170 protein-coding genes, 1 tRNA gene and 1 pseudogene (1 of these 172 cut by a window edge) are annotated in these 167,583 nt (G+C 65.6%); 97 read left to right on the top strand and 75 right to left on the bottom strand.

Features of this window, described 5'->3' with window-relative positions; translation table 11 throughout:
* Window positions 1-127: 127 nt before the first annotated feature.
* From KW835_RS17510 to KW835_RS17500, 3 genes and pseudogenes are all read right to left on the bottom strand, one after another.
* A pseudogene (locus KW835_RS17510) lies at window positions 128-703 on the bottom strand (cryptochrome/photolyase family protein); the annotation flags it as partial.
* A gap of 171 nt (window positions 704-874) precedes the next feature.
* A complete protein-coding gene (locus KW835_RS17505) occupies window positions 875-1,384 on the bottom strand; it encodes a hypothetical protein (RefSeq protein ID WP_218384692.1) in 510 nt (169 codons plus the stop codon).
* Window positions 1,385-1,491: 107 nt separating this feature from the next.
* Window positions 1,492-2,220, bottom strand: coding sequence for a class I SAM-dependent methyltransferase (locus KW835_RS17500; RefSeq protein WP_255593611.1), 729 nt, complete (start codon window positions 2,218-2,220; stop codon window positions 1,492-1,494).
* Between the two features lie 109 nt (window positions 2,221-2,329).
* Between KW835_RS17500 and KW835_RS17495 the strand changes: the two genes are divergently transcribed.
* The 3 genes from KW835_RS17495 (at window position 2,330) to KW835_RS17485 (ending at window position 4,893) form a co-directional block, all read left to right on the top strand.
* A complete protein-coding gene (locus tag KW835_RS17495; protein WP_218384690.1) occupies window positions 2,330-3,211 on the top strand; it encodes a LysR family transcriptional regulator in 882 nt (293 codons plus the stop codon).
* Between the two features lie 206 nt (window positions 3,212-3,417).
* Complete coding sequence (locus tag KW835_RS17490) at window positions 3,418-4,575, top strand: ABC transporter substrate-binding protein (protein WP_218384689.1); 1,158 nt, start codon at window positions 3,418-3,420, stop codon at window positions 4,573-4,575.
* Between the two features lie 75 nt (window positions 4,576-4,650).
* The gene (locus KW835_RS17485; protein ID WP_218384687.1) at window positions 4,651-4,893 is read left to right on the top strand and encodes a glutaredoxin; all 243 of its coding nucleotides are present in this window, start codon (window positions 4,651-4,653) and stop codon (window positions 4,891-4,893) included.
* 48 nt (window positions 4,894-4,941) lie between these two features.
* Here KW835_RS17485 and KW835_RS17480 read toward each other — a convergent pair whose 3' ends face one another.
* The 16 genes from KW835_RS17480 to KW835_RS17410 all read right to left on the bottom strand — a co-directional run bounded on the left by KW835_RS17480 (window position 4,942) and on the right by KW835_RS17410 (window position 22,586).
* A complete protein-coding gene (locus tag KW835_RS17480; protein WP_218384685.1) occupies window positions 4,942-5,412 on the bottom strand; it encodes a DM13 domain-containing protein in 471 nt (156 codons plus the stop codon).
* A 25-nt stretch (window positions 5,413-5,437) separates the two neighbouring features.
* Entirely contained in the window at window positions 5,438-6,412 is a 975-nt protein-coding gene (locus tag KW835_RS17475; RefSeq protein ID WP_218384683.1) for an alpha/beta fold hydrolase, read from the bottom strand.
* Between the two features lie 51 nt (window positions 6,413-6,463).
* Complete coding sequence (locus tag KW835_RS17470; RefSeq protein ID WP_218384681.1) at window positions 6,464-7,612, bottom strand: ABC transporter substrate-binding protein; 1,149 nt, start codon at window positions 7,610-7,612, stop codon at window positions 6,464-6,466.
* Window positions 7,613-7,725: 113 nt separating this feature from the next.
* Window positions 7,726-9,876 carry a D-(-)-3-hydroxybutyrate oligomer hydrolase gene (locus tag KW835_RS17465; RefSeq protein WP_218384679.1) on the bottom strand — a complete coding sequence of 717 codons (2,151 nt, stop codon included), beginning with the start codon at window positions 9,874-9,876 and terminating at the stop codon, window positions 7,726-7,728.
* Window positions 9,877-9,985: 109 nt separating this feature from the next.
* Entirely contained in the window at window positions 9,986-11,056 is a 1,071-nt protein-coding gene (locus tag KW835_RS17460) for a branched-chain amino acid ABC transporter permease (protein WP_218384670.1), read from the bottom strand.
* Between the two features lie 166 nt (window positions 11,057-11,222).
* A complete protein-coding gene (locus KW835_RS17455; RefSeq protein WP_218384669.1) occupies window positions 11,223-12,209 on the bottom strand; it encodes a branched-chain amino acid ABC transporter permease in 987 nt (328 codons plus the stop codon).
* Complete coding sequence (locus KW835_RS26890) at window positions 12,206-12,328, bottom strand: hypothetical protein (protein WP_255593610.1); 123 nt, start codon at window positions 12,326-12,328, stop codon at window positions 12,206-12,208. The genes KW835_RS17455 and KW835_RS26890 overlap by 4 nt, the downstream gene beginning before the upstream one ends.
* Window positions 12,325-13,068, bottom strand: coding sequence for an ABC transporter ATP-binding protein (locus KW835_RS17450; RefSeq protein WP_218384667.1), 744 nt, complete (start codon window positions 13,066-13,068; stop codon window positions 12,325-12,327). Before KW835_RS17450 ends, KW835_RS26890 begins: the two co-directional genes overlap by 4 nt.
* Window positions 13,065-13,838 carry an ABC transporter ATP-binding protein gene (locus tag KW835_RS17445; protein WP_218384666.1) on the bottom strand — a complete coding sequence of 258 codons (774 nt, stop codon included), beginning with the start codon at window positions 13,836-13,838 and terminating at the stop codon, window positions 13,065-13,067. The genes KW835_RS17450 and KW835_RS17445 overlap by 4 nt, the downstream gene beginning before the upstream one ends.
* Window positions 13,839-13,929: 91 nt before the next feature.
* A complete protein-coding gene (locus KW835_RS17440; RefSeq protein WP_218384664.1) occupies window positions 13,930-15,408 on the bottom strand; it encodes a PHB depolymerase family esterase in 1,479 nt (492 codons plus the stop codon).
* 174 nt (window positions 15,409-15,582) lie between these two features.
* The gene (locus KW835_RS17435; RefSeq protein WP_218384663.1) at window positions 15,583-16,782 is read right to left on the bottom strand and encodes a substrate-binding domain-containing protein; all 1,200 of its coding nucleotides are present in this window, start codon (window positions 16,780-16,782) and stop codon (window positions 15,583-15,585) included.
* Between the two features lie 153 nt (window positions 16,783-16,935).
* Complete coding sequence (locus tag KW835_RS17430) at window positions 16,936-18,438, bottom strand: sigma-54-dependent Fis family transcriptional regulator (RefSeq protein WP_218384661.1); 1,503 nt, start codon at window positions 18,436-18,438, stop codon at window positions 16,936-16,938.
* A gap of 117 nt (window positions 18,439-18,555) precedes the next feature.
* Entirely contained in the window at window positions 18,556-19,266 is a 711-nt protein-coding gene (locus KW835_RS17425; protein ID WP_218384656.1) for a DUF2325 domain-containing protein, read from the bottom strand.
* A 203-nt stretch (window positions 19,267-19,469) separates the two neighbouring features.
* Window positions 19,470-20,975, bottom strand: coding sequence for a tripartite tricarboxylate transporter permease (locus tag KW835_RS17420; RefSeq protein WP_218384654.1), 1,506 nt, complete (start codon window positions 20,973-20,975; stop codon window positions 19,470-19,472).
* A 15-nt stretch (window positions 20,976-20,990) separates the two neighbouring features.
* On the bottom strand, window positions 20,991-21,506 hold the full coding sequence (locus KW835_RS17415) for a tripartite tricarboxylate transporter TctB family protein (RefSeq protein WP_218384647.1): 516 nt from the start codon (window positions 21,504-21,506) through the stop codon (window positions 20,991-20,993).
* Between the two features lie 120 nt (window positions 21,507-21,626).
* Window positions 21,627-22,586, bottom strand: a complete 960-nt coding sequence (locus KW835_RS17410; RefSeq protein ID WP_218384645.1) for a tripartite tricarboxylate transporter substrate binding protein — start codon at window positions 22,584-22,586, stop codon at window positions 21,627-21,629.
* 229 nt (window positions 22,587-22,815) lie between these two features.
* Here KW835_RS17410 and KW835_RS17405 point away from each other — a divergent pair, with 229 nt between their 5' ends.
* Genes KW835_RS17405 through KW835_RS17395 form a run of 3 tightly spaced genes read left to right on the top strand, consistent with a single transcriptional unit; the run spans window position 22,816 to window position 25,420 of the window.
* Window positions 22,816-23,514: a response regulator transcription factor gene (locus tag KW835_RS17405; protein WP_218384643.1), complete on the top strand. Its 699-nt coding sequence runs from the start codon at window positions 22,816-22,818 to the stop codon at window positions 23,512-23,514.
* Window positions 23,511-24,995, top strand: coding sequence for a sensor histidine kinase (locus tag KW835_RS17400; protein ID WP_218384642.1), 1,485 nt, complete (start codon window positions 23,511-23,513; stop codon window positions 24,993-24,995). Before KW835_RS17405 ends, KW835_RS17400 begins: the two co-directional genes overlap by 4 nt.
* A complete protein-coding gene (locus tag KW835_RS17395; protein WP_218384641.1) occupies window positions 24,992-25,420 on the top strand; it encodes an RNA-binding S4 domain-containing protein in 429 nt (142 codons plus the stop codon). The genes KW835_RS17400 and KW835_RS17395 overlap by 4 nt, the downstream gene beginning before the upstream one ends.
* A 429-nt stretch (window positions 25,421-25,849) precedes the next feature.
* Here KW835_RS17395 and KW835_RS17390 read toward each other — a convergent pair whose 3' ends face one another.
* From KW835_RS17390 to KW835_RS17380, 3 genes are all read right to left on the bottom strand, one after another.
* The gene (locus tag KW835_RS17390; RefSeq protein WP_218384639.1) at window positions 25,850-26,470 is read right to left on the bottom strand and encodes a hypothetical protein; all 621 of its coding nucleotides are present in this window, start codon (window positions 26,468-26,470) and stop codon (window positions 25,850-25,852) included.
* Between the two features lie 131 nt (window positions 26,471-26,601).
* The gene (locus KW835_RS17385; protein WP_218384638.1) at window positions 26,602-26,781 is read right to left on the bottom strand and encodes a CsbD family protein; all 180 of its coding nucleotides are present in this window, start codon (window positions 26,779-26,781) and stop codon (window positions 26,602-26,604) included.
* 479 nt (window positions 26,782-27,260) lie between these two features.
* Window positions 27,261-28,343, bottom strand: a complete 1,083-nt coding sequence (locus tag KW835_RS17380) for an MrcB family domain-containing protein (protein WP_218384636.1) — start codon at window positions 28,341-28,343, stop codon at window positions 27,261-27,263.
* A gap of 415 nt (window positions 28,344-28,758) precedes the next feature.
* On the opposite strand from KW835_RS17380, the gene KW835_RS17375 reads away from it, so the two are divergent.
* Complete coding sequence (locus KW835_RS17375) at window positions 28,759-29,319, top strand: hypothetical protein (protein WP_218384635.1); 561 nt, start codon at window positions 28,759-28,761, stop codon at window positions 29,317-29,319.
* A gap of 49 nt (window positions 29,320-29,368) precedes the next feature.
* On the opposite strand, the gene KW835_RS17370 is transcribed toward KW835_RS17375, so the two are convergent.
* Both KW835_RS17370 and KW835_RS17365 read right to left on the bottom strand, forming a co-directional pair.
* Window positions 29,369-30,436 (bottom strand): phage portal protein, encoded by a 1,068-nt coding sequence (locus KW835_RS17370; RefSeq protein ID WP_218384633.1) that lies wholly within the window; start codon window positions 30,434-30,436, stop codon window positions 29,369-29,371.
* A 2-nt stretch (window positions 30,437-30,438) separates the two neighbouring features.
* On the bottom strand, window positions 30,439-32,136 hold the full coding sequence (locus KW835_RS17365) for a terminase large subunit domain-containing protein (RefSeq protein ID WP_370633642.1): 1,698 nt from the start codon (window positions 32,134-32,136) through the stop codon (window positions 30,439-30,441).
* Window positions 32,137-32,483: 347 nt separating this feature from the next.
* On the opposite strand from KW835_RS17365, the gene KW835_RS17360 reads away from it, so the two are divergent.
* The 28 genes from KW835_RS17360 to KW835_RS17230 all read left to right on the top strand — a co-directional run bounded on the left by KW835_RS17360 (window position 32,484) and on the right by KW835_RS17230 (window position 52,819).
* Window positions 32,484-33,314 carry a GPO family capsid scaffolding protein gene (locus KW835_RS17360; RefSeq protein ID WP_218384630.1) on the top strand — a complete coding sequence of 277 codons (831 nt, stop codon included), beginning with the start codon at window positions 32,484-32,486 and terminating at the stop codon, window positions 33,312-33,314.
* Between the two features lie 62 nt (window positions 33,315-33,376).
* Complete coding sequence (locus KW835_RS17355) at window positions 33,377-34,384, top strand: phage major capsid protein, P2 family (RefSeq protein WP_218384628.1); 1,008 nt, start codon at window positions 33,377-33,379, stop codon at window positions 34,382-34,384.
* Between the two features lie 99 nt (window positions 34,385-34,483).
* Complete coding sequence (gene gpM / locus KW835_RS17350; protein ID WP_218384626.1) at window positions 34,484-35,194, top strand: phage terminase small subunit; 711 nt, start codon at window positions 34,484-34,486, stop codon at window positions 35,192-35,194.
* A gap of 129 nt (window positions 35,195-35,323) precedes the next feature.
* Window positions 35,324-35,788 carry a head completion/stabilization protein gene (locus KW835_RS17345; protein ID WP_218384624.1) on the top strand — a complete coding sequence of 155 codons (465 nt, stop codon included), beginning with the start codon at window positions 35,324-35,326 and terminating at the stop codon, window positions 35,786-35,788.
* Window positions 35,788-35,991, top strand: a complete 204-nt coding sequence (locus KW835_RS17340; protein ID WP_218384622.1) for a tail protein X — start codon at window positions 35,788-35,790, stop codon at window positions 35,989-35,991. Before KW835_RS17345 ends, KW835_RS17340 begins: the two co-directional genes overlap by 1 nt.
* 7 nt (window positions 35,992-35,998) lie before the next feature.
* Window positions 35,999-36,226, top strand: coding sequence for a hypothetical protein (locus KW835_RS17335; protein ID WP_218384617.1), 228 nt, complete (start codon window positions 35,999-36,001; stop codon window positions 36,224-36,226).
* The gene (locus tag KW835_RS17330; RefSeq protein WP_218384615.1) at window positions 36,223-36,795 is read left to right on the top strand and encodes a lysozyme; all 573 of its coding nucleotides are present in this window, start codon (window positions 36,223-36,225) and stop codon (window positions 36,793-36,795) included. Before KW835_RS17335 ends, KW835_RS17330 begins: the two co-directional genes overlap by 4 nt.
* Complete coding sequence (locus tag KW835_RS26885) at window positions 36,777-36,911, top strand: hypothetical protein (RefSeq protein ID WP_255593609.1); 135 nt, start codon at window positions 36,777-36,779, stop codon at window positions 36,909-36,911. The genes KW835_RS17330 and KW835_RS26885 overlap by 19 nt, the downstream gene beginning before the upstream one ends.
* Before the next feature lies 1 nt (window position 36,912).
* Window positions 36,913-37,470, top strand: coding sequence for a DUF2514 family protein (locus tag KW835_RS17325; protein WP_218384609.1), 558 nt, complete (start codon window positions 36,913-36,915; stop codon window positions 37,468-37,470).
* Window positions 37,454-37,948, top strand: a complete 495-nt coding sequence (locus KW835_RS17320; protein ID WP_218384607.1) for a phage tail protein — start codon at window positions 37,454-37,456, stop codon at window positions 37,946-37,948. Before KW835_RS17325 ends, KW835_RS17320 begins: the two co-directional genes overlap by 17 nt.
* Window positions 37,949-38,052: 104 nt before the next feature.
* Window positions 38,053-38,517: a phage virion morphogenesis protein gene (locus KW835_RS17315; protein WP_218384605.1), complete on the top strand. Its 465-nt coding sequence runs from the start codon at window positions 38,053-38,055 to the stop codon at window positions 38,515-38,517.
* 71 nt (window positions 38,518-38,588) lie between these two features.
* Window positions 38,589-39,185 (top strand): phage baseplate assembly protein V, encoded by a 597-nt coding sequence (locus tag KW835_RS17310; RefSeq protein WP_255593608.1) that lies wholly within the window; start codon window positions 38,589-38,591, stop codon window positions 39,183-39,185.
* The gene (locus tag KW835_RS17305; protein WP_187736468.1) at window positions 39,182-39,532 is read left to right on the top strand and encodes a GPW/gp25 family protein; all 351 of its coding nucleotides are present in this window, start codon (window positions 39,182-39,184) and stop codon (window positions 39,530-39,532) included. Before KW835_RS17310 ends, KW835_RS17305 begins: the two co-directional genes overlap by 4 nt.
* The gene (locus KW835_RS17300; RefSeq protein WP_218384602.1) at window positions 39,529-40,470 is read left to right on the top strand and encodes a baseplate J/gp47 family protein; all 942 of its coding nucleotides are present in this window, start codon (window positions 39,529-39,531) and stop codon (window positions 40,468-40,470) included. The genes KW835_RS17305 and KW835_RS17300 overlap by 4 nt, the downstream gene beginning before the upstream one ends.
* Window positions 40,463-41,683: a phage tail protein gene (locus KW835_RS17295; protein ID WP_218384601.1), complete on the top strand. Its 1,221-nt coding sequence runs from the start codon at window positions 40,463-40,465 to the stop codon at window positions 41,681-41,683. Before KW835_RS17300 ends, KW835_RS17295 begins: the two co-directional genes overlap by 8 nt.
* 5 nt (window positions 41,684-41,688) lie before the next feature.
* Window positions 41,689-43,938, top strand: a complete 2,250-nt coding sequence (locus tag KW835_RS17290; RefSeq protein WP_218384599.1) for a hypothetical protein — start codon at window positions 41,689-41,691, stop codon at window positions 43,936-43,938.
* A gap of 11 nt (window positions 43,939-43,949) precedes the next feature.
* Entirely contained in the window at window positions 43,950-44,612 is a 663-nt protein-coding gene (locus KW835_RS17285; RefSeq protein ID WP_255593607.1) for a hypothetical protein, read from the top strand.
* Window positions 44,613-45,317, top strand: a complete 705-nt coding sequence (locus KW835_RS17280) for a hypothetical protein (protein WP_218384597.1) — start codon at window positions 44,613-44,615, stop codon at window positions 45,315-45,317.
* A 10-nt stretch (window positions 45,318-45,327) separates the two neighbouring features.
* A complete protein-coding gene (locus tag KW835_RS17275; RefSeq protein WP_218384595.1) occupies window positions 45,328-45,996 on the top strand; it encodes a hypothetical protein in 669 nt (222 codons plus the stop codon).
* The gene (locus KW835_RS17270; protein ID WP_218384594.1) at window positions 45,993-46,235 is read left to right on the top strand and encodes a hypothetical protein; all 243 of its coding nucleotides are present in this window, start codon (window positions 45,993-45,995) and stop codon (window positions 46,233-46,235) included. Before KW835_RS17275 ends, KW835_RS17270 begins: the two co-directional genes overlap by 4 nt.
* A gap of 34 nt (window positions 46,236-46,269) precedes the next feature.
* Window positions 46,270-47,466 (top strand): phage tail sheath protein, encoded by a 1,197-nt coding sequence (locus KW835_RS17265; RefSeq protein WP_218384592.1) that lies wholly within the window; start codon window positions 46,270-46,272, stop codon window positions 47,464-47,466.
* A 37-nt stretch (window positions 47,467-47,503) separates the two neighbouring features.
* Window positions 47,504-48,013, top strand: coding sequence for a phage major tail tube protein (locus KW835_RS17260; protein ID WP_218384590.1), 510 nt, complete (start codon window positions 47,504-47,506; stop codon window positions 48,011-48,013).
* A gap of 74 nt (window positions 48,014-48,087) precedes the next feature.
* The gene (locus KW835_RS17255; RefSeq protein WP_218384588.1) at window positions 48,088-48,441 is read left to right on the top strand and encodes a phage tail assembly protein; all 354 of its coding nucleotides are present in this window, start codon (window positions 48,088-48,090) and stop codon (window positions 48,439-48,441) included.
* Window positions 48,442-48,449: 8 nt separating this feature from the next.
* Complete coding sequence (locus KW835_RS17250) at window positions 48,450-48,566, top strand: GpE family phage tail protein (RefSeq protein ID WP_187736458.1); 117 nt, start codon at window positions 48,450-48,452, stop codon at window positions 48,564-48,566.
* Window positions 48,567-48,606: 40 nt separating this feature from the next.
* Entirely contained in the window at window positions 48,607-48,771 is a 165-nt protein-coding gene (locus KW835_RS17245) for a hypothetical protein (RefSeq protein ID WP_218384586.1), read from the top strand.
* A 30-nt stretch (window positions 48,772-48,801) separates the two neighbouring features.
* Complete coding sequence (locus KW835_RS17240) at window positions 48,802-51,342, top strand: phage tail tape measure protein (RefSeq protein ID WP_218384584.1); 2,541 nt, start codon at window positions 48,802-48,804, stop codon at window positions 51,340-51,342.
* Between the two features lie 11 nt (window positions 51,343-51,353).
* Window positions 51,354-51,797 carry a phage tail protein gene (locus KW835_RS17235; RefSeq protein ID WP_218384583.1) on the top strand — a complete coding sequence of 148 codons (444 nt, stop codon included), beginning with the start codon at window positions 51,354-51,356 and terminating at the stop codon, window positions 51,795-51,797.
* Window positions 51,794-52,819: a contractile injection system protein, VgrG/Pvc8 family gene (locus KW835_RS17230; protein ID WP_218384581.1), complete on the top strand. Its 1,026-nt coding sequence runs from the start codon at window positions 51,794-51,796 to the stop codon at window positions 52,817-52,819. The genes KW835_RS17235 and KW835_RS17230 overlap by 4 nt, the downstream gene beginning before the upstream one ends.
* 55 nt (window positions 52,820-52,874) lie before the next feature.
* Here the strand turns inward: KW835_RS17230 and KW835_RS17225 are convergent, their stop codons facing one another.
* Window positions 52,875-53,297: a very short patch repair endonuclease gene (locus KW835_RS17225; protein ID WP_218384579.1), complete on the bottom strand. Its 423-nt coding sequence runs from the start codon at window positions 53,295-53,297 to the stop codon at window positions 52,875-52,877.
* A gap of 90 nt (window positions 53,298-53,387) precedes the next feature.
* Between KW835_RS17225 and KW835_RS17220 the strand changes: the two genes are divergently transcribed.
* On the top strand, window positions 53,388-54,512 hold the full coding sequence (locus KW835_RS17220; protein ID WP_218384578.1) for a DNA cytosine methyltransferase: 1,125 nt from the start codon (window positions 53,388-53,390) through the stop codon (window positions 54,510-54,512).
* Here KW835_RS17220 and KW835_RS17215 read toward each other — a convergent pair.
* Both KW835_RS17215 and KW835_RS17210 read right to left on the bottom strand, forming a co-directional pair.
* Window positions 54,502-56,442 (bottom strand): ATP-binding protein, encoded by a 1,941-nt coding sequence (locus KW835_RS17215; RefSeq protein ID WP_218384576.1) that lies wholly within the window; start codon window positions 56,440-56,442, stop codon window positions 54,502-54,504. The genes KW835_RS17220 and KW835_RS17215 overlap by 11 nt on opposite strands.
* A 57-nt stretch (window positions 56,443-56,499) precedes the next feature.
* Window positions 56,500-57,204, bottom strand: a complete 705-nt coding sequence (locus KW835_RS17210; RefSeq protein ID WP_218384575.1) for a S24 family peptidase — start codon at window positions 57,202-57,204, stop codon at window positions 56,500-56,502.
* Window positions 57,205-57,319: 115 nt separating this feature from the next.
* Here KW835_RS17210 and KW835_RS17205 point away from each other — a divergent pair, with 115 nt between their 5' ends.
* From KW835_RS17205 to KW835_RS17135, 15 genes are all read left to right on the top strand, one after another.
* Window positions 57,320-57,541, top strand: a complete 222-nt coding sequence (locus KW835_RS17205) for a hypothetical protein (RefSeq protein WP_218384573.1) — start codon at window positions 57,320-57,322, stop codon at window positions 57,539-57,541.
* 20 nt (window positions 57,542-57,561) lie between these two features.
* Window positions 57,562-57,765 carry a hypothetical protein gene (locus KW835_RS17200; protein WP_218384571.1) on the top strand — a complete coding sequence of 68 codons (204 nt, stop codon included), beginning with the start codon at window positions 57,562-57,564 and terminating at the stop codon, window positions 57,763-57,765.
* Window positions 57,762-58,034 (top strand): hypothetical protein, encoded by a 273-nt coding sequence (locus KW835_RS17195; RefSeq protein WP_218384755.1) that lies wholly within the window; start codon window positions 57,762-57,764, stop codon window positions 58,032-58,034. Before KW835_RS17200 ends, KW835_RS17195 begins: the two co-directional genes overlap by 4 nt.
* A 64-nt stretch (window positions 58,035-58,098) precedes the next feature.
* Window positions 58,099-58,512: an ogr/Delta-like zinc finger family protein gene (locus tag KW835_RS17190; protein ID WP_218384569.1), complete on the top strand. Its 414-nt coding sequence runs from the start codon at window positions 58,099-58,101 to the stop codon at window positions 58,510-58,512.
* A 121-nt stretch (window positions 58,513-58,633) separates the two neighbouring features.
* The gene (locus KW835_RS17185) at window positions 58,634-58,897 is read left to right on the top strand and encodes a hypothetical protein (RefSeq protein ID WP_218384568.1); all 264 of its coding nucleotides are present in this window, start codon (window positions 58,634-58,636) and stop codon (window positions 58,895-58,897) included.
* On the top strand, window positions 58,894-59,070 hold the full coding sequence (locus KW835_RS17180; RefSeq protein WP_218384566.1) for a hypothetical protein: 177 nt from the start codon (window positions 58,894-58,896) through the stop codon (window positions 59,068-59,070). Before KW835_RS17185 ends, KW835_RS17180 begins: the two co-directional genes overlap by 4 nt.
* A complete protein-coding gene (locus KW835_RS17175) occupies window positions 59,061-59,429 on the top strand; it encodes a hypothetical protein (protein WP_218384564.1) in 369 nt (122 codons plus the stop codon). The genes KW835_RS17180 and KW835_RS17175 overlap by 10 nt, the downstream gene beginning before the upstream one ends.
* Window positions 59,430-59,431: 2 nt before the next feature.
* Complete coding sequence (locus KW835_RS17170; RefSeq protein WP_218384562.1) at window positions 59,432-61,399, top strand: replication endonuclease; 1,968 nt, start codon at window positions 59,432-59,434, stop codon at window positions 61,397-61,399.
* On the top strand, window positions 61,399-61,683 hold the full coding sequence (locus KW835_RS17165) for a hypothetical protein (protein WP_218384560.1): 285 nt from the start codon (window positions 61,399-61,401) through the stop codon (window positions 61,681-61,683). Before KW835_RS17170 ends, KW835_RS17165 begins: the two co-directional genes overlap by 1 nt.
* The gene (locus KW835_RS17160) at window positions 61,680-61,898 is read left to right on the top strand and encodes a hypothetical protein (protein WP_218384558.1); all 219 of its coding nucleotides are present in this window, start codon (window positions 61,680-61,682) and stop codon (window positions 61,896-61,898) included. The genes KW835_RS17165 and KW835_RS17160 overlap by 4 nt, the downstream gene beginning before the upstream one ends.
* Window positions 61,899-61,924: 26 nt before the next feature.
* Window positions 61,925-62,200, top strand: a complete 276-nt coding sequence (locus tag KW835_RS17155) for a hypothetical protein (RefSeq protein WP_255593606.1) — start codon at window positions 61,925-61,927, stop codon at window positions 62,198-62,200.
* Window positions 62,201-62,203: 3 nt separating this feature from the next.
* Window positions 62,204-62,419, top strand: a complete 216-nt coding sequence (locus tag KW835_RS17150; RefSeq protein ID WP_218384550.1) for a hypothetical protein — start codon at window positions 62,204-62,206, stop codon at window positions 62,417-62,419.
* An 11-nt stretch (window positions 62,420-62,430) separates the two neighbouring features.
* Window positions 62,431-62,724, top strand: coding sequence for a DUF4406 domain-containing protein (locus KW835_RS17145; RefSeq protein WP_218384549.1), 294 nt, complete (start codon window positions 62,431-62,433; stop codon window positions 62,722-62,724).
* Between the two features lie 2 nt (window positions 62,725-62,726).
* The gene (locus KW835_RS17140; protein WP_218384547.1) at window positions 62,727-62,933 is read left to right on the top strand and encodes an AlpA family transcriptional regulator; all 207 of its coding nucleotides are present in this window, start codon (window positions 62,727-62,729) and stop codon (window positions 62,931-62,933) included.
* Between the two features lie 43 nt (window positions 62,934-62,976).
* Window positions 62,977-63,732 carry a RusA family crossover junction endodeoxyribonuclease gene (locus KW835_RS17135; RefSeq protein WP_218384545.1) on the top strand — a complete coding sequence of 252 codons (756 nt, stop codon included), beginning with the start codon at window positions 62,977-62,979 and terminating at the stop codon, window positions 63,730-63,732.
* 21 nt (window positions 63,733-63,753) lie between these two features.
* Here KW835_RS17135 and KW835_RS17130 read toward each other — a convergent pair whose 3' ends face one another.
* From KW835_RS17130 to cysS, 7 genes are all read right to left on the bottom strand, one after another.
* Complete coding sequence (locus tag KW835_RS17130) at window positions 63,754-64,950, bottom strand: site-specific integrase (protein ID WP_218384543.1); 1,197 nt, start codon at window positions 64,948-64,950, stop codon at window positions 63,754-63,756.
* A 190-nt stretch (window positions 64,951-65,140) separates the two neighbouring features.
* Window positions 65,141-65,233: transfer RNA gene (locus KW835_RS17125), tRNA-Ser, on the bottom strand.
* 116 nt (window positions 65,234-65,349) lie between these two features.
* Window positions 65,350-66,300 carry a tRNA lysidine(34) synthetase TilS gene (gene tilS / locus KW835_RS17120; protein WP_218384541.1) on the bottom strand — a complete coding sequence of 317 codons (951 nt, stop codon included), beginning with the start codon at window positions 66,298-66,300 and terminating at the stop codon, window positions 65,350-65,352.
* Window positions 66,301-66,465: 165 nt separating this feature from the next.
* A complete protein-coding gene (locus tag KW835_RS17115; protein WP_218384539.1) occupies window positions 66,466-68,316 on the bottom strand; it encodes a methyl-accepting chemotaxis protein in 1,851 nt (616 codons plus the stop codon).
* Between the two features lie 202 nt (window positions 68,317-68,518).
* A complete protein-coding gene (locus KW835_RS17110; RefSeq protein ID WP_218384537.1) occupies window positions 68,519-69,496 on the bottom strand; it encodes an acetyl-CoA carboxylase carboxyltransferase subunit alpha in 978 nt (325 codons plus the stop codon).
* 116 nt (window positions 69,497-69,612) lie between these two features.
* Window positions 69,613-70,287, bottom strand: coding sequence for a DNA-3-methyladenine glycosylase (locus KW835_RS17105; protein WP_370633641.1), 675 nt, complete (start codon window positions 70,285-70,287; stop codon window positions 69,613-69,615).
* A gap of 47 nt (window positions 70,288-70,334) precedes the next feature.
* Window positions 70,335-71,714, bottom strand: coding sequence for a cysteine--tRNA ligase (gene cysS / locus KW835_RS17100; protein ID WP_218384535.1), 1,380 nt, complete (start codon window positions 71,712-71,714; stop codon window positions 70,335-70,337).
* A gap of 217 nt (window positions 71,715-71,931) precedes the next feature.
* Here cysS and KW835_RS17095 point away from each other — a divergent pair, with 217 nt between their 5' ends.
* The 8 genes from KW835_RS17095 (at window position 71,932) to KW835_RS17060 (ending at window position 81,009) form a co-directional block, all read left to right on the top strand.
* Complete coding sequence (locus tag KW835_RS17095) at window positions 71,932-73,068, top strand: tetratricopeptide repeat protein (RefSeq protein ID WP_218384533.1); 1,137 nt, start codon at window positions 71,932-71,934, stop codon at window positions 73,066-73,068.
* A 76-nt stretch (window positions 73,069-73,144) separates the two neighbouring features.
* A complete protein-coding gene (locus tag KW835_RS17090) occupies window positions 73,145-74,431 on the top strand; it encodes a L,D-transpeptidase family protein (RefSeq protein WP_218384735.1) in 1,287 nt (428 codons plus the stop codon).
* Complete coding sequence (locus tag KW835_RS17085) at window positions 74,428-75,009, top strand: peptidylprolyl isomerase (RefSeq protein ID WP_218384531.1); 582 nt, start codon at window positions 74,428-74,430, stop codon at window positions 75,007-75,009. The genes KW835_RS17090 and KW835_RS17085 overlap by 4 nt, the downstream gene beginning before the upstream one ends.
* Window positions 75,010-75,050: 41 nt before the next feature.
* Window positions 75,051-75,557 carry a peptidylprolyl isomerase gene (locus tag KW835_RS17080; RefSeq protein ID WP_218384529.1) on the top strand — a complete coding sequence of 169 codons (507 nt, stop codon included), beginning with the start codon at window positions 75,051-75,053 and terminating at the stop codon, window positions 75,555-75,557.
* Between the two features lie 91 nt (window positions 75,558-75,648).
* Window positions 75,649-76,428 carry a UDP-2,3-diacylglucosamine diphosphatase gene (locus KW835_RS17075; protein WP_218384527.1) on the top strand — a complete coding sequence of 260 codons (780 nt, stop codon included), beginning with the start codon at window positions 75,649-75,651 and terminating at the stop codon, window positions 76,426-76,428.
* Between the two features lie 148 nt (window positions 76,429-76,576).
* Complete coding sequence (locus KW835_RS17070) at window positions 76,577-77,422, top strand: zinc-dependent peptidase (RefSeq protein ID WP_218384525.1); 846 nt, start codon at window positions 76,577-76,579, stop codon at window positions 77,420-77,422.
* A 265-nt stretch (window positions 77,423-77,687) separates the two neighbouring features.
* Window positions 77,688-79,844 carry a hypothetical protein gene (locus tag KW835_RS17065; protein WP_218384523.1) on the top strand — a complete coding sequence of 719 codons (2,157 nt, stop codon included), beginning with the start codon at window positions 77,688-77,690 and terminating at the stop codon, window positions 79,842-79,844.
* 187 nt (window positions 79,845-80,031) lie between these two features.
* Window positions 80,032-81,009, top strand: a complete 978-nt coding sequence (locus KW835_RS17060; RefSeq protein WP_218384521.1) for a threo-3-hydroxy-L-aspartate ammonia-lyase — start codon at window positions 80,032-80,034, stop codon at window positions 81,007-81,009.
* 148 nt (window positions 81,010-81,157) lie between these two features.
* On the opposite strand, the gene KW835_RS17055 is transcribed toward KW835_RS17060, so the two are convergent.
* Both KW835_RS17055 and mdeB read right to left on the bottom strand, forming a co-directional pair.
* Entirely contained in the window at window positions 81,158-81,391 is a 234-nt protein-coding gene (locus KW835_RS17055; RefSeq protein WP_218384519.1) for a hypothetical protein, read from the bottom strand.
* 101 nt (window positions 81,392-81,492) lie between these two features.
* Window positions 81,493-84,159, bottom strand: a complete 2,667-nt coding sequence (gene mdeB, locus KW835_RS17050; RefSeq protein WP_218384517.1) for an alpha-ketoglutarate dehydrogenase — start codon at window positions 84,157-84,159, stop codon at window positions 81,493-81,495.
* 102 nt (window positions 84,160-84,261) lie between these two features.
* Between mdeB and KW835_RS17045 the strand changes: the two genes are divergently transcribed.
* Entirely contained in the window at window positions 84,262-84,726 is a 465-nt protein-coding gene (locus KW835_RS17045) for an Lrp/AsnC family transcriptional regulator (protein ID WP_218384515.1), read from the top strand.
* Window positions 84,727-84,737: 11 nt separating this feature from the next.
* On the opposite strand, the gene KW835_RS17040 is transcribed toward KW835_RS17045, so the two are convergent.
* Window positions 84,738-85,754 (bottom strand): AraC family transcriptional regulator, encoded by a 1,017-nt coding sequence (locus KW835_RS17040; RefSeq protein ID WP_218384513.1) that lies wholly within the window; start codon window positions 85,752-85,754, stop codon window positions 84,738-84,740.
* Between the two features lie 74 nt (window positions 85,755-85,828).
* Here KW835_RS17040 and KW835_RS17035 point away from each other — a divergent pair, with 74 nt between their 5' ends.
* Window positions 85,829-87,076 carry an MFS transporter gene (locus KW835_RS17035; protein WP_218384512.1) on the top strand — a complete coding sequence of 416 codons (1,248 nt, stop codon included), beginning with the start codon at window positions 85,829-85,831 and terminating at the stop codon, window positions 87,074-87,076.
* Between the two features lie 17 nt (window positions 87,077-87,093).
* Here KW835_RS17035 and KW835_RS17030 read toward each other — a convergent pair whose 3' ends face one another.
* From KW835_RS17030 to KW835_RS17000, 7 genes are all read right to left on the bottom strand, one after another.
* Window positions 87,094-88,002, bottom strand: a complete 909-nt coding sequence (locus KW835_RS17030) for a DUF3014 domain-containing protein (protein WP_218384510.1) — start codon at window positions 88,000-88,002, stop codon at window positions 87,094-87,096.
* A gap of 327 nt (window positions 88,003-88,329) precedes the next feature.
* Window positions 88,330-89,229: a hypothetical protein gene (locus tag KW835_RS17025; RefSeq protein WP_218384508.1), complete on the bottom strand. Its 900-nt coding sequence runs from the start codon at window positions 89,227-89,229 to the stop codon at window positions 88,330-88,332.
* Window positions 89,230-89,479: 250 nt separating this feature from the next.
* A complete protein-coding gene (locus tag KW835_RS17020) occupies window positions 89,480-90,151 on the bottom strand; it encodes an alpha/beta hydrolase (RefSeq protein WP_218384506.1) in 672 nt (223 codons plus the stop codon).
* A 46-nt stretch (window positions 90,152-90,197) separates the two neighbouring features.
* Window positions 90,198-91,025 (bottom strand): dioxygenase, encoded by an 828-nt coding sequence (locus KW835_RS17015; RefSeq protein WP_218384504.1) that lies wholly within the window; start codon window positions 91,023-91,025, stop codon window positions 90,198-90,200.
* A 165-nt stretch (window positions 91,026-91,190) separates the two neighbouring features.
* Window positions 91,191-91,613, bottom strand: a complete 423-nt coding sequence (gene arfB / locus KW835_RS17010) for an alternative ribosome rescue aminoacyl-tRNA hydrolase ArfB (protein ID WP_255593605.1) — start codon at window positions 91,611-91,613, stop codon at window positions 91,191-91,193.
* A 39-nt stretch (window positions 91,614-91,652) separates the two neighbouring features.
* Window positions 91,653-92,126 (bottom strand): type II 3-dehydroquinate dehydratase, encoded by a 474-nt coding sequence (gene aroQ / locus KW835_RS17005; protein WP_218384502.1) that lies wholly within the window; start codon window positions 92,124-92,126, stop codon window positions 91,653-91,655.
* 212 nt (window positions 92,127-92,338) lie between these two features.
* Window positions 92,339-92,677: a hypothetical protein gene (locus KW835_RS17000; protein ID WP_218384500.1), complete on the bottom strand. Its 339-nt coding sequence runs from the start codon at window positions 92,675-92,677 to the stop codon at window positions 92,339-92,341.
* A gap of 172 nt (window positions 92,678-92,849) precedes the next feature.
* Here KW835_RS17000 and KW835_RS16995 point away from each other — a divergent pair, with 172 nt between their 5' ends.
* The 3 genes from KW835_RS16995 to KW835_RS16985 all read left to right on the top strand — a co-directional run bounded on the left by KW835_RS16995 (window position 92,850) and on the right by KW835_RS16985 (window position 95,691).
* Window positions 92,850-94,685 carry a glutamine--tRNA ligase/YqeY domain fusion protein gene (locus KW835_RS16995; protein ID WP_218384498.1) on the top strand — a complete coding sequence of 612 codons (1,836 nt, stop codon included), beginning with the start codon at window positions 92,850-92,852 and terminating at the stop codon, window positions 94,683-94,685.
* Window positions 94,686-94,871: 186 nt separating this feature from the next.
* Window positions 94,872-95,291: a nuclear transport factor 2 family protein gene (locus KW835_RS16990; RefSeq protein WP_218384497.1), complete on the top strand. Its 420-nt coding sequence runs from the start codon at window positions 94,872-94,874 to the stop codon at window positions 95,289-95,291.
* A 70-nt stretch (window positions 95,292-95,361) separates the two neighbouring features.
* A complete protein-coding gene (locus KW835_RS16985; RefSeq protein WP_218384495.1) occupies window positions 95,362-95,691 on the top strand; it encodes a hypothetical protein in 330 nt (109 codons plus the stop codon).
* 31 nt (window positions 95,692-95,722) lie between these two features.
* On the opposite strand, the gene KW835_RS16980 is transcribed toward KW835_RS16985, so the two are convergent.
* Entirely contained in the window at window positions 95,723-96,664 is a 942-nt protein-coding gene (locus KW835_RS16980) for a M14 family metallocarboxypeptidase (RefSeq protein WP_218384493.1), read from the bottom strand.
* 84 nt (window positions 96,665-96,748) lie between these two features.
* On the opposite strand from KW835_RS16980, the gene KW835_RS16975 reads away from it, so the two are divergent.
* From KW835_RS16975 to KW835_RS16955, 5 genes are all read left to right on the top strand, one after another.
* On the top strand, window positions 96,749-98,215 hold the full coding sequence (locus tag KW835_RS16975) for a serine protease (RefSeq protein ID WP_218384491.1): 1,467 nt from the start codon (window positions 96,749-96,751) through the stop codon (window positions 98,213-98,215).
* Window positions 98,212-99,195 carry an FHA domain-containing protein gene (locus KW835_RS16970; protein ID WP_218384489.1) on the top strand — a complete coding sequence of 328 codons (984 nt, stop codon included), beginning with the start codon at window positions 98,212-98,214 and terminating at the stop codon, window positions 99,193-99,195. The genes KW835_RS16975 and KW835_RS16970 overlap by 4 nt, the downstream gene beginning before the upstream one ends.
* 47 nt (window positions 99,196-99,242) lie before the next feature.
* Window positions 99,243-99,614 (top strand): hypothetical protein, encoded by a 372-nt coding sequence (locus tag KW835_RS16965; protein WP_218384487.1) that lies wholly within the window; start codon window positions 99,243-99,245, stop codon window positions 99,612-99,614.
* Window positions 99,615-99,719: 105 nt separating this feature from the next.
* Window positions 99,720-100,037, top strand: a complete 318-nt coding sequence (locus tag KW835_RS16960) for a DUF2322 family protein (protein ID WP_218384486.1) — start codon at window positions 99,720-99,722, stop codon at window positions 100,035-100,037.
* A gap of 165 nt (window positions 100,038-100,202) precedes the next feature.
* The gene (locus KW835_RS16955; protein WP_218384484.1) at window positions 100,203-100,676 is read left to right on the top strand and encodes an SRPBCC family protein; all 474 of its coding nucleotides are present in this window, start codon (window positions 100,203-100,205) and stop codon (window positions 100,674-100,676) included.
* 58 nt (window positions 100,677-100,734) lie between these two features.
* On the opposite strand, the gene KW835_RS16950 is transcribed toward KW835_RS16955, so the two are convergent.
* Window positions 100,735-101,520 carry a transporter substrate-binding domain-containing protein gene (locus KW835_RS16950; RefSeq protein WP_218384482.1) on the bottom strand — a complete coding sequence of 262 codons (786 nt, stop codon included), beginning with the start codon at window positions 101,518-101,520 and terminating at the stop codon, window positions 100,735-100,737.
* Window positions 101,521-101,804: 284 nt separating this feature from the next.
* On the opposite strand from KW835_RS16950, the gene KW835_RS16945 reads away from it, so the two are divergent.
* On the top strand, window positions 101,805-102,053 hold the full coding sequence (locus tag KW835_RS16945) for a hypothetical protein (protein WP_218384480.1): 249 nt from the start codon (window positions 101,805-101,807) through the stop codon (window positions 102,051-102,053).
* Between the two features lie 124 nt (window positions 102,054-102,177).
* Here KW835_RS16945 and KW835_RS16940 read toward each other — a convergent pair whose 3' ends face one another.
* On the bottom strand, window positions 102,178-103,473 hold the full coding sequence (locus KW835_RS16940) for a phosphatidylserine/phosphatidylglycerophosphate/cardiolipin synthase family protein (protein ID WP_218384479.1): 1,296 nt from the start codon (window positions 103,471-103,473) through the stop codon (window positions 102,178-102,180).
* Window positions 103,474-103,613: 140 nt separating this feature from the next.
* On the opposite strand from KW835_RS16940, the gene KW835_RS16935 reads away from it, so the two are divergent.
* Entirely contained in the window at window positions 103,614-104,549 is a 936-nt protein-coding gene (locus KW835_RS16935; protein WP_218384731.1) for a M23 family metallopeptidase, read from the top strand.
* 86 nt (window positions 104,550-104,635) lie between these two features.
* Window positions 104,636-105,262, top strand: a complete 627-nt coding sequence (locus tag KW835_RS16930) for a pseudouridine synthase (RefSeq protein WP_218384477.1) — start codon at window positions 104,636-104,638, stop codon at window positions 105,260-105,262.
* On the opposite strand, the gene KW835_RS16925 is transcribed toward KW835_RS16930, so the two are convergent.
* Window positions 105,184-105,909, bottom strand: coding sequence for a glutathione S-transferase family protein (locus KW835_RS16925; protein WP_339385439.1), 726 nt, complete (start codon window positions 105,907-105,909; stop codon window positions 105,184-105,186). The two genes, KW835_RS16930 and KW835_RS16925, sit on opposite strands and share 79 nt — an antisense overlap.
* Complete coding sequence (gene gstA / locus KW835_RS16920; protein WP_218384475.1) at window positions 105,906-106,514, bottom strand: glutathione transferase GstA; 609 nt, start codon at window positions 106,512-106,514, stop codon at window positions 105,906-105,908. Before gstA ends, KW835_RS16925 begins: the two co-directional genes overlap by 4 nt.
* A 139-nt stretch (window positions 106,515-106,653) precedes the next feature.
* On the opposite strand from gstA, the gene KW835_RS16915 reads away from it, so the two are divergent.
* Window positions 106,654-107,544 (top strand): LysR family transcriptional regulator, encoded by an 891-nt coding sequence (locus KW835_RS16915; RefSeq protein ID WP_218384473.1) that lies wholly within the window; start codon window positions 106,654-106,656, stop codon window positions 107,542-107,544.
* Between the two features lie 317 nt (window positions 107,545-107,861).
* A complete protein-coding gene (locus KW835_RS16910) occupies window positions 107,862-109,529 on the top strand; it encodes a PAS domain-containing protein (RefSeq protein WP_218384472.1) in 1,668 nt (555 codons plus the stop codon).
* Between the two features lie 291 nt (window positions 109,530-109,820).
* Here the strand turns inward: KW835_RS16910 and KW835_RS16905 are convergent, their stop codons facing one another.
* The 3 genes from KW835_RS16905 to KW835_RS16895 are packed head-to-tail and all read right to left on the bottom strand — an operon-like array spanning window position 109,821 to window position 112,692.
* Window positions 109,821-110,843, bottom strand: a complete 1,023-nt coding sequence (locus tag KW835_RS16905; protein WP_218384461.1) for a fumarylacetoacetate hydrolase family protein — start codon at window positions 110,841-110,843, stop codon at window positions 109,821-109,823.
* The gene (locus tag KW835_RS16900; protein ID WP_218384459.1) at window positions 110,840-111,664 is read right to left on the bottom strand and encodes a cyclase family protein; all 825 of its coding nucleotides are present in this window, start codon (window positions 111,662-111,664) and stop codon (window positions 110,840-110,842) included. Before KW835_RS16900 ends, KW835_RS16905 begins: the two co-directional genes overlap by 4 nt.
* A gap of 35 nt (window positions 111,665-111,699) precedes the next feature.
* Entirely contained in the window at window positions 111,700-112,692 is a 993-nt protein-coding gene (locus KW835_RS16895; RefSeq protein WP_218384457.1) for a tripartite tricarboxylate transporter substrate-binding protein, read from the bottom strand.
* Between the two features lie 169 nt (window positions 112,693-112,861).
* On the opposite strand from KW835_RS16895, the gene KW835_RS16890 reads away from it, so the two are divergent.
* Both KW835_RS16890 and KW835_RS16885 read left to right on the top strand, forming a co-directional pair.
* Window positions 112,862-113,611: a TetR/AcrR family transcriptional regulator gene (locus KW835_RS16890; protein WP_255593604.1), complete on the top strand. Its 750-nt coding sequence runs from the start codon at window positions 112,862-112,864 to the stop codon at window positions 113,609-113,611.
* 309 nt (window positions 113,612-113,920) lie between these two features.
* Window positions 113,921-115,105 carry a porin gene (locus KW835_RS16885; protein WP_218384455.1) on the top strand — a complete coding sequence of 395 codons (1,185 nt, stop codon included), beginning with the start codon at window positions 113,921-113,923 and terminating at the stop codon, window positions 115,103-115,105.
* Window positions 115,106-115,478: 373 nt separating this feature from the next.
* Here the strand turns inward: KW835_RS16885 and KW835_RS16880 are convergent, their stop codons facing one another.
* Window positions 115,479-116,741: a hypothetical protein gene (locus tag KW835_RS16880; RefSeq protein ID WP_255593603.1), complete on the bottom strand. Its 1,263-nt coding sequence runs from the start codon at window positions 116,739-116,741 to the stop codon at window positions 115,479-115,481.
* 468 nt (window positions 116,742-117,209) lie between these two features.
* Here KW835_RS16880 and KW835_RS16875 point away from each other — a divergent pair, with 468 nt between their 5' ends.
* On the top strand, window positions 117,210-118,595 hold the full coding sequence (locus KW835_RS16875; RefSeq protein ID WP_218384453.1) for a PIN domain-containing protein: 1,386 nt from the start codon (window positions 117,210-117,212) through the stop codon (window positions 118,593-118,595).
* 368 nt (window positions 118,596-118,963) lie between these two features.
* On the opposite strand, the gene KW835_RS16870 is transcribed toward KW835_RS16875, so the two are convergent.
* The gene (locus tag KW835_RS16870) at window positions 118,964-119,263 is read right to left on the bottom strand and encodes a hypothetical protein (protein WP_218384451.1); all 300 of its coding nucleotides are present in this window, start codon (window positions 119,261-119,263) and stop codon (window positions 118,964-118,966) included.
* 252 nt (window positions 119,264-119,515) lie between these two features.
* On the opposite strand from KW835_RS16870, the gene KW835_RS16865 reads away from it, so the two are divergent.
* On the top strand, window positions 119,516-123,436 hold the full coding sequence (locus KW835_RS16865) for an NACHT domain-containing NTPase (protein WP_218384449.1): 3,921 nt from the start codon (window positions 119,516-119,518) through the stop codon (window positions 123,434-123,436).
* 266 nt (window positions 123,437-123,702) lie between these two features.
* Here KW835_RS16865 and KW835_RS16860 read toward each other — a convergent pair whose 3' ends face one another.
* Together KW835_RS16860 and KW835_RS16855 are read right to left on the bottom strand one after the other, a co-directional pair.
* A complete protein-coding gene (locus KW835_RS16860) occupies window positions 123,703-124,197 on the bottom strand; it encodes a helix-turn-helix domain-containing protein (protein WP_255593602.1) in 495 nt (164 codons plus the stop codon).
* An 80-nt stretch (window positions 124,198-124,277) separates the two neighbouring features.
* Window positions 124,278-125,228, bottom strand: coding sequence for a hypothetical protein (locus tag KW835_RS16855; RefSeq protein WP_218384447.1), 951 nt, complete (start codon window positions 125,226-125,228; stop codon window positions 124,278-124,280).
* Window positions 125,229-125,620: 392 nt separating this feature from the next.
* On the opposite strand from KW835_RS16855, the gene KW835_RS16850 reads away from it, so the two are divergent.
* Both KW835_RS16850 and KW835_RS16845 read left to right on the top strand, forming a co-directional pair.
* Entirely contained in the window at window positions 125,621-126,031 is a 411-nt protein-coding gene (locus KW835_RS16850) for a PaaI family thioesterase (protein WP_339385435.1), read from the top strand.
* A gap of 101 nt (window positions 126,032-126,132) precedes the next feature.
* Window positions 126,133-127,086, top strand: coding sequence for an IclR family transcriptional regulator (locus KW835_RS16845; protein WP_255593601.1), 954 nt, complete (start codon window positions 126,133-126,135; stop codon window positions 127,084-127,086).
* A gap of 142 nt (window positions 127,087-127,228) precedes the next feature.
* Here KW835_RS16845 and KW835_RS16840 read toward each other — a convergent pair whose 3' ends face one another.
* From KW835_RS16840 to KW835_RS16825, 4 genes are all read right to left on the bottom strand, one after another.
* Window positions 127,229-128,203, bottom strand: a complete 975-nt coding sequence (locus KW835_RS16840) for a tripartite tricarboxylate transporter substrate binding protein (protein ID WP_218384445.1) — start codon at window positions 128,201-128,203, stop codon at window positions 127,229-127,231.
* 32 nt (window positions 128,204-128,235) lie between these two features.
* Window positions 128,236-129,438, bottom strand: a complete 1,203-nt coding sequence (locus KW835_RS16835; RefSeq protein WP_218384443.1) for a CaiB/BaiF CoA-transferase family protein — start codon at window positions 129,436-129,438, stop codon at window positions 128,236-128,238.
* A gap of 7 nt (window positions 129,439-129,445) precedes the next feature.
* Window positions 129,446-130,591: a MaoC family dehydratase N-terminal domain-containing protein gene (locus KW835_RS16830; protein WP_218384441.1), complete on the bottom strand. Its 1,146-nt coding sequence runs from the start codon at window positions 130,589-130,591 to the stop codon at window positions 129,446-129,448.
* 107 nt (window positions 130,592-130,698) lie between these two features.
* Window positions 130,699-132,252 carry an acyl-CoA synthetase gene (locus KW835_RS16825; RefSeq protein ID WP_218384439.1) on the bottom strand — a complete coding sequence of 518 codons (1,554 nt, stop codon included), beginning with the start codon at window positions 132,250-132,252 and terminating at the stop codon, window positions 130,699-130,701.
* Between the two features lie 253 nt (window positions 132,253-132,505).
* On the opposite strand from KW835_RS16825, the gene KW835_RS16820 reads away from it, so the two are divergent.
* A complete protein-coding gene (locus tag KW835_RS16820) occupies window positions 132,506-133,051 on the top strand; it encodes a dihydrofolate reductase family protein (protein ID WP_218384713.1) in 546 nt (181 codons plus the stop codon).
* Window positions 133,052-133,126: 75 nt separating this feature from the next.
* Here the strand turns inward: KW835_RS16820 and KW835_RS16815 are convergent, their stop codons facing one another.
* Complete coding sequence (locus KW835_RS16815; RefSeq protein WP_056423167.1) at window positions 133,127-133,564, bottom strand: Lrp/AsnC family transcriptional regulator; 438 nt, start codon at window positions 133,562-133,564, stop codon at window positions 133,127-133,129.
* A 131-nt stretch (window positions 133,565-133,695) separates the two neighbouring features.
* Between KW835_RS16815 and KW835_RS16810 the strand changes: the two genes are divergently transcribed.
* Window positions 133,696-134,235 carry an alpha/beta hydrolase gene (locus KW835_RS16810; RefSeq protein ID WP_218384437.1) on the top strand — a complete coding sequence of 180 codons (540 nt, stop codon included), beginning with the start codon at window positions 133,696-133,698 and terminating at the stop codon, window positions 134,233-134,235.
* Window positions 134,236-134,292: 57 nt separating this feature from the next.
* Here the strand turns inward: KW835_RS16810 and KW835_RS16805 are convergent, their stop codons facing one another.
* Window positions 134,293-134,955: a DUF2242 domain-containing protein gene (locus KW835_RS16805; RefSeq protein WP_218384435.1), complete on the bottom strand. Its 663-nt coding sequence runs from the start codon at window positions 134,953-134,955 to the stop codon at window positions 134,293-134,295.
* A gap of 601 nt (window positions 134,956-135,556) precedes the next feature.
* On the opposite strand from KW835_RS16805, the gene KW835_RS16800 reads away from it, so the two are divergent.
* Window positions 135,557-135,994 (top strand): thermonuclease family protein, encoded by a 438-nt coding sequence (locus KW835_RS16800; RefSeq protein ID WP_218384434.1) that lies wholly within the window; start codon window positions 135,557-135,559, stop codon window positions 135,992-135,994.
* Between the two features lie 29 nt (window positions 135,995-136,023).
* Here the strand turns inward: KW835_RS16800 and KW835_RS16795 are convergent, their stop codons facing one another.
* A complete protein-coding gene (locus tag KW835_RS16795) occupies window positions 136,024-137,727 on the bottom strand; it encodes a flagellinolysin (protein WP_218384432.1) in 1,704 nt (567 codons plus the stop codon).
* 263 nt (window positions 137,728-137,990) lie between these two features.
* Here KW835_RS16795 and KW835_RS16790 point away from each other — a divergent pair, with 263 nt between their 5' ends.
* The 3 genes from KW835_RS16790 (at window position 137,991) to KW835_RS16780 (ending at window position 142,433) form a co-directional block, all read left to right on the top strand.
* On the top strand, window positions 137,991-139,259 hold the full coding sequence (locus tag KW835_RS16790) for an MFS transporter (protein WP_218384430.1): 1,269 nt from the start codon (window positions 137,991-137,993) through the stop codon (window positions 139,257-139,259).
* A 208-nt stretch (window positions 139,260-139,467) separates the two neighbouring features.
* Window positions 139,468-141,045 carry a DUF1800 domain-containing protein gene (locus KW835_RS16785; protein WP_218384428.1) on the top strand — a complete coding sequence of 526 codons (1,578 nt, stop codon included), beginning with the start codon at window positions 139,468-139,470 and terminating at the stop codon, window positions 141,043-141,045.
* A gap of 185 nt (window positions 141,046-141,230) precedes the next feature.
* Window positions 141,231-142,433, top strand: coding sequence for a DUF1501 domain-containing protein (locus tag KW835_RS16780; protein WP_218384427.1), 1,203 nt, complete (start codon window positions 141,231-141,233; stop codon window positions 142,431-142,433).
* 83 nt (window positions 142,434-142,516) lie between these two features.
* Here KW835_RS16780 and KW835_RS16775 read toward each other — a convergent pair whose 3' ends face one another.
* Window positions 142,517-143,431: a DHH family phosphoesterase gene (locus KW835_RS16775; RefSeq protein WP_218384425.1), complete on the bottom strand. Its 915-nt coding sequence runs from the start codon at window positions 143,429-143,431 to the stop codon at window positions 142,517-142,519.
* 113 nt (window positions 143,432-143,544) lie between these two features.
* On the opposite strand from KW835_RS16775, the gene KW835_RS16770 reads away from it, so the two are divergent.
* Window positions 143,545-144,009 (top strand): TerB family tellurite resistance protein, encoded by a 465-nt coding sequence (locus KW835_RS16770; RefSeq protein WP_218384423.1) that lies wholly within the window; start codon window positions 143,545-143,547, stop codon window positions 144,007-144,009.
* A 52-nt stretch (window positions 144,010-144,061) separates the two neighbouring features.
* Here KW835_RS16770 and KW835_RS16765 read toward each other — a convergent pair whose 3' ends face one another.
* Window positions 144,062-144,397, bottom strand: coding sequence for an ankyrin repeat domain-containing protein (locus tag KW835_RS16765; protein ID WP_218384421.1), 336 nt, complete (start codon window positions 144,395-144,397; stop codon window positions 144,062-144,064).
* A gap of 108 nt (window positions 144,398-144,505) precedes the next feature.
* Between KW835_RS16765 and KW835_RS16760 the strand changes: the two genes are divergently transcribed.
* A complete protein-coding gene (locus KW835_RS16760; RefSeq protein WP_218384419.1) occupies window positions 144,506-145,312 on the top strand; it encodes a pseudouridine synthase in 807 nt (268 codons plus the stop codon).
* Window positions 145,313-145,332: 20 nt separating this feature from the next.
* Here KW835_RS16760 and KW835_RS16755 read toward each other — a convergent pair whose 3' ends face one another.
* The gene (locus KW835_RS16755) at window positions 145,333-145,923 is read right to left on the bottom strand and encodes an NAD(P)H-dependent oxidoreductase (RefSeq protein WP_218384417.1); all 591 of its coding nucleotides are present in this window, start codon (window positions 145,921-145,923) and stop codon (window positions 145,333-145,335) included.
* A 491-nt stretch (window positions 145,924-146,414) separates the two neighbouring features.
* Between KW835_RS16755 and KW835_RS16750 the strand changes: the two genes are divergently transcribed.
* From KW835_RS16750 to KW835_RS16735, 4 genes are all read left to right on the top strand, one after another.
* Window positions 146,415-146,927: an MgtC/SapB family protein gene (locus tag KW835_RS16750; protein ID WP_218384706.1), complete on the top strand. Its 513-nt coding sequence runs from the start codon at window positions 146,415-146,417 to the stop codon at window positions 146,925-146,927.
* Window positions 146,928-147,061: 134 nt separating this feature from the next.
* Window positions 147,062-148,018, top strand: coding sequence for a DMT family transporter (locus tag KW835_RS16745; RefSeq protein ID WP_218384410.1), 957 nt, complete (start codon window positions 147,062-147,064; stop codon window positions 148,016-148,018).
* Window positions 148,019-148,156: 138 nt separating this feature from the next.
* On the top strand, window positions 148,157-148,384 hold the full coding sequence (locus tag KW835_RS16740; protein ID WP_218384408.1) for a hypothetical protein: 228 nt from the start codon (window positions 148,157-148,159) through the stop codon (window positions 148,382-148,384).
* A gap of 117 nt (window positions 148,385-148,501) precedes the next feature.
* Window positions 148,502-149,041, top strand: a complete 540-nt coding sequence (locus KW835_RS16735) for a DUF924 family protein (protein WP_218384406.1) — start codon at window positions 148,502-148,504, stop codon at window positions 149,039-149,041.
* Window positions 149,042-149,088: 47 nt separating this feature from the next.
* On the opposite strand, the gene KW835_RS16730 is transcribed toward KW835_RS16735, so the two are convergent.
* From KW835_RS16730 to KW835_RS16720, 3 genes are all read right to left on the bottom strand, one after another.
* Window positions 149,089-149,886: a fumarylacetoacetate hydrolase family protein gene (locus KW835_RS16730; protein ID WP_218384404.1), complete on the bottom strand. Its 798-nt coding sequence runs from the start codon at window positions 149,884-149,886 to the stop codon at window positions 149,089-149,091.
* A gap of 5 nt (window positions 149,887-149,891) precedes the next feature.
* Complete coding sequence (locus KW835_RS16725) at window positions 149,892-150,869, bottom strand: tripartite tricarboxylate transporter substrate binding protein (RefSeq protein WP_218384704.1); 978 nt, start codon at window positions 150,867-150,869, stop codon at window positions 149,892-149,894.
* A 223-nt stretch (window positions 150,870-151,092) separates the two neighbouring features.
* The gene (locus tag KW835_RS16720; RefSeq protein WP_218384400.1) at window positions 151,093-152,334 is read right to left on the bottom strand and encodes an alanine--glyoxylate aminotransferase family protein; all 1,242 of its coding nucleotides are present in this window, start codon (window positions 152,332-152,334) and stop codon (window positions 151,093-151,095) included.
* 122 nt (window positions 152,335-152,456) lie between these two features.
* Here KW835_RS16720 and KW835_RS16715 point away from each other — a divergent pair, with 122 nt between their 5' ends.
* Together KW835_RS16715 and KW835_RS16710 are read left to right on the top strand one after the other, a co-directional pair.
* Window positions 152,457-153,158, top strand: coding sequence for a GntR family transcriptional regulator (locus KW835_RS16715; RefSeq protein WP_218384398.1), 702 nt, complete (start codon window positions 152,457-152,459; stop codon window positions 153,156-153,158).
* A 270-nt stretch (window positions 153,159-153,428) separates the two neighbouring features.
* Window positions 153,429-156,476, top strand: coding sequence for an FAD-binding and (Fe-S)-binding domain-containing protein (locus KW835_RS16710; RefSeq protein ID WP_218384397.1), 3,048 nt, complete (start codon window positions 153,429-153,431; stop codon window positions 156,474-156,476).
* Window positions 156,477-157,003: 527 nt separating this feature from the next.
* Here the strand turns inward: KW835_RS16710 and KW835_RS16705 are convergent.
* Window positions 157,004-157,939: a succinylglutamate desuccinylase/aspartoacylase family protein gene (locus KW835_RS16705; RefSeq protein WP_218384395.1), complete on the bottom strand. Its 936-nt coding sequence runs from the start codon at window positions 157,937-157,939 to the stop codon at window positions 157,004-157,006.
* Between the two features lie 101 nt (window positions 157,940-158,040).
* On the opposite strand from KW835_RS16705, the gene KW835_RS16700 reads away from it, so the two are divergent.
* On the top strand, window positions 158,041-161,193 hold the full coding sequence (locus KW835_RS16700; RefSeq protein ID WP_218384393.1) for a WD40 repeat domain-containing protein: 3,153 nt from the start codon (window positions 158,041-158,043) through the stop codon (window positions 161,191-161,193).
* A 57-nt stretch (window positions 161,194-161,250) separates the two neighbouring features.
* Here the strand turns inward: KW835_RS16700 and KW835_RS16695 are convergent, their stop codons facing one another.
* On the bottom strand, window positions 161,251-162,273 hold the full coding sequence (locus KW835_RS16695; RefSeq protein WP_218384391.1) for an OmpA family protein: 1,023 nt from the start codon (window positions 162,271-162,273) through the stop codon (window positions 161,251-161,253).
* Window positions 162,274-162,433: 160 nt separating this feature from the next.
* The gene (soxR, locus tag KW835_RS16690; RefSeq protein WP_304505169.1) at window positions 162,434-162,898 is read right to left on the bottom strand and encodes a redox-sensitive transcriptional activator SoxR; all 465 of its coding nucleotides are present in this window, start codon (window positions 162,896-162,898) and stop codon (window positions 162,434-162,436) included.
* An 85-nt stretch (window positions 162,899-162,983) separates the two neighbouring features.
* On the opposite strand from soxR, the gene KW835_RS16685 reads away from it, so the two are divergent.
* Window positions 162,984-163,478, top strand: a complete 495-nt coding sequence (locus tag KW835_RS16685) for a RidA family protein (RefSeq protein ID WP_218384390.1) — start codon at window positions 162,984-162,986, stop codon at window positions 163,476-163,478.
* Window positions 163,479-163,579: 101 nt separating this feature from the next.
* Entirely contained in the window at window positions 163,580-163,723 is a 144-nt protein-coding gene (locus KW835_RS16680; protein WP_218384388.1) for a hypothetical protein, read from the top strand.
* A gap of 148 nt (window positions 163,724-163,871) precedes the next feature.
* Here KW835_RS16680 and KW835_RS16675 read toward each other — a convergent pair whose 3' ends face one another.
* The 3 genes from KW835_RS16675 to ylqF form a co-directional block, all read right to left on the bottom strand.
* Window positions 163,872-166,160 carry a bifunctional diguanylate cyclase/phosphodiesterase gene (locus KW835_RS16675; protein ID WP_218384386.1) on the bottom strand — a complete coding sequence of 763 codons (2,289 nt, stop codon included), beginning with the start codon at window positions 166,158-166,160 and terminating at the stop codon, window positions 163,872-163,874.
* A gap of 298 nt (window positions 166,161-166,458) precedes the next feature.
* Window positions 166,459-166,638, bottom strand: a complete 180-nt coding sequence (locus KW835_RS16670; protein WP_218384379.1) for a tripartite tricarboxylate transporter substrate-binding protein — start codon at window positions 166,636-166,638, stop codon at window positions 166,459-166,461.
* A 29-nt stretch (window positions 166,639-166,667) separates the two neighbouring features.
* A protein-coding gene (gene ylqF, locus KW835_RS16665) for a ribosome biogenesis GTPase YlqF (RefSeq protein WP_218384373.1) crosses the window boundary here: on the bottom strand, window positions 166,668-167,583 show its 3' portion. It continues 53 nt past the right edge of the window; 916 of the gene's 969 nt are visible here — the last part of the coding sequence; its start codon lies beyond the right edge, outside the window; the stop codon is at window positions 166,668-166,670.

The following is a 167,583-nucleotide window of genomic DNA, read 5'->3' as shown; positions in this document are numbered from 1 at the left end:
CGAACCCATCGGGTACATCCCGCCTGCTGAGGCTGAGGCAAACTACTACCGGCAACTCGCCAGTCAGGCCACTGTGGAAGTGGGCTGACTTAAACCAAACAGCCTCCGCAGAAACCGGGGCGATTCAGGGCTTGCGGTTGTCGTGGTCGTAGTTCCATTGGCCGCCTTCGGGCTCGCGCACGTCGTCCATCAGCACGCCGTGGCGCTGGCGCATGCGGCGGTAGAAGTGCTCCATGAGCCACTGCGGGCGGCCTTGGAAGAGGTCGGAAAGTTCGGTGCGGGATGTGTAGAAGTGCTCGCTGCCCATGGCCTCTACGGCAAAGGCTTGCTCGTCGCCCCAGGTTCGCAGTTGCTCGTCCAGCCGCCATTCGTCGGGGTGCTGGTACTGCAGGCGCTGCGCGCCGTAGTGCGCCATGAGCGCGGCCAGGTTGCCGGGCAGGGACTGGCGGTTGCTGGCGTCGTCGATGGCGACGTAGCGCACGCGGTGGCCGGCCTCGCGCAGTTGGCGGGCCAGGTCGCGCATGGCGGCGAAGATGGCCAGGATCTTTTGCGCGTGGTGCAGCACGTAGTCGGTCTTTTGCCGAACTTCCATCAGCACGTAGACCACGCCGGCATCGTGCTCGGCAAACCAGCTGTGCTGGGGGTTGAGCTGGTCGCCCAGCAGCAGGCGCAAAGTTTGGGCGCGGGGCTGGTGTGTGGCCATGGGTGGATCGGGGGCTGCGGCACGGTCAGGGGGCTGCTGCGATTATGGGTGAGCGGTGGTGCAAGAGCGTCCGCCCTGCTGTGCGACGGGGTCCGCCGCACAGCCTACGCCCCAGGGACACGGTCAATCGCTGCGGCGGCCGGATGGGCCGTGAAACCCCGCCATGCAGCCTCAGCACCGCCCCGCGGCGCGCAGCAAGGCGTTGCAGTCTTTGGCCGCGGCGCGGTCACGCTGTTGCGGCGCTGCCGCAGGGGCCGTGGCGGGGGCAGAGGTGGGGGCATTGGCGTCGCTGCGGCTGGGGTTGGCACTGCCAATGCCACTGCGACTGTTGTTGCCTGCGGCGCTGCCGACCATCGCAGTGCAAACAGCATCCGAATGCGGGGTCTGGCCAAAACTCATGGCCTTCTGAAAGCCCGTGGCTCCATACAGATAGCAGCGGAAAGTCGAGCCGTCGCGGGTGTTGACGGTGTAGTTGAGACGGCCACCGGATTCCTCGTGGCGATCGGTGATGGAGAACTGGCCTGCGGGCCGGCCAACGGCCTGCGCAGTGCGCTGCTCCAGGCCGCCCTCGTCAAGGGTGGATGCGCAACCGCCGAGAAGGGGCAGTGCAGCCGCAGCAAAAGACGCAAGCTTTGCCGCAGAGGAAAAACGCGCCACAGGGGCCAGGGATGGGAGTTTCATGGGTGCTTTCATGGTGGGTTAGGTTTGAGCAGGCAAGGCAGCCCCCTGCGGCCTCCAGGGAGCGCATTCGGTGCGTGAGCAAAGGGGGCGATGTGTGTGGCGGCAGGTCAACCCGGTTTTCGGGCAACCACGAAGGCTCGGATGTCCTTGCCGCGCGTACCGTGCCGTTCACTGCAGACGACCTCCAGCCCCTGGCGGACCATGGCCGACTGAAGTTGGGTCTGGCTGAAGCACAGCACCGCAGGCGCCTTGCCGATGGCACGCATGAGCGGCACGGCAAGGTGCGGGATGAGCGGGTTCATCTCGGCAAGGCACGCTGTCTTGGAGATCAGCAGCCCCCCGGGCCGCAGGGCATGCCACACCTGCATCAACGCCTGGTCAAGATGGCCGACCAGATGCAGCATGTTGAAGGCCATCACCACGTCATGCGTTCCCCGGCCAGATACAGGGGCATCCGCATCCGCCACAGCGAAACTCAACTGCGGCGTGGGCTGGCTGGCCAGCCTCTGTCGCGCGATGGCAATCATTTCGACAGAGATGTCGGTAGCCAACAGCCGCCGGGTGAAGGGTGCCAGGCGCAAGGCGGTGCTGCCGGTGCCGCAGCCGATCTCCAGCACGTCGTGCCGGGCATCGAGCAGGCCCTGTACACGCCGCAATGTAGCTTCGTATCCGGGCAGATCCGCGATCGGGTCGGCGGCGTACCTGGCGGCGATGCGGTCCCAGAACCGCGCCTTTTCATGCGCGCCCGGCAAACTTTGCAGCGCGGGCACCGCAGCGTTCATTGAATCGCCGGGCGTGGCGGCACAGGGCGTTGGGGCAGATTGAGGAGCAGGCATGGATGCAGGCAGTCAGGGACGTCAATACAAGGAATGAGCAACCGGATGCTATGCATGCACAAGCGTGCAGTAAATTGCGACAAATCGCAGCGGGCATATACATTTACGCATGAGCGATCTGGATTGGAATCAGCTGAAAGCGTTTCTCGAAACGGCGCAAACCGGCTCGCTGTCGGCAGCAGCCCGCAAACTGGGCCTGTCCCAGCCCACGCTGAGCCGGCAGGTGGCAGCCATCGAGAAGCACATGGGCGTGACCCTGTTCGAGCGCGTGGGCAAATCCATGGCACTCACGCCCACAGGGCTGGACCTGCTGGAGCATGCGCGCGCCATGGGCGCCGCAGCCCAGGCATTGGGACTGGCGGCCAGCGGACGCTCGCAGGCGGTGGGCGGGGTGGTCTCGGTGTCGGCCACCGATGCCGTGGCGGCCTACCTGCTGCCGCCCTTGATAGAGCAGTTGCACCGCCAAGAGCTTGGCATTGCGATAGAGGTGATTTCGTCCAACGCGCTCAGCGATCTGCTGCGGCGCGAGGCAGACATTGCCATCCGCCATGTCAAGCCGGAACAGCCGGACTTGATAGCCCGCTTCGTGCGCGACGCGCAGGCGAACTTCTATGCCTCGCCCGCCTGGGTCCAACGACATGGCCACCCGCGCACTGCCCAGGACGCGGCCCTTCTGCCGTTTGTGGGGTCTGACCGTGCAGGTCAATATCTCGCGTATCTTCGCCAACATGGGCTGGCACTCGAAGAGAGCAACTTCACCTGCTATGCCGACCATTCGACGGCGCACTGGGCGCTGGTGCGCCAAGGCTTGGGCATCGGTGCCATGATGGACGAAATCGCGCGCGACACACCGGGCATCGTGCAGGTGTTGAACGACGTTCCGCCGGTGCGGTTTCCAATCTGGCTGGTGTCGCATCGCGAGCTGCGCACTTCGCGCCGCATACGCGTGGTGTTCGAAGCGCTGGCGCAGGGGCTGGCGGAGCCCGGCTGACACTGCCGCGCTTGCGGCACGGTGCCGCGCGGGGACCGCGTCAGTCTCCAAGGTGACGATACGGCCGCCTCTGACAGTGTTTTCCCCAAAAGCACCGGCAAGGCCTCCGTCGATACTGGCCGCCCTGCCAACACTGCGAACTCGCCCCTGCCGCGCGGATCTGTGCTGTGTGCCGGCCCAGGATCACAACGACAGGAGACTTGCCCATGCCCAGCCCGACCCGCCCCACGCCGGCCCCGTTGCCCACGCGGCGCCGCATGCTGACCGTTGCAGCGGCGGCAACCGCCGCCACGCTGCCCGCCTGGGTACACGCCCAGCCTGCCGAGCCCTGGCGGATCGGCCAGACGGCGGCACTGACCGGCCCGCTGGCGTTTCCATTCGTGGAGATGAACAAGGGCATCCACGCGGCTTTCATCGAGGCCAACGACAAGGGCGGCGCGGACGGGCGCAAGCTGGAACTGATCAGCATCGACGACGGCGGCGACCCGGCCAAGGCCACCGACAACGCCCGCAAACTCGTCGAGCAGGAGCGCGCCTTCGCGCTGCTGGGCTGCGGCGGCACCACCAGCGTGATGGGTGCTCTGCCGGTGGCCATGGCCGCCAAGGTGCCGGTCATAGCGCCAGCCACGGGGTCCGATGCCCTGCGGCCCTTCAACCCGCTGGTGTTCCACGCGCGCGCCAGCTATGCGCAGGAGCTGAACAAGATCGTGCAGCAGTTGGGCTCCACCGGGTTCACCAAGTGCGCCGTGGCGTACTTCGACAACCCCTTTGGCAAGGCAACGCTGGCCGCATTCGACGCTGCGGCCAGGGCCCATGGCAATACGGCGTGGAAGGCGTTCCTCGTCAACGAGACGCCCGAGGGCATTGCCCGTGCCGTGGACGAGATTGCTGCGTGGCAGCCCACTGCGCTCACCTCGCTGTCGGTGGGTGCGATGGGTATTCCGTTCTACAAGGCCTTGCGAGCCCGCGTGAAGGCGCCTGCATTTTCGATTTCGTTTCTGGGCTCGCGGCCCCTGCTGGCAGCGCTGGGCGATTCCGCCAAGGGCATCACGGTGGCACAGGTGGTACCCAATCCCGACAGCGTGGCAATACCGCTGGTGAAGGCCTACCAGGCAGCGCTCAAGCGGGTGGAGGGCAGCGCACCCGGATACTCGTCGCTCGAAGGCTATGTGAGCGGCCGCCTCATGATCGAGGCGCTGCGCCGCGCAGGGCGCGCTGCATCGCGTGAGAAGCTCATGGAGGCGCTGCACTCGATGCGGCCTTACGACATGGGCGGCTTCGAGCTGCGCTACGGGCCGCAGGACCACAACGGTACGGACTTTGTGGAACTCACGTACTTCAACGGAGACCGGTTCAGGCGCTGAACCTGCGAAGCGGCGCACCGATGCCCCGGTGCTGCAGCGGTACGGGGCCCCGGTGCTCCCCGTAAACTGGCGCCCATGACGCTTCAAATCACCGTGTATTCCAAGTCCGCCTGCCCGCAGTGCGACTCCGCCAAGAAACTGCTGCAATCGCGCGCCCTGCCCTTCGAGGAAATCAAGATCGATGACGAGGCCGAGCGCCTGGCGTTCTACGCCAAGTGCGGCCCTTCGGTGCGGCAAATGCCGCAGATCTTCATCAACGACCAGCGCGTGGGCGGACTGGCGGGCCTGCAGGCTGCGCTGGCGCAATTGGGCCAGTAGGCGCAATCTCAACCTCGGCAGCAGCCGCCGGCATGGCCCGAGTCACCGCTAGCGGTACTGAGCGGCGGAGATGAACTCGCCGAACGTCTCGCACCACACGACCACGGTGTTGAACCGGGCGGGGTCCGCCCCGTGCGGGACCGGGACAATGAAGTTGTGGAAGGTCTTGATGTCGCCCAGGCGCAGCATCTGGGGCTTGACACGCTGGAAGTCGGCCTCGGTCTCTACGAACTCGGGCGACAGGTAGAGCTTGTAGTCCGGGCCGGGCGCCAGCTTGCCTTGCAGGCTGATGCTGTGCGGGCCGACGTAGACCGTGCCTTCGCCCCAGTGCAGTGCATCGCTGCCTTTCAGGTCGCGGCGCAGCGTGGCGGTCCACTGCGCGGTGGATGCGCTGGGCTGTATGTCTTGCTGCGTGGGGCTTGCGGGTGCGATGAGGATGGGCAGCACGTACACCCCCGCGCCAAAGCCGACCGCGAGGACCAGCAGGTGCGAGGCGGTCAGCGCCAGCAGCTTCTTCATGGCAGTACAGCGGCGACGCAGACCATCAGGGCCACTGCAGGTGGGACGGCGCGCGGTATTGCACCGGGGCCTTGGAGTGCAGTCCCGCGCCGCCGGCAGACCGCGCGAAGGCGTGCTCTCCGGGGCCAGGATCCTGCACGCCGTGCACCAGGAACCTGTCCACCAGCGCATAGTGCGCGGGCACATTGAGCGCGGGTGCGTGGCCACAACCGGCCACCTCCACCACCTGGGCCTGGCCACGCGCACCGGGGCCGCGCGTCAGCATCTCGGCCGTGACGTCGCGCAACACCAGGTCGGACTCTTCGCCGCGCAGGCACAGCACGGGAATGTCCAGCGCGTCGTAGTGGTCCCAGATGAGATAGTCGTTCGTGTGGTGGGTGAACTGCTGCACCATGGCCGGATCATAGTGCGGCGTCACGCGGCCGTCGGGCAGGCGGCGTGTGGATGTCTCGGTCAGGCGGCGCCACTGCGCGTCGCTGAGCCAGCCGTAGGGCTGGTACACCTGACGAAAGAAGGCCTCCAGCTCCTGCACGGTGCTGAAGGACGGCGGGTGGCCCGCATAGGCCTTGATGCGCTCCAGCGCCGCTTCGGCCAGGCGGGGCGCGTTGTCGTTGAGAAGGAGGCTGGAGATGCGCCCCTTGAGCCGCGGCTCGAACAGGCCCGAGGCGCACACGGTACCAATCGCCCCGCCCATCGACGTGCCCACCCAGTGGGCTTTCTCGATGGAGAGCTGATCGAACAGGTCGGCCGCGATGCGCGCATAGAACGACAGGCGGTACTCGTCCTGCGGTGCGCGCGCCCACTGGCTCAGGCCCCGGCCGATGGTGTCGGGGCAGATCACGCGAAAGCGTGGCGCCAGGTGTGCAGCCAGATCGTCCATGTCGCGCCCGGTACGCGCCAGGCCGTGCCAGGCAATGACCACCGGCGCATCGAGTGCGCCCCACTCCGTGTAATGGATCTCATAGCCGGCACAGGTGGCGTAGCGTGAAAGGGGGTTCATGGTGGCAGCCTTTGGGAACAGGAGAGCAGAAACAGGGACGACAGCGGCGCGCTACTTCATCAGGCGGCCGTTGCTGCCGATGACCGTGACCTCGACATAGCGCGAGCCGATGCGGTTGGTGGGTGAGTAGCCGAGCGTGATGCCGCCCAGGTCGTAGCTCTGCAGCGACTCCAGGGCCTTGACCACGCGTGCGCGTGACGGAGCGGGGCCCGCGCGGCGCAATGCCTCCACCAGCACCTTGGCGCCCAGGAATTGCTCGAAGCTGGTGTAGTTGACCTCTGCCTCGGGCGCGTACTTCTTGAGCAGCGACTGGTACTCGCGCACCACCGGCAACTGCGGCCGATAGGGGTATGGCACGACCTGGCTGATGCCCAGTCCATGCGCGTTCTTGATGCCCGCCAGCCTGACCAGTTCGGTCGGGTCCACCACGGAGATGTTGTACAGCTGCGCACCGCCGCCCTGCTCGCGGTAGCGCTGTATGAACGCGGCGGCAGGCTTGTTGATGGCGATCATGATGACCGCATGCACATCGGCTGCCTTGATGGCCTTGACGGCGTCCTCCACCTGGTCGGTGTTGCGCTCGTAGCCGGCCGCCACCACGAGCTTGAGGCCGCGCTTGGCCAACGCTGCCTCGACCCCGGCCAGGCCCGCCTTGCCGAAACCGTCGTCCTGGTACATCACAGCCACGCGGTTCATGCCCAGTGTGGTGAGCTGCTGCACCATGTGCTCGGTCTCGTCCACATAACCGGCACGCACATGAAAGATCCAGGGGTTGAACGGGCTGCGCAGGGATTCGCCGCCCGTGTACGGCGCCACCAGCGCAGCACCGCCCTGCTCGAGCACGCCGTCGGCCAGCAGCTGCGTGATGTTGGCAGTGCCGGCAAAGCCGTAAAGCGCCACCACATCCGTACGCGCCAGCATGCCGCGCGTCAACCGCACCGTATCAGCCACCTTGTAGGCATCGTCCGCTACCTCCTGGCGAATGGTCGCACCGTGCACGCCGCCCTGGGCATTGACCCAATCGAAGTAGATCTTGCCGCCCAGCACCATCTGCGCCCCGGTACTGGCCAGCACACCCGACAGCGGTGCCACCTGCCCCACCACGATCTCTGCCGCATGCGCCGGCATCGCGGCGGCGATGCCGGCCGCCACTGCCAACGCCGCCACCATGCGGCGGCCCCATGCATTGAACTGATCCATCTTGTTGATCCCCTTGAAGTTGTGGCCCGCCCCGCCCGGCGGCAAGCGCGGGGGGCGGACCCTGGCGCTCACCAGTGGGCTGGACTGGCGTGGTATTGCGAAACTCCGTGGGCTCAGTCGGGAACGGTGATGGCGCCAGCGGTGATGGCGATGGCGTTGGCAGCCACCGGCATCAACGCCAGCGGCGGCACGTTGGCCGCGGTGATGGCGGGCGCGCCACCCGGCGTGCCGCCGCGCGGCACGGTGCGCACCACCTGGCTGGCGGGCAGTGCCTTGCCGTTGGCCAGGTGCTCGTACACCGCGTCGAGCGCGTGGTTCAGGTACACGTGCAGCGGCACGTAGCGGCTGTCATAGCCGGGCAGCACGGAGGGCAACCCGATGAAGCTGTCGAAGTGCTGGGCGTTGGCCACTTCCACGTAGCTGAGCTTGCTGGCCGCGCCCTCGACCTTCCTGTTGAGCGCGGCATAGGGGCGCGAGGTGTGGCTCACGGGCAGCAGCGCGTCGGCGCGGCCGTGCACGATGATGGCGGGCTTGCCGCGCAGGTTGCCGCTGCGGCGGGTTTCGTCCACGCCGGCCTGCAGCTTCTTGGCCGCGGCATCGGTGCCGGTGACCAGGTGGCGCAGGCACAGCGCGCCGGGCGTGTTCCAGTCGGCCGCTCCGGAATCGGACACCGACAGGAAGTCCCGCGCCGGGCCGAGCTTGCCCTGGTTGTTGACGAGCTGGATGCCGCCCGAGGGTGGCACGCCGTTGCCCGTGGCGAACATGCCTGCCAGCGCGGCCTGCGCCAGGGGTGCGACCACTCCGGTGGCGGAAGCGCCCGCATAGCTGAAGCCGCACAGATGGTCTTTCACGCTCGCGCGCGAGAGGCTGTTGGCAAAGGTCACGGCCACGGCGGGAGCGACTTCAAACGCAGCCAGCGACGCGTGCAGGTCGTTCGACTCGGGCTCCCAGCCGTAGGCGCGCAGCTTTTGCAGCGCTTCTTCGGCCTGCGTGGCTGTGGTGGTGGATGTCAGCCACCCGGCCGTCTTGAGCGCCGCGCAGCGATTGGGGGCGATGGGCAGCGCCGCGCTGGCAAACCCTGCGGCAAAAGCTGCTGCATAGGGGCTGGTGCTGACGGAAGGCGCGAGCGACGCGCACGCCTGGTAGAGATTGGCATAGGTGGTGAAGTCCACCAGGGTCTTGCCGGTCACGGCCACATCGGCGCTGCCGCGGCGCACGGTGACGCCCGGGTCGGCCGGCAGTTCCAGCGCGGGTTCCGAGACAGCCACGCCGCTGATAAGGCCCTGCGTGTCCTGCTCGGCCGCTGCAATGGCGGCGCCGCCGCCGTTGGAGATGCTGGACGCGATGACGATGGTGTTGGCGGGTGTGAGTGTCTTCAGGCGCTGCCCTGCGGCGTCGGTGCTGCCGTAGCGCTGGTTGAGCACGTAGTAGCCGAACTCCACGGCCTGCAGCGTGGTGGTGCCCCAGTCCTTTTCTGCGTTCTGGCCCGAGTGTGCGTGCTTGAAGGCAAACCGGTTGGGCGTTGCGGTGTTGAAGGCCGCCAGTTCACTGGCCGAGAGGCCTGCATTGAACGCCGCGTTCTTGCCTGCAGAGGACGCGGAAGCGCGCGTGCCGTCGATCAAGGGCACGGTATCGTTTTGCAGGTCGTGGGGCGCGCCGCCCGTGCCCTTGTCCGAGTAGGCCACGGCACAGCCGCGCTTGAGGCCCCATTCACCGGTGGATATGCCGCCATACACCCCGCGCGAGCCGGACGCTGTGGCGGTGATCATGCAGGGCTTGGCCGGGTTGAAGCTGGTGGGCACCTGCACCATGAGGGTGACGTTCTTGCGGCCGGAGCCATCGTCGGCGAACGCGATGTATTCGGTGCCCGCCACCTTGCCCTCGCCCGACGTCACCTTGCCCTGCGCGTCCACGTTGGGGCCATACAGCAGGCCATAGCCGCCCGCGGCGGTCATGTCGAGCATGGCGCGGTAGTTGGTGTGGATGGCCGTGCGGCGCAGTTCGGCCGCAGTGGGCTTGAGCGGGTCGGCATAGGCAGGTGGCAGCGCTGCGGCCAGGCCTGTGGCACCGAGGCCGGCGGTGAGCAGGTCGTTGCTGGACCCGTCATAGGTGGTTTCGCTGATCGCGCCCAAGTACGCCGGCCTCGTGTTGAGGGCGGGCGGTTGGTTGTCGCTGTCGCTGCCACCGCAGGCGGCGAGGACTGCCACAGCCAAGGCTGCGGGGACGAAGGGGCGCAGGCGCCCCTGGATGCTCATCTTCACCATGTGCTTGTCTCCTGTTTTGTCTTGATGTCTTTGCACAGCGATCCCACACCTCACCCACGTCGGCTCCCGCGGGTGCCCACCCACATCGGTGCTGTCGGGGGGGTTGTTCTCAGGCCTTCCGTGCCGCCGCCGCACGCAGGCGCCCCACCACACCGGTGGGGAAGTAATAGACCGAGAGGACGAAGAGCACGCCCAGCCACAGCAGCCAGCGGTCGGGCGACAGCAGCCCGGCCAGCCAGGGCAGGCCCGAAGCGGCCTCGCTGCCCAGACGCAGCAAGTCCTGCAGATAGCTTTGTGCCACCAGGAACAGCACGGCACCGATGGCCGAGCCGTAGATGGTGCCCATGCCGCCGATCACGACGATGAGCAGGCAGTCCATCATGATCTCGAAGCTGAGCGACGTGTCCGGCCCGTTGTAGCGCAGCCAGAGCGCGAGCATGGCGCCCGCGCAGCAGGCGAACAGGGCCGACAGCACGCTCGATGTGGTGCGGTACACCACCACGCGGTACCCGATGGCCTCGGCGCGGAACTCGTTCTCGCGGATGGCCTGCAGCACGCGGCCGAACGGCGAGTTCACGATGCGCAGCAGCGCCAGCACCAGCGCCACGGCCACCACGAAGAGCAGGTAGTAGCAAATCAGGCGGCCGTCGATGGCGACGCCCAGGAACGGATCGTCGAACGGCTCGAAGCTGGGCGACAGGAACTCGGGCACCTTGAAGGTCAGGCCGTCCTCGCCGCCCGTGATGTCCGACAGCTGGGAGGCCAGCGTCTGGAACGCCGCCGCCACGGCCAGCGTGATCATGGCAAAGAAGATGGCGCGCACCCGCAGCGAGAACAGCCCCACGGCCAGCGACAGCAGCAGCGAGAGCACCAGCGCGCCACCCAGCCCCACGCCCAGCGCGGCCCAGGTGGGCCCCATGCGCGTGGTGGCCACCGCGATGCCGTAGGCCCCGATGCCGAAGAACATGGTGTGCGCAAAGCTCACGATGCCGGTGTAGCCCAGGAGCAGGTCGAAGCTGGCGACCAGCACCACGAAGATCAGCACCTTGGCCGCCACGGACAGCGCCTTGACGCCCGGGAACAGGAAGGGCGCGAACGCCAGCCCGAGGAAGATGGCCACGAGGATCGCCGCCAGCACCTTGCTGCGCGGGTAGTCGCCAGAGAGAAGTCGGTTCAGCATACGGATGCCTGTTGTGTGTTGGGACCAAGCCTGAAAAGGCGCGCGGCGCAAGCGCCGCAACCGGACGCATGCCAGTGGCACCGTGGAACCGGCTTCGCCGGGCCAGGGGTGCCGCCCCCTTGAGGGGGTATGCGGCTACACGCAGTGAGCAAGCAACGGGGGGGAGTCATCTGTTCGCTACCGGGTAGACGCCTTGCGGGCGCCAGAGCAGGATCGCGACCATGAGGGCGATGTTGGAGAACAGCGCCACCTTGGGCAACAGAAAGCCGGTGTAGTTGGCCATCAGCCCCACCAGCAGCGCGCCGATGAGGGCGCCGCCCGTGGACCCGAGGCCGCCGATGATGATCACGATGAAGATCAGCACGTTGACCTGGGCGCCCATCTGCGGAATCACGTTCTGCTGGTACAGGCCCCACATCACCCCGCCCAGGCCCGCCAGGGCCGAGCCCACGACGAACACGCCGATGAACAGGCGGCGGATCCGGTAGCCCAGGCTTTCAACCATCTCGCGGTCCTGCACGCCGGCGCGGATGAGCAAACCGACCTTGGTGCGCGACAGCGTCCAGGCCAGCAGACCGAAGACGAGCAGGCCCACGGCCACCGCGACCAGGCGGTACTTCTCGATGGCGGCATCACCGACCAGCAGCGAGCCGCGCATGCCTTCGGGCAGCGGCAGGGGGATCTGCGCGGGGCCCCAGATCACCTTGATCAGCTCTTCGCCGATGATCATCCCGCCCATGGTGATGAGGATCTGCTTCAGGTGCTGGCCGTACACGGGGCGCACGATGAAGCGCTCGAACGCCAGGCCCACGGCGCCCGCCACGGCCATGGCGACCACCATGGCGGGCAGCACGGCCATCAGGTTGCGCCACAGGTCGGCACTTTGCGTGTAGTCGCCCATCGCACCCAGCACGCTGGTGGCCACGAAGGCACCGAGCGCAATGAACACGCCGTGGCCGAAGTTGAGCACGTCCATCAACCCGAACACGAGCGTGAGGCCCGAGGCGATGATGAAGATGATCATGCCCATGGCCAGGCCCGCCACGGTGAGCGTGAGCCAGGTGCTGGGCGAGCCGATGAAGGGCAGTACCAGCAGCGCGAGCGCCGGCACCAGCGCCAGGGGCTTCCAGTCGAAGTCGCGGGCCATGCTCATGCCGCACCTCCTTGGCAGGTCGCTTGTGCCAGCGCGACCGCTACTATTTCGATAGCTACCAGCGCTTTACCATCAAGCGCCAGAGCACAAAAATGCTTGAAATTCCGGGTCTTTTTCATAGTGCCAGCCCCAGCAGCGACCGCTGCAATGCCTCGTCTTGCGCCAGCGCGGCCATGCTGCCTGCATGCACCACCTGGCCGTTGTCCATCACGGCGACGGTGTCGCCCAGCCGCTTGGCAAAGTTGATGTTCTGCTCGACGAGCAGGATGGTCACCCCGCTCTTCTTGAGCTGGTCGAACGCATCGATCATGTTGTTGATGATGGCGGGCGCGAGGCCCTTGCTGGGCTCGTCCACGATGAGCAGGTCGCGCGGCTCGACGATGGCGCGGCTCACGGCCACCATCTGCTTCTGGCCGCCGCTGAGCTTGCCGGCGGGGTGGTTCCAGAACTTTTCCACCGCCGGGAACAGCTTGAAGATCCATTCAAGCCGTGCCGTGTCCATCTGCGCGGCATTCTTGGCGCCGCGGGCGGCCAGCAGCATGTTCTCCTTCACGGTGAGGTCCGCGAAGATGCCCATGTTCTCGGGCACGTAGGCGATGTTCAGGCCCGCGATGGCGGGCGTGTTCATCGCGGTGATGTCGCGGCCCGCAAAGTGGACCGTGCCCTGCGACGCATGCCACAGGCCCATGATGGTGCGCAGCGTGGTGGTCTTGCCCGCGCCGTTGCGGCCCAGCAGCATGGTGAGCTGGCCCTTGGGCACGGCCAGGTCCACCCCGTGCAGGATGTGGTACGCGCCGATGTGGGTGTGAACACCCTTGAGTTCGAGCAGATTGCCCGTGTTGTTGTGGGTGCTTGTCATGCGGCCGCCTCCTTCGTCACGCCGAGATAGGCTTCCTGAACCACGGGCGAGGCGATCACTTCGGCGGGCACGCCGTCGGCCACCAGCGTGCCGTTGGTCAGCACGATGATGCGGTCGGCCAGCTCGCGCACCACGTCCATCTTGTGCTCCACCAGGAGGATGATCTTGGTCTTGTCCTTCTTCAGCTCGCGGATCAGGTTCAGGATCACGGGCGCCTCGTCGTGGCTCATGCCGGCCGTGGGTTCGTCGAACATGTAGACCTGCGGCTCCAGCGCCATCAGCAGCGCCACTTCGAGCTTGCGCTGGTCGCCGTGCGGCAGGCTCGCCACAGGCGTGTCCTGGCGGTCGAGCATGGCCACGGCCTGCAGGATGGCGCGGGCGCGGTCGGTCAGGTCGCGGTGGTCGCTCCAGATGCTCCACAGGTTCAGGCCGCGGCGGTGCTTGCCTTCCTGCGTGGCTTGCACGGCCAGGCGCACGTTCTCCAGCACGCTGAGGTTGGGAAACAGGTTGGTGAGCTGGAAGGCCCGGCCCAGGCCCGCATGTGTGCGCGCCGAGACCGACTGCCCCGTGAGGTCCTGCCCGCCCAGAGTGACGCTGCCCGCCGTGGCGCGCAACTGCCCCGAGATGAGATTGAAATACGTGGTCTTGCCCGCGCCGTTGGGGCCCACGATGGCGGTCAGCGTGCCGGGCTCGAAAGAGCAGGTCACGGCGTTGACCGCCACGTGGCCGCCGAAGCGGATGGTCAAGTCCTTGGTGGACAAGGTGCTCATGGGTAGTGCGTCACTTTCACGGTCGTCGTCTTTCAGGGGTACCGCGCGCCCTGCCCTGACATGGACAGAGCGCGCGGTGTTCAGCGCATGGTCAAGGGCATGTGCCGATGACGTAGTAGTTGGGACTGGTCTGCTTCAAGGTGTTGTTCACGAAGATGTTCCACAGCCCCATGCTCTGGTTGGAGCCCAGCGCGAAGGTGTAGCCGCCATACACGTACGCCCGGCCGGCCATGGTGTGGGCGTAGTTGCTGGCAGTGGTGCAGGTGGCGCCACCTCCCGGTGCAGCGAGCGTGGTGCCCGTTGCGGCGGCCGATGCAGCGCCCTCGGCGCCGTTGGCGTCGGCGGCGCGCACCGTCCAGCTGTAGGTGGTGGAGGCTGCCAGGGCGGTGTCGGTGTAGCTCGTGCCGCTCACCGGCAGCGCGTTGACCTTGTTCGCATTGCGGTAGACGTTGTAGCTGGCCGCGCCCGAGACAGCGCTCCAGCCCACCACCATGGAGTTGGCCGTGGCGCCCGAGGTGCTCACGCCCGTGGGGGCGGGCAATGCGGGGTTGGTGGGCGGGTTGGTCGTGCCGCCGCTGGAGACCTGGTCCACCATGGCCTTGATGGCCGCCATCTGCGGGCCGGACTTCTTGGCGTAGTTGGCGTTGTCGTAGCCCCACCAGTCAAAGCAGCTGTTGGTGGCAGCCGTGCTGGTCTGCGGGTACAGCATCACGATGTTGTTGGTCTCGGCCCAGCGGTTGTAGCCGGTGTTACGCACATACTGCTGCTGCACGTCGCTGATGTTCTGCTTGCAGCCGTGCAGCACCACGTGCAGCTTGCAGGTGGCCGTACCGCCGGCCTGGCAGGCCTGCGGGATGTAAGCCCAGCCGGTGGTGGCCATGCCGTGGTTGGTGATGAACTGGCTTTGGTTGAACTCGACGAAGTTGCCGGTGGGCAGCGCGGCACTGCTGCGCGGGTTCAGGCTGCCGTACAGGTGCTGCAGCATGGCACCGGCCAGGTCGAAGTTGCAATTGCTGATGTAGGGCGCGCCCTTGGTGGAGCAGCCGTTGCCGTAGTCGTCGGTGACCATGGCGTGCTCTGCTGCGATGTCCTTCTTGTAGACCACGTTGGCCGCGGGCACGAAGCTGCCGTAGTAGGTGCGCAGCGCGTCCATCACGCCGGTCTTGACCACGCTGTCGAGCGTGCCGGAGAACAGGTAGACCTTGGAGTTCTGCAGGTTGGCCACCGGGTCGATGAGACCCTGGCCCGCCCAGGTGTTGGTGGTGTTCACCAGGGTGCTGGTGGGAATGCCCGCAGGGCTGGCCATGCAGCGCCCGGTGGCGTTGACGATGGAGCCTTCCGCACAGTAGAACGGCCCGCCAGCGACCACGCCAGCGCCCTTGGCGAAGGTCGCCGAGTACGCCACGTGCAGCTGCACGGCCATGAACCCGCCCGCTGACAGGCCCGACACGGTGGTCTGTGTCTTGTCGATCTTGAGCGCGGGGAGGTTGACCGCAGCCTGCGCGCCGCCCGATGCACACAGTGCCAAAGCAGCCCCTGCTGCAGCCGCCCGGATGAAATTGAAAGCCATGTTGTCTTGTCTCCAAATAATTTTGAGAAAAACCGACCCAGCCCCTGTGTAGACCCAGGGGTTCATGCATCAATTCACTTGGAAAAAAAGGGGCGGCCGCCCCTGCGGGATGAACCCTGGCACCGGGCCATGAAGAGGCCCCGCGCCAGGCCACGCTAACGCGTGTGGTCGCGCCTATCGCTTGTTGCGGATGGGCACGTTCATTTCTTCAGGCTTGATCTCGCGCACCAGCTCGGGCACGCCCCAGGCGAAGGCCGGGTCCACCTTGATCTTGAAGTGGTACATGCTCTGCATGGCCTGGTGGTCTTCCTTGCGGAAGGTCATCTTGCCCTTGGGAGTGTCGAAACTCATGCCTTCCATGGTCTTGATGAGCTTGTTGGTGTTGGTGTCGCCGCCCGTGGCCTTGAGCGCGGTGACCAGCGCCATGGCCGAGCTGAAGCCGCCAGCGGTGAAGAAGTCCGGCGGGGTCTTGAACTCCTTGTAATGCGCGGCCACCATGGCTTCGTTCACGGGGTTCTTGGGGATGCCGAAGTAGTAGTACGTGGCGCCTTCCATGCCGGGGAAGTTCTTGTACGCAGCCATGGCGGGCAGGATGTTGCCGCCGGTAGCAATCTCGATGCCGTAGCGCTTCAGGTCCATGTCGGCGATCTTGAAGGGGTTGCCGGCGCCCGCCCAGACGATCCAGATGATCTTGCGGCCGGGCTGGTCCTTGAGCTTGTCGATCAGGCGCTGGGCACCGGCGGTGAAGTCGGTGGTGGCGGCGGGCAGGTACTCCTCGTGCGAAAGCTTGGCCTTCTTGATCGAATCCTTGAAGGCCTTCACGCCATCGCGGCCGAAGGCGTTGTCCTGGGCCAGCGTGGCCACGGTCACACCCTCCTTGTCGATCGCCACGGCGTTGGAGATGGCGTCCTGGCTGCTGTTGCGGCCGGTGCGAAAGATGTACTTGTTCCACTTGTCGCCAGTGATCGAGTCGGCCACGGCGGGCTCGACCAGCAGGATCTTCTTGTATTCCTCGGCCACTGGCAGCAGCGCCAGCGCCACGCCGGATGCCGTGGGGCCCACGGCGATGTCGGCCTTGTCATCCGAGTACGCGGTGGCCAGCAGGCTCTTGCCCAGGTCGGGCTTGCCCTGGTCGTCCTTTTCGATCACGACGAGCTTCTTGCCGTTGACGGTCATGGAGCCGCCGGTGGCGTAGTTCAGGCCCATCAGCAGGCCGGTCTGCGTCTGCTTGCCGTAGGCCTCCAGCGGGCCGGTCTTGCTGTAGATGTGGGCGATGCGGATCTCGCCGGAAGTCTGGGCGAACGCGGGGGCGGACAGCGTGGCCGCTGCGGTGACTGCGGCGGCAGCGAGGGCGACCAGGGTGCGACGGTGCATGGCGATGTCTCCTTTGTGTTGATGCCTGAACATTGCACAGTTCGTGCCAAGGCACAAGCTGTTGATTTTGAAGAAAGTTTTTGAAACGCCACGGAAACATTGCCTGAAATTGATACAGTCAATTTGCCTGAATTTCAGACATTTGCCTGATTTTTATTCAGGGTTTTCCAGACGTCCATAGAGCGTGGCGCGCGAGATGCCCAATTGCCGGGCCGTGGCCAACTTGTTGCCGCCATGGGCCTTCATGGCAGCGTGGATGGCCCGCTGCTCCAACTCGGCCACCTGCTCGGCCAGAGGGCGCAGGTAGCGTGATTCGTCCTCGACCACCACGGCGGTGGTGTCCTGCACCGGCGCGGCGGGCTCCACACCGGCCTCACGCAGCACGCGCTCAAGCTGCGCGGCGTCGATGGACTGCGAGTCCGAACGCATCACAGCCTGCTCCAGCACGTTGCGCAACTCGCGGATGTTGCCGCGCCAGGGCTGGCCCGCCAGCAAGGCCAGCGCGTCGGGCAGCAGTTCAGGCGGCGGGGTGCCGTTGCGCAGCGCCAGGTCTTCGCCCAAGGCCTCCACCAGCGCGGGGATGTCGCTGCGCCGCACCCTGAGCGGCGGCACGCGCACGGGCAGCACGTGCAGGCGGTAGAACAGGTCTTCGCGGAACTTCCCCTCACGCACCAGCGCGGCCAGGTCGCGCGAGGTGGCTGCCAGGATGCGCACATTGAAGGGCACGAGCTTGTTGGAGCCCAGGGGTTCGATCTCGCCTTCCTGCAGGGCGCGCAGCAGCTTGGCCTGCAGGCTTTGCGGCATGTCGCCGATCTCGTCGAGGAACAGCGTGCCGCCATCGGCCAGCTTGAACTTGCCGTCGCGGCCCTTGCGGTCGGCCCCGGTGTAGGCGCCGGGGGCGACGCCGAAGAACTCGGCCTCCAGCAAGGTATCAGGCACGGCGGCGATATTGACGCTGACGAACGGGCCGCCCGCGCGGCTCGACGCCGCGTGGATGGCGTGGGCCAAGAGCTCCTTGCCCGTGCCCGTCTCGCCCAGCAGCAGCACGGGGCTTTGCGACTGCGCCGCGCGCCGCGCCTGGCGCTTGACCTCGGCGGCTGCAGGGCTGGACCCAATGAAGCTGGCGAAGGTGTACTTGGACCGCCGCTCGCCGTCGCCCGCCACCGCCAGGCTGCGCCGCCGCTGGCTGGCCAGCTCGCGCCGGGCGTCGTCCAGGTCGCGCTGCAGCAGCGCGAACTTGCTGATCAGCGGCTGCAGCGTGGTCTCGGGGTGGTCGAACAGCACGATGCCGATGGCGCCGATCACGCGGTCAGCATCGTCACGCAACGGGATGCGGCTGACCACGAAGGTGCCGGCCTTGTTGGTGAGCAGGTCGATCAGCACAGGCTGGCCGGTCTCCAGCACGCGGCGCATCTGGGTGTTGGGGATCACCTCTTCCACCGTACGGCCGACGAACTGGTCGACCGACGAGAACCCCAGATCGGGCAAGAAGCGCTGGTACCCCTCGTTGACCCACACGATGCGCCCGCTGCGGTCCACCAGAAACATGCCCTGGCTGACGCTGGAGAACAGCTGGAACATGGAACGCGCCGCCAGTTCCAGGATGCCCTGGGCGTCCAGCGGCAGAGCGGGGGCGTCATCGGTGAGCAAAGGCATGCGCGGATGGTAGCGTGGCGGCACGGTGCCGGTTGGCGTATGGCGGCGATGCACCCACCCCGCAAGCGACGCAATTTGCTACATAATTAATAGCGCCAAGCCTTTGTTTTTCAGTCGCTAGAAGGCCTTTTCATCCGGAGCCGCAAGCGCCGAACCCTCTGCATCGATGCTTGCTGTTGGTTGCGAGCGTGTCATCCGCAGCACCACCATGGGCTGGATGGCCGACAACACCTCGGCCTCGCGCGCGGCCAGTGGCTGGTCCACCAGGATGCAGGGCTTGCCGGTACGGCGGCAGTGGTCCTGCACACGCCAATACTGGTCGTGGCTGATGCAGCCGGTCTGGCAGATCACGAGGTCGGCTGCAGCGAGGTTGGCGTCCAGAGCCGAATCACCGGCTTCCACCGGCATCGGCGCGTTGCGGGCAGCCAGGTGCGCAGGCTGCATGCTCATCGATGGCGCCGCTGCCCACGGTCGCGGCACCGAACGCGCAGCAACCGCCGCCGGCCCTTGCGCCACGGCGGAGGCCGCCTGACGCCAGCGCAGGCATTCGCGCGACAAGGCCGTGATGCGCTCTGCCAGCTGGCGGATGTGCCGCGCCATGGCCTTGCGATGGGGCAACCCGGGGCTTGCGGCCTGCAACTGCGCGAGTTCTTCCCTGGCGATGGCCAGGCGCGTATCCCGCAGGACGACTGCGCCGCGCAGCCGCACCACCTCGGCGGTCAAGGCGTCGATCTGCGCGGCCTGGGAGGCGATGGCGGCGCTGCAGCGCTGCTGCGCGTCGCCCAGTTGGCGGCACAGCGCCAGAAACTCCTGCGGAAGTGAATGCATGCACCACCTTTGCAAATAAGAACTATTCGCATTTTATGGTAGAATCAGCACCCGTTGAGCAAGCCACCTGGTGGGGAGGGTATCGAGAGGCGTCAGGGCTTTCGGTGTCTGGCTTGCAATGACATTGCTGCTGACCCATCAAAAAACCGCGCTGTAAGGCGCGGTTTTTTTGTTGGCGAGTGCCGGCGTAGCAGCCGCCGGACTCAGGCTTGCGCCAACGCCATCTTGCGGGCCGCCCAGCGACGTGCCACGCGGGGCAGGATCAGCACGGCCAGCACGATCACCATCAGTGTCAGCGAGCCAGGACGCTCGAAGAAGATGGTCCACTTGCCTTCGCCAATGGCGACTGCGTTGCGCATCTGCGCTTCGGCCAGCGGCCCCAGGATCATGCCCACGACGACGGGAGCCGATGGGAAATCGAAACGGCGCATCACCACACCGAGCAGGCCGATGGCGTACAGCAGCACCAGGTCGAACGCGCTCTGGCGCATGCCATACACGCCGAGCGTGGCGAACACCAGGATGCCAGCGTACAGGTACGACTTGGGGATCTTGAGCAGCTTGACCCACAGGCCCACCAGCGGCAGGTTCAGGATCAGCAGCATGACGTTGCCGATGTACATCGACGCGATCAGCGCCCACACCAGCGCACCGTTGCTGCTGAACAGCTGCGGGCCGGGCTGGATGCCGTAGTTCTGGAACGCGCCCAGCAGGATGGCGGTGGTATTGGACGTGGGGATGCCCAGCGTGAGCAGCGGGATCAGCGTTGCCGTGATGGCCGCGTTGTTGGCGGCCTCGGGGCCCGCCACGCCTTCGATGGCGCCCGTGGTGCCGAACTCTTCCTTGTGCTTGCTGAGCTTCTTTTCAGCGGCATAGCTCAGGAAAGTGGGAATCTCGCTGCCGCCCGCAGGCACCGTGCCGAAGGGAAAGCCGATGGCCGTGGCGCGCAGCCAGGCGGGCCACGAACGGCGCCACTCTTCCTTGGTCATGTGCGTGCTGGTGAGCTTGTTCTGCGTCTCGTCGGTCTTGCCTTCGTACATCACGTTGTACAGCGCTTCGCCCACGGCGAACAGGCCCACGGCGATCAGCACGACTTCGATGCCGTCCATCAGCTCGGGCACGCCGGCGGTGTAGCGGGCCTGGGCGGTGAGCTGGTCAATGCCGATCAGGCCAAGGGCCAGGCCGACGAACAGTGCCACCATGCCACGCAGCGTGCTCTTGCCCAGCACCGCGCTCACGGTGGTGAAGGCGAGCACCATCAGCATGAAGTATTCGGGCGGGCCCAGGCGCACGGCGTACTCGGCCACCACGGGGGCGAAGAAGGTCACGAGCACGGTGGCGATGGTGCCCGCCACGAACGAGCCGATGGCCGCGGTGGCCAGCGCCGCCCCGGCGCGGCCGTTCTTGGCCATCTTGTTGCCCTCCATGGCCGTGACCATGGAGCCCGCCTCACCCGGCGTGTTGAGCAGGATGGAGGTGGTGGAGCCACCGTACATGGCGCCGTAGTAGATGCCGGCAAAGAAGATCATCGAGGCGGTGGCCTCGACCTTGACGGTGATGGGCAGCAGCATGGCCACGGCCACTGCGGGGCCGATGCCCGGCAGCACGCCCACGGCGGTGCCGATGACACAGCCCACGAAGGCCCACATCAGGTTGATGGGAGTGGCTGCAGTGATGAAGCCCTGCAGCAGGAGGTTCCAGGTATCCATGGTGTCGTGCTGGCTTTACAGCCATCCCGTGTTCGTGAGGCCGGGCAGGTTGATCGCCAGCAGTTGGGTAAACATCCAGAACACCGGCGCGGCCACGGCCACACCGATGAAAAGGTCCTTGAACCAGGCCTTGGGGCTCAGGTCGAGCGTGCCTTCCGAGCTCTTGAAGCCCCGCACCGCGAGCACGAAGCACAGCGCGCAGCTCAGGATGAAACCGAGCGATGTGATCAGCAAGGCATTGAGCAGAAGGCCGACCGACACCCAGATAAAGCCCTTCCAGTGGGCTTGCCCATCGCCCGAAGCCTCTTCCAGCTCACGAAAACCGCCCGTACGGGCATGAATGACGGACAGAGCGCCGCAGATGATCAGCACGATGGCCACCACCCAGGGGAAGAAATTGGGGCCTACGCCGCCATAGCCCGCCTCGGAGCTGATGGAGGTGGCGCCCCAGGCCAGCAGGCAGCCCAGCAGCAGGATGCCCGCTCCGACCACGGTCTGGAGGCCCGTGGAGCGAGAGGAATGTTGTGTCATGTTTTTGGTCCCGCGAAAAGAGCGACAGGGCCGATGCAGCCCTGGATTGCGCAGCGCCCGGGGCGACGGCGGTGGCGCCGTACCTCAGCCCCGGGCGTGCGACCGGTCCGAGAACGCCGGTCAGATCATTCCGGACTTGGCCATCGTGGCACGCAGGCTGGCGAACTCGGCGTCCACGAAGTTGGCAAACTCGTCGCCAGCCAGCCACGCGGGCGTCCAGCCGTTCTTTTCCATGGCGTCCTGCCAAGCCTTGTGCTTGTAGGTCTTGGAAAGCGCGTCGATCAGCTCCTTGCGCTGCGCAGGGGTGATGCCCGCCGCGCCATACACTCCACGCCAATTGCCGATCTCGACGTTGATGCCCTGCTCCTTGAGCGTGGGCACGTTCACGCCCTTCAGGCGCGTGGCAGACGTCACGCCCACAGCGCGCATCTTGCCGGCGGCAATGTACTCGGCGAACTCGCTGTAGCCGCTGCCACCCACGGTGACGTTGCCGCCCAGGATGGCGGCGGTGGCCTCACCGCCCCCACGGAAAGCCACGTAGTTGATCTTGGCAGGGTCCACGCCCACTTCGCGGGCGATCATGGCTGCGGCGATGTGCTCGGTGGAGCCGCGCGAACCGCCGCCCCACTTCACGCTGCCGGGGTCCTTCTTGAGCTGGTCCACCACGTCCTTCATGGTCTTGAAAGGCGAGTTGGCCGGCAGCACGAACACGTTGTACTCGCTGCTCAGGCGCACCAGGGGGGTGACCTTGTCCAGGCCCACCGGCGGCTTGCCGGTGATGATGCCGCCCAGCATCACCGCGCCCATCGTCATCAGCGCGTTGGGGTCACCCTTGCTGGCGTTGGCGAACTGCGCCAAGCCAATGGCGCCCGCCGCGCCGCCCTTGTTGTCATAGGTGACCGAGCTGGCCACGCCGGCATCCTGCATGGCCTTGCCCAGGGCACGGCCGGTGGTGTCCCAGCCACCGCCAGGGTTGGCGGGAATCATCATCTTGATCGCCGCTGCGGCATGTGCAGACAGAGGCAAGGCACCCACGGCAGCCACGGCAGCCAGGGACTTGAGGAAGGTATCGCGACGCATCAGGGTCTCCTTATGGTTTGTCGAACCTTTCAATGATGCGCGCCCTGCCTGTCAAACGGCTGTCCGGAGGATTAGGGAAAACCCCCTGAGGCGCTGCGCGCCTTCCCCCTGAAGGGGGACGCACCCGGTGGCCTGGCGAAGCCAGTTCCACGGGTGCACTGGCCTGGGACTCGTCACCGTTGGCTGTTGTGCGAAATCAACTGGCGCGCGGGCGGGCCATGGGAGTGATATGGTCCCGCGCATGAAATTGCTGCTCGTAGAAGACGATCCCACCATGCAGGCCACGCTGCACCGCGCCCTGAGCCGGCGCGGCATGGAGGTGACGCCCGTGGGGGATGGCCGCGCAGCGCTGGCGCAGTGGGCGGCGCAGCCGCCCGACGCCGTGGTGCTGGACCTCACGCTGCCGGGCCTCGACGGACTTCAGGTGCTGCAGCAGGCGCGCACGCGCGGGCTGCGCACGCCGGTGATCATCCTCACTGCGCGCGGAACCGTCGGCGACCGCATCATGGGACTGAATTCGGGCGCGGACGACTACCTGCCCAAACCCTTCGACCTGGATGAGCTGGAAGCCCGCCTGCGGGCCCTCGTGCGCCGCAGCGTCGACCCGGTGGCCAACACCGCCCTGCCCCCCAGCATCGTTCAGATCGGGGCCATCCGCTACGACACGAACAGCGGCGCCATCTACCTGAACGGCGAGGTGATGGAGCTCACACCGCGTGAGCTGGCGCTGATGCACGCCTTGCTGGCCCAGCCAGGCCACGCTGTGACGAAAGAGCGGCTGTATGAACTGGTGTTTCCCGGCCAGCTCGACGTGCAGTACGAGGCCATCGAGGTGGTGGTCTACCGGCTGCGCAAGAAGCTGGTGGGCACGGGCCTCACGCTGATGACGCTGCGCGGCCTGGGCTACCTGCTGCGGACAGATGCATGAAGCACCCCGACACGAAACCGCGCGCGAACCAGGAACCCCGGCCGCACTCGCTGCGCCGCCGCCTGCTGCTGGGCATCCTGGTGCCGGTCGCCGTGTTCATCACCTACAACACCTACAGCCTGTACCACCAGACGCTGGCATCGCTGAATACCGCGTATGACCGCACGCTGCTGGCATCCGCCAAGAGCATCAGCGAGCAGTTGGACGTCACAGGCTTCGAAGAGAACGCGCACCTGCGTGCCACCGTGCCCTACTCGGCCCTGGAGGCGTTCGAGGCGGACAACCAGAGCCGCATGTACTACCGCGTCTCCAGCCTCAACGGCGAATTGATCTCGGGGTTCGACGAACTGCGGCCCTGGAGCGGGACCATCCCCGTGCGCCCGCCATACGCCGCGCTGGTCGACTTCTACGATGACACGTTCCGGGACATGCCTGTGCGGGTGGCGGTGCTGCTGCAACCGGTGGCCAGTTCCACCGGGCGCGCCATGGCCGTGATCCAGGTCGCCGAGACGCTGGAAGTGCGCGAAACGCTGGCGCTGCAAATACTGCGCAATACGCTGCTGCGCCAGGCGCTGCTGATCGCCGTGGTGGCATTGACCGTGGCGCTGGTCGTGCAGCGTGCGACCAACCCGGTGCGCCAGCTCAGCCACCAGCTTCAAGCCCGCAAGGAAGGGGATTTGAGCCCCATCGCAGCCCCATCGGCCCCGCGCGAGCTGCAGCCGCTCATCGATGCCACCAACGAAGTCATGCAGCGCCTGCGCCACCTGCTGCGGCACCAGAAAAGGTTCGTGCGCGATGCGTCCCACCAGTTGCGCACCCCGCTGGCGGTGCTCAAGACCCAAGTGCAATCGGCCGTGCGGGGCGACGTGGAGCCCCGCCAGGCCCTGCACGAGATCAGCGACACCGTAGACCGCGCCACGCAATTGGCCAACCAGATGCTGGCACTGGCCAAGGTGGAACAGCTGCGCCAGCAGAGCGCGCCGCCCATCACCCGCATGGACGATGTGCTGCGCACCGTGGCGCTGGAGATATCCCCCCTCATTGCGCAGCGCGACCTGGACTTCGGCATCCACACCGAGGCGGCACCCGTGCAGGCGCACGAATGGATGCTGCGCGAACTCAGCCGCAACTTGCTGCACAACGCCGTGCGCCACGCGCCGCAGGGCAGCGAGCTGACCGTGGATCTGCGCGCGGACGGTCGCCATGCGGCGCTCACGGTAAGCGACCACGGCAGCGGCATTGACGACGAACTCGCAGCCCGGCTGTTCCAACCGTTCTCCGCGGGCGACGTGCGCACCGGCAGCGGTTTGGGCTTGGCGATCTGCCACGAGATCGTCCAGGCGCTCGGCGGCAGCATCGTGCTGACCAACCGCATGACGGGCAGCCGGGTGGCGGGACTGGACGCTGTGGTTCGCCTACCCCTATCGCACCCGGCCTCCGACAACACGGACGCGCCACACACGGCACAATCTCCTGCATGACGACGACGATGGAGACAATGCGCCTGGACAAGTGGCTCTGGTGCGCCCGCTTTTACAAGACACGCAGCCTGGCCACCGAAGAAATTTCCAAGGGCCGCGTCACTGTGAACGGCCAACTGGCCAAGCCAGCCCGCGACTTGCGCTGCGGCGACACCGTCGCCTTGCGCCAGGGCCCCGTGGCACGTACAGTGGTGGTGCGCGGGCTGAGCGGTTTTCGGGGGCCCGCCCCCACGGCGCAGCAACTCTATGAAGAAACCGCCGACAGCCTCACCGCCCGCGAACACGCAGCCGAACAGCGCCGCCTTGCCCCCGAACCGTCGGCCGCGCTACAGGAAGGCCGCCCGACAAAGCGCGACCGCCGGGAAATCGACCGCGTAGGCGCCCGTGGCTGGGGTGACCGCTGGAGCGCATCCATCAAGGAGTGAAGCGGATTCAACCGTCTGTCGCCCTGCCGGCCTCTTTGCCTCCTTGCTTGCAACGGGTCTGCCGGTGAAGGGGGCGATGCCCTCGATGCAGTGCAGGACAGCGGCTTTCGCCATCAGAGCGCCTGGGGTACCAAATTTTTCGCAAGAACAAGGGGCAAGAAAGCGGACATATGTCACACTCTGCCAGCCAGCTCAATAGTCCACTTGCTGAGCCTCGACTACGATTGGGATGCCGTTAATTCTGACGGTTCGACCCCCACGAAGTCGAGATATGCAAGATTTAGCCCGCCTCGTGCGGGCTATTTTTTTTGCGCAGCCCAGACCTCCCGCAGCACTTCACCCGTGGCTGCACCCTAAAGTGCGCCACATCGTTCGCGGCCGTGTGCAGAGACAGGGGGCTACAGCGATTTCCGGATGCGCAAGAACCTCCTAGGCCACACGCGCCGACGCCGCATAGCCCAGAACCGCATGCGGAGCGCTGCGCGGGGCGATCTGCTCCACACAACCGGTGTCCTTGGGCGGCACGAAACCCAGGGCAATACCGCCCAGGCACGCTCGCATTTCCTCCCCTTCGTACGGCCACGCTGCCGTAGCAAGCATGCCGGCGAACAGCACAGGCCCACCGCGCCCATCGCGAATCCGCACGCTGGTGCCGCCGGCATAGTCGCACCGCACACGCACATTGAGGCAGCGGTGCGCCGATGGGTCGAAGGGGCCAGGGATCAGGTTGGGAATGACCGCCAGCTCTGGGGAGAAGGTACCGTTCCACACCTCGGTCATCACAGTGCCGTCACCCAGCAGGATGGCGCCACGAGCTGTTGAAAAAAGGTTCTGCCCATCGCGATAGATGGGGCCGCAATGAGGGTTGTTGCTGCCTTGCTCCCCAGCGCAGTCAAGAGCAAGGATGACGTGGTGTGCGCACCGCGAAAAAAACCGGGACACATCCAGCACTACGCGCAACTCCGCATATGCGGGAGAGCCGCTCGGCCAAGCGGCGTCGATGTAGCGGAAGTCGACATCGTTGTACTTCAGATGGAGCTGTCCGATCACGCACTTTCTCCTTGCAGTGTTGAGCAACTGTCCCCGACAAATCGTAAATCTGCAAGGCAAAAAGAAAGCCCTGCGCATTGCTGCGGCAGGGCTTGCACACGATTTTCGGGGCTGAGTCCCGAAACTCGAGCTTACTTCGCTGCGTCCTTGATGGCTTCTTTCGCGTCGCCATAGTTCTTCTGGACATTGCCCTCGACTTGTTTGGCTGCGCCCTTGACTTGCTGCTCGGGGCTGTTGATGACTTCACCCGTCTTTTGCTGGACCTTGCCAGCCACTTCCTTCAGGGCGCCTTTGACTTGATCGGAATTCATGGGGGTTCCTCCAGTAGTTCATGCCAGCAGGATGGCTGTGCATGCGACGAAGGTTATTTGTGCAAAGGCAAGAACAACGCGGGCAAACGCCGTTGACTCACGTCGGCTTGAGCCTACATCGGCAGCGCCATGCCCGGGATTCGAAAGCATCCGCAGATTGCTTGCGCCCGCGAAGCGGCGGCAGATACGAGAGATGCCAAGGGCGTGCGTCAGGTAGCCTTCACGGGCCGCATCCGGACGCAAGGGCTCAATGAACTGTCTCGTTGCGTCTGAAAGGCCAGAGCACTGCGCGCAGCAGGAAGCAGAGCAGACAGAATCTGCGCAAAGAAAAATGCCCTGCAAGTTATCGACTTGCAGGGCATGTTCTGGCGGAAACGGAGGGAGCGGCAAGGTCAACAGTGATGCGTCACACCGTGCATATTTGCAGGCTTGTAGGCCATCCCGTAGGCCAACGAATCGGGTACCTATGCTCGTGGGTTTCAGGCACGGTGGAGTTGAAAGGCAATCGGTTCAGCCTTCCATGCGTCAATGTCCCAGCCGAGAAGTGCCTCAACAGTGCCTTTGCTGGCCTGGGGGACCTTCTCTCGCCTCGCCAGCCGTATTCCGTACACGATCAGCAGCCCCGTTTTGCCTTTTTCCAGACGATGTAAATCAACTTCGTTACGAGTCATCAGTACAGAGTCGCAAACTTCAGACGTGGTCCCTTTGACCTCGACTTTGATCGTCTCATCTGCTCTTGTAGCCAGCAAGTCAAAAGACTGGGTGGCAGAGGTGTCTCGACAGTGATATCCCAGCTGTGTCAAATGCTTGATTGCAAGCTCCATCGCGCGCTGTTCCACCGCTCTTCTCTCAGGTGCCGTGAGGCCCATACCCTGCCTACCGGCCCGCCGTTTCAACGGATTCGAAATTTCCTCAATTGCTGCTGCATCTTGCTCACCCGGCGCGATGTCTCGCTGGTCTAGCTGAGCAAGGTATATCTCACCAAGTCGTTCGGCTATCGAGTGCAGGATAGCTTGAACATCGGCACCCGCAAGCTCGCGAGCGGAAACCCGCAATGCCAGTGCCGTGGACTTTTCAAAAGTCTTCGGAAGCGCTGCCTTCGCTCCCAAATGGATTTCAGAGGTGAAGGGCGCAAGAGTGCCCCAGCGCTGCTCGACGACAGCCCTAGCCCAGGAAGTGCGACGAGCAAGTTCCTCATCCGAAACTGGGCGTAAGTCCCCACCGCTCCAGATGGTGCTCCCACAGCCTATGGTGAAAAAGACTGCCGATCCATCAGCTGCGAAGTGGATCACGAGGTAAAACCCTGATCGGGGGTTCGGAGACATGGCTTTCGAGAAAACTCTCGCCCAAGGTGCCTCAGTCTTTCGTCCGATGCCGTCTGATGCCTCCACCTCAAGGTCATCGAAGACTGGATCAAATGCAGATTGCATCGCTTGGAGTCTGTCACGCAGAGCCGAGACAAGGTCGGACCTCACGAGGCGGCCGCGTTGTTGCATTTCTGGCGTGTTTGACGACGAATAAAGCGGCTGTAGGGCGCAAATCTGCGCCAATATTGTTTGCATTTCCCATCCCTCATGTACGCAACCGGCAGCAGCTGCCTGCGATTCGCCGCAGGGCTACAGCTCAAACCCCGCCTAGTGCTGTGCTCCAAGTTGCCCCACTCCGTACTCGCGATGGAGGCAGGTAACTGGGCAACCTCATTTCCCGACGATTCCCGACAGCAAAGATACTCGCAAAATGCAGTGTGAGGCCGCCACTGCCTTGGCGCCGGAGCCTGCCGACACTATCGACGAAATCGACACACGAAGGGCGCGGGCGCGGCGGGGTCTCGACTGCGCGCCAAGACCTGATGTCACCATACCGGGGCATGGCGGCATTTAAAACGCTGAGACGGTGCGATACGCGCGTTGATAGCTAATTTGTCCCGAAAGGAACCATCGAACGTCCCGCGTCGTGGGAACGTTACATTTGCGCGTCATGTTGTCCCTTTCTACATTCTTCGATGCCTTCTGGCCCAACCTCGCTGCGACATTGATCGGTGTCGTGCTGGGTGTCCCGATCGCTCTATTTCTCAATGAACGGGGCATGCATCGCCAAAGAAGGCTTCAAGTTGCCGACATGCTTCGCCAAACTGAGAGCGCGATAGATGTTTTGATTGATGCGTGTAAGTACAACGCGCGGCTACTTGACACTGTGGCTGCAGAGGCTCAGGTGGGGCGGGTGATGCACAGGCCAGATCTGCGAATAACGACCTGGGATGCAATCGGATCGATTTTTTCGACTGGGAAGCCAGATGCCACGCTTCTTCAGTTTCTTTCTCATCACTGGCTCCGATTGCAACGCGTTCAGTCACTCTGTGACGAGATATTTGCCCGGGAAGTTGCGAGATCATTGCCCGCTTTTGAAGATGACGGCTTAACAATGGCGTTCTGGGAAAACCTCTATTTCAACGCCCGAGACCTATCTGCGCATGCGACGCAAGGTGTTGCGATGCTTGAAAAGGCGAAAGAGGAATTAAAAACTGAACACGCAGCGTGAATTGTCCCCTGGCTGCATCGCTTAGTGTCAGTTAGTAGTTCTCAAGAGCTCATGCTGGCACGTCACTTAAAAGGTAGGGCTTGAATGCGCAAACCTTGTAACCTGCCCAGGTGTTGATGGCGTGAGCCATGCGCGCCTGCAGCGGGGCGATTTCGTTGCGGGCAAACACCATGGCTGCTTTCTCCACGTCGCCGAAGCCGCCCACGTTGTTGGGCAGCATGCCCATCAGCTGGGGCGGCACACGGTGGGCGGCCAGTACATCGTCGCGGCTGGCATTCTTGATGTTCAGGAAGTCATCCTTTGCGGCCACCTCGCTGATGGGGATCAGCTGGATGCCTTCCTTTTTCCCGTTGGGCGCGTAGTAGAAAAGGTTTTTGAAGTTGCCGCCGCCTTTGGTTTTGGTCAGCTGCTCGCGCATCTTGTCCACATCGCCCTGGGACTGGGCGGCATCGGTCACGTACAGGATGAAGCCGGCGTGGCTGCCGTTGTTGTAGTAGCGGCGGCGAAACAGCGTGGCCGATTCATTCAGCATGGCCGACTGCAGCGCGCCAAGGTACGGCGGCAGCCCGTAGATTTCCTGATGAATGTCCTGCTCACGCAGCTGGAACAGATCGTGGCGGCGGAATTCGTGCGGGCTCTGTAGGTCCGTGACGAAGAAGAAGCGGCCCGCCTCAAGGCCGCGCCGCGTGTACTTGCCCAGCGCGTGGCGAAGTTCTAGCAGCTCGCCCAGCCGGTTGCGGCGGCGCTCCAAATAGGCATTACCCAGCACCATGTAATCCAGCGCGAAACCGCCGAAGGCTTCAGCGCTGAGAACCTGCGAGGGGATGAAGGTGCTGGATAGAACGTTGATCTTGAAGCGCAGCGCAGATTCGTGGTGGGCACCAACCCGCAGCAGCCGAGCCAGCGCGGCCAGGCTCACGGGTGGTTCGTACCAATCACCGCAAGGCAGGCACTCCGCATATTCAAGCAGCGCCGAACGCCCCCCAATTACTGGCTCAGGATCGCCCAGATCGAAGGTAAAGGACTGAGCAGCAGTTGTGGAAGGCAGCGCAGGGGCAGCTGCTGGTGGGGTGGAGTGTTGCGCCTGGGCCGGCGCGCGGCGTGTTCGTTTCGTCATGGTCAGTCAGAAATAACAAGGAAAGATTGGCCTTGCGGCGTGGCTAGGTCAGTGCCCGTTTCCAATGGCTCATGGCTGAGCGCGTTCATCGTTGCCCAGGCCAAATCAGAGTGGCCGGTTTCTTCGCTGCGCCCGGCCGCATAGGTCACGCTGCGCCCGCTCGCGGTCAGTTCGCGTTTGATGGCCATGAAGCTGGCGGCCAGCTCCTTATTGCCGGCGTCGAACTCCAGCCGCCCCGCATTGATGACCTGTTGCGCTTTCAGCACCAACATGGTCTTGCTGTCCACGCTGTAGTTGATGCCGCGCACTGCGGGGAAGAACTTCTGCACCAGCTGATAAACGCCCTGCCCGATACCTGTTGTATCCACCGTCATTCCGACCACGGTGTAGCGTTCCGTGACGGTCTTGATGGCTTTGGCCTGGGCTTCAAAGTCCATGCCTTTGAACTGCTCTGTATGCAACACACGAAGCGCGCCGCCCGGCTTGGTGGGGACAGCGACCACCACCAGGCCGGCGTTATCGCCCGTATGGCTTGGGTCATACCCGACCCACACCGGAAGCCGGCCGAAGGGCCGCTGGCTGAATGGCTTGAAATCTGTCCACAGCACCCAGCTGTCCACCATGCAGCCCTGCAGCATTGAGAGCGGGAAAACCGAAAAGGAATCATCGACAAACCCGCACATCAGCAGGTTGGCAAACTCCGCATCGGAATACTCCAGCTTCAGCTCTTCAAGGTCGAAGAGATCACAGCCGCCCGCCAAAGCGTCCATGATCGTGACGATGTTGCGCCACACGCGATCCTCGCCAGTGAAGCCAACGGCCAGCCGTGCGTGGGACAAGTCCACGTCAATCTTGGATTTCTTCTTGAGGCGCTGGGCCGACCAGAACGCATACGCCGCGTGTTGGATGCTGCTGGGCGTGCTGAAATAGGTCTTGCGCCACTTCTTGTGCATGGCCATGCCGCTGGCCACTTTGTTAAGGCGCTCAAAGTCCTGAGTCCAAAAGAACTCGTCAAAGTAGAAGTTGCCGTGATAGCCCTGGGCCGTGCGTGCGTTGCTGCCCAAAAAGTACAGCGTGGCGCCGTTGGCCAAAACGATGGGATCGCCCTTCAACTCCACGCCTGTGACTTCATGCACGAACGCGCAGATGTACTGTTTGAAGATGTGAGCCTGGGCCTTGCTGGCGGATAGGAAAATTTGGTTTCTGCCAGTCTCCAGCGCATCAATCAGCGCCTCGCGGGCAAAGTACCAAGTGGCACCGATCTGGCGGGACTTGAGAATAGCCCGCGTGCGCTGCTGGCTGCTCTGCCACCAGCCCAATTGGTACTTGAACAGCGAATCAAGGAAAGCGCTTTTTAGCTGCTCCACCTGTTCCTCTGACAGGAAGTTTTTGGCCCGCCGCTTTTTTGGCCCTGCGTTGCGCGCTTCAATGGCCGGGTTCAGATCAGCTTCGCGCCCGGTGCGTTCGTATTTGCCGATGCGGGCCAGTCGCTCCAACTGGCGGCCCAGCAAGTCAATTTCCTTGAAGTCCCCGCCCGTCTTTACGTCCTTGGCGATCAGCGTTGAAAGACGGGCTTCCAGCGCGTACTCCACGCGCTGCGCGGCGGGTGTGTCCTGCCACTTCTCTGCCTTGCACCAACCGTGAAGCGTTCCGCGCGGAACGCCCAGATGCTCTGCGATGTGCGAAAGTTTCCACCCCATCCAGAACAGTGCACGCGCTTCGCGGCGCACACCTGCACCACCATCCACCGGGCTGACTTCACCGACCGGCTGAGCATCCTTGAAGATGGCCTTGGCGCGGGTGGTGATCGCCTTCTGTGCGGCACTGCCCGTGTTACGCACGGCGCTCGCAGTGCGCTTTGGCCGGGTTGCGGTGGCTGGTTTTGTGGCGGCTTTGCTTGTCATGGGCTGCCAGTGTCTGCCGCGCGCGCGCGGAAAGCATCAACGGAAAAATGTGATTCGCGCAGCCACAGCGCGCACAAATTGCGGCCAGTGCGAGGCATGCGGAACATAGGCGGTAGATCAACTCACCGCACGAAAGCCGCACCATGCCATCCAAGTTTTTCCGCGTAGCAACCGAGGGCGCCACCACCGATGGCCGCGAGATTCAGCGTAGCTGGATCGAGCAAATGGCCAAGAACTTCAACCGTGAAAAATACGGCGCCCGCGTGTGGCTGGAACACATGCGCGGCATGCTGCCCGAAAGCTCCTTTGCAGCGCTGGGCGACGTGCTGGCAGTGGAAGCGCGCACCGTAGAAGACGGCAAGCTGGCACTGTTCGCGCAAATCGAAGCACTGCCGGCACTGGTGGCCATGAACAAGGCCAAGCAAAAGATCTACACCAGCATCGAGGTAGACCCCAACTTTGCGAAGTCCGGCGAAGCCTATCTGACCGGCCTGGCTGTGACCGACTCCCCCGCCAGCCTGGGCACCGAGGTGCTGAAGTTCGCGGCGGGCAACCCCGATGCAAGCCCATTCAAGGGCAAGAAGCACAGCGAGGGCGCACTGTTCTCCGCTGCCGTCGAAACAGAGCTGGGCCTGGAAGGCGATGCAGAGAGCATCGCGTCCACGCTCATCAGCAAATTCAGCGACATGCTGAAAAACTTGAGCGGCATCGCTGCGCCCAAGCACACACCAGAAACCCCCGAGGTCTTCGCTACCAAAACGCTGGAAGTGCTGGGCGCAGCTGATGCCGCCATTCAACACCAGGCCAAAGAACTGGCCGCCGAGAAGGCCGCCCGCGAGAAGCTGGCGGGCGAGTTCTCCACGCTCGAAAAGAAGTTCAACGAACTGACCGAGAAGCTCAGTGCGCAAGACGGCAACACCAGCGGGCGCCCAGAAGCCACTGGCAACGAAGGCGCCGTGCTGGCCGACTGCTGAGCAGACCACCCCGAGCACTCCGTAAGACACCGCAAACCAGAAACGAACCCAAGGGACAGATCATGAAGAACACCACCCGCAAGCAGTATTCCGCCTACCTCGCACAGCTCGCCACGCTCAACAGCGTGGAGTCGGCCGCGCAAATGTTCACCGTCACACCCAGCGTGCAGCAGAAGCTGGAAAGCCGCATTCAGGAAAGCAGCGAGTTCCTGAAATCGATTGGCATCTATCCCGTGGACGAAATGCAGGGCCAGAAGATCGGCATTGGGACCGATGGCCCAGTGGCCAGCCGCACCGACACCACCGCAGCGGATCGCAACACGCGCGACGCGGCCTCGCTGGGTGGCCAGGGCTACCAGTGCGTGCAAACCAACTACGACACGCACGTGCGCTATGCCACGCTGGATATGTGGGCGAAGTTCCCCGACTTTCAGCTGCGCCTGTCGCGCGCCATCCAGCAGCAATGCGCGCTGGACCGCATCATGATCGGATTCAACGGCACCAGCGTGGCCGCCAATACCAACCGCGTGGCCAACCCCCTGCTGCAGGATGTGAACAGGGGCTGGCTGCAGTACCTGCGCGAAAACGCGCCCGAGCGTGTCATGGACCACGGCGCGACGCCTGGCAAGGTGGTGGTGGGCGCAACTGGCGACTACAAGACGCTGGACGGCCTGGTGTACGACGCCACCGAATCCCTGCTGGACGCCTGGCACGCCGAAGCCGGCGACCTCGTGGCCATCGTGGGCCGTGGCCTGATGCATGACAAGCTGTTCCCGCTGGTGGACGGCCAGACGGCCCCCACGGAAATGCTGGCCGCTGACATCGTGCGCAGCCAGCGCCGCCTGGGTGGAAAACAGGGCATCACCGTGCCCTACATGAAGCCCAATGCAATCCTCATCACCAGCCTGAAAAACCTGTCCATCTACTACCAAGACGGCAGCCGCCGCCGTGCGGTGATCGACAACCCCAAGCGCGACCACATCGAGACTTTCGAGAGCAGCAACGATGCGTTTGTGGTGGAAGACTTGGGCAAAGCCTGCCTGATCGAAAACATTGAGCTGCAGGACTGACGCGCAGCAACGGCCGCAAATAGCTGCTCCTAAAAAAGGGAGCCGCTATTTGCAAGCCGACAGCCACAGCACCGACAAGAAGCACGGGGAACACCAGCTATGCGACAAACACCAGCCCAGCGGCACCGCCTGCACAGCCTTGCAGCACAGCAGGCCGCCCAGGAACATGCCGACAACGCCCACGGCCAGACAGTGGGCACCGCCTACGAACTGCAGCTGGCGCAACTGCACCAGCACCGCCTGCGCCTGAAAGACATGCACAGCGTGGAACGGAAGATCGAGGCAAAGCGGGCCATGCTCCCGGAGTACGACGCTTATGTGGACGGCGTGCTGCAGTCCCGGCCAGGCACCCAGGACGATGTGCTGGCCACTGTACTGGTGTGGCACATCGATGCGGGCAACTACGCCCGGGCGCTGGAAGTCGCAGAGTACGCACTGGCCAGCGGCATCAAGCCGCCCGACCAGTACAACCGCAATCTGCCCACCATCGTGCAGGACGAAGTGGCAGAAGCCATCTTGGCCGGAAAGCTGAGCGGTGCAGACGCGCTGATGGTGGCGGCCAAGGCCATGGCCCTGACCGACCCGGCCGACACACCCGACCAGGCCAAAAGCAAGCTCTACAAAGCCGCAGGCTGGGCCGTGCTTGGCAAGACCGGCAGCCACGACGTGGACATGGCCACCCGCACCCTGAAAGCGTGCAAGGAGGCCCTTCCGCTGCTGCAGCGCGCAATGGAGCTGGACACCCGAGCCGGCGTGAAAAAAGACATTGAGCGGCTGGAACGCCGCCTGGCCAAACCCCAGGCGAAGTAACCCAGCCGCTGCAAACCGAGCGTACCCCGCACCCGTGGCGGCCCCAGGGCAGAGAGCGCACAACAGTGCACCACTCCGACGCCCTGGGCCACCGCCACACCTTCAAACACTGCGTGCACGAAGCCGCCCATGTCGTTCATCGCCACAGCAAACCCGCCCATCGAAGCCGAAGACGCCCAGGTCGAAAACGACCCGTGGTTTCCTGCCATCGAAGCGCCCAAGGTCCGCGATGCCTGTTTGCTGGACGGCACCGTGACGGCCGCGCGCCTGGCCGAAGCCATCGCGGGCGCCATTGATGCGGTGAATGCAGAGCTGCGCACCTACAAGGCCGACCAGCTCGCCCAGGGCGTGGAATCGCTGGCTGATGCCGGCGACGGCCGCCAGGCTGGCCGCTACCTGCGCGCCGTCCATGCCCACGTGCAGGCCGATCTGGCCGAGGCGTACCGAGAAATCGACACCACGCCCCACAACGACAGCAAAACCGAACGCATCCGCGAGCGCATCGAAGCCAAGGTGGACGAACACCGCCGCAAGCTCCGGTGGGCAATCTCCGACCTGTTGGGCCGGCCGCGCACCACCGTGGAGCTGATCTGATGCGCGCCATCGCAGAGCAGCACGAAATGCTGGACGAGCTGTGCCGCCGCACTACGGGCAACACGGCCGAGGTGGTGGAGGCCACCCTGGCCGCAAACCCTGGCCTGGCCAAGCTGGGGCCGCGACTGCCGGCCGGCACCGTGGTGCAAATCGTTGTCCCGCCCAAGCGCCCCCAAAAACAAACCATCAACCTGTGGGACTGAAAACACCATGGACCGCGAAAGCATCATTAAAGCCATCGGCGTGGAAACCGCCAAAGCATCGCCGCCCGTTGCCGTAGTAGCCCATCAGGCCGTCAACGGCTGGACCATGAGCCACACGCTCACCGCCCTGACCATCGTGTATGTGGCTGCGCAGCTGGGCTACCTGCTGTGGAAGTGGCGCAATGAACGCGCAGAACGCAACGCAAAGAACGCGGCCTACGGGGTGGAACCATGAACGCAACCCTACGCAAGGGCCTCGCCCGCGTGGCGGTGGCCTGCCTCACCATGTCGGCGGCGGGCTTTGCTGCGTGGCAGAAAAGCGAAGGCGACGGCCCCACCAGCGTGCGCGCCGATGGCGCCGTGGTGCACCATGCCTACATACCCACGGCGGGCGACGTTCCAACCATCGGCAACGGGTCCACCCGGTACGAAGACGGGACGGCCGTGCGCCTGACCGACCCGCCCATCACCCGCCAGCGGGCCGAGCAGCTGGCGCGCAATCTCCACAGCGAAGAAGAAGACCGGTTCAAGGCTAGCTTGCCGGGGGTGATGCTCTACCCCGGCGAATTCGACTTCTATCTGGACTTCGTGGGCCAGTTCGGCAGCGGCAATTGGCGCAAGCCCAAATCCCCCAGAACGTGGCTGCTACGCGGCGACTACGCGGGCGCTTGCGAAGCCCTGCTGCTGTGGCGGTTTCAGGCTGGGCGGGACTGTGCCCTGCCACAGAACTGGGGGCCGAAGGGCTGCAAGGGCGTGTGGACCCGTCAACAGGAAAGGCACGCCAAATGTGTAGCGATGCTCTAAAAAAAGCCGTCAAGGTCATGGCCATCACGGCGCTGGTGCTGGTGGTGCTGGCAGTCGTGGGCCTCGCGGCCCTGTACTTCACTTTCTGCGGTGGCCACCCGCACGGGATCTGCTGACATGCTGAGCACCCTACGCGCCAACGCCTGGAAATACACCGCCATCGCCCTGGCGCTGGGCCTGGGCTTCGCCCTGCTGATGCAAACCCTTCGCCTGGCAGAAGCCCAGCTCGAAACCGCCCACACCGAAAACACCCTGCAGACCGAGCGCACCGCCGCCGCGCTGTCTGCGCTCAAAACCTCAGAGCGCTATCGCAAACTTGGAGACAAGCACCGTGACGAAATCGCCCGCACCGACACCGCTGCACAAGCCGCCCTTGCTGTTGCTGATGCTGGCCGCGCTCGCGCTGTTGATGCTCGCAACCGGCTGCAGCACGACCTTGCCGATTACCTCACCCAGCACCGTGCCGCCGCCCAGGCTCGCGCCGCTGCCGGCCAGTGCGCGCCAGACACCCGTCCCGCCGATCTGCTTGCCGACATGCTCCGACGCGCAGACGACAGAGCGGGAGAACTCGCGCACATTGCTGACACCGCCCGCGCCCGTGGGCTCGCCTGCGAGCGCGCCTACGACAGCGCCAGCAACATGATCGAGGCCGCCCAAAATGGAAAAGCCGAGTAGCCTGCGCGATACGCTGACCAATGCCCTGCCGGCCGTCAAAAAAGACCCGCAGAAACTGGCCATCTTCATCACGGGCGGCCGAGTCATCCATACAGGCACCGACTCGCTGTCTTTTGAGTACGCCTACACCCTGCGCGCGCTGCTGCTGGACTATGCGGGCCATGCCGACGCAGTGATGACGCCCCTGGTGGAGTGGATGAAGCGAAACCAGCCGGAGGTCTTCGACGATCCCGCGAAACGCGCTCGCGCCATCCGCTTCGAGGCCGAGTATTTGAACGCCAAGGCCATCGACCTGCAGATTGACCTGGAACTCACCGAGCGCGTCATTGCGCGCCCGCGTGCAAGCGGCCCTGTCGGCGCGCTGGACCTGATCCACCCCAAGGAACCACCGCCACAGCTGGCAATACTGCAGGCCGAACACTGGGAGGTGTACCTGCGCGACGAGAAGCTGGCAGAGTGGGACTACGCCCCCCGATGAAATACCTGTTCACCGTCTGCTTTCTGCTGTGGGAGGGATACCAGCGCATCCGTGGGCGCTGGCGCCGCTGGGTGCGTGCCCGACAGCGCGGGGACCACTGAGCCATGGCCGACGACTTCATGCAGCTGGAAGGCTGGCTGCAACCACTGCTGGATCGCCTGACCGATGCCGAGCGCCGCAAACTCGCCCTCGACATTGCGCGCGAGCTGCGCCGCGAGAACGCCGCCACCATCCGCGCACAGCACGGACCAGATGGTGAAGCCTGGGCACCCCGAAAGAACCCGATGCGCGACCAGCGCGGCCAGCTGCGCAAGCGCAAGGCGCAGAGCATGTTCACAAAGCTGGCCGGCGCCAAGCACCTGCGCGCCCAGGTCGAAGGTGGCGACGCGGTGGTGGGCTTTGCAGGCCGCACCGAACGGATAGCCCGCGTGCACCACTTCGGCCTGCGCGACAGCGTGAAGCCTGGCGGCCCGCAATACGACTACCCGGCGCGCCCGCTGCTGGGCATTTCCGACGACTTCACCAAGCAGCTGCAGGACCGCCTTATTTCGCATCTGGCGGGAAGTTGAAAAAACGTAGATAGCGCAGCCACAGCACGGGGCGCGTGCTTTCTCGCGCACGCGCGGGCACCATCAAATGCATGGATCGCCCCGTAGATCAACCCGAATCCCCCTTTGAAATCCTGCGCCGCCTGGACAACGTGGCGCGCGTGGGCACCATCGAGGAAGTGCGCACCACCAAGCCCGCGCGGTGCCGCGTTCGCTGTGGCGACATCCTCACCGGCTGGCTACCTTGGGTAGCTGGCCGCGCAGCTGGCCAGAACGGTGCCATCTGGTGGCCGCCCGTGAAGGGCGAGCAGGTGCTGATGCTCGCCCCCGGCGGCGACCTGACCAACGCCATGGTGATGCCTGGCGCATTCAGCGACAAGAACCCCCAGGCCAGCGAGAACCCAAAAATCTTCCGCATGGACCTGGGCGGCGGCGCCTACTTTGAACACGACGCGGAGAACGGCGTTTTCAGGATGGAGGCGATGGCCTCTATCAACATCACGTGCATGGGTTCGTTCATCACCATCACCGAGAACGAAATCACCATGGGCGCGGGCGGCGGAACCCTGACCCTGAACGGCGATGGCATCACCGTGACGCCTGATGTGATCGCCCAGACCATCAGCCTGGTGAACCACGTCCACCCTGGTGTGAAACAGGGCGGCGACCGCACGGAGAAGCCGGAATGAACCGCACCACCGGCAAAGCCATCACCGGCCTGGACCACCTGCGCCAGTCGCTGGGCGACATTCTGACGACGCCCATTGGCTCGCGCGTCATGCGCCGCGAATACGGCTCGCTGGTGCCCGAGCTGATCGACCACCCCGACAACCTGGCCACCCAGGTGCGCGTCTATGCCGCCGTGGCCAGCGCCCTGATGCGCTGGGAACCCCGCTTTCGCCTGTCGCGCATCGAATCCTTGCGCGAGGCCGACCGCCCCGGCGCCGTGCTGTTTCGCCTGCACGGCACCTACGACCAGCGCGGCCGTGTCGGCCCGCTGTCCCTGAACGTATCCGTGACGGGCCGCGCCGCATGAACAATCTCGACCTGTCCGCCCTGCCCCGCCCTGCCGTGGTCGAAGCCCTCGACTACGAAACCGTGCTGGCCGAGCTGCGCGCCGATCTGCTGCGCCTGTACCCGGCCGCCGCCGAGGTAATCGACCTCGAAAGCGAGCCGCTTATCAAGCTGCTGCAGGTGGCCGCCATGCGCGAGCTGGTGATCCGCGCCCGCATCAACGATGCCGCCAGCGCTGTGATGCTGGGCTGGGCCGTGGGCACCGATCTGGACAACCTGGCCGCGCGCTACGACCTGGCGCGCCTGCCCGGTGAAGACGACGAGCGCCTGCAAGAGCGCGTGCTGATGGGCTACCACGCCCTGTCGGCCGCAGGTAGCCCGACCAGCTGGCGCCTGCGCGCCCTGTCGGTGTCGGTGAACGTGCGCCAGGTTGACGTGTGGGCCGACCGCCCCGGCCGCGTGAAGGTGTGCCTGCTGGCCCGCGTGGCCGCACGGGTCGAAGACGTGGACGCCCAGCAGCAGGCCATCGGCCGCGCACTGTTTGGCGACCATCCCGAGGCCGGCGCCAATTCCATGTGCTGGCGCGTGGCGGTGCCAGGCGATGCCATCGTGGGCCAGACCGAGGCCGCGCTGCTGGCCGAGGACGTGCGCCCCCTGACGGTGGACGTGGACGTGACGGCCGCGCGCATCCTGCCCCTGGCCGTGGCCGCCACCCTGGTGCACCCGCCCGGACCCGATGGCGCCGTGCTGGCCGCAGCTGCTGCCGAGCGCGTGCGCAAACTGGGCCTGCGGGCCGCGTTCCGCGTGGACATGACGCGCGCCGCCCTGGTGGCCGCTCTGATGGGCGAAGGCATCCGCGACGCGGTGCTGGCCACGCCCGCCGCCGACATTGCGGCCGGCGCCGGTGAAGTGCCCGTCATCACGTCCATCACCGTCACACCCCAGGCGCGCCATGACTGACCGCCACCACCTGCTGCCGCCCAACGCCACGCCCCTGGAGCGCGCGGCATCGTCTGCCATGGGGCCGTGGACCGTGGGCGACGCATCGCTTTCGACGTTGCAAGATCCCGCGCGCATCCCTGCGCACCTGCTGCCCCACATGGGACTGGCCGAGGACGTGCCCGTGTGGCCCCAGGCCGAGGCCGAGCGCCGCGCCGTCATCAAGGCCAGCCCGCGTTTGCATGCCCTGATCGGCACCCCGCGCGGCCTGCGCGAGCTGGCCCGCCTGGGCGGTGCGCGCATCGAGCGGCTGGAAATGCCGCCCGCCAAAACCTTCCTGGGCCTTTGGGACGCCGAGAGCCGCGCCCAATGGCTGGCCGCCCATCCCGAGATGCGCATCTACAGCCAGCGCGAGCGGGCACCCTGCGAGGGCCTGATGCTGGGCAGCGGCTTTGTGGGCACCCAGGCCGAGCCACCGGCACGCACCAGCGCCATGGCGCGCTCTGCCATCCGCGCGGAAATCCGCTACCCCACCGGCCAGGTGTTGCCGCTCACCACCCACGGCTGGACCGACATGGCGCAGGACCGCGCCGCCACGGTGGACCTGGCGCGCCGCGCCGTGGCCCGTGGCCAGCACCTGGGCCAGCCGCTGGCCGGTGTCGTGAGCCGCGCCGATGCATCCAACCGCTACTGGCGAGTGCAGACCGTGAACTACCGCGAGCGCCTGCAGCTGCTCACGCTCAAGCAGATGGCGCCATCGCTCGCGCCCCTGTCGCCCGACGCCGAACCCGTGGCCGAGCGCGCACCGCGCCCCCATGTGCTGTGCGCCGGCCTGCCCATTGGCGGGCTTGCGGGCTTCACGGTGCGCAGTGACAGCGCGCGGCGCATGTATGCCCGCATCCGCCTGCACGACCCGGCCGTGGCCAACGTGCCAAAGCACGGTCCCGCGTACCTGGGTTTCACGCGCCTGACCAGCCCGCCATTCATCGCACTGGCCCACGTGCGCATGCCGGCACGCCGCCAACCCTTTGCGATGGCCGGCACTGCCATGCGCGCCGCGCTGTCGGTGGGCGATGCCCGCGAGCGCATGGCCCCGGCCCTGGACGCCATGGACTGGGCGCGGGCCGCGCACGACAAGGTACTGATCCGCACGCGCCTGCACGCCACGGCGCGCGCCAGCCGCATCCACCGCGCCGGCGCCGTCCTGGCCGGCCAAACCATCAACCGGAGCTAACCCCCATGAGTGAAAAGCAAGTCATCTACCGCGACCGCCAGGAACTGCAGGCCGCCGACCTAAACAACTCCCAGACCTGGGCCGACGAAGCCCTGCGGCACGTTGTGAACGATGCCATTACGGGAGAGCGCCAGTTCACCGGCATGACGGTTTCCGCCCGCAGCGCCACCGAGCTGGAAGTGGCCGCCGGCCGCCTGTATGACGGCCCCAGCGGCAAGGTGTTCGCGCTGGACCCCGCCCAGGTGCACAGCGTGTTCGCCATGCTGCCGCTGCAGGACCAGAAGTGGGTGGCCGTGAGCGTGTTCGGCGCCGAGGAAGACACCGACATTCAGCCGCGCGACTTCCTGATCGACCTGCAAACCCGCGAGGTGGAGCCCGAGGCCGTGGCCATGCAGCGCCGCCGCGTCGCCACCGTACACATTGCCCAGGGCCTGGAGTCGCCCACGCCCGAGCGCCCCGAGCCGCCCACCGGCTACACGCTGATCGCCCACGTTCGCCTGTCGCCCACCGGCGTGCAAGAGGTGGTGCTGGCCGACAGCCGCCGCCTGCCCAACCTGCAGCGCGTGGACGCCCGCCTGCGCGTGGCCGAAGGCTGGATGCTGGCCGCAGAGCCGCGCATCGCGCACATCATGAGCGACATTGCGGGCCTGGGCTCCGAAGTGGCCAAGCGCGCCAGCATCGACCACATGGTGACGCTGGCGCTGGACATGGCCAAGGTGAAAGAGCGGATGGAAATCCCCGACGACTATGCGTTCTACGGGGCCGACCACTTCCTGAACGACGACGAGAGCGACACCGCCCACGCCGACTACCTGGCCGACGCCTACGAAGGCGCCCGCCCGGTGATCGTGGCCACCCAGACCGGCGTGCTGTCCCTGCTCAACCCCATGGACCCCGAGGCACGCATCAGCGCCGGCGCCCTGCTGCTGCCTGCCTACGACGAAGTGACCCGCCTGCGCATGGAAACCCGCGCCGGCGAGCTGGCCATCAATCAGTACCAGTACCAGACATTCAACGCGGTGCAAAAGACCATCAGCCGCGAGCGCGTGCGCTATGGCGAGCAGCTGACCCGCTGCACGAACTCGGCGTTTTGGAAGTCGGGCGTTTACGACCCCATCACCGGCATCCTGCGCCGCGACGGCGAGGTGTGGCAAGTGGACCCGGCCGACATGGACAAGGCCACCATCGACCACAAGTTCCTGCGCGTTACCCGCCTGTGGATCGACACCTGGGAAGAACCCTATTGGGACATCGTGAGCACCGAGCATGTGGTGCAGGGCTCCGTGCTGGCGCAAACCGTGCTGATGGCGCAAACCGGCTGGCTCACCAGCGCTGAAATCTTTGTCACCACGGCCGACCCGGCCGGCGGCCTGACCGTGATGCTGACCGAGGCAGCGCTGGGCCAGCCCGATGTGACCAAGGTTCTGGCCCGCGCCACGCTCGCCCCCGGCGCCGTCAATGCGGGCTGGCTCAAGGTGCCCTTCACCGACCCCGTGCTGGTGGAGTCGGGCAAGCGCTACGCCCTGGTGCTGGTGTCGGGTGCGGGCCACCGCGTGGGCTTCTGCGAGGGCACGGAATACACCCAGGGCATTCTGATGTACGCCCAGGACGGTGCCTACTTCACCCAGGCGGCCGAGCGCGACCTGATGCTGCGCCTGAACTTCGCGCGCTTCAACTCGCCCCGCGCCGTGGTGCAGATGCAGCCGCTGCAGCTGGCCGGCGGCATCCAAGAGCTGGACATGCTCTATGACGCGGCCGTGCCTGCCGGTTGCCGCCTGGTGTGGGAATACCAGACCGGCGGCCAATGGCGCCCCATCACCACCGAGGCTTCGCCCCAGTTCGGCGGCGCCGCCCTGGTGCCACTGCGCGCTGTGTTCATCGGCACCCAAGACCTGATGCCTGCAGTACGCCCCGGCACCGCCCAGGTGACGGTGAGCCGCCGGGGCAACGCCTTTGTGCACGTCAGCACAAGCCGCGTCCTGGGCACGCCATCCAAGACCATCCGCGTTCGCCTGCTGCTGGAAGACTTCAACGCAGCCCAGGGCCACACGGTGGATTGCCGCCTGATCGTGGCCGGCGCGCTGGTGGTGGCCACATCGCACCGCGACGAGGTGGTGGACGGCCGCAGCTTCTGGCGTGAGTTCCGATGGACGCTGGCCGCCAACACCGGCTCCTATCGCATCCGCATCGACGGCGCGGGCGTGACGGGCGCCAACCCCTGGCACGTAGCAGAGCGCTACGACCTGGCGCTGTAAGCGGGGCCGACATGCCAACTCGATTCGAGAAATACCGCATGCGGGACGGCGTGACGCCGCTGTCCCAGGACTACTTCAATCCCATCTTTGGGGACATTGACGCGCGCATTGCCGATTTGGAAGAACGCCGCGCGGATCTGCAGGCGGTGGTCGATGAACTGACGCAATTCGGCCTGCAGCGCATCGACACGCTGGTGGGGCCGGCCATGGCCGAAGTGACCGCCATGCTGGAGCTGCTGCGCCTGCGCCGCGACCAGCTGGAAGCGGCCATCGGCAACGTGGCCGACCTGGCCACGCGAACGCAAATGGTGCAGGAAATCGGCGACGCCATCCGGGAGGAAGCCGAAGCACGAAACGAAGCCATCACGATGGCCGTGCAGGCCGAAGCCACGGCGCGCGCTGCGGCCGTAACGGCCGAGGCCGCAGCGCGCGCCGCCGCCATCGCCCTGGCCACCGCCAGGCCCAGCGCGTCCACCGTCACGTATGACGGTAACGGCCGGGTGTCGGGCATCACCGAGACATTGCCCCAGGGCGAGCGCGCCACCGTGCTGACCTACAACGCGGCCGGCCGGGTGAACACCGTGGCCGAAACGCTGGCCGGCAAGACCCGCACCACCACCTACGCCTATGACGGCGCGGGGAGGGTAAGCGGCTATGCCGTGGTGGAGGTGTAAATGTCCGAAGCCTTGATCGCACCAACCTACAGCGAAGCCTACGAGCTGCGCCGCCAGTTCCGCCAGCTCTACGGCAACGGCCTGGCGCTGGACTACCTGTTCGCCACCGTGGCCCCTACCGGCGCCCAGCTGGAAGCCTGGCTGGCGACCGATGCCAACGTGGTGGCCTACCAGCGACTGATTGCCACCGCCGTGGGCGCCAGCGCGGTGTGCGCCAGCGCCGGCGCCGTGGCGGCCGTGGTGGGCAGCGCCACCGCGCTGGCCTACCTGCGCGACAGCGACACCGGCCGCGCCGCCCTGCTCAACTCCAAAACCGCCATGACGGCGGTGCTGGGAAGCGCGACGGCGTGCGGTGCCTTGCTGACCAGCAGCGCATTACGTGGCGCGCTGTACGACAACGAAACCGCGTGGGCGCTGTGGGTGGCATCTGCCAACGGCCGCAACGCACTGAGCGCAATCGCGGCAGAACACGCTAACGCCACCCCGACGCATGTGTCACCGGCTGGGATTGGCACGGGAATGCGCGTCATTTTGGTACAGCAAAAGACCAGTGGGTCCACACCAACGTCCTTTGCGGGCTCCAACGCGGACACCTACACCACATCGAGCCTGGCCTACATCGACCGGTACGCGCGCGTTTCGGGCCTCACGCATCGAAGTGCCGGTGCTTCTTCCACATCGTGGATTCGCTACGTGATCGTGTAAGGGCGCCACCATGAAAACCAAACTCATCATCGTGGCCGGCGCCATCATCGGCACCACCACCCCGGACGATCCCAACGGCTACCACCTGGTGGACGCGCCCGAGGGCTTCGACGGCGACCTGGCCAGCGTGGAATTCGACGCCCAGGCCGGCGTGGCCCGCCTGGTGCTGGCGGGAGTGCAGGCCCGCCGCATTGCCGCCATCAAGGCCGAGGCCGCCGCGCACCTTGCGCGCACCGAATGGAAGCTGGACCGCGCCCGAGAACGGGAGAAAGCAGGCTGGGCGCAGCTGGCGGACCTGGCCGCCGTGCTGGCCGAGCGCGAGGCCGTGCGCCGCAGCAGCGACGCCGCCGAAGCGGCCGTGCTGGCCCTCACCGATGCGGCGGCCGTGCTGGCCTTCACCTGGGCGCCTGACGCGGTGCCCGTGCCCGCGCCGCGCCTGCTCACGCACGAGCAGTTCATCCGGCGCTTCACGTCTGCAGAGTGGGAGGCCATGACGGCCGCAGCTCGCGCCAGCACTGCCATGGATGCCTGGATGCGCCGTTTCACGCTGGCCACTGTCGTGAGCCTGGACGATCCGGCCACGGCCGCCGGCGTGCAGGCGCTGGAGCTGGCCGGCATCCTGGCCGCCGGCCGCGCCGACGAAATCCTGGGCGCTGTGCCATCGGAGGCCGCCACATGAAAGCCTGGCTGCTGAACCTGGCCATTGCCGTGGACCAGCTGGGCAACGTGCTGCTGGCGGGTGCGCCCGACGAAACCCTATCGAGCCGCGCGCACCGCATGCGCGCCAAGGGGCACCGCTGGTGGGGGTGGACCGCCGCCGCTATCGACGCGCTGTTCTTCTTCGACCCGAACCACTGCGCCCGCGCCTACGAATCGGAAAAGCGGCGCCTGCAGCAACCCCGCGACCTTCGCAACTGACCACACCAGACCCAACCATCCACAGGAGAACCCCATGGCTACACAAGCAAACTACCACCACGGCGTGCGCGTTGTCGAAATCAACGAAGGCCAGCGCAACATCCGCATCATTTCCACGGCCGTGCTGGGCCTGATCTGCACGGCCAGCGACGCGGATGCTACCGCGTTCCCGCTCAACACCCCGGTGCTGGTCACCAAGGTGGACGCCGCCATTGCCAAGGCCGGCACGCTGGGCACCCTGTCCGGCGCCCTAACCGCCATCCGCGACCAAGCCCGCCCCATCACCGTGGTGGTGCGCGTGGCTGATGGCGAGGGCGCCGACGCTGCCACCAAGGAAACCGACCAGAACGGCAAGGTGATCGGCACGGCCGTGGGCTCGCAGTACACCGGCATGCAAGCGCTGCTGGCCGCCAAAGCCAAGCTGGGGGTGCAACCCCGCATCCTGGGCGCGCCTGGCCTGGACACCCAGGCTGTGACCACCGCCCTGGTGGCCGTGGCGCAGAAGCTGCGCGCGTTCGTGTACGCCGAGGGCCACGGCGATGACGTGTCCGAGGTGATGGACTACCGCCAGAACTTCGACGCGCGCGAGCTGATGATGATCTGGCCCCGCGTGAAGGTGGCCACGCCTGGCACGGGCGTGGTGGTGGACGCTTCGCCCGTGGCATATGCCATGGGCCTGCGCGCCAAGATCGACGCCGAGCAGGGCTGGCACAAGACGCTTTCCAACGTGTCCATGAATGGCGTGCTGGGTATCGACAAGGACGTGTTTTGGGACTTGCAGAACCCCGACACCGACGCGGGCCTGCTGAACGCTGCAGGCATCACAACGCTGATCCGCAACCAAGGGTTCCGCTTTTGGGGTTCGCGCACCTGCGCCACCGACGAGCTGTTCGCGTTCGAGAGCGCCACGCGCACCGCGCAAATCCTGGCCGACACCATGGCCGAGGGCCACTTCTGGGCGGTGGACAAGCCACTGCACCCCAGCCTGGTGAAAGACATTCTGGAAGGCATCAACGCCAAGTTCCGCGAGCTGAAAAACCTGGGCTACATCCTGAACGGCCAGGCCTGGTACGACGAGGAGGTGAACGTGTCGGCCACGCTCAAGAACGGCAAATTGACGCTGGACTACGACTACACGCCCGTGCCCCCGCTGGAAGACCTCACCTTTCAGCAGCGCATTACGGACCGCTACTACGCCGACTTCGCCCTGCGCGTGGGCACCGGCGAATAAGGCCCCCCCCCCGACCGATTGACCACAGGAGAACACCATGGGACTTCCCCGCAAAGTAAAGAACTTCGCCACCTTCGTGGATGGCACCAGCTACGTGGGCGAAATGCCCGAAGTGGGCCTGCCCAAACTGGCCCGCAAGATGGAGGATTACCGCAGCGGCGGCATGAACGCCCCGGTGAAGGCCGACTTTGGCATGGAAGGCCTGGAAGCCGAGCTGACCGCCGCCGGGTACATGAAAGAGCTGTTCACCAGCTGGGGCACGCTGCGCCATGACGGCGTGCTGCTGCGCTTTGCCGGCGCGCTGCAGGGCGACGACAGCGAAAGCGTGGACGCCATGGAAGTGGTGATGCGCGGCCGGTTCTCCGAAATCGACCCCGGCAGCGCCAAGGCCGGCGAAGCAACGGCCATCAAGTACAAGGCCGCACTGAGCTACTACAAGCTGTCGATCAACGGCGAAACGCTGATCGAAATCGACGCGGTGAACATGGTCGAAATGGTCAACGGCGTGGACCGCCTGGCCGAAGTGCGCGCCGCCCTGGGCGTCTGACCACAAGCCACACCACAGCGGCCCCGCGCGGGCCGCGCCCCCACCCCATCCCCCAAATTCCCTGATCCATAGCCATGAACACTCAGACCGAAAACACCGCCGCCGCCACTGCCCCCGCTGCTGCCATCACCGCCCCAGGCATCCCCGTGGGCATCCCGCTGGACACGCCGATCCAGCGCAGCGGCCAGACCATCACGCACGTTCAGGTGCGCAAACCCAACGCGGGCGCCCTGCGCGGCCTGTCGCTGGTGGAGGTGCTGCAGATGAACGTGACGGCCTTGCAAATCCTGCTGCCCCGTGTGACCGAGCCGCCCCTGCTGAAACAGGAAGTGGCCAACATGGACCCGGCCGATCTGGTGAGTCTGGGAACGGAGGTGGTGGGTTTTTTGGTGCCGAAGGCGCAGCGGGAGGCGTTCCAGCCCGAGTAGAGGACGCCATGGCCGACCTGGCCCTGGTGTTCCATTGGCGGCCCGCCGACATGGACCCCATGAGCGTGGCCGATCTGATGGAGTGGCGCGAACGGGCGCGCGAGCGTCACGAGCGCCAGGAATGACCCCGCCACCCCTGCGCCTTTGGATGTGCAAGAATGAACCATGATCTTTACCGCCCTTGCGTACCTGCTGATTGCTGCCCTAGCCATTGCGGCCCTGGCCGTGTTCATGCTGCCCGTGTACGTCTGGACCCTGGCACGCGACCGCGCAGCCGATGCCGACATGGCCGAGGCCCGGCACATCCTGGGCAAAGACTTCCCCGCCTGATCCATTGCGCCGGCGGCCGTGGGGGCCGCCATGGCTGACAACTTGCGCCTGCGCGTTGTTCTCGACTTCGTGGACCGCGCCCTGGGGCCGTTGAAGCGCGTCAGCGAAGGGAGCCGCGACGCTGCCCGCGCGCTCAAGGCCGCCAAAGAAAGCCTCAAGGCACTGAACGCACAGCAAGCCCAGGTGGGCGAGTTCCGCACGCTCAAGGGCGAGCTGCAGGACACGGCCGCCAAGCTCGCCCAGGCGCGGGGCCGGGTGGGCGAATTGGCGCGGGTGTACGGCCAGACGGCAGAGCCCACGCGGGCCATGACGCGGGAGCTTGAGAGGGCCAAGCGAGAGGCGGCAGCGCTGGGAAACCAGCACGACACCCAGCAGGTGAAGCTGCAACAGCTGCGCGCCAAGCTGTCGGCCGCAGGCATCAGTACGCGCGACCTGGCCAACCACTCGCAACGCCTGCGCACCGACATTGCGGCGGCAAATTCCACCATCGAGCAGCAAACAGCCAAACTCAAGGCCAACGGCGAGCAGCAGCGCAAGCTGGCCGAGCTGCGCAAGCGCCACGGCAACGAAATGATGCACACCGGCATGATTGCCGCCGGTAGCGCCGCCCTGATGGCGGGGGGCAACAAGATGGCGGGGCCGCTGCGCTCTGTGGTGGGCGCCTTCATGCCGGCCGAGGTGTCGGAAACGCAGCTGCGCGCGTCCATGATGGGCAAGGCTGGCGAGGTGGGGCCGGAGTTCCAGCAGATTCTGACCCTGGCCACGCGCCTGGGTGACAAGCTGCCAGGCACCACGGCCGACTTCATCGACATGATGACCATGCTGCGCCGCCAGGGGATGACATCGCAGGCCATCCTGGGCGGCCTGGGCGAGTCGGCCGCGTACCTGGGCATTCAGCTGCGCATGCCGGTGACGGCTGCGGCCGAGTTCGCCGCCAAGATGCAGGACGCCACGCAGACCAGCGAAAAGGACATGATGGGCTTGATGGACGTGATCCAGCGCGCCTTCTACCTGGGCGTGGACCCGACCAACATGCTGCAGGGCTTCACCAAAATCAGCGCGGTGATGCCGTTCCTGGGGGAAAAGGGCCTGCAAGCCAGCAACATGCTGGCGCCGCTGCTGGTGATGATGGACCAGACCGGCATGGCCGGGGAATCCGCCGGCAACGCCATCCGCAAGGTGGTGCAGCTGTCGCTGGATGCCGAGAAGCTGGCCAAGACCAACAAGATGCTGGCGGGCGAAGGCATCCAGCTGAACTTCGCCACCAAGGGCGGCAAGTTCGCAGGCCTCGACAACCTGTTCGCGCAGCTGGACAAGCTCAAGGGCGTGGACAGCGATGTGAAGCGCATCGCCGCCTTGAAAAAGCTGTACGGCGACGACGCGGAAACGCATCAGGTACTCAATACCCTGATGGAAAAGGGCCTGGACGGCTACCGCGAGGTAGTGGCCAAGATGGAGGCCCAGGCCGATCTGCGCAAGCGCGTGGACTCCCAGCTCAAGACCCTGAGCGCATCGGTAGAGGCCGCCCAGGGCAGCTTCACCAACATGCTCAAGGACATGGGCGCCACCATCGCGCCCGATCTGGTGCTGATCGTAGGCAAGCTGGGCGAGCTGGCCAACGCCGTGGGGGCATGGACGCGCGAAAACCAGACCATCGTGAAATGGGCGCTTCGCGTGGTGGCCGTGCTTGCCATTGGTGCCACCGCCCTGGGGGCCATCGGCCTGGCTTACGCATCGGTGATGGGTCCCATGCTGCTGGTGCGCTTTGGGCTGGCCCGCCTGGCGTTCCTGTTGCCGGGCGTCGGCAAGGCCGCCAGCTTGCTGGTTTCGGGCCTGGGGTTCCTGCTGGGCGCATTGCGCGCCGTAGCCCTGTTCCTGCTGGCCAACCCCATCGTGCTGGTCATCGCAGCCATTGCGGCGGCGGCCTTCCTGATCTGGCGCAACTGGGACACTGTGAAGGGCTTCTTGCTGGGCATCTGGCAGCAGCTGGCCGGCGCGGCTTCGGCCCTGTGGGCCAGCACCACCGCAGGTGCCGCCGCCCTGTGGCAAACGCTGGTGAGCCTGAAAGACCGGTTCATGACAGCCGGCGCGGACTTGATGCAGGGCCTGGTAAACGGCATCACCAGCCGCGTGCAGGCCGTGCGCGACGCCATCGTGGGCGTGGCCGATGCAGTGGGCGGATGGTTCCGCGAGAAGCTGGGCATTGCATCGCCGTCCAAGGTGTTCATGCAATACGGCGGCTGGATCAGCGAGGGCGCGGCCATGGGCATTGCAGGCGGCCAGGGCGCCGTGCGCACTGCGGCGCTGGCCATGGCCACGGCGGCCACCGCCACCATGCCGATGGCGGCCGATGCTGCAGCCCTGCGCATCGACAGCCGCGCGCCATTGATGGCGCACGGTGCAAGCATGGGCGCGCCCATGGGTGGCGGGGCAACCATCAGCATCACCATCAATCCGCCCCCAGGTGCGGACCCCCAAGCCATTGCCAAGGCGGTGGCGGCCGAGCTGGACCGCCGAGAGCGCGCCAAAAGCTCGCGCGTGTTTTCGCAGTACAGCGACATTGACGGGTAGGAGAGCCACACATGCTGTTTTCTTTGGGGCAGTTCACCTTCGGGCTGCAGACCTTGCCCACCGACCAGCTGCGCCGGCAAACCGCGTGGCGCCACCCCAGCAACTCGCGCGTGGGGGCCAGGCCCGCCCGCCAGTTCGTGGGCCTGGGCGATGACACCATCAACCTGTCGGGCGTGCTGGCGCCTGAGTTCGCGGGGTCCATGCGTTCACTGGAAGCGCTGCGCAAGATGGCCGACAGCGGCAAGGCCTGGGCGCTGGTGTCGGGCGCGGGCGAAGTGTTCGGCGCCTGGACCATCGAGAACCTGACCGAAACCCGCTCCGTGCTGATCGACAACGGCGCCGCTCGGCGCATCGAGTTCGACCTGCAGCTGGCGGCCGTTGATGACCAGAGGGCCGAGCCATCGGGCGGTGTGGACCCGTGGCCGGTGGATGACTGGTGGGAGTGGTGGGAATGATGGCGACCGACTACCTAAAAACCACGCAGCTGCACCGCGCCCCCACGTTCTCGCTAGTGGTGGACGGACGGGACATTTCCAAGAAGGTGGAGGCGCGCCTGGTGTCGCTCACGCTCACCGAAGCCCGAGGCGGCGAAGCCGACCAGCTGGACCTCGTGATTGACGACAGCGACGGCCGCATGGGCATACCTGCGAAGGGGGCAGAGCTGGCCCTGGCCCTGGGCTGGGAAGGCAGCGGCATGCAGGACAAGGGAACGTTCGACGTTGACGAGGTGGAACACAGCGGCACGCCCGACACCATCAGCATTCGCGCCCGATCTGCCGAGATGCGGCGCGAGCTTCGCACCCGCGCGGAGCGCAGCTATCACGGCAAGAAGCTGGGCGAAATCGTGGGCGACATTGCAAAGCGCAACGGCCTGCAGGTGCGCATTGACGACAGCCTGGCCAACACCCCGGTGGAACACGTCGACCAGACGCGCGAGAGTGACTTGCACTTCCTCACCCGGCTGGCAAAGAAGCACGACGCAGTGGCCACGGTGAAGAAAGGCCGCCTGGTGTTCAAGCCCATAGGCAGCACCAAGGCCGCCAACGGCGAAGACCTCGAAACCATCACCATCACCCGCGCCGATGGCGACCAGCACCGATACCACAGCGCCGACCGCAACGCCTACAGTGGGGTGCGCGCGTACTGGCACGACCCCAACGCGGCCGAGAAAAAGAGCGTGCTGGTAGGCGAGCAGGACAACGAAAAGCGCCTGAAAGACACCTACGGCAGCGAGGCCGACGCCATGGCCGCCGCGCGGGCCGAGCGCGGGCGCATCGAGCGGGGCAAAGCCACCATGGAGCTGACCCTGGCCATTGGCCGCCCCGACCTGATGCCGCAAACACCGGTGGTGCTGAGGGGGTTCAAGGATGTGATCGATGACACGCCGTGGCTGGTGGTGAAGCTGACGCACAGTCTGGGGGACAGTGGTTTGACAACGCGGATAGAGCTGGAAACGCGTCACACCCACGGAGCGTAGCAAGAGGCATCACACTGCGCCCGAACCATACTCAAGCGAGCAAGTGCAGAGGCCGCTAGTTCAAGCGGCTCCCCGATACCCCGAATGCAGAAGCCAAGCGTTCCGTCAAGGCTCGCAAGTCGCGCACCTCGCACTCCCAAATCGTGAGAACTCTCCACCCAAGCTCTTCAAGTCGCTGACGCTGGGCCACATCGCGCGCCTTGTTCGCTTCGAACTTCGCCTGCCAGAACTCCGCGCGGCTTTTTGGTGTAGTCGCTTTGGCACATGCGTGTCGGTGCCAAAAACAACCGTGAACGAAGATGACGGTACGGTGCTTGGCGAACACCATATCCGGTCTCCCAGGAAGCTTGGGATCGTGAAGCCTGAAACGTAACCCCAGCGCATGGGCAACGGAGCGGACGGCCAGTTCGGGCCGCGTGTTCTTGCCGCGCACTCTCTGCATGATCTTGCTGCGAACCGAGGGGGATACCGTGTCCATGGGCAGAGCTTACGCATGGAACGAAAACTGTGCTAGGACGATACGATTTCGAGCTCGACGTCAGTGCCGCAAATCTATAAACTCAAGGTCATGAAAATTGAAGCGATTGACCTTTTTTGCGGGGCTGGGGGCCTCACGCGCGGCCTGCTGGACGCGGGGATTCGGGTAAAGGCCGGGTTTGACGTTGAGGCGTCCTGCAAATATGCGTATGAAACGAACAACGAAGGGGCCAAGTTTCACGAACGTGATGTGGGCACCTTAACCAGTCAAGAACTTGAAAAGATCTGGAGTAAGGGCGCAATCAGGTTGTTGGCCGGGTGCGCGCCGTGTCAGCCATTCTCGCCGGCTGCAAACGCGGTGCGCCTGAAGGACAAGACCAAGGACAAGGACAAGGAAGCCACCAGCGGGGTCACCGTAAGCAGCGGGCCGAATGACCCCCGTTACTACCTGTTGAACGAGTTCACCCGGCTGATCAGGCAGTGCAATCCGCACCTCGTCACGATGGAAAATGTTCCTAAGGTGCAGAACCACGCGCCTTTCCTGAACTTCGTGATGACCCTCAAAGACCTTGGCTACAAGGTTTGGTACAAAAGCGTTGCATGCGACAAACTGGGGGTACCACAGACTCGCCGTCGCCTTGTGCTTCTGGCATCGCGTATCGGCGATGTTCCGACTCAGCTGGTACAGCCAGAACCCTACTCTGAGGGAAAAAACGTGGGCGAAGTGCTTGCAGCGCTTAAGCCACTGAAAGCCGGCGAGTCTGACCCGGCCGATAGCATCCACTTCGCGCGCAGCCTGACCCCCATCAACCTCCAGCGTATTCGCGCCTCAAGGCCTGGCGGCACCTGGCGCGATTGGCCGGAGGAGCTTCGCTCTCCATGTCACGCTAAAGAAACAGGCGCCAGTTTCGGGTCCGTGTATGCGCGGATGCGTGCGGACCGGGCGTCGCCCACGATGACCACTCAGTTCTTCAACTTCGGCGCGGGTCGTTTTGGACACCCTACGCAGGACCGCGCCTTGACCCCTCGCGAAGCTGCTTTGCTACAGTCTTTTCCGAAAACATATGATTTCGTGGGGGCCGAATCCGAGATTTATATGGCCCAGCTTGGGAAGATGATCGGAAACGCTGTTCCTCCAAAACTGGGCGAAGCTATTGGAGCAACATTTATTAAGCACGTTCAATCCACCATCGCACCCGGAAGAACTAGAGGCTGAGGGTTTTTAGCAAATTGTCGATTGAGTTCGCTTTGTCGGAACTATCGAGAAAGAGAGAATAGGCACTACGGGCAGACTGTATTAGTTGCTCGTAGTAAACGACGCGCCCGTTAAACGTTGCAAGTGTTTTCGCAACACGTTCAGCATCACCACCGGTTATCTCCCTACCAACCACAAATACAACCGATATATTCGGCGTGTAATCGACACCATTTTGCAAACGCAAACATTTTTCCAGAGTATCCCGATACTTTGATCCTTGCTCTGCCAACTCCCAGATAGAAAGCACGCGTTTCGCTCGCTTTAATTCAACAAGAATGTGCTGCTGCGCATTTGTTCTATATCGAATATCGACGCGACCTTTGCTCTGCTCATCCGTCAGATCACTCGCAAACTCCCTATATTCCTTCTTTAACGTCTGCTCCATCCGAGGGCTTTCCGTCGCACGCTCCCAGCCCGGATCAAGAAGCCACATATGACTGAAAAGATAATCACGAAGGAGATTTTCCTTTTCATTTTCATCAACCAAATTGGTGAAAGTCTTTATGATCTCCAATCGCTCTGCAACTATATCTCGATAGAGCGAACCTTCCAGACTGCTCATATCAATCAATAAAGGCATAATCTTTGCGGCAGTAAGCTCGCGAAGATTTCCAAGCTGTGTACTTGCTTCCTGCAAGCGCAGGCGTTCAAAGGCGATTACGCCGGCTTTGTAAAGGCTGCGCCTGTCACTGTCGTCTTCAAGCTCAACACCCTGAATGAGGCCCAACATAGAGCGGGCTGCAGTCTGCTGTCCTGTAGGTAGCTTATCTATCCAGTTTTTTAGAGCGGGTATTTCCGCTTGAACTTCCTTGCCTCGGGCCTCATTGCGCATGTCGGCCCACTCATCCGCAATGGAAATCAATGAGCGCCGCAGAAAAGCCAGGAGAGCGATATATCGAGGATCATCTTCAATAACCCTCTGTCGATCGCTGGTTGCAATATCAGGCTCCGAATCAATATCCAAAAAATCGGCCTCAATTTGCCCCGTCACATAATTACCCAGAATCATGTGAAAACTGAGTTTATCCAGGATATTCTCTTGAATCAACCTTCCGCGCGCGACTACTATTATTCCATTAATAGCACCCGAATCGACCGTTTTCAGATCCCTAGGTTTAACTGCAGTACCGAGCCAGCCACGCACCCTCCACCCTGGATTACTCTCCGACACCTCCCCAGACAAAGGAATACTTTTTCTTATTTTTGGAAATGAAGAAATCTTAATATTATTATCACCAAACTGCCATATGAATTCGATATTCTGCAAATCTTCGCGATCTGACGGCGTAATCAGCGCGCCTCCGATTTTCACATTGAAAGAGTCACCCAATGCCGTTTCATAGCCAATCACACTAAAACGACGAGCCACCCGCTTTCTCAGAGCTGCGAGCGTTTGACCAGACCCCCTCTTTTTGAGCGAAGTTAAAACAATGCGGGTCCCCTTTGCTGGCCCATTGAACGGAATTGGCTTCGGCTTATATACCGCATCATTAGATATAGCAACCTCTATATCTGACACATCCATTGAGAATGCATGAGGATCGTGACCACTATTCGTATGAATTTCGACATGATCTGCTATCGAGAAGAGCGAGAGCTTCCCAATTCCCTTGCGCCCCATGAAATCCCGGCCACTGGCAGATTTGGACCCTTCAGTTTTTCTCTTGTCGTATCCGACGAAGAGGAATCTCTTGTTGATTGATTGGAGATTCATCCCAACTCCATCATCTTCAATAACGATGGAGGTCGAATTTATATCGACTGATACGTTATTCGCGTCTGCGTCCCATGCATTTGCCACTGCCTCAGAAAGTACTGCAGCCGCATTGCTATAGAGCTTTATTCCAAGATGGTCGAGAACTCTCAGATCAATCTTCATTTCATACATAGTGGCTCCCTTCAAAACTACAGACTGCTCTGCGTTACCGCAAAAGATCACAAGCCGTTAAAACCGCCGGCCATTCCATCCATACACCACCCGCCCACAGATGCGTACAGGCTGGGTGCCGTCAAGCACGTCCACCGTGCGCACGCTAGGGTTATCGCTGGTGATCACATGGGCGCCATCCATACGGCGGGTCACACGCTTGATGAACAGCTGGCCATTGGCCTGCAGCACGTAAACGCCGTCAATGTCGGCCACCTGGCAGTCCGTATCCACAATGGCGAAGTCACCGGAATTCAGGGTGCCCAGCATGCTGTCGCCGTACGCATGCACTAGCTGCAGCGCCTCGGGTCGAGAGCGCGGGACATTGAGCGCCAGCCAGTGGCGCGAAATAGGAACATCCCCCATAAGCACGTCATCGGTGATGAGGTCATTGCCTTTGCCCATGCTGCCTGTGGCACTGAACAGGGGAATACGGATAGTGTCGGCATCGCCTGCGGGCGCTGCTGCAGGGCCGGTGAGTGGGCCCGCGGCACGGCGACCGGTAATGATGTAGTTCACATCGAGTCCCAGCGTCTCAACGTCCGCAAAGAACTCAGCCGTAGGCATTGTGCGCCCCGCCTCCCAGTTGCTGACAGTGCGTGCGGACCAGTCACCAAACCGGAAATAATCTTCCTGCTTCAGCCCGCGCCGCTCCCGTTCCTCACGAAGCCGCCTCCCAATTTCCGTACGAACCTCTTCATTAGAAATTTTTTTCTGATTCATGCGCCAATCCGGCTTGTAACCGGAAAATATTTACAGTAAGATTTGGCGCATACAGGTAACGCCATCTAACACGATGGTACACACCGCCACGCATGGCGGGTAGGAGGTTTTGGCAATGGCATACGACAACAAGGAACAGCGCCGCGTTTACCGGCACACCGTGCGCTTCAAGAAGGCCGACGATGTTCTGCTGGCCGTGCTTGCAGACCGATTGGGCGTGCAGAAAGCCACGCTGATCCAAAACATGGCGCTGCTGGCCGCTGAAAAGGAGCTGCAGAAGCTGGGCCTTGGCGCCATGGCGCAGACGGCCACCATGGGCGCGGCAGCGCGTTGCTGACGCCATGGACACCCTGCGCAATGCAGACCACAGAAACCCAGGTGGAAATCTCCGCCGAAATGGAGCACCACCTGGAGCTGCTGCGGCAGGCGTACAGGCTGCCGTCCACCACAGCGGTGCTTGAGCTGCTAATCAGCGCCCAAATAGACCGCAGCGTCTACGAAATGACGGGCATCAAGCCAGGCCCAAAGCTGGCGATTGACAACACCCTAGGAAGATCATGATGCAAACCGCAAAGAACTCCGCCCCCAGCTTTCAGGCGCTGGTGGCCGCCAATCGCGCCGCAGGCCGCCTGTCTGAGCCAGTGGCCCCCGACAACAGCAAGAAGATGCAGTTGGCGGGCATGCGCCTGCTGCCGGCCGAGCTGGAGCAAGCCAAGGCGCTGGCAGATGCCGACGAACGCAGCCTGGCCTGGTTCTGCCGCCGCATGTACCTGCGCGGCCTGGAAGCCTACATGGCAGAGCAAGGCGGCAACACTGCCCCCGCGCAGTGAGGGGCAGCAAATAGCCGCTCAAAAGCCGCTCAATAGCTGCACCACGATGACCACAGGGGAACGCATGTTGCACACAAACGCAGAGCACGAAGCGCTGCTGGCGGCGAAGCCTGAGCGCCAGCGCAACAGCCATCAGGGGCGAAAGCTGCGCTATGAAGGAACACGCTTCCCCTGCCCTCACTGCAAGGCATCGTCAGAGATTCGCACCAGCCGCATGGTGAGCGCGACCATGCGCGAGTCGATCTACCAGTGCACGAACGTGGAATGCGGCCACACCTTCATCGTGGACGCGGAGGCATCGCGCACCCTGAGCCCTTCGGCCACGCCTGACCCTACCGTGAACATTCCGCTTTCCACCCACGTGCGCCGCGACATGGTGCGCGTGGTGCTGGACAACGCCAGCGAGGCCGCCTACCAGGCCCGATACACAACGCCCGTAACGGGCGATCTGTTCGCCGGGGACGCCAACACGTCATAGCCGGCGCCCCCAGCCGCTGAAAAGCAGCGGCACCAATCACCCACCCATCCCCGATTTTTTTGCAAGGCGGTAACGCCAGGCGGGGATTTCTTTTGCCCAGAAAACCTGAAAGGACATGGCCATGACGGATGCAGAGACAGAGCAATTCCACCACCAAGCCCACGGCCAAACGACCATGAAGTTGGGCGGCGTGCTGGGCGTTTACACATGCCGCACGACGAATAGCAAGAGCTGTACGGTAGGAATCACCGACAAGGGGGCGGGTGGAATCAGTGTGACATTGAGCCTGGACGCTGCTGCGGCGCGGCAATTGGCGCAGGTTCTGCTGGCTGCTGCCGAAGTGGCCGAGCGTGTGGACGCGGAAGCCTGTGAGGTGGCCCCATGACCGCCTACGCCATGACATATCGCGCGGCCAACGGCCAGCGCATCACCCAGCACCTGCTGGCCGCTGATCGACAGGCCGCCACGCGCCAGGCGTTCGACCTGGCAGCGCGCCTGACCGGTGGCCGCTGCGGTTTCGGCATCGCCCCTGTGAAGAAGGGGCGCACATGCATCTGAGACTGGTTGCGCCAGATATGGACTTGCTGCAGGCACCAGAGCCGCCAGCGGCCAAGCCCGTGCCACCACCTGCGGACGTGCTCAAGCAGTTGATGAAGCTGCGCGATGAAATGACACAGAGCGCGAGCAACGGGCGTTTCTACGATGCGGCCTCGCGGGAGTGGCGCAGGCTGCCGGTGATGTGGCGCGTGGCGCTGCTGATGATTGCAGGCATCGGTGCGGACGTGGAGCACCTATACACGCTGGCCGACCGTAATTGGCAAGAGCTGCCACTACCCGAGCGCGAAGAACTGCGCACCGTGGTGCGCGATGCAAAACGCCACCTGGGCCAGCTGACGGCCCTTGCGGCACGGGTGTAGCCATGCCCACGATACCGCGCAAGCTGCCCAACGGCAGCCTGGCTGAATGGAACGCGAACAAGCCCACGCTGCACATGGCGCGCGGGCACTTGGAGCGCGTGATTCGGTGTGCGCCAGCCAGTTGGCAGGCGGCGGTACGCGAGCGCCTGGCGCCCACAGCGCCCCCACTGCTGGCAGCGGAAAAGACCGTGCAGGAATGGCTGCAGGAGCCACCCGAGTGGGCGCAGGCGTGGGACATGCTGCAGTCCATTGCGGACTATGAAGACCGCTTTGGTGCTGCAGCGCTCTGGAATCTGGATGACGTGGCCATCTGCGACATGGCCAAGAAGCTGGCGGGCGAGGCCGACGAACTGGACGCGCTGGCCATTGGCCAGGGCGCCAGCCTCGCGGAGCGCGTGGACAGCATCCGGTTGCTGGTGCGCTGCGTGGGCATCATTGAAGACAAGCCCATTGCGGGCGAACCCGCCATCAAGCGGGCACAGGATGCCGCGTGGTGGCGCCGCCGTCTGCGCGTGCATGTTGCGCGCGTAGTCGAGGGCGGAAACATTGGCATGGGCCGCGTGCACAAGGGCCTGGGCGGGTATGTCAGCCATGACGGGCTGGCGCGCCGCCAGGCGCAGGTGAAGCGCAACGCCGAGGCCCTGGACCGCACGCTGTTCCGCAATGAGGCGGGCCAGGTGTACACGCTGCGCGAGCTGGCCGAACTGGGCACAGCAAACCCCATCGTGCGCGGTGGCGAGCTGATGACGCGCATCAGGGGCGCGGAGGAATACGCCGACGCCCGCGTGCATGTGGGCCTGTTCGTCACGTTGACGCTGCCCAGCAAGTTCCACCCCGTGAAGCTGGGCAGCGGTGGCCGCCCCGTGCCGAACAAGAAGTATTGCGGCGCCACTCCGCGCGACGGCCAACTGTGGCTGCGCGATATGTGGGCCAAGACTCGGGCAGCGCTGGCGCGCAAGGGCGTGCGCATGTATGGCCTGCGCGTGGCTGAACCGCACCACGACGCCACGCCGCACTGGCATGCGCTTATCTGGGCCGAGGATGAAGCGGGAGCGCAGGCCATCGAAGCCAAGGTGCGCCACTACTGGCTGAGCGAGGACGGCGACGAACGCGGTGCGGCGGAGAACCGCGTGAACATCAAGCGCATGGTGAAGGGCGGTGCCGCTGGTTACGTGGCTAAGTACATCGCCAAGAGCGTGGGCCACCTGGCACTGGCTGAGCACCAGGACATGGTGGACGGCCAGCAGATCGCCATGGACTTCGGCGCCACCAATCCGCGCGACGTGAAGGAATCAGGCGCAGGCCACCGCCGTGTGGACGCCTGGGCCGCGCACTGGAGCATTCGGCAGTTTCAAACCATCGGCATGCCCAGCGTGACGGTGTGGCGCGAGCTGCGCCGCGTGACGGGCGACCAGTTGGAACTGTTCGCGCAGGAAGGCGACCGGGCAACGGTGCGCGCTTTCAACGCCTGCCACCGGCATGGGGAGATTAAGGCCGACTGGCGCATCTTCATGGAGGCCATGGGCGGCCATGCCCTGCCCCGCAAGAAATGGCACTTGCGCACGGCGCACCGCACGCCCGAGGCCGGCCAGGTGAACAAATACGGCGAGGAAGTGAAAGTGGGCCGCATCGTGGGCCTGCAGCCGCAGCGCGGGCGCATGTGCGGGCGCTGGCTGGTGAGCCGCCGCATTGCGTGGGCGCCCGTGGTGGATGAGGTGGCCATTGCGGCGCATGCGGTGGACTCCAAGGCTGCATCAGGACAAGCGCAGGGCGACGGCACGGCCACGGCCCGCGCGGCTTTGCCGCGCGCTTGGACTGGTTTCAATAACTGTACGGCCCGCATCACGGGCGAGCTGATCCGGGAGTTGGTGCCCCCTAGCTGCCACGTCAAAGAGGACTGGTGCAAGCCTGAAACGGTGGCCCAGTTCCGCGCATTGCGCGCCATGCAGTCCACGGAGGCGTGGCACTGATGAAAAAACAAGCGCCAAAACACACCACCGCCACCGAGGCGCGCAGCGGCATGGCCGAAACGGGCCGCAAGCCCACCCCGCTGCAGGCCCAGGTGCTACTGGCTGCGCGCCGCCGCTGCGACGACATGGGCGACAGCCAGGCCGCCCGCGACCAGATGAAACGCGAAGTGCTGGAGGCACCGGCCGAGCTGCTGCCCGACCTGTTGACCGCGCTTTCCACCGTGCGCATCACGCGCGCCGACCTTTTCCAACCCACCACCGACCGAAAGGAGTGCAAACCATGAATGCAAAGCGCACTGAACCCCGCGTGCATTGCTACCAGCGCCCGCTGCATGGCGGCTACGTGTCGCAAGCCGGCACCACGCCAGAACACCTGCGCGCCGTGTTCGACGCGGAGCGCCAGCGCCTGGCCGATGCCGCCAAGCCGCGCCGCCGCCGCCGTCAGCCCGCAGCCCCCATCAGCAACCCCGCCCAGGCCCAGCTGCAGCTGGTGGCCTGAAGTAGTCACCCACCGAGAAAGCAAGCATGCAAAACCAACAGACCTACATCGACAAATACATGGCAAAGGGCGCGCCACAAAGCGTGCCGGTGCATGGCATCCAACGGCTGCGCAGCTACCGCGCCACGCTGGTGCCCAAGGGCGTCACGCTGTCGGACGTGGAAGACCTGGCCGACGCCGATCTGCTGCCAACCATCCGCGTGAAGGCTGCCAACGCCGAACAGGCCGAGGCCAATGCGCACATCACGAGCGGCAAGAACGTGCTGCGCGTGGAGCGCATCGAAGAACGCGCGGAGGCTTGAACCATGGCGAAACCAAAGAACGCGCCGGGCCTCGCTCATCCCGTGGCGCCATCGCGCTGGGCTCAGATCAGGCAGGCGGAGCGCGTGGACTACAGCACCGCGCAGTCAATCAGCATGAGCTGGAAGACAGGCAAGCCCTACACCTGCCCCGAGTTGCGGCACCGCAGCGCGGCCAATCAACCGCCCAGCCTGGTGATGGGCCGGCGCGTGAGTCGATAGGGAGGGCCACCATGCGAATCTACGTTGCAGGCCCGATGACGGGCTACCCCGACCTGAACTTTCCGGCCTTCCACGCAGCAGCGGCGGCGCTGCGCGCCCAGGGCCACCATGTGGAGAACCCCGCCGAAATCAACGCTGACCCCAAGGCCCAGTGGCTGGACTGCATGCGCATGGACATTGCGCGGCTGGTAACGTGCGATGCGGTGTACCTGCTGCCTGGATGGGAAAAGTCGCGCGGTGCGAAGGTCGAGCACGGGCTGGCGGTGGGCCTGGGCTTTCAAGTCATCCATGCAGAGAGGCAATGACCATGAAGCACCTTACTTTCAACAAAGTGCAGCTGCTGGACGAACTGGACATTGTGGAAAACACCTTGCGCGCGCTTATTGAGCAACGCGGGTTTCCCCACCCGCGCAAGATGGGGTCCAAGTTGTTCTGGCTGATAAGTGAGGTCGCAGAGTGGCTACATAGTTGCCCAAAAGCTTGGACAACGAATGTCGAGTCAAAGCCGGATTAAGATCACTACGCGCCTTGGGCACATTTGTAGAAAAGGATAGGTAGTGACTGTAATCAAAATTGAATGTTCAAACTGCACGCCTGACCGCGAATATGTAGTCGAGGAACTCGCAACAGCCGAGATTGCAATCGAGATGCATTTCGACGAAATTATTAGCACCCAATCCAGAGCAGCGCGCCGAATTGAGCTTGTGCAGGGTATCCGCAATGAACTGTCTAAGTTCAAATGGCTCATCTCTGGAAGTGTGCAGATCGAGCTGGCTTGGTATCTCCATAGCGTTGAACGACAAGATACAGACAAAGTCGGCGACATCGACAACATTACAAAGCCAATCTTAGATTCCTTGATTGGGCCTCAAGGTGTTCTCATAGATGATTCGCAGATTGGCTCTATTCACACATTTTGGTTGAGCAGAAATGACCAACTTAGTTATAACGTACTGAGATTGCAGGTGCAATTCTCTAATGACGATTGCTTGAGCAAGGAACAATTGAAGTTCATCCGATATTGGGATGCGATGTGCATCGCAATAAATTCCGATTTTTCGAGTCTCAAGTCTGTATTTGGCGCGTGTGTGGTGGTCTTGGCACGCAGGCGGCACCGACGCACTGCAAAATTGATGAAGGCACTGGGTGCACATGCTGACCAATATCTCATTACCTCAACCTGGGATTTCCATCGCACTCGGCTAAACAGTTTTCCTCCCGAGACGATACTCACAGTGCCCCAGTTGCTGCAACGAGCTGCGGCGGTCGGCCTCACAAGACGCACAGCGCCACGGCTGAAGAAACAAGCATAGTTTCTACATGGAAGCGCTGAGCTACATGGCGCATGCATAGTCAGCCCACTCCTGCATGATGACAGCGCGTTTTTCAAACATGTCGCCGCGGCGGTAAGCGGCTTCCGTCTTGGTGTCGATGGTGTGCGCGAGGCACAGTTCCACCGCATCGCGTGGGTGGTGCGTGGTTTCGCCCGCCCAATCTCGAAATGTGCTGCGGAAACCGTGGGGCACGGCTGCCAACTTATGGCGGCGCATCAGCGCGGTGAATGCCATGTCAGAGAGAGGACCTTTGCGATTGCTTGGGAAAACGTGTTCCACCAGTTCCTCGCGCGCGGCCTCCTGAATGCGCAACAGCGCCACGGCCTGGCGCGAGAGGGGCACGCGGTGTTCCCGGTTGGACTTCATCCGTTCGGCGGGAATGACCCACAAGGCCGCGTCTAGATCGACCTCGCTCCACACCATGCCGCGCACCTCGCCAGAGCGCACGGCAGTCAAGATCAAGAAGCAAAGCGCGCGGGCGCTTTGCCCGTCCACAGCGGCTATCTGCTGATAGGCGGCCGGCAGATCGGCCACGGGCACTGCAGCGCGGTGTTTGACCGGGGCGACCTTTTCCGGGTTGGCCAGGATGTGTTCCAACTGCCCGCGCCAGCGGGCCGGGTTGGGGCCACTGCGGTGGCCGTGGGCGGTTGCCCAATCCAGCACCTGTTCAATTCGCCCACGCACCCGGGTGGCTGTTTCGGTCTTCGTCTTCCAGATTGGCGATAGAGCGCGCAGCACGTGGGCCTGGTCAATCTCGGAGACAGACAGCCGGCCGAAGTGCGGCGACGCGTATGTGGTGAGCGTGTTACGCCACTGCTGGGCGTGCTTGGCATTTCGCCAGGTGCTTTCGTGTTCGGTGATGAAGGCATCGGCGGCCTTGTCGAACTCCAGCCGCTGAGCTGCGGCCAGGCGCGCGGCCTCGCGTTCCTCCTGGCGCGTCTTGATGGGGTCGGCACCCGCGTCACGCTGGCCCAGCGCAGCGCGGGCCGCATCACGCGCGGCGGCCAGCGTCACACCTGGATAGCTGCCCAGGCCCATCCGCCGACGCTGACGCATGTGCACGTAGCGCAGCACCCACGTGCGCGACCCACCTTCAATCCGCAGATACAAGCCGCTGACCCCGCCCACAGCGTGCGAGCCTTCCACGCGCAGCCTGGAAACCTCTAACGCGGTCATTTCAAGGATTCGCTTCGGCATGGCTCAATTTCTGTAGGCCATCATATAGGCCATAAAAATTTGCATTGAGCATGGAAACCGTTTGGGTGCTGCTTGCAAAGATACTGTATAAAACACCATGAAACATAGCGTACCACGTTGTTTTATATGGGGTCAACGCCCAGCACAGGCGTAAAAAAACCCGCTGGTTTAGGGCGGGTTTTTTTAGCTCTGGCGGAAACGGAGGGATTCGAACCCTCGATGAGGCTCTACACCCCATACTCCCTTAGCAGGGGAGCACCTTCGGCCACTCGGTCACGTTTCCAATCCCGCCATTATGCCTCATTTCAAAGGCACTTTTTGGTGGTTCCGGCAGTTCGGGCGCCCTCGGGTCCGTCTCTCGGGCATTGTGCGGGCGGCGGACGAGCAGCCCAAGACACACTATGCGTCGCACCAATCGAGTGTCGGACCTTGCCGCACCACAAAGCCCCGCCCCACCTTGATCCGGATGCCGTGGCCCCGGGTCGTGCAGGCCTGGATCTGGTCGAGCAGCTCCGCCAATTGCGCCGCGGCCGGGGTCGTCTGGTGGCTCGTGCGCAGCCAGTGGCGCAGCACGTTGGCCTGCCTTGCACGGCTCAGGCGCTGCAAAATCTTGATTTCAGGGGGCATTCCCGTGAGTTGCACGTCCTCGCGAGCCAGCTCCTCCAGCAGTTGCGCCGCTTGGGCCGCGTGCGATGCAGACCGCGCAAAGGTATCGCGAAACGCTGGAAAGGCAGCGTCCAGTACGGGCAACAACTGCGCGCGGATGCGGTTGCGGGTGAAGCGCGTGTCGGTGTTGGTGGGGTCTTCGATCCACGCATGGCCCTGCGCCTGCACCCAGGCGCGCACGTCGGCGCCCGCCACCTGCAGCAGCGGGCGGTGCCACTGCAGGCCTGCACGTTCCCATTGCGCAGGCATCGCCGCCAGCCCCGCCACGCCAGCGCCCCTTGAAAGCGCCAGCAGCACGGTCTCGACCTGATCGTCGGCATGTTGCGCAAGTGCTATCGATTGGATAGCTGGCAGCGCTTGCTGGCCGAGCGCCAGGCCATCAAAAGCCTTGTAGCGCGCTTGCCGTGCCGCGTCCTCAGGGCTTTGGCCGGGTGCTGCTCGCGCATCAAGGCGCCGCACGGTGAGCGGCACGTCCAGGGTCTGGCACAGGCTGGCGCAATGGCGCTCGAAGCCGTCGGCGGCGGCTTGAAGGCCATGGTGGACATGCACGGCCTGCACCTGTCCTGGCCAGCGCCGCGCGCAGGCCACAAGCAACGCGGTGGAGTCAGCCCCGCCACTCAAACCCACGGCCAACGGGAGCGCGGGGGCAAAGGCCTGGATCGCGGCGTCGAAAGACTGGGTCACGCCCAGCCCTTGCCCAGCCGGGCGGCTGCGTCAACGCAATGAAACAGGAAGCCTGCCAGGGCCCGGGGACGACGACGGTACATGGGCCGGATTATCGCGGCGGCGGACCGAGCGCCCTGCCAGCACGGCCCACCGGTCGCAAGGCGCCCACGGAGCGGCGGCGGCTCAATGGCCGGGCGCGCCCAGGCGCGGCGCAGCATGCGCCGTGTCGGTGGACAGGCGGAACGTGCCCACCACCTCGGACAGCCGCACCGACTGGTCCTTGAGGCTTTGAGCTGCAGCGGCGCTCTGCTCCACCAGCGCAGCGTTCTGCTGCGTCATCTGGTCCAGGTGCGATACGGCCTGGCCCACTTCGTTGATGCTGGTGCTCTGCTCGTTGGTGGACGCGGTGATCTCGGCCATGATGTCCGTCACACGCTGCACGGAGGTAACGATGTCGGTCATGGTGGCGCCGGCATCGTGCACCAGGCGCGAACCGTTCTCGACCTGCTCGACGGAGGTGTTGATCAACGTCTTGATCTCACGCGCCGCCTCGGCACTGCGCTGCGCCAGGCTGCGCACCTCGCCCGCCACCACCGCAAAGCCACGGCCCTGCTCGCCTGCCCGCGCGGCTTCCACCGCCGCGTTCAGCGCCAGGATGTTGGTCTGGAACGCGATGCCGTCGATCACGCCGATGATGTCGTTGATCTTGCGCGAAGCCGCGTTGATCTGGTCCATGGTGGTCACCACGTTGCCCACGACCTTGCCGCCGTGCTGCGCGACGCTGGAGGCCTGCGCGACGAGCTGGTTGGCCTGGCGTGCGGCGTCGGCGTTGTGCCGCACGGTCTCGGTGAGCTGCTGCATGGACGCCGAGGTTTGCTCCAGGCTGGAGGCCGTGAGTTCGGTGCGTCCGCTCAGATCATGGTTGCCGGTGGCGATCTCTTCGGCCGCCACGCGCACCGATCCACTGGCCTCGCGAATCTGCGCGAGCACGCCCGAGAGCTTGCCGGCGAAGTTGTTGAAGCTAGATGCGATCTGGGCCAGTTCGTCCTCGCCATGGGTGTCGATGCGGCGCGAGAGGTCGCCGTCGCCCTCGCCCACCTCGTGCATCGCGTCGCGCACCTGGGTGAGGCGGCGCAGGCGCTGCGTCAGCACGGCCGCCAGCAGGGCAACGGCGATGGCCAGCACCACGATGCTGGAGAGCACCGAGGTGGTCAGCATCGCGCGGATGGGGGCAAGCGCCTCGCTTTCGTCGAGCGCCACCACCAGCATCCAGCTGGTGCCGGCGATGGGCACCACCGTGAGCAGCCGCTGGCGGCCACCGATCTCGATGCCCAGCAGGTCCTTGGCCTTGGCGGCGGCCTGTAGCTTTTCGGAGGTGAGGCCGGGCGCCAGGTCGGTCAGGGGCTTGAGCGTGAGCGCGGCATCGGGGTGGGCGATGATCTTGCCGTCAGCCGACGCCATGAAGCCGAAGCTCTGCGGCGTGGGCCGCACCGATGCGACGGTGGCCACCACGGACTCCATGGAGACGTCGCCCGCAGCCACCCCCTTGAGCGCGGACCCGGCCCCCGAGGGCGATGCGAAGGTGACGACCAGCTTGCCGTCGGATGCCGAGATGTACGGCGGCGTGATGATCGGGCCACCCGCGGCCGCCGCCTGCTTGTACCAGGGCCGCGCGGTGGGGTCATAGTCGGGCGGCAGGCTGCGCGTTTCGGAGAAGACGTACTTCTTGTCGGCGAACCCGAAATAGAACGTGGAGAACTTGCCCGCATCGCGCAGCAAGGCGAGGGTCTTGGCAGGCTCGGGCTCCTCGAAGGCGACCAGCGAGGCCGCGACGATCATGGCCTTGCCGCGACCCCACTCCTCGATGGTTTCCACATGGCTTTTGGCGGTGGCCAGGCTCTCCTCGATGAGGCTTTCTCGGGCCTGGGTGCGCGCCACCAGGAAGTTGGCCACGGTGAGCACCAACAGCGCCAGGACCAGGCAGGCCGTGGATAGTGCAAGGATCTGACCCTTGAGCGTCTTGAGCAGCGACATGCGGCACCCCCGAATCCCCCGGATGCGGAGGACACTGCCATGCTACATCCGGTTGCAATCGCAGCGCCAGCGGGTGCGCCCTCGCCGTAACGGGTGCGTTGGCGCCAAAACGACAAACGGCCCCGAAGGGCCGTAGGTCAAAAGGCTGTGGCGAGACTCCGGCGGGAGCGGTCAGCCTCGCCCGGCACGGACCACGATTGCGTCAGCGGCTGTCCGCCTTGGTGTCGCTGAACCGGCCGTAGCTCTGCAGGCGCTCGTAGCGGCGCTCCAGCAGATCCTTGACCTTGAGGTCGGCCACTTGGCGGAATGCATCGCCCAGCGCGCGCTTGAGGAAAGCGGCCATCTGCTTGTGGTCGCGGTGCCCGCCGCCCACGGGTTCGTTCACGATCTTGTCCACCAGGCCCAGGGCCTTGAGACGGTGCGCGGTGATGCCCAGGGCATCGGCCGCTTCCTGGGCCTTGTCGCTGGTCTTCCAGAGGATGGAGGCGCAGCCCTCGGGGCTGATCACGGAATAGATGGCGTACTGCAGCATCACGACCTGGTCGGCCACGCTGATGGCCAGCGCACCGCCGGAGCCACCTTCTCCGATGATGGTGGTGATGATGGGCACCTCGAGCTGCGCCATCTCGAAGATGTTGCGGCCGATGGCCTCGGACTGGCCGCGCTCCTCGGCGTCGATGCCGGGATAGGCGCCAGGGGTGTCCACGAAGGTGAAGACCGGCAGCTTGAACTTCTCGGCCGTCTTCATCAGGCGCAGGGCCTTGCGGTAGCCCTCGGGCTTGCTCATGCCGAAGTTGCGCATGGCGCGCTCCTTCGTGTCGCGGCCCTTCTGGTGGCCCAGCACCATGCAGGCGTGGCCGTTGAAGCGCGCGAGCCCCCCGACGATGGACTGGTCGTCCGCGTAATGGCGGTCGCCATGCAGCTCCACGAAGTCGGTGAAGATGTCGCGCACGTAGTCGAGCGTGTAGGGGCGCTCGGGGTGGCGGGCGATCTTGGTGATCTGCCAGGGCGACAGCTCGCTGTAGATGTCCTTGGTGAGCTGCTGGCTCTTCTTGCTCAGCTGGTCGATCTCTTCCGAGATATCGACGGCACTTTCGGTCTGCACGTAGCGCAGTTCTTCAATTTTGGATTCGAGTTCCGCGATGGGCTGTTCGAAATCCAGAAAGGTCTTTTTCGCCAACGTTATTCTCCTAAGGGCTCGCGCCGGTGGACGGCAGCCACGAATGGCCCGAACTGTAACCGACGTGTAACGAGTTTTGTAAAGCGCGCCAGGCTGCGCCACCGTTCAAGCCGCGCTCAGTACGCCACCGGCTGGGGGTCGAGCGAGCGCCAAATATACCAAGTTGCCACGCTGCTCCAGGGCTTCCATGCCTCGGCGACTTCGCGCGCGTCACTGCGGCTGACCGGGTCGCCCGAAAAGTAGTTGTGGCTGATGCCGGCGATCAACCCCGGGTCGTCCAGGGGCAATACGTTGGGCCGCATCAGGTAGAAGATGAGGAACATCTCGGCCGTCCACCGGCCGATGCCGCGGATGGCCACCAGCTCGGCGATGATGGCCTCGTCGTCCATCGCCGCCCAGTCCTTCACGTGGAGCTTGCCGCTCTCGAAGTGCATGGCAAGGTCCACCAGGTAGTCCACCTTGCGGGCCGACAGGCCCGCCGCACGCATGTCGTCGATCTTGAGCTTGAGCACGCTGGACGGCTTCATGCCGCGTGGCAGCAGCGCCACGAAACGCTCCCACACGGCCTGGGCCGCGCTGACGGAGACCTGCTGGCCCACGATGGAGCGCGCCAGAGTGATGAACGCGTCGCCACGGGTCTGCAATGCGGCGTCGCCGAACTGCGGGATCAGGCGCTTCATCACCCGGTCTTTCTTGACCAGATGCTTGCAAGCCTCGGCCCAGTAGTCCGGCGTGGCAAGCACCAACGGCGGCGCTGCGGCATCGACCGCTATCTTTTTAGAAGCTGCCACCGCTTACTCCATCAGCCCCGGAGGCATTTTTTGCACATAACAGGGGCTCACTGCGCGGCTTCCCATGTCGTGCCGGCAGCGGAGTCCTTGAGCACGATGCCCTGGGCGAGCAGCGCCTGGCGGATGCGGTCGGCCTCGGCAAAGTCCCTGCCGGCCTTGGCGGCGGCGCGGGCAGCGATCTGCGCCTCGATGTCCATGCGGTTCACGCTGGCGCCCGCCTGCAGGAAGCCCTTCGGGTCACCCTGCAGGATGCCCAGGCACCCGCCCAACGCCTTGAGCAGGCCCGCCAGCTCGACAGAGCGGGTCTTGTTGACCTCGCCCGCCAGGTCGAACAGCACCGCCACCGCCTCGGGCGTGCCGAAGTCCTCGTCCATCGCGGCCTTGAAGCGCGCGGCGTGCGGGTCCGCCCAGTCGATGGCCGCCACATCGGCCGGTGCCACCAGGCTCAGCGCCGTGTACAGGCGTTTCAAGGCCTGGCGCGCGTCGTCCAGGTGGGCATCGCTGTAGTTCAGCGCGCTGCGGTAATGGGCGCGCACGATGAAGAAGCGCACGGTTTCCGCGTCGTAGGTCTTGAGAACGTCACGGATGGTGAAGAAGTTGCCCAGGCTCTTGGACATCTTCTCGTTGTCCACCCGCACGAAGCCGTTGTGCACCCAGAATTTGGCCAGGGGCTTGCCCGTGGCGCCCTCGCTCTGGGCGATCTCGTTCTCGTGATGGGGGAACTGCAGGTCCGCACCGCCGCCGTGGATGTCGAAGGTCTCGCCCAGCGTGGCGCCGCACATGGCCGAGCATTCGATGTGCCAGCCGGGGCGGCCGGAGCCGAATTCGCTGTCCCACTTGGCCTCGGGCGGCTCCTCGGGCTTGGAGGACTTCCACAGCACGAAGTCGAGCGGGTCTTCCTTGCCGTCCAGCACGGCCACGCGTTCACCCGCGCGCAGCTCGTCGAGAGACTTGCCCGACAGCTTGCCGTAGCCGTCGAACTTGCGCACCGCGTAGTTCACGTCTCCGTTGCTCGCGCGGTATGCCAGGCCCTTGCCTTCGAGCTGGCCGATGAGCGAGAGCATCTGGGGCACGTATTCGGTGGCGCGGGGCTCGAGCGATGGGGGCTCGATGCCCAGGAGACCGATGTCCTGGTGCATGGCCGCGATCATCTCGTCGGTGAGCTGGCGGATGGTGATACCCCGCTCGAGCGCGCGCTTGATGATCTTGTCGTCGATGTCGGTGATGTTGCGCACATAGGTCACGCGCATTCCGCTGCTCTTGAGCCAGCGCTGCACCACGTCGAACGCCATCATCATGCGGGCGTGGCCGATGTGGCACAGGTCATAGATGGTCATGCCGCACACATACATGCGCACATGACCGGTTTCGAGCGGGGAAAAGTCCTCCAATGCACGCGACAGCGTGTTGTAGATGCGCAAACTCATGGGATTTCAGTCACGGGGATGGGGGTGGTTGGGTGAATTGAATTTCACCCGGCAGCAGGGGGCCAAGAGCACCCGGCAGGGGGTGGGCCGAGACGAGGGCCCTCAGCAAAATCACCCGCGGCAACAGCGTTCCGTCATGACAACCCCCTCAGCTACAATCCGCCGCAGTATAAGCCCCCGCTCCTGCGGGCCGCTGCTCAACCCCCCGGAATCCTCCATGAAGCCAGTCCTCCGCACTCTTCCACGACTCCTGCGCCTGGCGGCGCTGACCGCGCTGCTCAGCACGGGCGTGGCCCATGCCGATGACTATTCCGAGATCGCACAACTGCTCAAGACCGGCAAGGCGGCCGAGGCATTGGTCAAGGCCGACCAGCGCCTGGCGGCCAATCCGCGCGATCCGCAGCTGCGCTTCCTGCGCGGCGTGGCACAAGCCGACAGCGGCAAGCCCAGCGATGCCATTGCCACGTTCACCAAGCTCACGGAAGAGTATCCCGAGCTGCCCGAGCCCTACAACAACCTGGCCGTGCTCTACGCCAACCAGAACCAGCTCGACAAGGCCCGCACTGCGCTGGAAATGGCGATCCGCACGAACCCGAGCTACGCCACGGCGCATGAGAACCTGGGTGACATCTACGCCAAGCTGGCCAGCCAGGCCTACAACAAGGCCTTGCAGCTTGACGCCACCAGCGCCAACACCCTCAAGCCCAAGCTCGCGCTGATCCGCGACCTGTTCACCGCCGACGCAGCCGTCAAATCAGGCCGCCCCGCAGCTGCGGCGCCTGCACCCACCGGTGCCGCCCCCACAGCAGCGCCCCGCCCGGCCGCACCGGCACCAGCCCCAGTGCCCGTGGCAGCAGCCACGCCTGCACCGGCCGCCAAGCCAGCGCCAACACCGGCTCCGGCCCCGTCGTCAGCAGCAGCTCCAGCGGCGTCTGCTGCAGCGCCCGTTCCGGCGGCTGCACCGGCACCCGCTCCATCGCCCGCCCCGGCTTCAGCAGCAGCAGCCTCCGATGCAACGGTGCAGGCTGTCACATCCGCTGTCCAGGCATGGGCCGCAGCCTGGGCTGCCAAGGACATGGGCGCCTATCTGGGTGCCTACGGCAAGGCGTTCGACCCACCGGGCCGCCAGACGCGTGCTGCCTGGGAGAAAGAGCGTGAGTCACGCATCGTGGGCAAGTCCAAGATCAGTGTGCAGCTGTCCGACCTGAGCGTCACCGTGAGCGGCGACAAGGCCACGGCCCGTTTTCGCCAGGCCTACAGCGCCGATGCGCTCAACGTCACCAGCCGCAAGACGCTTGATCTGGTGAACCACAACGGCCGCTGGGCCATCGTCCGCGAATCCACGGGCGGTTGATCGTGGCACCGAGCACAGCGCCTGCGCCTGCCGCGCAGGCGTTTTTTCATTTTTGCCCTCTCCGAACTTAGACCGCATGCTGGTGGAGCTGACCGCACGACGCCGCCGGGCCGCGGCAGGCACCCTGCTGCTGGCGGCGCTTTTGCAGGCCGGCCACGGCCCTGCGATCGCCCAAAGCCACAAGCAGCGTCGCACGACCGCCGAGCCCGCGCCTGCCGCCAAGCCGCCCACGGAGCTGCGTGACGGCCAGGCCGAGTCGCGCCTGCTGGCGGTCTACAAGCTCATTGGCGAAGGCCGCCCACGCGAAGCGCTGGCCCAGGCCGAGAGCCTGGCGCGCGACTACCCCAACTTCCAGCTCGCCCAGCTGGCGGTGGGCGACCTGCTGATGTCGCGCACCCGGCCGATCCGTCGCATGGGCGATGTGCCCGAACCGGACACCACCCGCAGCATCCAGGCCGCCAGCGTGCTCGAAGAGCTGCGCAACGAGTCCCGCCAGCGCGTGGACGCGCAGCGCAGCCGCCCGCCGGCGAACTCCATCCCGGCGCAGTTCCTGGAGCTGTCGCCGCGCTCGCGCCATGCGATCGCCGTGGACGCGTCGCGCTCGCGCCTGTACCTCTTCGAGAACACCAGCAAAGGGCTGCAGTTGGTCGCCGACTACTATGCGTCGGTCGGCAAGCTGGGCACCGAAAAGTCCATCGAAGGCGATCAGCGCACGCCGCTCGGGGTGTACTTCATCACCAGCCGCCTGGACCCCGCCACGCTCAAGGACTTCTACGGCGCCGGGGCCCTGCCCATCAACTACCCCAACCCGCTCGACCAGAGCCGGGGCAAGACCGGCGGCGGCATCTGGCTGCACGGCACGCCGCCCGACCAGTTCGCGCGTGCGCCGCTGGCCACCGACGGCTGCCTGGTGCTGGCCAACCCCGACCTGGAGCGCATCCTGCGCACCGTGGAGCCGCGATCCACGCCCGTTGTGATCGCGCGCCAGCTGCAGTGGGTGGCGCCCCACAGCGTGAGCGCCGAGCGCAAGTCGTTCGATGCCGTGCTCAACGCCTGGCGCAACGCCAAGACCCAGGGTGACATGACGCGGCTGCTGGGCTTTTACGCGCCGGACTTCCAGACCTACCGCAAGAAGCCGCTCGAGGAATGGACCCAGGTGCTCAAGGCCGAGACCCGCGCGCTGCGGGGCCGGGAACTCCATCTCAAAGACAAGTCTTACCTGCGGTGGACAGATTCCGCCGACACCATGGTGGTAACGTTCGGCGAAGTCGCCGAAGGCGCCCACACGGGCCCGGTCAAGCGCCAGTACTGGGCGCGGCGGGGCCAACAATGGCAGATATTTTTCGAAGGAGTGATTGGATGATTTCCAGAAGAAATTCGACCCTGGCGCTTGCCAGCATTGCGCTGGCAGCTACATTTTCAGTAGCAAACGTGCAGGCGCAGGATGCGCCCCAGGTCAAGCTGTCCACCTCGATGGGCGACATCGTCGTGCAGCTGGACCCCGCCAAGGCGCCCAAGACGGTCGAGAACTTCCTGGCCTACGTCAACGACAAGCACTATGACGGCACGGTGTTCCACCGCGTGATGAACGGCTTCATGATCCAAGGCGGCGGCTTCACGGCCGACATGCAGCAAAAACCCACCAAGGCGCCCATCCCGCTCGAAGCCAGCAACGGCCTCAAGAACGATACCTACACCATTGCCATGGCGCGCACGAGCAACCCCAACTCGGCCACCGCACAGTTCTTCATCAACGTGAAGGACAACGCCATGCTCAACGCGCCCCAGCCCGACGGCCACGGCTATGCCGTGTTCGGCAAGGTGGTGAGCGGCACGGACGTGGTCGACAAGATCAAGGCCGTGCCCGTGGGCAACAAGGGCCCGTACCAGAATGTGCCCAACACGCCCGTCACCATCAACTCCGCCACGCTGGTGAAGTGACCCCTTCAATTCATTGACCCATTGATCGAAAGAACCTTGCCATGAGCAACCCCCAAGTCGAACTGCACATCGCCGGCTACGGCGTCATCACCCTGGAACTCGACGAAGCCAAGGCACCCAAGTCGGTGGCCAACTTCCTGTCGTACGTGAACAAGGGCCACTACAACAACACCATCTTCCACCGCGTGATCCCCGGATTCATGGTGCAAGGCGGCGGTTTCGAGCCCGGCATGTCGCAAAAGGGCACCGATGCGCCCATCGAGAACGAAGCCAACAATGGCCTGAAGAACGCCAACTACACCGTGGCCATGGCCCGCACGAGCGACCCGCACTCGGCCACCGCCCAGTTCTTCATCAACGTGGCCGACAACGGCTTCCTGAACCACACCGCGCCCTCGGCGCAGGGCTGGGGCTATGCCGTGTTCGGCAAGGTGGTCTCGGGTGCCGACGTGGTGGACAAGATCAAGGCCGTGAAGACGGGCCGCAAGGGCTTCCACGACGACGTGCCCAAGGAAGACGTGATCATCGAAAAGGCCGTGGCACTCTGAACATGGCATTTCCCCGTGTCGCTGCGGCGGCCCCGGTGCCGGGCCTCGCACACATCACACAGCGCGGGGGATGACCGACGCGGGCCTTTTTATGACCACGACCGTGCCCCGGTTCGAGGAGCTTGTCGCTCCTTCGCACTGGCGCACGGTCGAATTCATTTCGGACCTGCACCTGCAGGCCAGCGAGCCCGCCACGGTGGCCGCGTTCCGGCACTACCTGCACACCACCACGGCCGACGCACTGTTCATCCTGGGCGACCTGTTCGAGGTGTGGGTGGGTGACGACGCCATCGACGAAGCCGGCAGCTTTGAAGCCGAAGGCTGCGCGGCGCTGGCCGCCGCGTCCCAGCGCATGCCGCTGTACTTCATGCACGGCAACCGCGACTTCCTGGCCGGCCCCGGCTTTCTTGCGCGCACCGGCATGACCGGCCTGGCAGACCCCACCGTGCTGACCCTCGGTGGCCAGCGCATCGTGCTCAGCCACGGCGACCTGCTGTGCCTGGACGATGTGGACTACCAGCGCTTTCGCGTCCAGGCGCGCAGCAGCGCCTGGCAAAGCGCCTTCCTGGCGCAGCCCCTGGCCACGCGGCGCGCGCAGGCGCGCGGCATCCGCCAGGAGAGCGAGGCCAAAAAACAATCCGGCGCCACCTATGCCGACGTGGACAGCCCCGCCGCCATTGCCTGGCTGCAGGCCTCCAGGGCCGCCACCCTCGTGCACGGCCACACCCATCGCCCGGCGGTCCATCCATTGGCGCAAGGCCTGACCCGCGTGGTACTGAGCGACTGGGATGCCGCCGCATTGCCCCCCCGCCTGGAAACACTGCGTTTGTCGCCCGCGGGCTTGGAACGCATCGACCTCGGCCCCACGTAGGGCCTGTTATCACTATTTTCGGGGTCGCGAAGACCCTTGCCTTCGGGTTGACCGGCCTGGGGGCCGTCTGCGGCGTTGCCCGAAAATAGTGACAACAGGCCCTTGTCTGAATCCCCGCGGCGTGCCCTTGTCGGCATGCCTTGACACCATGCCCCCCATACTCAACCGGCTCTGGCGCCGCGTGCGCTCCACCGTGGCCCCCGTGCCCGACATCTCGGCCACGCTGTGGCTGCAGACGCTGCAGCGCTACCCCTTTCTCTCAGCGCTGTCGCTGCACGACCAGTCCAAGCTGCGCGCGCTCGCGGCCCTCTTCCTGAACGAAAAGCGGTTCCACGGTGCCCATGACCTGATCGTGACCGACGCGATGGCCATCGACATCGCTGCCCAGGCCTGCCTGCCCCTGCTGCACTGGGGCAAGCCCTCCAAGGCCCTCAAGTGGTACGACGATTTCGTCACCATCGTGCTGCACCCAGGCGAGGCCGTCGCGCGGCGCGAGGTGATGGACGAAGCCGGCGTCGTGCACGAACATGCCCAGGTGCTGCTGGGCGAGGCGATGGACCGAGGACCCATCATGCTCAGCTGGCAGCACGTCGCCAACGCCGTGGAGAACGCCGAGCGCGGGCACAACGTGGTGGTGCACGAGTTCGTGCACAAGCTGGACATGCGAAGCGGCGAACCCAATGGCTGCCCGCCGCTGCCCGCAGGCTTCATGGGCGCGCGCACCGGACGCGCCGCCTACGAAGCCTGGTGGAACGCCTGGGAGCCCGCGTACGAAGACTTCCGCGAGGCGGTGATCAAGGCCGAACGCTTCGGCACCCCGGCACCGTGGCTGGACGCCTACGGCGCCACATCGCCTTCGGAGTTCTTTGCCGTGGCGTGCGAAGCCTACTTCGTGAACCGCGCGCGGTTCGCCACGGAGTTCCCCACACTGGTCCCGGTGCTCGACGCATTCTTCGGGCCTCGCGATGCCGGCCGCCCTTCGGGGAAGAACTGAGCCGGCCTCGCCGGTGCGCGTGGGATGTTTCTGCCCTGCCCGTCGTCCTCTGGCTGGGCCGCTTTTTTGCATCCATTGGAAACAACTTGAGCGTCCCAAGGGCTGCTTTACGCCTATATAAACAGGCATGCAGGCCCGCCGCGCTGGCGCATTGCCTGCGCGACCGCGCCGCCCCCTCTCAGTTCCATCTTCACCACCCATGCACGTTTCATCATTTCCCACCCCGCGGCTTCGCGCGAGGCTGCTCGCCTCCTTGGCGGTCTCCGTGCTCGCCTCGTGTGGCGGGGGCTCGGGCGAGACCCCAGCCCCGCCGCCAGCGCCCCCGGCCCCCACCGCCCTGTCTCTGCTGGCCGGCAGCGCCGATGGGCCGGGGTTCCAGGATGGCCCCGCTGCGTCCGCAAAGATCAGCCTCGAAACGGGCGGGATGGCGCTCACCCCTTCAGGCGACGTACTGATCGCCGATGCGGGCAACAACGCCATCCGAAAGCTCTCGCCCACCGGCCAGCTCACCACCCTCGCCGGGGGCGGCCCGCTGCGAAGCGACACGAGCAGCACGGAAACGCGCTACCTTGATGCCCCCGGCACGGCAGCCCGCTTCCAAGGCCCGCTGGGCGTGGCGGCCGATGCGGCCGGAAACGCCTATGTGGCGGACACCGGAAACCACCTGGTTCGCAAGATCGATGCCTCCGGCAACGTCACCACGCTGGCCGGCAAGGCGGGCGTGTGCGGCAACGCGGATGGCGCGGGCACGGCGGCCACGCTGTGCAGCCCCACGAGCATCGCCGTGGACAAGGATGGCAATGTCTATGTGTCCGAGTGGGCTCCGTCCACGCAGGCACTGCCTCCCGTGCCCACGGGCAATCCGATCCGCAAGATCACGCCGGCTGGTGTGGTCAGCACCGTGGCGTTCAAGGTCAGCCAGATCCCCACGCCCGGGCTGACGGGGCTTTACAGCCCATCGTTCTACTACCCCGTGCAGCTGGCGACCGATTCCACCGGGACACTCTACGCCGCCGATCCCAACGACCACGTCGTGCGCAAATTCACGCCCAACGGCCGGGCCTCGGTCCTGTCCGGCACGGTGGCCGAAGGCAATGCAGGCCAGGTGGACGGCGCCGCATCGGCGGCACGGTTCGGCGTCCTGCAGGCCATTGCCGTGGACCGCTCCAACCGGGTGTTCGTGCTGGACAGGCATGCAGGCACGCCGCTGCGCGAGATTGCCGCAGACGGCTCCGTCTCCACCGTGCGGCGCGCACAGAACTGCGATTTCGGGGCCGATGGCCTGCCCCCGGTGTTTTGCGCGGGCACGCGCCTGGGCGTGGACGCCGAGGGCCGCTTTCTCGTCGCCGAAAACAGCACCAACAGTGCCCGGCGCACGTACGCACTGATCCACCGCAGCCAGCGTGACGGCGCTGCCGATCTGCAGGTGGGAACCGCTTCCCGGCCAGGCTGGGCCGACGGCCTCGGCGGCGCAGCCCGCTTCAACAGCCCCGGGCCGCTGGCCATGGGCAAGTCGGGCATGCTGTACGTGCGTGACCGCGAGAACGGCGTGTTGCGCACCGTTCAGCCCGACGGCACGGTGGGGACGCTGGGCAAGGCCGGCAACCCTTGCGACCGGTTCACGGGCCCCATCGCCGACGTGGCGTTCTGCGGCTCTTCGCCTGTGGCCGTGGATGGCGCGGGCAACCTCTATGCCGCCGGCTTCAAGAACATCCTCAAGGTGACGCCTTCGGGCAACGTCACGGTGTTTGCAGACTTGTCCGCGCAGCTCGATGCCATCCCGCCGTTCCTGCTCGAGGGCATCACCGGGCTGGCGTCCGACGATGCGGGCACGCTGTATGTGTCGTCGCTGCAAGGCGTGATCTTCAAGGTCAGCACGGCGGGCGCGATCAGCCTGTTTGCGGGCAACCCCAACGCCCGAGGACACGCTGACGGCCCGGCCGCTTCGGCGCAGTTCTCCGCGCTGGGCCGCATGGCCACGGACGCGGCCGGCAATCTGTATGTGGTGGACGGGCGCTACCAGAACATCACGGGCGTGGGCCCCACCATTCGCAAGATCACGCCTGCCGGCATCGTGAGCACCTTGGCGGGCCGCGCGGATCTGCCTGCGGGGCTGGTGGACGGCCCCACGGCCTCGGCCCGATTGACCGTGGACACAGGCGCAGCCATTACAGACTCCGTCGCCGACCTGGCGGTGGATGCGAAAGGCAATGTCTACCTGACCGATCCGCGCCACCGGGTCGTGCGCAGGATCGGTGCCGACGGCCAGGTCAGCACCCTGGTGGGCCGGCCCTGGGGCAAGGGATTCGCGGCGGGCGACCTGCCGGGCCTGATCGACGAACCCGCAGGCATCGCAGTGGGCGGCTCGACGCTCTTCATCTCGACATCCAACGCGGTGGCAGCGGTCAAGCTGCCGCAGTGAGCGTCCCCGCGCACCTCGGTGCGCGAGGCGGTCCAGCGCTCCTGGGGCGCGCAGCCGCCCAGCCCACGGTCCGGGACGCGCACCTGTGTTGGAATGCGTACGACATCGCCCGCAAGGTCCCGGCCTGCGGCGGCTGATGGATCCGCCCATGCATCCCCATGCATCTCCCATGTCTCCCGGAGTTCCCATGACCCTCTCCTGCCCATTGCCACTGCCCACCTATGACGACGTGGTCGCCGCCGCAGGCCGCATCGCGGGCCATGCGCACCGCACGCCTGTGATCAGCTCGCGCACCGTCAACGAAGAGTTTGGCGCGCAGGTGTTCTTCAAATGCGAGAACCTGCAGCGCATGGGAGCGTTCAAGTTTCGCGGCGCCTTCAACGCGCTGGCACGCTTCGATGCCGCGCAGCGCAAGGCGGGCGTGGTGGCGTTTTCATCCGGCAACCATGCCCAGGGCATTGCGCTGGCGGCGCGCGAGCTGGGCATCCCGGCCACCATCGTCATGCCCAAGGATGCTCCCGCCGCCAAGGTGGCCGCCACCCAGGGCTACGGCGCCACGGTGGTGTTCTACGACCGCTACACGCAGGACCGCGAGCAGATCACCCGCGAGCTGGCCGAGCGCAACGGCCTCACGCAGATCCCGCCCTACGATCACGCCGACGTGCTGGCCGGCCAGGGCACGGCCGCCAAGGAACTGTTCGAAGAGGTGGGCGAGCTCGACGCCTTCTTTGTCTGCCTGGGCGGTGGCGGGTTGCTGTCGGGCTCGGCCCTGGCCACGCGCGCGCTGTCGCCCCGGTGCAAGCTCTACGGCGTGGAGCCGGAGGCGGGCAACGACGGGCAGCAGTCCTTCCGTACCGGTTCGATCGTGCACATCGACACGCCCAAGACCATCGCCGACGGCGCGCAGACGCAGCATCTGGGGCAAATCACCTTTCCCATCATCCGCCGCGATGTGGATGACATCCTCACGGTGAGCGATGCCCAGCTGGTGGACGCGATGCGCTTCTTAGCCGAGCGCATGAAGCTGGTGGTGGAACCCACCGGCTGCCTGGGCTTTGCGGCAGCGCGCGCGATGCGTGATCAACTGAAAGGCCAGCGCGTGGGCGTGCTCATCAGCGGCGGCAATGTGGACCTGGCACGCCTGGGCGCCTTGCTGGCAGGCTGATGGCGAAGTCTGGGCGATTGTTTTGACGAATTTTCGGGCGCAATCGCTTTACAGCATTGCGCCGATAGCTACCAAAACTATAGCAATCAGGTGACTTGGCAGCAAGAGGCCTCACGACCCATCAGGCCCGGCCGGCCCCGCACGCCCTTCACCCTGCCAGCGCCTGCTCCACCGCCAGCTTGGCCTCTTCCAGGCTGCTGAAAAAGCGCGTGGGTTGCGGCATGGCCTTGGGCAGATGGGCGGGCGCCGGCCACTGGCGCTCGTCCACCCAGCCGGCTATCCAGCCGCCGATGTCCTTGCGCTTGATGGAGCAGACTTGACGGCCGTCCACTGTCGCTGTCCAGGTGGTAGGCGGGTCGTGGTCCCAGGTGACATTGGCCATGGTGCCCTCCAGCGGTTGCTGCGATCCATTGTAGGAAGGCTCCTACCCGGGAGTACTGGTGGTTCCCCGACTGCGCCGGCAGGCCCGCCGCAGCGGCATGCTCACCGGGCCGCCGTGGCCCCCAGTGCAAACTTCGCAGCCCGTACCACCGCGGCCGCATCCACCCCGAAGAACTCCCGCAACGCAGCCCGTGTATCGCTGCGCCCGAACCCGTCGGTCCCCAAGGTCACGAACCTGCGCCCTTCCGGAATGAACGCCCGCACCGTCTCCGGCACGGCGCGCACATAGTCGGTGGCAGCAATCACCGGCCCGCTGGTGGCGGCCAGCTGTGCTGCAAGCCAGGGGGTACCGGGCGTATCTTCCAAGGCGATGGCGCGCTGCTCGCAGGCCACGCCATCGCGCGCCAGTTCGCTCCAGCTGGTCACGCTGACCACGGTGGCGGCGATACCCTCGGCCGCCAGTTGCTGCGCGGCCTTGACCACCTCGGTCAGGATGGCGCCGGAGCCCAGCAGCGTGGCCTCGCGCGCATTGCCTGCCGGGGCGCCTTCGGCCTTGAAGCGCTGCAACACATAGCAGCCGCGCAACACGCCTTCGGCTGCGCCCGGGGGAAGGTCGGGCTGGGCGTAGTTCTCGTTCATCAGCGTGACGTAGTAGAAAACGTCGCGCTGCTCGGTCACCATCTCGCGCATGCCGGCGTCCACGATGACGGCCATTTCGCCTGCATAGGCCGGGTCGTAGGCCTTGCAGTTGGGGATGGTCGCGGCCACCAGGTGGCTGCTGCCGTCCTGGTGCTGCAGGCCTTCGCCGCCCAGCGTGGTGCGGCCCGAGGTCGCGCCCAGCAAAAAGCCCCGCGCACGCTGGTCCGCCGCCGCCCAGATGGCGTCGCCCACGCGCTGAAAGCCGAACATCGAGTAGTAGATGTAGAACGGCAGCATGGCCAGGCCGTGCACCGTGTAGCTGGTGGCCGCAGCCGTCCAGCTGGCGATGGCGCCGGCCTCGCTGATGCCCTCTTCGAGGATCTGGCCATCAAGCGCCTCGCGGTAGCTCAGCACCGAGCCGATGTCCTCGGGCGCATAGCGCTGGCCCACGCTGCTGTAGATGCCCACCTGCTTGAACAGATTGGCCATGCCGAAGGTGCGCGCCTCGTCGGCCACGATGGGCACGATGCGCGGGCCCAGCGTCGCGTCCTTGAGCAAACCGCCCAGCATGCGCACGAAGGCCATGGTGGTGCTCATCTCCTTGGCCTGCGGCTGCAGGGCAAACTGCGCGTAGCTGTCGATGGCGGGCACGGGCAGCGCTTCGCAAGCCGTCTCGCGGCGCGGCAGATAGCCGCCCAGGGCCTGGCGGTGGCTGCGCAGGTAGCGCATCTCAGGGCTGTCTTCGGCGGGTTTGAAGAACGCGAGGCTGGTGGCCTGCTCGTCGGTGAGCGGCAGGTTGAAGCGGTTGCGGAACTCGATGAGGTCGGTCTCATCGAGCTTCTTCTGGCTGTGCGTTGTCATCTTGCCCTGGCCGGCCGTGCCCATGCCATAGCCCTTCTTGGTGTGCGCCAGGATTACCGTGGGCTGGCCCTGGTGGCGCGCGGCTGCGGCGTACGCGGCGTGGATCTTCACCAGGTCGTGTCCGCCGCGCTTGAGGCGGTCGATCTGCTCGTCCGTCATGCCTTGCGCCAAGGCCGCGAGCTCGGGGTTCTGGCCGAAGAAGTTGTCGCGGTTGAAGCGGCCGTCCTTGGCGGCGAAGGTCTGCATCTGGCCGTCCACCGTGCCTTCGAGCGTGCGCACCAGCGCGCCGGTCAGGTCGCGGGCGAACAGGCCGTCCCAGTCGCTGCCCCACACCAGCTTGACCACGTTCCAGCCCGCGCCGGCGAACAGGCGCTCCAGCTCGTCGATGATGCGGCCATTGCCGCGCACCGGGCCGTCCAGCCGCTGCAGGTTGCAGTTGACCACCCACACCAGGTTGTCGAGGCCCTCGCGTGCGGCCAGGGTCAGCGCGCTCATGCTCTCCGGCTCGTCCATCTCGCCATCGCCGAACACGCCCCAGACCTTGCGGTTCGTGCAGTCCAGCAGGTTGCGGTGCGTGAGGTAGCGCATGAAGCGCGCGTGGTAGATGCTGCTGATGGGGCCGATGCCCATGGACCCTGTGGGGAACTGCCAGAAGTCCGGCATCAGCCAGGGGTGCGGATAGCTCGACAGCCCCTGCGCCCCCGCGCCCGGGGCCGTGAGCTCCTGGCGGTAGTGCTGCAGGTCCTGCTCGGACAGGCGCCCTTCCAGGAAGGCGCGCGCGTACACGCCCGGCGCGCTGTGCGGCTGAAAAAACACCAGGTCGCCACGGTGCTGGCCCTCGCCCAGCCCCTCGCGCGCCCTGAAGAAGTGGTTGAACCCGCTCTCGAACAGATCGGCTGCGCTGGCATAGCTGGCGATGTGGCCGCCCAGCTCGCCATAGGCCTGGTTGGCGCGCACCACCATGGCCAGCGCGTTCCAGCGCACGATGGAAGCCACGCGCTCCTCGATGGCCAGATCGCCCGGGAAGACCGGCTGGTCCTGCGCTGCGACCGTGTTCACATACGGCGTGTTCAGGTCGGGCTGCCAGCCGATGCGCTGCGTGCGCGCCAGGCGCACCAGCTCCTGCAGGATGTGCCGCGCGCGATCCGGCCCCTCGGTGGCCACCAGGGCCAGGAAGGCATCGCGCCATTCGGCGGTCTCCTCGGGGTCGACATCATTGTGGGTGGCGCCGGGCGCCAGCAGCAGGTTGTGGGGTGTGAGCGCATTCATGCAGAGCACTGTAGTCATCGCCCACCCGAATGAGTTGCCGTTTTGCGATCCTTGGTGGTTTCAAGCAGCAGGTTATGCCGCAAAAATCGTAAACTGCAGCACATGAAACTTGACACCCTGGACCTGCGCATCCTGGCCGAGCTGCAGGCCGACGGCTCACTCTCCAACGTCGAGCTGGCGCGGCGCGTGCACCTGTCGCCCTCTCCATGCCTGGCCCGCGTGAAGGCGCTGGAGGCCGCGGGTGTCATCAGCCGCTATGTGGCGTTGGCCAATGCGGCGGCGCTGGGCCTCGGGCTCAATGTGTTCATCAGCATCAGCCTCAAGGCGCAAAGCAAGGAGGCGCTGGCCGACTTCGAGCGCCGCATCGCGGAGCACGACGAGGTGATGGAGTGCTACCTGATGAGCGGCGACAGCGACTACCTGATCCGCGTGGCCGTGGCCGACATCTCCGCGCTGGAGCGCTTCATCGTGGAGCAGCTCGCGCCGATGCCGGGAGTGGAGAAGATCCGTTCGAGCTTCGCGCTCAAGCAGGTGCGCTACAAGACGGCGCTGCCGCTGCCGCGGTAGCGGGCGCCCCCCTACCCGGCGCGTGCCGCGCTCGGCGGGTGCCCGATGATGCGCTTGTACGCCCGGCTGAAAGATGCCTCGGACTCGTACCCCAGCCGGTTGGCCGCCACCGCCACACGCATGCCGTCGCGCGCGATCCAGCGGCGCGCCTGCGACATCTTGACCTTGGCCACGTAGCGCGCAGGGCTCTCGCCCATCGTGCGTGTGAACGATTCGGAAAAACTCGAGCGCGAGGCGCCCATCAGGTCGGCCAGCAGCGGCACGTTCCAGTCGCGCTCGGGGTCGGCGTGGATGGCGGCAATCACCTTGCCGATGCGCGGGCAGCGCACGGCGGCGATCCAGCCTGTGGGGTTGTTGCAGCTGCACTCCACCCAGGCGCGGATGATGCTGGCCGCCAGCGCATCGGCCAGCCGCGCCAGGATGGCGCAGGCGCCCATGCGGTCCTGCGCCACCTCGCGCTCCATGGCGTCGAGCAGCACCGGCACGGTGGTGTCGCGCCGGGCCAGGTCACCGGCCATCATCACCTCGGGCATCATGGCCATCAGCGGGTGCAGCGGGTCCAGGTTGAAGCGCAGCGCACCACAGAACATCACGTCGGGCGCGGGTGGCGGAGGTGGTGCGATGGCCGCGCCCAGGTGCGCATTGCTGGCATCGCGCCCATCCACCAGAAAGATGTTTTCGGACACGGCCTTGCGCGCCAGCGAATCGATGTCCACCGGCGGCACATCGGGCGAACTGGCCAGCACATGGAAACTGCCGTGCGGCAGCAGCACCGCATCGCCCGGGTTCAGGCGCTGCCAGTCAGTGCCCGGCGTGCGCAGCCAGGCCCCGCCATGGCCCACGAAGTGAAAGCGCGCCGAGCGCTGGGCGGGGAAGGCAATGGCCCAGGGCGGGTGCAGTACGCAGCGGCCGTATTCCACGCCGTCCAGGCGCAGGCCGAGCAGGATCTGCGTGAGCAGGTCGGGTGGCTCGGCAAAGGGCTGCTGAGGAATCTGGTTGAAGGGCTTGGCGGACAAAAAGTCAAGCATCTCGGCTTTTATGGCATGGAAACGCCGGCATCTTATCCCTAGCATGGACGCCTATCCAACCCAAGGCCTTTCCTGTGTCTTCTTCTCCCTCCTGCTCTACCTGCCTGGATGCGCCTGCCGGCGCTCTGGTCGATGCCGCTGCACCAGCCGTGTCGCCCGCCGCCGAACCCACCGAAGCGCGCTGGGCCGCCGTGGCCTCCATGGCGCTCGGGGTGTTCGGCCTCGTCACGGCTGAATTCCTGCCCGCCAGCCTGCTCACCGCCATGGCCAGCGACCTGCGCGTGAGCGATGGCGCGGCGGGCCAGGCCGTCACCGTGACGGCGCTGGTGGCGGCCGTGGCCGCGCCCTCGCTGCCGCTGCTCACACGCCGCATCGACCGGCGCTGGGTGATGCTGGCCTTCACCGTGATGCTGGTGCTGTCGAACGCACTCTCGGCCCTGGCCAGCAACCTGCCCACGCTGCTCGTGGCCCGCGTGGCGCTGGGGGTGGCGCTGGGAGGCTTCTGGTCCATGTCGGCCGCGCTGGCCATGCGGCTGGTGCCGGCCTCGCTGTTCGCGCGGGCCATGTCGTTCATCCTCACCGGCGTATCGGTGGCCACGGTGTGCGCCGCGCCCATCGGCGCGTGGATGGGTGATATGTGGGGCTGGCGCAGCGCCTTCATCGCGGCAGGCGGCATCAGCCTCGTCACGCTGGCCGTGCAACTGGTGGCCTTGCCATCGCTGCCCCCGCGCGACAACCCGAACCTGAAAGTGCTGGGCGAGCTGCTGCGCCGCCCGCCCGTGCGCGTGGCGCTGCTGGCGGTGCTGCTGGTCATCTCGGGCCACTTCGCGGGCTTTACCTACATCCGGCCGCTGATGGAGCAGGTCACCCACCTGTCGGTGGCCACCATCACCGCCGTGCTGCTGGGCTATGGCATCGGCGGCTTCTTTGGCAACTTCGTGGGCGGCTGGATCGCCGGGCGCAGCGAACGCCAAGCCATCGTGGCCGGTGGCGCGGTCATCGCGGTTCTGGCCGCCACCCTGCTGGTGGCCGGGCAATCGGCTGCCATCACGGCCGTGGCGGTCACGCTGTGGGGCTTTGCGTTTGGCGCCTTCCCGGTGGGTTTTCAGACCTGGATCGTGCGGGCCGCGCCCGACCAGGCCGAAGGCGCGGGCGGGCTGCTGGTCGCCGCGTTCCAGATCGCCATTGCCAGCGGCGCCATCTTCGGCGGCATCATGGTCGACCATGTGGGTGCCCTGGGCGGGCCGGCGTTCGCACTGGCGGCCCTCACCCTGGGCACCTTGCTCACCCTGCGCCACGGGCCCCGCACCGCGCAGGCCTGACGCCCCCCCTGGCGCGGCTACTGCGTGGGCTTGCGTGCCATTTCACCCGTGGCCACACGGCGGCGAACCTCGCGGATCAGCGCCTTGGCACGGGCCTCGTTGGCAGGCCCCATGCGCACCAGCATCTTCTGGCCGCTGGAGAGCGACTGCAGCGCCGGATCGGCGAACTCGTAGCGCACCCAGGGACGCAGGTCGGGCACCTCGGTGGTCACGGGCAGCAGCTTCACACGCACCGGCCCCTTGGGCTCGGGCGCGAGCAGCAGGTGGTCCAGCACCGCCACCAGGCGGTCGTTGAAATAGCGCCGGGGGTAGCCCACTTCTTCATACGCCTGCTGGAACAACGGATAGAGCCGCGCATAGAGCGCCACCGCCGCATCCAGAGGCAGCGCTTCGGCAAAGTCCAGCACCGCGCCATAGCGCGCGGCGTTGGTGGCTGCGATGGTCTGCGCGCCCTCGGCGCCCTCCACCGTGAAACGCTGGGCCATGGGCTGCACCGGCCACATGCGTGACGGCGCCTGTGCGCGGGCGAGGTTGTCCACCGTGGCCACCACGCGGCGCACGAAGCCTTCGGTCAGAAGGAACCGGGCCACCCTGTCGGCGCCGATGAGCTCGCCGAGCAATGCCGTCACGCGGCTGTCCGACTCCGCCAGCGGCGGCAGCGATGCATCAGCGGGCGCCAGCCCATCCATCAGATTCTGCGGACCCGAGGCCTCGGGCATGGGTGCTGTGGCTGCGGGGCTGGCAGCCGGCGCAGGTGCGCTGGCCACAGGCGGCGGCGCTGCGGGTGCCGGGTCAGCCGGCCGCAGCCAGAACCACCAGGCAGCCCCCGCAACCGCGGCGCAGCCCAGCACGGCGGCGGCAACCCACGGGGTGGACGAGGCCCTTTCAGGCGCGGGACGGAACTCGGCGGTGTCTTGATCGGGCATCGGGTCTCCTGGTCGGGGCAGGCAAGGTCGAAGACCCTTGCAGCTGCTGCCGGTAGGACGGGCCTCGCCACCAAGCGTTCCCGTCTGTATGGATGGACCATTGGAAACCGCCCGCACGCGGTGTGCGTAACGCCATGTACCCGCGCAGGGTGATCCACCGCACGTTGGCTATCCTTGGAAAAGCGGCCTGCGCATTCCGGTGGTGATGACCGGTCAGCCCAGCACGATGACCACCTGCTGCAGGCAGACTCAGTCGCAGGCCGCAAACGGCCACAGCAGCCGTTCAACGCACTGACGACCAATTCCCATGCACGGCATGCGCTTGCTTTACCGCGCCAACCTCGACTCTTTCACTTGCGCAGCGGTATGACTGAAATGCTTCTTGGCAGTGAACAGAATGAAATCGAGCACGGGATGCTCAATCAGAGGCTGCAGGTCCCCATCCAGCACGTCCGTGTTCGAGAAATCGAACCAGTCCAGCCGATCCAGGTTGCGCAGGAATCCAAGCGACGGCAAGGGCGCCGCGGCGGTGACGACCAATTTCTTCAGCATCCCGAGGTGCTTGAGCTGGTCGACCAGGCCTTCGACATGGCGAGCGCCTTCCAAGGTCAACGCCGCCAGTTCGCTGCAGGTGTCCAGGGACGTGAGGTCCCGCAGACCCCGTGGTTGGACAAGGGAGAGCGCCGCCAGGTGTCGGCAGTATCTCAAGCCATCCAACGAGCGGACCCTCGAGCGAAACAAGTTGAGCTCGCGCAGTTGCGGAGCCATGCGCAGGAAGCCGAGGTCTTCTGTCGCCGGCGCGGCTCCGGTCAGGCTCAACCGGCTCAGGCACGGGTAGGCTGGCGCGAAACGGATGCCCGGAGTCCAGGATTGGCCCAAGGACTCCAGCGACAGGAATCGCTCGCAGTCCACCAGCGGGTTGAGGTCGTCATTGCAGTAGTAGGCCCTCAATTCGCCCGCATGCTGCTGCAGCGGCGCGAGATCCACTTTCCGGTCCAGCATGAGGTGCAACTTGTCCACTCCTTCAAAGGCTTCGAGGCAAGACACCTCAGCCAGATCAGGGTTCTGCGCCTCGGAAATCCCGAGTTGGGTATACCGGCCAGATTTCCAGAGCGCCGCGCAAGCGCGGGCTTCGGCCGCATCTATATAGAGGGTGCGCTCCCGCAACTGACCTCCGATGACTGTATCGACTTCCTTCGACCGGCCTGGCAGGCGTTCATCGCTCATCGCTGTGCTCCCAGGATCTGGATCTCGTCGTCGTTTCGGTCTCAGCCACCGAGGCTACCAAACTGAAGGCCGCCGTCATGGGTCTATCGCTCCCTGTGCTTATTCACAGAGCGTGCGCTTTTGGCCGAATTTTGCCCTGCAAGAGCACCGATGACGGATATCCAGTGCCCTGCAATGCTGCCGGCTGCATGTTCAAAAGCACCCGGAATACGCAAGCGGCAGGCGGCAGTCAGCCGCCAGAAACACGCTTTCAGAAAGCTGCGGGCGTGCTGGCCAGAGACTCCAGCCACGTCACTGTGGCGGACAACTCGGCGGGGCGGATCTCGTGCGCCCCCGGGAATTCGCGGTACGTGACCGCCACGGGCAGCGGCCCCATGTGGTGTGCAATGGCTTGCGCGTGGGCCAGCGGGATGACGTTGTCGTGCGTGCCATGGCTCAGCCACAGCTGCTTGCCGCGCAGCGCATCGGCGGGGGCAAACAGCGGCACGATCTGCGACAGCAGCCGGCTGTGCCACACCATGGCCGCCTGCATCAGCGCGGGCCGGGTCAGCAGCAGCGACAGCGCCATGATGCCGCCCTGGCTGAAACCACCCACCACCACGCGTTCCGGCGGGATGCCCAGTTGCTCTGCCGCCGACTCGACGGCCTTGGCCACCAGCGTGCGGCTTTGCGCCTCCTGCGCTTCGTTGATGGTGCGATCGCCATTGGGCTCGATGGAGAAATCGAACCATGCATGCGAGCCCGGCCCCATGCGCAAGGGCGCGCGCAGGCTCAGCACATGAAAGCGCTCCGGGATATGGGGCGCCAGGCTGAACAGGTCCTGCTCGTTGCTGCCCACGCCGTGCATGAGCACCAGCAGCCAGGGACGGGGGGTGGTGGCAGCGGCAGGGCGCTGCAGAAAAGTGAGCGGTAGATCAAGCATGGTGGTACGCCAGAGGCATTTTCAGGTGAAGCGCTGCGCCGGAATGTCAGCGCGCGGATTGCAGCGCAAACGCATCCATCGACAGCATGCTGTACATCACCTCACGGCTCAGGTAGTGGGCATGCAGGTCGTCGCCCGCCGCCCCCAGCGCGAAGAAGATGGGCAGGAAGTGGTCTTCGGTAGGGTGCGCGCGCCGGGCATGCGGCGCCTCGCTGCGGTAGTTGAGCAGCGCCCTCATGTCACCGCGCTCCAGGGCCGACTCGATCCAGCGGCTGAATTCCAGCACGTAGGGCGCCGGCTCGCGCTCGCCGCCGAAAAACTCCGCCAGGTTGTGCGTCATGCTGCCCGAGCCCACCACCAGCACGCCCTGACTGCGCAGGCTGCGCAGCGCAGCGCCCAGCGCGTAGACATCGGCAGGGCCGGCCCCCACGGGCAGCGCGACCTGCACCACCGGCACATCGGCCTGGGGGAACAAGTGCATGAGCGGCACCCAGGCACCATGGTCGAACGGGCGCGCCGCATCGCCCTGCGAGGCCACCCCGGCGGCCTGCAGCAAGCCCAGCACCTCGTCGGCCAAAGCGGGCGAGCCGGGCGCGGGGTATTGCAGCTCGTACAGCGCAGGCGGAAACCCGCCAAAGTCGTGCCAGGTAGCCGGTTGTGGCCCGGTCATCACCTGCGGGCCGCGCGCCATCCAGTGCGGCGACATGATGACCACCCCCCGCAGCCCCGGGTATTGCGCCTTCAGGCCTTCGCCCCACTGCGTCAGCGCAGGGCCGGTGGTGCCTGCGTCCAGAGCGAACAGGGGCGCGCCATGCGAGACGAACAGCGCAGGAATGGTGGTGGAAGGAACAGCGTGGGCAGCAGTTGCAGACATGGCAGGGGCCTTTTAGGTTCATCCCCGTGGGGAATACCATGAATGTAGAACCCCAAGCCCTTATTACCAAGCCCCGCAGGCCAGACAGATCGTTCCACAGATGATGCCAATGGAGCAGCTCGCACGGCGCTGCGCGCCTCGGCCACAGCGACAGCGTCGTACCCTTCAGGAGCTGTCACGCACCCGGCCGCGCAACGCCTTGGTGTCGCTGCGCTGGCTCTTGCCGGCCAGCCGGCGCTGCTGCGATCCATAGGTAGGCTTGGTGGCGCGCCGCACGCGCGGGGACACGGCCACGCTGTTGACCAATGCGTTCAGGCGCTGCAGCGCGTCGGCCCTGTTCTGATCCTGGCTGCGGTACTGCTGCGCCTTGATGACCACCACGCCGTCTTGCGTGATGCGGCTGTCGCGCAGGGACAGCAGCCGCTCCTTGACGCCGTCGGGCAGCGACGAGGCCGCCACGCCAAAGCGCAGGTGCACCGCGCTCGACACCTTGTTCACGTTCTGCCCGCCCGCGCCCTGGGCACGCATGGCGGTGATCTCCACCTCGTCCTCGGGCACCTCCAGCGGCGGAATCATTGCAGTGGCCATGGACGTGCCGTCAGGCGGTGGGTCGGCACAGCCCTGCAGTCAGGCGGCCGCCGGCGGCGGCGCCAGCAGTTGCGCCAGGCCGTCGATGGCCAGGCCATAGCCCAGCACGCCGAAGCCGCACATCACCGCCTTGGCGGCTGCGGCCATGTAGGAGTGGTGGCGGAACGACTCGCGCGCGTGCACGTTGCTGATGTGCAGCTCGATCAACGTGATGCCCGTGCCCTTGGTGGCGTCGTGCAGCGCCACGCTGGTGTGGGTGTAGGCCCCGGCGTTGATGACCACGCCGGCCAGTTCGCCTGCGGCGTGCAGGCGGCCGGCTTCATGGATCCAGTCGATCAACGCGCCCTCGTGGTTGCTCTGGTGAAAGCGCAGCGCAAAACCGTGGCGCGCACAGGCTGCTGCGCACAGCTTCTCGACATCGGCCAGGGTATGGGCGCCGTACACGGCGGGCTCGCGTGTGCCCAGCAGGTTCAGGTTGGGGCCATTGAGGACAAAAACGGTTTTCACAGACATGCACTCCGAGGGTTGCGCTCGCCACGCTGCGGGCAAGGGTGCGGAATTATGCTGCGCTGCCCCCCGGGCCCTGCAAAGAAAAAGCGGCCCGAAGGCCGCTGTAAAAGGCAGCCTGTGCAAAGACGCTGCCTGTGAGCGACTAGGCGCCCAAGAGGTTGGTTACAAAATCGGGTGGCCCTTCCCATCAGGCCGGGCCACCCCGGGGGGGCCTGTCAGCGGTCCCAGCGGTCATACCCACGGCGGTGATGATGGTGCCGGTGGCCGCGATAACCGCGGTCACCGTAGTACACCACGGCCGGCGGCGGCGCATAGTAAGCGGGTGGCGCGTAGTAGGCGGGCCGGGGCGGCGCGTAGTACACGGGAGGTGGCGGCGCCACATACACCGGAGCGGGTGCGTAGTAACCATTGCTGGCCCCCACGACCACACCAGGTACGCCAATGCCCACCGACCAGTTAACGTCACGGGCCTGTGCGGCGCCCGCACCACCCAGCAGTGCCAGCGCTACGCCTGCGCTAGCTGCCAAGGCATAGATAGAACGGGTTTTCGTCATGGATATCTCCTGTTTGAATGAGGTCAGCCAGCCAAATGGACTCGCCTCACCGGTACACAACGCACCAAGTAGGCAAAAGGATGGCATAAATTTGTCTTTACGTTGTGTCTGGACGTACATTCGCCCGTTTCCATGCGTAAACGTTCACGAAACCGGCGCCTAAAATGGCCCGATGAGCACCCCAAATCCCGCCAATTCAGCCGCCAGCGCCCCGGACACCGCGCCAGCAGCGGCCCCTGAAGCCGCCAAGCCCAGCAACTTCCTGCGCCAGATCATCGAGCACGACCTGGAAAAAGGCACCTACGCCACCCGCCGCTGGGGCGGCACCCCAGGCGATGCAGCCCATCACGCAGCCGGCCAGCCCGACCCCGCCAGGATCCGCACGCGCTTCCCGCCCGAGCCCAATGGCTACCTGCACATCGGCCACGCCAAGAGCATCTGCATCAACTTCGGCCTGGCGCGCGACTACGGCGGCATCTGCCACCTGCGCTTTGACGACACCAACCCCGAAAAGGAAGACACCGAATACGTCGACAGCATCATCGACGCGGTGAAATGGCTGGGATTCGACTGGAACGGCCACCCCAGCGCCCCGCCCTTCCAGGCCAGCGACTACTTCGACTTCATGTACCGCGCAGCCGAGTACCTGATCGAGGCCGGACACGCCTATGTGGATGAGCAGACCGTCGAGCAGATGCGCATCAGCCGGGGCGACTTCGGCAAGCCCGGCGTGGACAGCCCCTTCCGCAGCCGCACTCCGGCAGAAAACCTCGCCAAGTTCCGCGAGATGAAGGCCGGCCAGCACGAAGACGGCTCCATGGTGCTACGTGCCAAGATCGACATGGCCAGCCCCAACATCAACATGCGCGACCCGGCCATCTACCGCATCCGCCGCGCCACGCACCACAACACGGGCGACACCTGGTGCATCTACCCGATGTACACCTACGCCCACCCCATCGAAGACGCCCTGGAGCAGATCACCCACAGCCTGTGCACGCTGGAGTTTGAAGACCAGCGCCCCTTCTACGACTGGCTGCTGGAGCGTTTGACCGAAGGCGGCCTGCTGGCCAGCCCGCCCCCCCGCCAGTATGAATTTGCGCGCCTGAACCTCACCTACGTGATCACCAGCAAGCGCAAGCTCGCCCAGCTGGTGTACGACCACAAGGTCAGCGGCTGGGACGACCCGCGCATGCCAACAATAGTCGGCCTGCGCCGCCGTGGCTACACGCCCGAATCGCTGCAGGTGTTTGCCGAGCGCATCGGCGTGACCAAATCCGACAGCTGGATCGACTACGGCACGCTGGAAGGCTGCCTGCGCGAAGACCTGGAGCTCAAGGCCTTCCGCGGCATGGCCGTGCTGAACCCCGTCAAGCTGGTACTCACCAACTGGGACGAGGTCATGGGCGCCGGCCACCTGGAGCCCTGCACCCTGCCCTCGCTGCCCCACCCGCCCGAAGGCGTGGAAAGCCCCGAGCGCCACTTCACCATCGGAAAGGAAGTGTGGATCGAACGCGAGGACTTTGAAGAAGTGCCGCCCAAGGGCTACAAGCGCTTGTTCCCCGGCAACAAGGTGCGCCTGAAGGGCGGCTACGTCATCGAGTGCACCGGCTGCACCAAGGACGCCAACGGCCGCATTTCCGAAGTGCTGGCCACCGTGGTGCCCGACACCAAGAGCGGCACCCCGGGCGCCGACAGCGTGAAGGTGAAAGCCGCCATCACCTGGGTGGGCGTGGCCGACGGCGTGCAGGCAGAAGTGCGCATGTACGACCGCCTGTTCCTGGAAGCCCAGCCCGACGCGGGTGGCAAGGACTTCATCGAAAGCCTGAACCCGAACAGCCTGAAGGTGGTGACGGCCATCGTGGAGCCGTCTTTGGCGAATGCGCAGCCGGACGACAAGTTCCAGTTCGAGCGGCATGGGTACTTCGTGGCGGACCGGGTGGACCATCGGCCGGGCAAGCCGGTGTTCAACCTGGCGGTGGGCCTGAAGGACAGCTGGGGCAAATAAGCCTCACGCAAACCAAACCAAAGGCGCCTCGTGCGCCTTTGCGCTTTCCTTGTATCGCCTGAAGTCAGGGGCGCCGATGCATCTCGCTGTCAGCCAATCCCTACCTGTCCCATCGCACCGGGCCGATGCGTGCGGGGGCGGCGTCGGCGCAGCATCACCTCTTGTTTGCGAAAATCGGAGGCTCCGATGTCCACCACCCCACCCCGCCAGACGCTCATCGATCTGGAAACGAAATTTTGGCAAGCCATGGTCGACGAGAACGTCGATGCTGCCGCCGCCTTGCTGGCCGAGCCCGCTCTGCTGGTCAGCGCCCACGGCGCGCTCAAGTTCGACCGAGCGATGTACGGCAAGATGGCCCAGGAAGGCCCCATGGTCGTGACCTCGTTCACGTTCAGCGACATGCAGGTGGAATTTCCGACCGACGCGATAGGCATCCTGACTTACCGGGTGAAGCAGGGAGTGGCGCAGCGCGATGACAAGGCCCACAGCACGGAGCATGTGATGCACGACAGCTCCACCTGGATCCGCGTCAACGGGCAATGGCAATGCGTGATGCACACCGAGACGCCTGCCGATGACTCGATGAAACTGACTGCAAAGCACTGATGAAGCGGGGGCTCGGGGCCAGCATGGCGTGGAGCGGCTGGCGCCACGCTTTTGAGATACAAACATCCCCATGCCTCTGACCCTGCCTCCAACGCCTACGTTCACCCCCACCTTTGCCCATGTGCCGCCTGGCTCCGTGGCTGGGCCGTTGCAACTGATGCCCGTCAACACCGCAGCCGTGTCCGTGCACACGGCAGATGGCGCGCACGTCGGATCGCTCAAGCTCATCCGGGGGGTCTGGAAGTTCAAGGCCATGGGCTACGACGCTGCGGGCCGCATGGAGCCCGGCCATGGCCCGCTGACCGATCAGCACAACATGCAGTTCGCCACGCCCGATGCCGCTGTGGTGAGCGCGGGGCTCCTGGGCGATCTCGCAGGCACTATCTCCAAAGCCCTGTAGGCGGGGGATCTCGGCTGAACGGCGTGGTCCGTCAGTTTGACGCGTCGTTCAGCACAAACTCCACCGCCGCGCACACCGCCGCCACCTGCGCCTCGATGCACTGCTCTGGCGTAGCGCGCGCACTGTCGGGGTACACCTCCGTCGTCGTGGTGTAGCGCGCCCCGCTGATGCCCGCGCACAAACCCAGGTCCTTCATCGCATACCGGATCACGCCGTGCGCGACCATGGGCGAGCCGATGATCTCGCCCTTGTCATCCGCAGGCGCGATGTGCGTCACCCGGCTGACCGCCTCGATGATCGCCGCCTGAAACGCGGGCTGCGGGTTGCCGGTGTCGTCCACCAGGTAGAAGCCGTCCGGGATGCTGCCCGGCTCGAACACCTTGCCGTCCCGCGCAGCCACTGCCGGGCGGTACTCGGACTCGTCGGTGTCCGTCGTTTCATGCAGGTCGATGTGCGCGGTCCACTGGCCCTGCAGCGGCGCTACCAGGCGCATCAGCGCCGCGGACTCCTGCGCGGGCGAGTGCTCGCGAAACGCGCGGTTGGGGTCGATGGCGTCAAAATTCCAGCGCTGAAAGCGCTCATACGCCCACGGGCTGACGCAGGGCACGACCAGCAGGTTGGCGCGGCCGGCAAAGCGCTCGGCCTGCGTATCTGCAAACCGCAGCGCGCCGTGCACGCCGCTGGTCTCGTAGCCATGCACTCCGCCCGTGACCAGCACGCTGGGCAGGGCCGCATCCCACGGGCGGCTGCGCAGTGCGCGCAGCGGAAACCGCTCGGCGGGGTGGTGGGCATCGGCATAGACGATGTCGCCGTACGGCTCCACATCGAAACGGCCCCGCAGGCCCTCTATGGCCGTCAGCACATCGTCCGCGTAGCTGCGCTGGCGCACCTGGCGTGCGCGCCATTGGTCGCGCTCTGCGGCGCCCCAGGCTTGGCCGGGGGTTCCGATCGGGTAGGAGTGGTTTTCTGGCATGTCTTAGGTGCAATGGGCGTGCGTGGCGTGGGGTGGCTGCCCAGGCACAGAAGGGGCGGTGCCGGGCGTTCATAGAATACCGCGATGCCTTTCCCCCAGCTCTGGCCGCTTCGGCTTGCCGTACCTGTCGCTCTCTTGGTGGCCTGCCTGTCGTCCCATGCCCAGCATGTGCCCCAAACGGCCACACCTTCCGCCACACCTGCCGCTACATCCGGCACCTCGGGAGTCCGTCCTTCCGCAGGCCCTGCCCCGGCGGCACCGGGCGGCGAGACGGCCGGCAACGGCGCCGAGCCGCTACCGGCCGGAGCCGCCGTGCCGGTGCCTGCAGCGGCACTCTCGCGCGATGCCCGGCGCATCTACGAGCTGTCGCGCGACAAACTCGTGCAGATCCGCACATTGCTGCGCAATGCCGACACGCAAGCCTCCATCGGATCAGGTTTTTTTGTCTCGGCCGACGGCTTGGTCGTCACCAACTTCCACGTGGCCAGCCAGCTGGCGCTGGAGCCCGAGCGCTACCGGGGCGTGTACGTGACCATGGACGGCCAGGAAGGCGACGTCGAGCTGCTGGCTTTCGACGTGCAGCACGACCTGGCCGTGCTGCGCACCAAGGCCCGCACCGCAGCAGCGCCCGTGCTGAGCTTTCGGCCCGCCATCGACACCCTGGCGCAGGGCGAGCGCATCTACTCGCTGGGCAACCCGCTGGACATCGGCTTTGCCGTGACCGAGGGCACCTACAACGGGCTGGTGCGGCGCAGCTTCTACCCCCGCATCTTCTTTGGCGGCACGCTCAACCCCGGCATGAGCGGCGGCCCGGCGGTGGATGACGCGGGGCGCGTGATCGGCGTCAACGTGGCCAAGCGCCTCGATGGCGAACAGGTCAGCTTCCTGATCCCCGCAGAGTTCGCGCAGGCCCTGGTGCAGCGCGCGGCCGGTGCGGAGCCCATCACGCAGCCCGCCTATGGCGAGATGACCCGGCAGCTGACGGTGCACCAGCAGTTGCTGACGGACCGGTTCCTCAAGGCACCGTTTCGAGAACAGCGCCACGGCAACTACCGCGTGCCGGTGCCCGACGATGCCCTGGCCCGGTGCTGGGGATCGGGGCGCGACCCGGCCTTCCCCGGGCTGAACCTGGAGCGCACACAGTGCCGTGCCGACAGCGATGTGGTGGCCGGAGACTTCAATACCGGCGCGGTGCGGCTGGCCTACGAGGCCTACAACGCCCCGACCCTGGGCGCGGCCCGGTTCGGGCGCATGTACTCGCAAAGCTTCGCGAACGAGCAGTTCCAGCGGCGCGGCAACCGCCACCAGACAGCGGTCGATTGCTCCGAGCGCTACGTGGACCCGGGCAGCCTGCCGATGCGCGTGGTGGTCTGCATGTCGGCCTACCGCAAGCTGACGGGCCTGTACACCATGACGGTACTGGCCGCATCGACCAACCAGCCCACGCAAGGCGTGTTGGGGCGCCTGGATGTGCAAGGCATCGCTTTCGACAACGGCATGAAGCTGGCCAACCACTACCTGCAGGCGTTCCGCTGGGAGGCCGCACCATGATGCCGACCCTCGGACTGATCGAAGCCTTCGACCGCCATGGCGCCCTGCTGGCGCGCGCACCCGTCACGCGCTGGCCCGTCACCGTGGGCCGGGGGCTCGACTGCGACCTGGTGCTGGACGACCCTTTCGTCGCGCCGACGCACCTGCGCATCGACCGTGCGGGAGACGCCCCCTTCGGGGTGCAGGTGGAGGTGCTCAACACCCGCAACGGTGCCCGCCTGCACCGCAAGCACCACCGCGAAGGTGAGCGTTTCGACTGGCCGGAGGGCACGCAGATCGACCTGGGCCGCACCCATATCGCGCTGCGGCTGGCAGACACGCCCATCGCCCAGGAGCAGGCACTGCCGGCGTTTCCCTGGCGCACCGTGGGCGCGACCGCCGCGCTGGTGGCGCTGATGGTGACTGCGGCAGCGGGCAGCTCCTGGCTGGAGGCTCGCGACGCATCGCAGTACCTGAAGGCATTGCCTGGCGTATTGCTCATGCTGCTGCTGGTGCTTGGCGCCTGGTCTGGGATGTGGGCGGCCGTGAACAAGGTGTTCGCGGGCCAACTGCAGTTCTGGCGCCACGTGCGCATCGCCTGCGCTGCGGCCCTGGGTGTGGATGCGGTGCATTTGGCAGCCCACCTGACGGCATACGCTTTTTCATTGGAGGTGTTCGCACAGTTCGCCAATGTGCTGAGTGCGCTGGTACTGGCGGGGGCGCTGTATGCCCACCTGGCGACGGTGCTGCCTCGCCGGCGTGTCGGGCTGGCCTGGATGGCCGCTGCGGCCGTGGTGCTGGGCGTACCGGCGTGGCTGGGGGCCCAGTGGCTCAACAACATGCGCCTGTCGCCAACGCTGTACATGAGCAGCCTGTTCCCACCCAGTTTGCGCGTGGCCCCTGCCGTGCCAGTGGAGCAGTTCCTGCAGGAGACCGAATCGCTGCGCGGCAAGCTCGAGCGTCGCCTGAGCGACGACGGCCAGGGCAACGACGACGAGTGACCCCCCGGAACGGCGAAGCCACAGCCAGAAAAGCCCGCAGACGCCGCATGGCACCATCCAGGCCCCCGTCCACCCCTGCAGCCCGGCGCGCGCGCCGCCGCAGGCTCCACCACCACGTCTACGTCGTCGAGCTGTCCAAGGACGTGCTGCTGGAGCCGCGCTTTCGCAAGAACAACCCGGGCTACATCGAAGGCAAGCCCTGCGTGTATGTCGGCATGACAGGCCTGGACCCGGACGTACGCTTTGACAAGCACAAGGCTGGCATCCAGGCCAACCGCTTCGTGCAGCAATACGGCCTGCACCTTCTTCCCGACCTGTACGAGGGCTTCAATCCCATGAGCTACGAAGATGCGGTGGACCGGGAGATCGAAATTGGCATCGACCTGCGCTCGGCGGGCTTTGGTGTGTGGCAAGCTTGACGGCAGCGGCCAACGGCCTCCTGCATATTCGCTGCGTTTTCCATAGCAAAAACCGCTTGCTCCGTGGGCGGTTCAGGCCTTTTTTTATTCAAATCAATGTTGTCCATGAACTTCGCAGACCGCCTCCAGCAACTTCCCGCCACCACCCACCTCGCCGCCCTGCATCTGCTGGGCGCCGACGGGCAGGTCATCGCCACGATCGAGAACAAGCCTGGCCAGGCCGGCTCCCTGGTGGTGTACGCCGCGCTGGCGGCCCTCTATGGCGGCAGCATCACGCCCAAAGCCGCCAATCTGGGGCTGGAGTGGTATGCCGAGCACACGGCCGACGCCAAGGCATTTCCCGGCAAGCACCCGAACATCGACCGCCTGCTGACCTGGGCTGCGGGCACGGAAAGCTTTCGCGCGCGGACCGTGGCCGCATGAGGCATGGCGGGGTGGCCTTCCGCCCCGCGCGAAAAAAACTGCACCGATGGCGATTGCATGTGTCGAAAACGTGCGGTGCCGTTCGTCGTAGGAGTGTGAGCATGCAAAGGGAAACCCGCGCAGCCCGCATCACCCCCTTAGCCGTTGACATCCAAGGAGACTGCCATGACGACCACCGAACCCACCGCCGCAGCCACCGGCACAGTGACCCTGCACCGCGTGCTTCGCGCCCCGCCCGAGCGCGTGTACCGCGCCTTTATGGACCCGGACGCGATGTGCAAGTGGCTGCCCCCACACGGTTTCACGGGCCGGGTGCTGAGCATGGACGCCCGGGTGGGCGGCAGCTACCGCATGCAATTCACCAACTTCAGCCATGGCCAGACCCATGCGTTCGGTGGCGAATACCTGGAGCTGGTGCCGGGCGAGCGCATCGTGCACACCGACCGGTTCGACGACCCCAACCTGCCGGGCGAGATGCGCACCACCATTGCACTGCGCAAGGTGTTGGTGGGTACCGATATCTCCATCGAGCAGGCAGGCATCCCGGCAGTGATCCCCACCGAAGCCTGCTACCTGGGGTGGCAGGAATCGCTGCAGCTGCTCGCGCAACTGATCGAGGCGGACATTCCGGCGGAGTAGCGTCCCGCCAGCGGCCGAGCCCAGGGGCCCGGCCCGCCCGCACGTCAAAGGCCGGTCGTCACTTGAGCCACTTGTCGGCGGCCTGCTTGAGCACGCCCCGGCTGTCCACCTGGCCCCAGACGAAGTTCATCACCCGGGTGTAGTCCGCATCGTCCTTGGGCAGCATGAAGCCCAGGTAGCTCTTGGGCGTGAGTGGCGCATCGATGAACGCGGCATGAAGGCGCGGGTCGGCCTTGCTGTAGACCACCGCTTCATACGTCTCGGTGATCATCACGTCGCCCTTGCCCTCGGCGATGAGCGCGGGGATCTCGGCGTTCTTCTCGTGCGTGCTGACCTGCGCGGCCTTGAGGTTCTGCAGCACGAAGGTCTCGTTGGTGCCGCCGGGGTTCTTGATCACCCGCACGTTCGGCTTGTTCAGGTCGTCCACGGTGTTGTACTTGGCCTTCTCGGCCGAACGCACCAGCGCCACCTTGCCGAAAGGCGCGTAGCCCGGCAGCATCTCGACCAGACGGATGCGCGCCACGTTGCGCGTGATGCCGCCCACGGCGATGTCGAACTGGTCGGACTGCAAGTCCTTCATCAGGTTGGGCCAGGACGTTGGCACATACTCGACCTTCACGCCCAGCTCCTTGGCCATGGCCTCGATCACATCGATGTCATGGCCCGACAGGCCGGCGTCCGTCTTGATGGCAAACGGCCGGTAGTCGCCCGGCGTACCCACGCGGATGACCTTGGTCTCCAGTATCTTGTCGAGCCGGGGGCCGGCCTGGGCCGCCTGGCTGAAGAGGGACAGGCTCGCCAACAGGACGGTGGCAGCCACGGCGAGTGTTTTCTTGGTGATCATTTTTGAAGAGGCTCCAGGAGGGGATGGGACAGCGGCATCCCGGCGCGGCGCAGCAGACGCCACCCCGGCAGAACGCACGAAAAAGAATACTCCAGCCACTAGCATCAACCATGCCGAGCGGGCGCCAATGATGGCACCGCGTACGCACTGCCACCGTGCTGGGTTACCCTGCAAGCCCGATCCACCGTTTCGCCGGTGGGTCATCCATGGATCGGCCGTCGACCATAGAACTGCGAATCCATCGATCAGCCCTGCGCGGACGACCCCCTCACACAAGGAACACCATGAAAAAACTCAACGTCACCATCCAGCTTGAAATGACCGTGCCCGACGACTGGCAACTGGTCGAGACCTCCGAAGGCACGCCCGTGATCCAGATGGCCGAAGGCAAATTCCTGGACATCGCCGTCGAGCCACTGTTCGCATCGGACCCCGAAGACATGTGGAGCAGCAGCGAAACCGACGACGAGCTCAACGACGTGCTGGACATGGTGGAGAGCGAGGAAGTGGCGTACGAATTCGTGACGCACTGACGCACGCCGCAGCCGTGCGATCACGCCGAGGTGTTTCTCATAGAAATCAAATCCCGCCTTCTGCACAGATCGAGAAACACTTCGCCAGCCCCCGCCGCCGCTCGGGTGCACGGGAAAACATCCCTCACAACTGCGACCGCAGCAACCCCGTCATCGTCTCGTGCAGCCGCTCGCGCAGCGGCCGCTCCAGCCAGTCCGCGTGCGTCACGCGGCGCGACCGCTTGATGTCGTCCTCGAACACCACGGTCTGCCGCTGCGCGAATGCGGCGTCATAGACGTTCAGGTTGGCCTCGTCGTTCAGGCGGAAGGACCGGTTGTCGAAGTTGGTGGAGCCCACCGACACCAGCAGTTGGTCCACGATCATGACCTTGCAGTGGTACATGGTGGGGCGGTACTCGTAGATCTCGGCGCCGGCCTGCAGCAGATCGCCCCAGGTGGCACGGGACGCGGCCTTCACGGTCTCGGTGTCGGTGTGCTCGCCGGGGGTGACCAGGCGCACGCGCACACCACGCTTGAGCGCATCCATTAGCAGCTTCTGCGTCAAGTCATCGGGCACGAAGTACGCCACCGACAAATCGATGCTGCGCTGTGCCGCCGTGATGGCCAGGTGGTACATGAGCTGCATGCTTTCGCTGCCGCTCGACGGCGAGCTGGAGAACATCTGCGCCTTCTGATTCCCTGCGGCGGCGATGGGCGGAAAGTACGCATCGCCATGCAGCACCTTGCCCGTGACCTTGAGCCAGTTATCCAGAAACGTGGCCTGCATCTGCGCCACCACGGGCCCGCGCACCAGGTAGTGCGAGTCACGCCAGTGGTCGGGATTTTGCGCATTGCCCGTCCATTCGGGCGCAATGCCCACGCCACCGGTAAATCCCACCTGGCCGTCCACCACCAGCAGCTTGCGGTGCGTGCGATTGTTCAGGCGTGCCAGGTTGTACCAGTGGGGCTGGTGAAATTTCTTGATCTGCACGCCCGCCCGCTCCATCTCGGCCAGGTAGCTGTCCTCCATCTTGGCGCTTCCCACCCAGTCGAGCAGCACGTGCACCTGCACGCCGGCCTGCGCCCGTTCGCTGAGCGCGTCGGCGAACTGCTTGCCGATGTCGCCTGACCAGTAGATATAGGTCTCGAAGGTGACGCTCTTTTGCGCAGCCTTGATGGCTGCCAGCATGGGCGGAAAGATCTGGTCACCGTTAAGAAGCTCGGTCACTTCGTTGCCTCCCTCGATGCCGGGCCCCAGCAGGCTGCCCAGAGCACGTTCGAACTGCGGGCTGGCGGCGTTGTACAGGCGGGGCAGTTGCTGCTGCACCTTTTTCTCGCCGGCCGTGAAGTTCAGTGCCAGCAGCACGAAGGCGCCGGTAATCAGCGCGGTCAGCAACACGGTGACGGGGGTGGAGAGGCGGCGGGGGCCAGCGTGGGGCATGCGCAAGATTGTGGCGAAGCAGCGCGAGCGCCCATGTAGGCGGATGCCGCAGCGGCGCGGCGGCACAATCGCCGGTGCACGCCCGCCCGCCGCTGCGCGTGCCGCCCACCACCAACCACCCAACGCTTTCATTGCCCGCCGTGCCCAAGATCCACAGCCCCCTCGCGCCCCACCCCCTGCCCGCACTGACCCGCCGCAGCGCCTTGATCGTCGCGGGCGGGCTGCTGGCCCTGCCCGCCACCGGCCGGCTGCATGCCAAGCCCCTGCCGCCCGCGCCCGCAGTGTGGCCCCAGGCCCTGCCAGTACCCGGTGGCGTGGCGCGCCTGTCTCTGGGCCCGGCGGCCACGCGGCCGGTCGCACATGTGCGCCAGGGCGACGTGGATGTGCCGGTGCTCGTGCTGGGCGATGCCATCGACTGGACAGCCGTGGTGGGCATACCGCTGGCCGCGGAGCCGGGCGACGCCTTCATCACCGTGCAGCCTGCGGGCGGCAAGCAACGCGAGGGCAGTGCGCGCCAGGTGCCGTACCGCATTGCCGCCAAACAGTACAAGGAGCAGCAGCTCAAGGTCGCACCCGGCAAGGTGGACCTGTCGCCCGAAGACCAGGCCCGCTACGAGCGCGAGCGCGATCACCAGGCGGTGGTCGTGGCAGCCTTCACCGACCAGCCAGCGGGCCAGGCGCTGGCATCGCTGCGCATGCGCGTGCCGGTGCCGGGCCGGAGATCCAGCTCGTTCGGGCTGCGGCGCGTTTTCAACGGACAGTCGCGCAATCCGCACAGCGGCATGGACATCGCGGCCGGCACGGGCACGCCCATCGTGGCGCCTCTGGCAGGCAGGGTGATCGACGTGGGCGACTATTTCTTCAGCGGCGGCAGCGTCTGGCTCGACCACGGCCAGGGCCTGTTGACGGTGTACGCCCACCTGAGCAGCATGGATGTGCGCGTGGGCGATGTGGTGAAAGCGGGCGAAGCGTTCTGCAAAGTGGGCGCCACAGGCCGCGTGACAGGACCACACCTGCATTGGGGCGTGATGCTCAACCGCACGATGGTGGACCCGGCGCTGTTCGTGCCCGCATGATGGCCCCCGCCAAGTGCTACACATTCAATAGCACACAACGCACAACCATATTACGCTACAAACCAATTTGATCAGAAAAATTCCGCATGACGCCCCACCTCATCCGCTTCAACAAACCCTATGGCGTGCTGAGCCAGTTCACGGCCGAGGGCAAGTGGCAGGGCCTCAAGGACTACATCGACCTGCCCGGGGTGTACGTGGCGGGCCGGCTTGATGCCGACAGCGAAGGCCTGCTGCTGCTCACCAGCGACGGCAAGCTGCAGGCCCGCATATCCGACCCGCGATTCAAGATGGAGAAAACCTACTGGGTGCAGGTGGAGGGCATCCCAGACGAGGCCGCGCTGGCTGCGCTGCGCAGCGGCGTGGTGCTGAACGACGGCCCCACCCTGCCCGCCCGTGCCCGCTTGCTGCAGGACGCGCCGCCCGTAGGGCCGCGCAACCCACCCATTCGCGAGCGCATAGCCATCCCCACTGCCTGGCTCGAGCTCATCATCCGCGAGGGCCGCAACCGCCAAGTGCGGCGCATGACGGCAGCCGTCGGCTACCCCACGCTGCGGCTCGTGCGTGCGGCCATCGGGCCGTACACGCTGCAGGGCCTCGCGTCGGGCGACTGGGCCGCTGAAGACGCTGAGGCCTACGCGGCCGGCGCGCCCATGCGCCGCGACAGTGCCGAGCCGCGCGCGAACAGGAAGGCGCGCAGGCCTTCGGCATAGTCCGCGCCCACCGCCTGCTGCACCGACGCCCGCGCCGCCAGCGCCGCCCGCCAGCGCGCCACCTGCGGCAGGCCCTGCCAGAGCGCAAAGTCCGCCATGCCAGGCACACTGTCCAGCACGTCGAAGTAGCGGAACACCGGTCCGAACACCCCGTCGACCATGCCGAAGCCCGGCCCGGCAAAGTACGGTCCTGCATGCGGGCGTTCTGCGAGCACTTGCTCCAGTTGAACGAAACGCGCGCGCAGGTCCTGGGCTCGGTCACGCAGCAGCGCCTCGCTGGGCGCGTTGTAGAACGCACCGATGCCGGAGAGCACGGTGGAGCCGAACTCCATCCACGCGCGATGGCGGGCACGCTGCAAAGGCTCTTGCGGGTGCAGTGCTGGCATGGCGACTTCCTCCAGGTACTCGCAGATCACGGCGGACTCGAACAGGCTCTCGCCTCGCACCTGCAGCACGGGGGTCTTGCCCAGCGGCGAAACCTCCAGGAACCAGTCAGGCTTGTGCGCCAGGTCGATCGTGCGGCGCTCGAATGCCAGGCCTTTCTCGTGCAGCACGATGGCCACGCGCTGCACATAGGGGCACAGCGCATGCGAGATCAGCGTGAGCCCCGACGCCGCCGCAACCGGCTGCAGCGCAGCGGCGTTCACGATGCCAGCCCCTCGGCCCGCAACGCGGCCTGCACCTGTGGGCGCGCGGCCACACGCGCCATCCAGGCCTGCACCTGCGGGTACGCCGTGAGCGGAATGCCCAGCAGGTTTGCCCAGTTCATGATCGTGAAGCCATACGCATCGGCCACGCTGTAGCTGCCCACAAGGTAGTCGCGCTGCGACAGCACGGCCTCCATTTCTGCGAAGCGCGTGGCCAGCCTGGCCTTCACCGTCTGCCGCGTGGAGTCAGCCGTTTCCTTGTGCCACAGCCAGGGACTGAAGCCCTTGTGCAGCTCTGTGCTGATGAAGGTAAGCCACTGCACCACGGCCAGCCGCTCGCGCGAGCCGGGCCGCCCGATCAGCGCTTGCGCCGGGTCCAGGTCGGCCACGTACTGCAGCAGCGCCGCGCCTTCGCTGTGGCGCGATGCATCGGACAGCTCCAGCAGCGGCACATACCCGCGCGGCGAGATGTCGAAGAAGTTGGCACCGGCCTCGGTGGTGTGGTGCGCCAGGTCGACCTTCACCAGATCGAAGGTGGCGCCCACCTCGCGCAGGGCGATGTGGACGGCGAGGGAGCAGGCGCCGGGGGCGTAGTAGAGCTTCATGGCAAAGGTCTTTCTGTGGGATCGGTGGAACCAAGCGGTGGAACCAAGCGGTGGAACAAAGGCCTCCGGATGCACTCGCATCGGCATCCGGCGACAGGCAGAATCTATGATTGCATTCACGCCAATGAAATCCGCACCCATGAAATCATCGATTGCACCAACGCAATACCGCCTGGGCGCCGCTGAGCTGGAGGTGGTGCTGGCCATGGTGCGCACCGGCACCCTCGCTGCGGCGGGCGAGCGCCTGGGCGTGGATGCGTCCACCGTGTTCCGCGCCATCCAGCGCATCGAGCGCGGACTGGGGCAGCCGCTGTTCGAGCGATCGCGCGCGGGCTACCGCGCGTCGGAACTGGCCCAGGCGCTGGCCGAGCAGGCCGAGCGCGTGGAAGCTGCGCTGGAGACCGCCCGTGCAGCCACGCAGGCGCAGCCCGAGCAAATCACAGGCACGGTGCGCATCTCCACCACCGACACCCTGCTGCACGGCCTCATCGTGCCCGCCCTGCAAATGCTACAGCCGCGCCACCCTGCGCTGGTGTACGAGCTGCACGCTGGCAATGAGCTCGTGAGCCTGACGCGGCGCGACACCGACATCGCCGTGCGCGCCACAAGGCGCCCACCCCAGCACCTGGTGGGCCGGCAGCTGGGCATGATCCGCTCGGCGCTCTACGCCGGCGCAAGCAGTCCCGAGGCGATGTCCGATGTGCAGGCCGGCCGGGCTGCATGGATCGCGCCCGACGACTCCATGCCCGACCATCCCTCGGTGCGCTGGCGCAAGAAGCACTACCCCAAGGTGCAACCCACCTTCCGCGTGAACAGCCTGCTCACGGTGCTGGAGCTGGTGGCACGCGGCGCAGGCGTGGGTGTACTGCCCACCTTCCTGGCCATGGGCCGCAGTGACCTGCGCCCACTCACCGGCACGCTGGCCGAGTGCGACAACGAACTGTGGCTGCTGACCCACCCGGAATCGCGCCACCTGCGCCGCATTGCCGCGGTGTACGGACACCTGGCGGACACCGTACTGCTGCACTGATGCGCCACCCATGGTCCAGCGGAGCCCGGCAACGTCCATGTAGCTACGCCTGTCAAGACAAGTGCTTGTACTCAGGCGCCGGAAGCTTCTGAGTGGAGGCCCGTGGCGACCAGAGAAATGCAGTCGATCAACGTTGATTGCCGTCGTTCACGTTCGACGGGCTGAGCAACTGCTTCGATCATGACCTGCCAATCGACTAACGACTCGTCAGCGGCTTATGGCACGTGTCTGCCCGAAACCCCTGCCATACTTGCGCTGGTGCGGTTGATTTTCCTATCCGTCGGCTTCACCTGACTCCCTTTTTGCGACAGCCCTGCATGCCTATCACTCCCACGCCGTCCGCAAAACTACTGCAGCTGCTACCCGAGGCGGTGGTGCAGACCGATGCGCTGTGGGAGATCACCTACCTGAATCCTGCGTGGACCACGCTCACCGGCCATTCGGTGGAGGCAGCGCTCGGCAGGTCTGTGCTTGAATTTGTGCATCCCGGCGACATTGGCACCATGCGCTCGGGCATGCCGGTGTTCCGGTTGCGCTTTGCCGACGCGAACTATCGCTGGGTGCGGCTGAAACTCCACCCGGAGACGGATGCGGCGGAGCGGGTGATCAGCCGCCAGGGTGTCCTGATCGAGATCACCGAGGTCACCGAGCAGGTGCTGGTGGAGATTCGCCAACGCTTTTTGCGCTTGCTGGAAACCATCGATGGCGTGGTGTGGGAAGCTGAAATCGGCGTGGGCAATACCTTTCTGAGCCCGCAGGTCGAACGCTTGTTCGGCTACTCCGTCGAGGAATGGCGGGCGGACCCCGGCTTCTGGCGGGCGCATGTGCATCCCGATGACCTGGCGCAGGCCCTGGTGATCGACGATGCCGCCTACAACGCAACGCACAGCCATGCCTACGAGATGAGCTACAGGCTGATTGCCAAGTCTGGCAAGGTCGTGTGGGTGCGTGACCTGTGCCGTGCAGTGGTCGAGCCGGGGCGACCGAACCGCATGATTGGCCTGATGATCGATGTCACCCAGCAAAAGAACACCGAACTTGAGTTGTTGCGCTCCGAAAACCGCTATTCGCTGGCGACCCTCGGATCCAATGACGGCATCTGGTACTGGGACTTGCGAACTGACGCCCTGCATGTGTCCGGGCGCTTTCACCAGATCGTCGGGCTGGGTAGCGCCGATCATGTGCACGACGGTGGCTGGAGCTTTCTGGAGCAACTCATCGATCCCGAAGATCGCGTGCGCGTGCAGGCGGCCTACCGCAGGCATCTGTCGGGGAACAGCCCGAACTTTTCGGTGGATTTCCGCGCGGTCCACGCGGCTGGACGGCGGGTGTGGGTCAACTGGCGCGGGCTCGCCGAGTTTGAAGACGGCGTTGCGGTGCGCATGGCGGGCTCGTTGAGCGATCTGGCTGACCGTGGTAGTTCCTACGATGCGCTGACCAGCTTGCCCGGCCGGCCGTTGTTCCGCGATCGCCTCGCGAATCTCATGGCGCTGCACCAGAACGAGGCTGCGAATGGTGATGGCGTGCCAACACGCGATGGAGCCACAATGTTCGCCGTGCTGCTGCTCGATCTCAACGGGTTCAAGGCCGTCAATGACAACTACGGGCATCATGTGGGCGACCGGCTGTTGCAGCAGGTGGCGCGGCGGCTCGAATCCTGCGTGCGGGCGGTTGATCTGGTCGCCCGCATGAGTGGCGACGAATTCAATGTGCTGTTGGAGTCCATTGATCCCGCTGAAGCCAGCAACCGCGCTCAACAGATCGCCGCCTCCCTCGCTGCGCCCTATGTGGTCGGCGAACACACCGTGATCAGTGGCGCGAGTATTGGACTTGTCAGCAGTGCATCCAGGCTGGCGACGGTGGACGACTACCTGCGCGCCGCAGACACCGCAATGTACCAGGCCAAAAGCCATTCATCAGGCGTGTGCGTGTTTCAACAACAGGTGTCTGAGACGACTTCCGAAGCTGGGGTACAGCCCCAGTGAGGCCTGGCAACGCCGCGGATGGCCCTCTGGCATCGCAACCCGACGGGAAGGCCGTCCCAGCCACGCCACCCGTCGTTGCGTTCCTGGCCAAGGCCCCGGCCTTGGCGTCGTCACGCGCCTGGATTGGCGCGACCGGGACGGCCTTCGCACTGGCAAGAATAGCGTGAGCAGGCCCTGGCTGAATGGCCGCAAACGAGCTTCGCAATGATTGGACACAGTCATCCCCGAATGACTCAGTTCAGCCTCATGCCGTCGGCATTTGCTCTTGCCGAGAACGATTGGCGCACTGGTCTACCTAACCAATACCGCAGAGCTCTTTTGGGAACTCTCGTGTAAGGCCATGACAACCACTTGGTCCAACGCACCAAAAGGCCCCTCCGCCCCCTCGGGGTGAAGCGCTGTGATGCGTACCCGCTCCCTAAAGCGCAGGAAAGAGGTGTGCGGCGTCCCTTCAGCTAGGACCTCAACCATGCGGCGTTCGGCAATACAGGACGAACCAACGTTGACATCTGTGTTGGACACAGTGCCCGAGCCGATGATGGTGCCTGCCGATAACTTGCGCGTGCGCGCCGCATGAGCAATCAACTGGCCAAAGTGAAAATGCATTTCACCGCCATGTGGGTGACCAAACCATTCGCCGTTGCGCTGCGTCTGCAGCCGCAGGTGCACGCGGCCGCCCTGCCAAGCTGGGCCCAGTGCATCGGGCGTGACGGCGATAGGGGCAAACGCGGTGGAGGGCTTGGCCTGCAGAAAGCCGAAGCCGCTTTTGGCCTCGCGCGGGCCGAAGGCACGCAGGCTCCAGTCGTTGATGAGCACGATGAGGCGCACATGCTGCAGCGCCTCTTCAGCAGTGACGCCCATGGGGGTTTCGCTGAGCACCACGCCAAACTCGCCCTCGAAGTCGATCTGGTCGGCTTCGGACGGCAGGGCCACATCGTCGTGCGGGCCCAGAAAGTCGTCGGCTGCGCCCTGGTACATGAGCGGAATGGTCTCGAAGTCCGCCACCGGCGGCACCTTGAAGGCGCGCTCCATGAGATGGCCGTGGTTCAAGAACGCTGAGCCATCGAGCCACTGCCAGGTGCGCGGCAGCGGCGCCAAACACTGGCGTGCATCGAAAGGCATGGTTCCCAGGGCTGCAGGCGCGTTCACGGTGCGGGCCAGGTCGTGCAGCGCGGGCTCCACCCCACTCCAGCGTTCCAGTGCATCAAGCAGCGTGGGGGCCACGGGGCAGGCGTCAATGCAGCGGCGCGCGTCTTCCGACACGACCACCAGGCGACCATCGCGCTGGCCGTTTCGCAGGGTGGCGAGTTTCATGGCGCCACCCCAGCCGCAGGTTGCAGCGGCAGCACAGGGTCGAAGATGGCCACGGCCCGCGTCCAGCCTGCCGAGGCGCCGCGCACCTTCACGGGAAAGCACGAGATGTAAAAGCCGCTGGCGGGCAGCGCCTCCAGGTTGTGAAGTTTTTCGAGGTGGCAGTAGCCGATATCGCGCCCGGCCTTGTGGCCCTCCCAGATCAACGATGCGTCACCGCTTTCGGCATAGCGCTGCGCGGTGTAGGCAAAGGGGGCGTCCCAGCTCCAGGCGTCAGTGCCCGTCAGGCGCACGCCCCGCTCCAGCAGGTACATGGTGGCCTCGTAGCCCATGCCGCAGCCTGCACGGGTGTAGCCGGGCGTGCCATAGGCGCTGCCCGCACGGGTGTTGACCACCACGATCTCCAGCGGCTGCAGCGTGTGGCCGATGCGGGCGAGTTCAGCCTGCACGTCGGCAGCCTGCACCACGTAGCCGTCGGGCAGGTGGCGAAAGTCCAGTTTCACACCGGGCTGAAAGCACCAGTTCAGATCCACCTCGTCGATGGACAGCGCGCGCTGGCCGCCGTCCATGGTGGACGCGAAGTGGTACGGCGCATCCAGGTGCGTGCCATTGTGGGTGTTGAGCTGAACCTCCTCCACGGCCCACGATTCACCGTCTGGCAGGTCCTCCTTCTGCAGGCCCGGGAAGAACTGCGCCAGGTCCGCAAAGCTCATCTGGTGGTCGATGTAGTTGATGCGCGGGCCCAGACCGGGCGGGTCGGAGACAACATCGTTTTCAAGGTGCATCGAGATATCGACGATGCGGCGAGCGGGTGTGGCGGGCATGGGAGGCATCGGTTGCAAAGGAGGAAACAAAGCGCTCAGGATTCGGCGGTAAAGCCGGTCTGCTTGATGAGGCCACGCCATTGGTCGGCATCGGCCTTGAGCATCTGCGCCAGTTGGGCTGCGCTCGAAGAACGGACCTCCAGGCCGTACTGCTTGCCATAGTCCACCACCTCAGGATGCACCAGCGCGCTTTGCAGCGCCTGCGACGCGCGCTTGACGGTGTCGGCGGACGCTTTGCCGGGCAGGAAGAAGCCGTACCACTCGCTGACCTTGAGCGGGTAGCCCAACTCTGTCAGCGTGGGCACCTGTGGCAGGAACGGCGAGCGCTTCGCGCCTGCAATGGCCAGCACACGCAATTTGCCGCCCTTGCTGTGCTGCAGGTAGTCGCCAATCGGGCCCCAGAACGCGGGGATCTGGCCGCCCAGCAGGTCTTGCATGCCGGGCACGGTACCCCGGTAGGCGATGTGGCGCATGTCGATCTTGGTGAGTTGTCCCAGCAGCACCCCCACCATGTGCGGCATGGAGCCAGCGCCAGGGCTGCCGTAGTTAGCGTTGTTAGGGCTGGCCTGCAGCCACGCCAGAAAGTCGGCCAGAGTTCGCACGCTGTCAGGCACGCCGGGCCCCACGGCCAGGCCGTGGTCGAACATGGCGCCCAACGACACGGGCGCCACATCGTCCAGCGTGTAGCGCAGCTTGGGGTAGGTGTAAGGGTATATGGACAACATGGACGACGGCGTGATGAGCAGGCTGGTGCCATCGGCCGGGCTGTCGCGCAGGTTGAGGATGCCGATTTGTCCGCCCGCACCCGGCTTGTTGTCCACCATCACGGCACCGGCGTACTGCCCGCGCATGCGGTCACCCACCCGGCGGGCCAACGCGTCGGCCGTCCCCCCGGCGGGAAATCCCGAAATGATGCGTGCCACGTCGGGCATGGCGTCCTTGCCGGCCTGCGCCCAGGCAGCGGGAGCAACGCCCAGGGTGGGCATCAGGGCAGCAGAGAGCTGGGTGAAGCGGCGGCGGGTGATCATGTTGTCTGTCTCCGGTAGGTATGGGGCGGCATGCAGCACAAGCCCGGCAAGCCCTGTGCGACAGGGCATGCAGCGGGTGGCATGGAAAAATTATACGAACGTACAAATTCAAAACGACTGGGGTTTGTACGAGTGTTCAACAAATTTATACAACCGTATAAATCAGCCTATGCCCAAATCCACCCCCACCAGAAAAGCAGCGGCTGCAGCGCCCGCTGCCATGGCAGCCAAAGCCCCGGCACTGGCCCGCAAGCGCGCTGCTGCCCGCAGCGCCACCAGCGAAGAAGAACTGGCCCCCAACCGCCAAGCCAACATCCTGCAGGCAGCGGAACGGTTGTTTGCCACGCGCGGTTTTCACGGCGTGTCGATCCGCGACATTGCCGACGAAGCAGGGGTGCCGCTGGCACTGGTGGGGTACTACTACGGCCCCAAGCTTTCGCTGTACCACGCCATCTTCCGCGCGCATGCGGGCTACATCGACGTGCGTCTCAAGTCACTGGCTGATGCCCAGCAGAAGGCACCCCTCGGCCAGTTGCTCGAAGAGATCGTGAAAGCCTTTGTGCTGCCCGTGCTGGAGGTGGCCAGCCAGCCTGCAGGACACCACTTTCTGCGCTTGCTGTCGCGCGGCATGAACGACCACCTGGAAGAAGACGAGCCCATCATCCGCGAGCTGTTCGACCCGCTGGCCCACGCATTCATCGACGCCATTGCAGCCGCTTTGCCCCAGGCCAAGCGCAGTCAGGCCGCGTGGTGCTACCAGTTTGCGTTGGGAGCGCTGCTGCACCACGTGAACGACCAGCGCATCGAGCGCCTGTCGTACGGCCAGAACCAGCCCGGCGACGAAGCCACGGCCGGGCCACTGCTTGTGCGGTTTATTGCGCAAGGCATGCGCGGCGCCTGTGAGGGCACGGTGCACTGATGCGCTACCGCTGACGCACCCACCACCACTCGCCCCACCCACAGCACTGCCGCGCGAGCGCCGCATGCACAGCACTGCCACGCCCATTTTTATGGCCTCTGCCCACCGCTACCCCAGGTGGCTGGGGCCCTGCGCTGCCACCCCACCCACGGCGTCGGCACGCCAGACCGGCGCACCCTAGCCGCCACGACGCGAGCGCGCATAACGCGCTGACACCTTTCCCCCCGTTGAACTGCCTCTCCGGAACAGCCCTGGCTGCGCCGTGGGCCGGTTCGCCCTTCGCTTCCCGCCTACCCATCGAAAGACACCATGAAGCCTCGCACATCCCCCACGCCCCACCCCTCCCACCCTGGGGCCTGTCAGCCCTGGGCGCGCAGCCTGGGCACCGCAGCAGTCCTGTCTGCCGCCACGCTCGCCGCGCAGGCCCAACCCGCATCAGGCCCCGGCCTGCAGCTTTATGGTCTGGTCGATGCCATTGTGGGCCGCTTTGCGGGTCCCGCTGCCGGCATCAATGCGCAGGACCGCGCCGTGACCAAGCTCGACGGTGGCGGCATGTCCACCAGCCACTGGGGCGTGCGCGGCACCGAAGACCTGGGCGGCGGGCTGTCGGCACAGTTTGAGCTGTCGTCCTTTGTGCGCAACGACTCGGGCGCCACCGGCCGCAGCGACGCCTTGCCTGCGCCCGTGAACGTGGCGGCCGACCCCGTGTTCTCGCGCGCCGCCTGGGTGGGCGTATCGCACCGCGACTGGGGCCGGGTGCGGCTGGGCAATGTCACGTCGCTGTTGTTCCTGAGCTCCATCACCTCCAACGCGTTCGGCGACTCCACCGTGCTCGGGCCGCTGAACCTGGTCACCTTCATCGGCAGCCCGCTCACAGGTGGTACGGCATGGGCCAACTCGGTGGTGTATGACAGCCCCAATGTCGCGGGCTTCAATGCCTCGGTGGCGCACGCCATCTCCGAAGGCCAGGGCGGCGGCAACAGCGCTGCGCGCCTGGCCTACGCCAAGGGCCCGTGGGCCACATCGCTGGCGTGGCAGAGCGTGAAGAAGAACCCCGGCACTTTTGCCGACGGCACCTCACCCAACGACACACGCGCCTGGCAGTTGGCCGCGTCGTACGACTTCGAGGTGGTCAAGCTGTTTGCCCACCTGGGCCGCATCGACAACCGGGGCACGGCCGCTGCACCGCTCAACGTGGCATACCGCGTGTGGGATGTGAGCGCTGCCTTGCCCGTGGGCGCGGGCCGCGTGCTGGCGGGCTACGCGGTGCGCCGCACCAGCGACACCGTGGGCCCCGTGCCCGCCACGGTGGCGGGCGGCAATGTGGAGCGCAAGGTGTTCACCCTGGGGTATGACTACTTCCTGTCCAAGCGCACGGACCTGTATGCCATGGTCATGCGCGACAGCACCCAGACCCGCACGCAGCCTGCCCCGCCCTCGGTGATCAGCGCACAGGGCACCAGCTTTGCAGTGGGGGTGCGCCACCGGTTCTGAGCGCACTTCACAACGGTTGTCTCCAAGTTTCAGGGCGCCTTCGGGTGCCCTTTTTTTCAGCGACAAGCCCGTTCACAGCATGCAACTTGAAGCATCTGCCAGCACAGAAATATCTTGATTGCACGTTCCGGCCCGAGCCCGCAAATACTTGCGAGGACGAACGCAAACGGCGGCAGTGCAGCGATTGCTGCCCCTCGCGTGCAATGCTGGAAAGGCAGCTATGGGGTGCCTGGCCGACACGCGCGGAGTCCCGTAAAGCATTACTTTCATTCCAGCATTGAATCGCAGTACAACGCGGCAACCAAGCTCGAAAAACTAGAGTTACAAAGGCGAGCATCGGCGACTAGCGGCCGTTGCCGCAGATGGTTTGACCCTACTGTGCCTCAAGCTGTAGCTTCTTCACCCAAAGGTCGGTTGTCAGGTTGGGCATGACATACCACTGGCCCTCGGCCATGCTGCGTACCATCACCTCGAAGGACGGGTCCGCGTAAATCATTCTCAGATCTGCCGAGAGTTTGTCGCGACGGCCAGCAACTTCGACTTGGATATCCACCCGGAGCGTGGTGAAGCTCGCGGATGTGTCACAGATGCCGCAGATAACCCAATGCAGCACGCGTATCCCCTTGAGTTCTTGGCGAAGTTGCCCCGCGCGATAGGCCACCGGGCGCTGAGGATAGTCAACGTGTAGCGCAGCGAGTGCTCCATAGTTGGTCCTCTGCAGAAACTGCAAGTACTTTGCGGCGACCGCTTCAGGAAGCGTATCGTCGGCGAGTTCCGCGCATGATTCGTCAATGGCCAAGCCAGCGCGCTCGGGTCTGGGCCGCCACGCTTCCAACGCCGACTTGAGGTCCGCTGTTCGGCGCATGACGGCTGCAATCTCACGGAAGCTGGCCGGCCGCTGTTCCTCTTCTGCGCGGGCAAGTCGCTGAGCTTCGTCCCTGATGCTGACAAAGTAGTCGGTGGTTGCCTGGAGCAGGTTGAGAGCCTTTGCTGCGACTATGGAAAAACCGTAGTTCGGGTTCAGTCCATGGACGACGCCATGTCTAAAAGGGGCCTCAATGGGGGCCTCACTGAGCTTCCGCCGCGTGGACCCAAGCACCTTCAACGCTTCTGCCAGACCGCCCGTGCCGCTAGTCTGGGTATCGAAGACTTCCGCGACCGCGCCGCCAGAAAATGGATGCTTGCCAGAACTTGTTGTACAGATTCCGTCGATGATGATGAGAATGAGAGGAACCGCACTGAGCCAATCCTCTGCCTTGCACCGTTCGATGGCTCGCTCGTAGATTGCTGCCCAAGGCCGGAACTGGGGCAGATGAAATCTGTAGCCCAACATCCGCAGGGTCTGCTCGTCGAGATGGTGCTGAGTGAGGAGATGCTCTCCCCGCTCCACGCTGCGCATGGCTAGTTCAGCGAGGACCGTCGATGACATGCGGTCATAGTTCGCCCACCCGAGCGGCACGTACCGCTCCGAGAACAGCGCGATGTTCATCTTTATCTCCTGCACCTCCGCCAATTGCGACTCCACTTGGCGCCAGCTTTCTCGTACCCTGGGGCTGAAGAGGCCGACGGCCTTGGCTACAAGGCGCATTGCGGGCAGCTGAGCAGATATGTGGTCGTAGGGGGTCTTGGGCGGCATGTTCTTAAGTCGGATTGTCGACCAGCAACCCTGTTCAAGGCAACGGCCGCGCAGCTCGGCGCAGTGACTGTTGTCGGCACAAGCGCGGTGCTTGATCGGTAGTGGGATCGAAATGCCCCCAATCCGCCATCAAGGTGACGTCGAGACTCAGCCTTCGGTGCTGGGTCGAACATTTAAGCTATGCGAGGTACAGCTGTCCCCGGTTGCGGTTGGGTGATAGTGCTGCGCCGACGACCACATCCCAGTCGCGCGAACTGGCGGCTCCGACCCGTAGCACTAGACGGGCAACGAGTACTGGGTGCCGCAGGACGCGGGCAACGTGCTGCGCGTCGTGTAGTGCCAGCCGCAGCCTATTGGCAGCGTCGGCCGCATACGCAGTGACATTGGCATATTCTTCAACTGCCTGAGTTCGTAACAGCTCCCAAAGTCAGAAAAGCCGACTGACATTATTTGCGTCACACTATCTCAATGAGTATCAACTGGCAGCAGTATCCGATCGTAGCGTTTATCGACTCGAACATTGTCCTTGAGTGTTCAGCACTTGGCGCGCTCCCTTGGAAAGAGATCAGTGCAACCGGGCCCATCCTCGTTCTGGTGGTGCCGACTGTGATGCAGGAGGTGGACTCGAAGAAGAACCACGCGCGGCTTGCGGATCATGCCAGACGATTCAATCGAACATTGCGGCCGTTGCTTGAAGGCGAGGCCACCGTCTTAGTCCGAGAGTCGCCTGCACCTCGGGTAGATATCGCGCTGGCTGACTGCACACGCATTGATTGGGAGCAGTACCCTGAGCTTGACCGAGACGAGCCGGATGCGCGCGTAGTGGCGCAGGCACTGTCCGCACACGGGCCGTCTCCGAAGTCACGCGTAGTAGTTAGCCAAGATATTCGTCCTCTTCACCTTGCGAGACGCCATGGGCTGAACATTCATCAGGTCAGCGAAACCTGGCTTCGCCCGAGAGAGGTTTCTGAGGCCGAGAAGAAGGCGGCCAATCTTCAGCGCCAGTTGGACGCAATGAAGGATCGCGAGCCCCAACTCTCACTGCATCTGAGTACAAGCCAACCCTCCGTGGATGTGTACCGAATCAGGGCTTTGGCGTTGGAAGAGCGGCAAGCGATTCAAGAGACCATCATCCGGAACAGTCCCATGCCGGAACAGGAGCACTCGCAATTCACGTCAATCCTGGGCGACTATGACCATACTTTGGACGAGCGCTATACGAAGTGGGAGCGCAACAAGGTTCCTCACTTCGTAAGTGACTATGAGCGGAAGATCGAGCTTAACTACGGGCAGCTCCAGATTCGTTTCCGGATAGAGAACACGGGCAAGGTTCCAGCGGAGTCGTTGCTCATTCGCTTGACGGCAACTGGAGGTTGGTTCAACGAGAAGTACGTGGTCGCCAGTCCTTCAGGGCCTTCCGCTCCGCGGCCTAAGCGGAGGTCTCCAATGGACATTCACATGCCGCAGACGCTGCACGACTCAATCCGATCAATGGCGCAACCAGGCAAGCACGAATTCGTGGTGCTTGATGCGCCAAAGCGGTCAATAGAAGTTCGGATTGCATGCGCGGACTTCCGCCACGGCACGGAGTACGAGTACGCTGTCGTTGGTCGGGCAGATCCGCACGCCGCTGAATTTCGCATTGATGCCGTTGTCACGGCGGCAAACCTGTACGGCGAAGCCGAGGCATCTATCGTAGTGCCGAAGAACCTCAAAGACAGCTCGGTTGCGGATTTGATCGACATGAGCACGATGCACTTTAGACAAGCCCCATATATGGACGGTCATCTTGAAAAGGCAATCAGTGCACGTGACTTCTCGGCCTTTGAATTCGATGGATCTCGGGACAATTGAGCGACGGTGCCCTAGAGGATTACAGAGGTGCACGGCGGCTGGACGTGAGCACCTTGAGCACCCGCTGCAGCGCATTGCTCCGTTACTCCCGGCACGACAGGCCAACTGTACTGTCGGCAGGCAGACGCCGAACTTGCACGTGAATTCATTCTTTGTCAATGTCCACCTAGGATGCTTTTCGCCTCCCCACACGCGGACCTTTGCCGTTGACCACCACTGGCCGATAGTACTCATTCGCAGACGGACGCAGCACGTCTGCAACCAGCCTGGAACTGCCACGCCTGCGGTCGGTTCTGCAGCGGTTGCCGTCATCTGCGTATTGACGTCGAAAGCGAACTATAGGTTTATTGCAGCCGATCAGTTTTTGGTTAGTCGGGCAACTGTTGATCCGCAAGGTCAGATACTGTCTGCAGTGTGCCCAGCGTCCAGACTCTCAATTGGTTGAGCCCGCCAGTGACCTTCTCAAATTTTCTGGTACTGAACCCCATGTCAGCGTATTGCTGCAGTTTTGAAAGCTGTTCCCGAAAATATGGATCTTGGGTGCGGCACCCGTTCAGTTTGAATAACAACTGCTTGAACTCGCGGTGGTAGTCGGCATAGGGCCCACCAAAATGGCGGGTTAGTTCTTCAAGACGATCGATGGATTCATGTACCGCAGCTTTGTTCATGGCATTTTCTTCACGTCTACGACACTCTCAATCTCGTAAGAGACTACCTTAGCACCCGAATCCCATAATCGAAATTCACATCGTCTTACCTAACCTGTTGAGACCTTACGTCCACAATACCATTTAGGCTTTCTTAGTCAGGCGATCCCAGAGAAATAGATGTTGCTAGTCCCTCGCACATGTGTGGTCCAACCCGACCACGAGGAAGACGCCATTGCCAAGCCCGTGCCATTGGACGACACACGGGCCGTGATGGCCTACGTGTTGTTGGGTGATCCTGGATTGGGTAAGACCGAAGCCTTTAGGCAGCAAGCCGACGCTGTGGGTGGCTACCGCGTCAGCGCAGGTGACTTTCTAGCGCTTGATGATCATCCAGAATTGAGAGGCTCAACGCTACCGGTATTTATTGACGGTCTCGACGAGACGCGCGCAGGTACAGAGGACGGCAGGGTTCCCCTAGACAACATACGCAGAAAGCTGCAGCAACTGGGATGCCGCAGATTCCGCATCTCGTGCCGCGTCGCCGACTGGCTGGGGAATCCAGACGCAGCCAAATTGCAAGCGCTACTCCCCGCAGGCGAAAAGATTCAGGTGTTCACCCTGCAACCGCTGATGCTCGCAGACGTGACAGCCATCCTTTCAGCTAATCATGATATCGCCGATCCGCAGGCCTTCATCGCCATGGCTGAACAACATGGACTGACAGCCCTGCTGTTCAATCCGCAGACCTTGGGCATGCTCGCCACCGCAGTCGGTCCGACCAATCGCTGGCCTGAGACGCGGCATGCAGTCTATGCAATGGCGTGCGAGCGTCTGGTGCAAGAGCACAACGAGGAGCACCTCGCCGCGACACGCAAAAGAGCGCCGGATCAAGGACGGCTTCAGCGGGCGGCCGCTTACCTCTGTGCCATTCAGCTGATTGCCGACCTCGCAGGGTTTACCTACTCTCAGAGCCCTCCAGACCGAGTGCTCAAGTTGAACGAGGTGCCAAACCCAGAGCGACTTCCACTGGACGAAGCCTTGGCTAGCCGCTTGTTCAAATCGATTGGGCACGATGTCTTTGCACCTGTGCACCGAACTGTGGCCGAATTCCTCGCCGCACGCTGCTTGGCAGATCGCCTTCAGGAAAAGCTCACGGTGCGACGTGCCCGTGCGTTGATTTGCGGCATGGACGGGGGCATCGTCAGTAGCATGCGCGGCCTGGCCAGTTGGCTGGCATCGATGTCACCTGTAGCGCGGACCACTGTTATACGGCTCGATCCGCTCGGTGTCCTGCTATACGGAGACGCGAAGCATTTCTCCATCGCCGATAAAACTGTACTGATGGACAAGCTTGGCGGGCAAATAGCTGAATCGGCATCCTTTCGCTGGTATGAATGGGAAGGCCGACCGTTTGCGGCGTTGATCACATCGGACATGCAGCCGGTGATCAGCCTGCGAATGGCTGAATCCAATCGCTCGGAGAACCATCAGTTCCTGCTTGTCGCGCTGCTTGAAGGTCTATTTCAAGTGCCACCGGACCCAGTATTGACGCAACTTGTGCTGTCCATGATCCGAGATGCATGTTTGTGGCCGGCCGTGCGTAGCCGCGCCTTGAAGGTCTACCTGCGCTGGGTCGGTGAGAAAGATCCATCATTGCGCAAGTTGCTCACAGATATCGATTCAGGAGTCGTGACGGACAGAGACGATGAACTCCTCGGTGCATTGCTGGATGCGATGTACCCACGTGTACTTGCGTCTGAGGATCTCCCAGCGTTCTTTCATCAACCGAAACAAGACAACCTAATCGGCAACTACCGGATGTTCTGGCGACACAATCTGACCGAGATTGAAGTCCTCGAAGTGATGAAGTTGCTGGACGGCTTTGCTGCGCGGGTAGAACTACGCAGCGGAGACACCTCACGCGAATACGCGGAGGTGTTTGGCAATCTGCTTGCCCGCGTGCTCAAAGACGGCGCCGAAGAAGTCCCTGACGAGCGATTACTGAACTGGTTGGAAGCGTCTTGCGGCGACTACACGGAGAGCTTGCTTGAAAACAGTACCAAGCAGATGCTGCATGAGTGGCTGCAAGCCCGCCCCTCCCGCTATTTCTCGTTGTTGGACATCGCTTTGAATCGATGCGCAAACGACGAGAATCCGGTGCGGTCGGCGGAAGGCCGCCTGCATAGAGCCCCAGCGCCGGCTGGTACGGCGGCATGGTGGCTTTCCAAAGCCCAAGCGACCGAAGATGAGGAACAGGCTAAGGAATACTTCACTCTGGCCGTCCCGCACGAACCCGGGCCCGAGTTGGAAAAGATACTGCTCGCGTGTGAAGCGCTAAGTGAGGCGCGTGGATGGCAAGACGTGCTCACCGATAGGCTTACGTGCAGCTTTGAGCGATGGCAGTGGAGGTTGAAAGAGGCTGTACGCCGAAAAGAACGTGCGCTTAGGGCGGCTCAAAGGCACGACCGCTATCGCGCACGGCTGTCCGATTTCTCAGCGTCGCCGGTACCGCTTGGTCTTCTCAGAGAAGTGGCAATAGTCTATGAACATAGACACTATGACGTCGATGGTGAAACGCCGCTGGAGAGGCTGAGCAGTTTCTTTTCTGGCGACCAGGAATTGGTGGAAGCTGCGTTCACGGCGCTGCGCACCACTATTTACCGGGATGACCTGCCATCGGTGGAACAGACCCTAGCCGCCGCCGCTGAAGGCAAGGCGATGGTGCTAAACGTGCCAGCGCTGATCAGTTTGGAACTTGCCTATCGCCAGGATCACGCATTCCTCGATTCGATGTCAGACGGTCACCTTGTTGCTGCAATGGTGGCAGTCCTGGTGCACTCAGTCAAGAACCATGACACCTGGGTGGCAGCAGCCGTCGCATCCCGGCCGCAATGCGTGGCCGATGCTGTAAGTGCTTATCTAATGGCCGCAATGCGATGGAAGATCCGCAGTCCTCATATCACTCATCTCTTTCGCGACCCATCGTACGCGGAAGTAACGAGAAGATGTCTAATGCCGATGCTTGCACAGTTCCCCATGCGTGCGCGTCCAAATCTCCGACATGCTCTCTCGGACATGCTGCATGTGGCGCTGACGCTGCCTTTGCACGATGAGTTGTTTTCCCTCATCCAGGTTCGGCTTGACGCTCCAAAAGTGGATGGGCCGCAGCGCGCTTGCTGGCTCGCTGCTGGCTTACTTCTCGACCCTGATCGTTACCTGTCGATCGCACAACGCTACTTAGAGCGCCGCCCGCCAGCGGCTCAATATCTCGCTGATTTTCTGTATCACCGGAGAGAGATCCACGGTACTGGCATTCCGCAATCTGCGAGCGTGCTTGGATGTTTTATCGAGCATTTTGCTGCCGGTTGCTCTCCGGCCCGGCCCCTCGGCGCAGGATGGGTTAGCCCTTCCATGGATCGTGCTGAGCTCGCCAAACGCTATCTCAACGAGTTGGCCGGTAGACCGGATGCCGAAAGCGCCAAGCAACTAGAGCGTCTCGGTAGCCTGCCTGCACTCGCCGAATGGGCATCCGAATTGCGATCAGCCCGGGTTGCTCAGCAGAGCGTCCGTCGCGACGCTACTTACAACAAGCCCACGTGGGTGCAAGTCTGCGCAACCTTGCAGCAGGGAGCGCCTTCCTGCCCAGTTGAGATTGCCGCCGTTGTAAACGACACACTCGAGGAGCTGAAGGAACAGATTCGCCACAGCGACCTGAACCTAAACCTTCAGTATTGGAATGCCGACTCGCGCAAGAAGCCGACTTCTCCTCGTCATGAAGAGCTTTGTCGCGACACGTTAGTGGATCAGTTGCGCTTTCGGTTGGAGCGATTTGAAATTGCCTGCTTACCGGAAACCCATCATGCCGACGGCAAGCGTTCCGATGTTTGGTGCACTACAGGTATCCTGGGCGGTGTGCCCATCGAGGTCAAGCGCGATCAGCATAGCGAACTATGGACTGCCACTCGAGGACAGCTCATTGCGCGCTACTCGACCGATCCAAGAGCCAAGGGCTACGGTATCTACCTCGTGCTTTGGTTCGGGAAATCAGCGGAAGTGCCCCGTCCCCCTACTGGCGTGCGGCCGCAGACCCCCGAGGAGTTGGAGGCAATGCTGGAGTCAGGCTTGTCGACAGACGAAAAACACTGGGTGACGATTCACGTGCTCGATTGTTCAGTACGTAGCGGAAAATAGAGTTCGCGCTTGCCCGCGACGCTGACCTTAGGGGGAGTACTCGCCTGGAGGGGAGCAGAAGAATAAGACTGCTGCCGCAACTTGCCCTGAAGTCCCCTGTTTGACGAAACGAGTAAGAAGTGTCGGCTTTGTCTGCGCTAGCCGTCAATCGAAGGCTAGTCGGAAATGGCCGCAACCAGCCTGAAGCAGTCAATGACCCACCACCTCGAGAAGGTTCCGTCGCAGCGGAGCGCACGGCAGGAGCCATCCGGCCCACCATCTAACGTTTACTGCTGATTGAGTCGTGCAACCGCTTCGCGCTTACCCAGCTTAAGCGCTCCAGCGATGCGCTCCAACTGCGCTGCCCGTGGATGAACTTGGCCCGTTTCCCACTTGTACACAGACAGCGAGGAAGCATCCAGCAGTAGGGCCATCTGCTTTTGCGTGAGTCCGAGTGCGGCTCGCTTGTCGATCAGCGCCTGCGCATTGAAATGGATCTGCCTCGACTTCTTGAGGTTGACGTCCTCTGTCGGGGCCTTGGTTTTAGGAGCATCCGTCCTGTTGATCTGCCGTTGAGTAGCCTTGAGCTGGGAAGTCAGAGCCTTGACCTCTCGCTTCAGAGCTGCGATCTCTGAGCGATGGCCAGTGATCGCCTTGCGCATGCCCTGAAGCTCAGGCTTGAGCTCCTTGCGAGCCATACGAACAACTTCAGCGCGAAAAGCATTGGAAAACGTATTCATAGGCCCAATGGTAGCTTGGGTGCCTCGTTTTTTGATTTCCATGCCAACCTGCCCCCCAACGCTCGGAGACGTGCCACAGATCGTTGGTGGCTACGAATCCACCATGAAGGTGCGTGCATGAGCTACCAGCGTGCCCACCCCGACGCCGGGTAGTTCTGCTCGGCGTGTGTGATCACTGCGGCTACGGTAGACAGGTTGCCCACTGCCACCAGCCTGCGAGCCGTGTACCACTGGGTATCGGTGATGGTGGGCGCGGCAGCGTTATCGCCGAGGACGGACATCAGCGCCAGCTCATTGGGCGAGCCTTGGCGATGGCTTGCATACACACGCGTGTGCTCGTGCGAGTAGAAAGCCATGCAGGTGCCCTGGTCCGGCTGCTCGACCATGTCAGGGCGGTCGCACAGTGCGATGGCATGACCGCTTTGTATGTAGTTCTCATCCCAAGCCCACTGCTTGATGTCATGGCTGGGGCCCGAGGCTGTGGGCGCCAGCATGTGCTGGAACTGCGTGCCGTTGGTGCTGTAGTAGGCGTAGCGCAGGAAGTTGACGTCGACAAAAGCCACAGGGAGTTCTGACAGCGCCTTCACCAGGTCCGGGGAGGTAGGGCCGTCCTTTCGGATGGACATGTCCAGCACCATCGCTTCGCGGGGGACAGAGACGCCGTCTCCCAATGTCACGCCGAAGGCCATGTCGTACGGAGCAACCTGCTTGACGGGTGCCTGGCAAGTGCCGGAAACGCCTGGTTCGTTATAGAGCAGCGGATCGATCCCCAGCAGAATGCCCTTGTTGGACGGTGTGCCGAGTTGGGCGCCGTTCCAGTTGGGGATCACACCTGTGAGATCTGATGTGCGTCCTGCGCAGTCTCCGCCCTGAGTGGGGTTGTAGAGATTTCCTTCGCTGCTGCGTGACGTCATCTGAAAATCGGCGCCCGCATTGTCATGCGGTACTGCCAAGCGTCCGGCGATCCACATGTTGGTGATCATGGGGGACGCTGTGCCATGGGGCAAAATTTCTTCATTGAGCCGGATGCGGATGACGCCATTGTCCTTCTCATAGGGCTCAGCGGTTGCCATGGTGGGCAGCAACAAGGCGATGCACAGGGATAGAAACTTCATACAGTCACGCTCCTGACAAGGGAAGAAAAAGTCACTGTACGAATTCGGTAAGACACGGGTCAACTTGTGCGCGGTAAGAGCTGTATCGAGCGGTGAGTGAATGCGTCGCCCAAGTGCGAATGCACCACCAAAACCCGCGTCTATCCCTTGTTCATTCTCAAAGAGACAAGCACGAGCGGCATTCTGATAACGACGGGGCACCCGCGCCCGATCCACAAGTGCCTGATTGCCCGGCTTCTGCGCAGCGTCAGCCCTGAATGTGCTGCATCTGCTTTTGTATTAGTACAATTCAATTACACAAGTACAATAATTTTCGCGTTTGTCAGACATCCAGGCGCGAGGATTTTTAAGTGCCCGATACCTTCACTCCACCCCACCCCGGCTGGAAGGCGCGCAGCCTCACCGGCTTCATCGACCATGCAGGGCCGCTGTGGACGCTGCGCGAAGACAGCGGCTGGGCCTATGGCTTCGCGATCGAGACGCACCACCTGAACCCGGCCGGCACCGCCCATGGCGGCGTCCTGCTGACGCTGATGGACCACGCACTGAGCACCGTGGCGTGGGGGGCCTGCGGACGTTTGCCGTGCGTGACGCTGCAGCTGGATTCGCACTTCATGGGGCCGGCGCGCGCAGGCCAGCTCGTGCAGGCCCGCGCTGTGGTGACGCAGCGCACGGGCAGCCTGGTCTTCCTGCGCGGCGAATTGCGCGCGGGCGACAGCCTGGTGCTGACAGCGCAGGCGCTCATGAAAGTGCTGAAGTGAAGACAGGCCTTCGCGGTTGACTGCAGCCCGCCGCAGGCCGCTTGTGCAGGCGATACCTGCAAGGCATCCGCAAGACCGTTGTACGCAGACAAGGAGCGCCCATGGACATTCCCGCCCACCACAGCCTCATGGCACTTTTCGGCGCCCGGCCGCACGGCACGGCCGCTGCAGAGAAAGCCGCAAAAGCGTTTACGCTCGGCAGGTCGAAGCTCTCGAACTCCTCCATGGCCTCCCGCACCAAGACAACCGCCACCCGCACCAGCGTATCCGCCGGATCCGTCGCGCCCGCCAAGGGTGTGCGCGTGCGGCCGGTGCCGGCCGTCACGCGCTCCATCGCCATCCTGCGGCTGCTGGGCGAGCACAAGCAGCCCCTGACGCTCAAGACCGTGGCGCAGGAGCTCGACCTCGTGCCCAGCACCTGCCTGCACATCCTGCGGGTGCTCGTGGCGGAAGACCTGGTCACCCTGGACCCCGCCACCAAGCGCTACGCGCTGGGCACGGGCATGATCAGCCTGGCCCGCAGCGTGCTGGAAGGCGGCGGCTTCACGCAGCTGGTGCAGCCCGTCCTCGACCGCTTGGCTGCGCAGTTCGGCGTGACGGCCATGGGCGTGGAGATCACTGCGCGGCAGACGGTGATGGTGGTGGCGCTGTCGCGCTCCAGCCAGCCGTTTCGCGTGCACACTGATGTGGGCAGCCAGTTCGAGACGCTGGTCAGCGCCACCGGGCGGCTGATCGCGGCCTACAGCGGTGAGACATGGCCAGTGCTCAAGGAAAAATTCGCCCGCGTGGTCTGGGACAAGGCACCTACCTACACCACCTGGAAGAAAGAGGTCGAGCTGACACGTTCGCGCGGCTGGAGCCTGGACCGCGACAACTTCATGGCAGGCATCACGGTGGTGGCCGTGCCGGTGTTCGCGCCCGGCGGCCGGCTGGTGCACACGCTGGTGGTGGTGGGCCTGAGCAGCCAGATGGGCGCCGCCGTGGTGCAGCAACTGGCCCAGGTGATGCAGCGCGAGGCTGCGGATCTTTCACGCCTGGTAGGCGGCGCGGGCTGATTGCCGCTGCACACCGCCTTACCTCCCTACCACCCTCTCACCGTTCGCCCTGAGCATGTCGAAGGGCAGTCACTAGGCGTGCCCTGGCTTCGACAGACTCAGCCCGAACGGATCGAGGCGGTGCCCGCAACGACCGGCAACCTCAATCCGCCCGGATCCCCGCCGCCTTGATGATCGGCGCCCAGCGTTGGCGCTCCCGCTTCGCAAAATCATGCAGCGACGCTGCCGTGCCCCCGGCGGGCTCGAAGCCCAGTTCCAGCAGGCGCTGGCGCACCTCGGGCCGGGCCAGCACCTTGTTGACGGCGGCGTTCAGGGCGCCTGCGACTGCCGCAGGCGTGCCCTTGGGGGCATACAGCGCGTTCCAGGCGATGAACTCGAAGCCCGCGTAGCCTTGCTCGGCCACTGGCTTGACGCCCGGCACCAGGCTGCTGGCCGTGGCCGACGTCACCCCCAGGGCACGCAGCTTGCCCCCGACGATGTGGGGCCGCAGCGCCAGCGGCGTGTCGATGACGGCGGGCAACTGCCCGCCCAACACATCCGTCACCGCGTTGCCCGAGCCCTTGTACGGCACACCGAACAACGGCACCGCCGAGCGCTCTTTCAGAAACTCGACCACCAGGCGCGCCGAGGTGCTGGGCATGGCGATGTCGGCCGAGCGCGGCGCGCGTTTCACGGACTCCAGCAGCTCCGCCACCGAGTGATGGGGAGCGCCCGCGCCCACCGCCACCACCATCGGGAAGGTGCCCACCATGGCGATGGGCTCGAAGTCCTTCTCGGGGTCGAACGCGAGCCGGGCGTACAGGAACTGGTTGAGCACATGCGTGGCATTGGTGCCCATGGTCAGCGTGTAGCCGTCGGGCGCGGCCTGTGCCGTGAGCTCGGTGCCCAGGTTGCCGCCCGCACCCGCCTTGTTCTCGACGACGATGGGCTGACCCAGCTCCCGGGCCAACTGCTCCCCGATGAAGCGCGTGGCCACGTCCGTGCCCTGCCCGGCGGCATAGGCCACGATGATCCGGATGGGCTTGGTGGGGTAGCCCGGCGCGGGGGCCTGCGCATGGGCAGTTCCAAAAGTCCACACCACACTGGCAGCCGTCATGATGGCAGCGATGGTTCGCATGCTTGTCTCCTGTATTTTTTGTGATCTGCCCGTCAGGCAGAGGGAGCGCGGGCAACGCCGCGGCGGTACATCTCTCCCCTTTGGGCTTCATTGAAACCGAGATCGGCCAGCACCTCGTCGGCATGTTGGCTGAAAACCGGTGGCGGCGCTCCGGGCACCGCCGGGGTACCGTACAGCCGCGCAGGAGCGCGCAGCGCCGTGAACGTTCCCTGGCGGATGACCATCTGCCGGTGCGCGCAGTGCGCCTGGGCCAGCGCCTGGGGCACGTCGTTGACCACCCCGGCGGGCACGCCCACGCGCATCAGCGACTCGCACAGCGGCTCGCAGTCGTGCGCGGCAATCGCGGACTCGATGATGTCCTTGAGCGCCTGGCGGTGCGCGATGCGGTCTGCGTTGGCGTGGAACCGCGCATCGTCCGGCAGGCCGGGGCACCCGATGTGCTGGCTGAACCGGCGAAACTGCCCATCGTTGAGGATTCCGATGAAGACATGCCCGTCCCGCGCCCTGAACTTGTCGTACGGGGCGATGTTGGGGTGCGCGCTGCCCAGCAGCCCCGGCGCCTTGCGCGACGCGAACCAGTTCGAGGCGTGGGGCAGCAGCAGACTCAGTGCGGTGTCGTACAGCGTGGCTTCCACCCGCTGCCCCGCGCCGCTCTCCTGCCGGCTGCACACGGCCATCAGGATGCCCGTGAGCGCCACATAGCCCGTGAGATGGTCCACGATGGGTATGCCCATGCGCGTGGCGCCCGTGGCCGACTCGCCGTTGATGCTCATCAGGCCGCACTGCGCCTGCAGCACCGCGTCGTAGCCTGGCAGGCCGCCCAGCGGGCCGTCACGGCCAAAGCCCGAGATGGCGCAGTAGATGAGGCGCGGGTAGCGCGCGGCCAGCACCGCTTCGTAGCCCAGGCCCCACTTCTCCATGGTGCCGGGCAGAAAGTTCTCCACCAGCACATCGGCATCCTGCAGCAGGCGGTGCAGCACCTCTTGCGCGGCCGGCTGGCTCAGGTCCAGGCTGATGGCCTTCTTGCCGCGGTTGAGCGCGGCAAAGTAGGCCGAGTGGCCGCTGTCGTCGTAGGGCGGGCCCAGGTGGCGCGTCTCGTCGCCGCCGGGCGGCTCGATCTTGACCACCTGGGCGCCGTTGTCGGCGAGCATCTGGGTGCACAGCGGGCCGGCGAGCACACGGGTCAGGTCCACCACGCGCAGGCCGTGCAGCGCCGGGGCGCTGATGCTTGTCATGCTGCGGCTACCCGCGCCGTGGCAACACCACCACGCCGCTGCCGAGCACCGAGAGCTCGCCGTCCTGGTTGTGCGCCTCCTGCGTGATCTCGACCAGGTGCTTGCCGCCCTCCTCGAACTTGCGCGTGACCTTGCCCTTGATGAACAGCATGTCGCCCTCGGGGTTGTGGCGGCGGATCTTGCAGCTGGCCTTGTGCAGGAAGCCCGCGTCGCCCATCCAGTTGGTCAGGTGGTGGGTGAGCCACGATGTGCGCTCCGGGCCGTAGTCGTACGCGCCGGGCGCGCCCACTTCGAGCGCGAAGTCTTCTTCCCAATGCACGCGCTCTGGCACGTCCGGAATGCCGAAACGGTTCTTGATGCCCACGCCCGGGTGCGCGTCGATCAGCTTCCAGGCCAGCTTGTTGGCGCGGATGTAAAGGCCGCCCCAGCCCTGCGCGTAGGCGATGAAGCCGGTCACCGTCATCGGGCCCTTGAACATGGTGGGCAGCTCGTCGCCCACGTTCACGTCGTCCCAGTAGCGGGGGGTGGCGCCGCGCACTTCCTCGTTGCGGTAGAGCTTGTAGGCCTCGCCCAGCTCCTCGTCGGTGTACTGGCGCGGGCCGCGTTCGCGAACGCTCTGGTACTTGCTGCCCTGCTCGCGCGCATGGTCGCGTTCGGTGCGAAAGCACCAGCTGTCGGCCTCGGCCACCTTGTCGCCGTCCTGGTTGAAGAAGTCCACGTGGTAGATCTGCTGGATGGCGCGGCCGGCAAAGCGGGTCTGGTGCTCGATCAGGTCTTTGAGGGATGCTTCGGTGGATATCACGTCGTTGCGGCGCACGGGCTTGTGCCAGGTCCAGTCCGCACCCGACCACATGGCGTGCACGCCCGGCAGCCCGCCCACATAGCCCGACACGATGCGGCTGGTGGCGAACAGGAAGCTGGGCAGCGCGACGATGCCGCCGTAGTGGCTCTTGGCCGCGTAGTCGGGGTCGCACCACAGCGGGTTGTCGTCGCCGATGCCGTGCGCATAGTGGCGGATGTTGTCGCGCGTGGCCTCGTAGCACCAGGGTTCGGCCGTCTGGCCGATCTTGGTGCCGATGCGTTCGCGCAGTTCGTCAAGGCCGCTGTCGGTGATCTTGGGAAAGCTGCGCTGGGGCGTGGTGGCGGTGGACATGGTGAAGTCTCCTTGGGTTGTGGATGGGCGAAAACGGGGAAGCAACGGAAAGGGAAAAAGGAAGGGCGAAGAAAGGGGAAAGCACAGAGGGGACGCGAGGCAACCGCTCAGGCCACAGCGGCGGCGGCCTCGCGCTCGCGCAGCACCTTGCGGTGCAACTTTCCCGCAGGGGTCTTGGGCAGCTCCGCCACGAAGGCGATGTGGCGCGGGTACTCGTGCTGGCTGAGCTTGGCCTTGACGAGGCTCTGCAGCTCTTCGACGAAGCCGTCGCTGCGCGCGCGGTGCGACACGACGAACGCCTTGACCACCTGGCCGCGCAGTGCGTCGGGCACGCCGATCACGGCCGCTTCGAGCACGTCGTCGTGCATGAGGATCACGTTCTCGATCTCCACGGCGCTCATGGTCCAGCCGGCGGAGATGATCACGTCGTCGGCACGCCCGCCGTGAAAGAAATAGCCGTCCCCGTCGGTGCGGCCCAGGTCCTTGGTCGGAATCCATTGGCCGCGCCGCAGCACCATGAGCTGGCCCGTGGTGCCCGGCGGGCACACGTTGCCGTCGGCGTCGTGCACCTCGACGCTCGTGCCCGGAACAGCCTTGCCCAACGATCCGCGCTTGACCGGAAAGTCCTTGGCCCCGGGGTAGCTGGCGAGCACGACCCCGATCTCGGTGGTGCCGTACATGCTGCAAACCGGCAGGCCGAAGCACTGCTGAACGAAGTCGGCCGTGTCGTCATCGATGGGCTCGCCGGTGAACGAGAGCTTGTCGAAGTGGTAGCTGTGGTCGCCCGCCTTGCCGCAGTTCTTCATCATGCGGTAGTGCGTGGCGGCGGCCGACATGTTGGTGAAGCGATGCACCGACAGCGCCTGCAGCAAGCGCTCGGCGTTGAAGCGGCCGCTGTAGCTGCCAATGGTCAGGCCCAGCGCCAGCGGCGCCAGCGTGCCGTGCCACAAGCCGTGCCCCCAGGCGGGTGACGACGGGCACATGAACCGGTCGCCAGGCCGCAGTCCCGTGCCGTAGAGCGCCGCCACCATCAGCGTGACCAGCGCCTTGTGCGTGTGCTTCACAGCCTCGGGCAGCTCCCGCGTGGTGCCGGACGTGTACTGGAAGACGGCCAGATCGTCGGCCTGCGATGTCGTGGTGTAGGTGGCCGGCAGCGCCTGCAGTTGTTGCCACAGGGCGCCGTCGAACACTTCGAACGCCGTGGTGCCCAGGCCCGCGACGACCTCGCGCTTTTCTTCGTTGGTGATGAGAAGGCTGGGCTTGCAGTCTCCTACCCGCAAGCGCACGCCGTCGGGCCCGAACAGGGTGAACAGCGGCACGGCGATGGCGCCCCGCTTGATCACGCCGAACATGGCCGTGTAGAAGGCCCGCGAGGGCTCCAGCATGATCGCCACGCGGTCGCCGCGCTGCACGCCGCGGCCTTCCAGGTAGTGCGCGAACCGGGCGGAGTCCCGCGAGAGTTCGTCGAAGGTGATGGTCTCGTCCACACCGTCTGCGCGGCAGACGATCACCGCAGCGCGGCCCTGGCCTGCGTGGCGGTCCACACACTCGTGGGCGATGTTGAACGCGGTGCGGTCTCCGTCAAATAGATCCCACAGGCGCTCTGGCGCAAAGTGGGCTTGGGCATCTGCATGGCTCGTGTAGTCGGTCAGGCGTTTCATCTTTGCATGGGCTCTGTGTGGCGGTGCATGCAGTCTCGATTTGCCGGCAATTATTGTCAAATGCGACTTTAAATTGTCTAAGTACAATTTTTTGAGAAATTGAAAACTTCGGCAGCGCGCTATTCGCGCGCCCGCGCGCGCCGCGAGCCGCCATGCCAGGGACAGCAAAAATGGAAAGGCCCGCGCATTGCTGCCAGTACGCTGTCACGAGCGCGCCATAAGGTCCCAGGCTCACAAAGACATGAAGGAACGTATGAAGACGCAGTTCTACGGCGCGTCCAGCCTGGACGGCTTTATCGCCACGCCCGACCACGACCTCGGCTGGCTGCTGCAGTTCGGCGAGGTGGAAGGGTCCAGCTACCCCGCCTTCATCCGCGACGTGGGCGCGCTCGCCATGGGATCGCACACCTACGAATGGATGCTGAAACACGCCATCGACGCGGGCCAGCCGTGGCCCTACGCGCAGCCCGCATGGGTATTCAGCTCACGCACGCTGCGCGGCATCCCGGGCGCGGACGTGCGCTTTGCGCGTGGCGACGTGCAGCCCGTGCACCAGGCCATGGTGCGGGCTGCGGCGGGGCGCAATGTCTGGGTCGTGGGCGGTGGCGAACTGGTGGGTCAGTTTTACGATGCCGGCCTGCTGGACGAACTGATCGTGCAGGTGGCCCCCGTCACGCTGGGCACGGGTGCGCCGCTGCTGCCGCGGCGGATCAAGCAGCCGGCGGCCCTGCGCCTGCAGTCGGTGGCCACGCTGGGCGGCATCTTCGCGGAGCTGCGCTACGCGGTACAGCGGCCTTGAGGCGCTTGCTATGCTTTACATAGCTATCAGCGCTTTGCCAGAATGCTGCAGCGGCCTTTTTGGTGCCAAGAACGCTCAGTCCAGCGCCACGGTTTTGCTCACCGGGTGCGACAGCACGAGCGACGTGGACACACTGCCGTGTGCGGCCAGGGCATCGACCACGCGCTCCAGGTCGGCAGGCTGGCCGAAGGCGCAGCGCACCACGAAGCAGTCTTCGCCCGTGACGCGCACGGCGTCCAGCACCTCGGGCATGGACTGAAACAGCTGCACGTAGCGCTGGATGTGTTCGTGCGTGGTGCGCACCCGCACCACCGCCTGCAGGCCCAGGCCTACCGCCGCCAGGTCTATGCGGGCCGCATAGCCGGCGATCACGCCCGCGTCTTCGAGCTTCTTCACGCGTTCGCTCATCGCGGGCTGCGACAGGCCGATCTGCTTGCCCAGCGCCGACAGGCTTTGCCGCGCGTCGCGCTGCAGCGCCATGAGGATCTGCCGGTCTTTCTTGTCCAGTTCCACGTGCAAGGTCCTTTGCCAGCGGGCGATGAGTTCAAGGTTTGGGGGCGCGCTTTTCGATGATGTCCCCTGGCCGGGGAAGCGCACGTTGCCTATCGTAGGCGGTCTTTCACCAACTCGAGAAACATCACGCCATGCGCCCAGTCTTGCTCATCCCCGGCATCCACAACTCGGGCCCCCACCATTGGCAGTCGTTGTGGCAAGCGCAGCATGCCGGCGTCTCGCGCGTGCAGCAGTCCGACTGGGACCACCCCGTGTGCGGCGACTGGGTGCAGGCGCTGGACGCTGCCGTGGCGGGCGCGAGCGATCCACCCATCCTGGTGGCGCACAGCCTGGGTTGCCTGGTGGCGGTGCGGTGGGCGGCCCTGGGCACAAGGCCCGTGCATGCCATGCTGCTGGTGGCCGTGCCCGATCCGCTGGGGCCGAACTTCCCGGCCGATGCGCAAGGCTTTGCGCCGCTGCCGGGCGCCCTGCCGCCGATGCGCCGATTGACGCTCATCAGCAGCACCGACGACCCCTATTCCACGCCCGACTTTTCAGCGCGGCGCGCGGCCGACTGGGATGCGGAGCATGTGGTGCTGGGCGCTGCAGGCCACATCAATGCCGCCAGCGGCCTGGGCGCGTGGCCGCAAGGCTGGCTCCACGTGGAGCGCTGGCGCGCACAGGCGGGCTGAGAATGAGCGCACGCCGTCAACGCTGGCGCGGGCGGCACTGTGCCACAGGGGCCCGGCTCAGCCGCCCAGTGCCTGCGCCTGGTCGATGATGAGGTAGCGCTTGACCAGGTCGAAGAAGCTTTCGTAGAACGTGTCCTTGGAGATCGTCTCGCTGCCCACCTTGACCATCGACTCGCTGCTGGCCGACAGCGGCAGCGAGACCGATCCGATGGCGCCCACCCCCAGGCTGGCGGAGTTGTTGGTCTTGCGCAGCGCATAGGTGTCCTGCAGCGCGGTGACGAAGCCCAGGCTCACCTTGCCGTCACTGGCCTCGGGCACGCAGACCACGCGCACGACCATCTGCAAATGCGATTCGGCCTCGGGCTGGAAGCTCTTCTTGCCTTCCACCAGGTCCGCACTGCTCGACGAGATGATGTAGCCCTGGCTCAGCAGCGCACGGCGGGACGCCTCGCAGGTCTGGGCGGGCGTGGCGTCGAACATGCGCGAGTAGGTGCTCACCGAGCCGAAGCTTTCCTGCACGCCGAACGTCTTCACATTGGTGCCCACGCACCCGGCCAGCAGCAGCGCCCCGACCGCCAATACGGCTGCGCCAGCGCTGCGCGCGGCGGGCCGCCAACGGACCCTGTCGAGGGGAGAGGCCGTCAGAGACGGCCCTGGTTTGCATGCAGGGCTTGGCAACAGGTGGGCCTGGTCGTGTGTCTTGATCTGGGTCTGGGTCATGTCTTTCTCACCAATTCCGTAAGGCGCTGGCAGGGGCCCGCAGCAGGGCAGCCGCCCCGCTTGCTCTGACGGCGCCTGCCACCCCGGGTTCCGTGGATTCTAGAAACTCCAGACTGCGGCGCACGCGGGATGCTGCACTGCACTATGCCGCCAGCTGCCGCACGCAGCCGTCAGGAAAAGGCGACTGACGTATTAATTTGCACGGGCGACCGGCCAGAGTGCTCCCGATGCTACTGAAAATATAGCTTGCAGCCCCTTGCCAACAGGCGTGTGAACCAAATGCCATCCGCCTGGTGGGCCATTGCGAGTTATGCCCGTCCAATGTGTATCAAGCTGTGGATAAATCCGGGAACAAGCCGCAGAACCCGCACCAGCACTGGCGTGCGGCGCGTTGCCTAAAAAACGGTCAGCCGTACCTCCCCTGCACACGTGGCGCGCCTTGCTCACCTTTGTTGCGGCAGGACTCGGCGTTTTCCCAGACCCCCAGCAGCTATACTATTGATAGCTAACTGCGCTGGTCCATCTTGCGGTGCAGCGCGAATTACCCACTCAATGCCAGGCGCTGTGCCGAGTCGCCAGCGCTTGAACCCGCTCCCCCACCGTGCCCCTTGCCACCCTCCTCTGCCTGGTCGTCGCCATCAGCGACGGCGACACGCTCACGGCCCGTTGCGGCCCACCCGGCGCCTACCGGCAGGTCAAGGTCCGCGTGGCCGCCATCGATGCGCCCGAGTCGCGCCAGGCGTTCGGCCAGAAGTCGCGGCAGAACCTCGCGCAGTTGTGCTTCAAGCAGCGCGCCATCCTGCAGCCGGTGGACGAAGACAGCTATGGCCGTACGGTGGCCAATGTGCGCTGCGGAGGCACCGACGTGGCCACCGCCCAGGTGCGCGCCGGGCTGGCCTGGGTGTACACACCGTACGCCGGCGCGCATCCGCACCTGGCGCCACTGCAGCGGCAAGCACGCAGCAGCAGCACGGGCCTGTGGGCGCAGCGCCGCCCGCTCGCGCCATGGGATTACCGGCACCGGCACCACCCGCGCTGACGGCAGGCGGTTCTTGCGCGGCAAGTGAATCAGCCGCGCAGCAGCGCCAGCACCCCCTGCGGCATCTGGTTGGCCTGCACCACCATCGCATTGCCGGCCTGCTGCAGGATCTGCTGGCGCGCCAGGGTGGCGGTCTCCACTGCGAAGTCCGTGTCCGTGATGCGTGCGCGGCTGGCCGACATGTTCTCGGCGCCGACCTGCAGGTTGGAGATGGCCGACTCCAGGCGTGAGGACTGCGCGCCGATGACCGCGCGCTGGCTGTTGACGTAGTCGAGCGCCCGGTCCACCGACACGATGGTCTGCGCCGCCGAGACCGTGACATCCAGCGTGTTGCGCAGTCCCATGGCCGCGAGGCCGATGGCGCCCACCCGGGTTTCCATGGTCTGGTTGGCGTTGGCCCCCACCTGGAACACTTTGGTGCTGATCGCGCTGCCGGATGTGGCGATGTTCTCGTAGGTCTCGCTGAAGCCCTGCAGCGCGTCCTTGCCCGAGCGGCTGCCCTGGTTGGGGATGGCGGCCTGGGCGTCGCGCACCATGCCGCCGTCCACATCCGCGCCGCCGATCGCCCCCGTGTCGGCATTGTTCAGGTCGAACGTGCCGATGAAGGCCGCACCGCCCAGCGCAAACTGGGCCTGCACGTCGGCCGCATTGGAGAAGGCGCCCGCCGACGCTGCGGCGATGGCGGCGTCCAGCGTGGAGCCGGGGTTGCTGCTCATGTAGGTGAGCACGTCCTTGATGCCCGTGCCGCCCGCCGTCTTGATGCGGTCGTGCATGTAGCGCACGGCCGAATAACTGGCCGAGTAGAACTCACTGGTGTTCGTGGGCCCGCCCAGAGCCGATACCACGCCAGCCAAGCCCACATTGGTGATGTCGCCGCGCACGCGCTCGTCCGCACCCTGGATGAACTCGGCCGTGCCCTCGGCGAACCACAGGTGGTTGCTGGTGATGTCCTGCCAGTTGGTGGACCGGGCCATCACGGCATGCACCATCTCGTGGCCGATGATGCGGTCGTTGTAGTACGGCGCGTTGCCGCCGTTGGGCATGTTCGGCGGCACGAAGTCCGCCATGTCCACCTGCAGCGTGAGGTTGGTACCCCGCCCCTGCCCGTCGAAGCCCGTGGCCTGCACGTAGGCGGCCACGTTGCCCGCTCCGTCGGTGAAGCCGGTGTAGCGGATGTCGAGCGCCGCTCCGTCGGCCTGCAGGCCGTAGTAGGTGCGGATGAGGTTCTCGCTGCTCTCCAGCCAGCTGCCGGCGCTGGTCAGTCCGTCGAAGACGGCCAGCAGGTTCTCGTCGCCCACCACGCTGGCCTCGGACCGGTCGAAAACATCCATGCCGTTGAACTGCGTGGTGCGCCCGGTGCGGTCGATCTCCTGCGCCAGGCGCGTCACCTCCGCCTGGATGGCCTGGCGGTCGGCGGCGCTGTTGGTGTCGTTGGCGGCCTGCACCGCCAGCTCGCGGATGCGCTGCAGGCTGGCGGTGACGCCCTGCAGCGCGCCCTCGGCCGTCTGCATGAGCGACAGGCCGTCGTTGGCGTTGCGCACGGCCTGGTTCAGGCCACGGATCTGGCTGGTGAAACGCTCGGAGATGGCCAGGCCCGCCGCGTCGTCCCTGGCGCTGTTGATGCGCAGGCCCGAAGAAAGGCGCTGCACGGTGGTGGCCATGGCCGACTGCGCACCGCCGAGCCGGCGCTGCGCAGTCAGCGACATCACGTTGGTGTTGATGGTCAACCCCATGGCACGCTCCACACACTCCTGGTCAAACCCGATTGAAGAAACCCGGGGCCGGCAAGCCAGAGCCCATGCGGCAGCACGCGCCCGGCGACCCGCTCCCTCTCCACACCTCTTATCGGCAGCCCTGTGGAAAACCTGACGGCCGGTTTCGCCGGTCTTTTCCGGGCTGGCCTGCGAAACCGCCACGCAGCCGGTAGCATCCAGGGTTTTCCCCAGCCGGACCTGCGGCACGCCCCGCGCACGCCGCACCCTGCGCTTTCGCTTTCATGACAGCCCCCCATTCCACCCTTGCTGCGCCAGGCGCCGAGACGGCCAGCGTCTACCGCCATTCCGGTTTTGTTTCGTTCCTGATCGCCCGCGTGGTGGCCGTGGTGGCCACCCAGGTGCAGGCGGTGGTGGTGGCCTGGCAGGTGTACGACCTCACGCGCCAGCCCCTGGCGCTGGCCTATGTGGGACTGGCGCAGTTCCTGCCAATGCTGTGCCTGCTGCTGCCTGCGGGTGACCTGATCGACCGCTTCGCGCGCAAGCGCATCCTGGCGGCCAGCTGGGCGGTGGGCGGGCTGTGCAGCGCCATGCTCTGGTGGCTGTCGGGCCATGGCGCAAGCGGCGTGGCGGGCATCTATGCGGTGCTGGTGCTGTACGGCTGCTCACGCGCGTTCTCGGGACCGGCCATGCAAAGCCTGCTGCCCCAGATCGTGCCGCGGGCACAGCTGGCGCAGGCCATTGCGGCCAACAGCATGCTCATGCGCGTGGCCAGCATCGGCGGGCCACTGCTGGGCGGGCTGCTGTACGCGCTGGGCGGCGGCGAGCTGACCTATGCCGTGTGCTGCGCGTGCTTCGGCCTGGGCGTGCTGCTGCTGCTGCGCGTGGTGGTGGCGCACGCCACGGCACCCGGCCCCACGCAGGGCACGATGTTCGAGCGCTTCGGCGCCGGCATTTCGTTCATCCGCTCGCGGCCCATCATCCTGGGCACCATTTCGCTGGACCTGTTCGCAGTGCTGCTGGGCGGCGTGGTGGCCCTGCTGCCCATCTACGCGCAGGAGGTGCTGCACGTGGGGCCGGCCGGCCTGGGCGCGCTGCGCAGCGCCATGGCCGTGGGCGAGGTGAGCGCGGGGCTGTACCTGAGCATGCGCCCTTTCAACCACCGCGTGGGGCGCACCATGTTCATCGCCGTGGCGGTGTTCGGCGCTGCCAACCTGGTGTTCGCGCTCTCCACGCTGTTCTGGCTGTCGTTCGGGGCGCTGCTGGTGGCTGGCGCGGCCGACATGGTGAGCGTGTACATCCGCGGCGCACTGGTGCAGTTCTCCACGCCCGACACCATGCGCGGGCGGGTGAACGCGGTGAACATGCTGTTCATCGGCTCCTCCAACGAACTGGGCGAGTTCCGCGCCGGCACCAGCGCCGCCTGGCTGGGCGCGGTGCCCGCCGCCATCGTGGGCGGCCTGTGCACGCTGGGCGTGGTGGCCACCTGGGCCACGGTGTTCAAGCCGCTGCGCAAGGTGGACAAGTTCGAGGAAGCTGCGCAGGCACGCTAGCGGGCTGGCTGCGGCTGCGACTGCTGCGGCTGCTGCGGCTGCTGCGGCTGCTGCGGCTGACGATGCTCTGCGCTACAGCTGGTCACAACCGGCCGCGCAATTGTTTCGGGCGGGTAAAACCCGCCGGCAACCCTTGCCTTGCAGGTGTGGCGAGCGCAGCATGGCGCTCCAGCCCGGATGTCCAAGGGCTTTGCAGGACGCCCACACCATGCGCCACGACCGCCTCGCGCCTTCCTTGAGCACACCGCCACAGATCAACCGCCGCCAGTGGCTGGCGCTTACAGCCCTGGGAGCGTCGGCCAGCGCCGTGCCCGCCTGGGCTGTCGCGCCCCTGGCCCCGCCCGACAGTCCAGACCATGCCCTGCATGCACGGTGGATGGATCGCATCACCTGGGGCAGTACCGCGCAGGGCGCGCAGACCATTGCCGCCGAGGGCATGCAGGCCTGGCTCACCGGCCAGTTGCGAGCACCGGCCGATGCACCGCTGCCCGTCGAAGCGCAGGCGCAGATCGACGCGATGGCCATCACCCGCACCCCGCTGGAGACGCTGGCCCTGCAGATGCAGCAGCGCCAGCGCGATGCACGCGCACTTGCCACCGAAGATGAGCGCAAGGAAGCGCTGCAGGCCTGGCAGAAGGACATGCGCAACCTGCAGCGCGAGGCCGGGCAGCGCTTCGTGCTGCGCGCGCTGTACTCGCCCGCCCAGCTGCGCGAGAAGATGACCTGGTTCTGGATGAACCACTTCAACATCTTTGCCGGCAAGGCCAACCTGCGCGCGACCGTGGGCGACTACGAGGAGCGCGCCGTGCGCCCGCATGCCCTGGGGCGCTTTCGCGACCTGCTGGGCACCACCACGCGCCACCCGGCCATGCTGTACTACCTGGACAACGTGCAGAACGCCGCCGGACGCATCAACGAGAACTACGCGCGCGAGTTGATGGAGCTGCACACGCTGGGCGTGGGCGGCGGCTACAGCCAGCAGGACGTGCAGGAGCTGGCGCGCGTGCTCACCGGCGTGGGCGTGAGCATGCGCCCGCTGGACGACGATCCCCCGCGCATGAAGCCAGCGCTGCGCGCGCACTATGTGCGCCAGGGTCTGTTCGAGTTCAACCCCGCGCGCCACGACTGGGACGCCAAGACCCTGCTGGGCCAGCCCATACGGGCCCAGGGCCTGGCCGAGCTGGACGAGGCGCTGGACCGCCTGGCCCGCCACGGCGCCACGGCCCGCTTCGTCACGCGCAAGATCGCCGTGTACCTGGTGGGCGATGCGCCGCCGCCCGCATTGCTGGAGCGCCTGGCGCGAACCTTCGAGCGCACCGATGGCGACATCGCCGCGGTGCTGGCCGCCCTGTTCCAGTCGGCCGAGTTCCAGGCCTCGCTGGGCCAGCGTTTTCGCGACCCGGTGCAGTACGTGATGGCCGGCGCGCGCCTCGTGCACGGCGACCAGCCGGTGCTGGCCAACACCGAGCCACTGCTCAACTGGATGCAGCGCCTTGCCGAACCACTGTACGGCCGCGCCACGCCCGACGGCTATCCGCTCGACGCCGCCACCTGGTCGGGTTCGGGCCAGATGAGCACGCGTTTCGAGGCCGCGCGGGCGCTGGGCGCCGGCATCGGGGGCCAGGGCGCGCAGCGCATGCCACCGCCTGCGCTGTCGCAGACGCCCTACCTGCGCCAGATCGACGCCACGCTGGCCCCGGCCACCCGCGCAGCGTTGGCGCAGGCCGCCACGCCCAGGGAATGGAACCTTCTGTTCCTTTCGTCTCCCGAATTCATGCACGGCTAGAGATGGAGTACATCCCCCTGAGTCGCTTCGCGCCTTCCCCCTTCTCTCGAACGGCTGCGCCATTCGGGAAGGGGGACGCAGCCAGTGCGGCGGGGCGGCCCTTGCACGGCTGCCCTGGCTTCGGGCGTGCGGGTTCACGCGCAGTTTTCGATACAACGTTCCCAGGTTATTGAGAGGACAGCCTCATGTTGAGAAGACACTGCCTTCACGCTCTGGGCGCCAGCGCCCTGGGCCTGGCCACCGCCCAGGTGGCCGCCGCCCCGCGCGCGGGCGATGCGCGCCTGCTGCTCGTGTTCCTGCGAGGCGGCTACGACTGCGCCAGCCTGCTCGTGCCCACCAGCAGCAGCTTCTATTACGAGAGCCGGCCCAACATCGCCATTGCCCGCCCCGGGCAGGAAGGCGGCGCGCTGGAGCTCACCAGCGACTGGGGCCTGCACCCGGTGCTGGCCCCATCGATGCTGCCGCTGTACCAGCGCCGCGAACTGGCCTTCGTGCCCTTCGCAGGCACGGACGACCTCTCTCGCAGCCACTTCGACACCCAGGACAGCATCGAGCTGGGCCAGCCCCTGGCCGGGCGGCGGGACTACGGCTCGGGCTTTCTGAACCGCCTGGCGGCCGAGCTGGGCGCAAGGCAGCAAGAGGCGTCGCCCATGGCCTTCACCAGCACGCTGCCCCTGGTGCTGCGCGGCACGGTGGATGTCCCCAACACGGCGCTGGCCGCCGCGGCAGGCAAGCCCGGCGTGGACGAGCGCCAGGCCGGCCTGATCGACATGATGTACCGCAGCACCAGCCTGGCCCGCCCCGTGGCCGAGGGCTTTGCCACACAAGGCGAGGTGGCCCGCAGCATGCAGGGCGAGATGGATGCCGCCAGCCGCAATGCGTTGAGCACCAAGGGCTTCGAGGGCACGGCGCGGCGCATGGCACGGCTGATGCAGACCCGCTATCACCTGGGCTTTGTCGATGTGGGCGGGTGGGACACGCACGTGGGCCAGGGCAGCGCCACGGGTGCGCTGGCCAACCGCTTCGACGAACTGGGCCGTGGCCTGGCGGGCTTTGCCGACGAGATGGGCGCGGCGGCCTGGAAGAACACGGTGGTGGTGGTCGTCAGCGAGTTCGGCCGCACCTTCCGCGAGAACGGCAACCGCGGCACCGACCACGGCCACGGCACCGTGTTCTGGGTGCTGGGCGGCGGCGTCAACGGCGGGCGGATTGCAGGCGAGCAGCAGGCGCTGTCGGCCACCACGCTGTTCCAGAACCGCGACTACCCGGTGCTCAATGACTACCGCGCTGTGCTCGGCGGCTTGTTCGCACGCATGTACGGGCTCAACGCCGCTGCCGTGGGGCGGGTGTTTCCGGGCACGCGGGGCGCGGATCTGCGGCTGGTGTAGACGTAAGATACGCTACGTTTTCAATAGCTGCTGGCGCTTGTCCATCAAACGCCAACGGGCTTTTTTCGTTCAATCTCGCAGGGTCAGGCGTTGAACGTGCCCGTCAGCAGCTCAGGCAGACGCTCGATCTTCATCTTGAAGCCGCAGGCCTGCGCGTGGCCTCCGCCGCCCATGCTTTCGGCCAGGGCGATGCAGTCGAAATTGCGCTGAGAGCGCAGCCCGGCCTTCACGCCCTTGGCGCCCGCGCTCCACATCAGCGCGAAGGTGCCGGTCTTGGCCGACAGGATGTCGCCCACCAGGCTGTGGAACATGCCGGGCGCATTGACCATGAGGCCCTCGACGCCGTTGAACACCAGGGGCTGCGCGCCCTCGGCGATGTCGGCGCAAAGCTTCTTGTACTTCTCGTCCATGGCCGCGCCACGCGCCATGAAGGCCTGCAGCTGATCGGGCGTGAAGAAGGCGATCTCGCGCCAGCGCTCGAAGGTCTGGGCTTCCATGTCCAGTGCCGAGAGAAAGGCGCCGCTCTGGGGGAACTCCCACTTCCAGATGTCGCGGTCTTCCACATACTGCAGCAAGGCCGGCATGGCGGTGTGCGGGTGGAAGAACTCCCAGGCCAGGCGCGCACCCGACTTGTCCATGTCGAAGTGCACCACGCCGCAGCGGCAGGCGAATCCGGTCAGCTTTTCGGCGGCGCTCTTGTGGTGGTCCAGCATCACCAGGCGCGCAGCGCGCTCATCGATGGCTGCAAGGATCTCGGCCGAAAACGAGAAGTCGAGGATGTAGACGGAGCGGCCCGCCAGCGCTGGCAGGTCGTCCACCGACTGCACATCGCCATGGTCCAGGCCCACGTATTCGGCCTTGTCGCCGTAGAACAGCCACGCGGCCAGCGCGGCACCGAAGCCATCGGGGCAGCTGCGGCCGTGGTAGAGCACCAGGGGCGCGGGGTCGTTCAGGTCGGGGGCGATGAGCAGCTGCAGGGGAAGAATCGATTTTTTCATGTCCCCCCGATTGTCGCCCGCTCGCCAGGCGGGGGGAACCAATGCATGGCATCGCGGCTCCACCAGGCATGGCATTTCGCACTCCATGGCCCACCTCACTCTTCGGCAGAACCATGTTCCAGACCCTCAAGGAGCTGTTCGAAAGCTTCACAGTCCCCCGCCCCGGGGCCTCTTCAGCCCAGCAAACGCACTCGGTGCAGCTTGCCGCCGCCGTGCTGCTGGTGGAGGTCGTGCGCGCCGATGCCGCGATGGACGACGCCGAGCGCACTGCCATGGTCCGTGCGCTGCGCGAGCGCTTCATGCTCAGCGACGACGAAGTGGATCGCCTGCTCGAGCTGGCGGTGGACACAGCCCGCACCGCTTACGACTACCAACGGTTCACCGGCCAGCTCAACGATCACTTCACGCAGCCGCAGAAGATCGAACTCGTCGAGGCGATGTGGCAGGTGGCCTATGCCGACGCGCGCCTCGATGAAAACGAGATGCACGCCATCAGCAAGGTGGCCGGCCTGCTGCACGTGACGCACGGCGAATACATCGCCGCCAAGATGCGCGCGAAACACGCAAACACCCCCTGAGCCGCTGGCCCAGGCCGGGCAGGCACGGCCAGAGCGCCTGAAAACGCCCGCCTTAAACCGGCAACCAGCGCCACCAGAAGGGGGTCTTGACCTCCCGCGCACCGCGCTCGCGCAGCAGCGCGATGAATTCGGTGCGCTCATGGCGCCGCGCCGCCTGCAGCGGCGTCATGCCGTCGAATTCCGAGCGCAACTGCGGGTCCGCACCGTGGTCGAGCAGGTAATGCGCAATGGCATCGTGCCCGTGAATGAGGGCCGCCACCAGCGGGGTGCACAGGATCTCGGGGTGCTGGTAGTTGGGGTTCACCCCCGCGCCGATGTGGTGGCGCACCAGCGCCAGGTCGCCCGCCAGCGCGGCGGCGTACATGTCTTTCCAGTCTCCTGCCGACATACGCTGCATTCCTTTGCATGAACTTGATCGCCGCAGTGTAGGCCGCCCAGCGTGCTGCACAATGCGCGCCTTCCCTCATTCGGCGTGCGTCCCAGGCCGGCCTCTTTCATGCACCCTCCCCTGCACATCCTCTGGCGCGACGAGCACCTCGTGGCCGTCTACAAGCCCGCAGGCTGGCTCGTTCACCGCACGGGACTCGACGCTGGCGAAACCCGCTTCGTGATGCAGGCCCTGCGCGACCAGCTGGGCCAGCATGTGTTTCCCGTGCACCGGTTGGACAAGGGCACCTGCGGCGTGCTGGTGATGGCGCTGCACAGCGATGCGGCGCGCGCGCTGTCGCAGGCGTTCGAGCGGCAGGCCACGCACAAGCGCTACCTGGCCATGGTGCGTGGGTGGGCGCCCGATGCCGTGGATGTGGACCACGCGCTCAAGCCCGACGACGCCCCGGCCGATGCCGCCGTGCAGGACGCCCGCACACAGTTCCGGCGCCTGGCGCAACTCACCCTGCCAGAGGCGAGCGATGCGCGGTTCGCCAGCACCCGCGCGTCGCTGGTGGAGGCCACGCCCAGCACGGGCCGGCGCCACCAGATCCGCCGCCACCTCAAGCATGTGGCGCACCCCATCATCGGCGACGCCACGCATGGCAAGGGCCCCATCAACCGCTGGTGGGCCGACCGGCTGGGTCTGCAGCGGCTGTGGCTGCATGCATGGCAGCTCACAGTGCCCCACCCGGTGAGCGGGCAGGCGCTGGTGTTCGACAGCGGGCTGCAGTGGCCGCACCGGGCCTGCGGCGAAGCCGCAGCAGCCGACGCCGACGCCGACACGGGGGCGCCTGCCGCAGACTGGCAGCGCCTGCTCTCACAGCTGCCGTGGGAGCCGGCCGCACCCGGCGCGCCCGGGGTGTCAACGCCCTGACGGGGCTCCTGCCGCCGCAGCTATCCTGCCTTGGCCCCGAGCGACTGCATGCGGGCCTTCCATTTCGCCACGCCGCTGTCGCCCAGCTGCTCCACGCTGCCCACCAGGGTTTCATGCACCGGCGCGATGCCCGCGAAGCCCAGGATGTTGCGCTCCAGCGACTTCACGCTGTGCGCGCGGAAGTACCAGCGGTACACCAGCGCGGGCATGCCCATGGTCACCACCACCCGCGCACTGCGGCCGGTGAGTCCCTTGCGCCCGAACGGGTTGCTGCCCTCGGTGGTGAACGCAAAGCCCGGCCGCGCCACCTGCTCCAGAAAGCCCTTGAGCAGCGCCGGCATGTCGCCCAGCCACAGCGGAAAGAAAAGCACCAGGTGCTGGGCCCAGCCGATGTCCTCCTGCGCGGGCTTGAGCCGAGCCGGCAGCAGGCCCAGCTCCCATTCGTGCTGGCTGCGCAGCAGCGCAAAATCAATGGCGGCGACGTCGATCAGCCGCACCTCGTGGCCCGCGCTGGTGGCGCCCAGCGCGTAGGCCTGCGCCAGCGCATGGCACAGATGCGGCGCGCTGGCATCGGGGTGTCCCTGGATCATCACGATGCGTTGCGGGGTCATGGCACCTCCTCACACGGCCGCACCGGCCCCCTGGCAGCAGCCTGGCAAACGTGGTGTGGGGGCCCCATGCAAATCGTGACACGCGCCACCGTGGCACGCAAGCGCCAGCAGTGGCAAGGAGCGGGGCGATCCGGCACCACACGCACGCTGTCGGCTTGCTGGCCTGCCGCGCAGCGCCTCAGCTGTCCTTTTTACTATCATTTTCATAGCTATCGCCGCTTTACTGGCAATCGAATTTCCGTCATTTGGTTGGAGCCCCTGGCCCCCCCTCTCTTCACCGCGCGGGCAGGCGTCAGCACCGTCCTACTTCGGCGCCCGGTGGCCGCCGCTAGACCACAAGGCGGCGGACGGCGCACAGTCCGCAAGCGGCCAGTCGGGCCGACCTTCACACGCCACGTCGACCATGCAAACCTTTACAGCCACGCCACGCCCAGGCGCCGCGACCTCCACACCTCCCGGCTCCATCCCCGAGGGGCACGGCCATGGCTGACATGGACGGCATCTGGCACGAGATCACCACCACCGTGGCGTCCGAGTTCTCGGACGTTACGGACGTGGGGCAGGCCACGCGCATCGTGGTGAGGCTGACGGTGGCCGCCGTGCTGGGCGGCCTGCTCGGGTGGGAGCGCGAACATGCGGGCAAGGCCGCCGGCGTACGCACCCACATGCTGGTGTCCATGGGTGCCGCGCTGTTCGTGCTGGTGGCGCAGCAGGCAGGCATCGAGCCGGCGGACAACAGCCGCGTGCTGCAGGGCATCATCGCCGGCGTGGGTTTTCTGGGCGCCGGGACCATCCTCAAGGGTGACGCCGAAAGCCAGGTCAAGGGACTGACCACGGCGGCTGGCATCTGGCTGACCGCCGCCATCGGCGTCGCGGCAGGACTGGGGCGCGAGACCACGGCGGTGCTGAGCACTTTGCTGGCACTGCTGGTGCTGTGGGCCATGCCTCTGATGCACGACCGCATGGCCCGCGCATCGACCCGGCCCCGGCGCGAGGGGGACTGAGTCGCTGCGGCTCAGTCGCAAGCCTCAGTCATGCGCATTACCCCGGCCCTGAAACGCCCGGAACAGGGGCCGCGTGCGATACACTTTTTGGCCCTCCTCCACGTGGGCCTGCGGCATGCACCAGGCCATGCCCCATGAGCCAAGCGACCAGCTCCGAAGCACCGCAAGCCACGCCAGCAGACACATCGCCGGCAGCCCCCAGCCCCTCAGCGCACGCCCAGGCCTCGGGCAACCTGCGCGGCATCATCGCCATGGTGGCGGCCGTGGGCTTCTTCTCCCTGATGGACGCCCTGCTCAAGACCTTGTCGGCAAGCTACCCCGCGATGCAGGTGGCGGCGCTGCGCGGCTGGGCCGCCCTGCCGCTGGTGGTCCTGTATGTGGTGTGGCGGCGCGAAGTGGGCGGGCTGCTCAAGGTGCGCTGGCCGCTGCACCTGCTGCGCGGCGTGATCAATGTGTCCATGCTCGGGCTGTTCGCCTATGCGCTCAAGGAACTCGGCCTGGCCGAGGCCTACACGCTGTTCTTCATCGCGCCGCTGTTGATCACAGCGCTGTCGACCGTGGTGCTGCGCGAGAAGGTACGCGCCGCGCACTGGGTGGCCATCGCACTGGGCATGGTCGGCGTGGTGGTCGCGCTGCGGCCCAGCCAGGACGCCTTCTTCACCCTGGGAGCGCTGGCAGTGCTGGGAGCAGCCTGCGGCTACGCGGTGTCGGCCATCACCGGCCGGGTGCTGACGCGCACCGACTCCAGCGCAAGCCTGGTGTTCTGGACCACCACCTTGCTGGCGCTGGGTGCCGGCGCGCTCGCGCTACCTGGCTGGGTGGGCGTGGACCGGGCGCACTGGCCCCTGGTGGCAGGTCTGGCAGTCACAGGCTTCCTGGGGCAGCTGGCGATCACCGAGGCCTTCCGCCACGGCCAGGCATCGGTGGTGGCGCCGTTCGAATACACGGCCCTGGCCTGGGGCATGGGCCTGGACTGGGTGCTGTGGCAGGCGGTGCCGGGCTATTCCACGCTGCTGGGCGGCGCCATCATCATCGGCAGCGGCCTGTACCTGGTGCGCCAGGAGCGAACGCAGGCGGTGGTGCCGCCCTGACCGCCCATACAGCACACCCAGCACAGCCTGGGAACCCGGCCCTCGCCCACGCAGGGCATGGTCTTACAGCACGGAAACTCGTGGCGCGGTCAAATGGCGCGATCAGCACTGCGGCACGCGCCGCGCCAAGGAGATCGCATGACACAACGCGCCACCATTGCGGGCCACGTCACCTACACCCCCGGTGACGGTGCGCCGCTCACCATTCCCAAGGGTCCGGTCGAGCTGGAACCTTCCAAGGACAGCACCACGCTGAGCTGGACCGCCGACAATGACGCCGTGGGCTCTGCCGCCATACCGCGCGACCAGTTCAATCAGTACGTGCGCGACGGCAAGATACGTCTGGACAAGGGCCCCGGCAACTAGGGTAGAAGGCCAACGGGGCATACCGTTGCAGAGTCAACTCTGTGCTGTTTTCTTTGCAGCTTCAAGCGCTTTGCGGCAAGCGGCAGCCGCCACTTTTCAACCATAGGCTTTTGCACCATGCCCTCTGAAAACATCCTGCGCTTCTGGTTCGAAGAACTCAGTCCGGCCCAGCACTTCGCGCAGGACGACAAGGTCGACAACCTGATTCGCGCCCGCTTTGGCGAGACCTGGGAGGCCGCGCGGCAAGGCGAGCTGTGGGCCTGGCGCGATACAGCGAGGGGCCGGCTGGCGGAGATCCTGGTGCTGGACCAGTTCTCACGCAACATCCACCGGGGTTCGCCACTTGCCTTCGCGCAGGACGCACAGGCGCTCACCCTGGCGCAGGAGCTGGTATCGAGCCGGCGTGACGCGGAGCTGCCCTTGGAGCAGCGCGCCTTCGCGTACATGCCCTACATGCACAGCGAGTCTTTGACAATTCACGCGCAGGCGATGGCCCTGTTCAGCCAGAGCGGCCTGGAGCACAACCTTCAGTTCGAACAGCGCCACTACGAGATCCTTGTGCGCTTTGGACGCTACCCGCACCGCAATGCGGCACTGGGCCGCGCATCGACCCCCCAGGAAACAGCGTTCCTGGCGCAGCCAGGATCGTCCTTCTGAAGAAGCGTCGGTTCAGCCGTCGTGGTGGCTTTGCGCCACCCGCCAGGTCATAGCTGCACAGCGGCACTGCCGACGCCTTCAAAAGACACGGCCACGCTGTCTCCCGGCTGGGCCTGCAGCATTCCCACCCAGGACCCGGTGGTCACCACGGTGCCGGCCGGCACGGTCAGCCCGCTGCGCGCAAGGTGCCGCAGCCACACCGGCAGCAGCCACCCAGGATCACCCAGCGGGTGCGTGCCCTGGCGCACCACCGGCGCCTGCGAGCCGATGCGCACCTCGCACGACTGCGCCGCCCAGTCCCTTGCGGCGTAGGGCTTCCATTCGCCCAGCACCAGCGCGCCGTGCGACTGGAGATCGGCCAGGCGCAGCAGCGCCGGCGCATCGCCACCTTCCTGCCAGCGCGAATCCACGATCTCGATCGACACAGCCATCGCGTCGACCAGCGCGGCGGCGTCGGATGCGTTCAATATTGCGGCCTGCGCCGGCGTGACCGCTTCCCCCAGGCGCAGCGCGATCTCGGCCTCGATACCCAGGGTCTGGAACTGCATGTCGGCACAACGTGCCGGGCTCGCACGCACACCGGCGGGCGGCAGCGGCGCATGCGTGAGCACGGCCTGGCGATTGGGCCCGCCCGACTTCCAGTGACGGGCAAGTTCCGGCCCGAACCACCCCATCGACCGTCCCAGCAGGTCCTGCACGGCATAGGCAGCAGAGGCACCGTCCAGCGCGGTCGCCCAGGGTTGGGCGCTGATGGCGCGGCCATCACGCCATGCGGCAGCCAGCGAGTCCGCCAGTCCCACGGCCAGGGGCGTTGCCGCCTTTGTTGTCGCTGCTTCATCAGCCATCGGGTTCAACTCTCCACTTTGACATTGCCATCCTTCACCACCTTGCCCCACTTGGCGATCTCGGTGGCGATGAACTCCTTGAACTTGTCGCGCGTGCCGCCGCCGTCTTCCGCGCCGTAGGTGTCCATGCGCTCCTGCACATCGGGCATGGCCAGCACGGTGTTGACGTCGTGGTTGATCTTGTCGGCGACACCGGGCGCAAGTTTGCCAGGGCCGACCAGGCCGTACCAGGTCGTGGCTTCAAAACCTTCAAAACCCTGCTCCTGCATCGTGGACACGCCGGGGTGCCCCTTGGCCCGCTTGGTGCGCGTCTGCGCCACCGCGGCCACCTTGCCGCTCTTCACATGCGGCGTGGCCGAGGTCATGGTCTCGAAACAGTACTGGATCTGGTTGCCCATCAGGTCGGCGAGCGCCGGGCCGCTGCCCTTGTAAGGCACATGCAGCGCGTCCACCCCGGCCTGCAGCTTGAACATCTCCAGCGCCAGATGCTGCGCGGAGCCCGGGCCGGCCGAGCCAAAGGTCACCTTGCCCGGATTGGCCTTGCACAGGGCCACGAGCTCCTTCACGGTCAGCGCCTTCTGCGCCGGGCCCGCGATCAGCAGGTTGGGCGTGACGCCCACCATCACGATGGGCACGAAGTCCTTCTGCGGGTCATAGCGCAGCTTGGGCTGCAGGCTGGGCGCGAGCGCATGGCTGTTGATGTGCGCCATGAGCAGCGTGCTGCCGTCACTGGGCTGCTGCGCCACGTACTCGGCCGCCAGCACGCCCGCCACGCCAGCCTTGTTCTCCACGATGACCGACTGCTTCCACATGGCGGAGAGCTTGACCGCCACCACCCTCGCCAGCGCATCGGTGCCGCCACCGGGCGGAAAGCCCACCACGATGCGCACCGGACCGGTGGGCCATTCCTGCGCGAACAGGCGCGGGGCACCGAGCACGGCCGCCGCCGCGCCTGCGGACTGGATCAGGGAACGTCTTTTCATCATCGCTTGTCTCCTTCGTAGGCCCTTGTCGGTGCGGGCCGGGTTGAATGAACTCAGCACAGAGAACCCCGGCCGCATGCGCGCACGGCCAGGTTCTTGAAAACACGAGGTCGATCGGTCCTTGCGCCACCAGCGGGCCGCAAGCGGCAAAGAAAAACATGCCGGCGGGCCGGCGCCTCCTGCAGGCGTCCGCCGGTCGCTCAGTCCAGGAAAGCGCGCGGGTTCAGGCCGCTTTCTTCAGCGCGGCGGGCGCCGCATGGCTGGCGAAATAGTCCATGCTGGCCTGCACGCCGCTACCGGCCAGCGCAATGCCCGAGAGCTTCATGCCCATCTCCACGCCCGCCACCATGGCGATCAGCGTGAGGTCGTTGCTGTCGCCCAGGTGGCCCATGCGGAACATGCGGCCCTTGAGCTTGCCCAGCCCGGTGCCCAGCGACAGGTCGAAGCGCTGGTGGATGAGCCGGCGCAACGCATCGGAGTCCACCCCCTCGGGCGTGATCACGCCGGTGAGCACGGGCGAATACACCGCAGGGTCGGCGCACTGGATGGGCAGGCCCCAGGCGTTGACGGCGGCGCGCACGCCCGCGCCCCAGCGCTGGTGGCGCGCGAACACGTTGTCCAGGCCCTCGGCCAGCAGCATGTCGATGGCTTCGGACAGGCCATAGAGCAGGTTGGTGTTGGGGGTGTAGGGCCAGTAGCCGTCCTTGTTCATCTCCACGATCTCGTCCCAGGCCCAGAACGCGCGGGGCAAGGTAGCCTTTTTGGAGGCTTCGAGCGCGCGCGGGGACAGCGCATTGAAGCTGATGCCCGGTGGCAGCATCAAGCCCTTCTGCGAGCCACTGATGGTCACGTCCACGCCCCATTCGTCGTGGCGGAAGTCGGCGCTGGCCAGGCCGGAGATGCTGTCCACCATCAACAGCGCGGGGTGGCCCGCCGCGTCGATGGCCTTGCGCACGGCGGCAATGTCGGAGGTGACGCCCGTGGACGTCTCGTTGTGCACCACACAGACCGCCTTGATCCTGCGCTCCGTGTCCTTGCGCAGACGGGCCTCGATCAGGTCGGCCTGCACGCCACGGCGCCAGCCGCCGGCCAGGGGCAGGTGTTCATCCTTGCCTTCCCAGGCCAGGAACTCGGTGGAGATACCGAGGCGCGTGGCCATCTTCTGCCACAGCGAGGCGAAATGCCCGGTCTCGAACATCAGCACATGGTCGCCCGGGGAGAGGGTGTTGGACAGGGCCGCCTCCCAGGCGCCGGTGCCCGATGCGGGGTAGATCGCCACGGGGTGCCGGGTCTGGAAGATCTTCTGGATGCCCGAGAGCACCTTGAGCCCCAGGCCACCGAACTCGGGGCCCCGGTGGTCGATGGTGGGCAGGCTCATCGCCCGCAGAATGCGGTCTGGCACCGGGCTCGGGCCCGGGATCTGCAGGAAGTGGCGGCCCGTAGGGTGAAAGTCGAGTTGCAGCATGGAGCATCCTTTCTTTTTTCAGTTTTGCATGCAAAAAACACAATTGCATGCGGGAATACCCTTTATCAACAGGATTGTTTGGGCAATTTTTTGCATGCAAAATTCAAATCAGAAAGCACATCATGGCTGAAATCATCGAAATCTCCCGCCTCGCGCTGCACGACCAGGTCGCGGCGCGCCTGCGCACCATGCTGGTGGAAGGCCAGATCGCACCGGGCGCGAAATTGAACGAACGGGAGTTGAGCGAGCAGCTGCGCGTATCGCGCACCCCGCTGCGCGAAGCCATCAAGCTCTTGGGCGCCGAGGGCCTGGTGGACCTGCTGCCCAACCGGGGCGCCGTGGCCGTGAAGCTGACCGAGGCCGATGTGGTGAACACCTTCGAGGTGCTGGCCACACTCGAAGGTATGTCGGGCGAACTGGCGGCCCAGCGCATCACCGATGCCGAACTGGCCGAGCTGCGCGCGCTGCATTACGAAATGATGGCCTGCTTCGCGCGGCGCGACCTGTCCGGCTACTACCGCATCAACGCCAGCATCCACACCGCCATCAACGAGGCGGCGCGCAACCCGGTGCTCACCACGACCTACCGCTCCATCAATGCCCGCGTGCAGTCGCTGCGCTTTCGCACCAACCAGAACGAGGCCAAGTGGAAGCAGGCCGTGGCCGAGCACGAACAGATGATCGAGGCCCTGGCCGCGCACGACGCCGAGGCCATGCGCCGCGTGCTTGTGGCCCATGTGCAGCGCAAGCGCGACACGGTGCTGGAGCTGCTGCGCGCAGGTGAGATCTACCCCCAGCGACAGGCCTCTTCAAAGCCCACCTAGAGCCTGTTATGCACTTTTACGCGCCCACGTTGGGTTCCCAGGCTTGTGATCGCAAGGCGCAGTTCGCAGCCAAGGTCGGGACCTTGGCAAGGACTGCAACGCCGCGAGCGCTGGCCTGGGGGCCCAACCCTTCGGGAAAGCCGGGGAAAGGCCCGGCCACGTTGTTGCAGAACGCTTGCGGTATCCATACCGCGGCGCGTCCTGCGCCTAGTTGCCGGGCCTTTCCCCGGCTTTCGTGGGCACGTAAAAGTGCATAACAGGCTCTAACCCATGCGCATCGAACCCGCCAGCACCCTGCAGCCAGCCGGTACCACCCTGCCCCCCAACGAGACCTGCGAGGCACTGGCGCGGCGCCTGGCCGCCGAGACCGAGGGCGAGGTGCTGTTCGATGCAGGATCGCGCGGGCGCTACGCGACCGATGCCTCCATCTACCAGATCATGCCGGCGGGCGTGCTGGTGCCGCGCACGGAGCGCGACATCGCCACCGCCATCGACATCGCACGCGACCTCAAGGTGCCCGTGCTGCCGCGCGGCGGCGGCACCAGCCAGTGCGGCCAGACCACGGGTGCAGCCCTGGTGATCGACAACAGCAAGCACTTCCGCCAGGTGCTCGCGCTGGACGCCGAGGCCCGCACCGCGACGGTGGAGCCCGGCATCGTGCTCGACCACCTCAACGCCCAGCTCAAGCCCCACGGCCTGTGGTACCCGGTGGATGTGTCCACCAGTGCCCAGGCCACGCTCGGCGGCATGGCGGGCAACAACTCCTGCGGCTCGCGCTCCATTGCCTACGGCAACATGGTGCACAACGTGCTGGGCGCGAGCGCCTGGCTGAGCGATGGAGAACTGGTGGACTTCGGCCCGTTGGCCACGCTGGGCCCGCGCGCCAGCGCCATTGCCCAGCATGTGCACGCCCTGGCCCGGCAGCACCGCGGCGAGATCGCCGAGCGCTGGCCCAAGGTGATGCGCCGCGTGGCGGGCTACAACCTCGACATCTTCGACAACCAGAGTGAAAAGCCCTACACCGCTGACGGCAGCGTGAACCTGGCGCACCTGCTCATCGGCTCCGAAGGCACGCTGGCCTACACACGCAGCCTGACCCTGAAGCTCAGCGAGCTGCCGCGCGCCAAGGTGCTGGGCATCGTCAACTTCCCGAGCTTCCACAAGGCCATGGACTCGGCCCAGCACATCGTCAAGCTCGGCCCCACGGCGGTGGAGCTGGTGGACCGCACGATGATCGAGCTGGCCCTGGCCAACCCGGCGTTTCGCCCCACCGTGGAGACCGCCCTCATCGGCAAGCCCGAGGCCATTTTGCTCGTGGAGTTCTCGGGCGCCGACAAGGCCGCCCTGCTGCCGCAGCTGCGACAGCTGGTGGAGCTGATGGGCGACCTCGGAATGCCCGGCAGCGTGGTAGAGATGCCTGATGAAGCCCCGCAGAAGAACCTGTGGGAGGTGCGCAAGGCGGGCCTGAACATCATGATGAGCCTCAAGGGCGACGGCAAGCCTGTGAGCTTCATCGAGGACTGCGCCGTGCCCCTGGAGCACCTGGCCGAGTACACCGACGGCCTGACCGAGGTGTTCGCCAAATACGGCAGCCGCGGCACCTGGTACGCGCACGCTTCGGTGGGCACGCTGCACGTGCGCCCCATCCTGGACATGCGCACCGATGGAGCGGCCAAGATGCGCGCCATCGCCGAAGAGGCCAGCGCCCTGGTGCGCAAGTACAAGGGCGCCTTCAGCGGCGAGCATGGCGACGGCCTGTGCCGCGGCGAATGGATCGAGTGGCAGTTCGGCCCCGCGATCAACGAGGCCTTTCGCGCGATCAAGAACCACCTGGACCCCATCCACCTGTTCAACCCCGGCAAGATCATCGACCCGCCCAAGATGGACGATGGCGCGCTGTTCCGCTTTGCGCCCGCCACGGCGCCCAGGCCCTACAAGCGCATTCCGCTCACGCCCGTGCTCGACTGGTCGGCCTGGAACGTGCAGGCCGACCCCGTGACCGAGGTGACCACCGCCCCCGGCACAGGCGGCGACGTGACCGGCGGCTTCGCCAAGGCCGTGGAGATGTGCAACAACAACGGGCACTGCCGCAAGTTCGACGCGGGCACGATGTGCCCCAGCTACCGCGTGACCCGCGATGAGCAGCACCTCACGCGCGGCCGCGCCAACACCCTTCGCCTGGCCGTGTCGGGCCAGCTCGGCCCTGACGCCTTCACGAGCGAAGCGATGCACGACACCATGGACCTGTGCGTGGGCTGCAAGGGCTGCAAGCGCGACTGTCCCACGGGCGTGGACATGGCGAAGATGAAGGTCGAGTTCCTGGCCCACTACAAACGCAAGCACGGCCATACGCTCAAGGACAAGCTCGTTGCCCGACTGCCCGACTACGCGCGCACCGCCAGCCGCTTCGCCGCGCTGCTCAACCTGCGCAACACCGTCCCCGGCGCAGCCTGGCTGGGCGAGAAATTGCTTGGAATTTCGGCCAGGCGCTCATTGCCCACCTGGCGCAGCGACACCTTCTGGCGCAGCAGGGACGCGTCGCTGTTCAGCAGCCGGGACGACGCCATCGCAGCGGCCCAATCCGGCCGCAAGGCTGCCGTGCTGTTCGTGGACACCTTCAACGGCACCTTCGAGGCCGAGAACGCCCTGGCCGCTGCACGCGTGCTGCATGCGGCCGGCTATGTGCTGCACACGGTCGAAAAAGGAGACGGCGGCCACCACTGCTGCGGCCGCACGTACCTTGCCACCGGCATGGTCGACGAAGCCAAGGAAAAAGCCGGTGCGCTCATAGACGCCTTGCTGCCGCTGGCGCATGCCGGCATCGCCATCGTGGGCCTGGAGCCGTCGTGCCTGCTCACCCTGCGCGACGAGGCCCTGGTGATGGGACTGGGCGACAAGGCCGTGACGGTGTCCAAGCAGGCCCTGCTGTTCGAGGAGTTCCTGGCCCGCGAGGCCAAGGCCGGGCGCTTTGCGCCTTCGCTCAAGCCCGCAGGCCAACCCATCCTGCTGCACGGCCACTGCCACCAGAAGGCCTTCGGCGCCGTACCCCCCATCCTGGAGGTGCTGCGACTGATCCCCGAGGCCAAGCCCGAGCTCATCGAAAGCTCCTGCTGTGGCATGGCCGGCAGCTTTGGCTACGAGGCCTCGCACTACGAGGTGTCGATGCAGATGGCCGAAGCCGCGCTGCTGCCCGCCGTGCGCAAGAGCCCCGATGCCATCGTGGTGGCCGACGGAACGAGTTGCCGGCACCAGATCGCGGATGGCGCGCAGCGCGAGGCAGTGCATGTGGCGCGGCTGCTGGATCGTTTGGCGGCATGAGGCCGTGGAGCTGTGGAGGCGTCATCCCTCTTTGTGCCAGGTCACTCAATACAGCTTCGCCTCTGAGAAAGTTCGCGAAAAGCGGGCGGCCAGGGACTCGGAAACGCCTATCAATACCGTAGGGCTGGAGTTCCAGGACTCCACTTCAAGGCATGCGCCCGGCAACTGCGCAGATGCGCCGGGCTGCCGCCACGCATGGGGACTCCCGTCAGCGCATGGAGCATGGCTCGCTTCGCATAGGAGGTTTCGTCGTCCGAAGCCTCCGTTGCGTCCTCGTCATCCAGTCCGCAGCCGCTGAAATCGCACGAGGCAGACTGGTCCGTCATCATCACCCAGGATAGACCCAAAGTCTGCAGAGCGAACGCGCCGGCCAATCGCTCGAAAGAGTCGATGTGGTCGCAAAGCGCATACGTGAGGCTGGACTTGACTTGTCGCTCATCCGCAGACTGCGCCCCTGCAATGCCGTGCCGCACCGCGCAGCGCAAACGGCACGGCGGGGCATGGCATTGCGGCCAGCTCGCGGGGCCTCACAACGGCCGCGTCAGGTACACCGCTTCGCGCCCCACGATAGGCTCGCGCGTGGGCATCAGCACCGTGCAGTCGTCGCACAGTGCGCGGATCTCGTGCGGACCGTCTGTGGCGATCAGCTCGCCCTTGGCAAACACTTCAAAGCCCTCGATGGGCCGCTCGAAGCGGAACTCGGGCGTTCGGACCATGCAGGTTTCAAGCAGCTCATAGCGGCGCTGCGGTGCGGGCGCCGGGCGGTCGGCTGGCGCGTCGATGAGGCCGAAGTGCGCGATGAAATCCAGCGTCACGGCGGTCGCCATGTCGGCGGCCGATCGCAGGAAGTGCTGACCACACTCCACCACCAGGGCCACGCCCTGGCTGTCGGCCAGCCCGTGGCGGCCATGCTGGATGAGCGGCGTGCCCGAGCCCAGCCCGCTGGGCATGACGAGGTGAACTGGCGGGCGCCCCAGGGCCAGCGCCACGTCCGCATTGCGCTGGTAGGCCGGGTAGACCCAGAAGGGCTCGACGTTCTGGCTCGTCGAGTGGATGTCCAGGATGTGGTCGGCCGCCGCCACCACGGGCCGCAGGGCACGGGCACGCAGCAGCTCGGGGCTTTCCGCCGTGCCATCCAACTCGGCGGCCGACCAGATGCGATTGAGGTTGTGCACCAGCTGGCGGCTCTCGAACGGGCGGGCCTGGTCGAAAGACTCGTAGGCGGCCACGTTGGCAAAGCTGACGGTGAGCGTGCCGATGCGCGGGCGCACGCCGCTGTCGAGCAGGTGCGTCGCGGCAACCATGCCGCAGATTTCGTTGCCGTGCGTGAGGGCATTGACCAGCACGTGCGGGCCGGGCTGGCCAGACTCGAAACGGTGCACATAGTCGATGCCGACATTGCCCTGGCGGTAGGCGGACAGGTCGCGCGGCAAGACTTCGAAAGCAGGGGGATTTTGGGACATGGGGGCCAACTGATAAGACGACACATCATTGTCGGCGCAAAGCGGCAAGCTTGCAGGCCGCGGTGTACGATGCCCGCCGGTTTTGTTCCTCACCGCGCCCCATGCCCACTGCCCGACTTTGCCCGCTGGCCGACGTGGCCGCCCTGATCCCCGCCGACTGCTGGCTGGCCGAGCGCATGCGCCAGGACCCTGGCGCTCTCGCCGACGAAACCGTGCTGTGGATCACCGGCGACGTGCAGTGGCCAGCGCTTCACCTGGATGCCCCCCTGGCCAGCGGCAGCCCGCAGCGCCAATGGTGGCAGGGCTTGCAGGAAGGCCCGGGCGACGCCCGACTGCCGCGCTCGCTGTTCCTGATCCTGATCGACGGCCACCTGCAGGTGGACGGCGCACTGACCTGTGACGACACCGATGGCGCCACCCACCTCATCGTGCGAGGAGATACCCAGGCGCGCAATGCCGTGGTGGGCGGGCAACTGATGCTTGTACGGGGTGCACTGCGGGTGCAGGACCTGCTGTGGGGCCACTACAACCACGGTGAGCTGCGAGTGCACGGCGGGCTTCAGGCGCGCGTGGCGCTGTTCACCGACGAATACGGCGTGCACATCGAAGGCCCCGAGCAGGTGGATTTTTTGCAGGACGAGGTGCGCCCCGGCCCCCACCTGGCGGAGTTCTCCGCAGAGGTGCTGGGCGCCGTGTTTGCCCCGAAGTTCCTTTCTGGCACGGCGTCGGGCGAAGATGGCCTTGCGGGGATGCTGGACCGGCCCCAGGTGGTCGCCGCTGTGCGGGCAGGCGACAGCGCTGTGCGCGGCAGTGCAGACATCCACGCCGCCTGGCCAATGGCGCACGACCTGTGTGCCGACAACACCATCAGCGTGGAGAACATCCTGGCCGTCGTGCACACGCCTGTCGTTGCACACAAGGAGCACAAGGCCTACGGCTGGTTCCAGCAGACGGATTTCTCCGTCTGCCAGCGCCATGTGGACGAAGACGGCGATCAGCGCGACGACAACGTGTTCATCACGGTGTGGAAGACCTGGGACTTCTACCTGTCGGTGGAGCAGCTTCGCCCGAGGGGCTTGCTGGCCCGGATGGTGGCGGCCCTGCTGCGCCGGCCCGCACAGGCCGGCCCCGAACTGACGCTGCTGTACCGCAGCTACCAGGAAGGCGAACCCGGCGAATGGAAGCCGCTGTCACAAAGCGCCGCGCCCGAAGCCTGGGAGCACTGCCAGAAGGCCTGGCGCGGCGTGCTGGACTATGTGCGCAAGGCCGTGGGCCAGCACCGCGCACGCTACCCGCTGTACCAGCGGCTGGAGGCCGAGCTGTCAGCGACGCACATCGAGGACTTCACCCGCCTGCCCGTGTTCACCGAGCGCTACAACGACTGGTGGGACAGCGACAGGAACGGCCACTGGCAGGGCGACGTGTGGGTGGGTGCCCGCCAGCCCTGCATGCACGACGGCGAGCCCTGGGGCCGGGCGCTCAAGTTCAGCTGGGAGAACGGCAGCCCGGCGCAAGGTGACGACGAGGACAACGCGCACAGCGTCTACCAGGTCAATGTGGACGAGGCCCGCGAAGGCCCGGCGCTTGTCGAGTTCACCTATGCCCAGCGCCAGAGCGAAGCGAGGGTGGCGCTGCCGCGCGGTGCGGCAGACCATGTGGCGCGGCTGCTGCGGTTCTACCAAGTGGTGCAGGCCCGCCTGCGAGAGGAGCATGCGCGCGATGAGGAACAAGCCGCCGAGGCGCGCCGCATCGAAGCTGCGGTGCGTCTGCTTGCGACACCGCCGCTGGCACCTGATCTGCCGGACGCGGCCGTTTTTCCGCTGGAACTGATGACGCTCTCCGAGCAGTGGCAGGCTGGCGGGCGAGAGTACGTGGCCGCCGTCCGGGCCCACCAGCTCGCCATGGATGCATCGCGGATGCAGGCCTGTGGCGATGACAACGCCACCACAGTCATCACGGATGCGGGGAACGAAGACGAAGACGGCGAAGAACAAGACGAAAACGCCCTGCCCCCCGACCCACGCAAGGGTGCGGCGCCCACCGTGCTGCAGTTGGCACGCGTGGTCAATGCCCACGCCGACGAGGAGCTGGGTGAGCGCTTTCGCCAGCGCTTTGCCTTCGCGCCCGACGCCTTCGTACAGCGTGCCGCAAAAGCAGGCGTTTTCATCGGGCCGGTGATTGCGCTGGACGACGGCCGCGTGCTGGCCCGCATCGGCCCTGCGTACGACGACACCGCCCATTGGGTGGCCCTGCAGGGCACGCGCCACACGCCGCTGCCTTCGCTGCGGGGGCTGGGCCGCTCGCACGACCGGCAGGTCTTTGCCCGCAGCGACGGCCTGCAGATCACCACCCACCGGGGCTTCGAGGGACCAGTGGTCGCGCGGTTCGACTTGCCCCGGGGCAACGAAGGCCTGCCACCCCACGTCGCGGTGGCTGCGGGCCCGCTGGGGCAGCGCTGCGATGAAATCATCCCCTTCAACGACGGCCAGCGCGTGCTGCTGCGCAACCCCACAGGCATCTACCTGCTGACCAGCGCGGAGGAAGCCGGCAGTGGCAATGGTGGCCATGGCGGGGTGCAGCGCCTGCACCCGCAGACCTTCGAAGAAGACGGCCCCTATACCTGGCCCAAGAACCAGATGGACGAAGAGGTGGGCGGCCAGACCCTCACCGTGCTGGCGCTCGACATGCTGCACATGGCCCTGTCTCCCGACGAGCGCCACATCGCCGTGGGCGACCAGGACAGCCAGCATGTGCTGCTCGACGCGCAAGGTGCGCTGCTGGCCGAGTACGAACCGCGCTCGTCCTACCCGCACCACGCGGCCTTCTCGCACGACGGCGCGCGGCTGTTCGCCAACTCGTGCCACCTGTACTGGGGCAGCACGCTGTCGGTGCCGCTAGCGCCGCAGCCTGCGGCACCCGGTGCGGAGAATCTTCCGGCACTCGACGAACGCTGCCGGGTGTACGCATCGGCCACCCAGCCCGGGCTGGCGATCCTGGGGGATGCCGATGGCTACCTGCACGCGATCGGCGACGACGGCCGGCCACTATGGCGCCACCATGTGGGGAGCACGATCAGCGCCATCGAGATCTCTCCGGACGGCAGCACGCTGTGGGCGGCAAGCTATGGGGGCTATCTGGCCAAGCTGGAGTACAACGAGGCTGGCATGGACCCCCACTCCATCGGCACCTCGCCGTATGCGGAAACCCGCCGCTGGATTTTCTGGAGCGACGAGGCCGGGCCGCTGCGCTGGTAGGCGGCTCACGCATCTTCCGGTGCTGGAGCCCCGGATGCCGCCACGGCGGCAGACCCTTTACTGCAGCACCAGCTCCACCCGCCTGTTCTTGGCCCGGCCTTCATCGGTGCCATTGTTGGCCACTGGCGCCAGCGATGCCACGCCGTTGCCCACAAGGCGGTTCGCGGCAATGCCGTAGTCCCGGGCCAGCACGGCGGCCACTGCGTCGGCACGGCGCTTGGACAGCGCCAGGTTGCTGTCGAAACCGCCCACGCTATCGGTATGGCCCACCACGTGCAGCTTGACGGCCGGTTCGGCCTTCAGGAATGCCGCGATCTGGTCGAGCGACGGCTTGGACTCGGGCTTGACGTCAGCCTTGCCGGTGTCGAACAAGATGCCGTAGATGGCGACCTTGCCGCTTGCGGTGATGGACTTGCCGATGTCGGACGCGCTGACCACCACCATGTTCTGCTCCATGGCCTTGGTCTCCAGGATGTCCACGGCGATGTAGGCGCCTTGCTTGGACTTGTAGGTGGCGTCTTCCTTGGGCCAGTCGATGGCGACCAGGCGCACGGTGGTGTTGCCCTTCTGGAAGGTGCCGGTGCGCACGGTGCTGGCATCGGCCGCGTACATCACGTACTCGCTGCGGTTGTTCTTGATGATGTCGCGCTGCCCGCTGCTGAAGTTGGCCAGGAAGTTGGTATAGCTGCCCGCCGCGCTGTCGCGCGTGGAGTCGTACAGCGCGGTGAAGCCGCCGGCCGCGAGCTCGTTGGCGTAGTTGCGGTACAGCTCCAGCGATCGCGTGGCGCCGGGTGCTTCGTACCACAGGCGGGTGAGCCTGCCTTCGAGCTCCAGCGGGGGCTTCACGTAGCGGCGCTTATTGGCCTGCAGGTCGAATTCCTTGAAGGTGGAGGTCTGGAACTCCACCGCGTCGAAGTTGCGCACTTCATAACCCACGATGGTGCTGCCGCCGAAGCGCTTGACGGCCGGGTGGTCCTTGGAGCCCGCAAGGTCCTGCGCACCGGCGCCGCCGTGGCAGGCCATGGCCAGGAACCCGAGGCACAGCGACGCGCCCCACTGACGAAACAGCCGCATGGTCATGAGCATTCTCCGGTTGAAGCGGGTGTAGGGGAAAGGAAGCCGGCGCGCCGCCAGCAAACGCCCGGCCATCATAGGCGCGCGCCCAGCGGGGCACCATGGACTGAAGGTACCTGCAAACACCGGCTCAGCGGCATTTGCGCACAAAGTCACACAGGGCGCTTCAGAAATGCGGACCGGGCCCTTCGCTGGCGAGCGTGTCCTGCGCGTTGCGCAAAGGGCAGACCTTGAGCGACAGGCAGCCGCAGCCGATGCAGCCGTCGAGCTGGTCGCGCAGCGACGTGAGGGTGCGGATACGCTCATCCAGGTCCTCGCGCCAGCGCGCAGACAGGCGCCGCCAGTCGGCCACCGTGGGCGTGCGGCCCGCGGGCAGCGCCTGCAGCGCCTCTCCAATGGCCGCCAGCGGCACCCCCATGCGCTGGGCCACCTTGATCACGGCCACGCGGCGCAGCACCGACCGCGGGTAGCGCCGCTGGTTGCCCGCGCTGCGCAGGCTGGCGATCAGGCCGCGCGCCTCATAGAAATGCAGTGCCGATACGGCCAAGCCGCTTCGGCGAGCCACCTCGCCCACGGAAAGGTCTGCGGCAAGGTCCATGGCCGGATCGCCAGCGGCATCGTCGTGCTTCATGCGGGCACCTCAATAAAAGACATTGACCTCAACCAAAGTTGAGGTTTGATACTAGCACGTCCTTTCAACGATTCCAGGAAATCGCATGCCACAGATCGCCTCTTTCCTCACACCCCACGATGCCGCAAGCCTCACGCGCCTTGTACACCTCAACCCCGAGCGCCTGTACGACCCCGCGCCCAATGGCTACTCGCACCTGGTGGTGGCGCCGCTGCACGGCCGCACGGTGTACGTCTCGGGCCAGGGCGGTGAGAACGCGGCGGGCGAGCTGCCGTCCGGTTTTGCGGCGCAACTGGACCAGGCGCTGCGCAACATGGAAGCAGCCCTGGCTGCGGCGGATGCCACGGTGCATGACGTCGCACGGCTCACGCTGCTGGTGGTGGACCACACCGAGGAGCGCCTGGCGCTGTGGACCCAGGCGGCGCGCGGTGTGTGGAAAGATGCACCCACGCCAGCCTGCACGCTGATACCCGTACCGCGCCTTGCGCTCGACGGCATGCTGGTAGAGGTGGAAGCGACCGCCGTGGTGACAGGCACGGCAGCGACACCAGGCACCGCGGCACAGATCCGACGGATCTGAGGCCCGGCGGCCGGATTGCGGCGCGCGGCCCCCAAACCGCTCCGGTTGTGGCGTACCATCGCGCGCAGCGGTCGCATACCGAGACCCACACAGGAGGACCCATGGCCAAAGGTGATCAGCGCAGCAACAAGATGACGAAGAAGCCCAAGAAGGACACGTCGATTCCGAAGGATTCGCACGGCTCCGACCGCCCCGTGCCACCGGTGACTGCCGTCCTGCCGCGTGGCAAGGACAAGAACAAGTAAAGCCTGGGAAACCGGCCTGGCCTTTGCCGCCAGACGAAAGCCCGAAGCCCCGAAGCCCCAAGGCAGCGGGGCTTTCTTTTCTTGGGCGCTCGCCCCTCGACCATTGCGCGCATCGCCGGGCCATTCAATGCAGGCCCGGCGTGCGGGATCAATTCACGCCGCCGGACGGCAGTCGCGCCAGCCAGTCCTGCTGCGGCTCAGGGCGACCGAACAGGTACCCCTGGTAGACGATGTCGGGCGCACGCTGGCCCAGGAAATCGGCCTGCTCACGGGTCTCAACCCCTTCAGCCACCACACGCAATCCGAAGTGGCGTGCCACCGACAGGATGCCTTCGACCAACACGCCATCGTCGGCATTGGTGGGCGCCTCGTGCACGAACGAGCGGTCGATCTTGATCTCCTGAATGGGCAGGCGCTTGAGGTACGCCAGCGAGGAGTAGCCGGTGCCGAAATCGTCCAGCGAGAACTCCACGCCCAGGGCGGCCAGCTCGCGCATCTTGGCCACGGCTTCGTCGAAGTCGTCGATCACCAGGCCTTCGGTCACTTCCAGCGTGAGCAGCGACGGATCGGCGCCGGTGGTGGCCAGGATGCCGCGCAGTTGCGGGATGAAGCTGGCTTGGCGGAACTGGCGCGCACTGAGGTTGACCGAGAGCTTCAGGCGTCGCTCGCGCATGACGGGCTGGGCGAGCAATGCGCAGGCATGCGTCAGCACCCAGTTGCCCAGCCCCACGATCAGGTCGGACTCCTCAGCAATGGAGATGAAGGCCGCGGGCGACAGCAGGCCGTCGCGCGGGTGCTGCCAGCGCACCAGCACCTCGGCGCCCGTGAGCCGGCCGTGCACATCCACCTGGGACTGCAGGAAAAGCCGCAGCTCATCGGCCGCAATCGCGTGGCGCAGCGAACGCTCCACCTGGAACCGATGCTCCGCCGCCTCACCCATGCCTTGCTCGAAAAAGGCCGAGCGCCCACCACCCGCTTGTTTGGCACGGTGCAGCGCGGTGCCCGCACGGCGCAGGGCCTCGTGCGGCGAGTCGCTCGCGTTCTGGGGGTACAGGGTGATCCCGATGCTCGCGCCCAACTGCGCCTCTTCCGCGCATCCCTCCAGCCTCAGGGGCTGCAACAGCAGCGACTGCAGTTGCTCCGCAAAGGCCAGGGCGCGGCGGCTCGCCTGGGGCGGAAGCAGGCCCAGGTCATGCAGCACGATGGCGAATTCATCGCCGGCCACGCGCACCAGCAAACCATGCGCCGGAAGCGTCTGCGACAGGCGCAGGGCCACGGCGCACAGCAGGCGGTCGCCCATCTCGCTGCCCCGGGCATCGTTGAAGGTGGTGAAGCGGTCCAGGTCCAGGAGCACCAGCGCGTGCAGGGGCTGCGAGCCCACAGCGCCACGCCAGCGCAGCGCAGTCAGTCGCTCCACCAACATGGTGCGATTGGGCAGGCTGGTCAGCGCATCGAAATGCGCCAGCCGATGGATCTCGGCGGCGGCGCGGCGGCGTTCGGTGACGTCCTGCTTGATCTCCACGTAATGGCTGATGTGGCCGTCCGGCTGGCGGATGGGTGCCACCACCACGGCTTCGACGATCTCGGCGCCATCCTTGCGGCGATTGACCTGCTCGCCCACCCAGTTCTCGCCGCGTGCGAGCGTGTCGCGCAGGCTCACCCACTGGGCCAGCGCCATGCCGTTGCTCGACACGGACGAAGACGACTGCCCTATCACCTCGTCCTGCGAGTACCCGGTGCGGGTGAGAAACGCGGCGTTGACGTACTCGATGCGGCCTTCAAGGTCGGTGATGGCGATGCTCTCGGGGCTTTGCTCGACCGCGCGCAGCAGCTTGCGCAGCTCGGCATCGCGCGTGGCCAGGCTGGATGCCGTCTGCTGCGCCTCGCGCACGCGGCGCAGGTAGCTGCGCCGGGACATGAGCGTGGCGGCGGCCGTCACGGCCAACACTCCGCTGAGGTAAGCCACGTACGCCGCCAGGTTGCCGTAGCGCGGTGGCGGCATGTAGTTGTTGAGGTCAGCCCAGACGAACACCAAGAACAGCAGCGCCGTGGCGCCCGTGACCCACAGTGTGTATCGCGCCCCCAGCACCCAGCCCGCCACGACGATGATGACCGGGAAATTGACCAGGCTGGGCCCGCGCAGGCCGCCGTTGCTGGCCGACAGCGCCGCCACCACCGCCCATACGCCCCACACCAGCACCAGGCCCGCGGAATGCCAGCGCTGAAGGTGGCCCAAAAGCACGGCCACAGCGCCCATCACTCCCACGCCCAGATTCATCAGAACACGTGCCCAGGGCAGCGGTTCGTCCAGCAGCAGCAGCGAGGCAATCATGACGCCGGTGATGGCGACCGTCCACGAACCTGCACGTACGAGCTGCTGACTGGTGACGTCATCGCGCGCGCGGGGCAAAGGAGATGAAGGAGTGACAGGGGGCATGGTCAATGCAGTGACAACCGTTCTGGCATGGTAACGCTATCCATCGGCCGGATCGAGGCGGCAGTGGCCACCAACATGGACAGCGGCACCCCGGGGTTCGTCCAGGCGAAAGGCGCCAGATCGGCACCGTGTCGACGGGCCGGGGGTCGGCGTGGTGGATGAAAAGGCGGCGCACCACCCGCGCCGCCGGCGCGCCCCGGGGATGAATGGCAACCACGCTCGGGCCGTTGCCGCTGTGCGCTGCGCCGCTACCGGGCCGCCTGCACGCCTGCGGCCTTGACCACACGCCGCCAGCGCTTCACTCCTTGCGGATGAAGTCGGTGTAGTCTGCGGAGCGCGATGCGACAACCACCAGGCCCTGCACCTCCAGCTGCTTGCGGATATCGGACGCCTTGAAGGCGCGCTCCATCTCCTTTTCAAGGCGCGCCACCACGGCCGGCGGAGTGCCTGCAGGGGCGGAGATACCGACCCACGACACGGCCTCTGCCTGTGCACCCGGCAGTGGTGCTACACCACGTCCCCGGACGACGGTTCTCGCACGCCCGAGCCTTTGCCCTTGGCCTTGGCGCGCGCGTCCTTCTTGGCCTGGCGCTTGGCATCCTCCGCCAGCCCGGCGTCGCGCCAGGCCTCGAACTCCGCGGGCGTCTCCAAGGTGATGCGGCCCAGGATGGCGGTGCGAAAGTCGGTCATCACGATCTCGGCGGTCTTTTGCAGGTTCACGCGGCCACCGCCCAGCATGGCTCCGCGCTTTCGGCCGATGGCTTCGAGCAGTTCGTCGTCCTGCATCGCGGCCATCGCACCGGCGGGCAGACCCAGCTTGTAGCGCGCCTCCAGCAGCGGTGCGTAGTGCGCCTGAAGACGGCGCAGCAGCTCCAGCGCAACCAGCTCCTCGTCGTAGGCGTTGCGGCCCACGGCGCCGCTGGCGGCCAGGTTGTAGCCGCTCTCGGGCACGATGATGCGCGGCCACAGCATGCCGGGGGTGTCCCACAGGTAGAAGTCGTCAGCCAGGGTGATGCGCTGCTCGATCTTGGTGATGCCGGCCTCGTCGCCCGTCTTGGCCTGGCGCTTGTTCGACAGGGTGTTGATGAGCGTGGACTTGCCCACGTTGGGCACGCCGCAGATGAGCACGCGCATGGGCTTGGCCATGCCGCCGCGGTTGGGCGACAGCAGGTGGCAGGCGTCGATGAGCTTGCGCGCAGGCGCCGCATCCGACGCATCGAGCGGCACGGCGCGCGTGTCGCTCTGGGCGTTGTACCAGTCCACCCACAGCGGGGTGCGCGCGGGGTCGGCCACGTCCTGCTTGTTGAGCACCTTGACCGAGGGCTTGTGGCCGGTGAGCTCGGCCAGCAGCGGGTTGCTGCTGGAGCCCGGCAGGCGCGCGTCCAGCACCTCGATCACCACATCGATGTCCTTGATGCGTTCG

The sequence above is a fragment of the Acidovorax sp. sic0104 genome, from assembly GCF_019219095.1.
In the GTDB taxonomy this organism is placed as follows: Bacteria; Pseudomonadota; Gammaproteobacteria; order Burkholderiales; family Burkholderiaceae_C; genus Acidovorax.
Note: the sequence above shows the minus strand (reverse complement) of the source record. Positions and strands in the feature narration are given on the sequence as shown.

What these genes read in the sequence shown, in the direction of transcription:
- KW835_RS17375 (WP_218384635.1), top strand. Translation starts at nt 28,759, where the DNA reads ATGTTGTCCCTTTCTACATTCTTCGATGCCTTCTGGCCCAACCTCGCT.
- KW835_RS16820 (WP_218384713.1), top strand. Translation starts at nt 132,506, where the DNA reads ATGAAGACGCAGTTCTACGGCGCGTCCAGCCTGGACGGCTTTATCGCC.
- KW835_RS17260 (WP_218384590.1), top strand. Translation starts at nt 47,504, where the DNA reads ATGGGACTTCCCCGCAAAGTAAAGAACTTCGCCACCTTCGTGGATGGC.
- KW835_RS17335 (WP_218384617.1), top strand. Translation starts at nt 35,999, where the DNA reads ATGGACCGCGAAAGCATCATTAAAGCCATCGGCGTGGAAACCGCCAAA.
- KW835_RS16750 (WP_218384706.1), top strand. Translation starts at nt 146,415, where the DNA reads ATGGACGGCATCTGGCACGAGATCACCACCACCGTGGCGTCCGAGTTC.
- KW835_RS17015 (WP_218384504.1), bottom strand. Translation starts at nt 91,025, where the DNA reads ATGTCTGCAACTGCTGCCCACGCTGTTCCTTCCACCACCATTCCTGCG.
- KW835_RS17365 (WP_370633642.1), bottom strand. Translation starts at nt 32,136, where the DNA reads ATGGGGTGGAAACTTTCGCACATCGCAGAGCATCTGGGCGTTCCGCGC.
- KW835_RS17465 (WP_218384679.1), bottom strand. Translation starts at nt 9,876, where the DNA reads ATGGTGAAGATGAGCATCCAGGGGCGCCTGCGCCCCTTCGTCCCCGCA.
- KW835_RS16835 (WP_218384443.1), bottom strand. Translation starts at nt 129,438, where the DNA reads ATGACAAGCATCAGCGCCCCGGCGCTGCACGGCCTGCGCGTGGTGGAC.
- KW835_RS17185 (WP_218384568.1), top strand. Translation starts at nt 58,634, where the DNA reads ATGACGGATGCAGAGACAGAGCAATTCCACCACCAAGCCCACGGCCAA.
- KW835_RS16840 (WP_218384445.1), bottom strand. Translation starts at nt 128,203, where the DNA reads ATGCGAACCATCGCTGCCATCATGACGGCTGCCAGTGTGGTGTGGACT.
- KW835_RS16735 (WP_218384406.1), top strand. Translation starts at nt 148,502, where the DNA reads ATGCCCTCTGAAAACATCCTGCGCTTCTGGTTCGAAGAACTCAGTCCG.
- KW835_RS16685 (WP_218384390.1), top strand. Translation starts at nt 162,984, where the DNA reads ATGCCACAGATCGCCTCTTTCCTCACACCCCACGATGCCGCAAGCCTC.
- KW835_RS17250 (WP_187736458.1), top strand. Translation starts at nt 48,450, where the DNA reads ATGGCCGACCTGGCCCTGGTGTTCCATTGGCGGCCCGCCGACATGGAC.
- KW835_RS16875 (WP_218384453.1), top strand. Translation starts at nt 117,210, where the DNA reads ATGAGTATCAACTGGCAGCAGTATCCGATCGTAGCGTTTATCGACTCG.
- KW835_RS26890 (WP_255593610.1), bottom strand. Translation starts at nt 12,328, where the DNA reads ATGAAAAAGACCCGGAATTTCAAGCATTTTTGTGCTCTGGCGCTTGAT.
- KW835_RS16795 (WP_218384432.1), bottom strand. Translation starts at nt 137,727, where the DNA reads ATGGGGTTGACCATCAACACCAACGTGATGTCGCTGACTGCGCAGCGC.
- KW835_RS16945 (WP_218384480.1), top strand. Translation starts at nt 101,805, where the DNA reads ATGAAAAAACTCAACGTCACCATCCAGCTTGAAATGACCGTGCCCGAC.
- KW835_RS17480 (WP_218384685.1), bottom strand. Translation starts at nt 5,412, where the DNA reads ATGAAGAAGCTGCTGGCGCTGACCGCCTCGCACCTGCTGGTCCTCGCG.
- mdeB (WP_218384517.1), bottom strand. Translation starts at nt 84,159, where the DNA reads ATGAATGCGCTCACACCCCACAACCTGCTGCTGGCGCCCGGCGCCACC.
- KW835_RS17400 (WP_218384642.1), top strand. Translation starts at nt 23,511, where the DNA reads ATGAAGCACCCCGACACGAAACCGCGCGCGAACCAGGAACCCCGGCCG.
- KW835_RS16895 (WP_218384457.1), bottom strand. Translation starts at nt 112,692, where the DNA reads ATGATCACCCGCCGCCGCTTCACCCAGCTCTCTGCTGCCCTGATGCCC.
- KW835_RS16725 (WP_218384704.1), bottom strand. Translation starts at nt 150,869, where the DNA reads ATGAAAAGACGTTCCCTGATCCAGTCCGCAGGCGCGGCGGCGGCCGTG.
- KW835_RS16755 (WP_218384417.1), bottom strand. Translation starts at nt 145,923, where the DNA reads ATGACCCCGCAACGCATCGTGATGATCCAGGGACACCCCGATGCCAGC.
- KW835_RS17275 (WP_218384595.1), top strand. Translation starts at nt 45,328, where the DNA reads ATGAAAACCAAACTCATCATCGTGGCCGGCGCCATCATCGGCACCACC.
- KW835_RS17130 (WP_218384543.1), bottom strand. Translation starts at nt 64,950, where the DNA reads ATGCCGAAGCGAATCCTTGAAATGACCGCGTTAGAGGTTTCCAGGCTG.
- KW835_RS16740 (WP_218384408.1), top strand. Translation starts at nt 148,157, where the DNA reads ATGACACAACGCGCCACCATTGCGGGCCACGTCACCTACACCCCCGGT.
- KW835_RS16905 (WP_218384461.1), bottom strand. Translation starts at nt 110,843, where the DNA reads ATGAAACTCGCCACCCTGCGAAACGGCCAGCGCGATGGTCGCCTGGTG.
- soxR (WP_304505169.1), bottom strand. Translation starts at nt 162,898, where the DNA reads ATGAAGCACGACGATGCCGCTGGCGATCCGGCCATGGACCTTGCCGCA.
- KW835_RS17090 (WP_218384735.1), top strand. Translation starts at nt 73,145, where the DNA reads ATGCTGGTGGAGCTGACCGCACGACGCCGCCGGGCCGCGGCAGGCACC.
- KW835_RS17225 (WP_218384579.1), bottom strand. Translation starts at nt 53,297, where the DNA reads ATGGACACGGTATCCCCCTCGGTTCGCAGCAAGATCATGCAGAGAGTG.
- KW835_RS16775 (WP_218384425.1), bottom strand. Translation starts at nt 143,431, where the DNA reads ATGAAAAAATCGATTCTTCCCCTGCAGCTGCTCATCGCCCCCGACCTG.
- KW835_RS17040 (WP_218384513.1), bottom strand. Translation starts at nt 85,754, where the DNA reads ATGCTTGACTTTTTGTCCGCCAAGCCCTTCAACCAGATTCCTCAGCAG.
- KW835_RS17450 (WP_218384667.1), bottom strand. Translation starts at nt 13,068, where the DNA reads ATGACAAGCACCCACAACAACACGGGCAATCTGCTCGAACTCAAGGGT.
- KW835_RS17200 (WP_218384571.1), top strand. Translation starts at nt 57,562, where the DNA reads ATGCAGACCACAGAAACCCAGGTGGAAATCTCCGCCGAAATGGAGCAC.
- KW835_RS16865 (WP_218384449.1), top strand. Translation starts at nt 119,516, where the DNA reads ATGGCCTACGTGTTGTTGGGTGATCCTGGATTGGGTAAGACCGAAGCC.
- KW835_RS16715 (WP_218384398.1), top strand. Translation starts at nt 152,457, where the DNA reads ATGGCTGAAATCATCGAAATCTCCCGCCTCGCGCTGCACGACCAGGTC.
- KW835_RS16730 (WP_218384404.1), bottom strand. Translation starts at nt 149,886, where the DNA reads ATGGCTGATGAAGCAGCGACAACAAAGGCGGCAACGCCCCTGGCCGTG.
- gpM (WP_218384626.1), top strand. Translation starts at nt 34,484, where the DNA reads ATGCGACAAACACCAGCCCAGCGGCACCGCCTGCACAGCCTTGCAGCA.
- KW835_RS17210 (WP_218384575.1), bottom strand. Translation starts at nt 57,204, where the DNA reads ATGAATCAGAAAAAAATTTCTAATGAAGAGGTTCGTACGGAAATTGGG.
- KW835_RS17385 (WP_218384638.1), bottom strand. Translation starts at nt 26,781, where the DNA reads ATGAATTCCGATCAAGTCAAAGGCGCCCTGAAGGAAGTGGCTGGCAAG.
- KW835_RS16975 (WP_218384491.1), top strand. Translation starts at nt 96,749, where the DNA reads ATGCCTTTCCCCCAGCTCTGGCCGCTTCGGCTTGCCGTACCTGTCGCT.
- KW835_RS16940 (WP_218384479.1), bottom strand. Translation starts at nt 103,473, where the DNA reads ATGCCCCACGCTGGCCCCCGCCGCCTCTCCACCCCCGTCACCGTGTTG.
- KW835_RS17045 (WP_218384515.1), top strand. Translation starts at nt 84,262, where the DNA reads ATGAAACTTGACACCCTGGACCTGCGCATCCTGGCCGAGCTGCAGGCC.
- KW835_RS17085 (WP_218384531.1), top strand. Translation starts at nt 74,428, where the DNA reads ATGATTTCCAGAAGAAATTCGACCCTGGCGCTTGCCAGCATTGCGCTG.
- KW835_RS17420 (WP_218384654.1), bottom strand. Translation starts at nt 20,975, where the DNA reads ATGGATACCTGGAACCTCCTGCTGCAGGGCTTCATCACTGCAGCCACT.
- KW835_RS17140 (WP_218384547.1), top strand. Translation starts at nt 62,727, where the DNA reads ATGAAGCACCTTACTTTCAACAAAGTGCAGCTGCTGGACGAACTGGAC.
- KW835_RS16695 (WP_218384391.1), bottom strand. Translation starts at nt 162,273, where the DNA reads ATGACCATGCGGCTGTTTCGTCAGTGGGGCGCGTCGCTGTGCCTCGGG.
- KW835_RS17115 (WP_218384539.1), bottom strand. Translation starts at nt 68,316, where the DNA reads ATGTCGCTGCTCAAGACGCTCAAGGGTCAGATCCTTGCACTATCCACG.
- KW835_RS17030 (WP_218384510.1), bottom strand. Translation starts at nt 88,002, where the DNA reads ATGCCCGATCAAGACACCGCCGAGTTCCGTCCCGCGCCTGAAAGGGCC.
- KW835_RS16700 (WP_218384393.1), top strand. Translation starts at nt 158,041, where the DNA reads ATGCCCACTGCCCGACTTTGCCCGCTGGCCGACGTGGCCGCCCTGATC.
- KW835_RS17475 (WP_218384683.1), bottom strand. Translation starts at nt 6,412, where the DNA reads ATGAACCCCCTTTCACGCTACGCCACCTGTGCCGGCTATGAGATCCAT.
- KW835_RS17415 (WP_218384647.1), bottom strand. Translation starts at nt 21,506, where the DNA reads ATGACACAACATTCCTCTCGCTCCACGGGCCTCCAGACCGTGGTCGGA.
- KW835_RS16960 (WP_218384486.1), top strand. Translation starts at nt 99,720, where the DNA reads ATGAACTTCGCAGACCGCCTCCAGCAACTTCCCGCCACCACCCACCTC.
- KW835_RS17195 (WP_218384755.1), top strand. Translation starts at nt 57,762, where the DNA reads ATGATGCAAACCGCAAAGAACTCCGCCCCCAGCTTTCAGGCGCTGGTG.
- KW835_RS16930 (WP_218384477.1), top strand. Translation starts at nt 104,636, where the DNA reads ATGACGCCCCACCTCATCCGCTTCAACAAACCCTATGGCGTGCTGAGC.
- KW835_RS16680 (WP_218384388.1), top strand. Translation starts at nt 163,580, where the DNA reads ATGGCCAAAGGTGATCAGCGCAGCAACAAGATGACGAAGAAGCCCAAG.
- KW835_RS17295 (WP_218384601.1), top strand. Translation starts at nt 40,463, where the DNA reads ATGACTGACCGCCACCACCTGCTGCCGCCCAACGCCACGCCCCTGGAG.
- KW835_RS16760 (WP_218384419.1), top strand. Translation starts at nt 144,506, where the DNA reads ATGCACCCTCCCCTGCACATCCTCTGGCGCGACGAGCACCTCGTGGCC.
- KW835_RS17430 (WP_218384661.1), bottom strand. Translation starts at nt 18,438, where the DNA reads ATGCCTTTGCTCACCGATGACGCCCCCGCTCTGCCGCTGGACGCCCAG.
- KW835_RS17025 (WP_218384508.1), bottom strand. Translation starts at nt 89,229, where the DNA reads ATGAGCGATGAACGCCTGCCAGGCCGGTCGAAGGAAGTCGATACAGTC.
- KW835_RS17325 (WP_218384609.1), top strand. Translation starts at nt 36,913, where the DNA reads ATGCTGAGCACCCTACGCGCCAACGCCTGGAAATACACCGCCATCGCC.
- KW835_RS17165 (WP_218384560.1), top strand. Translation starts at nt 61,399, where the DNA reads ATGAAAAAACAAGCGCCAAAACACACCACCGCCACCGAGGCGCGCAGC.
- KW835_RS16770 (WP_218384423.1), top strand. Translation starts at nt 143,545, where the DNA reads ATGTTCCAGACCCTCAAGGAGCTGTTCGAAAGCTTCACAGTCCCCCGC.
- KW835_RS16810 (WP_218384437.1), top strand. Translation starts at nt 133,696, where the DNA reads ATGCGCCCAGTCTTGCTCATCCCCGGCATCCACAACTCGGGCCCCCAC.
- KW835_RS17205 (WP_218384573.1), top strand. Translation starts at nt 57,320, where the DNA reads ATGGCATACGACAACAAGGAACAGCGCCGCGTTTACCGGCACACCGTG.
- KW835_RS17505 (WP_218384692.1), bottom strand. Translation starts at nt 1,384, where the DNA reads ATGAAACTCCCATCCCTGGCCCCTGTGGCGCGTTTTTCCTCTGCGGCA.
- KW835_RS16910 (WP_218384472.1), top strand. Translation starts at nt 107,862, where the DNA reads ATGCCTATCACTCCCACGCCGTCCGCAAAACTACTGCAGCTGCTACCC.
- KW835_RS17235 (WP_218384583.1), top strand. Translation starts at nt 51,354, where the DNA reads ATGCTGTTTTCTTTGGGGCAGTTCACCTTCGGGCTGCAGACCTTGCCC.
- KW835_RS17340 (WP_218384622.1), top strand. Translation starts at nt 35,788, where the DNA reads ATGCGCGCCATCGCAGAGCAGCACGAAATGCTGGACGAGCTGTGCCGC.
- KW835_RS17405 (WP_218384643.1), top strand. Translation starts at nt 22,816, where the DNA reads ATGGTCCCGCGCATGAAATTGCTGCTCGTAGAAGACGATCCCACCATG.
- KW835_RS17190 (WP_218384569.1), top strand. Translation starts at nt 58,099, where the DNA reads ATGTTGCACACAAACGCAGAGCACGAAGCGCTGCTGGCGGCGAAGCCT.
- KW835_RS16980 (WP_218384493.1), bottom strand. Translation starts at nt 96,664, where the DNA reads ATGCCAGAAAACCACTCCTACCCGATCGGAACCCCCGGCCAAGCCTGG.
- KW835_RS17220 (WP_218384578.1), top strand. Translation starts at nt 53,388, where the DNA reads ATGAAAATTGAAGCGATTGACCTTTTTTGCGGGGCTGGGGGCCTCACG.
- KW835_RS17240 (WP_218384584.1), top strand. Translation starts at nt 48,802, where the DNA reads ATGGCTGACAACTTGCGCCTGCGCGTTGTTCTCGACTTCGTGGACCGC.
- KW835_RS16995 (WP_218384498.1), top strand. Translation starts at nt 92,850, where the DNA reads ATGAGCACCCCAAATCCCGCCAATTCAGCCGCCAGCGCCCCGGACACC.
- KW835_RS17410 (WP_218384645.1), bottom strand. Translation starts at nt 22,586, where the DNA reads ATGCGTCGCGATACCTTCCTCAAGTCCCTGGCTGCCGTGGCTGCCGTG.
- KW835_RS17460 (WP_218384670.1), bottom strand. Translation starts at nt 11,056, where the DNA reads ATGCTGAACCGACTTCTCTCTGGCGACTACCCGCGCAGCAAGGTGCTG.
- KW835_RS17095 (WP_218384533.1), top strand. Translation starts at nt 71,932, where the DNA reads ATGAAGCCAGTCCTCCGCACTCTTCCACGACTCCTGCGCCTGGCGGCG.
- KW835_RS17485 (WP_218384687.1), top strand. Translation starts at nt 4,651, where the DNA reads ATGACGCTTCAAATCACCGTGTATTCCAAGTCCGCCTGCCCGCAGTGC.
- KW835_RS17395 (WP_218384641.1), top strand. Translation starts at nt 24,992, where the DNA reads ATGACGACGACGATGGAGACAATGCGCCTGGACAAGTGGCTCTGGTGC.
- KW835_RS17270 (WP_218384594.1), top strand. Translation starts at nt 45,993, where the DNA reads ATGAAAGCCTGGCTGCTGAACCTGGCCATTGCCGTGGACCAGCTGGGC.
- KW835_RS16985 (WP_218384495.1), top strand. Translation starts at nt 95,362, where the DNA reads ATGCCTCTGACCCTGCCTCCAACGCCTACGTTCACCCCCACCTTTGCC.
- KW835_RS17215 (WP_218384576.1), bottom strand. Translation starts at nt 56,442, where the DNA reads ATGTATGAAATGAAGATTGATCTGAGAGTTCTCGACCATCTTGGAATA.
- KW835_RS16990 (WP_218384497.1), top strand. Translation starts at nt 94,872, where the DNA reads ATGTCCACCACCCCACCCCGCCAGACGCTCATCGATCTGGAAACGAAA.
- KW835_RS17300 (WP_218384602.1), top strand. Translation starts at nt 39,529, where the DNA reads ATGAACAATCTCGACCTGTCCGCCCTGCCCCGCCCTGCCGTGGTCGAA.
- KW835_RS17020 (WP_218384506.1), bottom strand. Translation starts at nt 90,151, where the DNA reads ATGCTTGATCTACCGCTCACTTTTCTGCAGCGCCCTGCCGCTGCCACC.
- KW835_RS17170 (WP_218384562.1), top strand. Translation starts at nt 59,432, where the DNA reads ATGCCCACGATACCGCGCAAGCTGCCCAACGGCAGCCTGGCTGAATGG.
- KW835_RS17055 (WP_218384519.1), bottom strand. Translation starts at nt 81,391, where the DNA reads ATGGCCAATGTCACCTGGGACCACGACCCGCCTACCACCTGGACAGCG.
- KW835_RS17290 (WP_218384599.1), top strand. Translation starts at nt 41,689, where the DNA reads ATGAGTGAAAAGCAAGTCATCTACCGCGACCGCCAGGAACTGCAGGCC.
- KW835_RS16915 (WP_218384473.1), top strand. Translation starts at nt 106,654, where the DNA reads ATGAAATCATCGATTGCACCAACGCAATACCGCCTGGGCGCCGCTGAG.
- KW835_RS17280 (WP_218384597.1), top strand. Translation starts at nt 44,613, where the DNA reads ATGTCCGAAGCCTTGATCGCACCAACCTACAGCGAAGCCTACGAGCTG.
- KW835_RS16955 (WP_218384484.1), top strand. Translation starts at nt 100,203, where the DNA reads ATGACGACCACCGAACCCACCGCCGCAGCCACCGGCACAGTGACCCTG.
- KW835_RS17285 (WP_255593607.1), top strand. Translation starts at nt 43,950, where the DNA reads ATGCCAACTCGATTCGAGAAATACCGCATGCGGGACGGCGTGACGCCG.
- KW835_RS17490 (WP_218384689.1), top strand. Translation starts at nt 3,418, where the DNA reads ATGCCCAGCCCGACCCGCCCCACGCCGGCCCCGTTGCCCACGCGGCGC.
- gstA (WP_218384475.1), bottom strand. Translation starts at nt 106,514, where the DNA reads ATGAAGCTCTACTACGCCCCCGGCGCCTGCTCCCTCGCCGTCCACATC.
- KW835_RS17155 (WP_255593606.1), top strand. Translation starts at nt 61,925, where the DNA reads ATGCAAAACCAACAGACCTACATCGACAAATACATGGCAAAGGGCGCG.
- KW835_RS17380 (WP_218384636.1), bottom strand. Translation starts at nt 28,343, where the DNA reads ATGCAAACAATATTGGCGCAGATTTGCGCCCTACAGCCGCTTTATTCG.
- KW835_RS17440 (WP_218384664.1), bottom strand. Translation starts at nt 15,408, where the DNA reads ATGGCTTTCAATTTCATCCGGGCGGCTGCAGCAGGGGCTGCTTTGGCA.
- KW835_RS16790 (WP_218384430.1), top strand. Translation starts at nt 137,991, where the DNA reads ATGACAGCCCCCCATTCCACCCTTGCTGCGCCAGGCGCCGAGACGGCC.
- KW835_RS17230 (WP_218384581.1), top strand. Translation starts at nt 51,794, where the DNA reads ATGATGGCGACCGACTACCTAAAAACCACGCAGCTGCACCGCGCCCCC.
- KW835_RS16885 (WP_218384455.1), top strand. Translation starts at nt 113,921, where the DNA reads ATGAAGCCTCGCACATCCCCCACGCCCCACCCCTCCCACCCTGGGGCC.
- KW835_RS17265 (WP_218384592.1), top strand. Translation starts at nt 46,270, where the DNA reads ATGGCTACACAAGCAAACTACCACCACGGCGTGCGCGTTGTCGAAATC.
- KW835_RS16860 (WP_255593602.1), bottom strand. Translation starts at nt 124,197, where the DNA reads ATGGAAATCAAAAAACGAGGCACCCAAGCTACCATTGGGCCTATGAAT.
- KW835_RS17355 (WP_218384628.1), top strand. Translation starts at nt 33,377, where the DNA reads ATGAAGAACACCACCCGCAAGCAGTATTCCGCCTACCTCGCACAGCTC.
- KW835_RS16785 (WP_218384428.1), top strand. Translation starts at nt 139,468, where the DNA reads ATGCGCCACGACCGCCTCGCGCCTTCCTTGAGCACACCGCCACAGATC.
- KW835_RS17080 (WP_218384529.1), top strand. Translation starts at nt 75,051, where the DNA reads ATGAGCAACCCCCAAGTCGAACTGCACATCGCCGGCTACGGCGTCATC.
- KW835_RS16900 (WP_218384459.1), bottom strand. Translation starts at nt 111,664, where the DNA reads ATGCCCGCCACACCCGCTCGCCGCATCGTCGATATCTCGATGCACCTT.
- KW835_RS16710 (WP_218384397.1), top strand. Translation starts at nt 153,429, where the DNA reads ATGCGCATCGAACCCGCCAGCACCCTGCAGCCAGCCGGTACCACCCTG.
- KW835_RS17160 (WP_218384558.1), top strand. Translation starts at nt 61,680, where the DNA reads ATGAATGCAAAGCGCACTGAACCCCGCGTGCATTGCTACCAGCGCCCG.
- KW835_RS16745 (WP_218384410.1), top strand. Translation starts at nt 147,062, where the DNA reads ATGAGCCAAGCGACCAGCTCCGAAGCACCGCAAGCCACGCCAGCAGAC.
- KW835_RS16675 (WP_218384386.1), bottom strand. Translation starts at nt 166,160, where the DNA reads ATGCCCCCTGTCACTCCTTCATCTCCTTTGCCCCGCGCGCGCGATGAC.
- KW835_RS17315 (WP_218384605.1), top strand. Translation starts at nt 38,053, where the DNA reads ATGGCCGACGACTTCATGCAGCTGGAAGGCTGGCTGCAACCACTGCTG.
- KW835_RS16950 (WP_218384482.1), bottom strand. Translation starts at nt 101,520, where the DNA reads ATGATCACCAAGAAAACACTCGCCGTGGCTGCCACCGTCCTGTTGGCG.
- KW835_RS16870 (WP_218384451.1), bottom strand. Translation starts at nt 119,263, where the DNA reads ATGAACAAAGCTGCGGTACATGAATCCATCGATCGTCTTGAAGAACTA.
- KW835_RS17060 (WP_218384521.1), top strand. Translation starts at nt 80,032, where the DNA reads ATGACCCTCTCCTGCCCATTGCCACTGCCCACCTATGACGACGTGGTC.
- KW835_RS16705 (WP_218384395.1), bottom strand. Translation starts at nt 157,939, where the DNA reads ATGTCCCAAAATCCCCCTGCTTTCGAAGTCTTGCCGCGCGACCTGTCC.
- KW835_RS16720 (WP_218384400.1), bottom strand. Translation starts at nt 152,334, where the DNA reads ATGCTGCAACTCGACTTTCACCCTACGGGCCGCCACTTCCTGCAGATC.
- KW835_RS16830 (WP_218384441.1), bottom strand. Translation starts at nt 130,591, where the DNA reads ATGTCCACCGCCACCACGCCCCAGCGCAGCTTTCCCAAGATCACCGAC.
- KW835_RS17370 (WP_218384633.1), bottom strand. Translation starts at nt 30,436, where the DNA reads ATGACGAAACGAACACGCCGCGCGCCGGCCCAGGCGCAACACTCCACC.
- KW835_RS16855 (WP_218384447.1), bottom strand. Translation starts at nt 125,228, where the DNA reads ATGGCAACCGCTGAGCCCTATGAGAAGGACAATGGCGTCATCCGCATC.
- KW835_RS17175 (WP_218384564.1), top strand. Translation starts at nt 59,061, where the DNA reads ATGCATCTGAGACTGGTTGCGCCAGATATGGACTTGCTGCAGGCACCA.
- KW835_RS17305 (WP_187736468.1), top strand. Translation starts at nt 39,182, where the DNA reads ATGAACCGCACCACCGGCAAAGCCATCACCGGCCTGGACCACCTGCGC.
- KW835_RS26885 (WP_255593609.1), top strand. Translation starts at nt 36,777, where the DNA reads ATGTGTAGCGATGCTCTAAAAAAAGCCGTCAAGGTCATGGCCATCACG.
- KW835_RS16805 (WP_218384435.1), bottom strand. Translation starts at nt 134,955, where the DNA reads ATGACCCAGACCCAGATCAAGACACACGACCAGGCCCACCTGTTGCCA.
- KW835_RS17145 (WP_218384549.1), top strand. Translation starts at nt 62,431, where the DNA reads ATGCGAATCTACGTTGCAGGCCCGATGACGGGCTACCCCGACCTGAAC.
- KW835_RS17330 (WP_218384615.1), top strand. Translation starts at nt 36,223, where the DNA reads ATGAACGCAACCCTACGCAAGGGCCTCGCCCGCGTGGCGGTGGCCTGC.
- KW835_RS17180 (WP_218384566.1), top strand. Translation starts at nt 58,894, where the DNA reads ATGACCGCCTACGCCATGACATATCGCGCGGCCAACGGCCAGCGCATC.
- KW835_RS17500 (WP_255593611.1), bottom strand. Translation starts at nt 2,220, where the DNA reads ATGCCTGCTCCTCAATCTGCCCCAACGCCCTGTGCCGCCACGCCCGGC.
- KW835_RS17255 (WP_218384588.1), top strand. Translation starts at nt 48,088, where the DNA reads ATGAACACTCAGACCGAAAACACCGCCGCCGCCACTGCCCCCGCTGCT.
- KW835_RS17425 (WP_218384656.1), bottom strand. Translation starts at nt 19,266, where the DNA reads ATGCATTCACTTCCGCAGGAGTTTCTGGCGCTGTGCCGCCAACTGGGC.
- KW835_RS17000 (WP_218384500.1), bottom strand. Translation starts at nt 92,677, where the DNA reads ATGACGAAAACCCGTTCTATCTATGCCTTGGCAGCTAGCGCAGGCGTA.
- KW835_RS17245 (WP_218384586.1), top strand. Translation starts at nt 48,607, where the DNA reads ATGATCTTTACCGCCCTTGCGTACCTGCTGATTGCTGCCCTAGCCATT.
- KW835_RS17445 (WP_218384666.1), bottom strand. Translation starts at nt 13,838, where the DNA reads ATGAGCACCTTGTCCACCAAGGACTTGACCATCCGCTTCGGCGGCCAC.
- KW835_RS16965 (WP_218384487.1), top strand. Translation starts at nt 99,243, where the DNA reads ATGGCACCATCCAGGCCCCCGTCCACCCCTGCAGCCCGGCGCGCGCGC.
- KW835_RS16880 (WP_255593603.1), bottom strand. Translation starts at nt 116,741, where the DNA reads ATGCCGCCCAAGACCCCCTACGACCACATATCTGCTCAGCTGCCCGCA.
- KW835_RS16780 (WP_218384427.1), top strand. Translation starts at nt 141,231, where the DNA reads ATGTTGAGAAGACACTGCCTTCACGCTCTGGGCGCCAGCGCCCTGGGC.
- aroQ (WP_218384502.1), bottom strand. Translation starts at nt 92,126, where the DNA reads ATGTCTGTGAAAACCGTTTTTGTCCTCAATGGCCCCAACCTGAACCTG.
- cysS (WP_218384535.1), bottom strand. Translation starts at nt 71,714, where the DNA reads ATGAGTTTGCGCATCTACAACACGCTGTCGCGTGCATTGGAGGACTTT.
- KW835_RS16825 (WP_218384439.1), bottom strand. Translation starts at nt 132,252, where the DNA reads ATGAAACGCCTGACCGACTACACGAGCCATGCAGATGCCCAAGCCCAC.
- KW835_RS17470 (WP_218384681.1), bottom strand. Translation starts at nt 7,612, where the DNA reads ATGGATCAGTTCAATGCATGGGGCCGCCGCATGGTGGCGGCGTTGGCA.
- KW835_RS17360 (WP_218384630.1), top strand. Translation starts at nt 32,484, where the DNA reads ATGCCATCCAAGTTTTTCCGCGTAGCAACCGAGGGCGCCACCACCGAT.
- KW835_RS16890 (WP_255593604.1), top strand. Translation starts at nt 112,862, where the DNA reads ATGCCCAAATCCACCCCCACCAGAAAAGCAGCGGCTGCAGCGCCCGCT.
- KW835_RS17075 (WP_218384527.1), top strand. Translation starts at nt 75,649, where the DNA reads ATGACCACGACCGTGCCCCGGTTCGAGGAGCTTGTCGCTCCTTCGCAC.
- KW835_RS17070 (WP_218384525.1), top strand. Translation starts at nt 76,577, where the DNA reads ATGCCCCCCATACTCAACCGGCTCTGGCGCCGCGTGCGCTCCACCGTG.
- KW835_RS17455 (WP_218384669.1), bottom strand. Translation starts at nt 12,209, where the DNA reads ATGAGCATGGCCCGCGACTTCGACTGGAAGCCCCTGGCGCTGGTGCCG.
- KW835_RS17435 (WP_218384663.1), bottom strand. Translation starts at nt 16,782, where the DNA reads ATGCACCGTCGCACCCTGGTCGCCCTCGCTGCCGCCGCAGTCACCGCA.
- KW835_RS16765 (WP_218384421.1), bottom strand. Translation starts at nt 144,397, where the DNA reads ATGTCGGCAGGAGACTGGAAAGACATGTACGCCGCCGCGCTGGCGGGC.
- KW835_RS17495 (WP_218384690.1), top strand. Translation starts at nt 2,330, where the DNA reads ATGAGCGATCTGGATTGGAATCAGCTGAAAGCGTTTCTCGAAACGGCG.
- arfB (WP_255593605.1), bottom strand. Translation starts at nt 91,613, where the DNA reads ATGGCCACTGCAATGATTCCGCCGCTGGAGGTGCCCGAGGACGAGGTG.
- KW835_RS17320 (WP_218384607.1), top strand. Translation starts at nt 37,454, where the DNA reads ATGGAAAAGCCGAGTAGCCTGCGCGATACGCTGACCAATGCCCTGCCG.
- KW835_RS16845 (WP_255593601.1), top strand. Translation starts at nt 126,133, where the DNA reads ATGGACATTCCCGCCCACCACAGCCTCATGGCACTTTTCGGCGCCCGG.
- KW835_RS17345 (WP_218384624.1), top strand. Translation starts at nt 35,324, where the DNA reads ATGTCGTTCATCGCCACAGCAAACCCGCCCATCGAAGCCGAAGACGCC.
- KW835_RS16970 (WP_218384489.1), top strand. Translation starts at nt 98,212, where the DNA reads ATGATGCCGACCCTCGGACTGATCGAAGCCTTCGACCGCCATGGCGCC.
- KW835_RS17150 (WP_218384550.1), top strand. Translation starts at nt 62,204, where the DNA reads ATGGCGAAACCAAAGAACGCGCCGGGCCTCGCTCATCCCGTGGCGCCA.
- KW835_RS17310 (WP_255593608.1), top strand. Translation starts at nt 38,589, where the DNA reads ATGGATCGCCCCGTAGATCAACCCGAATCCCCCTTTGAAATCCTGCGC.